This is a genomic window from Streptomyces europaeiscabiei (assembly GCF_036346855.1).
Classification (GTDB): Bacteria; Actinomycetota; Actinomycetes; order Streptomycetales; family Streptomycetaceae; genus Streptomyces; species Streptomyces europaeiscabiei.
Window position 1 is genome coordinate 9363808 of the sequence record NZ_CP107841.1, and the last position, 230686, is coordinate 9594493.

Genomic DNA, 230686 nt, shown 5'->3' on the forward strand with positions numbered 1-230686 from the left:
CAAGGGTCTGGCCGGACTGGACGAGCATCAAGTCAGACGCTGGACGTCCTGGCACCGATGGGTCACCCTCGCGATGCTGGCCCATGCCTTTCTCGCGGCAGCCACCGCCCACGAACGCGCTGACACACCGGCTCCGGACGGACTGATCCCGCTGACCTGCAACGAGATCCAGCACCTGTTCAGCACACTCGTCACCCAGCCCATCCACCCAGCCACACATAGGCTTCGCTGGTCCGCATGGCGACGACGCCACCAGGCCCGATCCCGGGCCAGCCATTACCGGCGCCGAACGGCTGTGAGGTGACGATCCCGATCTGCTGCACGGGCGGCCGGGGACGCCATGGAGTTGGCTGTCATGGTTGACGATCCTAGGCTCGGCAACCATGACAGTTCTGATCATGGTGTGGGGAGCATCTCCCGGAGTGGGCAAGTCGACGCTGTGCGCCGGGCTGTCTCGGTGGCTGGCTGATACGGGACTGCGGGTGGACCACTTCCGCGAGGAGGAGATCTTGACCCGACCGCAGTTCGCCGCGGTGGCCGAGGAGTTCAAGGCGACAGGCACGGTCGAGCCGGGGACACTGATCGCGGCGGCGGCGAGGTTCGTCGATGCGGTTGTGGCGAGCGGCGATGACGTGGTGATTGCGGACGCGCTGATGCCGTTCGTGCCGACGCTGCTGGCCATGGGGCACGGCGAAGAGACGATCGACGCCTTCATGACCGACCTCACCGAGGTTCTCGCACGGGTTCGGCCGGTCATGGTCTTTCTCGATGGGAACGCCGAGTTCGCGTTGCCCCGAGCTGCGACGCGGGAAGGCGAGCAGTGGCTGGACTGGTACGTCGGGAAACTCGCCAGCTACGACGTAAGTCCTCCAGTGGCCGACGTCGCTTCGGCGGTGACGTACCTGCGGCATGAGCGTGCAGTGACACTTGGCGCAGTCCGTCGGAAGGACTGGGATCTCGTTGTGATCGAACGAGCTGACGAGCGGCACCCGGATGAGGTACTGCGGGTCGCGCAACGGGGCCTGAGGCCATGGCTCGGATGGACTGCCACACACGGATAGGACGGGCTCGACAATGGGACTCGGCCGACCGACGCCACGACCGTAACGATCTACGGCTGGAGTACTAGTACTCCAGCAGTACTTCGTGGCTTGACCTGGGGAAACGTCGAGCGGTGGGAGTGTAGCGGGCGGGAAGTCGTCACGGACGGCTTCTGCCCGCACGCCCCTCGAAGGAGTGCCCCCGACGTCGGTAGTGGCAGCGGCGGGCCACCGCTTGGCGTCGTCGGCGCCAGTGCGACCAGCTCAGCACGTGAGTGAGGGTGTGAAGGTCTCGGGGTGTGTGAGCTGCCAGGAGTCGCCGCACTTCTGCCACGGTGAGCTCGATGACCACGGCATCCTCACCGGTGGATCCCCTTTTTCGGCTGCTCGCGCGCTCATCGCAACGAGGAAGGTGTGGGCGAGCATGGCCAGGGTGATGTGCCGGTACCAGCCGACGTAGCGGCGGACTTCGTACTCGTCCAGGCCGCACTCGTTCTTCGCTGCCTGGAAACACTCTTCGATCGCCCACCGGGCGCCGGCAACGCGCACCAGTTCGTCCACGCCGACATCCAGCGGTGCGTAGCCGAGGTAGTAGGCGATCTCGTCCGGCCGGCTCAAGCTGCGCCGTGCCAGCGCCCACCGTCGACGGATCAACACGCCGTCCTGGTGGTCGTACTCGGACACTGGGCGCAACTGGACGGCTGCCCAGTCGTATTCGCGCTGTCCCTTCGCGCCCGCGCCGCAGGAACGGCGTTCCCATGCCTGGTCGGGGGCCTGCTCGAAGGCCTTGTCGATGCGTGGGCCGGCCAGGGAGAACTGGGACTTGGGGACGGCGAGGACGTAGCCGACGCCGGATGTTTCCAGCATCCGGCGGAAGCGGTTGTCCTGTCCGTAGGCGGCGTCCGCCGTGACCCAGGCGACCGGCAGCGGCGAGGCCAGCGCCCTGCGGACGATCGTCGCCGCGAGGGTGTTCTTGGTGGCGAACTCCCGCTCGTCGGGGACCTTGGCGGCGCGGCAGCGGTCACGGTCGTCCGTCCAGGACTTGGGCAGGTAGAGCTCGCGGTCCACCAGGGCGCGGCCGGCTGTGCTGGTGTAGGCGGCGAAGACGCCGATCTGGCAGTTCTCGGTGCGGCCGGCGGTGCCGGAGTACTGCCTTTGGACTCCGGCGGATGTAGTGCCCTTCTTCAGGAACCCGGTGTCGTCGATGATCAGTACACCGTCGGGGCGGCCGAGGTGTTCGGCGACGTAGGTCTGCAGGTCGTCGCGGATGTCGTCGGGGTTCCAGCGGGCTCGGGAGAGCAGGTGCTGCAGTCCGTCCGGGGTGGCGTGGCCGGCGTGTTCGGCAAGTTGCCAGCTGTTTTTTCGGGCCACCGGGGCGAGCAGTGCGCGCACGTAGTCCCGCATGCGGCGGCGTGGTTCGACACGGCCGAAGTGGCGCCCGATGGTGGTGAAGAGGTGGTCCAGGTCGCGGTCCCAGGTCTCGGCTGCCTGTTCGGTGATCACGACCCGAGGCTTCCCAGGCCCGGGGCGACCTTGCCATCGGGGGCACTCCTTCGAGGGGCGTGCGGGCAGAAGCCGTCCGTGACGACTTCCCGCCCGCTACACTCCCACCGCTCGACGTTTCCCCAGGTCAAGCCACGAAGTACTGCTGGAGTACTAGACCCGCTCGATTCCACATAAGGCAACCGAGGCAGCTCGATTTCGGAGTGTCGGCCAAGCCGATAGAGGTCAAATAGCGGATGCAGTCTGCACGTGACCAGCCGAGGTCTATGAGTGGATGCCGGTTGCGCATGCACTTGACGTCGGAGTCCTTGGCCCGGTGGAATTCATCCGTCGAGATGTCGACCCACTGTTCGACGAATATGTCCTTGGGGATGCGCTGGGGGTAGGAGTATCCGAGAAGTTCTCGGACCTTCTTCTTGATCGGTTTTATTTTATATTCCCCGGTGCACTGGCGCCTGGTCATGCCCTGTTTTCCGTCCTGGTTGAGGATGTACAGCGGCATGGATGCGAAGCGGTGCTCGGGATCTAGGGCGTCCTCTCGAATGTTTCCCGCGGTGACGCGCAGAACGGGTATGCCTGCAGGGACGGCGATTTCCTGTTCGAGGCGGTCGAGGTGGGAATAGACGGCTTTGGGTTCCCAGCCGGTGTCGGCGAAAATGGCGTAGTCGACCTTGGGGAGGATGCCTTCGGCGGACAGGGCGAGCATGGTGCTGGATTGAATTCCGGCGCCTAGTGAAATCGAATGGAAAGCGGGGAGCTTGGAAATGACTGGTCCTGGGGGTGATGGGGCTGGCCCGGTTCGGCGGCGAGGCGGGCGATGCGGGCGCTGATGAGGGCGGCGTGGCGGATGGGCAAGGCGTGTGTGGTGCGGGGGAGGACGTCCAGTGCGGCGGCGGGAGGTGGGCGGCCAGCTGCTTGGTGTGGGCGGCGGGGATGTGCCGGTCGTCGGCTCCCGCCATGAGCAGCAGCCGGTCGCCGAGCTGGCTCAGGACGGTGAGGTCGCGCGGCTTGTAGTCGCGCAGGGACTGCCACAGGGCGGCGAGATCACCGGTCGCGGTGTGGCGGACGCCGTGGCGGCACGGCGGTGGCCTGTCGGCCGACCGGTTGGGGCGTGGGGCGAGGCGGTGGGGGTGCGTGGCGGGCAGCCGTCGGCGCAGGAGATCCACCGCGCGAGGTGTGTGGGCGCAGGTCAGGGCAGCGAGGCTGCGTCCGGCGGCCAACAGCCAGGCGCACGGGCCGCGGCCGGGCAGCACCGTCGCACCCCGTGCGGTGGGAGACAGCAGTACCATGCCCCGTACGCGGGTCAGGTGTTGGGGGTGCAGGGCGGTGAGTTCCTGCAGGACCAGGGTGCCCAGGGAGTGGCCGGCGAGCACGAGCGGTCCGGTGGGGGCGAGGCGGGTCAGGATCTGGTGCGGGTCGTCGGCGAGTTGTTCGACCGTCAGCGGTGCCTGGCCTCGGGAGGTGTGGCCGTGCGCGCGCTGGTCGTAGCGCAGGACGCCCAGGCCCAGACCGGTCAGGTGCCGGGTGTGCAGACGCCACAAGTCGGCGGTGACGGACGCGCCGTGCACGAGGACGACCGTCGCGCCGTCGCGACGCGGGCGCACAGGCGTATCGCGGTAGACGGACAGGGGTGTGCCGTCCGCGGCGGAGACGGACAACACCCCCGTGACAGAAGGCGGATGGGACATGGGCGTGGACTCCGGAGGGTGGGATCGCTGGAGGGGCAGCCGTGCGCTGGGGCGGCGGAGACAGCTGTTGGCCACCGCACTGCGCTTGTCGCTGTGAGTGGGGTGTAGGCAGGTACCGGGGCCCCGAGACTCCGAGAGGGCCGGGCGTTCAGCCCCGTACCGCTGGCCTTTGGGCGTCGAGACGATTAGGGGTGGCGTGCCCAGGGGCGGCGTAGCAGCGGGCGAGGCGGCGATGGCTGGAGCTTGGTCTTGCGCCGGTACCGATGAGGGCAAAGATCCGTCGGCACGCGGCTGGTCGCTGAAGGCGTCGTGCGTGTAGTTCCAGCCGTACATGTGGATCAACGGACCGAGCACGTCGCCGATCCGGTCCAGTCCGCCGCCGGCCAGGTGGCGCGGGGAGGCCAGGACGCGGTCCGTCGGGGTGAAGCTCACCGTCTGCGGCCCGCTCCCTGCTTCGTTGCAGGAGGCGTCACGGCCGCTGCTCGGGCGGCAACCGTGGTGGGCTTGTGCTGGGCGAGGGCACGCCGGCCTTCGGCGGTGACGTCGAGGCGCTGGCCCTGGTGCAGGGGTGTCGTGGTGTCCACCTCGACGAGTCCTCGCTTGATCAGGGCGTTGAGGGTGGCGACGTTCACGGTGGCCCGGTCCTTGTCGATGGCCTTGAGCACGCCGTGCCGGCTGATTACGTAACGGATGCCGCCTCCTGCGGACAGCCGGGCGAGGACGGCGTACTGGCTGGCCGTGATCTCCGGCACGGGTGTCGCCTGCTGCTGTTCGGCGTGCTGTTTCAGGTCCCGGGAGATACCACTGGCGAGGTAGCAGCAGCCGGTGTGAGCCAGGTCGAGCTGGTGGGCGGCGTCCGCGAGGTGCTCCGCCATGGCGGGGACGGCCTCCGCGTGCCGTGCCGTGCGCACGGCTGCTTCATCGGCCGGCGGGCCGGGGAACGCGGCGCCCTCCAGAGGGTTGGCCTCCAGCGCGCCGGCCAAGTCGGATGCGGCGATACTGGCGGCGAAGACGACGGAGGCGAGCGCTTCCAGGGACGGGCGGCTGCCGGGTACGGCGGCGTACTGGCTGCCGTCGAGGGCGGCCAGGCGTTCCATGGCCCGTTGGACCAGCTCGTTCGTGGACAGGATCTTCGACGCGAGCTGCTGCCGGGCGTCGGTGCCGGGTGAGAGGGTGAGTGAGCGGACTTCGCTGTGCAAGTCCTCGAAAGCGCTGCCGAGTTGCCGCAGTTGGGCGATCTCGGCTTGCAGGTCGATCTGGTCAATGGTGCTGCTCCGGGTGAGGGCCGGGGGCTTGGTGGTCAGCGGCTGCGTCGGTGGGCCTGGTCCGGGGAGAGTGTCACGGGCGTAGCTGGACGGCGGGCGGGCGCGGGCGGGATGTCCTGGAGGGTCGGGATCCCGAGGTCGACGCGCACGCTGGCGCCGAGCGTGTAGAGGTGGGATTCGGCATAGACCACCGCACCCAGGGCGTCGGATTCACCGAACTCGGAAGGGACACGATTCGGCGAGGTGAAGGGGTACGACGGGGATCCGCTGCCGGCCCCCGAGCTGCCGCCGACACCTCAGACACCTCTGAAACCACGGGGAAGGTCCCGTTGACCTGCGGAAATCGCTGACGCGTTGGTGATGGGTGGGTGAGCTGTCCTGTGGTGCCACCTCCCGCGCTCCGACCGATCGCGGGAGGGGCAGCGCTGGCCGCAGGCCCGCAGTGGAGGGCTGGGTGAGTCCACAGTCCGGCCGTGTGTGGGCAGCTGTGGCAGGGCGCTGTATGCCCTCGTTGGCCAGACCTGGGGTGAAATGAGGCAGGCGGGCGGGGGTCGGCGGAGGACCGGCCCACGTGCGCGGGGTGCGGCCGGGCCGTCGGCCATGCCCGGCCCGCACCTCAGCCCTGTCGTTCTCCCGCGCGCACCAAGCCGGTCTCGTACGCGATGACGACCAGCTGAGCCCGGTCGCGGGCGCCGAGCTTGGCCATGGCCCGGTTGGCGTGGGTCTTGACGGTGACCGGGGTGACGAAGAGGCGTTCGGCGATCTCGTCGTTGGCCAGGCCGGAGCCCACCAGGGTCAGCACTTCCTGTTCCCGGGGAGTCAGAGTGGCCAGCCTGCGGGGGTCGACGAGGTCACCGGGGGAGGGCTGGGTGAGAACCCGGGCGATGAGGCCCCTGGTGGCTGCCGGGGAGAGCAACGCCTCGCCGGAGGCCACGAGCCGGACGGCGTCGAGAAGCTGCGCCGGTTCGACCCCCTTGCCCAGGAAGCCGCCGGCGCCGGCCCGGAGGGCCTCTACGACGAGGTCGTCCTCCTCGAAGGTGGTCAGGACGAGGACCTTGACTCCAGCCAGGTCCTCGTCCTGAGCGATCAGCCGGGTGGCCTCGATGCCGTCCAGTTCGGGCATCCGGATGTCCATGACCACGACGTCGGCACGCTCGGACCGGGCCAGCCGCACCGCCTCCCGCCCGTTGGAGGCCTCCCCGACGACCTCCATGTCCGGCTGTGCGTCGATGAGGAGCCGGAACGTGCCCCGGAGCAGGGCCTGGTCGTCGGCGAGCAGGACGCGAATGGCCATGGGTGATCTTTTCTCACGTGAGGTCAGACAGTGGTGGGGGCGAGCGCGAGCGGCAGGTCGGCGACGACCTGGAAGCCCCCCTCGGGCCGCGGCCCAGCGATCACGGTACCGCCGATGGCGGTGGCCCGTTCGCGCATCCCGATCAGCCCGTGGCCGGTTCCCGCGCCCTTGGGCACGCCCGGCCGTCCGTCGTCGGTGACGGTGATCCGGAGCGAGTGCATCCCGTAGTCCAGCACCACCGCGGTCCGGGTCGCGGAGGCGTGCTTGTGCGTGTTGGTGAGTGCTTCCTGGATGATCCGGTAGGCGGTCAGCTCGGTCGCGGGTGCCACTGGCGACGGATCGCCGGCGCGGGCCACCGACACGGGCATGCCGCTCGCCCGGAACCCGCTGACCAGGGCGTCGAGATCGGCCAGGGTCGCGATGGGGGCACGAGAGCCGGGCGCGTCGTCGGGCTGACGCAGCAGACCGACGGTGGCGCGCAGTTCGTCGAGCGCGGCGCGGCTGTTGTCCTTGATGTGGGCCAGTGCCGCGTAGGCCTGTTCCGGGTTGGCGCGCATGAGGTGGTGGGCCACCCCCGCCTGGGCGTTGACCAGGGTGATGTGGTGGGCCACCACGTCGTGCAGGTCGCGCGCGATGCGCACGCGTTCCTCGGTGACCCGGCGCCGGGCCTCTTCCTCCCGCGTGCGTTCGGCGTGTTCCACGCGTTCCCTGGCCGCCGCGAGGTTCTGGCGGCGGTTGAGGACGGTACGGCCGAGCGCGGTGGCCGCGATCGCGAGGTCGAACCGCAGCAGGCCGGGACCCCCTGTCACGGACTGCGCGTGGGTCGCGGCGTAGACACCGGTGATCGCCACGGCCGCCACGGAGCCGACGATCCAAGCGGTGCGCCGGCTGCCGTGGAGGGCGAGGGCGTACAGGGCGACGAAAACCGCCGCCGGGGTCGGCGAGATGTGCGAGGCGACGGCCATGAGTGTGAGGTCGCCGGCCAGGGTGAAGAGGGCGACGCCCAGGGGCCAGAGACTCCGGAAGGCCAGCGGCACGCACGACAGCGCCGTCCACACCACCTCGTCCCACCGCGGCTCATGCCAGTGGGACGGGCCGACGGCGGTCGCCGCCGCGGCGATCACGATCAGCGGAACGGCGGGCAGCGCGTCTCTGATCCGGTCATGACGAGCCAGCCACTGTCGCCACACCATGGGCAGTTCCATTTCCTCACTCTATGAAGCGCGGGCCGGCGGAATCCGGGGCCATCCCGTTTTCCGTCGGCCCGTGCGGGAAATCGGTCCGTCGTGCCGACCGTCAGTCGGCCAGGTCGGCGGTCTCCCGCTCCGGCACCGCGTGCAGCGGCTGCGCCGGCTGGTCGGCAGGGCCTTCCACGGACACGTTGGGCAGCGCCCTGTCCAGACTGCGGGGCAGCCACCAGTTCGCCTTCCCGCACAGGTGCATGAGGGCGGGGACGACCATCATGCGGATCAGCAGGGCGTCCGCGGCGACCGCCACCGCGAGGCTGACCCCGAACTCGGAGATCACTCGCATGCCGCCGAACACGAAGGAGCCGAAGACGCAGACCATGATGGTGGCGGCCACGGCGATGACCTTGCCGGTCTCGGCCTGCCCGACCCGGACCGCGCGGTGACTGTCACCGGTGTGGGACCACTCCTCGCGCATCCGGCTGACGAGGAAGACCTGGTAGTCCATGGACAGGCCGAACATGATGCCGACGACCAGGATCGGCACGAACGACTCGATCGGTCCGCCGGCGCCGAGTCCGAGCAGTCCGGCGCCGAACCCGTACTGGAAGACGACCACGATCGCGCCGAACGCCACTCCGATGCTGAGGATGTTGAGCACGGCGCCGACCGCCGGGATGAGCAGGCTGCGGAAGGCAACGGTCAGCAGCAGGAAGCCGAGCGCGGCGATCACCAGCACGAAGACGGGCAGCTTGCCCATCAGGACCGACGCGAAGTCGTCGTTGCTCGCGGTGACACCGCCCACGTAGACCTTCATCGACGTGCCCTGCTCGGCCTCGGGGATCACGTCGTCACGCAGGTGGTGGATCAGGTCGGAGGTGGCTTCCGACTGCGGGGAGGTCGTCGGGACGACGGAGACCACCCCGACGGTCTGCCCGTCCTTCATGGGCACGGCGTCGGCACTGGCGACACCGTCGACCTTTCCGAGCGCGGTGACCAGCTTCGCCTCGGCCGCCTTGTCGGCGGCGGTGGGTGCCTGGACGGCCAGGACGAGCGGGCCGTTGAAGCCGGGGCCGAAGCCGTCGGCGATCATCTCGTACGCCTGACGGTTCGTCGAGGACGTGGGCAGGTTGCCGTCGTCGGACGCGCCGAGGCGCAGGGAGAGCGTCGGGAACGCGAGCGCCGTCAACACGGCCAGGGCGACGAGACCCAGAGTCCCGGGCCTGGCCTGCACCCGCTCGGCCCACCGGCCCCACACGCCGGTGCGGCCCGAAGAGCGCGGCTGTGTCCAGGCGGCCATCTCGCGGCGCTCCTTGCGGCTGAGGACGCGCGGACCGATCATCCCGAGCAGCGCAGGCAGCAGGGTGATGGCGGCCAGGACGGTCAGCACCACGGTGACGGCGGCGCCGATCGCCATGCCGTTGATGATGCCGACGTTCAGGGTGAGCATGCCGAGCAGCGCGACGACGACGGTGAGCCCGGCGAAGACCACGGCCCGCCCGGAGGTGTCGAGAGACTTGGCGACCGCCTCGGTGACGCTCATACCGGCCATCAGGTTGGCGCGGTGCCGGTTGACGATGAACAGCGCGTAGTCGATGCCCACGCCCAGGCCGATCAGCGAGCCGAGGGTCAGCGTCGTGTCGGAGAGGATGATGACGTGGCTGAGCAGCATCACCGTGACCGCTGAGGTGCCGACGCCGATGACGGCCGTGATGATGGGCAGCGCCGCCACCCAGACCGCCCGGAAGACGAACAGCAGCACGATGAAGGCGAGGACGATGCCCATGGCGTCGGCGACCGCGTTCGGCTCCGGGTTGACGGTGAACGCCTGCCCGTTGAGGGCGATGTGCAGGCTCCCCGTCTCCGGTTCGGTGGCGAGTGCCTTCACGTGGTCGATCTGGGCGTCCGAGACGTCCTGGTCGAACGCGACCGTCGCGTAGGCCGTCCTGCCGTCCTTGCTGATCTGTCCCTTGCCGACGGGTGTGTAGGGGCTGGTCACCGCGGCGACGCCCGGCGCGTCGGCAATGCCCTTGAGCCTGCCGGTCATCGCCTTCTCGGCGGCGGGCTCGGTGACCTCGCCGCCGTTCAGCTGCCAGACCACACGGCCGCTCTTGCCCGCGGCGCTGTCGGAGGCCTGCTGCAGCAAGGCCGTGGCCTTGGCCGAGTCGGTGTCCTGTGAGGTCGGGCTGTTGCCGAAGGCGCTGCCGGTGGCGCCGACCCCGGCTCCCAGGGCGAGCAACAGGCCCACCCAGACCAGGACGACGGCGAGCCGGTGCCTATGACACCAGCGGGCGAGAGGGGACATCGACGTGCCTTTCCAGAAATGCCATGCGACGGAGCCGGTGATCACGGCCCACCCTCACGCTCGCAGTTCTCCGGCCTCTCGTCATTGGCCGTTCGCAGACACTTGCGCCTACTGCGATCGCAGCAGACGCGGTGGCGAAGAACGGGGTGCCCCCTGTGGGCGGAGCGGAAACCGCTGGTCCAGACGTGATGAGCAGGCCTGAGGCGCGAGCCGAGGCGGTGAGATCGTCGACACCGGGAGCCGCCGGGCAGGCGACCGCCACGCCCCTACACCCCAAGGCCGTTGTCGGTTGCCGCGCCCGTCCCCGACCCGGTGGCACAGCGCGAGCACCGGGAGGGGCGGCGCGGGCTCCTGGCGCGTGAGCGGGCGGAACAGGGCGCGGCTCAACGCGCCGACCACTGCAGCGACCCGGGACAGTTCGGCTCATGAGCAGGGACATCGGTGACGACTGACGCATCCTGCGGACATCTCCGCGAGGTGCCCGGCGCGGGTATCCCCAGCCAGGACGGCGCCTGCCTTGCCCGCCGCCATGTCGCTGCCGCGGCAGTCCCACACCTCGCCCCCTCGAACCGGGCTACCGGCGCGTGCTCGTGGCGCCCAGTAGCCGCACGGCGGGCGATCACGGAACCGAACAACTGGGCGTCTCGTTGGAGTGGCCAATCATGCCGACCGGGTTCCGTACCGAACCGGCATGGTGTCAGTTTCACCATGCGCGCGTCCGGGGCGGGGCAACGGACCTGTGGGCGAGCCTCCGGTCCGGACGCGGCAGTACTCCCTGAGCCGATGGCTCCCGCGAGACGGCCTGCCTCACATCGAGTTCAACGGCCCTGCCCGGCTTCCGTCGGGACGGGGTCCGCGCTCTCCCGCAACTCGCCGAGCATGCGCGCCTGCTCGGCCTGGTAGCGCTCAATGGCCGCGAGTTTGACGCCTTCGTATCCACGGACCGCATCGGCCAGTTCCGCGAGCCGGAGAACCTCGGCCAGGTTCTCCTCGTTCAGGAGCGCGAGCGCGGTCCTGATCGACTCCCGGTACTCGGCGACGAGATCACGCTCGATGCGTCGCATGTGCTGGAGTCCGAACACGTCGAGGCGGGTTCCTCGAACGCGCCGCAGCCCATGCAGCAGTCTGAGGACCGGGCGGAACCAGCTTCCGAGAGCGACCTTCCTTTTCATGCCCAGGGCTCGCAGGACGGGCGGATGCAGGCGGTAGGAGCGTCGGCTCGCGCTTCCGAATGCCGCGGTGATGTGGTCGTTCACGGCTGGGTCAATGGCGAGTCGTGCGACCTCGTACTCGTCCTTGTACGCCATGAGCTTGTGGAGACAGCGGGCGACAGCCTCGGTCAACTCGGTCGAGCCGTCGGCGGCAGTGCGCTCCGTGGCCGCCACCGTCTGGACGAAGTCGACGTAGGCGCGGGCGTAGCGCCTGTCCTGGTAGTCGATGAGGTCGGCCACACGCACGGTGAGGAGGCGATGCAGCTCCGATTCCTCATCATCGGCGACCAACGCCACGAGCTCGGTGGTCCCGGCGGGCAGCCGCGGTTCCACGTCCGGGAGCGTCGGGTCGGCAAGCGCGGCACTCAGCGCCTCGGGGTCGGCGACCGCCTGGCGGCCTCGCCGGAAGGCCTGCACGTTGCAGTCGACGGCGACTGCGTTCAGGGTGATGGCCTCTTCGATCGCCGAAGCCGACATCGGCAGCAGCCCGGTCTGGTAAGCGGCACCCACCAGGAGCATGTTGGCGTACTGCTCGTCGTCGAAGAGCTGTGTGGCCAGCGGGCCGGAGTCCAGAGCGATGAGCCGGCGCGTTGCGTCGTGGACGGCATGACGTACGACATCGGGAGCCGGGAAGCCGACGGTCGTGTCGACCACCATCTGCCCGGTGGGTATCTCGGTCGTGGTCATGACGGCGACGGTGCGATCCGCGGAGGCGACGGAGAGGTACTTCGGGTCGGTCGCGACGAGCGGATCGCACGCGAGGTAGAGGTCGCACTGCCCCTCGGCGATTTTGGCGCCCTGTTCGACGACATCCTCAGTGATCTTGATGTCGGAGACGACCGCGCCGCCCTTCTGGGCCAGTCCGGTCTGGTCGAGGCTGCGGGCGTGGCGGCCGTCGATGACGGCCGCGGTCGCCAGCACCTGCGAGATGGTGATGATGCCGGTTCCCCCGATACCGGTGATCCGCATGCCGAAGGAGTCGGCGCCGGCCGTGCGGGCCGGCTCGGCGATGTCGGCGGCCCCCAGGGCGGGAAGGCCGGCGTGGTTCGGCTTGCCGACGGGCGTGATGGTCATGAACGCCGGACAGTCGCCGTCGAGACACGAATAGTCCAGGTTGCACGAGGACTGGTCGATCCTGGTCTTGCGGCCGAACTCGGTCGAGACCGGGTGTACCGACAGACAGTTCGACTTGCGGCCGCAGTCACCGCAGCCCTCGCAGATGCGCTCGTTGATCCACACTCGCGTCGTCGGCGCCTCGGCCTTGCCGCGCCGACGCGCACGCCGTTTCTCGGCGGCGCATTCCTGGTCATGGATGAGGACCGTGACACCGGCAGTGGCCTTCAGTTCCGCCAGCGCTCCCTCGATCTCGCCCCGGTCCAGAACCTTCACCGACTTCGGAAGCCGGGCCCGCGGGATGCGGGCCCTGTCCTCTGTCGTGATGACCACTTTGGCGACGCCTTCGTGCAGCAGCATGGCGGCGAGCCGGTCGACCGGCAGGGCACCGACGGCGTCCTGGCCGCCGGTCATGGCGACCGTTCCGTTGTAGAGCAGCTTGAACGTGACGTTCACTCCCGCGGCGATCGCTGCCCGGACGGCCAGACTGCCCGAATGCATGAAGGTGCCGTCACCGATGTTCTGCACGAAATGGTCGGCGTCGACGAACGGCTCCAATCCGATCCACTGAGCACCTTCCCCGCCCATCTGGGTCATGCCGACGACCGGGCCGACCTGTTCGGGATCCATGAACACGACCATGGAGTGGCAGCCGATCCCAGCGCCGACCGGTGAGTCCCCGCCGGAGGTGGTCGAGGTGTTGTGCGGACACCCCGAGCAGTAGTACGGGCTGCGAGCCAGAAGCGGCAGTGCCAACGTCGTACGCGCTCTGGGCCGCTGACGCCATGCGCGGGCGGCTTCGATGCCGAGCGGAGCGAGCACCCTGGACAGTCCGGTGGCGATGCTGTCCACGTCGAGCTCTCCAGAGCGACTGAACAGCGATCGCCCGCCCTCGTCCTGTTTGCCGTGGACGACCGGGGCGTTGGCGCGGCCGTAGAGGATTTCCTTGACGGCGGTTTCGAGGAACGGCCGTTTCTCCTCGACGACGACCAGCTGGTCGAGACCGTCCGCGAACTCGATGACGGCGTCGCGTTCGAGGGGGAAGACCATGCCGAGCTTGAGGATCCTGATGCCGTACCGTGCGAGGTCCGTGTCGGTGAGGCCGATGATGCGGAGGCCCTCGCGGACGTCGAGGTAGGTCTTGCCGGATGCCAGGATGCCGATTGTGTCCGACGGCCCGCGCTGGACCAAGCGGTTGAGGCGGTTGAGGCGGGCGTACGCCACGGCACGAGGGAGGCGGATGTCGTGCAGGCTGCGTTCGAGTGCCATGAGGTTGGCACCCAGGAGCATGGAGCTCGGCTTGTGCGGGCTGGGGCTCCCGTCGCCCTCGGTGCCCGTGATCCGATCGCGTGCCACGACGGCCGTGGACGCTGAGTCCGCCACGGCGGTGGTGATCTTCAGGCCCGACCACAGGCCGCTGAACCGGGAGAGGAACTGCGCGTGGAGCCCGAAGTCGAGAATGTCCTGGGCATCGGCCGGGTACAGCGTCGGGATCGCCAGGTCCGCGAGCGTCGCCTCGCTGGCACACGGCACGCTGGACGACTTGGCTCCCGGGTCGTCGCCGACCAGCGCGACGGCACCGCCGGAAGGGCCGGTTCCCACCAGGTTCGCGTGGCGGAGGGCGTCGGAGGCGCGATCGAGGCCGGGGGACTTGCCGTACCAGATGCCCACGACGCCGTCGCACCGCGAAGCGCCGACCTGGCCGGCCAACTGGCTGCCCATGACGGCGGTCGCGGCGAGCTCCTCGTTCAGCCCCGGTTTGTGGACGATGTCGTGCTCGTGCAACAACGCCCCGCGTCGGCCCAACTCGATGTCGTAGCCGGCGAGTGGCGATCCCTCGTATCCCGAGACGAATGTCGCGGTATGCAGTCCGTTCGTGTTGTCACGCCGGGAGCGGTCCAGCAGAACGCGGACGAGAGCCTGGATCCCGGAGAGGTGCACGACGCCTTCCTCGCGGCGGTAGCGGTCATCCAGACGGAAGCGACGGCCGCCCGGGTGCTCGGCCTCGGTGATGGATGCAGTCATCGTCCTCTTCCTCACTACAATCTGGGGCCGCTGAAGGTCCCGCCCGTCTGCGCGTGCGGAGAGACGGCTTCCTCGCGGTCAGGCTGGTTCGCCCAGCCGAGCAGTCGCCCAGCCGAGCAGTGCGCCGCGGAACGCCGATACCAGTCGGCGCGTGATCTGAGCGGGCGGCAGCGAGAGCGTGTCACGCAGGTCGAAGATCTCCCGAGGGTCGAAGAGGACGTTCCACAGGAAGGCGGCCTCGTCCTCGACGCCGACGAGCTCGCCCACCCCGAGAATCGCCACGAGTTCGCGGACGGGGCGGGCGAGGGCCTCCGCCTGGCCTTCCAAGTACGGCTCCTGGGCCTTGTATCGCGCGAGGAACCCTTCCGAGGACCGGCGGTGCACCAGCGCCGCGCCTTCGGCGAGGATGAGGTCCACCCAGAAGCCGCAGACACTCTCGAGCAGGGCCAGACCGTTGCTCGACTGCTCGAGACTGTGATCGCGGAACTTGCTCACGATGTCCCGTCGGTAGGCGCTGAGGGCGTCGTCCGCGGACTCGAAGTGCCGGTAAGCCGTCGCGACCGACACATCCGCCTGCCGAGCGATGTCGGCGAGACTGATCGGCTGCTCGCAACGCTCGAAAAGCTCTGCGGCGGCCTGGATCAGCTTGGCGTTGTTCAACCGCTGATCCCTGCGCATGCGCGCCCTCTTCATGTACGCGGCTCATTTCGTGGGCGCTTGCTTGGCCTGCGTGCGCATGCCCTGCTCGGATTCCGCGATCCGCGCCAGCTCGGCGGCGATGTCGTGCGCCTTCTTCAGGGGCACTGCGACGATGCCGTCGGCGTCGGCCACCATCACGTCACCGGGGTTGATGACGACACCGCCGATGGCGACGGGCGTCCCGACGGCTCCTGGGCCGTGTTTCCACGGCCCTGCCGGCGTGACCGAACGCGACCACACGGGGAATTGCTGCTGCCGGATCTCGTCGCGGTCCCTGACCGCTCCGTCGACGATCGCTCCCACGGCACCTCGCGAGGAGAAGTACTGGGTGAGGATGTCGCCCATAACGGCCCGGCCCGGGTAAGCGAATCCGTTGATGACGAGGAAGTCGCCGGGTTCGATGTGCGCGACGGCGTCGATCACGGCCAGATCGTCTCCGGCGACCGTCAGCACCGTCAGGGCGCTGCCCACGGCACGGCAGCCGTCCCAGAGGGGTGTGATGCCACCGTCGGGCATGCCGAGGCGCCCGAGTGCGTCTCCGATGTTCGCGACCGAGTGCCGCTGGAACTGCGCGAGCAACTCCCCGTCAGGACGCTGCCACTTCGGGCCGACCTCGATGTTGGGCGAGCCGGCCGATGTCGGCGCGTAGGTCATTTCTGTCCTTCCTCTGTCACGTGATGAGTGGGTGCCCGTACGACGTCGATCTCGACGGAGGCGTCCGGGAGTCCGTGCGCCCGGGCGGTGACGGTGATCCGTCCCGTTTCCCCGGTGGCCCGGACGATCGCCAGGGCATGTCCCTTGAACGACGTGGCGGCATCGTCGAGGAAGCTCTCCTCGGTGGCAGGGGCTCCCGTACCGAATCCTTGAAGGACCCCGGGACCGTCGACCTGGATCGTGATGTTCGTGTCCCGGTTCGGGTTGAGCACACCGTGGTCGTCGATCAGGGTGACGTCGATGTGGACCAACCGCTGCGGATCGGCGCCGAGTTCGGTGCGGTCCGTCTCCAGGCTCAGGCGCGTGGGTTCGCCGGCGGTGCGCAGCGCCGAGCGTCCCACTTCCGCTCCGTCGCGGTACGCCACGACTTCCAGGACGCCGGGCTCGTAGGGCACGTCGGCTTCGGCGACGAAGTTCCGCTCGGTGCCGACGGGCACGGTCGCGACGGTGGTGCCGTTGAGCCGGAACTCGACCTCCTCGGCCGCCGCGTAGGCCTCGACATGGAGCGGCGAGCCGACGGGAACGTCGAAGGTCCAGCTGGGGGAGACATCGGTCCAGGTCCACGCCCTGGGCTTGATGACATAGCCGTCCTCGCGGGGGCGTCGCACGGCGAGGTAGGGCGTCTGCGTGAGCCCGTAGACGATCTCGCGGTAGTACGAGATCGGGTGACGCTGCCCGATGATGTCGATGTCCCCGCACTCGGCGGTGAGCCACGGGTAGGGGGCGCGGTGTACCTGCTGGTCCTCGGGATAGACGTGGCGGCCGGTTCCGACCTCGCCGAGGAAGTCCCATGCGGTCCAGGTGAAGTCGCCGATGACGTGGGAGTTCTCGGTGACGAGCTGCCACAGCCGGTCGATCTTCGTCGGGAACGTCTCCGAGCCCACGACCACGCGGTTGGGGTATGCCTCCTTGTCCAGCACGTATCGGCTCTCGCCGTAGTTGAGCCCCACGACGTCGAGAACGGAGGCGGGTTCGGCGAGTCGTTCTCCGACGACCGGCGAGGCCATGAGGGCGTCGATCAGATGTGTCACCTGGCCCAGGTAGTCGTTCAGGCCCCGGACAGGGGCGGCGTCCTGACCCAGTTCGGCCTTCAGCGCGGGGATCTTGTCGCGGGCGATGTACATGCCCTGGAGGGCGTGGGTGACCAGGCGGGTGGAATCCTGCTCGCGTACCCGGTCGGCGATGCGGCGGCCCAGGCGCGTGCCGTGCGGGGTTCCGGCCTCGATGATCTCGTTGCCGATCGAGTACATGATCACGCTGGGGTGGTTGAAGTCCTTCGCCACGAGCGAGTCGACGTCGCGTTCCCACCACTGCGGGAATCTGCGCGAGTAGTCGTCACCGGACTTCGCGACCGTCCACACGTCGAACAGCTCGTCCATGACGAGCATGCCGAGACGGTCGCACGCGTCGAGGAGGGCAATGCTCATCGGGTTGTGCGCGGAGCGTACGGCGTTGAAGCCCGCGGCCTTCAGCATCCGCACCCGCCGCTCGGCGGCGTCGGCGAAGTCGGCGGCGCCGAGGATGCCGTTGTCGTGGTGGATCGCACCGCCGCGGAGCTTGACGATCTCGCCGTTGATCCGCAGGCCGCGGATCGGGTCGGCGGTGACGGTGCGGACACCGAAGTGCGTGGAAGCCTCGTCGAGCGGGCCGCTGTCGTCAAAGAGGCGCACGGACGCGTGGTAGAGGTGGGGCGACTCGACGCTCCACAGCGACGGCCGTTGGACGTACGTCCGCTGATGGGTGGTGATCTTTTCGCCCGCCAGGAGTGTGACCCGGGCCAGGTCGGACGCCGCGACCTCGCCCCCGGCGTCCAGGATCTCTAGAAGCACTTCGACGATACGAGTGGAGACGTCCTCGTTGACGATCTCGGTCGCCGCCACCACGGTGGCGAGATCGGCGTCGATGTCCGGTGTGGTGAGTCGCAGTCCGGTCGGGGTGACGTGGACGAGGTCGCCGACGAGGACGCTGACGGGACGGTGGAGGCCGCCCCCCGAGTACCAGCGGGAGTCCTGGTGTGCCTGTGCGTCCACCCGGACGGTGTTGGCCCTGCCGTAGTGCAGGAAGGGGTCCGCGCTGATGTGGAAGCGGGAGTATCCGCCCGCCCACTGACCGGCGAGAGCACCGTTGATGTAGACCATCGCGTCGCGGTAGACACCTTCGAACTCGAAGGTGACTCGCTTCGTCGCCCATTCCTCCGGAACGTCGAACTGCTTCTCGTAGGTCCACTTTCCGTCGCGGAAGTAGCCCGTCTGCGGTCCACCGGAGTTCTCCGCGGACCGCCCTCCCCCCAGCATGGCGTCGTGCGGCAGGGTGACTTCTTCCTCACCGGCACCGGCGACCACGATCGCCTCGTGAACGGACACGAGAGGACCGAAGCGCCACGCGTCGTTGAACGGGATGCGGATCATTGAACTTCCTTGCTCGATCGTTCTAGAGGGTCGCGGCCGTGGGGTCCCAGTTCTCGTCCAGGGGGGCCGGCGATGCCACGGTGGATTCGAGGGTCAGCGGTGTCCCGGCCCGTGCCGCCTCCTCGATGGCGAGAAGCACGTCGAGAACGTGGCAGGCGAGAGCGCCGGAGGCGCGTTCCGGTACGTCGTCGCGTATCGAGCGAGCGAGGTCCAGCACTCCCACTCCCCGGCCCCACGTGGACCCGACAGCGGGTACGTCCTCCGGTTCCGCATGGAGAGGGACGAACCTGCCCGTTCCGGCGAAGCGGTTGGGGTCGGGGACCTCGAGTGAGGCTTCCGTGCCGTGCAGTTCGAGGAGGTCGCGGCGGATCCCCGAATCGAAGCTCGTGACGAGGGTCGCCCGAGCGCCGGAGACGAACTCGAGCAGTGCCATGTGCTGACTCGGTACGCGCACGTCGAACTCGGTCCCTGCGCCCGCGCCGACGAGAACCTGCCTGACCGCTCGTGCGGTGGAGGAAACCGAGCTCACGCGCCGGACGGCACCCAAGGTCTGCACGAGCGCGGTGACGTGGTACGGCCCCATGTCCAGCAGCGGGCCGGCTCCCTGGTCGTAGTAGAAGGCGGGATTCGGGTGGGTGCCTTCCGGCCCCGGGGACTGCATGATCGCCAGCGCGCTCCTCGGTTCGCCGATGCGGCCCGCGAGGACCGCTCGTTGTGCCGTTTGCAGGGCACCACCGAGGAACGTGTCGGGTGCGCAGGCCACGCGAAGTCCTCTCCGACCGGCCTTGTCCAGCAGCGACCGTGCTTCGCGGCGGCTGATGGCGAGGGGCTTCTCGCTCCAGACGTGCTTGCCGCTCGCGAGGATCCGGGCCGACACGTCGAAGTGGGCGGAGGGGACGGTGAGGTTCAGCACGATCTCGATGTCGTCGTGGGCCAGGAGCTCGTGGACGAGCAGGGGCCGCAACCCGAACTCGCGCGCACGAGCACGGGCGCGCTCCTGGTCGAGGTCCGCTATCGCGACCACGTTCAGATCAGGGAACCGCGTCAGGTTCTCGAGGTAGTGGCTGCTGATGACGCCGGCGCCGATGACGCCGACCCCCACTCGCTTGGAGTTCACCGGTCGACCTCCACCAGATGACGCAGGCTCTGCTGCACGGCTTCGAACGGGTCGCCCGCGTAGTCGTCCAGTTCCACGATGCGGACCGCGTCCGGTGCGGCCTTCAGGATGTCCGCCACCGGCATCGCACCCTGGCCGACCGGCTGCTGCTCCAGGAGGGTTGTGGTGTAGGGGCCGTCCTTGAGGTGAAGGAACCTGACGCGCGCCCCGAGCCGGGAGATCAACTCCACGGCGGAAGCGCCACCGACCTCGGCCCAGAAGGTGTCGAGTTCCAGGACGACGTCCTCGTCCAGCGCCTCCGCGAAGACTTCGAGGCCGGTCCTGCCGCCGAAGTCCTGACGGACCTCGTGGTCGTGGTTGTGGTACCCGATGGTGACGCCCTCATCCCGGGCAAGCCTCGCGACGGCGTTCAGACTCGCGGCCGCCGCTTCGATCTCCGCCCGCGTGGTCCAGCGCCGAGCGATGATGTGCGGTTCGATGAGCGTGCCGATTCCGAACTCTGCTGCCACGCGGACAGCCGCGGAAGCGTTTCCGTCGACAAGGCGCGCGTGTGCGCTGAGCGGGCACAGAGATGTCTCGGCCAGCGCACGCCGGTACGCGTTGCGGTACTGCTCGAACCTCCACAGCTCCACGTTCTCGAATCCCATCGCGGCAACACGCGCGAGTGTCCCCGGGAGATCGGTCTCGATGGCGTTGCGCAGCGTATGGAGCTGCACCGAGTACAGGTGCTCCGTCATCCGCGTTCTCCCTGGTCCAGTGCGAGTTCTCCCGCATGAGCCGTTGCCACCGTCTCGGCTAGGACGGCGAGCGCCTGGTCCACCGGTTCGACCGAAGAGGGCAGGTTGAGGAAGCCGTGCAGTACGCCGGGCACCGTGACATGCCGCACAGGTACGCCCGACTTCACGAGTGCGGCCGCGAATGCATCGCTGCTGGCGCGCAGATCGTCGTACTCGGCGTCGAGTACCAGGGTGGGGCAGAGTCCGTCCAGGACGGCGCCCGCGGGGAAGGCGTAGCCGTGCGGATCCGGCGTGCCGCCCAGGTAGTGGGCCGTCATCTCCGCCACGTCCCCCGGCAGGATCCGGACCATGCGCGGCAACGGCGCGAACGCCTCGGCCAGCGGCGGCGCGAGGGGCGGCGAGACGGAGTGCATGGTCGCATAGGCCAGTACCAGGGTGGCGGGCAGCCAGTTGTCGTCGTCCCGCAGGCGGAGTGCGGCTCCCGCGGCGAGGTTCGCCCCCGCGCTCGCGCCGCCGACGGTGAGCCGCGCCGGTTCGATGCCGAGCACCGCGGCGTTCTCGCGCACCCATCGGACGCCCGCCACGACGTCGTCGTGCGGCACCGGATACGTCACGCCGTCGACCGCGAGCCGGTAGTCCACGCTCACGACCACGGCGTCGGCCCTGGCGCAGACCTCGCGGGCGGTCCAGTCGGCCTCGTGCATGTCGAGATCGCCGAAGACCCATCCGCCGCCGTGCACCCAGACCAGGCCAGGGCGAGGCCGCTGCGGTGCTGACGGCGGCCGGTAGACACGAACCGTTATCGGGCCGTGCGGGCCGGGAACGCTCTCGTCGCTGGTGACGACGGAGGGCAGTGCCGGTGCCGCCTTCCAGGTCCGGTATTCCTGCAGGCGCGGTTGCACAGCCGGATCGGCGAGTGCCTCGCGCCAGGACGGGAGGTCCTCGATCAGGCTGAGCCGGGCGGAGATGCTGGGATGCAGGGCCATCAGGTCAGGTCTCCAGGGGTGAGGGGAAGCGGGTTGCGCGCGCGTAGGCGGGAGGCGGCGGGGGACGTCCGCTCAGCCGCGTGGCCGGCCGGAATGCCCGGCGGGCAGGCCTACTTCACGCTCCCGGCGGCCAGTCCGGAGCGCCAGAACCGCTGCAGGACGAGAAACGCGACGATCAAGGGGATCACCGAGAGGAACGCGCCGGTGATGGTGATGTTGTAGGGGATGCCTTGGTTCACCCCTTCCCTCCAGTTGGCCAGCCCGACGGTGACCGGCTGAAGTTCGTCGCTGTTGAGCATGAGCAGGGGCAGCAGGTAGTTGTTCCAGATGCTGACGAACTGGAACAGGAAGATGGTGACCAGTGCGGGGGACATGATCGGCATGGCGACCCGCCAGAAGATCCGGGCCTCGCCGGCACCGTCCAGTCGCGCGGCTTCGATCAGTTCGTCCGGTACCGACGCTCCGGCGTAGATGCGCGACAGGTAGACCCCGAACGGGCTGACGATGCTGGGCAGGAAGACGGCCCAGTAGGTGTTGACGAGGTGGACCTGGCTGAACATCAGGTACAGGGGCAGCGCGAACATGACGTCCGGGATCAGGACGGCTCCGAGAATGACGTTGAAGGTCAGGTCGCGACCGCGGAAGGCGTACTTGGCCAGCGCGTACCCGGCCATGGCCGACAGCGTCGTGCTCACCGCGGCGCCGCCGATGCTGTAGAGGGCGCTGTTCAGCAGCCAGCGGGCGAAGATGCCGTCCTGTTCGTGGAAGACGTCACGGATGTTGGTCCACAGGTCGAAGTGGGAGAACCACAGCCCGTTCGTGGTGAACAGGTAGCCCTTGTTCTTCGTCGCGGTGACCAGCAGCCACCAGACCGGGATGAGCGTGTACAGGGCGAAGAGCGCCATGACCGCGAACACGCCCACCCGGCCGGTCAGCGATGACGTACGCGGTCGCCCGGGAGGCCCGGCGGCGGCACGTGCTGCTGAGGGAGTGACGGTCGTCATGCGAAGGTGCCCTTCCGCTGGGTGAACTTGAGGAAGCCGAACGACAGCACGAAGGTCAGCAGGGCGAGAATGACCGACTGGGTGGCCGCGTAGTGGTAGTTGTTGATGTCCGCCGACTGCTGTGTGGCCAGGATCGGCGTGTAGGTCGGGGAGACGGTCGGGGCGACCTGACTCAGCACCGCGGGCTCGTTGAACAGCTGGGCGGTGCCGATGATGGAGAACACCGTGGTGAGGATCAGCGCCGGCCGTACCGCGGGAATCTTCACGTGCCAGGCGACCCGCCACCCGGAACAGCCGTCCATCACAGCGGCTTCGGTGAGTTCGCCGGGGATCGCCTGCAGGGCCGAGTAGATGATCAGCATGTTGAAGCCGGTCCAGGCCCACGTCATCATGTTGCCGATCGAGCCGAGCACGAGGTCGTCGGACAGGAAGTTCACTTCGAGCCCGACGTGCCGCAGGGCAGCGGTGAACGGGCTGACGCTCGGTGCGTACAGGAACGACCACATGATCGCGGCGATCACGCCCGGCAGCGCGTAGGGCAGGAAGTAGATCTGCCGGAAGACCTTCTTGAACACGGCGCCACGCGAGTCCAGCAGCAGCGCCAGAAGGAGCGCCAGACCCAGCATCACCGGCACCTGCACGATGCCGAGCATGAACACCCGCAGGAACGACGACATGAACCGGCTGTCGTGCAGAGCCGTCACGTAGTTGTCGAACCCGGCGAAGACAGTCGTCGACGGTCCCAGTCCGAGGCCGCTGCGGTTCGTCCTGAAGAAGCTCTGGTACACCGCGTAGCCGATCGGTGCCAGCAACATCGCCGTGAACAACAGCCCGAACGGTGCCAGGAAGAGCACCGCGGAACGAGTCTGGCCACGGCTGGGGGACAGCTTCGCTGCCGAGCCGGCGATGGGGTGGGCGAGAGCGTCGCCAGGCGTTCTTGTCGCCATGCCTGCTCCTTGCTCGTGAAGTGGTCCCGTGAAGTGGGGGACCGGCTGGTCATTGGTGCTGGTCGGGCTGGTCGTCGCCCTGCGGGGGCGGTGGTGGCACGGGCGAGGACGGTCCCCCCGCATGTCGGGGGCGAGGGCGTGAAGCCGCGGCGCCGACGCCCGGCAGGTCAGGAATGCCGCCGGGCGCCCGCCGTCGTTCTCCGTGCGCGTCACTTCCCGACGCTCAGCCCCTGGCTCTTCATGGTCGCGACGGTGCTGTCCTGGACGGAGGTCACGGTCTGCGGGATGGTGCCCTGCCCGGCTCCGGCCTTCTTGAGCCCGTCCTTCATGTCGGACTGAACCTGGCTCATCGTCGGGCCCCACACCCAGCCCGTGCTCGTGTTCGCGGCCGCTGTCTTGAACACGTCGTAGATGTTCTGTCCGCCGAAGTACTTCGACGGCTGGTCCACGGCAGGCAGCTGCTGTCCGCTCGTAGCGGCCGGGTAGATGCCCGTGTTCTTGATCAGACTGGTGACGCTGTCGCTGTCGGTGCTCAACCAGGTCGCGAACTCCGTGGCTTCCTTCGGGTGTTCGCAGCCCTTGAGTACGACGGTCGCCGAGCCTCCGCGGTTACCGGCCGCCTTCTGCCCGGCGGACCACTGGGGCATGGGCGCCACGGCCCACTTGCCGGACAGCTCGGGCAGGTTCTTGGAGATCAGCGGAGCCGCCCACACGGCGCTGACGAGCGACAGCAGCTGCCCGTCCTGCACCTTCTTGAACCAGGCCGTGTCCAGCATCGGGTCACTGGTGACCAGCTTCTTGTCCAGCAGGCCCTGCCAGTACTGCGCGACCTTGCTCGTCTGCGGGTTGTCGATGGTCACCTGCCACCGGTCGTTCGCGGTACCGAACCACTTGCCTCCGGCCTGCCAGGTCAGCGCCCCCAGGTCATAGGCGTCCTGCGGCGTGGTCGTCAGGTAGGCCGAGGGGTTGGCTCTGTGCACCTTCTCCGCGGCCGCGGCGAAATCGTCCCAGGTCTTCGGTGGCGAGATCTTGTACTTCTTGAACAGGTCGGTGCGGTAGTACATCGCCATGGGCCCGGTGTCGACCGGGACCCCGAACACCATGTCGCCGACGCTGGACATCTGCCAGGTCCACGGCACGAACTTGTCCTTGCTGGCATCGGCGTACTCGTGGATGTCCTCCAACGCGCCGGTGGCGATGAAGTTCGACAGGGTGTCGTAGCCCACCTGTCCGAGACAGGGTGCGTTGCCGGCCTTCACCGCGTTCTGCATCTTGGCGTAGCCGCCGATGCTGCCCGCCGGGATCTGGCTGTACTTGACCTTGATGTCGGGGTGGGACTTGTTCCACAGCGCCACGGACTTGTCGAGGCCGACCGCCGCCCCCCAGAACTCCACCGTCACCGGCTTGCCGCCGGAACCCGAACCGCCCGAGTCGCCGGAACCGCTACAGGCGCTGAGCGTGACGAGCGAGGCAACGGTCAACATGACCCCAGCCCCCTTCACCCACCGTGAAGCCATGGGAACTCCTTCCGTCGGCCGTCCGCCTTGCGGAGCCTGCCGGTTGATCTGCGAGCGGCGTGTCGCGCACGGAGTCGTTGAGAGCTTCCCGTCATCGGGGACTCATCCCTACGAACACTGCCGAACGGCTTGCGATTGGGGTTTGACTTGAGGTGTGCGCCAGCCCTTGTTGGCTCGTCTGGCCTACGTGAGGCGCCGGCCCTGCGGAGCAGCGTCCGAGGCTCGGAGTGCTTGCGTTCGAACCGAGCGGCTCACTCTGAAGTGCGAAGCGAATCTCAGTTGCGTCGACTATGGGGCCGGGTGTGCTGCCTGTCAACGCTTCTCGTCGACTTTTGGTAAAGGGCTTGGCTCTTCGCTGAAAGGGTTGCTGGGCAGCACTGACTTCGGGACCTCTGTGACGCACTCGAGATCTCCGGGGTCTGTGTGTATGCGTGCTGTCGGCCGAGCCGATATGTGATCGAAATCGAGGGGCAGTGCTAAAGCGCGTTGATGACGTGCGTAAAGCGGCGCAGACCCTCTTCGAGTGCAGCCTCGTCCGTGGCGAAGGACAGGCGTACGTGTCCCTCGCCCGACGGGCCGAATTCGGACCCGGCGCGTACGAGCACGCCTCCGTCGGCGAGCCGTTGCACGAGTTCGACGGAGGACAGGGTGCTGTCGATATGGGGGAATGCGTAGAACGCTCCGAGAGGCCGGACGACGCTCACCGCATCGAGACCGTCCAGGTGCTGCATGACCAGATCTCGGCGGCGCTGGAAGCGCGCCGAGAGTACGTGCAGATCCTTGTCGGGAATACGTAGCGCCTCGACGGCTGCGTCCTGGACGAAGGTGTTCAGGGGCCCGTTGATCGTCCGGTGAACGAGGTTGATCTTTTCGGCGACAGTGGCGGCGGCGCAGATGAAACCGATGCGCCAGCCGGTCATCGAATACGACTTGGAGAACGTGCCGGAGATCACCACCCGGTCCCGCACGGAGATCAGTTCAGATGCCGAGGTGAACGCGATCTCATCGAAGACGATGTCGCTGTATGCCTCGTCCGACAGGAGGTAGAGGTCGGGGTGATCGCGGAGAATGGCGCCGACTCCTTCGATATCGGCCTCGGAGAACACCATTCCGGTGGGGTTCACGGGATTGCACACGATGAGCATGCGGGCTCCCGGTGCGGCCGCCGCGAGTCTGTGCAGGTCGATCGAGCCGTCAGGTCGAGTGGAGATCCACTCGACCTTGGCTCCTGCCATGGCCGCATGGTCCGCGTACAGGGAGTAGGTCGGTTCGGGGAGCAGTACTCGATCGCCCGGGTTCAGCAGAGCGAGGACGGTGGCTGCGAGGCCGGCGCTGCCTCCGTGCGTGACGACGACATTCGCCGGGTCGACCCCGAGGCCCCGGAAGCGCGCCAGGTGGGAGGCGATCTCCTGCCGGAGATCCGGCGACCCTGTGATCTGCGAGTAACGAGTGCGACCGGCGCGCAGCGCCCGGACGGCAGCCTCCACCACTGGCTGCGGCGTATCGCTGTCTGGTTCACCCATGGCCAGAGAGACGGCGCCCGGCACCGCACCGCCCAGTGTTTTGGGCCGCCTCGACGCTGCTCTGATGCGTTCCGGGAGGGAACTGGCCGGTCGGGAGGGGGAGGCGCTCATCCGATCTCCAGGGGATCACGATGGATATAAAGTGAGAGAACGTTCTCACATTGTGGTGAGCGCTTCAAGGATGGGGACGCGGCTGTATCGGCCGGAGGCAGGTGGTTGCACATGCCCGAGCGGGTGCGCGGTGGGCGCGCCGTGGTCCGGTGGGCATGCCTGAAGCCCACCGCAGACGCCGTGGGTGGTTGGTTCCCGGTGTGAGCTACGGCCCCCGCGGGGAGCCGCCCCTCACCGGCTGCCGATCGTGCGCCTCAGGCGCCGGCCCAGCCCTGGAGAGCCCCGTAGTAGGCCGCAGTCAAACGGCGGATCGCTTCTTCCTCCGGGAGCCCGGTGCCGATCAGGTCCAGGATCTCGCGCGGATCGAACATGGCGTTGTACAGGAACAACGCGTGATCAAAATGATCGTCCGGCACGTCCAGGTGCCGCATCACACTGCGAATGGGGCGCTCCCAGGCGTCCCGGACCGGGGTGATCACCTCGTCGTTGTCGCGCAGGCGGGTGAGGAACCCCGTGCGCGATCGGATCTGGACCATGGCGGGGCCGTAGCTGCGGACCAGACGAGACCATTCCCGCACCACGTCCTCGAACAGGGCCGGGCCGGTCTTGGGGCAGTCGTGGCTGTAGTTGCGCAGCTGGACGATCACGCCGAGCAGATAGGCCTTGAGGAGCTCCTCGATCGACGGGAAGTACCGGTAGGCCGTGGCCAGCGACAGGTTGGCCCGCTCCGCGATGACCGCCATGGTCATCGCGGAGGGCTCGGTCCTGAGCGCTTCTCCCACGGCCTCCAGGAGCTTGCGCCGGTTGCGGACCGCGTCGCGGCGCATGCCGCGCCCAGCACCCTGTTCCTCATTCTTGACCGTCAGGGGGAGCCTCCCGGGATGCCTCATCGCAGAGAGGTGTCTCACCTCTGGGCAAGACGATAGTGACGTCCGTCCGAGTCGCTCAAGCGGCGGGGCCTCGCCCGGTGCCGGGAGGTGCATGAATGGCACTGCTGATATTCCCCGGTGCCCCCCGGGGCCTCTGACCCGGAGGGCTGGGCGAGCGGATCTCAACGCGGGACGATCGTCACCTCGACCCGGTTGAAGCGGGAGCTGTCACCCCTGGTGTGGAACGGCACGTCGTCAGGGCTGGGGCCCGTACTCGACGCCCCGGCCTGCGGCGAGTACTGCTGGTGCGGGTTGCAGGGGCCCGGTGCGGCACGTTCGCGAGGACCTTCGGCCTGGTGTCGACCTTCAGGCGTCCGCGACCGCGCAACTCGGTGAAGATCCGGTCAGGGCGCACGAATGCCTCCACGCAGGTCGAGGATCTTCTGTCGCAGCTCCGCGGTCTTCGCGTAGGGCCCCCGAGAGCCGCGGGCCCCGCTGTTCCTGTCTTCGCCTGCTGTGTCACGGGTCGAGCACAGAGCAGAACCTCGCCCTGACTCAATGTGCCAACGTGGCTTCTGTTCCAGCATGGCGAGGCGGCGAGGTCGCCGTCCGGACGACCTCCTAGTAGGTGACCACCGCGCGGAAGCGGACGGCGCCCTCGGCGACCTTGTCGACCACCGTGGCCACCTCCTCCTTCGGGAACGTCTCGACCATGGGGGTGACCTTTCCCGCGGCGGCGAGGTCGAGGGCCTCCCGGAGGTACTGCGGCCCGTTGTGGGTGGAACCGATCACCTGCATTCGCGTGCCGATGAACGGAAGGCCCCGGCCGGCGGGCGGGACGGTGAAGGGGGCGGTGGGGTCGATGCCCGACAGGACCAGTCGCCCGCCGGGCCGCAGGCCCGTCAGCGCCTCCGCCGCGGCCGGATACGACTTGCCGGTCGCCAAGATGACGTCGGCGCCACCCGCTGCGCGCAATTCGGCGCCGTTCGCCACGACCTCGTCCGCGCCCAGCCGCCGTACCACGTCGTGTTTGTCCGCCGAGCTTGTCATCGCGATCGTCTCGAGGCCGCAGGCGTGCGCGAACTGCACCGCCAGATGGCCCACCGCGCCGATGCCTAGCACGGCGACCCGCTCGTGCGGCTGAGGATCCCCGGCGCGCAGGGCGGACCAGCCCGTGTAGCCCGCGCACAGCATGGGCGCGGCCAACTCGAAGGGGAGCCCGTCGGGCAGGAGTACGGTCTCGTCGGCGCCCACGACCATGTACTCGGCATGTCCGCCCTGCACGCTGAAACCGGTCGTGGTGGGTGCCGCGCACGCGAAGGCGGCCTGCCCGGTCACCGGCAGACCCGCACGGCAGTAGTCGCACCGTCCGCAGGCGGCCCGTACCCAGTGGGTTCCCACCCGGTCACCGACGCGGCGCGTGGTGACCCCCGGCCCGACCGCGACGACCTCGCCCGCCGGCTCGTGTCCGGTGATCGCCGGGTCGACCGAGGGGAACCGGATCGCCCCGGTGGTGGCCAGGACGTCGTTGACGCATACGCCGGAGGCGCGCACCCGCATCAGCACCTCGCCGGGCCCCGGCTGTGGAGTAGGCACCTCGCGCAGTTCCCACCTGCCGTTGACCTCGGGTATCACGGCTGCCTTCACGAAGTTCACCTTTCTTGTGCGACGGAGGAAGGGAGGGCGCGGATGTCGGCGACCACCGACGGCGCAGGAGGTACCCGCGCGTCACGACAGGGTCACAGCGTGCCGACGTCGGTGCGACGGCGGTCCTCCTTCATGGGCAGGGAGGTGACGGTGGCGCGGAGTTCGCGCTGGGCGGTGCCGGGGTTCCCCCACAGCACCGTCACCTCGGTGCCCGGTGCCGCCAGGTCGCGATCGATGACGCAGAGGGAGATGGTGCGGCGCAGGTGCGTGCTGTACGTGCGGGAGGTCGAGACGCCTACCGGGTGTCCGTCGACCAGCACCTGGTCGAGGCTGGCGCCGATCTTGCGCGGCATCTCCATGGGATCGGGCAACGGGCCGTCGCCGAACTGGGAGGCGAACAGGGCGATCACGTCCTCGTTGTTCCAGTGCAGGCCTGCCAGGTGGCGCGCCGGACCGCCTTCGGCCGCCTCCGCGGCCAGCGCGTCGCGTCCGATGAAGTCGTGGGAGGTGAGAGCTCCGCGACGGCCCCAGCCGAGCTCACCGGGACGGCGGAAGTACTCCGTCACGTCGGTCGGGACGAAACTGCCGTCCGGCATCCCGCGGGGAAAGAGCTTGGGTGCCCCCGGCGTGATGATCGACGAAGGCAGGTAGTCGATGCCGACGGTCGCGATGCCCGCCTCGATGTGGGCCACGAGTTGGGAGCGCATCCCCAGTTGGCGGATGCCGTGCTCGGTCCCGGCCTCGACGACCGCCGTCCAGATCGCGTTGGCGTCGTCGGCGGACCCGTGCAGTTCGTACCCCAGCTCTCCGGAGATCCCCGAGCGCAGAATCCGCACGGGGATACCGCTGATACTGGTCATGCGGCTCCGGTTGAAGCCGATGTCCCGCAGGCTCTCGCCGGTCGCGGCTTCGAGTGCGAACAGCGACGTCGGACCCTGGATCTCGAAGATGAACAGCTCAGGGCTGATCACCTCGCTCTTGGCGTCCCAGCCGCCCTGGTCGATCTGCCAGGCGGTCCAGTCGACGCCGCCGCCGCTGTAGACGAACTCCTCCTCGGCCACCCGGTACAGCAGGCCCTCGGAGGCGATGTGGCCGCGTTCGTCGAGCTGGACGTGATGCTTGATCTGGCCGGGCTCGAAGCGTGACAGGTTGTTCATGCCGATGCGGGTGAGCGCGGTCAGGGCCTCGCTCCCGCGGACGCGGAGCTTGCCGATGGCCGACCAGTCGCCGATATAGCACGACCGCACATGGGCCAGGCTCTCCTCGCCCCAGTTGGTGTACTCGTAGGGGATGAAAACGGGCGTCCACCGGAAGAGCAGACCCTTGACGTTCGCCTCGTCCTGCGCGGCGGCCGCCGGGCTGAACACCGCCGGCCGCTCCACGTCGAAGGGGCGGTCGGCCAGTTCCAGCAAAGCCTGGTAGCGGGCGCGCTGCCGATCGGTCAGATGCTCCATGGAATTCCTCCGCGGTGATGGTGGTGCGGCATCTCTGACCCGGAGGTGTTTCGCCGGGAAGCCGTCATTTCGCCGAGCCGCATACGCACGAGACAAATGGACGGGGTGGTCTGGGCCGCTGATTCGGCAGGCGACGAACATACGCCGCCCTGGTCACGCGGTCACGTCGTCACGTCGCCGACTTCCAGACCCTTCAGCTGCTCCAGGTAGAACGCCATCCATTCCATGGAGAAGCCGCCGTTCAGCCGGAGGGCGAAGTTGTAGAGCAGGAAGGGGTGGACACCGAGCTGGAACAACTCGCGGAGGTCGGTCCTGGCCAGCGCCTCCCGCTCCTGATCGGTCAGGTCGCGGCCGGCGAGGACGGCCTCCGGGGCTCCCTTGAGCTGCTTCGCCAGGTCGCCGTCGGCGGCGACCTCCCACAGCACCCGGTTGGTGGCGTACCGGCTCATGGGGCCACCACCTCCGATACGGGGACGGACCCATGGTCACCCCAGGCCAGGAAACCGGTCGGCGGGGCGAAGGTGCAGGCGACCTTCTCGGCGTAGTCCGGGGTGGCTCCCCCCACAGCGCCGAGTGCGAAGAGGAAGTCGAGGAATCCCGGGGTGCCGCTGCCGATCGCCGCGAGCGACTCGTAGGTGGTCTCCTTGATCAGCGACGCCGTGTCACCGGCGGTGATCTGCGCCCATACCCGCTTGTCCCACGCCGTCTCCGGCTCGGTCTGGAACCGTGCCATGGCCGGGTTCCCGATCGCGTTGGACAGGTGGCCGCTGGCGATGATCGCCACCCGCAGGTCGGCCGGGTGCGCCTCCACCATCTCGACGATGGCGGCGCCGAGGTCGTAGAAGCGACGTCCGGTGGCCACCGGGGGAGCCATCACGTTGGTGAAGATCGGAACGACCGGTAGGTCCTGCTCGGGCCTGAGGAAGCTCAACGGGACGGTGAACCCGTGGTCGAGCAGGAAGTCATCGCTGTAGGAGAAGTCGATCCCGCGCTGGAGGCCGCCGCGCAGCAGGTGCCGCGCGATGTCCCCTTCCAGGGCGGTGTCGTAGGGGCCGATACCGAACAGCTCCTGCTCGTGCGGGAACGGGCCACGCGCCCGGACCGCCTTGCCGATAAGGAAGGTCGGCATGTTGTCGTAGAACCACTGGTTGAAGTGGTCCCCGGAGACCACCACCAGCACGTCGGGCCGCGCTGCGGCGAGCCGCGCGCGCAGTTCCGCGAAATGGGCCACTGATCGCTGCAGCGGCTCGGGAGCCGCCGACCCGCCGGCGGCAACGCCGGGGAGCAGCGGGTCGTGGGGAGTGCACAGCACTTGGACGACGCTGGCCATCGATCACCTTTCACCATGGAACCCTCCAGGCAGACCGGCCCTACAGAGGGGATCTCCACATTCGGTGGTAACAGCGTGAGCGGTGCGAGGTCGTTGTGGAATAGCGGAACCTGTATGCGCACTATCCACGGAGCGAATGGTCCGACGACGTTCGTCGTGTGGCGTTCCGTTCCCCGGAGCAGTGCCACCAGCATGGGAGGGGGCGCCAGATCCTTGTATTCCGCCCCGCGGTGCGAGCCGTCCCGAAGCGCAGACACGGCGTGCGCTCGGGTATTCAACTGGTCCATGCCTGCGATATGAAACCGGGTATTGGACGCGGCTCGGGCTACCCACAAGATGGTTCTGCACCACGGGAGTTCGGGGTTTCCACAGCGGAGCCGCCGGGCTTCCCGGTGCTCACCGACGCTCGTTGGCATTCGGCCCGGACGTCTCTCATCGCCCTGCACCGATCTCCTCAACCTGCCCTGACGCACCCGGGAGTCCTGCCTTGTCCAGCATCCAGAACGCGCTCATCGTCGGCGGGGGCATCGCCGGCCTGACCGCCGCGACGGCCCTGTCCCGTACCGGAATCTCCTGCGACGTCGTCGACCTGGCGGACGGTCCGGCCGGGGCCGCCATCTCACTGCTCAACCGGGCCGTCGACGGTCTCGCCGAGATCGGAGTCCTGGATCAGTGCCTGGACGAGGGGCTGGCGGTGTCCCCGCAGGACATCTTCGCCTACTTCGACGCGGCGGGGAAACCGGTGTCCACGCCGCCCATGCCTCCCGCACCGACGTCCGCTCTGCCGCACGGCATCCTCATCTACCGGCCGGCCCTGGCGAACATCCTCAGGCGAGCCGCGGAGGGGGCCGGCGCGAGCGTGCGCAACGGTGTGGGTCTCGCCGGGCTGCGGCAGACGGAGGACTCCGTCACCGCCACCCTCACCGACGGGTCGGAGCGGGCGTACGACCTGGTCATCGGCGCGGACGGCATCCGGTCGACGACGCGTTCGCTCATTCTGGGGGACCAGGTGACCCCGGCCTACTCCGGCCTCACGATGTTCCGATGGGTCGCCGACGGGGTGCCGGACGTCGGCCCGATCGGGCACTACGAGTCGGAGCACCTCTGCGTGACCCGGCGGCAGCGGGACGGCGGCCTCTACCTCGCGACCGGCCGCGAATTCCCGGAGCGCCCGCGGATCGATGCGGCACAGGCCAGGCAGATCGTCCGGGAGAACCTCCGCTCGTTCACCGCGCCGCTGATGCGCGCGCTGGAGGAGCGGCTCACGGACGACACGAGGATCATCGTCAACGACTACGACTGGCTGCTCGTGTCCGAGCCCTGGTCCCGGGGCCGGGTCCTGCTGATCGGCGACGCCGCGCACGCCACCACTGCCCACCTCGGCGCGGGCGGGGGCATGGCGATCGAGGACGGAGTGGTCCTCGGTCAGGAGTGCGCGGCCGGAGGCCCGCACCAGGACGTGTTCAAGCGCTTCATGACACGGCGCTTCGAGCGGGCTCGTCTGGTCGTGCAGACCAGCGTCGAACTGGACCGCATGCAGCAGCGGGGCGAGCCGATCGCCGCCCAGAACAAGGTGCGGGGGCGGGCGATGGAGGCTCTGTCCAGCCCCTACTGAGCGCCCCGTGCCCAGGCGCGTGCGGACCGCAGGCCCACGCGGGCCGGCGAGCATGGCGACGCACGACCGCCGGACCGGGCGTCGCCCCTGACGGACGGCGCCCGGTCCGGTGCGCTCATCGAGGCGCGCCTGCGCGCTCACCGGACTTCGACCCCCGTCGAAGCACCACGCTCACGTCACCGCCCGCTCACGAGCCGGAGGCCGGGGACGATCCGGTCAGGAAGCCCTCGTCGTCCCGGTACGGCTCCAGTTCGTCGGCGGTGACCAGCCATGGGCCCGGGGTGCCGGCGAAGTCCTGCCCTCGGCCGGGCCCAGGCCGACCCTCAGCTCCCGGCGCTGCAGGTCGCGCGCGGACCAGTCGTTGAGCACCGTGCAGCCGAAGACGGCATCACGGGCCTGCTCCGGAATCGGCGACCCGCCGCGCCTGCCGACGACTGCGGCGACCTCGAGCGCGAAGTCGAGCAACTCCGAGCCGGGCGGGACGGCGACGTCGTCACGGGCGCCGACGAGCGCGTAGGGGTTGGCGAAGCAGAAGGTGGGTGCCTCGTGCCACTCCGGCATCACTCCGCCGTCGGTCATGCTCCGTACCATCCCCCGTACGAGGTCGAGACTGCCCTTCCCCCGGGAGGGCGTGCAGCCCTACCTCGGAGGGGACACCCGAAGACGTCCTGCCCTGGGACTCCCAGGTCGTGAACTTTCATCGACCCGGACCGGCGAGGTGGAGGGGCGGCGGAGCGAGCGTGTTCGACGGACGTCGGTCGACGATGACGTCGTGCACCACGGGCACGATGGGCTCCTTGCCCGTCATTTGACGGCGAGGGGGTTGACCGGTGCGCCGACGGCGCCGGTCACGGGCAGGGGGGCGGCCACGAGAAGGAACTCGTAGACGCCGTCGGCGGCGCAGTCGACGGCCAGGGTGTCGAGGTCCCACAGCTCCCCGATGAACAGGCCGATGTGCGGGATGGCGACCTGATGCAGCGGCTGGAAGGCGACATCGAACTCGTTCGGGCGCACCTCGAAGCCCCAGGTGTCGGTGGCGATCCCGGCGATCTCGGAGGAGTGCAGCCAGTCGGCCGTGGCGAACGACAGACCGGGGGCGGGACCGCCCGCGTAATCGCCCCAGCCGTCGCCCGCGGCGATGCCGCGCCGGGCCCGGGTGAGCTGGCCGGTGCGCACCAGCAGCAGGTCGCCGCGCCCGACCCGGGCGGTCTCACCTTGCGCGGCGATGGTCGCATCGAGGTGTTCGGCGGTGATGGCGAAGCCGTCCGGCAGTTCGCCCTCGGCTCCGATCGTCCTGCCGACGTCGAGCAGCACGCCCCGGCCGGCGATCCTGTCGGCCACGGTCTCGATGCCGGTGAGCCTGTCTCCCTCGCCGGTCACCACCTGTGAGGCGCGGCGTCCGTTGTAGGCCGTGCCGTGGTCGAAGATGTGGCCGAGGCCGTCCCACTGGGTGGAGGCCTGCAGCGGCATGAACACCACGTCGTCCGCGCCGCCGAGCCCGTGCGGGAACTCGGCCGGGCCGAACTCGGCGTCCAGGCCGGAAGAGAGCATGGTGTGCACCGGGTTGGTGCGCCGCCGCCACCCCTTCTGCGGACCTTCCGCGTCGAAGCGCTGGGCCAGCGAGAAGCTCACGCCGCGGCGGGCCAGCCCCGCTCCCTGTGCCCGTTTGGCCTCGTCGAGGAAGTTCAGCGTGCCGAGGACGTCATCGGCGCCCCAGCGGCCCCAGTTGGAGACGCGCGCGGCCGCGGCGGCGATGGCCCCTTCGGGATCGGAGCGGTCGAACGTGGTCACAGGTCTTCCTCCGTGGAGTTCCGATCAGGGATCGGCGGCAAAATCATCGGGACTTCGTCATGGGTGCGGTTCCCACCGCGGGATCGGACCGAGGAGGCGGGCGGCGTTGCCACCGCGGGATGGCGTCGGGAGTAGGCGTTCAGCCGCTCGCCGAGGGTGCAGCCCAGGGGTGGATGAACACGGCCGTGCCCAGTTCCTCGGCGGCGGCCCAGAAGTCGGCCGGCGACGGGTCGTCGAGTTCCCGGCCCGGGCCGGCGGAGGTCGTGATCTGTACTTCCCGCGTACCGAGATCGCGGACCGCTGTCACCCGCTGGCCGACGGCCAGGTCGGAGTACCGCAGCGTCACGGCTCCGATCGGAAGCAGCCGAGCCGGTTCCTTCGCGCACCACGCGGCGACGCCCTCGTTGCCCACCGCGACGATGCGGGTGGCCGCTTCCGGTCGGCCCACGCACGCGGCAGCGGTACTGCGCTGACCGCCTGCACCTGCACCTGCACCTGCACGCGCGCGGCGTCCATCGCGGCCAGCCGCAGGTCGAGGTCGACCAGCTTGGGCCCGGGCTCGGCCATCTGCTTCAGGTTCACCGCCAGGGACGCCCGGCCGAGGGTGGCCGCGTCGGTCTCCCGCCGGTCGTACTCGGTCGGCCGGCCGTACTCAGTCGGTCGGGAAACGGCCGAAGTGGGGCTTGCGGCCCTGCAAGTCCTCGGCGACGCAGCGGTTGCGCTGCCGTCCGAGGTAGGTGATCTCACTGTCGATGACGTCGCCGTCGTGCAGGAAGCGACCGTGGTGCTTGCCGTTCCCGGGCGGAGAGCCCATGAAGACGATGTCCCCGGGGGTCAGCCGGACGTGCTCGGAGGCGTACGCCACGAACTGCGCCGGGTCGAAGATCATGTCGCCGGTCGGCCAGTCCTGCATGACCTGGCCGTTGACCTTCAGTGTGGTCCGGATGGTGTCGTCGAGAGTGAAGAACTGTGCGGGCACGACGAACGGCCCCGCCGGCTTGAACGTCGGCTGGTGCTTGCCCATCCAGTCGAAGCCCCACGGGATGTCGGTGCGGCGGAACTGGTCGACCGTGCCGAGGTCGTTGACGATCGTGTAGCCGGCGATCAGCGCTGTCGCCTCGTCCGGGGTGAGGAACCGACCGGAGCCGCCGACGACGACCCCGAGTTCGAGCTCCCAGTCGGGCTCGTCGCCCAGGGCCGGCAGCACGACGTCGTCGGTCGCCCCCACGAGCGAGGAGTGCATCCCGACCCAGGCGAAGGGAATCCCCTCTCGCGACCGGCGCTCCATGAACGCGAGATTGCGCTGGAAGAACTCCTCGTCGGTCTCGCCCGGCCGACGGTTGTGCTGGTTGAAGGCGTTCTTCGTCAGCATCTGCGCCGAATGCGTCTTGTAGTTGGCGCCGGCGCCCAGCAGGTTGGGATGGCTGAGCGGCGGCAGCGAACGCAGCTCCGCCAAGGGCCGGGTCGGTCGGGAGGAGTCGGTCCAGACCTCCTCGAGGAACTGGAAATTCCTGGTCCAGTCGGCGAAGACCTCGTGCAGATCGTGGAACCGGTCGGACAGGTCGGTGACCAGGCCGTCGGCGGTCACGAGGGCCGGGAAGGCACGTGTCTCGCCGGCGAAGGTACCGAGCGCGAAGGTTCCCGCGCGCAGCCCGGTCGCCGGGTCGATCGGATGTTCCGGAGCGCGCGTGACAGGGGTGGTCTCATTCATGGGTCACGTTTCCGTTTCGGTGACACTGGGTCGTGCGGGAGGCACGACACCTGGACGGCGGAAAGTCATGGATCACCTTTCGCCCTGGGCCTGGCCGACCGTTCCGGCGGACGACGAGGAGCCCGGACGACGGGCCGGCGGGAGGATGATCTGATTGTGACCCGGGCCACGAGGCCTGGGATATGCTCAGCCTTGTATGCGACCCATCGACGGAACGGATGCTCAGGCATCGACCGGCCGGTGCGGGTCGTTCGGCGAAGGTTGCCGAGCCGCACCGCTGTGCTGGTGGGATCGCCGGACCGCGCCTGGAACAGAAGCCGGGGGAGGACACCGCGGTGACGTACAACTCGACTCCAAGCCCACCGGCAGGTGGCCGCACCTCAGAGCCGTCAGCCCGGATACTGCGCAACCAGGACGTGGCGACCCTGCCCGTCCTGCGTGCCCTGCTGGTCGAGCGCAACGTCACCCGGGCCGGCGAGTCCGTCGGCCTGAGCCAGCCCGCCACCAGCGCGGTGCTGGCCCGCCTTCGTCGCCGGTTCGGCGACCAGCTGCTGATCCGGGTGGGCCGGGACTACGAGCTCACGCCGCTGGCCGCCGGCCTGCTGTCACGGATCGAGTCGGCCACCGAGGCGCTGGAGCGCGTGTTCGGCGACGACTTCGACCCCGCGACGACCAACCGGCAGTTCTCCCTCGCGCTCTCCGACTACACCGTCGCCATCCTGTTCGAGGAACTCAACCGGATTCTCGCCGAGGAGGCCCCCGGGGCCGGACTCGTCCTTCGCCCCCTCACCACCAGCTCCCACCTCGACGCCGACGCCCTGATCCGGCACACCGACGGGGTGGTCCTGCCGCATGAGCTGGTGCAGGGCTATCCCGGTCGGCTCCTGCTGCGCGACCGCTGGGTGTGCGTCGTGGCCGACAGCAACACGGCGATCGGCAGCGAGCCGACCCTCGCCGAACTTGCCGTCCTGCCGTGGGTGAGCCAGTTCACCCACTCCGATCCGGCCAGCTTCCCGGCGCTGCGCCACTTGCGGTCGAACGGCATGGAGCCGCACGTGGAGGTGGTGACCGACAGCTTCCTCTCGGTCCCGTTCCTGCTCGCCGGCAGCAACCGTGTCGCCTTCCTCCAGGAGAGACTCGCGCGACGCCTGGCACCCGTGGCGCCCGTGCGGATCGTGCCCAGCCCGGTGGACATCGGGCCGCTCAACCTGTCGCTGCGATGGCACCCGACCGTGAGCGACGATCCCGGCCACCGATGGTTCCGTGACGCGCTGGGGCGTGCGGCGGAACGCGTCGCCTAGCTGTATTGCCCTGTGAGGTCGGGGACGCGGCTGGCGGGTGGCCGACCTTTCAAGCGCGGAGTTTCCGCGGTGGTGATTGTTGGTGTGCGGCCAGTCGGGGAACGCCGCGCGTCGCCGTCCACCGCTCCTCGCGGCGCACCAGCGCCGTGGCGCAGGGGCTCTCACCTCCACGCACCTCGTCACCGCCTCACGGTGCACGTGGACCGAGGCGTGGACCCGGCCCGGCGGCCGGGGGTCCGGTCGACGACCCAGCAGGAGGACGTCGGTGGCCCGCCATCCGTGCCGTGGATTGGTGGCATACCAGTTCGACCATTCCGCATCGGTGCGGCTGTTGTCACTATCGACGATGTCGGCGGGACGAGCAGGCACCGAAAGCCCGGCTCCTCGTCGCAGACGCACTCCACCCCCTGTCGCCCGGCCGAGAGTCGGACGGCAGCCGCCCCAGGAGACGACGACGATGGTGGTATCCGATGGGACCCCTGTGCCTTCCGCGCAGGCCGCCGCTGACGCAAGCCGAGCACAACGACCGCGCAGCCGCTTTTCGCCGCGCAGCCGGCCCGCCGGGGCGGCCGCTGGGACCTGGACCGCCCGGCGACCTTCAGCCCGCCCCCGGAGGGGGCCTGCACCGGACCGGGGGCGACAGCTACGACGCCGACACCGTCCGGGCCGCCCCGACGGCCGCCTCCGCCGGGCACGGGATGCGGAACCACCCCGGCGAGCCGCCGCCGCGGACCGCCGTCAGCCGCATGAGTGAGAGAGGCGTATCGGCCGAGGAAGTCGTGGCCGTGCAGGTCGACGCCACGGGACCGGCACAGTACCCCGGGGGTGCGGAACAGGTCGCTGATGCCGTCGATGGGGATGAAGCCGCCTCCCGGCCTCGTCGCCGGGAACAGCGCTCACGTCGCTGTTCGCCGCTCCGTCCGGCGATGGACCGACGCGTGGAGCGCTTGCCCGCCGTGAGCCGTTCGGACCGTTCGTCGTGCCGGCGCCCTTCACCGACCGCGACGCCGTACGCATCGTCCTGCAGGTCATCGGACAGGTGATGCAGGAGCGGCCGCAGCCGACGCGGTCCTCGACGTCCCCCGGCTGATCCCCCACTCCCGCGAGCGGGTGCGGCTGCGGCCCGGGACCTCGTCCTCGACGAGGATCCCCGGCCGGGAAACGGCGCCCACCAAGGCGGCCGTCTCCTCTCTGCCGGCGACCTCGTCGACAGCTCCTTCACCGGCCCGGCCCGCCGGCGCAACCGCCGCGTGAACGAGGACCTCGGCGGCCGGCGACCCGTCATCGTGCTCGCCCCGAGCATGTGAGGCCCCGGCGGTGCCCTCTCCGCGCGCGTCGGCGCGACGCACTGCCCGACATCTCGCAGCAGTGACCCGGCGCCCCCGCCGACCACAACCCAGGAGGCACCCCATGACCGACCAACCGCACCTCGAGACCCTGCAGCAGCGCATCGACCGCAGCGGAGGCGCGCTGGCGATGCTGCGGACCAATCCCGCCACGCACTACCCGTTCACCTACGCCCAGGAGTACACGACCTGGCACAACGAGCAGTGGGCCTGGAAGAACGCTTGCGTCCTGTTCGACCAGTCCCACCACATGACCGAGGTGCACGTCACCGGGCCCGACGTGAAGCGCTTGATCAGCGACACCGGCGTCAACAGCCCGGCGACCCTCGGCCGTGACCGTGCCAAGCAGTTCGTCGCCGTCGGGCCGGACGGGCGTTACATCGGCGACTGCATCCTGTTCGGCCTCGAGGAGGACCACCTGAGCTTGGTCGGTGTACCCCAGGCGGCCAACTGGGTGCAGTTCCAAGCTCAACAGGGCGACTACGACGTCGAGTTCAGCGTGGACCCGGCGTCGGTCCACAACCCGCTGGGCCGTCGACAGCACTACCGGTACCAGCTCAACGGCCCTCGCACCCAGGAGATCCTGGAACGCGCCGTCGGCGGCCCGATCGACCGCATCCCGTTCTTCCGCATGGGCTCCTTCGAGATCGCGGGGACCCCGGTTCGCGCCCTGAACCACACGATGGCGGGCGTGCCGGGCGAGGAGTACACCGGCCTGGAGCTCTTCGGCCCGGTGGAGCACGGCCCCCGCGTCCTGGAGACGCTGTTGTACGCCGGCGCGCAGAGCGGCCTGCGCCAGGGCGGGGCCGTGTCCTACCTGTCCTCGACGGTCGAGTCCGGGTGGATCCCCGCAGTCCCGGCCGCCGTCTACAGCTCCCCGGAGACGGCCGCCTACCGGCAGCACCTGCCCGGTTTCGGCATGGAGGGCATGATCACCATCGAGGGCAGCTACGTCTCGGACGACATCCAGGACTACTACTTCTACCCCTGGGAGCTGGGCTACGGCTCCATCGTCAAGCTCGACCACGACTTCGTCGGCCGCACCGCACTCGAGCAGGCCGCGCAGGGACCCAAGCGTCTCAAGCGCTGGCTGGAGTGGGACACCGACGACGTCATGGAGGTGGTCCGGGCCGGCTTCTTCGGAGACGGTCCCCGGCCCAAACTGCTCAGCCTGCCCAACCTCAACCCCGCCACGATCTACCTGGACAGCGTGATGCAGGGCGATCGCCTCGTGGGCCTGTCCACGTGGGGTGGCTACACCGTCAACGTCGGGCGCGTGGTGACCATCGCCATCCTCGACGAGTCCCTGACCGACGGCGACCGCGTCGAGGTCCTGTGGGGCGAGCCCGACGGCGGAACCGGCCGGCCGCTCGGCGAACCCCACCACATACAGACCACCATCCGGGCCACGGTACGGACCCGGCCGCCGGCTCAGCACTGACGTGCCGGACCACTCGACCCACCCATCCGAGAGGCCGACCGTGAACCGACTCCCCTCCCAGCACGACGTGATCGTGCGCGCTGACCTCGTCCGGGCCGTGAGGGGTCTCGGCTACGAGGTCATCCCGTTCGCCAGGACCGAGCAGGCGGTCCGCGACCATGTCCCGACCGACGTCCCGCTCACCGTGACCGCCTCACCGGCCAAGGGGCAGGACGCGACCATCGACCTGGCCGTCGCGCTCGCGGGCCACGGTTATGCCGTGTCACCGCACCTGTCCGCCCGGCAAGTGAGGGACCACCAGCACTTGGCCGGGCTCGTCGGCAGGTGCCGCGACGCCGGTATCACCGGCGTGTTCGTGGTCGGAGGCGACCGTACCGCCGCGACGACGGCGTTCCCCGACGCTCTGGCACTGCTCCGGGCGGTGCACGAGCTGGACCACGGCTTCACCGACATCGGGATCGGCGGTCATCCCGAGGGCCATCCGGACGTCTCGGAGCAGGTGCTGATGCAGGCGCTGGCGGACAAGGCGCCGTTGGCCACGCACATCACGACACAGATCGTCTTCGATCCCCGAGCCATCCTGGCGTGGATCCTCCGGGTTCGCGCCCACGGCATCGACCTGCCGGTCCACGTCGGCCTCCCCGGTGCCGTCCACCGGCAGAAGCTGTTGCGCGTCGCAGGCGGACTTGGCCTCGGGGAGTCGGCGAAGTTCCTGAAGAAGCAGCAGACCCTGCTCCGGCGCTTCTTCCTCCCCGGCGGCTACCGGCCGGACGCCTTGCTCGCGGGGCTCGCGCCCCATCTCGGGGAGGCCGACGACACCGTCGCCGGGTTCCACGTCTTCACCTTCAACGATCTCGCGCCGACCGAGGCGTGGCGCCGGCGCCTTCTGTCGAACCTGACATGACCGGCGCCACGCGCAGCACCGTGCCGGCGCGTACCCACCCCGCCCATCCCACCGGAGTCGCCATGTCCGCAGCCACCACGTCCGAACGAACCGCGTCCGCGCCCACCACGTCCACGGGGAGCACTTCGCGTGAGGGCGGGATCCCCGACGACCGAGCCGACCACGGGCGTCTGCTGATCCAGTGCCCCGACCGGCCGGGCGTGGTCTCGGCGGTGAGCACGTTCCTCGCCGAGGCCGGCGCGAACATCACAAGCCTGGACCAGTTCTCGACGACCGCGGTCGACGGCACCTTTTTCCAGCGCACCGGGTTCCACCTCCCCGGCCTGTCCGCGGCCCGGGACGAATTGGACCGTGCGTTCGAAACCGGCGTCGCTCAGCGCTGGGGCATGACTCACCGCCTCACCGAGGCCGCCCGGCCCAAACGGGTGGCCATCATGGTGTCCAAGACCGACCACTGCGTGCTCGACCTGCTCTGGCGTCACCGTCGCGGCCAACTGGACATGAATGTGGTCATGGTCGTGTCCAACCACCCCGACCTCGCCGACGAGGTCCGGCCCTTCGGGGTGCCTTACATCCATGTCCCCGCCTCGCGGGACAACCGCGCCGAAGCCGAGAGCCGCATCCTCGACCTGCTGCGCGGCAACGTCGACCTCGTCGTGCTGGCGCGGTACATGCAGATCATCACGCCCTCCTTCCTCGAAGCGGTCGGCTGTCCGCTGATCAACATCCACCACAGCTTCCTGCCCGCCTTCATCGGGGCCGGCCCGTACCAGAAGGCCAAGGACCGCGGCGTGAAGCTGGTCGGTGCGACCGCCCACTACGTCACCGCCGATCTGGACGAGGGCCCGATCATCGACCAGGACGTCGTCCGGGTCGACCACCGGCACACCACCGCCGACCTCGTACGCCTCGGCGCCGACGTCGAGCGCGCCGTTCTCTCGCGCGCCGTGCGCGCGCACCTGGAGGACCGGCTCGCCGTCCACGGCAACTCCACCATCGTCTTCTGAACCGTCTTCCAAGGGACTACCGTGACCGCGCAGCTCATCGACGGCACCACCGTCGCCCGGCAGGTTCGTTCCGACGTCGCCTCCGGCGTCGCCGCACTCATGGACGCCGGGGGGAACGCACCCGGCCTGGCCACCGTCCTCATAGGCGACGACCCGGCGAGCGGGGTGTACGTCCGGAACAAGCGCCGCGCCTGCACCGCGGCCGGCATGACCGACCTGCACCGCCATCTTCCAGCCGAGACGACCCAGGATGACGCTGCCGCGCTCATCGACGAACTGGCGGCCGACCCGGCGGTCTCCGGGATCCTCCTGCAGTTGCCGACACCGGCCCACCTGGACGCCGCCGCCCTGCTCGCGCGCATCCCGGCGCACAAGGACGTCGACGGCCTGACCTCGGTGAACGCCGGACTGCTCGCCCAAGGCAGCCCCGGCCTGCGACCCTGCACTCCCTCGGGGGTGATGGCCCTGCTCGACGCCCACAGGATTCCTCTGGAGGGTGCCGAAGCCGTCGTCGTCGGCCGCAGCACCTTGGTCGGGAAGCCGATGGGCCAACTGCTGCTGGAGAGGAACGCGACCGTCACGATCTGCCACTCCCGCACCCGCGACCTGGCCGGTGTGTGCCGCCGCGCCGACGTCCTGGTCGTGGCGGCCGGGATTCCGGGTCTCATCGGCATCGACGCGGTCAAGCCCGGTGCCACCGTGATCGACGTCGGCATCCACCGCTCCCCGGCGGGTCTGCGCGGGGACGTGGACACCGACGCCGTCGTCGGCACCGCGGCCTTCGTCACCCCCGTCCCCGGTGGCGTGGGCCCGATGACCATCGCCATGCTCCTGGCCAACACACTCATCGCCGCGCGAGCACAGCAGGCGGATCGGTGTGGCCCTCCTGGGGCCGGCTCTCTCCGCGGCCGGCGAGCGGTCGTCCTCGGCGACGGCGCCGGCACGACGCCGTGACGAGAGATGGCGCGACAGGACGGCCCCGGCCACGAGACGGGCCGTGGGGGCACCGCCGACGGTGCCACCGTTCTCGCCGCGTACGATCACCGGTACTTCGGCCGGTGGCCGCCGCCACCAGGCGCCAGGTCGACGCCGGTCACCTCGGGAGCGGGCCCTCGCGCGGTTGCCCGCAGTACCGAGGGGCGTAGCCGGCTCTGGGCGGGGCACGCGGCTGGGGACGAGTTGGAACTCCGCCCCTGGGACGTACGGGTGCTCGCCGAAGGCACGGCCGTCACCCTGGGTGAGGCGACGGCGCCCCGACACCCGATGCCTGACGGCCCGGTCCTCGCCTCTTCGGCCCAGCCGCGGGTCGACATGGACCTCGGGTCCCGATCCGAATCCGATGGGAGCGACGCGACGACATCCACGAGGCCTTCCTCGGACTCGCTGTTCGCCTGATCAGGCGTTGGCACGTTCGTGGGCATGGCCAGGGCCGTTTGGCCAGGGCCGGTTGGCCAAGTCGCGAAGACCATCGGCGCCATGTCGGGGCACCGCCCGCCCTGTTGCCCGAGCGGTGCCCCGACACGTTCCGGTCAGACGCGGCGGCGGGTGAAGCGCTGGTTGGGGTTGCCGCTGTAGGTGTACTGGGCGATGCGGGCGCCGTCGGCGGTCGAGTACTGCCAGACATCCATCGCCAGGCCGGACTCCCGGTTGACGAGGCTGATCACACCGCCACCGTGATCGACCACGCGCCACTGCTGGCTGGTGGCGCCGGTGTCGGCCTGCTGGACGATGTCCGCGCCGGTCGCGGTGCCCGTGGGCTGGAGGAACAGGCCACTGTGCAGTGCCTTGACGCGAACGTGGCCGTCGCCGGCGTCGACGAACTCGAATTGCTGGTTGGGGCGACCGCTGGTGGTCCGCTGGACGAGTGGTGCCCCGGCGGCGGTGGAGGCCCCGTTGATCTCGGTGGCCCTGCCGCTGTGCTGGGCCAGCAGGGTGTAGAGGCCGGGGCCGCCGGGGGAGTTGCCGAGCTGCGCTTCCCACCTGGTGTTGGACCCGGACGCGTCGGCCGGGAGGCGGTCCCGTGCGGCGGTGTCGCCATACATGGTCCAGCGGGCCCAGTCGACGACGGTCCTCGGGAAGCGCTGGTCGCTCCAGAAGCTGGTGTGGCTGCCGCCGACGAAGGTGAGGAACGCCTTGGGCCAGGTGATCTCCGAGTACGCCTGCCGGGCCGAGGAGTACTGCGTGGTCGAGTCCCGGTCGCCGTGGACGAACAGGACCTTGGCCGAGACCGAGCTGGACGGGTTGCCCATGTCCACGCAGGACTGGGGGTTGGCGGAGATGATCCGGCTGTCGGGCCAGGAGGTCAGCAGCCCGTGGGTGACCATGCCGCCCAGGGAATGGCCCGAGACGCCGACGCCGATGCCGGTGTTGATGTGCCCGGCCAGCGGTCCGCTCGCGTTGAGCGCGAGGGTGTTGGTGAGGATCTGCGAGACGTCCTTGGAGGTGTTGCCGTTGTTGACGTCGGTGAAGTTGTGGTTGAAGTGCGGGGCGGGGACGACGAAGCCCGCCGAGGCCAGGGCACGGATGATGAACAGGGAGTTCTGCGGGCTGCTTCCGTAGCCGTGGGTCATGTTGTAGACGGGGAAGACCCCGCTTGCGACCGGGGCGTCCGTCACCGGGCTGCCGCCGGCGGTGCCGGTGGCCGGGTAGTAGACGTAGGTGGTGCACGGGCGGCTGCCGCGGGTCCAGTTGTACCGGCGCACGCCGACCGCGAACGGCGTGGTCGGCGCGGTGTCCAGAGGCCCGGCGGCGGCCGGTGCCTGTCCTGCGCCGAGCAGGGACAGGCCCACGCCCGCCGCTCCGGCCGCGCTCATGCTGAGGAAGGTCCGTCGTCGCAGGGTCATGGTGACTCCTTGGGTACGGGGATGGGTGGGAGGGTTCGGTGTTCGGCTGGGCGGCAGGAGCGGCGTTTGGTCGGCCGGGCGCACCGGAGGCAGGGATGAAGTCGCCGGTGCCGTCGTGGTCCAGGCGGTACGACGTCGATGACGTCGGCTATGAGGTGGTCGCGTCGTGTTCGCCGTGTCCGGGCATGACGTCGATGACCGCCGTGACCGGTCCTGCGCCGGTCGTCCCGGTGACTGTCACCTCACCTGGCTTCTCGGTCGAGCCGGGTGGCAACGGCTGCCAGCGGACGGGGACATGGGTGATCTCGTTGTCGGCGGTGGTGAGCATGCGGATGGAGGAGGGCAGCTTCGGGGCGGCTCCCACCACGGTGGCGGTGTGGACGGTGTCCTGGAGGATGTGCTTGGCGCGGCTGGCGTTGAAGACGTTGACGGACGCGTGCGGCTCCCATGTGTTCGCCAGTCCGGGCACGGCCCGGAACATCGGCTGGTAGCCCGCCGGCTCCCACACCAGCGCTCCTGAACCTCGGTTGTCGACCACGTCGTTGGCGGCCTGGAACACCCTCCGGAGCGCGTCCGCCTGCCCCTGAACGGTCCGCGGGTAGGGCGAGTTGGGCAACGGCGAGCCGTCGCCGCCCGACGCGGGGTAGGCGGTTTCGGCGATGTCGATCTCGTAGCCGGGGTACGCGGTCGCCATGGTGTTCAGGTTGAGATCCAGTGCCTCGGGCGTACCGTGCCATTCCGGGTAGTACGAGATGGCCAGCACATCGGGGTTCTGACCCTTCGCCTTCACCCGGGTGAGGAACTGGTGCCAGAACTCCATGGTCTTGGCGAGCTTGTCCCTGTCGACGATCACGTGTATCTCGACCTTGGACGTCGGTGACGCGTCACGGACCGCCTTGATCCCGGCCGCGGCCAGGGTGGTGAACCGGTCCCACGACTGGTCGTAGAGCTGACGCTCCACCGGGTCGGCCGACCGCCAGTACTTCCACAGCAGGCCACCGCCGGGCTGGGACTGGTAGACATCGGCCTGGTCGACGAAGTACGGCGGATTCGTCGTGCCGATGCCTGCCGCCTCGCTGCCGTACATGAAGCCATTGATGATCTCGTTGCCGACGGCCACCTTCTCCGGTGTGGTGCCCTGCCGGATCAACCGTTTCAGATAGTCGGCGGTGAAGTCGTACACCGCATCGGACAGGTCCGCGAACTCCAGCTCGGCCCAGGCGCGTGGTTTTGGCTGCTTGCTCGGGTCCGCCCACGAGTCCGCGTAGTGGAAGTCGATCCCCAGGCCCATGCCCCGCTGCTTGATCCACTTGGCGGAGACCAGTGAGCGCTCCGGGCCCTGGCGCGGTACCGGCGTCGGTCGGCCGGTGCTCTCGCTGCGCGGCTCGTTGAATATCCGCAGCCGGCTGTACTCGATGCCACGGTCCTTGGCCACGTCGAGCAGGTGTGGCCCGGCGCCGCGGTTCCCGGCCAAGGGGTCGACCCAGTACTGCCGGTCCTGGACGTCGTCCATCCAGGACAGATCGGCGCCGAGGGTGAGGCCCTCGCGCAGGTAGTTGAAGACCTGGAGTTCGCTGACACCTGCCCGGGTCCGGCCCGGCCCACCTGTGAAGGTCAGCCGGACGAACCGTGTTGCCGGCCGGGTGAACAGGTGCACCTCCCCTCGCGACACGGCTCGGTTGTGGGACCTGTCGGCGATGGTCTTCCACCGGCGACCGTCGGACGAGGCCTCGACGACGTACCGGTGGGCCATGCCACGGTCCGGGAAGAGCACCTTGACCTTGCGCAGGTTGTCGTAGGTTCCACCGAGGTCGACGGTGAGCCACTGACGGGCGTCGGCACGGTCCGGATGCCAGGACGTCGCCGGGTCGCCGTCGGTGGCCAGACGGGCGCCGGACGAGCCGGTGGCGGCCGTCGCCGAGGCCCAGGGCTTGGCGGCGATATTGCTTTCGATCGGCTTGATGTCCGCGGTTCCGAAGGTCGCGTGGGCCGGCTCGGGCACCATGAGTAGATTCGCGGACACCATGGTGACCAACGTCGTCGTGACCGCGATGGCGCGGGGGAGACGCGTTCTGCTCATGTCCTTCTCCTGACGATGTCACGTAGGGGCGGCATGGGCTGTTCCGTACGCTCCGCCGGTCGCTAAGACCGGCAGAGCACGGAAGGTCAGTCAGCCGACATCGAGGTAGTCGACGTTGGGCAGTCCGGCTGCCGTGGTCGGATCCCACCGGATGGTGTTGCTGCCGGCGTTCAGCGAGACGGTGACGGTCTTGGTCGTCCACGTCGTCCACGCACCGGTGGACTCGAACGACACCGTCCCCACCGTGGATCCGTTGACGACCAGGTTCGCCGGCCTCGCACCGCTGGTGGCGCCGTTGGCGAACCGGATCCCCAGGGTCGCCGTACGGGCGGTCGCGGAGTTCACGGTGAACTCCGCGAAGGCCCCCGCTGCGGCATTGCCGTTGCAGAACCCGCTACCGGAATAGCCCGCTTGGTTCGAGTCGATCGTGCCCCGGCACTGCGCCGGAGCGGTCTCTGCCTCGTGACGCCCCGGAGGCGCTGGTGTGCCGGCCAAGGTCTTGACGAGTGAGAGCTGGTCGACGGTGACGCCGCCCGAACCCGACGCCCGCACGGTGACGGTGGCGGCTCCGCCGGGCAGCTCGATGCCGGTGAGCTCGCGTTTGACCCAGCCGCTCGACGACGGGATGCCGAGGGTGCGTGGGCTGCCGTCGGCGCCGGTGATCACGACCTGTCCGGCGCTACCCCGAGCGTGCAGGGACAGGGTGTAGGTGCCTGCGGGCACCGACTCGATCCGCTGCTCGACGCCGCCGCTGTTGCTCACCTGGAGGGCGAAGCGAGACCCGTTCACACCACCGTTGACGTTGGTCACCGAACCGCCGAGGTTCCGCCATCCCCGAACGCTGGAGACGATGACGCGGTCGGCCTGGATGTCGGGGTTGAGGAGGTAGTTGTTCGCCGGTCCGGCACGCCACTCCCCGGTCGTGGCGTTGAACTGCCACTGGCTCACCGAGTGGAACTGCGGCCTCGCGCCGGTCTTGGTCACCGGCATCCACTGGTTGTACCCGATGCCGTTCCAGGCGAAGTCGGCCCAGCGGTCGCCGGCGAAGATCACCGTGTTCTGCTTGGTGCCCTTGACCGTCACGAAGAACCCGGTCTGCGTCACGTGGCTGTAGTCCATCTCGGTGCCGGCGAGTGTGTACTCGCTGGTGTAGGCCCCCTGGATGTTGCTGCTGGTCGACTCCAGGACGTGCGCGACCGAACTGTTCCAGCCGTGCAGGTCCGACGCCGCGTGGTAGTACTTGCCGTCGAGTTTGAACATGGCGTTGCCCTCGCGGCCGGAGGAGTTCTGACCGATCTGCACGCCGGGCTCCGCCCGCAGCGAGTCCGACTCCCTGAGCTTGCTGACGAAGGCGCGCCCGCGGCCTTCCCGGTTGGAGAAGATCAGGTAGTCCTTGCCGTCGTCGTCGGTGAAGACGGTCTGATCTCCGGTGCCGGTCGTGGGGGAATTGGTGATCTGGGTCTGGAAGTAGCCGTGGTCGAAGGTGTCGGTGGGAGAGTCGCCCTGGAGGAACAGGACCCCGTGCCCGCCTCCGACATAAGCCTGGGTGGCGAGCACGTACTTTCCGGTGTTCTCGTTGTACGCGGCCCCGAGGCGCCCGACCCACCCTGCCTGACCGAGGGTGGCGCCGTTCTGGATCGTGGTCGAGCGCGTCGCGACCCGGTTCTCGAACTTCCAGTTCACCAGGTCCTTGGACGAGTACACGGGGATCGAGACGAAGCTGACGTTCCCGTCGTACTTCCTCGTCGGATTGGCCCGGTAGAGCTCGGCGCCGCTGTAGTGCACGCCGTACCAGTAGTAGGTGTCACCGAACTTGAAGACCCCGCCACCCTGCGAATAAATGGGGTTGCCGCTGGTGTCGTTCCAGAAGGTGTTGTTCGTGATGGTCTGGAACGTGCCTTCGTCGGCGGCCTTCAGATCGGCGGCGGCGGTCATCAGCGCCGTCTTCGCGTCGGCGACGTCCGACGTGGTGGCCGAAGTGTCGTCGGCGACCTCGGCCGCGGCGGTCAACGCCTTGGCGAAGGGCTTCCAGGAGTCAGCCGTGTACTTCGCCGGAGTGCGCGTCCGGTAGTCGGACACCAGGTACTCGAGGCCGCGATCCACCACCGGCCCAGCAGTCGCCCCCTGGTCCTGGAGCTCCGTTGCCTGTCTCTGCGGCGCGGGTGTCTCCGCCGCGGCGGTGCTCGCCGAGAGTGGTGCCGATAACGCGACGGACAACAGCGCGGCGGCAGCCAACTTCCAGTACTTCGTGACGACATGCGATCTCTGCTTCACGGGGTCACCTTCCATCGTTCTCAAAGGCGCCGAGATCCGGCGCACTTCCGCTGAAGGGCAGTCCCACGTCCGTGCCCTTGTCGATCAGGGCACTGTTCGCCGCGAGACGGAGGTGGGGCAGCACGGGCAGGGTCCCGTCGGTCCGGCGGGGCGCGTCCCAGCCGGACGTCGACACACTGCGGAACTGGGAGTCCGACAGGGGGACGCCGAGGTTCCAGGAGTTGTACGCGGCGTTCGTGCCGCTCATGTTCGACGTCGCCGTTGCGGTGTAGGCGATGTTGTTGCGCAGGTTGCCCCGGCCGACGGCGGCGCCGCGCGAGTCGATTCCCAGCATGTTGAAGTTGGGGTGGTTTCCGTAGCCGGTGTTGTTGAAGAAGTCGTTGGCCACCGGGTGGTGGTTGGCGTAGAAGCCGGCCGCCTTGTTGAGGAACGCCACCGAGGAGCGGACGGTGTGCTTGGGCGCGTTGGCCTCGTAGTCGCCCCCGTAGCCGCCGGACTTGAAGCCGGCTCCGTTGCCGGAGGGCGTCGTCGTCCCCGGCACGTACCCGTTGCGCCAGGCCCACGAGTTCTCGATGATCACGGGCGAGTAGGTGGAGATGAGGTCGAACCCGTCATCGGCGTTCCACCACGCGCGGCAACCCCGGAACACGTTCGCGGGGCGGCCGGCCGGCGTGTAGTGCGAACCGAACCCGTCGGCGTTCTCGCCGGGCCCGTCGACGCTGCGCGGGTCGTAGTTGTCGTGCGCGTCCGAGTTGAGGACGAGGTTGCCGGCTCCGCCGCTGATGAACAGGCCGGTGCCCATGTGGTGGTGGGTGTTGATCTGCTCGAAGACGTCGTTGCTGCCGGAGACCCAGATCCCCCAGGACTCGGCGTTGCGGTTGTTGTTCTGGGGAACGCCCTTGACTTCCAGTCCTTTGAGGTGGATCCAGTTGCCGGTGACGTCGAAGCCCTTGATGCGGCAGTTGTCCGTCATCCGCGAGAAGTCGAAGACCGGTTTCTCGCCCGGCTGGGCCCAGTACCGGATCGGGTTGCCCGAGCTGCCGCTCTTGTTGAGGGTGATCGCGTCGACCTTGGCGGTCTGACTCGAACAGGTACTGTTCGCGCGGGTGTAGGCGTAGGTGCCGCCCCGGAAGTAGACCGTGTCGCCCGCCGTGGCTACGGCCTGTGCACGGGCGATCGATGCCCACGGAGCGGCCTGCGTACCTGCTGCTCCGTTGTTTCCGTTCGGGGCGACGTAGTAGGTGTTTCCGGCCGCCGCGGTGCTCGCGGACGCCGAGCCGGGGGTCATGGCGACGGAACTCGCCGTGACCACCGAGAGCAGGAGGGCAGGGGTGCCGAACTTCGCGGTTCTCACAGCGTCATCTCCCGAGTCAGGTGCGTGTTTCTTCAGCTTCATGGCGCCGGCGGCCAGGCGACGATGGAGTGGCGCGAGCCGATCAGGAAGATCCCGATCAGTGGGATCACCGGCATGAGCGCGGTCGATGAGCCTCACAGTTGATGATGGAGAACACTGTGATCAGGAGGAACATCGTCCGGCCGACGGCCGCGACGTAGCCGAACCCGCCCTGATCTCCCGGGTCGTGGCCGAACGTACATCGCGAACAACCGGTCCGGTCGAACGGGGCTGCGTGCTTCAGCAGGCTCGGCACTGCCGCCGACATGCCGCCGACACGCCGCACTCGCCGCCCACGAGCGGCGGTGCGGACCTCATGGCCCACAGGACGAAGTGGCCGCGTGACTCCGTGGCGGTGGGCCTCCGGCATGCCCCGGCTGTCGATTTCGGATATCCACGCGAACGCGGCGACTGGAACACGGCACGCACGTCGTGTCCACAACACCGCGCCGATGCCAAACTCCATCTCCCCGCTGTGCAGTTGGGCGCTGACGCCCCACTCGCACGCCGGTCCGGAACCACCGCAACTGTCGAGCGGACCAGTCGTGACTCACCCATGGAGAGTCCTTCTGTCACCACCGATGCGGATCTCGCCTCGCCGGTCGTACCCTCGCCCCGGCCCCGGCCTCTGCCTTCGTCGCACGCCGCGGCCCGGTCGGAGTCGAGCCGCTGGCGCACGCCATCGTCAGACGGGGACGACTGCGACCTCGGGCTGCGGCCCGCCGTCATCGAGGCCACCCGCGAACCGACCGGCCCCGGTTCGCGCCCACTGCCGCGTGCTACCTGAGATACGCGGCGAGCGGGAGGTTCTGGCGGCGCACATCAGCGGCGACGAGCCCTGCGACCCGCTGGGCGCCGTAGGTGTCGAAGTGGGTGTGGTCGTTGCAGAAGAAGGTGCCCAGGGGACCACTGCCTCCGTAGTCGCCGTTGTTCGGGCAGAAGCGCAGACTGTTGTAGAGCGAGACGCTGAGCGTCTGCAGGTCGATGACGGGCGCCCTGGTGGCGGATCCGGCGGCGAAGGTCTCGCCCACGAAGCCGCGGTTCTTGGTCGCCGTGGCGCCGGAGCAGGTGATGGCGGCCACCGGGGTGAGCAGCACCGGGTGCGCGCCCCGGGCCAGGGCGGCCTGCGCCATCGTGGTCATCAGCTGCTGGTACCGGGCCGGGCCGACGTGCCGGGGGCAGGTCGAGGAGGAGTCGTTGATGCCGAACTGGATGAACAGGTAGTCACCTGCCTTCATTCCGGTGCTCGAGTTCAGCATCGCTTGCCAGCGGGACGAGTACGTGGTGGAGGTGAGGCGGCACTCACCGTCCGAGCCCTTGGTGCTGCTCACGTTCCCCTCGTACAGCCAGGTCTGGATGCTGCGGCCTCCGACGGCCTGGTTCTTGACGGTCACGTCGCTGTTGAACAGGGCGTCGAACTGGCTGCCCCAGCCGACCGGACAACGGCCGGAACTCGGGTTGGCCATGGTGGAGTCGCCGGCCAGCCACACGGTGACCGGCGCGGCGGCCGCCCGTGCGGCCGGGGCCTGGGAGGCACTGGTGCAGTTCGTGGCGACGCGGTCCGCCGCGGATGCGGCGCTGACACCGAGGCTCGACAAGGCGATCACGAGCGCGGTCGTGATGAGAATCCGTAAGTTCCTCAACGGGTCCCTCCTTGGGACGGGCGCCGGGCGTCGGTCAGCGCAGGTACGCGGCCAGGGGCAGGCGCTGCTCGCGGATGCTCCGGAGCACCAGCCCGCCCATCTGGCTCGCGCCGTACTGCGAGAAGTGGGTGTTGTCCGTGACACCGTCGACGGATGAGCGCAGGAAGAGCTGTGCGGAGGCGGACGGGCCGAGGGACTCGACCAGCGTCCTGCTCTTGGTGGTGAGATCGATCACCGGCACGTTCTGCGCCGTGCCGACAGAGCGCATCTCGGCGGGCAGGTTCACGCCGACGCCGTTGACGTGCAGTGCTGTGGGCGTGAGCCGGTTGCCGTCGAACAGCCGGCGGACCGGCGGCGTCACCAGGACGGGGACGCCGCCCTTCGCACGGACCTGCGTGATCATGGAGGTGAGATTGCTCCGGAAGGCTGACGCGCTGGTCTGTTTGTCGTTGTGGCCGAACTGGATGAAGACCGCGTCGTTCGCCCTGATCTTGGGCAGCAACGCCGGGAAGAGCGCCGAGTTCCTCAGGAAACTGCCCGAACTCTCCCCCGAATCGGCATAGTTGGCGACGGATGCACCGGGGCCCACCGCCGGTGTGATCATCTGGCCCCAGCCCGTGTACGGGGCCACGGGCTGGTCGCACACGGTCGAATCACCGGCCAGGTAGGCGACCAGCGGTCGGCTCGCCGGTTTCACTGAGACGGCCGACACCTGCGGGGCGGCCCCCGCGAACCGGATGTCCAGACCGGGGTTTCCGGTGCCGCCCTGGCCGGTCGGCTGCCCTTCCAACTGCCGCACGTCGACCGTGAACGAGTACGTGGTGGCGGCACCGGCCGCCGTCTTCGTCGCCGGAAGCATCAGGCGCCGGGCCTCCACCCACATGTCGGTCTCGGCGGCGGCGGCACCACCGAGGGAGACCGTCACGTCGTAGGTGCCGGGTGAGACCGCGTAGTGACACTTGATCGGCGCAGTGCCGGAACAACCGGCCGGCAGCGCCCGTGTGGTGGCACTGGTATGCCCCGCACCGGTGCCGACCAGCGTCGCAAGGGTCAGCAGACCGACCACTCCCAGCCTGGGCCCGTGCCCTTCGAAATAAGATGTCATGTTCATTACAATCACCAATCCCCATTCCTGACCGGAGAGTTGCCCGGGTGAGGTCCATGGCCCGTCGCTCAGGCCTGGGTGAAGCCGTTCATGATCGCTGTGGGCCGTTTGCTGGAGGAGTCCCAGGCCCCATGTTGTAGCCGGTGAACGGGGACATGCACTCCGGCTCCCAGTAGAAGATGCCCTGCCCGCCGTTGGTCTTGAGGGCCTTGATGTAGGCGACCAGCGAGGCCTGGGTGGCGGAGACCCGGTCCACCCGGCCACCGAACTCGCTCTGCAGGAACGGTTTGCCGTAGGCGTCGGAGATCTTCTTCATGTTCGCCACGATCCCGGGGGCGAGGTCGGCACTGCCGTAGGACGAGAACACCGACATGTCCCACTTGCCGCCGCTCGCGGCGAAGCGGCTGAAGAACGTCGTCATCACGTCGTACTTCTGCGGCTGGGCCAGGTGGATGCACACCGTCGAGTTCGGTGACACCGCCTTGACCTGGTCGTATGCGGCGTTGAGTAGCCCCGTCATCTGCGCCCCGTTGGAGACGCTGCCGACCGGGCGGCAGATTCCGCTGTTGATCTCGTTGCCGATCTGCACCCAGGTGGGGAGCACGTCGTTGTTCCTCATGACCGCCATGGTCTGGTTCACGTACGTGCCCAGCGCGGTGCGCATCTGGCTGTAGCTCATGTTCCGCCAGGCCGCGGGCGGGTTCTGCACGCCGACGGAGTTCCAGGTGTCGCCGAACATGTAGTCGAGCATGATCGACATGCCGGCGGCCTTGACCCGCTTGGCGAAGGCGGCGACCTCGTTGATGCCGCAGTGCCCGTTGGCCGGGTCGTTCGACGGGTTGACGAAGGTGCGCAGCCGTACGGCGGTGATGCCGTAGCCCTTGAGGATCGTCAGCAGATCCTGGGTCTGCCCGCTCGCGTTCTTCCAGGAGTGGCCGCGCGCCTCCATCTGAGGTGCCCAGCTGATGTCGACGCCCTTGACGAAACTCGCCGCGGCCTCGGCAGGTGTCTCGAGTTCGGCGAACGCGACCGCGGTGGCGAGCGCTCCGGCGGTGGCGGTGGTGGCCTTGAGCAGTGTTCGCCGGCTGATGCGCCCGGCAACTGGTGTGGGGGGTTGCGGGGACATGGTGGGTCCTTTGCTTCCGCCGGCCGCGAGTGAGCCGTCACGGTCGGCGGAGAGGGAGGGGTGAGAAGGAGATTTCGAGGAGCGAGGCGGACGGGTTGAGCAACTGACTCTCGGACGAGGGGAGTTGGTGTGATCGCATGCGATCCGGCCGATGCGTCTCCCGTGGTGGGGTGACAACTACGGCAGGAGTGCGTGCGCGTGGCAGCTGTCGAAGGGGGCGGCCTGGGCGTGCCAGGGACGCTCCATGAGGTCGGACCTGTGAGCGATCACAGGGAGTGTGCCGATGGAAGTGCGCAATCGCATCACAACGAACTTGACGTACATCACGCAGCTTCTCGATCGGGCACGAAGCTGTCAACCATTGCACAGCAATTCATGGAAGAAGCAGTGTGATCCTGTGGACGGGCGCTCGCGGTGTCTCGGTCGTGAGCTGTCTGGAACGGTGGAAGTCGGCCCAGTTCAAGTGCCCATTCGAAGGAATGCGGCTCCGGGGGCGAGGCTGCGCGCGGGACATCTCGTCGGCTCGCATCCGAACATGCTCGAACAGAAGGGGTCAACGGAATGCTTGACGGGCTATCACCGAATTTCTACCCTCGCAGCGACTGGGAACGTTCCCATACCGGTGGTGAGACCGCCGTCTCCGCGATCTTCATACCATCCCCCACATCGGAGGTCATCGTGACCGACCCGCACCGGCATCCGCGCACCGCAGCGCTCCCCAGGCGATTCCCACGCCGGTCGAGCAAGCGGCTGTTCCGCGGCCTGACGGCCGCCACCGCACTGGCCCTCTCCGCACTCACCGGACTGCCGCAGACCGCGCACGCCGCGACCGCGCGGCAGGTGGAACGCCTGGATCGGGGCCTGACCAGCGTCCACACCGGCAGCGGGAACCTGGTGTCGTGGCGGTGGCTGGCCACTGACCCGAACGATGTTGCCTTCAACGTCTACCGTGGCGGCACCAGGCTCAATTCCTCGCCGCTGACCACCTCGACGAACTACGTGGACGCCGGCGCCCCGGACTCGGCCGACTACACGGTGCGCGCGGTGGTGAACGGCGTCGAGCAGGCGCCGTCCGAGCACGCGCTCCAGTTCCGCACCGGGTACAAGGACGTGCCGATCTCCCCGCCGCCCGGGGGCACTTCACCGGGCAACTCGCCGTACACCTACGAGGCCAACGACGCCTCCGTGGGCGACCTCGACGGCGACGGCACCCTGGACATCGTTCTGAAGTGGCAGCCGACGAACGCCAAGGACAACTCCCAGTCCGGCTACACCGGCAACACGGTCGTCGACGGCATCAGGCTCGACGGCACCCGCCTGTGGCGGATCGACCTGGGCCGCAACATCCGCTCCGGCGCGCACTACACACAGTTCCAGGTGTACGACTACGACGGCGACGGCCGGGCCGAGATCGCCATGAAGACCGCCGACGGCACCAAGGACGGAACCGGCGCGGTCATCGGCAGTTCCTCGGCAGACCACCGCAACTCCTCGGGCTATGTGCTGTCCGGCCCCGAGTACCTGACGATGTTCAACGGGCAGACGGGCAAGGCGATGCAGTCCGTCGACTACGTCCCGGCCCGAGGCACGGTGTCGTCCTGGGGGGACTCCTACGGCAACCGCGTGGACCGGTTCCTGGCGGGCACGGCCTACCTGGACGGCTCACGCCCCTCGGTGATCATGGCTCGTGGCTACTACACCCGTGCGGTGATCGCGGCCTGGGACTGGCGGAACGGACAGTTCACCCGCCGGTGGACCTTCGACTCCAACGCCAACAGCGGCTACGCCGGCCAGGGCAACCACCAGTTGTCGGTCGCGGACGTGGACGGGGACGGCAAGGACGAGGTCGTCTACGGCGCGATGGCCGTCGACGACAACGGCAACGGCCTGTGGACGACGCGGAACGGCCACGGGGACGCGATGCACGTGGGCGACCTCGACCCGTCCCGGCCGGGTCTGGAGGAGTTCAAGGTCGACGAGGACGGCTCCAAGCCGTCCTCCTGGATGGCGGACGCGAGGACCGGCCAGATCCTCTGGTCCACCCCGGCCGGCGGTGACAACGGCCGGGGTGTGTCCGGTGACATCTGGTCCGGCAGCGCGGGCGCCGAGTCGTGGTCGTCGCTCGTGAGCGGCGTCCGCAATCCCAAGGGCGCGGTGGTCGCCGGCCGCAAGCCCGGGTCCAGCAACTTCCTCGCGTGGTGGGACGGCGACACCACGCGCGAACTCCTCGACGGCACCCACATCGACAAGTACGGCACCTCCGGTGACACCCGCCTGCTCACCGGCTCCGGGGTCCACTCCAACAACGGCACCAAGTCGACGCCGTCCTTGTCCGGCGACATCCTCGGCGACTGGCGCGAGGAGGTCATCTGGCCGACGTCCAGCAACACGGCCCTGCGGATCTACTCCACGCCGCACCAGACCACTACGCGGATCACGACCCTCCTCCACGACACCCAGTACCGCACGGCCCTGGCCTGGCAGAACACTGCCTACAACCAGCCCCCGCACCCCAGCTTCTTCATCGGCGCCAGCATGCCCACGCCACCCCGCCCCACCGTCGCGGCGCCGAACGGCCGCTGAGCCGGACAGCCGACTCCCCTGATGCTCGAGCGAGTTCAAGCATCAGGGGAGAGGTGTTCGTCGTCCGCCTCACCGGCAGGGTCAGGACGTACGGACCGTGAAGCAAGGACTGCTCACCCGCAGCAGTCGTCCGCGCATCGGCCAACGTGATCCCTCATCGTCGCGCCGCCTTTCTGTCGTCCACTCGGCAGTCACCGCACCAGCGCAGACACCGATTTGCTCGCGGGGTGGGCCGAGGCACCGCTGCCCGTCGGCATCGAGCAGCGGTGCATCTCACTTCCCGGGCATCGGCTCCCCGACTTCGGCACCTCGCGACACCGCACGCCGCTCGGCCCGTCCCCGTGGCACAGGTGACCGACGGGACACGGCACCTTCTCGGCCGCACCTGGTAGGCACCCGTCGCCGGGAGGCGGTCCCGCTACGCGCCGGACGGAAGGCCGGAGCCGGGGACGCTGCTGCCGACGCCGGTCATGATGGCGTTGATGATGCCCTGCTGGGTGACCGTGAGGGAGCGCCGGTTGAACAGCCCGAACCCGTACCGATCGGTGGCACCGTTGTCCCAGTAGACGGGGGCCGCGCCGTATTTCTTGGCGGTGGCCGTGACGGCCCGAGCGAAGTCCGCGCGGTACCTGTTGTTCGACGAATCGAAGGATGACTTGTCGATGGCACCGTATTCGCCCAGCACGACCGGATACCCCTTGGTGACGAACACGTCGCGCATCGTCTTGAGCTGCGCGTCCAGGTAGTCCTCCTGTCCCCAGGTCGACGTCCTCGATGGGTTGGTCGCCGCCCGGCCCCATTGAGTGATGGTGCCGCTTTCCTCTCCGGCGAAGTCCCACGGGCTGTAGTGGTGAACGGAGATCATGATCCGTCGCTCATTTGCGGGAATGGAGGGGGAGCGGTACTGGTCGGACGGAAGCGCGAATCCGTAGTTCCCCGCGGTGTAATCGATGTTCGTGTTCCATCCGGTCACGAGCAGCCACCTCGAACTGTTGTTTCCACCCGTTTTCCGCACGGTGTCCACGAAGATCTGGTTATAGCTGTTGATGTTCGAGTAGCACGGTTGGGTCGGGCGGCCGTACTGCCCGTCGAACTCCTCGTTCATGGACTCCAGGATCAGGCGCTGGTCGTAGTTCTTGAACCTGTTCGCGATCTGCTGCCAAGCTTTCTCGTACTTGGCTTTGATCGTCGCCTGGGAGGGTGAATCGCAGATCAGCCAGGAGCCGTTGACGGTCTTGTACCCGTCGCCGTGCATGTTGATCAGCACATGCAGGCCCCTGTTGTAGGCGTAGTTGACGACTTCCTGGACTCTGTTCAGCCAGGAGGCGTTGATCGTGTAATTCGGGCCGGCCCCTATGTATCCCAGGTAGGAGACCGGGATCCGGATCGTCCTGAACCCTGCCGCCCTCACCTTGTCGATGAGGGCCTGCGTGACCGTCGGCTGGCCCCACGCTGTTTCGCTGGGGATTCCGTTGGTGGTGGCTTCGAGTTGGTTCCCCAGATTCCACCCCGCGCCCATGTCGGCCACGATCTGCGAAGCGCTCGACTGTGCCACGGTGTCGGCCGATGCCTGATGCGCCGCGCCGTACACGGATGCGGCAACTGCCAACAGGACGGCAAGGAAAACGATTCTGATCTTCCCTGCTAGTGAAACCATGAGCTTTCCTTTCTTTGCGTCCTCGGGGGTGTCGGGCCCCCAAGTGGATCTGTCTGCACGAGTGGGAGCGGCCGGAGCCGCCCGCTGTCCGGGCGGTGTGTCCACGTCGGCCGGGAAACGAACACAGCCGATGGCGCGACGGCTGGCCTTGCGGGCGTGGTGGGCGGCCACGCACCCCGCACGGCCCGGATGCGCGGCGATCACGGCGGACGCGCGCACCCCCGGCCGTGCGTGGTTGCTCCTCAGCTCAGGGCGGATTCCCAGGTGGTCGTACGGGAGGTGGCGTCGGCGCGAAGGCGGTCGCGGCTCCAGGCGTACTGGCGCACGCCGGCCGCGAACCGCAGGGTCGGAGCTCCCGCCCGCGCGGTGGCTTCTGCCTGGCCCGAGCCGAGCAGGGACATGCCCACGCCCGCGGCTCCGGCCGTGCTCAGGGTCAGGAAACTGCGCCGTTGCATGGTCATGAAGACTCCTGGTGTGGGGGGTGTGCGGAGCGCTGCTCGGTCAGGAGCCGGGAAGAGGCGTCGGTGATGCCGCGGCGGTGAGACTGACCTGGATGGTGGGGGGGGAAGTGGTCGTGGAGGTGATCAGGCAGGCGCATCGCGCACGGTGCAGGACGTTCCGCTCGTGCCGGTGCCGGTGCCGGTGCCGGTGGCGGTCATCGGGGTGGTGTGGCCTCGCCGGCAGAGACGCGGCGAGTCGCTGAACACCGCCCGTACCGTGACGCATGGAGGGAGCAGCCCTTCGCACCCACCTGCCCGCCCGTCTGATGGGGAGGTGTTGATTCTGCGGAAGTGGCGTAGGGGTGCCTCTCCTTCCACTCGTCGTGTGCCGCACCTCTGGGAGCGTTCCCACATGTCTTGCAACAGGTACATTCCCGATCGGGTGCCGATCTGTCAATCATTGGCGCCCAACTCTGTTGTCTTCGACGCGCATTCGACAGATCGCAGGCGCAGGAGGCACGGTGTGACGTCTTCGGAGCCGTCCGATCACATCGCGGCGGCCCGCCGTCAGCCGTAGCCGATACCCGCACTCATGCCGGCGATCGTATGGGCCCTGATGTCGGGGTGCGGTCCCTGCGCGAATCGGGTCACTACGGAGCGGACATGGTCCTGGGCCGGCTGGAGCAGTCCGTCGTACACCGCGACGCACACTTCCCGCGCCCGCGACCGGGGCCAGCCGGGCGGCAGCAGCCCGACGGGGAGCAGCGGGTCCAGGATGGGGAAGTGCCGGTAGGCGTGCATGACCTCGGTCCGGGCGCGCACCGCGTCGGCACCGGTGACGCGGTCGGTGCTGATGAGCGGAAGCAGGCCGCTCCAACGGTCGATGAAAGCCCGGTAGTGCTCGGCGATGCCGGGCAGGTCCCACGCCTCGACCGGATTGCGGTCGACCTCCGTGTCCAGTTCCTCCTGCCGCGCGCGGAACACGGTAACCGCTCCCCGCGCCAGGTCGGCCACCTCGATCCGCCCCTTGGGGGTCAGGGGATGCGGCGACACCCAGAGCGCGTCGTACAGCGGCGCGAATCCGCGCCAGCGCAGCGCGGTGCGCAGTGCGCGCCGCCGCGTGCTCTCCTGCTCCGGGACGGAGAAGGCGATCAGTGTCCACCGACCGTCCCATGAGTCGGGTTGGGTGGTGAAGGTGGCGATCGAGCTGGCGCCGCTCCATAGATCGACGGCGGCCTGCGACGTCAGTCGGTAGGAGCTGTACCGCCCGCGCCGGCTGCCCTCCAGCACCCCACGGCGCATCAGCCTGCTGATCGTCGTGCGGGCGGCGCCCGCGGTCACCTGGAACTCTCCGAGCAGTGCCACGATCGCCGCCGACGGCAACCACGCCCGGACGGGGAACGTGTAGTCGGCGATCAATGTCACCGTGAGTCCCTGCGGCGATACGCCGCTCTGCCAACCGGGCGACCGCACGGGGCCGGCGGCGCCGTCACCCTCGTCGGAGAAGATCTCCTCGAGGTGGGACAGGTTCGGCAAGATCGGCTCCGGCGCGGTGGACAGGATCGGCACCACTTTAACCGTTGGGAGATCGTCGGGTGGGGCTCCGCCGGAATCGGCCCACCCGGCGGGACCGCCGCGCACCGGTGAAGTGAAGGTGCCCGGACGGTGCCCAGGTGAGCCACACCGGCGTACTCCGAGGGGTGGCAGCGAACCGTCATCCTGACCCGACGATGACCTGGCGGCGCAGGAAGAGGTTCATGGCCGCTCATGGCCGGGCACCGTCCGGCCGTGCTGGTTGATCACGCCGGGAGTCCGTCCGGAGGGCGGAGGCGACGGAGTGCTACGGCCTCAGCGAAGCCGGCCATGGATGGGAAAGGGGTGGCATCGCATGGCCGGCGGGAGCATCCGTCACCGCCGGGTGAGAGTGGACGGCGCCCCGGCGGACGGGTCACCCTCGTCGCTCAGGCTCAGGGTGTCTCGGCCGGTCTTCGTGACGACGTAGACATTGCCGCGGGGACAGCCCACTTCGGCCGAGGGGTCGGTGGGTTGGCTGGTGACAGCCGTGAGGACCATTGAAGCCTTGCGTACTTCCCGCAACTTCAGGGTCTCGGTGCATCCCAGCTCGAGTTTGGTGTTCACTTCGGTCACGTTGCTGACTTGCTTGCCCGCCCCCTCACCCTGTTGTGCCGGGTGGAGAGTCAAAGTGACGGTGAACCGGTTGGTCCGGGGCTTACTGAAACTGTCAGGGGTGGGATTGCCCGGCCCGGTACCGACCCATGTACCTGCCCAGGCCGCGGGAAGCGATGTGGCCGAAGGCGTTCCGCCGGACCCGTCATCGCCGGAGGAATGCTGCACGACGAACGTGCCTGCCGTCGCCATCAAGGCCGCGGCCGTGGTCCCGGCCACCACCCGGCCGGTACGGCTTGACAGCCACCGTCGCACGGCGTCGGAAGGCGGCAGGACGGCGGTCCCCGCGTCGGCCGGGGCCGGGCCGTCTTCGGGCTCACGTGACACAGCCGGCACAGATGGCGATCGCACTGTCGTGGAGACCAACGTGTCCGCCTCCTCCTCGCGCACGGCGAGATCCTTCTCCAGCGCCTCGGGCAGCAGCTGCGGCCAGGTACCGCACCGGCCGCCCAGACGTTCCAGCAGAACGCTCACATCGGCGGGCGTGGGCCGCTGCTCGGGGTTCTTGGCCAGACAGGACCGCAGGAACGGGATCAGGGCCGCCGGAACGCCGTCGAGGTTCGGCTCCTGATGCACGATGCGGTAGAGCAGCACCGCAGGCGAGAACTCCTCGTTGGGGCGGGAAAACGGGCCCCGGCCCGTTGCCGCGTACACCAGCACCGAAGCCAGCGAGAACACATCACCAGGCGCACCCGATTCCCCGGCGCTCGCCTGCTCCGGCGCCAGGTAGCCGGGGGTACCGATCACACCGCCGGTCCTCGTATGACGCGTGTCCTCCCTCGCGCGCGCGATCCCGAAGTCGATGAGCAACGGACTGCGGCGGCCCAGCAGCACATTGGACGGCTTGACATCCCGGTGGGCCAGCCCGGCCCCGTGTACCGCTCCCAGCGCCCCGAAAAGCTCGGCCGCCAGTGCCCGGACGTTCTGCTCGGGCAGCGGGCCGTACTGTCGCACCCACTCCGCCAGGGACGGCGCGGCCACGTACTCGGTGGCGAGCCACTGCGGGCGTTGCCCCACCGGGCTGTAGTCCACCACCGCAGGCGTCCAGGGGGAGCGCACCTGGTCGCTGTTGCGGATCTCCCGCGCGAACCGCTCCTCGAACCCCGGCTCCCGTCCGAGCTCGGCGCGCACCGTCTTCAGCGCCAGCGGACGACCCGACACCGTCCGGGACAGGTACACCCGCCCCATGCCACCTTCACCGAGCCGCGCCAGCAGGGGATAACCCCCCACAGCCCCCGGATCGGACTCGTCCAGCAATTTCACGCCCCGCGCCCTCTCCTCCGTGCACTGCCGATCAGGTTCGGCCCCCGGAACCGGCACAACCGAGCACCGCATCCGTGGCGTCCGCGCCAGGCATCACCGTTTACACCCACAACACACTATTCTCAGCGAAACTCCTGGCAGCCCGAGCCCCCCTCACCGGCCGAAAGGCCAAGTGGACGGTCTGGAGGGAAGATCCGGGCCGGGGAGGTGCCCGGGCAGGGTGGACGGTCTTCCAGCGAATGTGCCGGAAGTCACGGCGGACGCGGGCGGGGACGAGTCCACCCGGGAAATCGGCCTTGCACCAGGCTCGTGAATGTCACCCACTCGGGCCCGACCCGGCGACCTGGGCCGCGTCGCGAACCGTGTGCGCAGGCGCGGAGGCGGACGCACGACGTCTGGAAGAGCTACGGCCGGTGCGGGCCCCGGGGAACCGAGGAAGTGCACCGCACAGCTCCACGCGAACTCGTCCACGGCCACCTCGTCCGGTTCGAGGAGAGCGGGTTCGGAGCAGCGTCAGGGCGCCGGCCGCCCCACGGTTCGTCGAGCAGGAGCCGGGACGTTGCGATGTCAGCCGGGGTGGCGACGAAGGCGTGCACTCCCTGGTGAGGGGGAGTGCACGCCGGGGGTTGCACAGCGGGCGAGGTCGGATCACTCCGTCGCGAAGCGTCCTGAAGAGGATTCCGTGGATTCTGCGGCACGTGCGGACGGCGTGTCCGACCGTGTGAGCACCCGGCGTACCGCGTCGGCGAGTGCGGGAGCCGCGTTCGCGTCGGCATCGGCGATCCCGACGCCGTAGCGGAACCGCACGGTCGCGCCGTCCTCGACGGTCAGCTCCTCGCTGAAGAACGGTGCCGGGTTGAGGCAGGCGAACTCCTCGGTCCGGGCGAACCACTGCGGCGGGTGACTCGGGTTGGCCGCGTCGTCGACCATGAGCACGAGCGACTGCGCGTCCGTCTCGTCGTGGCGGCCCGCGAAGCCCATCCACTCCATGCGCTGCCCGCGGACCTCGTCGCCACCCAGGCCCTTCTCGGTCACGAACTGTCCGCCGGTGAACGACCGAGGGCCACGCCAGAACAGGCCGCCGTAGCCGGCGTTCTCCCGTCCCTTGGTGGTCGGGGAGCCCATGGCGACGTCCGTTCCGGAGACGTTGGTCATCTGCGTCTCGAAAGTCAATGCCCAGGCGTGCGGGGAGATCAGGCTCGCCCGCAGCGTCCGGCGCTCGGTGAAGAACAGCGTGCCGGACTGGGTGGTCCAGTCCAGGTCGTGGGCGAACGTCGCCGTTCCGTCGGCCCTGTCCAGGTCGACGACCCGGCGGTGGCCCTGGGTTCCGTTGTTCTGCAGTTGGACGTAGAAGCGTCCGTGGACGTACGTGGGACCGCCCCAGAAGTTCTCCTCGCCCACGTGGGGCAGGGACCACGCGATGCCCTTGTGCCACACGTGGTCGTGGGGACGGAACAGGCTGACCACCTTGCCGGCCCGGGTGCGCAGGGGGTGGATGTAGGGCTTGGGAGATTCCAGTTGGACGGTGTCCGGCCGGTACACGTAGCGGAACAGCTCGGTGCCGCCGTCGCGGACCGTGACCGAGGTACCCAGGTCGTGGCGGATCTCAAGAGCGTTCATACGAGGGCCTCCTTGACCCGTGCCCACGGCACGGCGCCGCCGTCCATGCTGAGCGCGAACGGGTCGTCGTCGGTCAGTTCGCCCGCTGCGACGCGGACACCGCGGAAGGCGGAGGCGTACGTCGCCGCCGCGAACTCCAGCGTGCGGCGCGCCTCTTGCAGGCAGACGCCGGGTTCCTGTCCGGCCTCCCAGGCGTCGAACACGGCCTCGATCTGGAGCCTGTGGCCGCTCGTGATGTCCGGCTCGGCACCGTCGGTCCAGAGGTCCGAGAGACCCTCGTGGCCGGGGGCCGGGGTGAACCGCCAGTGTTCCTCGCGGTAGCCGTAGAGGTGTTCGAGTTCGACCGTGGCGTATTCGAAGTCGAAGCGCAGGCGCGAGGTCTCCCGGGGGGACAGCAGGGAGTTGACCACCGTGGCGAGGGCTCCGCTGTCGAATCGGACGGCGGCGATCGAGACGTCCTCGGTGTCCGTGGGGCGGGCCTGGCGCTCGGCGAGTGCGGCGATCTGGGACCAGGGGCCGAGGACCGACAGCAAGAGGTCGAACTGGTGGATGCCGTGTCCCATCGTGGGGCCGCCGCCCTCGACGTCCCAGCGTCCCCGCCACGGCACCTCGAAGTACGCGTCGGGCCGGTACCAGAGGGTCTCGCAGGTGGCGACCAGTGGCCGGCCCAGTGCGCCGGATCGGGCCAGCCGGCGCAGGCGTACCGCCGCGGCGCCGTAGCGGTGCTGGAAGACGGTCAGGACCTTGGAGCCGGTCTGTTCCTGCACCGCGGCCAGTCGGTCCATCTCACGCAGGCTGAGTGCCGTCGGCTTCTCCACCAGGGCGGTGACGCCGGCCAGCATCACCATGGATGCCAGCGGTACGTGGGTCTGCGGGGGCGTACAGATGTGTACGAGATCGAGGTCCTCGCTCTCCAGCAGAGCCTGCGGGTCGTCGAAGACGTGCGGCACGGAGAACCGGTCGGCGAACTCGGCGGCACGGCCGGTGTCGAGGTCGGCGACGGCGACCAGCCGGGCGCGTTCGGAGAGTTCGGTGAGGGCTTCGGCATGAGCGTGGGCGATACCGCCGGTGCCGATGATGGCCACGCGGTACGGCGGCCGGGGGCTGGGCATGGGTGTTTTCTCTCTCTTGGTTCCTGACCCACGTCTCGTGGGGCTGCCGGGGGCCGTGGGCAGCGGCGACGGCCCCCGGAAGGAGGTCACTTGGCCGCGTCGATCTCGCCCTGCAGCTCCTTGACGAAGGCCTTCGCGGCGGCTTCCGGCGAGGTCTTCTTGAAGTAGACCTCCTGGCTGTAGCGCTGCAGCTCCGGTTCGATGCCGCTTCCGCCGTTGGGGGTCACGACCGGCGACTCGCCCGGGGTCACGGCGTTCATGTAGTCGGCCGCCGCCTTGTCGGTCCCGGCCAGAGTCGGCTGGAGGTGCTTCAGCATCGCCTTGTTGGCGGGGATGCCGCGCTCCGTCTTGAGGATGTCGGCGGCCTTGGGGTCGTTGAGCATGAAGTTGATGAACGCGGCCGCCTCGGCCGGGTGGGTGCTCTGGCTGGAGACCGCCCAGTACATGGAGGGCTTGAAGAAGTTCGCCTTGGTGTCGCCGGCCCGAGGCATCTGCAGCAGTCGCACATGGGCGCCCGCGGCCTGCTGGATGGCGGTGATCTGGGTGTTGTAGGCCCCCATCATGGCCGCCTTGCCGGTGGCGAAGCTGCCGGCGGTGACACCCGCGGTCAGGTCCTCGACCATCGTCGACGTAGTGACGCTGGCCTTGGAGGAGAGCAGATCCAGACCGTACTTCCACATGCCGGCGAGCGTCTCGGGCTTCAGGGAGACGTTGCCGTCCTTGTCGAAGAGGTTCTCACCGTGCTGACGAGCCCAGTACTTGACATCGCCGGCGGAGAAGCCCGGCGCGCCGGCCGCACCGTGGATCTTGCCGCCGCTCTTGTCCGTCAGCTCCTCGGCGATCTTGGCGTAGTCGTCCCACGTCCACGTCTTGTCGTCGGGAACCTTCACGCCGTACTTCTTGAACAGGTCGGTGTTCACGAGGACGGACATGACGCCGACGCCGACGGGAAGCGCGTACTGCGTTCCGTCGATCTGTCCGGTGGCGAGGGCCTGGTCGTCGAACTGCGAGGTGCTGAGGATCTTCTTGGCCTTGCCGAGGTCGTACAGCGCTCCGCGGTCGGCGTACGAGGCGAGATACAGCTCGTCCATCTGGACGACGTCGGGGGAGTCCTTGGCCGCGGTCGTCGTGGCGAGCGCGTCCCAGTAGCCGTTCCAGTCCTTGTACTGGCCCTTGACCGTGATGTTGGGGTACTTCTTCTCGAACGCCTTGATGACCTCGTCGGTGAGCTGGGCGCGGGCGTCCGCACCCCACCAGGTGGCACGGATGGTGACCGGCTTGTCGCCGAGCTCGGGAGCGGACCCGCTGCTGCCGCCGCTGCAAGCGGTCAGCACGAGCGAGAGTGAGGCGACCGCCCCGATCGCGACGCGTCTGAAGGGGCTGGGGTTCATGTGGTTCTCCTGTGACTGATAAGTGGGTCGGATCGGTGGCTGCGGTGCTCCCGAACGGCCATGACTCGGGCGCCTCCGCGTGTCCGGCAGTAGCCCCCGCGGTTACTTGCCGCCGGTGGTCGCGATGCCTCGCAGCAGGAAGCGCTGCCCTGCGAGGAAGACGAGGAAGACGGGAACGAGCGACACCACGCTCATGGCGAACACCGAGCCCCAGTCCGTCGCGCTCTGCTGGTCCACGAAGGTGCGCAGCGCGAGAGGTGTGGTGTACATGTCCGGGTCGGTCAGGTAAATGAGCTGGGTGTAGAAGTCGTTCCAGGTCCAGATGAAGGTGAAGATCGCGGTGGTCGCCAGGGCCGGGACCATCAGCGGCAGGATGACGTGGAAGAAGATCCGCGCGTGCCCGGCGCCGTCGATCCGGGCCGCCTCGTCGATCTCGCGCGGGATGCCACGGATGAACTGCACCATGAGGAAGATGAAGAAGGCGTCGGTCGCCAGGAACTTCGGCACGATCAGGGGCAGGAACGTGTTGACCCAGCCGAGCTCCGAGTAGAGGACGTACTGGGGCACGATGATCACGTGGATCGGCAGCATGATGGTGACGAGCATGATGGCGAACAGCATGCGTTTCGCCCGGAATTCCAGCCTGGCGAACGCGTACGCGGCCAGGGAGCAGGCGAGGAGGTTCCCGAGGATCGCGCCGGTGACGACGATCGCCGAGTTGATCATGTAATGACTGAACGGTTGGGAGAAGGCGTTCCAGCCGTTGCTGTAGTTCTCGAAGCGCGGGTGCGTCAGGGCGAGTCCCGCACTGCGGAAGATCTCACTGTTGGGACGCAGCGAGCTGACCACCATCCACAGGACGGGGTACAGCATCGTGAGGGCGCAGAGGGCCAACAGACAGTGCTTGAGAGGGGCGCGCACGGCGCGCCTGACCCGGCGTATCGCGTGCGGGCGAGGGGCGGACAGCGAGGGGGGTACGGCTTCGGTGCGGTCAGTCATCGTAGAACACCCAGTACTTTGAGGCCCAGAAGTTGACGGCGGTGAAGGCCGCGACGATGAGGAGCAGGACCCACGCGAGCGCGGACGCGTACCCCATGTCGAAGTGGCCGAACCCGCGCTGGTACAGGTACAGCGAGAAGAAGAGGGTGGAGTCGGCGGGCCCTCCGGTACCGCCGGATACCACGAAGGCCTGGGTGAAGGTCTGGAAGGCGTGGATGATCTGCAGCACCAGGTTGAAGAAGATGATGGGTGTCAGCAGCGGAATGGTGATGCTGCGGAACTGGCGCCAGCGCTTCGCGCCGTCGACGGACGCCGCCTCGTAGAGGGAGGTCGGAATCTGCCGCAGCCCGGCGAGGAAGATCACCATGGGTGAGCCGAAGGTCCAGACGTTCAGGACGACGAGGGTCGACAGCGCCGTTCCCGGCTCCGAGATCCAGCCCTGCCCCTGGACACCGACGAGGGCCAGGGCCTCGTTGACAAGGCCGTTGGTCCCGAACATCGCGCGCCACAGCACGGCGATCGCCACGCTGCCGCCGATCAGTGACGGCAGATAGAAGACGGAGCGGTAGAAGGCAAGACCCCGTACTCCCTTGTCCAGCACCAGGGCGAGCCCGAGGGCCATCGCCAGCTGCAACGGGACGGAGACGAGGACGTAGCTGAACGTCACTTCGAGCGACTTGTGCAGACGCTCGTCATCGAGCATGCGCGTCCAGTTCTCGACTCCGTTGAACTGAGGCGGCTGCAACAGGTTGTACTTGGTGAAGCTGAGGTAGAGCGAGGCCAGCATCGGGCCGAGAGTGATCCCGAAGAGCCCGACGAACCATGGCAGTAGGAAGAAGAACGCCGCCTTGTTCTGCTGTCGCGCGCCCTGTTGGGACCCGCGCAGCCGGCGTAGTTCGTTGATGGAGCTCACGGCACTGCTCCCTTGAGCGGCGGCATCGGCACACAGTGGTGCGGGCCCGTCCCGGGCCACGCTTCACGCAAAAAGTGATCGTTCACTTTGTGGGTTGCGAGGACAATAGTGAACGATCACTTTTTGCGTCAAGAGTGTGTAGTCTCTGACTTCACCAAACGTTGGCGAAAGGTGGGGGAAGCGGATGGACGGCGCTGACACGGAGCGACGACGGCCTACGATCACCGATGTGGCGCGACTCGCCGGAGTGTCACCCCAGACGGTGTCGCGGTATCTGCGGTTCAACGGCGGGCTGAAGCCCGCGACCCTGGAACGCGTGGAGAAGGCCATACGGGAACTGGACTACCGTCCCAACCTGGTGGCGCGGTCGATGCGCACGCGGAAGACCGGCCGACTGGCGATCCTCATGCCCGCCATGGCCTTCAACCCCTCACGCATGCTGGCAGGTGCCAGCGCGACTGCGCAGGCCGCGGGGTTCTTCGTGGACGTCGTGAGCGCCGGGGGCGGCGTACGCGCGAGGAGTGACCGCCTGCTGGAGCTCGCCGATTCGGGACAGTACGAGGGCATCCTCTCCCTCGCCCCCGTGCTTCCCGCCGTGGAGAGCAAACTGCACCAGAGGACGGCCGTGGTGATCTCGGCCGACTTCGACGACGAGATGCGCGGCATCGGGCAACTGGCCGACGCCACGCCCCTGGTGCGGATGATCGAGCACTTGGCGGCGCTCGGTCACTCCCGGTTCCTCCACGTGGCGGGTGACGCGCAGTTCGCCTCCGCAAGAGCGCGCAAGCAGAGCTATCTGGAGACCGTCGAACGCCTCGGGGTCGAGTCCGTCGGCGTCTTCGACGGAGACTGGTCGGGAGAGTCCGGCATCGAGGCGATACGGTCGCTTCCGAGCCATGCGCGGCCGACCGCGGTGATCGCGGCCAATGACCTCGTCGCCGCCGGCGTCGTCCGGGGCGCTCGGGAGCGCGGCTGGGACGTCCCTGGCGACCTCAGTGTGACCGGTTGGGACAATGCCGGAGTCGGGCAGTTCATGACCCCGTCCCTGACGACCGTCGACGTGGAGCTCGAACAGTTGGGCAGTACGGCCATGGCCAAGCTGATCGCGGGTCTGAGGGACAGCGCGCCCGAGACGACTGAGGGCTCCCTGTTCCGGATCGTCTGGCGGGAGTCGACGGCCGAGCCGCCTGCGGCAGGGCGTCTCAGCCGTATGCGGTGACCGGCGCCGCTGCCGAGTGGGCGCGGAGCAGGAGGACCAGGCGTCCGTCCCCTGCCTCTGCCCCTGCACCGCCTGTCCGGCCCGGCCTTTGGGCGCGGGCCGAACCGACCGCGCACGCCGCGCGTCCTCACGTGCCCATCGCCCTCAGTTCGCGTAGACGTCAAGCCGACCGCACATGCCGAACTTCCCGCGGGCAGCGGGCTGTTCGGAGCTGACGGCGGCATCTGCGAGGTGGGGGGACTCCCCCCGCTCCAGCCAGTCGAGCTGCGCCGCAGTGGCCCTGGCGGAGGCCTCGGCACCCTGTCGCCACCGCTCGCGCCACTCGGCGATGCGGGGCCGTACGAGCGCGGCGGCGGCACGGTGGAACGCGGCCAGGGCCTGTGGCCCCTCAGCCTCCCGAAGTGCCCGGTAGCCCTCCAGAGCGAGGTCCCGCCGGGCCCGGGCGACGCGTTCCTGCTCCTCCTCGGGCGCGTCGGCCGGAATGGCGGTGGCGCGGGCGTACGTCTCCGGATCGGTCAGGTACTCCGGGGGCAGCGTGAGGACCGCGTCCCCCGCCTCCGGCAGCCCGCTGTTCTGCATCAGAACGGTGATCCGCAGATCACCCTCGTTGACCAGCCGGTGAATGGTGCCCGGCGTGAACCAGGCGACCGTGCCGGCCCGGAGCGAAGTGACCTCGTACCCGGAAGTGGTCAGCGTCTGCACGGCCCCGCGTCCGCCGGTGACGACGTAGGCCTCTGAACACGCCAGGTGCATGTGGGGCGTGCCGCCGCACGCCCCGTCGGCGGCAGGCCAGTCGTACACCGACAGATGCGAGATGGCGACGCCCCCGGGCAATCCGGTGTTGGTTGTGTTCATGCGTGTGTCAACACTCCATTTTCTTTCAGTAAGCGCTTTCTATCTCTCTCAATTTACGCACCGATCGCCCAACCGGTCAATGTTCTGTCTAAGATCGGACATGAATGGTGAAGTCGCGAGGAGGACAATGTGAACGATGCGTTGGTAGGCAAGAGCATCTATGCCTTCGGCGACAGCATTGTGTACGGGCATGTGTATCCGCACGGTTTCGTGGACGTGGTCGCGGAGCGCGAGGGCATGGCCCTCACCAAGTTCGCCCGGAACGGCGCGACCATAGGCGTCGACCCGGATGCTTCCGGAGGGCAGATACTCACGCAGGTCGAGCAAGCGACCGGCACGGCGCCGGACTTCGTCGTCTTCGACGGAGGCACCAACGACGCGCAGTCCATTTTCCGGAACCGCGCGTACACGCTCGCCACCTACGCGGAAGAGCTGGAGGAGACGCTGCACGCCATGGAGCGGAAGTGGCCGACCGCCCGCATCGTGTACGTCGCCGCCCACAAGCTCGGTTCGCGGGACTGGGGCACGCAGGTGGCGTTGCGCGAGGCGACCCTGGAAGCCTGCCGCAAGCGGGACGTCGCCGTGGCCGACGTCTTCGGGGAGACGACGTTCGACACGCGCGATGACATCCAGCGTGCGAAATACACCTTCGACGACCTGGTCAACGGTTCCCCTGGCACAGAGGGATCGGGAACGCATCCCAATGACGCCGGTATCACCACTTTCTATGTGCCGGTGCTGATTGCCACGCTGCAGCAGATTTCATCACGTTGATCAGTCGGCAATCGGATCTGCCTGGCCGATTTCGGCCAGGCAGATCCGATTCCTCTTTCGTGACGTCATCCTGAGCTGAGAACCATGGCGGAGGAGGAAGCGCTTACTGGGTCAGAAAGCTTACCGAAATGCTCACGCCACCACCCTGGTCCTGGCTTTCACTGGCCGAATCCGGTGCCGCGCGAGATTCTGACGTCGTCCACGTGCACCGCCCCGCGCTCACCCCCGTTCGAGTACCACGCGACCTTGGCGATCCCTGGCATCGAGGTGCGGAACACCGAGTCGTTCAGCACACGACGGCCGTCGATGTCCAGGTCGAAGCGCTGGTTCACGGTGTCCACGGTGAGCGTGACCCGGTACCACTTGCCATTGGTGTACGTACCGATCACCGTGTCCGTGGTCCCCTTGTACGCGTGGATCTGGCCGCGGGCGAAGGCGACGCTGACGGCCGGGGCACCGGAGGCGTTGTAGAGATAGGGCAGTCCGAACCAGCCGGCCTGCGAGTCGTTGCGCATCACCTGCGCGTCGATGGTCACCACGCCCTGCAGCGGGGTGCTGAAGAGGCGGGCGAGGTTGGTTCCGTCGCTGCCGCCGCCTTCGATGGTGCGGGTCAGCCGGACGCTCTTGTCGGAGGCGGACGGCGTCTGCACCACGGAGACGTCGTTGTTGGTCGAGATGACTCGCCATCCGTTGGTTCCATTGGCGAGCGCGCCGGTTGGCAGGCCGTCGAACGTGTCCGTGAACGCGATGTCGGGCGCGCCGCGTTCGAAGGCACCGATCTCCGGATCGTTCCCGATCGGGACGGTCGCCCCGGAGTAGTCGAGACCGCCGTTGCCGGTGATCGTGGCGCCGGCGTCGGCGAAGACCGATCCTGACTGGAGTGCGAAGTTCGCCGCCGTGGCGAGTCTCGTGCCGCTCTCGTCACCGTAGGGCCCCGTGGTGGCGGCGTTCACGAACTGCGGAGCGCCGACCACGGCGTTCACGTCGGACGCGGGCCGAGTCGTCAGGTTGGACGAGTACCCGTTGTTGTTGTAGATGATGGTCGACTGTTGCCTGAACTCGGGTGCGGACTGTCCGGAGACGAACAGGTTGTTGGTGAACGTCACCTTGCCGCCCACGCCGCCGGTCACCATGGACTGTGAGTTGGTGTTGGCGAAGGTGTTGTTGTAGACGTTCGCCACCGAGCCGGTCTGCTGCGACATGTGGATGTTCCACCGCGTGCTGCCGGTGACGACGTTGTAGCGGATCACCACGCTGCCGAACTTGACCGCGGAGTTGCACGCGCACAGCAGGATGCCGTCGCCGTTGTCGTGGAGGTAGTTGTACTGGAACAGCTGGTTGGTGGTACCGATGTCGGGGTCCAGGGCATTCTGGTCGGCGCCGCCCGACGAGAGATGGGTACCCATGATCTCGTTGTGCTGGACGGTGACGCTGTCGGCCATGTTGGTCTCGACGCCGGAGACACCGACGCGGTCGATCACGTTGCCTTCGACGAGCCCGCCCCGGACGCCGGTGAGGTAGATGCCGTTGCAGCCGAAGGGGGTGTTCGCCTGCGTGATGTAGTTGCCGCGGAACGTGACGTTGGTGTACGGCTTCCAGGCGGGGTCGGTGGCCGTGGCGCGCTTGCCCCAGCCGGTGTAGACGGCACCGGGCGCGTCACCGGCGTACTGCTTTGTGACGATCCCGTTGAACGAGGTGTTCTTGATGGTGGAGTTCTCCACGGTGATGCCGTCGAGCAACGTGGGGGCGCCGGGCGCGGTGATGTCCTGGACACCGGTGAGGAAGGCGATGCCGCCGGTGTTCTTCGAGCGGTCCCAGCCCTGCATGAAGCTAATGCCCGGCTTGTTGTCGGCGGTGTTGCCGCCGACCCACTTGACCTCGCCGGTGACATCATGCACGTCGACCGAGTCGATCACGAAGTGGTGCAGGGTCTGGCCGTTGTCACCGTGCACGCCGATGCCACGGAAGTCGCCGAGCTTCGAACCGTCCGTCGTGCCCGTGGGTACCGCGTTCGACACGTCGAGGTTGCGGATCTCCCAGTACTCCTGGTTGTACAACCGCACCGCGTCGCCGACCGTTCCCTGGCCGGCGATCTTCGGCTTGGCGCCCGTTCCGTAGCTGTCGAGGGAGATCGGGGCGCCGTCGGAGCCCGACCCCTTCGGCCAGAGCTGGCCGGTCCAGCTGTCACCGGCCTCGAAGCGAATCGTGTCGCCGGGCTGGAACGTCGTTGCGTTCACCTTGCTCAGCGAGCGCCAGGGCGCGCTGCTGCTGGTTCCGCTGTTGCTGTCGCTGCCGCTCGTGCTCACGTAGTACGTGGAGCCCGCGGCGAAGGCCCGCTGCGCGGGGATGAGCACGATCGACGCGAGCATGACGGCCAGCGCGCACAGTGCGGCGGCTGTCGCTCGGGACACAAGTCTTCGGTTGACGGTCATTGTCCTCTTCTTGTCGTCTGTGGTGGTGAGGTACCGGCTCCTGTCGTGACGCCTCCAGTCGGGACGTCGAGTAACGACTCGGGGCGTGGGCAGTTCGGGACCGTGCGGTGGACGCATCGACGGGCGCGCGACGACATGGGAACCGGTCCGACCGGACATGCCCCGTCGGGTGAAGAGGTCGGCGGCGGCTCCAGGTGTCTTGCTATCGGTGTCACAGTGCCCTCCCCGATGTGAAGTCGACCGTCTGGAAGCCTCGTGCTTGCCGTGGCGGGCGTGCTGGGAAAACGTATTCCGCGCAGTGTGCCCAGCGGACATCGAGGGCGTCAAGGTTTCGAGCAGATGTACGCGCCAGTGTCGTGAGGGCTCCGCCGGAAGCCGACGGCACCACTCGACAGCGAGCCGTGCGGCAGCCCAGCTGCTTCGGACGGCACTGCGCACCGGCCGCTCGAGTACCAGTTGCCCGGCGGGGTGCAGGAGCGCACGCCGGTCTCAAAGTTCCTGGCGCACGGGCGGGGAGGTCGGCGATGGGGACCTGCCCGCCCGTGGGATCGGTCGGGTGCTGATGTACGCGCTCATCTTGGCGTCGAGGTAGTCGCGGTTGATGGCGCGGGCGACCGGGGCCGCCCCTGTCTCGGCGTCCTCCGATCCGTTCTCGCTGGCCCAGAGGCCAGAGCCGCCAACCGTCTGATGTGCCTGTCAGGCAGCCCGATGACGTTGTGCACGGGAGATCCTCCTAGGAGGGAGTGCGAGTGTGGGTGTGGCTTGCACTGAGACTCGGCGCGAGGGTGGTCGCGTGGATCGCAGAGGCTGTGCCCGCCCGGTGGAGGAGTCTTTCCTCAGCGGGAAATCGTATTCCGCGCAGTGTGCCCGTCCGTGATCGAAGGCGTCAAGCGTCGGTCAGCGGGTAAAAATGCGCATTTGGCGTGGCAGGGTTCTGGTGGTCCGAAGACGCTGTGCGCGTCGGTGGGAGTGACCGGCTGAAGGGCGGTTCAGACGACGCGGATCGCTGTGCTGTCGCGCACCACGATCTGCCCGCGCATCATCAGATGTTCTGCTTCCGTGCGGTCCGCGAGCGCGAGGCGGACGGCCTCGGCACCTGCCTGCGCCAGCGGCAACGACACGGTCGTCAGCCGCGGTGTCACGTCGATCGCGAGCTCGATGTCGTCGAAACCGGTCACCGAGACCTCGTCGGGCACCGCCACCCCGGCAGCACGGAAGGCCGACATCGCGCCGATGGCGATGGTGTCGTTGGCGGCGAGGACCGCGTGGGGCGGCTTCAGCCCCTCGGCGACAAGCCGCAGTGCCGCGTCGAACCCCCCTTGACGGTTCACCGTGCAGTGCGAGACCCGGATGTGCCGCTCCTCGACGCCGCCGTGGCGGAGACCGGCGATGAAGCCCGCGGTACGAGCCGAGACGTTCCCCTGCCTGCGCGCGCCGGCGAGGATCGTCACGTGCCGGTACCCCGCCCCGGCGATGTAGGTGGCCAATTCCTTCGCAGGGCCGTGATTGTCGAAGCTGATGGAGTCGAACGGCATGTCGGTGTCACCGACGATCACTACCCGGCCGCCTTCGCGTTCGTAGCCGAGCAACTCGTCGAGCAGGCGCCCGCCGAGGGCGTTCGTGTCGAGGCGGCTCGAGGTCAGAATGAGCGCACGCGGCCGCAGGGCACGCTGCAACCGGACGGTTTGGAGCTGCCGCTCGGCGGTGCCGTGGGTCGAGGAGACGGTCACGAACGCACCTGCGTCGCGCGCTCGCCGTTCCATCGCCGCGGCGACCATTCCCATCGACGGGGTCGTGAGATCGTCGCCGACGACCGCGATCGAGTCGTTCGCGCGCCGCATCGCCCGGGCCGCGGTGTCCGCGGTGTAGCGCAACGCGGCCGCGGCGGAGACGACCCGCTGCCGGTATTCCTCGGCGACCGTCCGCGAGCTGCCGCCCAGCACTCGCGACGCGGTCGAGACCGACACACCGGCGGCCGCCGCCACGTCCCGCAGGGTGACGGTCGGCCTGGCTGAATGGGGCATCGCGCCGTTCCTCCCGCACCACGAAAACGAGCCGCCGTCGACGCTACCCGAGGATATCCCCGGTCAGGCCGCGCAGGTGTGGACGAGAGTGCCGGTGACCGCCTCGGGACACGGCTGCCCGGACCGCCTCGGGACCACGGTCGCCCGGCTCGAAGGTGGTCGCCTCGGCCCGGTGGGATTCCGCACGGCACGTACGCCGGTAAGCGCACCGGCCTAGGGAGTGACCGTCGGTAGTGATTCCACGACTTCCAGGCGCTGGGCGGCTCGGTGCACAATGTGCGGTATGGAAGAGGGAGCGGCAGCGCCTGTAGGGCGTCGCGGGGAGGCCGTATCCGAGGGGCGCCAGGTGACCCTGCATGATGTGGCGCGGACAGCGGGCGTTTCACAGGCGACGGCATCCCGGGTGCTCAACGGCAGCGTCCGCAACGTCCGGCAGGAGAACGTCGACCGTGTGCTCACCGCGGCCGCGGAACTGGACTACGCACCGCACCTGTCCGCCCAGGCGATCGCGCGGGGTTCGACGAACATCGCCGCGCTGGTCGTCAGCGGTGTCGACGACCCGTACTTCTCCTCCATCGCGGCAGGGGTGACACAGGCGGCCGAGGCCGCCGGACTCATCGTGACCATGGCGGTTGCGGACCGCTCCCCGGAGCGTGAACTCCAGATCGTCGGGACGCTGCGCGGCATGCGTCCCCGCGTCATCGTCATGACCGGCAGCCGCGTCGACGGCGCCGATGCCCGCGACGCACTCGTCGAGGAGCTCCACGCCTACCGGGAAGCGGGCGGCAGCGTGGTCCTGATCAGCCAGCACGACCTGCCTTTCCATACCGTCAGCATCGACAACTACGGCGGAGCGCGGCAGCTTGCCCGCGCGCTGGTAGGGCTCGGCTACCGGCGGTTCGCGGTGGTCCGGGCGGGGACCGCACTCAGGACGTCCCGTGACCGGTGCAGCGGTTTCGTGGAGGGCCTGCGCGAGTTCGGCATCGACGTCGACGAGCGGATGGTGGCCGAGGCCGAGTTCAGTCGCCGTGGGGGGTGTGAGGCGGCCCGGGAGCTCGTCCGGCGGGGACTGGACGGCACGGAACTCGTCTTCGCGGTCAGCGACGTCATGGCGATCGGTGCGATGACCGCATTTCGTGACGTGGGGCTTGTCCCTGGCCGGGACATCGCCGTCGCCGGCTTCGACGACATCGGCCCGGCGGTGGACGTCGTCCCGGAGCTGACGTCCGTGACCGTTCCTCTGCAGCAGGTCGGGCTCCGTGCGATGGAGCTCGCGCTCTCCGACGATGACACCCCGCGGATCGTACCGGTCGCCACGAACGTCGTTCTGCGGACAAGCACACCCCCTCGATGACCGTGCAGGCTGATCGCGCGGTGAGCGTCGCCCGTCCGGCCCTGAGCTGCTCCGCGACCCTGCCGACGCCCCGCGGCGGGCGACGGCCTTCCAGCCTGCCGAGCGCGCCGTAGCCGATGAGCACGGGCGCCGTCCTCGAGAGAAGCCCTGCTCGGATCAGAGCACGACGTCGAGCCGAGCCGGGCGGCGGACCATGACCAGACCGGGAGGGGGCTCACGGTCGGCCTGCGATTTCCCGTCCGCCGGAATGAGGTGTGGCCATGCTCCGTAGGCAGATGACACTGACAGGCCGCAGCCGACGCCGAACGGGCGGCATCGGGTGGTGAGACATGCGGATAGCGTTGAACCCGGCGGTGGCGGTGCTGGTGTTCGTAGGCGGCGAAACGCATGGTACGGCTCCTCACAGGCTGGGCCCGGGGCGCGGCGCTTGTGCAGCCAGGGCAGTGACAGGGGCGCCGCGCCTCCGGGAGCAGGGGTGGGGTCAGACCGGCGGGGCGACGAGGACACCGCGGTCGACGTCGTTGAACGACTCCTTGGCGACCAGTTCGTTCATCGGGTTGGCGGTGCCCCGCTGGTCGGTGACCTCGGCCTGGGAGAAGTCGTAGACGTGCGGGTGCCACGTGTCCTCGTCCAGCGTTCCAGCTCCGTCGTGCCTCTTGATCCGTTTGATCCGTGCTTGATCCGTAAGTCCGGCCGCCCGCTGCCAGGTCAGCGAGGTGGGCTTGCGCGCGAGGGTGTTCACGGGCGCGGCGACGAACCGTGACCCGCAGGTCGTCCAGATGTCGACGCGCCACTTCCTGTGCGGACATGACCGACGTGCGCCAGGTCACGTTGACGCACCCCAGCACCACGCCGTGTGCACGGGCTGGGCAACTGGCTAGTCGCGCATCACGCCGACCTGCTGTGCGGTGACGAAGACGTCGGACCCGTTGTCCATGCCGTTCGCGATGCGGTCGGCGACGGGGCGGAACCGGCAGGCCTCGGTGATGGCGATGACGTAGCGCAGCATGCCGCGTGCCTGGGCGGTGCGGTCGGTGCCGCGGACGGTCAGGTCCCTGAGGCTGTTCTCGAGGCTGAGACGGCTCAGGTTGACGGCGGTCTCTGACTGGCGCGCGACGCGGGCGAGGGCGTCGTAGCCCTCCTCGCCGAGGAACAAGTCGTCGTCGGTGGTGTCCCCCATGTGGGGGACGTCGGAGGCGAGGTTCAGGACGAAGTCGTGCGGGGTGTCGCTGGAGGAGAACCGCACGACGCGGAAGTCGCCGAGTCGTACGAGCGCATGCACCGTGGGGGCGGGGTCGCCGCCGCTGATCACGAGGTCGGCGAAACCGTCGGCCGAGGTCCGGGCGAGGTTCCGCAGCTGGTCGAGCATGGCCAGATAGTCGTCCGAGCCGTGGTTGATGTTCCAGCGGACCTGTGGGAAGCGGACGTGTTTCTCGTCGGCGACGGCATCGGCGTCGATCGGCATGTGGTCCGCCGCCGTCGAGGCGGCTGTGTCGGTGTCGCCGGACCTCAGCATGATCACCAGAATGCCGAGAAGGACGGACAGGGTGACCGCGATGCGGACGCTGGTGGGCATGGTGCGCTCCGGTTGTTCGACGTGCAGCGATACGACGATCGACGCTCACAGTCGGGAGGTTGTTTGGCAGGCCCCTGGTGCCGCCGCATACAACTCCGGACGATCGATTTCCTCCTGATTGTCCTTGTACGGGGCCGTTATGGACGCACGACGACGGTCCATGCGGGGTTGTAGGTGTCCGGCACCGGAAAACGTCGCCAGCCGCGCGCCCAGTGCGGTGGCTCCCGATCGCGAAGGACCAACGCACCGGGGTGCGCCGGGGGGTCCGTCCCGGCGACGGCGCAGCCCGCGGTGTGAGCGACGGGAATCGTCGAACGGTTCCCCGCGAGGACACACGGCGGGTGCACCCCGTGCTCGCGCAACACGGAGGCGATCCGGTCCCAGTCTCCGCGGGCCCGCTGCTGGATGCCCGCATGAGTGTGGACCAGATCGGCCTGGATGCCCCCATGCCAGAGGAGTGCCAGGGTGAGCACCGCGGCCGTCGGCACCGAACGGCGGGTGCGGGCCCGGTGGACGACGGCGAGGAGCCCGACAGCGGCGGGGAGCGCCAGCAGGGCGTAGGCCGGCAGCAGGAACCGCGGCGCGGCGTAGGGGACGAGGAAGAGATACGGCGCCGCCGTGGCCACCGCCACCGCCACCGCCATCCACAGTGGTGCGGCGGACCGGCGCGCCCGGCGCTCCATCCACAGTCCCAGGCAGACCAGCAGCGGCAGCAGGAACCACCACTCCGTCACTGGCAGCCGTACGGTGTCGCCCGTGCAAGGACGGCACAGCAGCGGGCCGTCCAGCGCGGTGAGATGGGCACGCAGGGAGAAGACGGCCCGCAGCCCGCCCTGGACCTCGTCGGCCTCCGCGAGCCGGTTCCGCACCCCGCCGAACCGCGCCTCGGCCTCGACGACCCAGGGCAGCGCACCCCCCACGAGTCCGGCCGCCACGGCCGACAGACGCCCCCGGAGGCGGCCGTGGTCACGCAACGCGGGCATCAGTACGGCGGCCAGGAGCAGCGGCACGGCGACGGCCACACCGTCGTTGGGCCGCATCAGGGTCACCACCGCCAGACCTGCCGCGACACCCGCGTACCGAGGACGCGGCGCGAGGAAACAGCCCACCGCGGCGGTGGCACCCATCGCCGTGTAGTGGTTCGGCATCGCGGAGCCGCCGTAGAACAGAGTGATCCACAGGCTGCCGTACAGCCCGGCCGCCACCCACACCGCCGCCGGGCGGCGCAGGATCCGCAGCCAGGGCCGGAACCCCAGCCAGAGCGCACCGCCGGCCAGCAGGAGCAGCCACACCCTGAGCAGCACCGTCGAGCCGCTCCACGAGGCGATCGGAGCAAGCAGCAGGGGGACCCCGCGGGTACGAGGGGCGCTGAACGGGGTCGCCGGACCGTACGGTCCGAACCGGCTGGCGTACACGATCTCGTCCCAGCCGAGCGGCAGGGTGATCGGTACGAGGACGGCCGACAACAGACAGAACCCGGCGGCCACGATCCACAGCATCCGCTGTGCCGAGACCGCGGTGCGGTTCGCGTTCTTCTGATCCGCGGTGGGATCGGCCACGCGATCCACGTTCATCCGATCCGCGGTGCGATCGGCCATGCGATGCACGTTCATCCGACCCGGCCCAGCTCGCGCCGCCCGCGGCGCACCGCTCCGCGGGCGAGGATGCCTGCGGTGGCGGCGAGCACCGTGGCGCGGTCGCGCCAGTCGGCCGGGCCGGGCGGCGGAGGACCGGCCCGCCCGGCCCGCTCCTCCAGCAGTGTGCTGAACAAGCGCTCGTAGCGGTCGGCGACGCCACCCGGGGAGAATCGTTTCGCCGCGCCGGTGCGGGCGGCCCTGCCCATCTCAGCACGCCGTCCGTCGTCCCGCATCAGCGCCAGCAGCGCGTCGGCCACGCCCCGGGTGCTGTCGCGCGGGACGAGACAGCCGTCCACACCGTGGCGGATGATCTCGCGGGGCCCGTGGGGGCAGTCGGTGCTCACCACGGGCAGGCCGCACCGCAAGGCCTCCACGATCGTCATTCCGAACGACTCGTGCGCGGAGGTCACCGCGGCGATGGAGCCCTTGACCCACTCGGCGTCGAGGGGAGTGGCCGAACCCATCAGGAAGACCCGGTCACCCAGGCCGTGGTGGGCTATCCGGTCGGCTATCCGGGCGCGTTCCGCGCCGTCCCCGTAGATGCGCAGGGACCAGTCGGGCCAGGCCGCACCGGCCAGGGCGAACGCGTCGACCAGCATCTCGTACCGCTTGACACGGACCAGCCGGCCCGCCGCGACGACGACCTTGGCCGCCGCGTCGGCCGGCGGCACCGCGGGTTCGGCGACGCTGTTGGGGATGGCCAGCACCCGCGTGCGCGGCAGCCGCATGCCGCGCCGGTGGTCGCGCGCGTCGGCCTCGGTCATGGTGACCAGCGCGTCGAGACCGCCGTACCAGCGCTGGAGTTCCGTCCGCAGCCGGTGCGGGTGGTTGCCGTGGGTGAGGTGCTCCTGGCCGACGCGTACGGCATGGCGTGGCCCGAACCGGGCCAGCAGCGCGTTGAGTCCGGCCCTCGTGCCCACGACGACGTCGGCGTCCGTCTTCCCCAGCCAGTCGATGACCCGCTGCTCGGCGAGCCGGTGGTACTGGTGCGAACGGCTGTCCCCCTTCGGGTAGACCTCTCCGGCCTGCCGAGCGAGAGGGTGCGCCATGTCCGCGGATCCCTCGCGCCGGTCCACCAGGGCCCGCAGCGGCACCTCCGGCAACCGTCCCAGTCGTGGTTTCTCGCGGTGCCGGAAGACCGACACGAGCTGCACCTGGTGTCGCCCGGCGAGCGTGTCGGCGAGTGTCATGGTCGTCCGTACCGTGCCCCCCATCGCGTAGGCGTTGTGCAGCAGAAAGGTGATGCGCACGTGCGGCGTCCCCCGGTTTCCCTGTGATGTGGCTAATTGGTGTCACTGTGTTCGCCTTCGGCGAGGCGACCGCACCCGAGCCGGCCGGAGTCGGCGGAGCTACGGGTGGGCCCTGCCTGCCGCGTCCCGCGAAGACTTGGCGCAGGTCGGTTCGAGCCCGGCACGGCCGCGACCGATCGGGGCGGCCGACGGCCGGCGCGGGCCCGGTCGGGCGTTCTCTCACGTGAGGGGCCGGGGCCCCGGCCGGAGCGCAGGGCCGCGGAGGTCTGTTTGGTGTGGATACGGATGACGGTGTCGGCCGGATCGCGGTGCTTGTCCCTGACCGCCTCGGCTGGGCCGGCCGCAGAGCGTCGGCGAACGGAGCCGGTGCCGGAGGCCGGACGTCGTTGCCGCCGTGTGCTTCCTCGGCGTCCACCCCGCAGTCCTCGGGCATGTCCTCGGGGCGCGCCGCCGCAGGCGGGATCGGCTCGCTCGCGGGGCTGGCGTCGCGGCGGCTGTCGAGGTGCTTCCGCTGCGGGGAGCGTCATCGTGCCGGTGGAAGACATGTGCTCTTCTCCGGTGGTCAGGGTGCCGGGATCCGGCCTTGCCGCACCGACGCTCGCAACCGGAATGTTGTTTGGCACGTCCCTTTCGCCGGGCCGGACAATCCCGTGGGCGGTGGCGGACCGGCCGTCGTCAGAGGCTTCCGCCGCTACCGGGACGACCTCTGGGAGTGCTCGCCCGACGTACGCGTACTGTTCTGGGCCCCGGGCGACCGGGCGTGCGTCATCGCCTCACGCTCAGGGACGTCGCCGAAGCGGTCCGGTCCACCGAGGTCCACCACGGCCCGCGCGAGCACGGCCACTACCGCCACTGGAAGTGGCGACCCGGCCCGCTTTCATGATCCACGGAGACGGTCAGAGGCAGACCCGCCGGTACGGCCGGTCCGGAACGTAGGTACGCCACTGAGCCCGGGTCAGCTCCGTGTTCCCGGCACGGGAGCAGACGAGGGACACCGCTCGGTCAGGATCCACGACGTACCGCTGGAGCGGGACGTGCACGCCGCCCGCGTACAGCGTGGTGCTGTCCGGGCTGAAGGCGAGCGTGTCGACGCTCCCACCGGGGGTGGGCAGAGAAGGGCCGAGGGGTTGCCGGGTCGCGATGTCCCAGAGCTGGACGGTGCCCGCGTCGCCACCCACGGCGAGCGTGCTGCCGTCCGGGCTGAACGCGAGGGCCGTGATCGTCTCGGCCGAGTCGGAGGACGGATCGACGGGCGCCAGAAAGACGTTCCTCAGGATGCCCGCCCGGTGCCGGACGTCGGCGTCCCAGACGGCCACCCGACCTGTCGCGTCGCCGGCCGCCAGGCCGGAGCCGTCGGGAGCGAAGGCGATGGCTCCGATGTCGTCGTGCTGGACGAGGTCATGGGCGTGGGACCGGCCCGCTCGGACGACGCGGTTGTCGGTCACGAGGAGCCCGCCGTCCCGGCTGACGGCCAGATGACGGCCGGCCGGGTCGGGGAGGAGCGTCGTCCGCCGCCGCCGCGTGGTGTCCCATGTCTCGTTGACGAAGCCGTCGGCGGTCAGACGTGCGATGAGGAGCGTACGACCGCCCGGTCCCAGGGCGATCGCGTCCGGCGGCATCGCGGACGCCGTCGCCAGGTCCACCGTGGTCTTGGCCCGTCCGGCCGCCACGTCCCATACCGTCAGACGCTGAGGCACCGTGTCCCAGCCAGGGGCGGAGACTCCGTACGCGAACACGCCGCCGTCGGGGCTGAAGGACAGCAAGGGCTCGGTGGCGTCCGCGGGGACCGTCGGTATGCCGGTGCGGAAGACGGGAGGTGACGGGTCCGGCAGGGTGCGCAGCAGACGGCCGTCGCCCGTGTTCCGCAGCCGGAAGACATAGCGGTCGCCGATACGTTCGGCGGTGGCGAGCGTCCTGCCGTCGGGGCTGATCCGGACCCCGGCGAGCGGACTCGCGCGCCAGGCGCGGGTGAGTGTCGGGGCGAGGTCGAGGGTGTGGACCGTGCCCCCTTCGAGGTACCGCAGCAGTGGCCGCGTGGAGTCGAAGGCGAGACCGGAGAGCGTCTCGTTGTCCAGGGAGTGCCGGAAAACGGGGAGGCCGCCGCTGGGCAGACGCCACACCCTGATCTCCTGGCCGCCGCCGGTCGCCAGGAACGAGCCGTCCGCGCTCACGACGGCGGACTCGGCACCCTGGTGGGCGACGTCGGCGAGTTCTCGTCCCGACGCGGTGTCCCATACACGCACCCGGCCCCCGGCGAGAGCGAGGAGCCGGCCGCCGGTGAGGCCCAGGAGGGTGGTGTCGCCGCAGACGCCGCGGGCGTTGGTCCAGGCACCGCGCCGCACGGTGCGCGTGGAGGTGTCCCAGACCTGCGGGGCCCGGCCGCGCGGGCAGACGGCCAGCAGCCGGTCGTCGTCGGCCGCCGCGTGGGCGAGCTCCCCCCGGCCGGCCGACGGGGTCCGGAAGACCAGATGGCCGTCGGTGAGCGAGTAGAGCCCGGCCCGGTCGTCGTCCGGGCTCCTCACCAGGTAATTGCGGCCACTCGCCCCGAAGCTCACGGTGTCCCTGAGCGGCAGGGGGTCCCCGATCCAGCGCCTCGTTCGGGTGTCCCACAGCCGCTGGTTCCTGCCAGTGGTGTAGATGACGAGCACCCGGCCGCCCGGACCCGCGGCGAGTATCGACCCGTGAGGTACCGGCCCTGAGGCGATACGGCGGTGGGTGTCCACATCCCACCTCCGCCAGGTGGTGTTGTCGCTGGTGCTGAGCAGAGTGCGCCCGGAGCTGTCGAGGAACCGGGCCGGTTCGTCACCGGGCGCCGGGTCGGTGAAGTCGCCCAGTTCGCGCTGGGCCAGCGCGCCCAGCAGGGCTCGACGGGACTCCGGCAGGGGAGAGAGGCGCCATGCGGCGACGCCGAGCAGCATCGCGGTGCGCGGGTCGGTGGTACGCAGCGCGTCGGCGACCGCGGCCACCCGGCGGGCCGCCGTGTCGGTGGTCTGCTTCTCGCTGTCCTGACGCAGTCGTACGGCGGTCAGGCCGACGACCAGGGCCACCGCCAGCACGGCGCAGAGCGATGCCGTGAGTGTGCGGCTCCGGCGCCGGGCCCGGGCGGCGGTCCGCTCCTCCGTCGCCCGCTGCTCCGCCGCGGCGGCCAGGAAGGCCGTCTCCTCGGACGTCAGCCCGTCGTAGCCGCGGTCGTCGTCCGTGAACAGTTCCTCGGCCCGCGCCAGGCGGGTGCCCCGGTAGAGCGTGCCCGGGTCACGGTCGTGCTGCAGCCAGGTGCGGGCGGCGTCGGTGAGCTGCCGGTGGTGGCGCAGCCGCTCCCGGTCCGCTTCGATCCACTCGCGCAGCCGCGGCCAGCAGGTGATGAGCGCCTCGTGGGCGAGCTGCACGCCGTCGTCGTCGGTGGTCAGCAGCCGGGCCCGGGTCAGCCGCCCGGCGACGGCCCGCACTTCGGGGTCCTGCCACCCGGCCATCTCCTCCCGGGTGAGCGGGCGGCGGGTGTCGGCGTTGCCCTGGCCGGGCTCGACCATGCGCAGGAGCAGGTGCCGTGCGGCGTGCGCCTGCGCCGGGGAGAGTTCCCCGTACGCCTCCTCGGCGCTGGCCGCGATCGCGCCGTGTACTCCGCCGGCCGCTTCGTACGCGGCCAGGGTCAGCATCCGTCCCTTGCGCCGCCGCCAGGTCTCCAGCAGGGCGTGGGACAGCATCGGCAGTCCGCCGGGCTCGTCGAGCACCTCCTCGACGATCCGCGCCGTCAGGGTCCGCTCCACGATGAGCCCGGCCGCCTGCGCGGGACCGATCACCGCCTCGCGCAGCTCATCGGCGGTCATGGGCCTGACCAGGAGCCCGCTCCTGTGGAGCGCCTCCGCCAGGCGCGGGTGCTCGGCGCACCGTGCGTAGAAGTCGGATCGCACGGAGATGAGCACACGCAGTCGGCTTCCCGGGTCGCGCGCGGCGAGCAGAAGGTCGAGGAAGCGGTCCCGCTCGGCGCGGTCGCGGCAGAGGGTGAAGACCTCCTCGAACTGATCCACCACCACCCAGCACTCCGGATCGTCGGGCTCCGGCGCCAGCAGATGTCCGTAGGTGGTGGCGGGCCGGGCCCCGGGGGTGAGGATCCTAAGGACCGCCGTACGTCCCTCCTGCGCGATCTTCTCCCGCAGCAGGGGAATCAGCCCGGCCCGCAGCAGGGAGGACTTGCCGCTGCCGGACGCCCCGAACACCACCGCGAACGGGGACCCGCACGTCTGCTCGCTCAGCTCGTCGACCATCCGGTCCCGGCCGAAGAACAGCTCACGGTCGTCCGGCTCGAAGCGCGCCAGGCCACGGTAGGGCGGGGCGACGTCGGCATCCTCCTGCCGCTCCTCCCCGGCCAGCGCCTCGGCCTCCGCCCAACGCATCTCCCACGCAGTGGGGTCCTCCTCCCCGCACGCCCGGACGTACGCCCGGAGCACGGCCATCGACGGCAGCCGCTCGCCGCTCGCGGCCTTCGCCAGGGTCGTCACCGAGAAGCCGGCCTTCTTCGCCATGGCCCGGTAAGACACATTGCCCGCCGCGCGACGCAGCTCCCGAAGGTCATGGGCGAGCCGCTGCACGGGACCGGCCGCCGGGTCGACCGGTAGTTCGGGACGCCCCATCGTGAAGCCTCTTTCACATACAAGAAGAACAAGCTGATCAGCACCACAAGGTACTTTTCGTCCCGCTCGGGCGAAAACCCTTTCCGACTGTGATGTCCGCCGGAGTGGGGTTGTCCGCACCAGCGGTGCTGAACCTGTTTTCCCTGACGAGAGCGGGAGTGGTGACCACTCCCGGGTTGCCGGGGCAGGCCGATCCCGGCGGCCGTGACCGCTCTCGGCAGTGCGGCTGCACAGGGTGGGGCCCGTGAGAACCAGCGACACAGGTGCGGCAGTCGCGTGTCCGAGCGCGACGGAGGGGAGACCGCCGTCCGATGAACCAGACCCTGTACGCCGGGGCCATCGGCCTGTTCCTGACACTGATGCACACTGCTGCTGATCAAGCTGCTGGCCCGCAAGGGATACGGCCAGTTCATCCGTGACGACGGCCCGCGCGGCCACGCCGGCAACGGTCGGCTTCCTCGACGACTACATCAAGATCGTGAAGCGGCGGTCGCTGGGGCTGCGGGCCGACGTGAAGACGGCCGGTCAGCTGATCGTGGGCGTCGTGTTCGCCCTGCTGGCCATCCGGTTCGCGGACGCGCGGGGTCGGACGCCGGCCTCCCTGAAGCTGTCGTTCGTCACCGACTTCGGCTGGACCAAAATGGGCTGCGTGGTGGTGGTCATGACCGGGCCGGATTCGTGAGGCGCGGGTCGAGGCCGTACTGCTCGTGGGCGCCGAGGTTCTCGCGCAGGGTGGGGCCTTCGTAATCGTCGTGGAACAGGCCGCCGTTCCTGCAGGATGGGGACGACCTGGTCGACGAAGGCGTCGAAGCCGTCGTGGTAGCTGTCGATGGCGATCGAGAAGCCGTCGCAGGCCGATCTCCTCGTACCAGAACAGCCCGTAGGGCTCGATGGACCGCCCGTACTCCAGGGCCGTGTCGAGGTAGAAGCGGCCGTTGACGTCGACGGCCAGCCGGGAGCCGTCGCCGTCCAGGACGTCGATGACGGCTTCGACCGTGCCTTCGCCCTGGACGTCTCGCAGCCGCCCTGCGCCCTCACATGGCGTTTGGCGGTCTGCCTGCAGCCACGTTGACGGACACCATGTGTGGCCAAACGAGCGGGGCGGTGGTTCAGCGACCGATTCATCTCACGATTGGCCGCACCAGCCGCCTCGAGCTCTTCGGCGCGTTCGTCAAGTTCGCCCGGCTATTCGATAACTACTTTTCCGGCGTGGTGATCCGCTGCTGGAGTAGTCACTCGGGTGGTGGGCGTGGTCGGGTGCGGCTGCTCGCGCGGTCCTGCGAGCCCCTGAGCAGCAGGGGGCGCGGGGGTTCCACGACGGGTCAGTCTTTGATTTCGCAGATGGGGGCGCCGGAGGTGATGGAGGCGCCGACCTCTGCGTTGAGGCCCTTGATGGTGCCGGAGCGGTGGGCGTTGAGGGGCTGTTCCATTTTCATGGCTTCGAGGACGACGACGAGGTCGCCTTCCTTGACCTCCTGGCCTTCCTCGACGGCGATCTTGACGATGGTGCCCTGCATGGGGGAGGCGAGGGTGTCGCCGGAGGCGACGGGGCCGGACTTCTTGGCGGCGCGGCGCTTGGGTTTGGCGCCGGCGGCGAGGCCGGTGCGGGCCAGGGTCATGCCGAGGGCGGCGGGGAGGGAGACTTCCAGGCGTTTGCCGCCGACCTCGACGACGATCGTCTCGCGGTCGGTGTCGTCGTCGGTGTCGGTGTCGGTGGGGGCTGCGAAGGGTTTGATGTCGTTGACGAACTCGGTCTCGATCCAGCGGGTGTGGACGGTGAAGGGGTCCTGGCCGCCGGTGAGTTCGGGGCCGAACGCCGGGTCCCTGACCACTGCGCGGTGGAAGGGGATCGCGGTGGCCATGCCTTCGACGGTGAACTCGTCCAGGGCGCGGGCGGCGCGTTGCAGGGCCTGTTGGCGGGTGGCGCCGGTGACGACGAGTTTGGCCAGCAGGGAGTCCCAGGCGGGGCCGATGACGCTGCCGGACTCCACGCCCGCGTCCAGGCGGACGCCGGGGCCGGTGGGCGGGGCGAAGGTGGTGACGGTGCCGGGGGCGGGCAGGAAGCCCCGGCCGGGGTCCTCGCCGTTGATGCGGAACTCGAAGGAGTGGCCGCGCAGCGGCGGGTCGTCGTAGCCGAGTTCCTCGCCGTCGGCGATGCGGAACATCTCGCGGACCAGGTCGATGCCGGTGACCTCCTCGGTGACCGGGTGCTCGACCTGCAGGCGGGTGTTGACCTCCAGGAAGGAGATCGTGCCGTCGACGCCGACCAGGAACTCCACCGTGCCGGCGCCGACGTAGCCGGCCTCCTTGAGGATGGCCTTCGACGCCGCGTACAGCTGCTCGTTCTGCGCCTCGGACAGGAAGGGGGCCGGGGCCTCCTCGACCAGCTTCTGGTGGCGGCGCTGCAGGGAGCAGTCACGGGTGGAGACCACGACCACGTTGCCGTGGGAGTCGGCCAGGCACTGCGTCTCCACGTGGCGGGGCTTGTCGAGGTAGCGCTCCACGAAGCACTCGCCCCGCCCGAACGCCGCGACGGCCTCACGCACCGCGGAGTCGTACAGCTCCGGGACCTCCTCGAGGGTGCGGGCGACCTTCAGGCCGCGCCCGCCGCCGCCGAAGGCGGCCTTGATCGCGATCGGCAGACCATGCTCCCGCGCGAACGCCACGACCTCGTCGGCGCCGGAGACCGGGTCGGGGGTGCCCGCGACGAGCGGCGCGCCGGCGCGCTGGGCGATGTGACGGGCCGCCACCTTGTCACCCAGGTCGCGGATCGCCTGCGGCGGCGGGCCGATCCAGATCAGACCCGCGTCCAGCACGGCCTGCGCGAACTCCGCGTTCTCCGAGAGGAAACCGTAACCGGGGTGGACCGCGTCCGCGCCGGCGTCCTTCGCCGCCTGCAACACCTTGCCCATGTCCAGGTAGCTGCTCGCCGGAGTGTCACCGCCCAGCGCGAACGCCTCGTCCGCAGCCCGCACATGCAGCGCGTCGCGGTCCGGATCGGCGTACACGGCCACGCTCGCGATCCCGGCGTCCCGGCACGCCCGGGCGACGCGGACAGCGATTTCGCCTCGGTTGGCGATCAACACCTTGGTCAGCATGCCCACTCCAGAATGGCGGAGTCGGCGCTGAGCCGGTCCACCTCGGCGACGATGCCGACGAGGTCCGCACCCGGTGTGAAGACGGCGTCGACGCCCATCGTCCGCAGTGCGGCGATGTCACCGTCCGGGATGATGCCGCCGACGAGGACACGAGTGTTGCCGGCGTCCTGCTCCGCGAGCAGCTTGACCACGCGCTCCACGATCGTCAGGTGCGCGCCCGAGAGCACCGACAGACCCAGAACGGGGGCGTCCTCGGCGATCACGGTGGAGACGATCTGTTCCGGTGTCCGGTGCAGGCCGGTGTAGATCACCTCGTAGCCGGCGTCGCGCAGGGCGCGGGCGATGACCTTGGCGCCACGGTCGTGTCCGTCGAGTCCGGGCTTGGCGATCACCACACGGGAGCGTGGGCGGGGTGCCTTGTCCACGGAATGGGGCGAGTTCATGAGGGTCTCCGGTCGAAAGGTCAGCGGGGCCAGTGGCTTCGGGCCCATGCCGTCGCTGTTGGCTGCGGCAGGCGGTGGGTGGTGATGCGGGAGGGGGCGGACCAGGCGTCGGGGGGTGTGGGTGCGCCGGGTGGCTCGGTGGTTGCCGCTGCGGCGCGGGCGCGGACCACCGCCAGGGCGGCGGCGAGTTCCTCCGGGGTCGGGTTGCCCCGTACGACCTTGATGGTCATGTCGGCTCCCAGCAGGGTTGGGGGTGGTCAGAGGGGGATGTTTCCGTGCTTCTTGGGGGGGAGGGATTCCCGCTTGGTGCGCAGTTGGCGCAGGCCGAGGACGAGGTGGCGGCGGGTTTCGGAGGGGGTGATGACGGCGTCGACGTAGCCGCGTTCGGCTGCGGTGTAGGGGTTGAGGAGGGTGTCCTCGTACTCCTGGATGAGGCGGGCGCGTACGGTCTCGCGTTCGTCGTCGGGGGCGGCGGCGATGGTGCGGCGGTGGAGGATGTTGACGGCGCCCTGGGCGCCCATGACGGCGATCTGGGCGGTGGGCCAGGCGAGGTTGAGGTCGGCGCCGAGGTGTTTGGAGCCCATGACGTCGTAGGCGCCGCCGAAGGCCTTGCGGGTGATGACGGTGATGAGGGGGACGGTGGCTTCGGCGTAGGCGTAGATGAGTTTGGCGCCGCGGCGGATGATGCCGTCGTGTTCCTGGCCGACGCCCGGGAGGAAGCCGGGGACGTCGACGAAGGTCAGGACGGGGACGTTGAAGGCGTCGCAGGTGCGCACGAAGCGGGCGGCTTTTTCGGAGGCGTCGATGTCCAGGCAGCCGGCGAACTGCATGGGCTGGTTGGCGACGATGCCGACCGGGTGGCCCTCGACGCGGCCGAAGCCGGTGAGGATGTTCGGCGCGAACAGGGCCTGGGTCTCGAAGAACTCGGCGTCGTCCAGGACGTGTTCGATGACGGTGTGCATGTCGTAGGGCTGGTTGGCGCTGTCGGGGACGAGGGTGTCCAGCTCGCGGTCCTCGTCGGTGAGGGTGAGGTCGGCCTGTTCGGGGAACGCGGGGGGTTCGCTGAGGTTGTTGGAGGGGAGGTAGGACAGGAGCTGTTTGACGTACTCGATCGCGTCCTTCTCGTCGCCCGCCATGTGGTGGGCCACGCCGGAGGTGGCGTTGTGGGTGCGGGCGCCGCCCAGTTCCTCGAAGCCGACGTCCTCGCCGGTGACCGTCTTGATGACGTCCGGGCCGGTGATGAACATGTGCGAGGTCTGGTCGACCATGACGGTGAAGTCGGTGATCGCGGGGGAGTAGACCGCGCCGCCCGCGCAGGGGCCGACGACGAGGGAGATCTGGGGGATGACGCCGCTGGCGTGGGTGTTGCGGCGGAAGATCTCGCCGTACATGCCGAGAGCCATGACGCCTTCCTGGATGCGGGCGCCGCCGGAGTCGTTGATGCCGATGACGGGGCAGCCGGTCTTGAGGGCGAAGTCCATCGCCTTCATGATTTTCTGGCCGAAGACCTCGCCGAGGGAGCCGCCCAGGACGGTGAAGTCCTGGGAGAAGACGGCGACCGGGCGGCCGTCGACGGTTCCGTAGCCGGTGACGACACCGTCGCCGTAGGGGCGGTTGTTCTCCATGCCGAAGTCGGTGGAGCGGTGGCGGGCGAACTCGTCGAACTCCACGAAGGAGTCCTCGTCGAGGAGCAGATCGATGCGCTCACGGGCCGTCAGTTTGCCCTTGGCGTGCTGCTTCTCCACCGCGCGCTCGGAGCCGGCATGCGTCGCCTCGTCGATACGGCGCTGCAGGTCCGCGAGCTTCCCCGCGGTCGTGTGAATGTCGGCGTCGGACGGGTCTGTGGGCCGGGTGTTCATCGGGTGGGTCCCTTCTGGTTCGGCCCCGCACCGGGCAGTTCGTCAGGAGGTGTCATGCTGTGCTCCGGAAGCGGTGTGCGACGGCTCCCGGAGAGAGGCCGTTCCCATGGGTCAGAAAATGTCGTGAGGGACGTGCACACCCCATACATCGCGCAGGGCGTGGGAGACCTCGCCGACCGTGGCACGCAGCCCCAGCGCCTCACGCATCGGGGGCAGGACGTTGTCGCTGTCTCGCGCCGCGATACGCAGGGCGTCGAGGGCCCGCCGGACGGCGTCGTTGTCGCGTTCCCCGCGCAGCGCCGTGAGGCGTTCGCACTGTTCGATCTCGATCCGGGGGTCGACCCGTAGAGGTTCGTAGGGTTCTTCCTCGTCCAGGACGTACTTGTTGACGCCGACCACGGTCCGTTCCCGGTTGTCGATCTCCAGGGCGATCCGGTACGCCGACTTCTCGATCTCCGACTTCTGAAAGCCCTGCTCGATCGCCGCGACCGCGCCCCCGCGATCCTCGACGGCCTGGATCAGCTCCAGAGCCGCCGTCTCGAGGTCGTCGGTCATCGACTCCATGACGTACGACCCGGCGAAGGGGTCCACGGTCTTCGTCACGTCGGTCTCGTAGGCGATGATCTGCTGGGTGCGCAGGGCGAGCCGCGCCGCCTTCTGGGTGGGCAGGGCGATGGCCTCGTCGTAGGAGTTGGTGTGCAGGGACTGCGTACCGCCCAGTACCGCGCCCAGGCCCTGCAGGGCGACCCGGACGAGGTTGACCTCGGGCTGCTGGGCGGTCAGCTGCACACCGGCGGTCTGGGTGTGGAAGCGCAGCATCTGCGACTTGGGGTTCTTCGCGCCGAACTCGTCGCGCATGACCCGGGCCCAGACGCGGCGGGCGGCGCGGAACTTGGCGATCTCCTCCAGCAGCGTGGTCCGGGCGACGAAGAAGAACGACAGGCGCGGCGCGAAATCGTCCACGTCCAGGCCCGCGGCGATCGCGGTGCGCACGTACTCCTTCGCGTTGGCCAGGGTGAACGCGATCTCCTGCGCGGGGCTCGCCCCGGCCTCGGCCATGTGGTAGCCGGAGATGGAGATCGTGTTCCAGCGTGGCAGCTCCTTGTGGCAGTAGGCGAAGATGTCGCTGATCAACCGCAGGGACTGCTTCGGCGGGAAGATGTAGGTGCCGCGGGCGATGTACTCCTTGAGCACGTCGTTCTGGATCGTGCCCGTCAACTGGTCGCCGCTCACGCCCTGTTCGGCCGCGACCAGCTGGTACAGCAGAAGCAGCGTCGACGCGGGGGCGTTGATCGTCATCGACGTCGAGACCTTGTCAAGAGGTAGGCCCTGGAAGAGGGTCCGCATGTCCTCGACCGAGTCGATCGCCACACCGACCTTGCCGACCTCGCCGCGGGAGATGGCCTCGTCGGAGTCGTAGCCCATCTGCGTCGGCAGGTCGAAGGCCACGCTCAGGCCACCGGTGCCGGCGCCCACCAGCTCGTGATACCGCTCGTTGGACTCCCTGGCCGTGCCGAACCCGGCGTACTGCCGCATCGTCCACGGCCGGCCCGTGTACATCGACGGATACACGCCCCGGGTGAACGGGAACCGGCCCGGAGTGCCCAGCTCGGTGTCCGCGTCGAAGCCCGAGAGCGTCCGGCCGTCGTAGACCGGCTGGATCGGCAGACCGGACTCGCTGCGTGCGACGGAATCCACGCCGAAACCTCCATACTGGTACTCGATATCGATTTTACGGTACTCAGTTCCATTGCTTGAGGCAAGTGGCCTCGGAGGCCGGTGACGGGGAAGGATGTGCGGTCATGAGCAAGCCACCTGCGCGAATGCGACTCGCGGACGCCGCGTTCGCCCTCTTCGACGAGCGCGGATACGAGCAGACCACCGTCGATGACATCGCCGAGCGTGCGGGAGTGGGGCGGACCACGTTCTTCCGGCACTACGGGTCGAAGGAAGCGGTCGTCTTCCCCGACCATGACCGGTTGCTGGATCTGATCAGGGACCGGCTGGCGACCTCCAGCCACAGCACCGCCCTGGTGGCGGTCTCGGACGCCGTGCGCCTGGTGCTGCTGCACTGCATCGACGAAGGTGATCTCGCTCGCCGCCGGTACGTGCTCACCAGCACGGTGGCCGCCCTGCGGGACCGGGAGATCGCCAGTGTGGCCCGGTATCAGCGGTTGTTCCGCGAGTTCATCGCGGACTGGATGGGAGACCCGACGGAGTCGGCGTCGCTGAGAGCCGAACTCATGGCGGCATCCGTCGTCGCGGCCCACAACCACGTGCTGCGGCGGTGGCTGCGGGGGGAGTCCGCCGACCCTGCCACGGAAGTCGACGAGGCGATGCGGGAGGTGCTCGCGCTCTTTCCCTCGCCCGGTTCCCCTCCAGAGGCCGGGCTCGGGACCACCGTCGTCGCGTTCCGAACGGGACGGGACATCGAAGCGCTGCTTCCTGAGCTACGGCGCCTCGTCGAAGGGTGACACTCTGCCCGCCGGGACTGGATGGAAGGGACAGGATTCGGGGAGGTGAAAGGGTGTGACGAGGCTCCGCTGGCCGCCCCCGAGCTGCCGCCGACGCCTCTGAGGCTACGGGGAATGGCTTGCTGACCTTCGAAATGGCTGATTGGTCGGTGGCGGGTGGGTGACTGGCCGCCGCGCGTTGTCTCCCGTGGTTCCATCGTGTGCGGGCGGGTGGCTGGGCGCGTGACAAGCCCGATGAGGGGTGCTGCGCCATTCCACGGTGTTCCGTCTTTGGGTGACTGTGGCAGGACGCTTGCCAACCCTTGCCGACTCTACTGATGCGTCATCAGATGTCAGTAGGGGTTCGGAGGGCGGAAGTCTCTCCGGCGGCCGGGCAACTCGGGGCGGAGGTGGCTCGATGTGGTTCGCTTCAGCCAGCACGAACTGCGCACCGCCCATCGGTCCTGGACCCCTGGTCGCTCCGTCTGCGTCCTGTGCACTCCGACACGATCCAGGTTGCCGCGATCTTCTTCGGCGTGTTCCCGCCCGTGGTGTCACCGCCCAGCGGGATGTGAACCGTCGATTGCGTCAACAGTCGGCGCTGCATGAGCCGAGGTTTCTCGGAGCCGTCAGCGGACTCGCAGCATGTCGAGAGCCGTGAGGGCCACGTGCAGTTCGGTGCGCTGTGCGCCGGATTCGAGGTCACAGCCCAGGAGGCGTTCGATGGTGCGCAGGCGTTGGTAGAACGTCTCTCGCGACAGACCGCCGCGGCGGGCGGCGCTGGTCTTGTTGCCGGCCACGTCGAGGTAGTGGCGGAGGGTCGTCAGCAGGTCGGTGCCGTGTCGGGCGTCGTGATCGAGGAGCCGGCCGAGTCGTCGTTCGGCGTATTCCTGGATCCGGGTGTCCTCGCGGAGCGCGTACAGCAGGCGGCGCAGGTCGACATCGCGGAGTTCGTGGAAGGAGCGGCCCGCAGGGAGAGGCTGGTCGGGTGGGGTGGCCTCGGCCACGCGGCTCGCCTGGTGGAAGGAACGGGGAGTGTCGGTGAGGTGGTCGACCTCCGATCCGACGCTCACGACGGCCCGCGGGGAAAGGTCGCGCGCCACGTGGCTCAGCCGTTCGACCACGGGTTGCCAGGGGTGTGAGGGGCTCAGGGCGAGCAGTACTCCCAGGCGGCCGGGGGTCAGTTCGCCGATGAGTGCCGGGATTCCCGTGGCGCGCAGGACTTGGGAGAGGTGGGCCTCGGGATGCGCTGTGGTGTCTGTCGCGGGGAGGTCCACCACGACCGTGAGGAAGCGGCTGTTCTCGGTGGGCAGGCCCAGTGCGGCCAGCCGGGCGCAGACGTCCGCTGCGGAGCGGTGCCGCTGCTCGACGAGGTCGCGCAGGGCGTTGCGGTGAGCGGTGCTTTCCCAAGGGGTCGGGTGGGTGAGGCGCGCGACGGTCAGGGCCATCGCCGTCCTTTCCAGGACGGTGATGTGCTCCGGTCCGAAGGCCGGTTCGGTGGTGGGGACGGGCAGCATGGTCACGCGGCCCCAACGTTCACCCTGATACTCGACCGGTGCGGTGAGCCAGCCTTCCGGGCCGCGTCGGCTCGTGCGGTCGCCGGGCGGGGTCGCTCTGGAGCGCTGCTCCCAGTCGATGAGCGCTTCCTCCAGGGTGGCGCCGGAGGGTTCGCAGATCAGTGCCTGGTGGACCAGATTTTCCAGGACGACCGTGCGGCCGCTCATCTCGGCTGCCGCGCGCATGACGTCCTCCGGTCCGGCGCCGCGCAGCGTCAGCGTGGTGAACGCCTCGTGGATGCGCTGGGTGCGGCGCATCGCCTCGGCCTGGTGGCCGAGGATGAGGCCGTGGACGACCTGGGTGACCTCGAGGAAGTTGACGTCCTTGGCGAGGGTGATCAGGGGCAGCCCGCGGGTGCGGCAGGCGTGGACGAGTGCGTCGGGCGGGCGGTGGTAGCGCCGTACGAGTTCGATGACCAGGGCCGCCGCCCCGATGCGGGCGAGTTCGTCGACGTAGCGTTGGATGCCTGCGGACTCCTCGGGCAGGGGCATGCCGGTGGTCAGGACGAGTTCGCCGCCCTTGAGGAAGGACGCGGGATCCGTCAGCTCGGTGATGTGGACCCAGCGGACCGGCCGGTCGAGCAAGGTCACGCCGGTCACGACCTGGGGCCGGCCGGCGGCCAGGACGGGCAGAGCAAGGACGTCGGCGACGGTGAGGGCGCGGGCGGGCGGGGTGGGGTCCGGGCCGCCCATGTCCGGCGGTCGTGCCGTCGAACGGCTGTCGTTCACGGTGTCTCCATGGGGGTGCCCCGCCCGAGCGAAGCCGAGAGGGGGAGTGCCCGGCCACTGTGACAAGCCTTGCTGACCTGCGCAAGGGCAGTCCTGCCTCGGTGGATGAGGCAGTGAGCGCCGCATTTCCGGCCCGTGCTTGACAGAACGTCCGAACAGCGGGCCCGTACCGGACAGATCGCGCGTTGGCTCGCCGCCGGGCGGCGGAGATGCTCGGCAGAGCGCACCAGTCCGACGACCCCCGCCGGGAGACGAACATGACCGCACTGTCGCCGCACCTTCGCCAGGCCACGCCCGTGACGGCGGTCCGGGGCGAGGGCGTCCACCTCTACGGTGAGGACGGCCGCCGCTACCTCGACTTCACCGCCGGCATCGGCGTCACCAGCACCGGCCACTGCCACCCCAAGGTCGTGGCGGCGGCGCAGGAGCAGGTGGGCACGCTCGTCCACGGCCAGTACACGACCGTCATGCACCAGCCGCTGCAGCAGCTCGTCGACAAGCTGGGCGAGGTGCTGCCGGCCGGCCTGGACAGCCTGTTCTTCACCAACTCCGGCAGCGAGGCCGTCGAGTCCGCGCTGCGCCTTGCCCGCCAGGCCACCGGCCGGCCGAACGTCATCGTGTGCCACGGCGGCTTCCACGGCCGTACGGTGGCCGCCGCCTCCATGACCACCTCCGGCACCCGCTTCCGCTCCGGATTCTCGCCGCTGATGAGCGGTGTGGTCGTCACCCCGTTCCCGTCGGCCTACCGCTACGGCTGGGACGAGGAGACCGCCACCCGCTTCGCCCTGCGGGAGCTGGACTACACCCTGCAGACGATCTCCTCGCCCGCCGACACGGCCGCGATCATCGTCGAGCCGGTGCTCGGCGAGGGCGGCTACGTGCCCGCCACCCGCGCGTTCATGGAAGGCCTGCGGGAGCGCGCGGACCGCCACGGCTTCCTGCTCATCCTGGACGAGGTGCAGACCGGCGTCGGCCGCACCGGCCGCTTCTGGGGGCATGACCACTTCGGCGTCACCCCGGACATCCTCGTCACCGCCAAGGGCCTGGCCAGCGGCTTCCCGCTGTCCGGCATCGCCGCCTCCGAGGAACTGATGGCCAAGGCGTGGCCGGGCTCGCAGGGCGGCACGTACGGTGCCAACGCCGTGGCCTGCGCGGCGGCCGTCGCCACCCTCGACGTCGTACGCGACGAAAGGCTCGTCGAGAACGCCGAGGCCATGGGCAAGCGGCTGCGGCACGGCCTGGAGGCGGTGGCCGACCGGACGCCGGGCATCGGTGACGTTCGCGGCCTGGGTCTGATGCTGGCCACCGAGTTCGTCACCGAGGACGGCAGCCCCGACCCCGAGACCGCCGCCCGTGTGCAGCGCGCCGCGATCGACGAGGGCCTGCTCCTGCTGCTGTGCGGCGCCTGGAACCAGGTCGTACGGATGATCCCGGCGCTCGTCATCGACGAGGCGGCGGTGGACGAGGGCCTCCAGGCGTGGGCGACCGCGGTGGAAGCAGGTACCTCAGGAGCATCGCCGCGATGAGCGAGAGCGTGGCGCGGCTGACCGCCCGCCTCACCGAGACGGCTCCCGGCCTGCGGGTGGAGTCCGGCCCGGGCGCCCTCGGCCAGTACGCCTACGACGCCTCCAACTACCGTGTCCCCCCGCAGGCTGTGGCCTTCCCCCGCAGCGCCGACGACGTGGTCGCGGTGCTGCGGGCCTGCAAGGAGACGGGCGTCCCCGTCACCGCGCGCGGCGGCGGGACCAGCATGGCCGGCAACGCGGTCGGGCCGGGCGTCGTCCTGGACTTCTCCCGTTACATGAACCGGATCCTGGACATCGACCCGGCCGGCGGGACCGCGCGTGTCGAGGCCGGAGTCGTCCTCGACGCGCTGCAGAGCGCGACCGCCCTGCACGGGCTCTCCTTCGGCCCCGACCCGTCCTCGCACAGCCGCTGCACGCTCGGCGGCATGATCGGCAACGACGCGTGCGGCAACCGGTCCGTGCGGCACGGGCGTACCAGCTCGCACATCGAGGCACTGGAGATCGTGACGGTCGACGGCGTGCGCGCCGTCGCCGACCGCACCGGACTGCACGCGGTGGACCCGCAGGACACCGGACTCGTCGCCCGTCTCGAGGCGGACGTACGCCGTCTGATCGCGGACAACCTGGCGCCGATCCGTACCGAGCTGGGCCGCATTCCCCGTCAGGTCTCCGGCTATCAGCTGCACCACCTGCTGCCCGAGCACGGCTTCGACATGGCCCGCGCCCTGGTCGGCACCGAGGGCTCCTGTGCGGTCGTCACCGCCGCGACGGTCCGCCTGGTGGCGACCGCACAGGCATCCACGCTGCTCACTCTCGGCTACGACGATGTCGTCGACGCGGCCGAGGACGTGCCGGAGATCCTGCGCTGGAATCCCACCGCCGTGGAGGGCATGGACGAGGCCATCGTCGCCACCATGCGCGCCCGCCGCGGCCCGGACTCCGTGACCGGACTGCCCGAAGGGCGGGCCTGGCTGTACGTCGAACTCGACGGCGACGACGAGGCCACGGTCAACACCCGCGCGGCCCAGCTCCTCGACGTGCTCAAGGCACAGGGCCGGATGACCGGCGGGCGGGTCGTGGAGAGCGCGGCCGAACGGCGCTCCCTGTGGCGGGTCCGCGAGGACGGGGCCGGCCTGGCCGCCCGCCTCGTCGACGGTGGGGAGTCCTGGCCCGGCTGGGAGGACTCGGCGGTCGCGCCCGAGAACCTCGCCGGCTATCTGCGGGACTTCCGCGAGCTGCTCGCCTCCCATGTACTCACCGGCGTGATGTACGGGCACTTCGGCGCGGGGTGCGTCCATGTGCGCATCGACTTCGACCTCGCGACGGACGTGGGCCGCACCGCCGCCCGCCGCTTCCTGCACGAGGCGGCCGCCCTGGTCGTCGCGCACGGCGGGACCCTGTCCGGCGAGCACGGCGACGGGCGGGCGCGCGGTGAGCTGCTGGAGGTCATGTACAGCCACCGCATGATCCGGGCCTTCACCGCCTTCAAGGACGTGTTCGACCCCGAGGGGCTGCTCAACCCGGGCGTGATCGTGGCCCCGGCCCCGCTCGACGCCGATCTCGCGCTGCACCAGATCCAGCCCCTGGCGACGGAGTTCTCCTTCCCGCATGACGAGGACGGCTTCGCGGGCGCGGTACGCCGCTGCGTCGGCGTGGGCCGCTGCCGCAGCGACGTGGGCGGTGTGATGTGCCCGAGCTACCGGGCCACCGGGGAGGAGACCGACTCCACCCGGGGCCGGGCCCGACTCCTTCAGGAGATGGTGCGGGGCGACATCGTCCAGGACGGCTGGCGCTCGACGGAGGTACGGGACGCCCTCGATCTGTGTCTGTCCTGCAAGGCGTGCTCCAGTGACTGCCCGGTCGGCGTCGACATGGCCACGTACAAGGCGGAGTTCCTGCACCAGCACTACAAGGGCAGGATCCGGCCCCGCTCCCACTACTCGCTGGGCTGGCTGCCGCTGACCTCGGCCCTGGCCGGATTCGCCGCCCGCCCCCTCAACGCGCTCCTGCGCGGACCGGTCGGCAAGCTGCTCGCCCGGCTGGGAGGGGTGACCACGAAGCGCCGGATCCCGGCCTTCGCCTCCCGGCACGCCCTTCGCCGGGCCCTGCGCGGTGCGAGGACCGGCGAACCGGCGAAGGCGCTGCTCTTCGTCGACAGCTTCACCCGTGCCTTCCGCCCCGAGGTGGCGGGTGCCGCGAGCCGCGTGCTCGCCGACGCGGGAATCCCCTGCACGGCTCAGGACGGCCTGTGCTGCGGCCTGACCTGGGTCAGCACCGGCCAGCTGTCCGTCGCCCGCCGCATCATGGCCCGTACGGTCGCCCACCTCGACAACGGTGACGAGCGGCCCATCATCGTGGCCGAACCCAGCTGCGCCGCCGCCCTCAAGCGTGACGTGCCCGAGCTTCTCGGCACGGACGCCGCCCGTCGGGTCGCGGAGCGCGTCCACACCTTCACCGGCGCCCTGACCGACCTGGCCGCCCCCGACTGGACGCCCCCCGAGCTGCCGGCCGACGTCGTCCTGCAGACCCACTGCCACGAGTACGCCACCTTCAAGGGCAGCCGCCCCACCGACCTGCTGCGCCGCTTGGGTGTGGTCAAGGTCGACGAGGCCGAGGGCTGCTGTGGACTCGCCGGGAACTTCGGCTTCGAGGCGCAGCACTACGACACCTCGATGGCCGTCGCCGACCTGGCCCTGAAGCCACGCCTCGACGGTATCTCCGCCATCGAAGGAGACACGCCGACCGTCGTCGTCGCGGACGGCTTCAGCTGCGCCACCCAGATCGACCACCTCGCCGGTGACCGGGGCATCCGCGCCCTGCACCTCGCGGAACTCCTCGACCCTGCCGCCGATCAATCCGTTCAACCAGGAGAGACGTCATGACCGACACACCCACGCAGTTGTTCATCGGCGGGGCCTGGGCGGACGCCGCGGACGGCGCCACCATGCCCGTGGACGACCCCGCGACCGGCGAGATCATCGCGCACGTCGCCGACGCGGGCGCCAAGGACGCCCAGCGCGCCGAGGAGGCCGCCGTCCAGGCGCAGGAGGAGTGGGCTCGTACGGCGCCCCGGGTCCGCAGCGAGATCCTGCGCCGGGCGTACGAGATCATCGTCGAGCGCACCGACGAGCTGGCCCACCTGATGACGGCCGAGATGGGCAAGCCCCTGGCCGAGGCCAGGGGAGAGGTGGCGTACGCGGCCGAGTTCTTCCGCTGGTTCTCCGAGGAGGCGGTGCGTATCGACGGCGGTCACGGCGTCCTGCCCGACGGCCGCAACCGCATGCTGCTCTCCCGCCGCCCGGTCGGCCCCTGTCTGCTGATCACCCCGTGGAACTTCCCGCTGGCCATGGGCACCCGCAAGATCGGCCCGGCGATCGCCGCCGGCTGCACGATGATCCTCAAGCCGGCGCCGCAGACCCCTCTGTCCAGCCTGGCTCTCGCCGCGATCCTCAAGGAGGCCGGGCTGCCGGACGGCGTGCTCAACGTCGTCACCACCTCCCGTGCGGGGGAGGTGTGCGAACCGCTCCTGCGCGGCGGGCGGATGCGCAAGCTCTCCTTCACCGGCTCCACCGACGTGGGACGCCTGCTGCTCGCCCAGAGCGCCGAGGCGGTCGTGCGGACCTCGATGGAGCTGGGCGGCAACGCGCCGTTCGTCGTCTTCGAGGACGCCGACCTGGACAAGGCGGTGGACGGCGCGATGGTCGCCAAGATGCGCAACATGGGCGAGGCCTGCACCGCCGCCAACCGCTTCTTCGTCCACTCCTCCGTGGCGGAGGAGTTCGGGCGGCGCCTGGCCGAGCGCATGGGCGCGCTGGTCGTGGGCCCCGGCACCCGGGACGGCGTCGACGTCGGCCCGCTGATCGACCGGACCGGACGGGCCAAGGTCCAGGAACTGGTGGCCGACGCGGTGGAGCGCGGCGCCCGGGTGCTCGTCGGCGGCCGTACGCCCGAGGGACCGGGCTGCTTCTACCCGCCGACCGTGCTCGCGGACGTCGCCTCCGACAGCCGGCTGATGGACACGGAGATCTTCGGCCCGGTCGCGGCGATCCTCACCTTCGACGACGAGGACGAGGTGATCCGCCGGGCCAACGACACCCCCTGGGGCCTCGTCGGCTACGTCTTCACCGAGGGCCTGGACCGCGCCCTGCGGGTCAGCGAGCGTCTGGAGGTCGGCATGGTCGGCGTCAACACCGGCCTCGTCTCCAACCCGGCCGCCCCCTTCGGCGGTGTCAAGCAGTCCGGGCTCGGCCGCGAGGGCGGCCGGGTCGGGCTCGACGAGTTCCTGGAGTACCAGTACCTCGCGGTGCCTGTGCGATGACGGCGGTCCTGCCCTGACCTACGCCGCATCGCGCACCGCGCGGGCCACGCCGTGCCCGGCCGCTCTGTCCTCCTGGCCGGGCACGGGGAGGGCCCTGCCTCGCCGCGGGCGGGCCGGGCCGAAGGCGCCCTCAGCGCAGGTGGCGCGCGGTGATCTCCGCCGCCGTCTCGGTCACGAGTCGCCCCAGCTCCGCGAGCCGACCGGGCTCGAAGCGTGAATCAGGCAGGGACACGGCCACGGCGGCCAGCGGGACGCCGTCACCGTCCAGGACGGGTGCGGCGATGGCGCAGATCCCCTGGAGGTACTGGTTGTGGTTGACGGCGTAGCCACGCTCCCTGACCCGCTGGAGTTCCGTGCGCAGCTCCTCGGGGTCGGTGATGGTCTCGTCGCCGTACCCCTCGAACGTGCCCGTCGCGAACTCGTCGACCTCGGGACGCGGGAGATGGGCGAGGATCGCGTGCCCGGTGGCCGTGGCGTGCAGGGGTGAGGTGTCGCCGATGGTGTGGAAGGTCCGTACGGGGTGGTCGCAGTCGACGCGGTCGACGACGACCATGCTGTGCAGTGCGTCGGGTACCGAGAGATGGATGGTCTCGTTGACCGTGTCGCGGAGGCGGATCATGGGTTCGCGGGCGGCGGCGAACAGGCTGGAGCCCTGCAGGGCTGCGGGCCGTACGGCCAGTACCCGGGCGCCGATCTCCCAGCGCGTGGTGTCCCTGCGGTTGGCCCGGAGCCAGCCCGCCTCGTTGAGAGTGACCAGAGTGCGCTGCACGGTCGACTTCGGCAGGCCGAAGAGTTTCGTCAACTCGCCCAAGGTGACCGGCTGATGCCGGGCGACCGCCTCCAGGATGCGCAGTGACCTGATGACGCTCTTCATTTCCATCCGGGGCCCCCATCAGGCGCGTGGCTTCGTCGCTCACCCTTGACTCCCTCCCCGGAGCCGCGGGCACGATTCATGCCGCATTCTAGCATGGCGTTCCACGATATGGCATGGAGGGGAAATGGGGCCTCGTGGCCTTCCCGGTGATGAGCGGCGGGAGCGCCACCGCTCCCGCCGCGCCGTGCCGCGCGGCGGCAGCCCTGGGGCCCGACACCCCCCGTCGGGCCCGGGGTGACGGCTGCCCTGGCATGCGGCGAGGGCCGGCTCGCACGCTTCGACGCGTGCGAGCCGGCCCTCGCCGGGCGGGGCCTTCTTGGGCCACCGGCTTCCGTCAGCCGCCCAGTAGGCGTCCGCTGATCTCCTCTGCCGCGCCGGCCACGAGGCCACCCCACTCGGGCTCCCGTTTCACGTCGTACCGGGAGTCGGGCATCGAGATGGCCACGGCGGCCAGCGGTGTCCCGCTCTCGTCGAGTACGGGTGCGGCGAAGGCGAAGACGCCCGGCCGGTACTGGTTCCGGTTGATCGCGTAGCCGTCGGTGCGGATCCGGTCCAGCTCGGCGCGCAGTTCGTCGGGGTCGGCGGGGGTCGTGTCGCTGAAGCGCTCCAGGCCCTGAGTGATGAGTTCCTCGACGTCCCGCTTCGGAAGCTGGGCGAGGATCGCACGCCCCACGGCGGTGGCGTGCAGCGGTGAGGTGTCGCCGATGGTGTGGAAGGTCCGTACGGGATGGTCGCAGTCGACGCGGTCCACGACGACCACGCTGTGCAGTGCGTCGGGCACCGACAGGTGGATCGTCTCGTTGACCGTGTCGCGGAGGCGGATCATGGGTTCGCGGGCGGCGGCGAACAGGCTGGAGCCCTGCAGGGCTGCGGGCCGTACGGCCAGTACCCGGGCGCCGATCTCCCAGCGCGTGGTGTCCCTGCGGTTCGCGCGCAGCCAGCCCGCCTCCGCCAGGGTGACCAGGGTGCGCTGCACGGTCGACTTCGGCAGGCCGAAGAGTTTCGTCAACTCCCCGACGGTGACCGGCTGATGCTGGGCGACCGCTTCGAGAACGCGCAGCGATCTCGTGACGCTCTTCATTTCCATCCGGTTTCCCCCCGTTAATCCGCGGAATTTCTGCTGGACACCTCTTGACTCCCCTCCGAGCCACTGTCATTCTCGTGCCAGATTCTAGCACAGTGTTCCACAATGTGGCACGGCCCAACGGATGGATCCCGAAGAAGTGGGCCGGCACCGCGAGACACGGCGGCTGTGAGCCGAGGGCCCGAAGAAAGGGCCCGGCCCCCGTCCAAACCGACTCGAATCGACCAGTCTCACGTCGGGCGCTCAGCATGCGCCTCGACGTTACGAAAGGAAAGTCCTGTGTCAGCTGCCAGGAAGCGCGTCGCCGTCGTCGGCGTCGGAACGATGGGCAGCCAGGCCGCCTGGCGGCTGGCGGCCCGAGGTGCCGAGGTCGTCGGGTACGACCGGTTCGCCCCCGGCCACGACCGCGGTGCCGCAGGCGGTGAGACCCGGATCTTCCGCAGCGCGCACTTCGAGGACTCCCGCTACGTCCCGCTGCTCAAGCACGCCGACGCCCTGTGGGAGCGGCTTCAGGAGGAGACCGGCCGTGAGCTGCGCCGGCTGACCGGATGTCTGCTGATGGGGCCGACCGGGCACCACCAGATGGCCACCGTCCTGGAGTCCATCGCGGAGCACGGCCTCGACCACGAGGTGCTGGATGCCGAGCTTCTGGCGAAACGTTTCTCCCAGTACCGCATCGAGGACGGCGACGCGGCCGTGCTCGACCGCCGCGCCGGTTTCATCCGCCCCGAGCTGACCATCCAGAGCGCCGCCCGCCGCGCCGAGCAGCTGGGCGCGGTGATCCACCGCTACAGCACGGTCCGCGAGATCGTCCCCGTCGCGGGCGGCGTCGAGATCCGCACCGACTCCGGCAGCGAGCGCTTCGACACCGCCGTCGTCACCCCCGGACCGTGGGTCAACGACCTGCTGCCCGACCTGCCGTGGGAGGTGGACGTCCGCCGCCTCGTCAGCGCCTGGTACGTGCCGACCGCCCCCGAGGCCTGGTTCGGCGAGGAGCGCCCGGCGTTCATCCGCACGGCACCCACCCACTGCTACGGTCTGCCCTCCCCGGACGGCATCTCGGTCAAGCTCGGCCTCTCCCGCGCCCTGCACCAGCCGGCGGGCGACCCGAACCGGCTGGACAGGACGGTGCAGCCCGAGGAACTGGAGATCTTCTCCGAGCTGATCGGGCGGCACATGCCGGACCTGCACCCGGACCCGACCCGGCTCTCCGTCTACATGGAGGGCTACACCGAGAGCAGCCGCCCCCTGGTCGGCCCCCTGCCCGGCGCCGAGAACGTGGTCCTGCTCGCCGGCTTCTCCGGCCACGGCTTCAAGCTCGCGCCCGCCTTCGGCGACATCGCCGCAGACCTGGCTCTGGACGGCACCTCGCCCCAGCCCATCGACTTCCTCTCCACCGTCGGCCGTACGGAGGCATGACCATGAACGACACCACCCTCTCCGTCGGCGCCCTGCACGCCGAGCCCGGCACCAAGGTCCGCGGCACCGTCCGGGTCGACCTCGGCACCCTCACCGTCGACATCCCGCTGACCCTGGTCAACGGCGCCCGCCCCGGCCCCCGGGTCGTCATCACCGCGGGTGTGCACGGCGGCGAGTTCACGCCCATCGATGCCGTCGTACGACTGGCGGACGGGTTGGACCCCCGCGAGGTGCACGGGCAGGTCATCATCTGCCCCGTCGTCAACCCGCCCGCCGTGTACGAGGGCCGGCTCAACATCTCCCCGGTCGACGGCGTGAACCTCAACCGTGTCTTCCCCGGCGACCCGGTCGGCGGCCCCACCGAGCGGCTGGCCGCCTGGCTCTTCGCCCACCTCGTCGACGGCGCCGACGTCTACGTCGACCTGCACTGCGGCGGCATCGACCAGGTCCTGAGTGACTTCGTCGGCTACCGCCTCACCGGTGACCCCGACCTGGACAAGGCCACGGCCGAACTGGCAGGCTCCTTCGGCATCGAGGACGTCATCCTCGGACTGACGGCCGACGGCGGCAACAGCCACGCGGCCGCCGCCCGCCGGGGCATCTCGGCGGTCCTGGTCGAGGTCGGCTCACTCGGGCAGCGGGACGAGCCCACGGCCCTGAGCCGCGTCGACGGCCTCCTCACGGCACTGCGCCACCTGGGCGTCCTCGACCACGAAGGCTCCGCCCCGGCGCCGGTCCGCAGCTGGGTCTGGTCCGCCGGCGTCACCGCCGAGGCCACCGGCCTGTGGTACCCGGAGTTCTCCTTCGACGCCGACGTCATCGGCGAAGTGACCGAGGGCGACCTCCTCGGCCGCATCGTCGACCCGGCCGACGGCACGGAGCACATGGTCCACGCCCCGGCCGGCGGACGGATCTTCTACGGCATGCACGGTCTCACCGTCGCCCCCGGAGCCGAACTCGCCGCCCTCGCCGTGCCGTGGGACCCCGACGCGGCACCGAGCCCCGACACCCTCCGCACCCCCGGCGCGGGCCGCGGGTCCGACGAGGCGGCTCCCCGCCCGTAGTACCTCGACCTCCCTGTCCCGCAGCGCCCCATACCCCCTGCCCCCCTTTCCCTGCAGCACCACCCAGGAGGCACACGATGAGAGATGTCCGGATAGACCGCCGGCTGTTCCTGCGCGGAGTCGGCGGAGTCACGGCGGGTCTCGCCGCCGCGTCCGCCCTGAGTGCCTGTGGCACCGGCAGCAGCCGCAGCACGACCGCCGGTAGCGGCAAGAGCTCCAAGACGCTGGTCGTGCGCAACAGCGGTGGCACGTACGGCGAGGCCAACCAGAAGGCGGTCTACGACGCGTTCACCAAGGAGACGGGCATCCAGATCAAGGTGGTGAACATCGCGTACGCGCAGCTGCTCGCCCAGATCAAGCAGGGCCGCCCGCAGTTCGACGTCATCGACACCTCCATGGCCGACGTCATCCGCTTCAAGGACCAGGACGCGACCGAGGCACTCGACTACGACCGGCTGAAGAGCACCAAGAACGCGGGCATCGCCGAGTCCCTGATGATGTCCCACGGCATCGGCAAGAACTACTGGGCCAGCGTCATGGCGTATCGCACCGACGCCTTCGACGGCAAGAAGCCTGAAAGTTGGGCGGACTTCTGGGACACCAAGGCGTTCAAGGGGAGCCGCGCCCTCCAGGCCCGCGACGCCGATCTGCCCGAACTGGAGTTCGCCCTCCTGGCCGACGGCGTGCCCCTGGACAAGCTGTACCCCCTTGATGTGGAGCGCGCCTTCAAGTCCCTCGACAACATCAGGGGTTCCGTCCGCAAGTACTGGGACACCGGTGCCCTGCCCGGCGTCCTGCTGGGCCGCGAGGAGGTTGTCGCCACCAGCGTGTGGCACGGCCGTCTCGACGCCCTGATCAAGGGCGGCTCGCCGCTCGCCTACCAGTGGAACGGTGCCCGTCGGCAGAGCAACGGCTTCTGCATCCCCAAGGGGACCGCGAACCTCGACGCCGCCTACCAGCTCGTCGACTTCGCGCTGCGGCCCGACATCCAGGCCGCCTACGCCGAGGTCTACCCGATGGCCCCGGTGGTGCCCGCCGCCTACAAGAAGCTCTCCCCGGCCGCCGCGGACAACCTGGCCAGCTCGCCCGAGCACCTGAAGTCCGGGTTCGACCTGGACGTCGAGTGGTGGATCAAGAACGAGGCGGCCGTGTCCAAGCGCTGGCAGGAGTGGGTCAATGCCTGAGCTGAACCTGAAGTCCCCGCACCAGTCGTCCCCGGCGGTCTCCCCGCCGCCGGGGACCGGCACCGGCAAACCCCTCTCCGTCACGGACCTGCGCAAGACGTACAGCGGCGTGACCGCTGTCGACACGGTCTCGATGGAGATCGCGGGCGGCGAGTTCGTCACCTTCCTGGGGTCCTCCGGTTCCGGCAAGACCACCACCCTGATGATGATCGCCGGGTTCTGCGAGCCCGACTCCGGCAGCATCGTCGTCGGCGGCCGTGACGTGACCCGCCTCGCGCCGCAGAAGCGCGGCCTCGGCTTCGTCTTCCAGCAGTACCTGCTCTTCCCGCACATGACGGTCTGGGAGAACGTCGCCTTCCCGCTCCAACTGCGGGGCGTGCCCAAGGCGGAGCTGCGCCGCCGGGTCGGCGAGACCCTGGAGATCGCCGGACTCTCCGCCATGGCCCGCCGCCGGCCGCGCGAGCTGTCGGGCGGCCAGCAGCAGCGCGTCGCGCTGTGCCGGGCGCTGGTCTACCGGCCGCCGGTGATCCTCATGGACGAGCCGCTCGGCGCCCTGGACAAGAAGCTGCGCGACCAGCTGCAGACCGAGATCAAGCGCATCCAGCAGGAACTCGGCCTCACCGTCATCTATGTGACGCACGATCAGGAGGAGGCGCTGGTCCTGTCCGACCGGATCGCGGTGATGCGGGACGGGCGGATCGACCAGTTCGACACCCCGCGTGAGCTCTTCGAGCGCCCGCGCACCCCGTTCGTCGCCGACTTCCTCGGCGCGGCCAACTTCCTGTCCGGCACCGTCCAGCAGCAGACGTCCGAGCGCACCGTCGTGAAGCTCGACACCGGAGGCCTGCTCAAGGCCCGCCCGCAGACAGGAGTCGAGGGAGCCCGGGTACGGGCCGCAGTGCAGCCCGGCCGGCTCCGGCTGTGTACCCCCGGCGACGGGTTCTGTACCGGCACCGTCGAGACGGTCACCTACGTGGGAACCCTCGTCCGCGTCACCGTCCGCCCGGCGGGCGACGCCGGCACCGGCCTCGTACGCCTGGAACTCCCGGCCGGACAGGCCCCGGTCATCGGCGAACAGGTCAGCCTGACCGCCCACCCCGACGACGTCAGCGTGTTCGCGGCGGAAGGAGGCGGGTGACATGGCCGGATCCGTTCTCGCCCCCGCGCCTCCCGCCGCGGGCCCCAAGGCCCCCGCCGTTTCCCAGGGACGGCTCCGCCGCGCGCTGTCCGAGCGCCGTACCCGCTTCGGGCTGCTCAACGCCGCCCCCGTGGTCATCTATCTGCTGGTGCTGTTCGTCTACCCGATCCTCAGCACCCTGCTCCTCAGCCTCAAGGGCGAGGACGGCGGCTGGACGCTGCACTGGTACGCGGACGCCCTCCAGGGCTCCAACCTGAAGGTCCTCCTCACCACCCTGCGGATCTCCGCCGAGACCTCGCTGCTCAGCCTCGTCATCGGCTTCCTGTTGGCCGCCGCCGTCTCCCGGCTCAAGCCGCTGTGGGCGGGCCTGGTGATGATCATCGTCATCGTGCCGCACTTCATCAGTGCCCTGGTCCGCACCTACGGCTGGATCATCCTGCTCGGTGAACACGGCGTCATCAACGACGCCCTGACGGACCTGGACGTCCCGGGTGCTCCGTTCCAGATGCTCTACAACGAACTCGGCGTGGTCATCGGCACCACCTCGGTGATGCTGCCCTACACCGTGCTGCTGCTGTACGCGGTCATGAAGGGCATCGACCGCCGTCTCCCGGCCGCAGCGGCCAGCATGGGCGCGGGCAGGCTGACGATCTTCCGCCGGGTCTACCTGCCGATGGTCGCTCCCGGCCTGGTCAACGCGGGCATCCTGTGCTTCATCCTCTGCCTCGGCTACTACCTCACGCCTGCCCTCATGGGCGGCCCGAAGCAGGCCATGGTGGCCTCTCTCATCAGCGAGCAGGTGATGAAGCAGAGCCAGTGGAACGGCGCCGCCGCTCTCGGCATCATCCTGCTGCTCCTCACCTTCGGAGGTCTGCTCCTGCTGCGGCTGATCAAGGTGCTGAGCGAGGCCGCGAAGAACCGGGGTATCTCATGATCGCGCTGCGCTCGACACTGGCCGGACGGATCTTCCTGACCGTCGCCTCCACGGTGATCCTGCTGTTCCTCGCCCTGCCGATCGTCCTCATCGTCGTCACCTCCTTCGGCAAGGACGCGTTCGGCGCCTTCCCGCCGGACTCCTGGACGCTGGGCTGGTACAAGGTGCTGTTCGCCGACGGCAGCAAGTGGCCGGCCGCGCTGTCGCTGAGCGCCCTGATCGCCTCACTGACCACCGCGTTCTCGCTCCTCCTGGGCATCACGGCGGCCACGGCACTGGTCCGTAGCAACCTGCCGCTGCGCTCGGCGGTGTACGGACTGGTCCTCGCCCCGCTGGTGATCCCCCAAGTGGTCATCGCCCTCGGCCTGTTCCTTCTCTTCGAGCCGGCCGCCATGCTCGGCAGTCCGATCGCCATCGCCCTCGGCCACACCGTGCTCGCCTCACCGATCGCCGTGATGATCCTCATGGCCACACTGAAGGGCATCGACGAACGGCTGGAGGACGCGGCGGCCAGCATGGGCGCCGGCCGTCTCACCGTCGCCCGGCGCATCACGTTCCCCCTGGCGATGCCCGGCATGATCGCCGCCGCGATCTTCTCCTTCATCACCAGCTTCGACGAGTTCTTCATCTCGCAGTTCCTGTCCTCGGTGGACACCACGACCCTGCCCGTCCAGGTGTTCAACGTCCTCCAGTTCGATGTCGACCCGTCCGTGACGGCCATCAGCGCGGTGCTCATCGCGATCGCCGTCCTGGCCCTCGTCCTGGTCGCCGCCGTGCGCCGACTCGGCGGTGGCGGAAAGCAGGACGGTCTGCTGCCGACGGAGCCCGGGGTGGGCCTGTCCACCGGGAGTGAGACCTCATGACCACCAGCACCCGCACCCCGGCCGGTGAACTGTCCGCCACCGCGGCCAGACACCTGCTGCTCAACATGACCCCCAACGGCTCGCTCGGCCCGGAAGGCGAGAACCTCCTCGTCATCCGGCGGGGCGAGGGCCCGTACGTCGACGACGCCGACGGCAGGCGCTACATCGACGGTCTGTCCGGGCTGTACTGCTGCCAGCTCGGCTACTCCTACGGCCCCGAATTCGCCGAGGCGGCTCAGAAGCAACTGCGCGAGCTGTGCTACAGCCCGCTGTGGACCTCCTCCGCGCACCCGACGGCGATCGAACTCGCCGAGCGGCTGTCCCGGATCGCCCCCGTGGACATCGAGCACACCTTTTTCTCCAGCGGTGGCGCCGAAGCCGTCGAGACCGCCTGGAAGATCGCCCGCCGCTACCACGCGCTGCGTGGCGAACCGGGCCGCACCAAGGCCATCGCTCGGCGCGGCGCCTACCACGGACTGACCATCGGCACCCTCTCCCTCACCGACGACCCCGGCCTGACGGAGCCGTACGGCCCGCCGGCGATCGACACCCGGTTCGTGGCCAACACCAACCGCTTCGGTCTCGCACCGGAATACGCGGACGACGGCCTGTACACGGCCCGGCTGCTCGCCGAGCTGGAGGACGCGATCCTGGCCGAGGGTCCGGAGACCGTCGCCATGCTCATCGCCGAGCCGGTGCAGAACCGGGGCGGCTGCATCACCCCGCCCCAGGGTTACTGGCAGGGTCTGCGGGCGCTGGCCGACCGGTACGGACTCCTGCTCGTCGCCGACGAGGTGATCACGGCCTTCGGCCGGCTCGGGGAGTGGTTCGGCGGTGACCTCTACGGCGCCCGCCCGGACATGGTCACCGTCGCCAAGGGCATCACCGCCGGTTACGCCCCCATGGGGGCAACTCTGGTCAGCGGGGGTGTCGTCGAGGTCATCAACCGGCCCGGCGTGGTCCTCAACCACGGCTACACCTTCGCCGGGCACCCGCTGAGCGCGGCCATCGCCCTGCGCAACCTGGAGATCATGGAGCGGGACCGGATCCTGGAGAACGTCCGTGACCTCCAAGGCCACCTGGCGGGCCGCATGGCATCCCTCGCGGACCTGAGAATCGTCGGCGACGTCCGGGGAGCCGGGTTCTTCTACGCCTGCGAACTCGTCGGCGACCAGGAGAACGGCGGCTTCGGCGACACCGCCCGCGCCGACCTGATCGCCGACCTGATCCCGCGCCGACTGCGCGAGGCCGGCCTCCTCGCCCGCGTCTACAACCGGTCCGCGCCACTGGTCCAGATCGCGCCCCCGCTGATCAGCGACCGGGCCCTTCTCGACCGTATCGCCGACATCCTCGCGGAGACCCTCGCCGAGGCGTCCGCCCGCATCTGATCCATGTTTCGGAAAGGAACGACATGTACTCCATCGGTCCGCTGACCGTCGCCCCCGGCGAGCGCGCCCAAGGCCTCATCCCGGTCGGCACCAGCAGCTACGGTGTCGAACTCGGCATCCCACTGATCGTCGTCAACGGCGCCCACGACGGCCCGGTCCTGTGTGTGGACGCCGGCGTGCACGGCGACGAGTACGACGGCCAGGAAGCCGTCCGCCGCGTGGTCGCCGAGATCGACCCGGCCACCCTGCGCGGCACGCTCGTCGCCATCCCCTGCATGAACACCCCGGCCTTCGAGGCGGCGGCCCGCACCAGCGGCCTGGACCACCTCAACCTCAACCGCATCTTCCCCGGTGACGCGGACGGCTCGTACTCGCTGCGCCTGGCCGCCACCTTCGTCGAGCAGGTCGTCCCGGCCATCGACGCCCTGGTCGACCTGCACACCGGCGGCACGTTCGGTGAGATCGCCCCGCTGGTCATCCTTCAGGGCGGCTACGAGGAACTGGCGACGGACATGGCCCTCGCAGCCGGGCACGAGCTGGTCTGGAAGGGCGGCAAGTGGGGCGGCACGGTGCGCCATCCCACCCTCGCGGCGGGCAAGCCCGCCATCACCATCGAGGTCGGCGGTGGCACCTACCGCGAGGAGAACGTCACCCTGCACATGCACTCCATCCGCAACATCCTCCGGCAACTCGGCATGATCGACGGTGCGGCGGAGTTGCGGGACACCTACACCACGGTCTCCGGCACTTTCGCCCGCTCCGACGCCGGCGGCTTCTTCGTCGGCCACGCCGAGCCGGGGGACACCTGCAAGGAAGGCGACCTGATCGCCCACATCGTCGACCACTACGGCAACACGCTGGAGGAGGTCCTCGCCCCGCAGGACGGCATCGTGCTCTGGGTCCGCCGGATCCGCACCGTCCGCCCCGGCGACGAGGTCGTCATCTTCGGCGAGGTGCAGGGAGAGATCCGGCCATGACCGGCGAACTGCGGTTGACCGAGCTGCTGATCGACGGCAAGCAGGTGCCCGCCGCCGACGGACGCTTCTTCACGGTCCTCGACCCGTCCGACGGTGCGGCCATCGCCCAGGTGGCGCTGGCCGGCAAGGCGGACGTGGACCAGGCGGTGGCGGCGGCCCGCTCGGCCCTCACCTCTCCCGAATGGGCCGGGATGCGCGCCGCCGACCGGGGCCGCATCCTCTACCGGATCGCGGAGGCCATCCGCTACCAGGGCGAACGGCTGGCCCGCCTGGAGAGCCAGGACGTCGGCAAGCCGCTCCGCCAGGCCAAGGCCGATGTCGAGGCCGCCGCCCGGTACTTCGAGTTCTACGCGGGCGTCGCCGACAAGCTCGGCGGCACCACGATCCCCCTCGGGCCCGGCCTCATCGACTACACCGTCCGCGAGCCGATCGGTGTCTCCGGCCAGATCATCCCGTTCAACTACCCGCTGCAGAACACCGCGAGGGGCTCCGCTCCGGCGCTGGCGGCAGGGTGCACCGTGGTGCTCAAGCCGTCGCCGGAGGCACCGCTCACCCCGCTGGAGATCGGCAGGATCGCCCTGGAGTGCGGACTCCCGCCGGGCGTCCTGAACGTCGTCCCCGGCGACGGCGAGACCGGCGCGGCTCTCGCCGGGCACCCGGACATCAACCAGGTCACCTTCACCGGCTCGGTGCCCACCGGCATCAAGGTCGCCCAGGCAGCCGCCGCCAACGTGGTCCCCTCCGTCACGGAACTGGGCGGCAAGTCACCGGTCGTCGTCTTCGCCGACGCCGACTTCGACCTGGCGCTGACCGCGATTGCGGCCTCGGCCTTCGGCAACGCCGGCCAGACCTGCTCGGCCGGCACCCGGCTGCTGCTCCAGCGCGGCGCCGAGGAGTTCCTCGACAAGCTCGTCGCCCACGCCGCCTCCCTGCGCGTCGGCCCGGGGCTCACCGACCCGGACGTCGGCCCGCTGGTCGCCGCCCGGCAGCGCGACCGGGTGCTGGGCTACCTGGACCTGGCCCGCGAGGAGGGCGCCGTGGCACGGGCCGGCGGCGGTGCGCCGTCCGACCCGGCCCTGGCCGACGGCTACTACGTCGAACCGACCGTGCTCACCGGCCTGACCAACGACGCCCGGTGCGCCCGCGAGGAGATCTTCGGCCCCGTCATCACCGTCATCGAGTTCGACGACGCCGACGAGGCCCTGGACATCGCCAACGACAGCCCGTACGGCCTCGCGTCCTACGTCTGGACCCGTGACATCGACAAGGCGATGCGGCTCGCCGAGGGCATCCGGGCCGGCCAGGTCTACGTCAACGCCACCGGCGTCGGCACCGGCGTCGAGCTTCCGTTCGGCGGCTACAAGCACAGCGGCTGGGGGCGGGAGAAGGGTCTCGCGGCCCTCGACAGCTACACGCAGACCAAGAACGTCTGCATCGGATTCGGGAGGCGGTCATGAGATATCGCACGCTCGGTGACCGCGGCCCGACCGTCTCCGTGGTGGGCGTCGGCGGCAACAACTTCGGCTCCCGCCTCAACGAGGACGGCACGAAGGCCGTCGTCCACGCGGCCATCGACGCCGGGATCACCCTCTTCGACACCGCCGACATGTACGGCGGGTTCGGCGAGAGCGACAGCGGGCGCGGCGACGGCGAACGGCTCCTCGGTGCCGCCCTCAAGGGGCACCGCGACGAGGTCGTCCTGGCCACCAAGTTCGGCATGGAGATGGGCCAGGAGGCCGACCTCTACGGCCGACGGGGAGCCCGCCCCTACATCCGCTACGCCGTCGAGGCGTCGCTGCGCCGCCTGGGCACCGAACGGATCGACCTGTACCAGTACCACGAGCCGGACGGCGTCACCCCGCTGGAGGAGACCGTCGCCGCGCTCCGTGAACTGGTCGACGAGGGCAAGATCGGCCACATCGGCTGCTCCAACCTGCCGGCCGAGCAGCTCACCGATGCCTTCGTGTCCACCCAGGCCCGCTACCACCTGCTCGACCGCGCTGTGGAGCAGGACCTGGTCCCCGCCTGCGTCCGCCACGGTGTCGGCCTCCTGCCGTACTACCCGCTGGCCAACGGCCTGCTCAGCGGAAAGTACCGGCGCGGAGAGGAGCCCCCGCCCGGCAGCCGGCTGTCCTGGCGGCAGGGCTGGCTCACCGACGCGGCCCTCGACAAGGCCGAGGCGCTCACCGCGTACGGCGCCGAACGAGGACTCACCCTCCTCCAGGTCGCCGTGGGAGCACTGGCCGCGCTCCCCGCCGTCGGCTCCGTCATCTGCGGCGCCATGACCCCCGAACAGGTCACCGCCAACGCGGCGGCGGCCGACTGGACCCCCGACCCGGCCGACCTGGCCGCACTCGACGCGATCGTCACCCCAGGCGAACGTGTCGTCTGAAGCCACCGAACCCCCTTCGTCATCCGAATTGAGGCTGAACACCATGCGAGAGATCGTCACCTTCGACGCCTATGCGACCCTGATCAACTTCGAGCTCGGCCCCACGACCCTGAAGGTCCTCGAAGACCGGCTGGACCTGGACAACCTGGACGTCGACGAGTTCCTCGACGACTTCCGCGTCATGCGCTTCCAGGCCGTCCTGGAGGCCTACCGCCCGTACCACGAGATCCTGCACTCCAGCCTGCGCAACGCCATGCGGCTGCACGGCCTGGAGTACCGCGAGTCCGACGGTGACGCCCTCGTCGAGGCCGTCCCCACCTTCGGCCCCTTCCCGGAGGTCCCGGACGCACTGCGCGCCCTGAAGACCAAGTACGAGATCGCCATCATCTCCAACACCGACGACGACATGATCGCGCGTAACGTGGAGAACATCGGTGTCGAGTTCGACTACGTCATCACCGCCCAGCAGGCCGGCGCCTACAAGCCGGACCGCCAGACCTTCGAGTACGCCTTCAAGACCATGGGCGTCGAGCCGTCGCAGGTCATCCACACCGCGCAGGGCTGGGAGTACGACCACATCCCTACGCGCGACCTCGGCCTGAAGCGCCGGGTGTGGATCAACCGCTACGGCCGCCCCGGCAGCGCCGACTACCAGCCCTACGACGAGCTGCGGGACCTGTCGGGCCTGCCCAAGCTGCTCGGCTGCTGACCGACGGCGCACCGGCGAAACAGACCGAGAACACAGAGGACGCACGCCATGAAGCAGATCCCCTACTGGCTGGACACAGCCCCCGCCTTCCCCGACCGTTCCGGAAAGGACCTGCCCGACGAGGCGGACGTGGTGGTGATCGGCGGCGGTCTCACCGGCCTGTCCACCGCCTATCACGCCGCCCGTAAGGGCGCCCGGGTCGTCCTGGTCGAGAAGGACAAGGTGGGCTCGGGCGCCTCCGGGCGCAACGGCAGCATGTGCACCCAGGGCATCACCATCAGCCCCGCCGAGGCGCGCAAGCGCTACGGGCAGGAGCGGGCCCGGGAGCTGTACGACGCCTTCCGCGAGGCGGTCGACGTCGTCGAGGAGCTCACCCGCACCGAGAACATCGACTGCGACTTCAACCGCTCCGGACGCCTCGGCGCGGTCTGCAAGCCCGGGCACTTCGACGGCCTGCGGGCCAAGCAGCGCGACCTGGCCGACAACTTCGGCCACGAGACGGTCATCCTGAGCAAGAGCGAACTGCGGGCCGAGCTCGGCACGGACTACTACCACGGTGCCCTGCTCGACCCGCTCAGCGCGGGCCTGCACGTGGGCAAGTTCGTCGGCGGCCTGGCGGACGCCGCCGAGCGTGCCGGCGCCGAGATCCACGAGCGCAACGCCGCCACCGGCCTCACCCGCCTTCCCGGCGGGGGCTTCCTGGTGGAAACCATGAACGGCACCGTCCGTGCCAAGCAGGTCATGGCGGCGACGGACGCCTACACCGACAAGTCGATGCCGTGGTTCCGCAAGCGGCTGATCAACGTCGGCAGCTTCATCATCGTCACCGAGCCGCTGGGGGAGGCACGAGCCAAGGAGCTCATCCCCAACGGCCGCCTGCTGGTCGCCCACAAGAACGTCGGCCACTACGTCCGCCTCACCCCGGACAACCGCCTCGCATTCGGCGGCCGCGCCCGCTTCGCCCCCTCCAACCCCGCCTCCGACGTCAAGAGCGGCGACATCCTCAAGCGGGAGATGACGGAGATCTTCCCGCAGCTGGCCGGGGTGCGGATCGACTACGTCTGGGGCGGCATGGTCGGCTTCTCCTGGGACCGCGTTCCGCACGCGGGTGATGTCAACGGCCTGTACTACTCCATGGGTTACTGCGGCCACGGCGTCCAGATGGCCACGTACATGGGCCGGGCCGTGGCCGAGATGATGGACGGCAAGCCGGACGCCAACCCCCTGCGCGGCTTCGGGTTCCCGAAGGTGCCCGTCCCCTTCTACAACGGCACCCCCTGGTTCCTGCCGTTCGGCGGCGCCTACTACAAGGCCAAGGACAAGCTGCTCTGAGCCGATGGCGATGCCGATGCCGACGGCGTCGAAACCGCGGGGACTTCCCCAGCAAGGGTCCTGGGACGTCCCCGCGGTTTTCCGGCCTCGCGGCCTGTTGCCGCACCCACTCACGTCCACGCCCGAACCGCATCGAGGAAGGGCCCGCTCCGGAATGACCGCCGTCACCCGCAGTGAACACGATCTGCTCGGAGACCGTGACGTCCCCGCCGACGCGTACTGGGGCGTGCACACCCTGCGCGCCACGGAGAACTTCCCCATCACGGGCACTCCGATCTCCGCCTACCCTCATCTGATCGACGCGCTCGCCGCGGTCAAGGAGGCCGCCGCCCGCGCCAACGAGGAACTCGGGCTGCTGGCGCCCGCGAAGGCCGCCGCGATCATCGAGGCCTGCCGGGAGATCCGCGACGGCAAGCTGCACGACCAGTTCGTCGTCGACGTCGTCCAGGGCGGAGCCGGCACCTCCACCAACATGAACGCCAACGAGGTCGTCGCCAACAGGGCGTTGGAGCTGCTGGGACACGAAAAGGGCCAGTACCAGTACGTGCACCCCAACGAGGACGTCAACCTCGGCCAGTCCACCAACGACGTCTACCCGACCGCCGTCAAGGTCGCGACGGTCTTCGCGGTGCATGGGCTGCTCAAGGCGATGGCGGTGCTGCAGGACTCCTTCGCCGGCAAGGCCGTCGAGTTCCGCGAGGTCCTCAAGATGGGCCGTACACAGTTGCAGGACGCGGTGCCGATGACGCTCGGCCAGGAGTTCTCCGCATACGCCGTCATGATCGACGAGGACCGCCACCGTCTTGCCGAGGCCGTCGAGCTGATCCATGAGATCAACCTGGGTGCCACGGCGATCGGCACCGGGCTCAACGCCCCCGCCGGATACGCCGAGTCGGCCCGTCGCCACCTCGCCGAGATCACCGGCCTGCCGCTGGTCACCGCCGCCAACCTGGTCGAGGCCACCCAGGACTGCGGCGCGTTCGTGCAGATGTCCGGCGTCCTCAAGCGCATCGCCGTGAAGCTCTCCAAGAGCTGCAACGACCTGCGGCTGCTGTCCTCCGGGCCGCGCGCGGGCCTGAACGAGATCAACCTGCCGCCGGTGCAGGCCGGTTCGTCCATCATGCCCGGCAAGGTCAACCCGGTGATCCCCGAGGTCGTCAACCAGGTCGCCTTCGAGGTCATCGGCAACGACGTCACCATCACGATGGCCGCCGAGGCCGGACAGCTCCAGCTCAACGCCTTCGAACCGATCATCCTGCACTCCCTGTCGGAGTCCATCACGCATCTGCGCGCCGCCTGCCTCACCCTCGCCGAACGCTGCGTGGACGGCATCACCGCCAACACCGAGGCGCTGCGCGCGAGCGTGGAGAACTCCATCGGCCTGGTCACCGCCCTCAACCCGTACATCGGCTATACGGCGGCCACCGACATCGCCAAGGAGGCCCTCGCCACCGGCCGGGGCGTGGCCGAACTCGTCCAGGAGAAGGGCCTGCTGCCCGCCGAGCGGCTCCGGGAACTGCTGCGGCCCGAGGTCCTGGCCGGCCGGAGTCGGGCCCTGACCTGACATGCCCGGCGTACCGGCCCGGCGGGCAACAGGCGGTGTCGTCGGGGTGGTGAGCCATGACCGGTGCCGCGGCTACCAACCTCTCAAGCTCAAGAAAGGAAAGGGCATGTCCCTTCTGAAGACCATCGACACCAATCCCTCCTCCGCTCCGCACGAGTCCGCCCCGCTCCCGGAACGCCTGATCTCCGGCAACCCCGCCTTCAAGACCTGGGCCCAGGACGTCGCCCGTGGGGACATGATCCGTACGGGCGTCTGGGAAGCGACGCCCGGCGAGACGCGCTCGATCAAGGGTGAGACCTTCGAGTTCTGCCACATCCTCTCCGGCATCGTCGAACTCACGCCGGAAGGCGGCGAACCGGCGGTCTACAAGGCAGGCGACAGCTTTGTCATGAAGCCGGGCTTCGTCGGTGTCTGGAAGACCATTGAAACCGTGCGCAAGGTCTACGTGATCGTGACGTGATGCCGATGCCGCGCGACGCGGCCGTAGCCCGCCCGGTTCGATGCGACGGGGCCGGAAACGGAGCGAACCTGCTCCGCCACCGCGCTGGCCCCCGACCCTGCACGGCAGTCGGCGGTGAGGCCAGGGCAGTGCGATGCCGTCCAGCTTGCCGGCTCGTGCGTCGTCGACCAGGTTGGTGAAACTGGTCGAAACTCATCTGAACGCGCGCCGCCGGCTACGTCCTGACCTGCCAGTCCTACCCGGTCTCCGAGATGCGCATCGCTTGGTAGAGCTCCTCAGTGGAGGCGGTGCGCGCGACGCAGTCCTCGAAGTCATCGATGTGGGCGCGGGTCTCGGCGGAGGTCTTCACCCTGTGCCAGGACGAGGCGGAGCGGGCCCGCTTCATCGAGCTGCTGCTGACCGCCCGCAACCCCGCATTCCGGCTACGGGTGGTCATCGCCGTGCGCGCCGACTTCCACCGGCGCTGCGTCCACCACCCGGAGCTGGCGGACGCGCTGCGCCGCGCCGGGCTGGCGGTCGGCCCGATGACCGCGGACGAACTGCGGGACGCGGTGGTGAAACCCGCGCTGGCGGCCGGCGTCCTGGTGGAGCGGTCGCTGGCCACGGCGATCGTCGAAGAGGTGCTCGGCCGTCCCGGCGCGCTGCCGATGCTCTCGCACGCCCTGCTGGAGACCTGGCGGCGGCGCAAGGGCCGCATGCTGACGACCGCCGCGTACGAGGCGGCGGGCGGACTCAACGGCGCGATCGCGGCGAGCGCGGAGGAGGTGTACGGGCAGCTGTCCGCATCCCAGGCCGCCGTCGCCCGGCTGCTGTTGCTGCGGCTGGTGGAGCCGGGCCGGGGCACCGTCGACACCGGGCGCCCGTTCACCCGGGCCGAACTCCGGGAGTGCACGCACTCCGAGACACCTGTCGTGGTGGAGCGGCTGGCCCGGGCCCGCCTGCTGACCGTCGACGAGGAGGGCGTACGTCTCGCCCACGAGGTACTGATCACCTGCTGGCCCCGGCTGCACGGCTGGGTCGAGCAGGACCGCGAACGACTGCGCCATCACCGGCAGCTCACCGAAGCCGTCCGCGCCTGGCTGGAGCACGACCGTGACCCCGGCACCCTCTATCGGGGCACCCGTCTGGCCCGTGCCGAGGAGATGTTTCCCGGCCAAGACAAGGACCCCGCCCTGGGGGCGGCGGAACGATCCTTCCTCACCGCCGCGTGCGAAGCCCGCGAGGCAGAGAGGCGGGCCGCCGCCCGCTCCACCCGGCGGTCCCGCCAACTCTTCGGCGCCCTCTCGGCCGTCCTCGCGGTGGCGCTGGTCACCGGCCTGGCCGCCTGGCGGCAGCACGACCACAACCAGCGGCAGCGCATGGAGTACTCCGCTCGGCGGATCGCCGCCGTCGCCGACGGACTGCGCACCACAGACCCCCGCGCCGCTCTCCTCCTCAGCGTCGCCGCCTGGCGCATCGCCCCGCTCCCGGAGACCCGCCGCGTCCTCCTCGGCTCCCTCGTCCAGCCCGAGTCCGACTCCTTCAGCGACCCGGCCTCCGGGTTCCGGTCCCAGCGCTTTTTCGCCGACTCCGGTCGAACCCTCCTCAGTGTCGACGACCGCGCCTGGCAGACCTGGGATCTCGGCACCCGCCGCAGCACCGGCTCCGGCCACCTCCCCGAGGGCGAGGTCCTGGCCGTGGGCCCCGACGCCCGTGTCCTGGCGATCTCGGGCGCGAGCGGGGACGGGCACGTACGGCTGTGGGACACGAGGGCGGGCCGGTGGACGGGCGGTGCGCCGCTGACACCGGGGCGGGAGGGTATCGCCTTCGGGTCGAGTGGGCGCAGTGTCGTGTCGGGCGAACCCGGTGGGGGCGACGGAGGCTCCGGTGCCGGCTCCGACTCCGGTGCCGGCTCCGACTCCGGCGCGGACGTCGTACGCGTTCGGGCCGTGACCGATGGTGCCGTGATGTTCGAGACGCGCGGGGCGACCCCTGCGAACGTGGCGCCGAGCGGTGACGATCGGCTGGTGGCCGTCTGCCCGACGGGGAAGGCGCCGCAGGTCCGGGAGATCGGCGGAGGGCGGGCACCGCACGGCGAGTGGGAGCGGCACCAAGGGGTCTGCGATGCCGACTCGGCGGTGGTGTTCGGGGCCGACGGACGGTTCGCCGTCGTTGTCGGGGACCGGGTGCGGGTGTGGGACGTCCGTACCGGCGTCCGGGTCGCCGAGGTCCGTGACCCGGGGGTGCGGTACGCCTCCTTCAGCCGGGACGGACAGTTCCTGGCGACGACGGGCACCGACGAGATCCGGGTCTGGCGGCTGTCCACCCCGGCTGCCCCCGTCCTTCGGCACGCCCTCGACAACCAGCACTCGCACGGCGGCCTCGCCTGGGTCCCCGGCCTGCCGGTGCTGCGCTACCTGGAGGGCGGCACCGTCCACACCCTCGACCTGACGACCACTGTCACCGCCGCCTGGCGTGACCACCCCATGGACGCCGTTCTCATCAGCCCTGACGGCCGTCGATTCATCACCGCCCGACGCGCGACCGACGGCTACGTCTTCGAATTACGCGCCACCGACAACGGCCGGCTCGTCCGCACGCTCCCGCGCCAACCCTCGCCGGCCGCCGCCGGCGGACGGGGCGGGACACCGCTCGCGCCCCCGGACACCGCCCCCCGAATGACGTTCAGCCCCGACAGCAGCCGGTTGGTCTACGGCGTCACCGCGCCCGGCGGACGGGCCGTGTCACAGCGGTTCACCGTCTGGGACCTGACCCGCGACCGCGAACAGAGCACGCTGGACGTGGGGTCGACCCGGTCCGGCACGGCGGTGACCGCGCTCGCTCTGACCCCCGACGGCCACATTCTCTTCACCACCCGAACCCCGCCCGGCGGCGAACCCGTGAACGAGATGTGGGACACCACCACCCGCCGACGGACGGAGTTACTCACCGGCTCCGGCCTGGTCAGCGCCCGCCTCGCGCTCAGCCCCCGCACGGAACTCGTCGTCGGCGACAACCGGGTGGCCCGCAAGACCACCGACAGCATCGTCGCGCTGGACCTGGTCCAGGGCGACCGCATCAGCGCGCTGGCGTTCAGCCCCGACGGCAGCCGCTTGGCGGCGGGCGACCGTACCGGCCGCGTCGCTCTGTGGGACGGTGAACTGCGCCGCCGCGCGGGCGTCCTGCGCAATGTCTTCCCGGCCCCGCTCGGCAACACCCCCGAAGCGGTGAGCGCCCTGGCCCTCAGCCCCGACGGCCACACCCTTGCCGTCGGCGGCGACGGCGGCACCATCCAGCTATGGGACACCACCAGCCAACAGCTCCTGGGCCCCCTCCCCACCACCGGCGAGCCGATCACCTCCCTCGCCTTCAGCCCGGACAACGCCACTCTCCTCGTTGCCGGACGCCACGTCCCCCTCCGCCGCTACACGGTCGACCCGAGCCGCGCCGTGGCCCAGATATGCGCCCGCGCGGGCAACATCGGCCTGACGAGAGCGGAATGGAACACGTATGTATCCGACGCGCCCTACAGAAAGGTGTGTGGCCGGCAAGGCCGCTTCTGACATCGGGCTCCGTCCCCGCCGTGCCGGTCCTGGCTCCTTCGTAACCCGCCGACTCCGCCGCTACCTGTCAGCCCGGGACCACCGGCAGGACGATGCGGGAGGGCCGGGTGGGGTCGTGGAAGACCTGCTGGCGGGCCACTCGGGCCGTGGTCGCGCTCTCCTCGGGTTCGCCCGTGTTGAGGTTGCGGTCCCAGCGCGGGAAGCTGCTGGAGGTGATCTGCACCCGTATCCGGTGACCCGCCCGGAAGACGATGCTGGTCGACCACAGGTCCACGACGTGCTCGGCCGGCTCGCCCGGTGTCGCCGCGCGCACCCGCACGATGCCGTCGGCCACATTGCGGGAGACGCCGTTCTCGTCGACGTCACACAGCCGTGCCACCCAGTCGGTCGAGGGCCCGTCCGTGGCGGCGAAGAGCACGGCCTTGACGCGGCCGGTCACCTCGACGTCCTCGGCGAGGGGTTCGGTGGTGAAGACCAGGACGTCCTCGCGCGCCTCCACGTCCCTCTGGTCGAGGGGCCCGGGACGGAACTCGTCGGTCATCAGCAGCGCGCCGCCGGTGGTGGGCACGGGATCCGCCGGATCGTAGGTGAACTCCTCGGCCTGCTCGGCGACAGCGGGCGGCTCCTGTGTCAGGCGTCCGTCCGCTCGCAGATGGAAGTCCGTGTCCACGGCCCGCGACAGGGGCCACTCCGTCTCCTCGCGCCACTGGTTGACGCCCATGACGAACAGCAGCACGTTGCCCGTGTCCGGCTCCAGAGCCTCGCCGTCGCCGATCGTGCGCTGGAACCAGTCGAGCTGGAGGCCGTTCAGGGGTCCGCGCATGCCCATGAAGGCGGAGTTCGCGCCGAACCCGAAGTTGACGTCGCCGATGACATGCTGCTGGTTGGCGTGACTCCACGGACCCATGATCAGCGTGGCGGACCGGCCGGCCCGGCGCATGGCGGTGAAGTTGTCGAGTGTGCCCTGGGTGAAGATGTCGTACCAGCCGCCGACCTGGAAGGTGGGCAGGTCGACCTCGTCGTGCCGGCCCGCGACCCGGGCCGAGCGCGCCCAGTCGGGCTCGCGCCGGGAACGCTCGTAGCCCAGCTCGGGAAGGTCGTGCCGGGCGAACGCCGGAAACCGCCCGGCGGGCAGTTCGCCGTAACCGCCGTCGGCCAGGCCGTCGAGGTCCTGTACGAGACCGACGAGGCTGCCGCCGAGCGCGGCGGGGTCGGTGCTGTGCCGGCGCATCAGCGCGTCGGCGCCCATCATGAGGGACCAGGGCGCGGTGATGCCGAGCTCGATCGCGCCGCCGCGCGTCCACAGGCCGTCGTCCGGGTCGGACCAGGTGACCATCGGCGCGATCGCCTTCAGCTCCGGCGGCTTGGACAGCGCCGCCATCCACTGCGTGTTGCCGAAATAGCTGGCGCCGATCATGCCGACGGAGCCGTTCGCTCCGGGAAGGGCAGCAGCCCACCGTACGGTGTCGTACCCGTCGCTCTCCTCGTGCGTCCACGGGTCCCACTCACCCTCGGAGGCGAACCGGCCGCGGGTGTCCTGGAGGACCACCATGAAGCCACGCCGAGCCGCCGCCAGGGGATCGAGGAGGGCGATCGCCAGGGCCATCTGCTTGCCGTACGGCAGCCTGCTCAGCAACACCGGCCACGGCCCCGTGCCCCCGGGGCGGTAGACATCGGCGCGCAGCACGGTGCCGTCCCGCATCTCGGCCGGAACATCGAACTCGATCTGGATCCCTGCCACGCGCTGCTCCTTCGCATGCCCACGACGCTGTCAGGTACATGGTTGACCCGGGCCCCCGTCCCGCACTACACCCGAACGGGGGTGGCCACGGCGCTCCCGGGGCGGTCAGGCCACCGCGTTCAGCAGGTCGGCCAGCAGGTCGGGCCGTTCCAGGGCGATGAAGTGGCCTGCTCCCGGCACCTGCGTGAAATCGGCGGCGGGCAGCAGCTTCTTGTCGGCCTCCCGGTCCGAGGGCCGGGACCAGTCGTGCTCCCCGTAGACGAGGTGGACGGGTGCCTTGACCTCGGAGTAGCGCGAGCGGGCGGCGATGAGGCTGGGCAGGCTCTGGTACACGGCTCGGGCGACGGTCGAGTAGCCGGGGCGGCTGCCCACCTGGAGGAGTTCGTCGAGGTAGTCCTCCCGCAGCGCGGTCTTGTCGACCAGCCCGCCCTGCAGGATCCTGCGGACGACGGGCTTGGGCTCCACCCCGGCGACCACCGGGCCCACTCCCGGAGTGAGGACACCGCTGACCACCACACGGGCGAGAAGACTGGAGCGGGCGATCCCGCCGGGGAAGTCGTACGTGTTCACCGCGACGACGCGCCGTACCCGCTCGGGCAGGTCGGCCGCGGCGGTCAGGGCGAGCACCGCCCCCATGGACTCCCCGACCAACGTCACGTCATTCAGGTCGAGTTCGGTCAGCAGCCGCTCTACGCCCGCACGCATCGCGGGCTCGTCGTACGACGCGCCGGGCACGATCTCGGAGTAGCCCATCCCCGGCAGGTCGAGGGCGTACACGGTGTACCGGTCCGCGATCAGCGGGATGAGGCGGCGGAAGTGCTCGGCCTGGGTGCGCACGGTGTGCAGCAGGACCAGCGGAGCGCCGGTGCCCGCCTTGAGGTAGCGCAGCGTTCCCTCGCGGCCGACAGATCCCGCGCGCGGGGCGATGGTGTGGCTGGTGGTCCCCTGAATGTGAATCGTGGAACGTGACTCTGAGCTGGGCATCTCGCTGGCTCCCCTTTGTGTGCACTGCGGCGGACGGTGATTCGGACAGGGCCCGCCCGAAGGGGGCGTGACCACGGACCAGCCCTTGGATTCATTGAGAAACCGACCGGTTTCCATCATCGTAAACCGATCGGTTTCCGAGCGCAAGGCTGAGGTTTCTTGACCGAAAGAATGATGACAAGGCCGGACATGAGATGGGTGAAGGAAGGAGCAACCGGTGAACGACGAAGAACTGCTGGCCCGGATGAGGGCCATCGACCCGGCGCGGACCTCTGATGCTCCCCAGCCCGACATCAACCGTCTCCTGGAGGCCACCATGACCGCCGACACCACAGTCCGCGCCTCCCCCCGCACGTCGGACCGCCCCCGCCGCCCCCTGCTGCTGGCCGCAGCAGCCGCCGCTGTGCTCACGGTGGGAGCCGGCATCACCTGGGGAGTCACGGCGACCCGCGGCACTCCTCCGGCCGCGGCCGCCCCGCTGGTCCTGACCGTTCAGCAGGACACAGGTGGCGGCCCGGCCACAGCGTGCGCCGAGCTCGACGTCACCACCCTGCGCCAGTACACGACCGCCTTCGAGGGCACCGCGACCTCCATCGACGGCGACCGGATCACTCTCCGAGTGGACCACTGGTACCGCGGCGAAGACGCCTCCACCGTCCGGCTCGACAACACCCACGAGGGACAACCGGAGTCATACGGCCAGGAGTTCGTTGTCGGCCAGACCTACCTCGTCTACGCCAAGGACGGCAAGGTCCCGGTGTGCTACGGCGATGCCGAGGCCACCCCGAAGCTGCGGAGCCTCTACGACCGGGCGTTCGGGCAGTGAGCGCACAAGCTCGGCGGCTGTTCCGCCTCGCAAGGTCTGCCGTTGCCTCGTGGCGAGGTTCAGCGGGAGCCGGTCGGTAAACGCGTCACCGCTCGCATCGCCCTGCCCGACGACCCGGGCGGGGACGCCACCGGACGCCGCCCCCGGTAGCAGCCGGCGCTCGCCCTCGGCCCCCGCCTTCGCTGACGGCCTGACGAGAAGCGGCGCGCTACAGGGGGCGATGTCGGTGGGAGAGAGGTCGGGGCGGTGCGGTGCCTGCGTGCGGGGTGGCGCCACCGGCCGGAGGCGTCGCGGGCGACGTCGACGCCGACTTCCCCCGCCAGTTCGGGTTCCACCAGTGTGACGTTCAGCGTCTCCCGGCTGCCCCACCCGGCGGAGAACGGCCAGCCTGTCCACGGATGACCGCGCCGCCCAGCAGCGAGCAGGCCGGCGACCGCAGGAAAGTCGGCTTCTCGGTTCCTCGCTCGGTCCAGGGACGGCGTAGAGGCCGAGCCGGCCCGCCTCGGCGAAAGTTCGGCCTGAGGCGGCCGCGGTCGATCCGGCCGCGTCGCGCGACTGTATGGATCTCTGCGCGTGCCGGGACCGACGGGCTACGCCCTAGGCGAGCCGCTCGATCAGCATGGCCATGCCCTGCCCGCCGCCGACGCACATCGTCTCCAGGCCGATCTGCTTGTCATGGGCCTGAAGGTTGTTGATGAGCGATCCGGTGATCCGCGCTCCGGTCATCCCATAGGGGTGGCCCAACGCGATGGCCCCACCCGAAACGTTGAGTTTGTCCTCGTCGATCTGCAACACCCGTGCAGAGCCGAGCACCTGCACGGCGAATGCTTCGTTGATCTCGACGAGATCGACGTCGCTCATGGTCAGGCCTGCGTGGTCGAGTGCCTGACGGGTGGCCTCGATGGGGCCGAGGCCCATGATCTCCGGCGAGAGAGCGGTCACGCCGGTGGAGATGATGCGGGCCAGCGGCTGCAGGCCGAGTTCACGCGCCCGGACATCGGACATGATGACGAGGGCCGCCGCTCCGTCGTTGAGCGGGCACGAGTTGCCGGCGGTGACGGAGCCCTTCTCGCGGAAGACCGGCTTGAGCGCGGAGACCGCATCGAGCGTAGTCCCGGGCCGCGGGCAGTCGTCCGCGGTCACGATCGAGCCGTCGGGCAGGGTGATCGGGGTGATCTCCTTGCGGAAGTGGCCGCGCGCGACGGCCTCCTCGGCTCGGTGCTGCGAACGAACCGCCCACCGGTCCTGCTCTTCGCGACCGATGCCCGTGAGGGAGGCGACGTTCTCCGCGGTTTCACCCATGCTGATGTACACGTCGGGCACCAGTGCCGACTCACGAGGGTCGGTCCAGGCCTCGTGGCTCGCCTGCCTGGCGGCCGAGCGTGCCTGAGCGACGCCGAACGCGGGATTCTGCGTGTCCGGCCAGGAGTCCGAGTTGCCGTTGACATACCGGGACACGGCCTCCGTGCCCGCCGAGATGTAGGCCGAACCTTCGCCTGCCTTGATCGCGTGGAAGGCCATCCGCGTCGTCTGCAGCGACGATGAGCAGTAGCGGGTCACCGTGGTGCCCGGCAGGTTGTCGTAGCCCAGTTGGACCGCGACGTTGCGCGCCAGGTTGAAGCCTTGTTCGCCACCGGGAAGACCGCAGCCGAGGATCAGGTCTCCGATCTCGTCGGGGTCGAGTCCCGGGACCTTGGCGAGCGCCGCAGCGATCACCTGGGTGGCGAGATCGTCGCTGCGCATCTCCTTCAGCGACCCCTTGAACGCCCGACCGATCGGCGAGCGGGCGTAGGACACAATCACGGCTTCGGGCATCTGAGTGCTCTTCTCGGAGATCTGGCGGTGGGTGCTGTCCGGGCGAGCGGCTCTCAAGCTCCGGCAGAACAGGGACTACATCAGCAAGGTAGCCACCCGGAACAGGTACGCCATAGGACGATCGCGCCTCGCCGTGGTACGTCCGCGCCAGACGACTCCTGCCCGTTTCGTCTTGGTTCGGGTACCTCGGTGAGCGCCTCGCCCGGCCCGCCGTCCTCCCGCATGCCTTCGGCGACCGAGGCAATCGCATACAGACGTTCGGCGGCACTGCGGAGCGAGCACGCCACCGATCCGCGCCTGCCTGCGGGCATGGCACCCCATCACACCGCTCGACCAGGCCCGTCAACACGGTTGATGTGTGGGCAGTTGATGGGGAACCGCCGGCGGAACCCACTGCGTGCGATGGAGGACCCCCGTGGCGTACGTCATGTCCGCCTGCCTCGCAGACGGGGTTGACGGAATCGACTCGCCTAAGAAAACTAAGCACTCGCATAGTTACTATGCACTCGCTTACTTCCTGCTTCCTGCTTCCTGCTTCCTATTTCCGTCGAGCGACGAGGAGCTCCTGTGCGCCGTACTGTCTTCGATGCCGACCACGAGGCCTTCCGGACCTCCGTCCGGGCATTCGTGGAGCGCGAGCTGCGACCGCGCCAGGAGGAGTTCATCCAGCAGCGTGCGATCGACCGCGACGCGTGGAAGGCCGCCGGGCGGCAAGGACTGCTCGGGCTGCTGATACCGGAGCAGTACGGCGGCAGCGAGGCGGGCGACTATCGCTTCACCGCGGTTCTGCACGAGGAATTCGCCAGGCTGTCGGTGGCGTTCGCCTCCTCGTTCACCATCCACTGCGAGGTCGTCGCCCCCTACCTGGTCGAGCTGACCACCGAGGAGCAGCGTGAGCGCTGGCTGCCGCGGTTCTGCGCGGGTGAACTGGTCACCGCGATCGGTATGACCGAGCCCTCGGCAGGTTCCGATCTTGCGGCCCTGCGGACCACGGCCGTGCGCGACGGCGAGAACTGGACCCTCAACGGCTCCAAGACCTTCATCACCAACGGCTTCGGCGCCGACCTTGTGGTCGTCGCAGCTCGCACCAGCCCGGAGAAGGGCGCCAAGGGCATCACGCTGTTCGCCGTGGAGACGGACATGCCCGGTTTCGAGCGCGGGCGCAAGCTGGACAAGGTCGGCCAGCACGAGGCCGACACCGCCGAGCTGTTCTTCCACGACGTGCGCGTCCCGGGCGCCAACGTCATCGGCGAAGTCGACCGCGGCTTCATCCACATGATGGAGCGGCTCCCGCAGGAGCGGATCGGTGCCGCCGTGCTCAACCTGGCCCACGCCGCGCAGATCCTGGACGAGACGCTGGAGTATGCGAAGGAGCGGAAGGCCTTCGGCCAGTCCGTCGGCTCCTTCCAGTACAACAAGTTCCGGCTGGCCGAGATGGTCACCCAGATCGAGGTGACCCAGGCCTTCGTCGACCAGTGCGTCGCGGCCCACGTCACGGGCCGGCTCTCGGCGGTGGACGCGGCCAAGGCCAAGTGGTGGACCGCCCAGGTGCAGAACGAGGTCCTCGACGCCTGCGTCCAACTGCACGGCGGGTACGGCTACATGAACGAATACCGGGTCGCTCGAGCCTGGCAGGACGCCCGCGTCACCAAGATCTGGGCCGGCTCGAACGAAATCATGAAGGAACTCATCGGCCGCGACCTCGGCCTGTAAGGCCCATGGACACCTCGTCTTCCGGATTGGAGCGCCCGATGGGCAACCTCACCTTCGACTTCACCGGCCGCACCGTGATCATCACCGGCGCAGCCCGCGGCATCGGCCTCGAACTCGGTCGCCACCTGCGCACTTCGGGCGCGGACGTGGTCCTGGTCGACCGAGACGGGGACGAACTCCGCGCGGTGGCGAAGGAGTTGGACGCTCTGTGGGTGGCCGCGGACGTCACCTCCAGCACTGAAGCGGAGCGTGTCGTCGCCACCGCGCTGGCCGAGACCGGCCGCGTCGACGTCCTGATCAACAACGCCGGGATCCTGCGCGACGGCGTCCTGTGGAAGCTCACCGACGACGACTGGGACGCCGTCCTGGCCGTCCACGCGGGCGGCACCTTCCGGTTCACCCGGGCGTGCGTCCCCCACTTCCGTGCACAGGGCTATGGCCGGGTCGTCAACGTCACCTCCTACTCCGGCCTGCACGGCAACATCGGCCAGTCCAACTACGCCACCGCCAAAGCCGGGATCATCGGCTTCACCCGCACCGCCGCCAAAGAGCTCGCCCGCTTCGGCGTCACCGTGAACGCCATCTCCCCCAACGCGGAGACCCGCATGGTCTCTTCCGTCCCCGCCGAGAAGCGCGCCGAGCTGACTGCCGGCATCCCGATGGGCCGCTTCGGCGACCCGAGCGAGATGTGCGCGGCTGTCGCCTTCCTTGCCTCCGAGGAGGCCGGCTACATCACCGGTGCCGTGCTGCCCGTCGACGGCGGCCTGTCCATCTGACCTCTCTGGAGCCCCTGTGAACATCCTCGACCGTTTCCGTCTCGACGACCGCGTCGCCATCGTCACCGGCGCTTCCTCCGGTCTTGGCGTCGCCTTCGCCCAGGCCCTCGCCGAAGCCGGGGCCGACGTCGTCCTGGCCGCCCGACGCACCGACCGGCTCGCCGACACCGCCCGCCTCGTCGAGGCCGCGGGCCGCCGCGCCCTGTGCGTCAAGGCCGACGTCGCCTCGCCCGACGACTGTCACGCGGTCGCGGCGGCCGCCGCGGACTTCGGCCACGTCGGCGTCCTGGTCAACAACGCCGGCGTGGCCGATGCGGTCCCTGCCAGCCGGGAGACACCGGAGCACTTCCGGCGCATCATCGACACCAACCTCATGGGTGCCTACTGGATGGCCCGGGCGGCAGCCCAGGTGATGACCGGCGGCGGCTCCATCGTCAACATCGCCAGCGTCCTCGGCCTGGTCAACACCGGCCTGCCGCAGGCCGGCTACTCCTCCTCCAAGGCGGGCCTGCTCGGTCTCACCCGCGACCTGGCCGCCCAGTGGAGCCACCGCAAGAACATCCGTGTCAACGCCCTCGCCCCCGGCTACTTCGCCTCCGAAATGACCGCCCGTCAGGACGCCGACAACATCGACGACATCGTCCGCCGCATCCCGCTTCCCCGCACCGGCGAACCCGAGGAACTCGCCGCCGCCGTGGTCTTCCTCGCCTCCGACGCCTCCAGCTACGTCACCGGCACCACCCTCACCGTCGACGGCGGCCTCACCATCAGCTGAGTGGACCGACAGACGTGATCCGCAAGAATGGGCGCGTGACAACCAGCGCAACCGACGACCTGTGGGGCGAGGCCGGCCCCGGCTCCCGGCGCATCCTGGAGGCGGCACTCACGGCCTTCGCCGCCCGCGGCTACCACGGAGCCTCCACCCGAGACATCGCCGCCGCCGCCGGGATGAGCCCGTCGGCCGTCTACGCACACCACCGCACGAAAGAAGACCTCCTCTACGCGATCAGCCTCGCCGGCCACCGCAGCGCACTGGCCGCAGTGGAACGCGCCCTGGGGGAGGAGGTGACGGCGGTCGGACGGCTACGGGCGCTGGTTCACGACTACACCGCCTGGCACGCCCGCCACCACCAGCTGGCCCGCGTCGTCCAGTACGAGCTCGGCGCACTCGCGCCGGACCACCGTGCTGAGATCCTCCGGCTCCGCCGCCGCACCGAGGAAGTGGTGCTCGACGAGATCGCGGCCGGCATCGCGTCAGGGGCGTTCCGCACCGAGGATCCGGGCGGTGTCGCGCTGGCGGTACTCTCCCTCGGCGTCGACGTCAGCCGGTGGTACGCCCCCGGCGGCCACCACACTCCCGTCAGCCTCGGCCGCCGCTACGCGACGCTGGTGCTGGCCATGCTGGGCACCGACCACCGGTCCGCGACCGCAGGTTGACGAACGACGTCGGCTCTCTCCCATCACGGCCACGTCGTGCTTGGGTCAGCCACGGGCGCCCCGGTTTCCGGAGAAGTCGAGCACCCGGATGTCGAGTTGGGGATGGTCGGCCTGCCAGACCTCCCTGAGTGTGCCTGCCTCGCTCCGGCAGTTCGAACCCACGCCTCCCGGCGGCGCTTGGCGATCCGGTGCGCCATCACCATCGGCCCCGGATCGGCGCGGGTGACGATCTCGTGCACTGTGCCTACCGGGGCTCGGCCGATCCCCGGTAGGCCGCGACGCCGGACGCCTGCCGTTGGATCGCCGCTGTCGGGAGACCAGGCGTCCTCAAGGCCAGGCCCTCGATGAAACATCCAGGGCATCGAAGCGGCCCGCGTGTTGGGCAACCAGCCACCGCTGAGCGGCTCGGTAGGGCACCTGCATCGCCGGCGGGGCCGCTGTGAGCGTCACCCCGTCCGGCGGGTAAGCACCCTGCCGCTCGGCCCCCTGCAGGCACGCGCCGCGAAGAACAGGCCGGCGCCCGTCGCGGCGCCGCCAGGGCGGACGCTGCGCGAAGTCGACCAGGCCCACAAGCTAGGTCCGCTTGCGTCCGACCATGTCGGCGATCCGACCGCCCGCAGGCAGACTCCCGAACGCGAGCGTGTAAAGCGTGTATGCGGTAATCACTCACTGGCGGCTGTCATCGAACGCCCCCAATCCCCGCTGGCCGAGGGCAGAGCGATGTCAACGATCGTGGTGTCCAAGGACACCATCGGCCGCGCGAGGGCGATCACGCCCAAGGACACCATCGGTGGCGCGAGGGCGATCACGCCCAAGGCCACCACCGATCCGGATCAGAAGACAGCTCGTCCGATCGGGCGTCGGCGGTGGCCGAAGTTCTGCCGGGGGTCTCACCGGCTCGCATGCGCTCAGTCTGGGTGAGCCGGCTTCTGACCGCCTCCTGACCGCCTCCGCGCCATCCCCCGTCGTGGGGCGCCGCGATGGCCAATGTGCGCTGCCAAGATGCAGGCAGGGTCGTCGGTCGCGCAGGCCGTGGTGAGTTGCGGCGGTCGGACGCGGTGCGGGACATGGAACCGTTCGCCAGATGCTCGCCCCTTGCCCCGCGGTCGTCCATCGGCAGGAGCATGCCCCTGAAGCGTCACGACGGCCCCTCCGGCCGGCACCTTCGAAGACGAGCGGGTGGCGGGAGGGAATCTCGCCCCGTGGGCCACCCGACCTTCGAAGACGGCGAGCCCTCGATGACCGAGCATCTGCCGGTGGTCAGTGGGATGACAGGGCTGCGGCGTGAGCGGCCCGCAACCGGGGCTTGTCGATCTTGCCGACGGCGTTCCTGGGGAGGGCGTCGACCACGAAGAACGACGTCGGCCGCTTGTAGCCGCTGAGGTGTTGCGCGGTCAGCGCTTCCAGAGCCGCGGGGTGAACAGTCGTACCAGGTCGCGGCTGGACGTAGGCGACCACCACCTCTCCCCACTTGTCGTCAGGCACACCGATGACGGCGGCCTCGAGGACGGACGGGTCAGCCGTGAGGACGTCCTCGATCTCCTTGGGGTAGATGTTCTCGCCACCGCGGATGACCATGTCTTTCGATCGCCCGACCAGGGTCAGGTAGCCGTCCGCGTCCAGGTGGCCTACATCGCCCGTGTACAGCCAGCCGTCCACGATCGTCTTCGCCGTGTCTTCCGGCCGACCGAGATAACCACGCATGACGTTGGGGCCACGCACGATGACCTCACCATCGATGCCGGTCGCCAGCTCGTTGCCCTGCTCGTCGACGATCCGGAGCTCCTGCCCCGGGACGACAACCCCCACGGTGCCCGCCCGGCGCGGACCCGCGACGGGGTTGACGGTGGAGAAGCAGGTTCCTTCGGACAGTCCGTAACCCTCGATGATGGGGAAGCCGTACCGAGCCTCGAATCGGATCGGCAACCCGGCGGAGGCGGGTGCTGCGCCGCACGTGCCGTAACGCAGCGAGGACGTGTCGGGTCGAACGTCGGCCGGCAGCGCCTCGAGCACGTTGTAGATCGTGGGCACGGCACTGAAGTAGGTGGGTCGCTCCCGCTCGACGAGATCGAAGAAGGTCTTGGGGTCGAACCGGTCGGTGATGAAGACACTGCCGCCTGCGACCAGCGGCATGAGCACGCTGATCACGATGGCGTTGACGTGGAAGAGCGGCAGGATCAGCAAGCAGCGGTCGGCCGGCCCGGCCTCGATCGCCTGGCACCCCATCGCCGTCATCGCGTCGATGTTGGAGTGGTCGAGCATCACGCCCTTCGGTACGCCCGTCGTTCCGCTGGTGTAGATCAGGAGTGCCGGCGCGGTCGAGTCCAGCTGCGGCGTCGGACCCGACCCCACCGCCTCTCCGTACAGGTCGTCGACGGCCAGCGTGGCGACGCCTGCAGCGGTCGTGCCGTCCTCGACTACCAGCACGCGTGCGCCCGAGTCGTGGAGCTGCCGTGCGACCTCACCCTCGGTCAGGCTCGGATTGACCGGGGTGACGGTCGCCCCGAGCCGCCAGACCGCGAACAGCAGAAGCACGAACTCGACGCGGTTCCTCAGCTTGAGCGCCACGACATCGCCAGTACCGATCCCAAGGTCCTGAAGGTGACGAGCAGCAGCCCGGACACGGGTCAGGAACTGGGCATCGGTGAGCGACTGTCGCCCGTCGGCAACCGCGGGCCCATCCGGAGTGGATGCGGCGCGACGGTCGGGCAGAGAGGCGAATTTCATGGTGAGGTCACCTATCGTGGTGTGGCGCGTTTCAACGCGAAGGCAACAGTGCGGGCTTCGGGTGACAGGCTCGGTCACTCAGCAGCATCGCGATTCGCGATCGCCGCGCCGGCGGAGAACTGGAGCGTCCAGACGTTGCCGTGGTGCGGGTACTTCTCCACCATGGTGGCCACCAGCTCTTCGGCGTCCTTCGCGATCTCGGAGGCAGCCGCGAAGTCCTGGATGTAGGCGCGGGTCTGGGCGATCATGGTCTCGACCGCGTGGTCGTCGCCGTCGGGCCTGCGGTGTCCGGACACGATCATGCGCGGGCGGAGGCTCTCCACGGTGTCGACGGTCTCGAGCCAGTCCTGCCACTCATCGGGCGTCGACAGGCCGAGCATCGGGTGGATCTCGTTGTAGATGGAGTCACCGGCCACGACGACGTCGATCTCGGGGATGTGCACGATGCTCGTGGGATGGATGTCGGCCTGCTTCACCTCGATGATGTGCAGGGGAGATCCGTCGACGTACAGCGTGTCGCCTTCGAGCGGCTCCGGAAGCGGCTCCGCCGTGATGCAGGTGTCGCCGAACAGCATGCGCCACTGCTCCATCTGAAGCTGCATGTTCTGCTTCATGGACTCGACCACGTGGGGCAGCGCCACGGCCTTCGCCTCCGGGAACCGCTCCAGGAGCGGTCCGCAGCCCAGGTAGTGATCGGCGTGATCGTGGGTGATGTAGATCGTCGTGAGCTTTTTGCCGGTGCGCTCGATCAGGTCACCGAGGTCGCGGACGTCGTCCTTGAGGTAGAGCGCGTCGATCAGGACCACCTCGGTGGCGCCGCTCACGAGCGTGGCCGTGGTGGGCGAGAAGGTGCCGTTCGGTACGCCGGGAAACTCCTCGGCCGGGACATTCGGCCAGCGACCGACGAAGACCGTGGCGCGGACGGGTGCGGCCGGCGAGGAGTGGGTGTCAGTGGTCACTAGGTACCTCCGGTTGCGGTGTTGTCGGCCGACGCGGCATTGCGCACGTCGGCGGCGAAGTCACGTTATGAACGCACGCTCGGTGACTCATAGAACGAGTGCGCCGAGCGCTGGTACGCGAGCGCCACGTTGCTCTGAAGCACCACCGTGGCGGCTGGAGCGGTGGATACGGCTCACCGCAGGACGAGCAACCCCGCGGAGACAGCGGCAGCGCAGAGTGCCGAAGTGATCGCGACGGTCGGCGCGACGCGCCGTTCGCTCGGCAGGGAGCGGAAAAGTACAGTGCCGTCGATGCCGTCGACGGCGACCTCGAAGCCGAAGCCGAAGCCGAAGCCGAAGCCGAAGCCGAAGCCGCGGTGGCTCCTGAGAGCGCGCGCGTGACGCGTCTTCTCGTCGATCATGCGTGGCTGCGGAGTGTCGGCGCCAGGGTGTGCCTCACGAACGTTCACCACCACGAACCGGATCGCGTCACCGTACGTGCGGTGCAGGCCGAGCAGCCCCGCCCCGCGCTCTCGGTTACCTGGCAGGTCAGTGAACCGAAGACGAGCAGACGGGACAGCCGTCCGCGGCGACACTCTCCCCGCATCGGCCTGCGTCAGTTGTCGGCAGGCCGATGCGGGGAATCCTGTCCCCGGCTCCCGGATCGCCCCCGGGATCCGCAGATCACGCATGATGCCCGCGAAGGTCGGCCGGTCGACGCGGTAGCGGATGCCCTCGCCGCGGGTGGTACGCGCTGTGGTCGTCACGGGCTCCTCAGACGGATCCTCCGGAGATGGATGAGGTCCCGGGGCACGCACGGTCGACAGCACCTCACGATGCCTCGGGACCTCGGTCAGGGGTCAGCCGGTCAGCTCGTAGGGGACGGGCTGGTTCTCCCTGGCCCAGAGCTTCTCGGTGTCGGACTCCGGCGGAGGCGGAACGAGGCCCTGGACGCGCCAGAGGTCCATGGGGGTCTCGTCGATGTGGACCTCCCAGTCGTAGCCGCGCTCCTTGACCAACGGTGCCAGCTTCTCCTCGATGACCTCCATGCACAGGAACCGCATCTCGGGGTCGTCCATCTGCCGGGCGATGTGGTCCACGCGGATCCGTATGAAGTTGTTGTTTGCCTTACCACCGACGTACATGGTGTCCGCCGGCATGTCCTTGAACAGGACGACGACATAGAACTTCGGCAGGTCATAGGCGTAGTCCGTGTAGAGCGAGGTGATCCTCTGGGACAGCTGTTCCTTGTCCTGCGGGGTGAAGGCGTTCTCGGGGGTGAAGATCTCCCAGTACGGCATTGCGGCTCCTCGATGGATGGATCGGTGACGGAAGGTGCGGCTCGTCGATGCGGCTCGGGAGGGGGGCTCAGTCCCGGAGGTGCTTGACGAAGTGGTCCCGTGCGGCTGCGGAGAGCTCGTCGAAGCCGGGGCCGCTGTAGAAGTCGAAGTGGCCGCCCTGCTTGACGATGATCTGCTTCGGCTCCCGGGCCTCCGCGTACGCGTCGAGGGCCAACTCGAACGGTGCCACCCTGTCGTTGTCGGCCACGATCATCAGGAGCGGGGTCGGCGCGATGCGGCTGATGAAGGTACCCGGGGCGTACTCGGTCACCATTTCCATGCTTCGAGCCGTCAGTTCGTTCTTCCAGTTGGGCGCCCGGTCCGCCGACGTCTTGCTGAACCACTCGTAGGCGTCGGCCGCGGGCATCACGGCCTGCGCCGTGGGGTCGGCCGCGACGACCGGGAGCACAGCGGGCTCTCCGCCGGTGAACCGGTTGAGTCGGTCGCCCTCCTGGATCGCACGGAAGACCGGGATGAAGTCCGGCCGGATCGCCCGGCTCAGGGTGCGCGGACCGGTGATGAACGGCACCTGGGAGACGACGGCCTTCACCCTCTTGTCGATCGCCGCGACCATGAGGACGTGTCCACCGGAGAAGCTGGAGCCCCAGATGCCGATCTTCGACGTGTCCACGTCGGGGCGGGTGGTGGCGTAGGTGATCGCGTTCCGGAAATCCCGGTACTGCAGGACCGGGTCGACCTCCTGACGGGGAGTTCCCTCACTGTCGCCGAAGTTCCGGTGATCGTAGGCGAGCACGTTGAGGCCGGCATCGGAGAAGACCACGGCATAGTCGTCGAGGTGCATCTCCTTGACGCATGACAGCCCGTGCGCCAGGACCACGACCGGTGCCGGCGTGCTGGTGTTCCTGGCCGGATAGAACCAGCCCCGGAGGGTGACGCCGCCCTCGCCCTTGAACTCGATGTCTTCTCGATTCATGTGATCTTCCGATTCGCTCGCGATGGTCCGTCGGTCGTGTGGAGGTTCACTCGGAGTGATCCGACACTCGTGAGTGGTGGTGTCGGGCCCAGAATCCACGAATGCCTGTGAGGGCTCATAGAAGGATCGCGCCGCGGGGTGGTACGGCTGTGCCACGGCTACGAGGAGACGGTCAGGCGCATCCGTGGGCTTCCCGGTAGTCGCCGGGCGACAGCGAGAACTCCCGACGGAACTCCCGTCCGAAGTGGCTGGCATCGCAGAAGCCCCACCGGTGCGCGATCGCGGCAATGCAGAGGTTCGTGTTCACCAGGTCGCCTCTGGCCGCGGCCAGGCGGTGCATGCGGATGACCGCCCCGACGGTGTCCCCGGTCGACGCGAAGGCCCGGTGGACCGTCCTCGGAGAAACGCTGTGGGCGGCGGCGAGGTCGGCGACTCTGATCGGTCCACCGGCGAGATGGCCGATGATCCAGTCTTCCAGCCGCCGTCGGAACAACTGCAGGAACTCGTCGTCGCCGATGTGGGGTCGACCCGCACGGATCATGCCGGCGATGAGGACGAGGAGGGCGTTGCGCGCTCCCTCGACCTCGGCCGCGGACATCCGCCCGATGCGGCGGTCCATGCTCATGAGGAAGCCGTGGAGGAGGTTGGCCAAAGGGTTCTGAGCCGTGTCCTGGAGCAGGCAACCGGGTGCACCGCCCCCCGCGTCGAACGGGGAAAGGGCGCTCATGGGCACCCGGACCGTTCGTTTGGCCAGGTGATCCGGTATGACGAACCGCCCGGTGGTGCGGGTGCTCATGATGAGAACCGTTCCTGGTCGCAGGACGACGGTCTCGTCAGAAGTCTCGATGATCTGTTGGCCGGCCCTGGCGGCGAGGAGCAGCAGCGCGTCATCGTCCTGACGCACCGCGTTTCGGCCTCGGGTCCCTTCGACCCGCGGGCACACCCAGTCGGTGATGAGAAGGTCTCCGAGGTCCAGCTCCTCAGCAGATCCGAAGCGCTCGACCGGCCCGGTGAGCTGCAGGTCCATGGAGACGAGGCGGTCGCGGACGGCGAGCCTCCAGCGGACGTCCAACTCTTCGGGTGTCAGCAGGTCGGCGGGGCTTAGCATGGACGGGGCGACAGTCACTTCGGCTCCAACTCGATAGAAGCTGTCCTCTCGGTCGTAACTCGTAGTTTGCTTCGTCGAAACATTCCGGTACTTGCCCTGAGGCGACAAGGATTTGTCCTTGCGTGACACCGATCTACCTGTCCGGTGCTCTGCCCTGCAGGGGCTGTCCGCGCTCGTCACCGAGATCGGCGGCTCGGGCCCCGAACTCCTCGCGGCATATGGCTTCGACGAGGCGAGGATCGCCGAGGGCAACTCGTTCGTCCGTCTCCGACTGGTCGAGCGCGTTCTCGAGGAAACGGCCGGCCGATTCGCGCTTCCGGACCTCGGGTTGAGGATGGCGGCGCAGCAGGATCTGCATGTGCTGGGACCGCTGGCGATCGCCATGGAGAACGCACGCACGATCGGCGAGGCCGTCGAGTGCGCGTGCCGGTACCTGTTCGTCTACAGCCCGGCCCTCTCACTCGAGGAAACCGACGATCCGCTGGGAAGTCCCGGTGTGGTCGGCCTTCGCTACACGACCACGGGCATCAACCCATCCCCACAGGCGATCGACTACGGCATCGGGATCGTCCACCGAGTCCTGATGCTGATCCACGGCGACGCACCCTACGGACTTCGTTCGGTCCTGCTTCCACACGCTCGCCTGGCACAGGAAAGCTCCTACCGGAAGTACTTCGGGGCCGAGGTCAGATTCGACTGTCCGAGCGCGGTCCTGCGCGTCCCGAGCCAACTGTTCTCGACACCGGTCAGCGGCGGCGACGACCTGCTTCACGACATCGCGATGGACCATCTCGAAACGCACTTCGGCCACCAGCACGTGCCGATGTCGGACCTGGTCGCGGCGATTCTCGGCGAACAGCTCGGATCCAGCGGTCCGGACCTGTCGAAAGTCGCGCGCCTGCTGAGTCTCCACCCGCGTTCACTGCAGCGGTCCCTGTCCAAGGAGGGCACGACCTTCTCCGGCGTCGTCGATCGTGTACGCAGGAGTCAGGCCCTGGACTTGATCACGACGACCGACCTGTCCTTCTCGCAGATCGCGGCCGGCCTGGGGATGCAGGAACAGTCCAGCCTCACTCGTGCGGTACGTCGTTGGTTCGACACGTCACCTTCCAGACTGCGACGCGAAGGACACGAGCCGAAAGGTCGGTCCGCCCTCATCGACTGAGCGTGCTCCGCGAGCCCCGAGCCGGCCCCGGGTGGTGATCTCGTCTCTCCACGGTCTCAAGTCCGCAGTCACAGGTCTGAGTTCGGAGCCGGCTCTGCCCGGGAGGGCCTGTTCGGCCCAGATGACCTTGGCCTCGCCGCCGTGCCGTGCGCCCCAGCGCTCGGCCAGCCGGGCGACCAGGAGCAGGCCGCGGCCGCCTTCGTCGCAGACCCGGGCATGGCGCAGGTGCGGGCGGTGCTGACGGCGTCGCAGACCTCGCACGTCAGGGTGGATCAAAGGATCATCCGCAGCTGTATGGGGGCTCTGCCGTGGCGGATGGCGTTGGTCATCAGTTCGCTGACCATGAGCTCCGTGGTGAAGGACGGTTCTTCCGGGCCCCGGGCGGCGAGTTGGAGGGATGCGTGGGTGCGGGCGCCGCGGTCTCCGAGGGCAGCGCCCATCGTGGCTGGAGCAGATCGGGGCGGATGCCGGGCCGGTCGAGGACGCGCGCGGGGGCATCGGTGATCCACTCACCGACCGCCAGGGCGAGGTCGCTCCGGCCGGCACCGCACACGCGGTCAAGGGCACGCGGGACCAGGGACGATGCGTCGGCAGGCGCGGTCTTCCACCCGGATCACGGGGCGTGGAGAACTCCATGATCCTGGAAGCCGCGCCCGCCACGCTCCCTCGGTCGACGCCGAGCCGGCAGATCGCCACGAACCAGACATCGAGCGCGTCGTTCCGGCGCTGCCGGGCAACGCTGAAGCCTTGCCCGGCAGCGCCGGAAGGACGCGCTCGATGGTTACTGCATTCCGCCTACCGCGCGGCAACGGTCATGAAGGCACCCGGACTGCCTGGACTCGCCGAGACGGGCGACACCGCGCGCTTGGCATTTCGAAGTTCCACGGCCCCACGGTCATCGCGACGGCCGGCAGTCACCATGACACGCGCCACGGTCGGCGCGTGATTCCTCGCGCCGCTGAGAGCCGAGCTCAGATGCGCTCCAGTACCGTCGCGTTGGCCAGCCCGCCCGCCTCGCACATCGTTTGCAGGGCGTAGCGCGCGCCCCGCTCCCGCATGGCGTGAACGAGCGTCGTCATCAGGCGCGCTCCGCTCGCGCCGAGCGGGTGGCCGAGGGCGATCGCGCCACCGTGGACGTTGACGCGGGCCTGGTCCGCGCCTGTTTCGGCGAGCCAGGCGAGCGGGACGCTGGCGAATGCCTCGTTGACCTCGAAGAGATCGATGTCGTCCAGGCCGAGCCCCGCCCGCCGCAGCACCTTCTCCGTGGCCGGGATGACGCCCGTCAGCATCAGGAGCGGGTCGGAGCCGGTGACGGCGAAGCTGTGCAGTCGGGCGAGGGGCCGCAGGCCGAGCCGCGCGGCGGTCTCGCTGCTGGTGATCAGCACAGCCGCCGCGCCGTCGTTGGTCGGGCTGCTGTTGCCGGCCGTGACCGACCAGTCGATCTGCGGGAAGCGGCGGGCGAACCCCTCGTCCTCGAACGCGGGCCGCAGGCCGGCCAGGATCTCCGGCGTGGTGGTCGGGCGCACGCTTTCGTCCCTGGTGAGCCGTCCCTCAGGCGTGGTCAGCGGCGCGGTTTCGGCGTCGAAGAGGCCGGCCTCCCAGGCCCGCGCGGCCTTGGCGTGCGAGTTGGCGGAGAAGGCGTCCATCGTCTCGCGGTCCAGCTTCCAGCGCGCGGCGATCAGTTCGGCGCTGACGCCCTGCGGCGGGAGCCCCTCCGGGTAGCGGGCGGCAATGCCCGGACCGAACGGATCGGCGCCCGGCGGCACGTTCGACCACATCGGGACCCGGCTCATCGACTCGACGCCGCAGGCGATGACGAGGTCGTAGGCGCCGGCGATGACGCCCTGCGCGGCGAAGTGCACGGCCTGCTGGGAGGAGCCGCACTGGCGGTCCACGGTGGTCGCCGGGACCGTCTCAGGGAAGCCCGCCGACAGTACGGCGTAGCGGGTGGTGTTCATCGCCTGCTCGCCGACCTGGTCAACGGTGCCGCCGACCACGTCGTCCACCAGCGCTGGGTCGATCCCACTGCGTTCGACCAGCGTGCGCAAGGTGTGTGCGAGCAGTTCGACGGGGTGCACGGACGACAGCGCACCGCCCGGCTTGCCCTTGCCAATTGGGGTACGCACGGCCTCAACGATCACTGCATCCCTCATGGGAGCCTCCCTGGCCTCATCAGCCCTACCGGTCGGTATGGAATCTGGACTGTCACTATAGATCCGTGAGTAGGAAAATCAAACTCACTTCCACGCTGTGCGAGGACGGCAGTGGCCCGCATCCCTGTCACCTGGAGCGGCCACGCCCACGCCATCGCCCCGACCTGCACGGCCGGTCGAGCGGGTCGTCGACTGGTGCGCAGAGGTCCGGCTCGGTCACGCGGCCTGTCCGCCCTGCGCCCGGATCGACAGGTCGCCCCAGTCGGCCCAGGTCTTGAGCCGGTCGGCGTGGACCTGTCGGAGCATGTGATTGCCCTGGGTGCCGAAGAAGACGCGCAGCGGCGGGTTGTCGGAGTCGACGATCTCCAACAGCGCCTCGCCTGCGGCGGTGGGGTCGCCGAAGTCGAGGCTCTGGACGAACGCGTCGCGTTGTTCGCGAACGCCGTCGTGGGCGGGGTTGGCGGAGACGTGGACGGCGGAAGGACCGCCCCAGTCGGTGGCATAGGCGCCGGGCTCGACCAGTGTCACTTTGATGCCGAGGCCGGAGACCTCCTGGGCGAGCGATTCGGCCAGGCCCTCCAGGGCCCACTTGGAGGCGTGGCGGCCGCCGAGCAGCGGCCAGGCCGCCACACCGCCGGTGGAGGACATCTGCACGATGTGGCCGGAGCCCTGCTCCCGCAGGTGGGGCAGGGCCGCCCGGGTGACCCACAGAGCGCCGAAGAGGTTGGTTTCCAGTTGGTCGCGCACGGCCTGTTCGGCAGTTCCTCCACGGCGCCGAACAGTCCGTAGCCCGCGTTGTTGACGATCACGTCGAGGCGGCCGAAGTGATCGTGGGCCCGCTCGACACCGTGGCACGCTCGGCTTGTCCGACCGCTCCAGCTGATGCGCCCCAGCTGATACGACGGCGAGGGGGCGGCCGGTGCACAGCCTCCCCCTCGCCACAGGCTCGGAGTGGTAGCCGACGGGGACCGGGATCGGGACGTTGACGCCGACCATGCCGGCCTCGATCTCCAGCTGGAAGCGGCGGGCGGCGCCGCCGTCCCGGGTGAAGATCGCGGTGCCGTCGCCGAACGGCGAGCTGTTGATGAGGGCCACGCCGTCGTCGTACGTGTCGACGCGCAGCACGCACGGCACCGGGTCCTGGAGCGGCTCAGCGGGGAGCCGGTGCGACAGAAGGAGAGCTCCGCCCCGATCGACGCATTGGGCGGCGAGGCGGCGATGAGTCCGGCTCCGGCGCCTGGCGCGCCTCTGTGCACCGGCCACCCACACCAACCGCTGCTCCACCGGACCCGCACCGGGCCCAGAGCGTTCGCTTCCTCCGAGGGGGCTCGCTCCTTTCAGTGGAACCGCCGCCCCAGGTCGCTGCCGCCGTCGCGGGGCCGGGCCCTCGTGGACCCGGCCCCGGACAGTGAGGTCACGCGTGCCCCGCGGGGCGTGGGTCGTCGCGGGGCTGCGGCGGGACGGGCCGGTTGTTCAGGTCCACCGACAGGAAGATGTCGTTCGCGACGGGGTTGCGGATCTCCTCGGCGAGCTGGCCGATGAGGCCGGCCGTGCGGGCGAGGAGGGCAAAGGCGCGCAGCAGTTCCAGCGGGAGGCCGAGGTCGGCGAGTGCGGCACCGCAGACTCCGGCGCCGTTGAGCGGCAGGGTGCTGCCCAGCACCTGGGCGTGGACCCGGCCGATGGCCGCGAACAGCGACAGGTGCGGGCCGAACAGCCCTTCCTCCGTGGCGAGTTGGAACAGCCTCGGAGTGCGGGGGTCACCTTGTTTGTGGACGTGGTGTCCGAGGCCGGGGATGAGCCCCCGGGCCTCTCTTCGGGAGCGTACGGTGGCCAGGGCGAGTTCGTCCCAGCCGGCCTCGTCGGTCGGGTGGCCGTTCTCCAGAGTTGACAGGGCGTCGTGCAGGAAGCGGCCGCAGTCCTCGGTCACGCCGAGGAAGCGGGAGCCGCCGCCGAGAAGCCCTGCGGCGATGGCTCCCTGTATCGAGTCGGGGGCTGACAGGTATGTCAGCCGGGCCGTTATGGCGGTCGGGGTGAAGCCGTGGTCGGCGAGTGCGGCGAGCACCGCCTCGAACACCCGTGTCTCCCCGGCGGTGGGGCGGCGCTGGGTGGCCAGCCAGAACGCCAGCTCGCCGAATCCGACCTCGCCCATCACCTCGGTCGCGAGGTCCTGGCCGAGCAGGGTGATGCTCTCCAGGGAGGACGCACCGAGGGCGGTCGGGTACTGGGGCGCATTCGGTTTCTCAGGCATTCTCGTCCTCCGGATCGTCCCCCACTCCGTCCTCCAGCCACTTGCGGAGTTCGGTCCGATGCTCGTCCAACTCGGGCGGGGGCAGGCGGTAGGCGGCGGGCGTCTCGGAGAAGCGGATCGGGTGCCGTGTCGTGGGTACGGCCCGGTCTCCCTCGCCGACCTCGACGACCGGGTCGAGTCCGAAGCGTTCGGCCATCGCGAACCCGCCGTCGATGGTGTTGATCGGTCCGCAGGGGACCCCGGCGTCGACGAGCAGGTCGAACCACTCCAGGGCGGTCCTCGTCCTCAGCCGATCGAGCAGGAGGGGCCGGAGTTCCTCCCGTCGCTCGGTACGGTCGGCGTTGTGCCGGAAGCGGGGATCGTCGGCGGTCTCGGGGATCCCGAGTACTTCGCACAGCTTGCGGAACTGGCCGTCGTTGGCCGCGGTGACGATCAGGTCCTGGTCGGCCGTCGGCAGCGGTTCGTAGGGGAAGACGCTGGGGTGCGCGTTGCCCATCCGATAGGGCACGGTGTCGCCGGCGACGTAGGAGGAACTGTGGTTGACCAGCCCGGTCAGCGCCGACGACAGCAGGTTCACCTCGACGAGCTGGCCCCGGCCGGTCGCGTCGCGATGGCGCAGCGCGGCGAGGATACCGATGGTGGCGTGGTTGCCCGCCATCACGTCGAAGACCGAGATCCCCGCCCGGTACGGCGGCCCGTCCGGATCACCGGTCAGGCTCATCAGCCCGGAGATCGCCTGCACCATCAGGTCGTAGCCGGGTACGTTCCGGCCGGGTCCGGCTCCGAAACCGCTGATCGACGCGTACACCACGCCCGGGTTCCCGGCGCTCACCGAGGTGTGGTCGAGGCCGTACCGTGCCAGTCCGCCCGGCTTGAAGTTCTCGATCACCACGTCCGCGCGCCGAGCGAGCTCCCTCGCAAGCCGCGCGTCCGCCTCGTCACGGAAGTCGAGCGCGAGCGACCGCTTCCCGCGGTTGATCCCCAAATAGTAGGTCGACACACCGTCGCGCACCGGCGGCGTCCACGTGCGGGTGTCGTCCCCTTGAGGACCCTCGACCTTCACCACGTCGGCCCCGAGATCGGCGAGCAGCATCGTCGCGTACGGACCGGCGAGGATGCGGGAGAAGTCCGCCACCAGCAGCCCGTCGAGCGGTCCGCGTGAGCCGCCTGAACCGCCGCCCATGGGCTACGCCCCCTCGTTCTGCACGGCGACGCCCTCGCCGCGGTACTCGCTGTAGGTGTACGGGTTCGAGATCACCTCGGTCGTCGGGATCTCCGGCGATACGGCCTCCCGCCACGCGTCCTCGCCCATGGTGGTCCGCGCGTGGTCCACGGTCGCGGCGACGGCGGTGCGGGCCCGCTCCAGGTCGACGCCGACCAGTTCGTGCGCGTACTTCACCACGGTTCCGTTGACCAGCACGGTGTGCACGTCGGCGCGGGTGGCCTGGTAGACCACGTGCCCGTAGGGGTGCAGGATCGGGTACATCGCCGGGGACCGGTCGTTCTTGAGCAGGACGAGGTCGGCCTTCTTGCCCGGCGTCAACGAGCCGATGGTGTCGCTGAGGCCGAGCACTCCGGCACCGCCGATCGTGGCCCACTCCACGACGTCCCGGGCCCGCAGGCTGTGGTGCACCACCGTCTCCCCGGCCGCGTGGGCCGCCATGTGCTCCCGCGCCCGGTCGGCCGACAGCGTGGCGCGCATCGCCGAGAACAGATCGGCGCTGAACCACACGCTGGTGTCCATCGACAGTGACACGGGGATGCCGTGGCGCCTCAGCCGCCAGGTGGGAGGGTAGCCCTGGCCGGCGTTGTGCTCGCTTTCCGCCGACACCGAGACCGTGCCGCCCGAGGCCGCGATCCGGTGGTACGAGTCCTCGCTGAGCGTCGCCGAGTGGACATAGGTGACGTCGGGCGTCATGAACCCGTGGTCCCACATCAGACGTATGCCGTTGTCGTTCGTCGCGCCCCAGACGCCCGCGTGGGTGGTCACGGGCAGCCCGAGTTCACGCGCCGCCTCGAACGCCGCCTTTTCGGGGAACGTGTCGTCACCAGTCACGTCGAAGGCGAGTTGCAGGCCGAGCATGTCGTCCCGCGAGGCGAAGTTGCGGTCGATGAAGGACCGGAACTCCGGTGAGTTGGTCCACTCCCAGGGCGCACCCAGCAGGTTGCCGTAGGCCAGCACGAAGCGGCCCGGCACGGCGCGCAGGGATTCGACGGCCGCGTCCCCGTGCTCGGGCGTCTGCAAGCCGTGCGACCAGTCCACCGTGGTGGTCACACCCGCGTCGAGCGCCTCGATGCCGGACAGCAGGTTGCCGGCGTGGATGTCCTCGGGGCGGAAGATCTTGCCCCAGGTGAGGTAGTAGAAGACGAAGTACTGCGAGAGGGTCCAGTCGGCTCCGAGGCCGCGCAGTGCGGTCTGCCACATGTGCCGGTGGGTGTCGACCATGCCGGGCATGAGGATGCCGCCGGCGCAGTCCACCACCACGGCGTCGTCGGGTGCCTGAAGATCCCTTCCGACCTGTTCGATCCGTTCGCCGCGGACCAGCACGTCGCCGCGGTCGAGCAGGCCGATCGCGGGGTCCATGGACAGTACGGTCGCGTCGCGGAACAGGACGGGGCGTCCGGGGGTGAAGTCTTCTCTGCGTGGCTGTTCGATCGTCATGTGGTCACCTCGTTGTGGAGTCCGTGGTCCGGGCCCGCAGAACACGGGAGCGGGCGGTCAGGGGTACGGCCGCGGTGGCCAGGCCGAGGGCCGGTGCCGCGCATCCCCATGCGTAGCCGTCGAGTTCCGTCAGCCCGAGGGCGTGGTCGAGTGACCAGGCACCGGGGCCGGTGAAGGCGAGGACCGCGGCCACCGCGCCGTAGGAGAAGGGCACTTCGCAGCCGCCCTGCTGGGCCCAGAAGCCGTTCGGCGCGGTCGCCGCCGCCGCGACCGCCATGGTGCCGACGATCACCGCGCAGCCGCCGGGAGTCAGCAGCCCGGCCGCGACCGTGACCGCTCCGGCGAGTTCGGCCGCACCGGCGACGAGCACCATCCGTCGGCCGGGCACGAAGCCCCACCGGTCGAAGACGGCGGCGGTCCCGGCCCGCCCGGCACCGCCGAACCAGCCGAACAGTTTCTGGGTGCCGTGACCGAACAGCAGCGCGGCGAGCAGCAGCCGCAGCAGGAGCAGCAGGAGCAGCCCGAGATTCACGGCTGCGGCTCGTCCGTCGTCGTCCGGGGCTGCAGCACGAAATCGAACTCGGCGCGCAGGTACGGCTCGTCGATGGTGCCGCCGTCAGGGGAGGAGCCGGCCGGTTCCTCGGTGAAGCGCACGATCAGCTCGTCCTTCGTGCCGAACACGACATCGGTGTCGAGGAATTCGGAACCCTCCCGGAACAGATGGGTGATGAGCTTCTCGTGGCCGGGGTGGTCGATCAGGAAGTGGATGTGCGCGGGACGGAAGTGACTGATGTCCGTCCTGCTGATCAGGTCACCGACCGGACCGTCCATCGGGATCGCGTAGCCGCGTGGCGCGATGGTGCGCACGCAGTACGTGCCGTCCGCTCGCGTCCGGTACAGCGCGCGCAGCCGGGCCTCGTCGATCTCCGGCAGTTGCGCCTCGTAGGTGCCGTCGGCGTCGGCCTGCCATACGTCCAGGACGACGTCGGGCAGAGGCGTGCCGTCGAGGTCGAGGACCCGGCCGGTGACGAACAGCGGCGTGCCCGGGATGCCGTCCGACATGTCGGCTCCGAATCCGGCCGTCGGAGAGCCGTCGATGTGAAAGGGACCGAGCACCGTCGCCGGAGTGGCCTTCGCCGAGAAGTGACGGTTCAGCTGGACGACGAGCGTGCTCAGACCGAGGACGTCGGAGGCGAGGATGAACTCCTGACGCTTGTCGTCACTGATCCGGCCGGTCGCCGTGAGCCACTCGACGGCCGCCGCCCACTCCTCCTCCGTCAGCCGGACCTCGCGGGCGTACGAGTGGAGGTGCCGCACCAGCGCCGTCATCAGCTCGGCGAGCCGGGGCGAGTGAGCGGTGGCCCACCGCTTCACCGCCAGGTCGCTGAGGTTGTCCTCCGTCACGAAGGCCATGGAATCCTCCTCGGTTCGTTCCGGGCTTGACCGCTGTGCGGACGATAGTCCGCACGGCGGACACAGTGGTGCATGAGTGACTGGTAAATCAAGCCCTTGGATGGCTACATGCAAAGCCGCACTGGGGTGACTCGGTCGGACTCATGTCCGCTGCCGAGAGATGAGTGGCCCGTCACCGGCAGGTGACGGGCCATGGGGCCGCGATGACCGGAGAGGTCAGAACATCGTGTTGTCGTTGGCGGAGGTGGCCGGGACGTCCTGTACGGCGTCCCAGTGCTCGATGACCTTGAGCGTGCCGTCCTTCTGCTTCTTGACCCGGAAGATGTCCACGACGGACTGCCCACGGTCCTCGGGACTGAGGCGGTAATGGGCGTGGATGGCGACGTAGTCCTTGTCGGCGATGACGCGCTTGCGTTCCACGATCAGGTTCGGGAACTGGCGGAAGAAGTCGGTGAACTGCTCACGCAGGCCGGCCGAGCCGTTGGGGATGGCCGGGTTGTGCTGGTAGTACTCCGGCGCGAGGTACTTGACGGCGTCGGGGTTCTTGTCGACGAGGAGGGTGTCGAAGTAGCTGGTGGCGATCTTCTCGCTGAGGTCTGTCTGCCAACGGGGGCCGCTGGGCTGGTTCGTGTGCGGGTTGCTGACCGTGCCGAACATGTCGTTGCCGTTGACGGTGGTCGCCGGCACGTCCTGGACCGTGTCCCAGTGCTCGGCGATCATGCCGTTCCTGGGGTCGAAGCGGAAGATGTCGACCACGGCCGAGCCACGGGTGCCGGGCTCGAAGACGGGGTTGGAGTGCACCAGGACCAGGTTGCCCTGGGCGAGGACCCGCTTCACGTTGTACTGGTGGTCCGGGAAGCGCGCGGTCCAGTCGCGGATGAAGTTCTTGATCGCTTCCCGGCCGTTGGGCGCGGCGGGGTTGTGCTGGATGTAGTCCGCGCGGATGTACCGGTCGGCGACCTTGAGGTTGCCCTCCTCGAAGAGCTGGGTGAGGACGTGGACGGCGACGCGCTTGTTGCGCTCCTGCGTGGCGGGGCTCGTGTGCCGGGCGTCGAGGCCGAGGGTCGGTCCGCTGTGGGACGGTGCGGTGGCGGTGGCGGCGGGTGCGAAGCCGGCCACTGCTCCTACGGTCGCCACGGCCAGGAGGGTGGCTACGGCCTTACGGGACGTCCGGGTGGTGCTGTTCGACCGTGTGGTGCCGTACATGGGGGATCTCCAATGCTGTGCGGACGGCGGTGAAGCGCGTCGCTGGGTGTCAGTGAGGGATCGGGCGTGAGTGAGGGGCCGGTGTAACCCTCTGGCCCTGTATGGGCTCAGGCGCGGTCGAAGGTGAGGAGGAACTCGATGTCTCCCTCGTCCTCCACCGCGATCCCGCCGAAGTCGGGTGCGTCGATGCCGTAGTCGGCGAAGGTGACCGGAATGGAGCCGTTGACCCGGAAGCCGTCGGCGGTGCGCTGGGCGTCGAGGTCGAAGGAGACGGGATTGGTCTCGCCGTGGACGGTCAGCTCGCCCGTGGCCTCGGCGCTGACCTGCTGGCCCACCTCCGGCGTCGACCCGAAGTCGACGGGCTCGGTGAGCTCGAAGGTGGCCTCGGGGTACCCCTCGGTGTTCATGACCCGGCCGCGGAACTGGCCGTCGCGCTGGTCGGAGTCGCTCTTCACCGAGGCCAGGTCGACGGTGAAGGATCCGCTGACGGCCCGGTTGCCCTCGATCTCCAGCTCGCCGGTGACCTCCTCGGTGCGGCCCACCGCCGTGACGTTCTGGCCGAAGAGGATCTCGTCGACCCGGTAACCGGCCTGCGAGCCGCCGCCCACCCGCCAGGCGCCCTCGACACCCTCCTGCCCGGCCTGTTCCCCGGAACCTGAGGAACTGCCGGAGGAATCCGAGCCTGGCGGGCTGTCGAGCGAGAGGGCGGCCGGTGGCTCGTCCTGGACGTAGTTGATGTAGACGTAGGGGCCCGCCGTGCCCAGCACGGCGGCGGTGGCCGCACCGGCGATGAGCCAGCGCTTCCAGTGCCTGCGGAAACTGCCTGCCATGGTGTCTCCCTAAGTATTTTAGACTTTCAACTGAAGTTTCAAGTATTTGGTCGGGGGTCGGCGCCTGGGCGGAAGGGCTGCTACGGGTGTCCGCGGGCTCGGTCGTGGTCGGCGAGCGGCGTGAGGTCAGCCCAGGAGCTGCTCGGAGACCTGCCAGAGTCGCTCGGCCGCCTCCGGGTCCAGGGCGTGCGGCGCGACCCCGGTGTTGGTGCCCGGCTGGTGCGGTGGGGCCTCGTCGCAGTCCTCGAAGTACCGGCCGCTGATGCCGTCGAGCAAGGGTGAGGCGGCCAGCAGGACGGAGGTCGCGGCGCCCTGTTCGACCGATTTGAAAGACATCTCGGGCAGGGGCGTTCCTTCACCGAGGAGGGCTTGCAGGTGGGTCATGAACAGGCCCATCTGCGCTTCGTCCATGTAGCGCCCCAGGTTGGTCCGGATTCCGCCGGGCATCAGCGCGTTGGCCGTGATCCCGTCGTCGGCCCATCGCCGGCCGGCCTCGACCGCGAACAGCACGTTGGCCGTCTTGGACTGCCCGTACGCCAGCCACGGGTCGTAGGGCCGCTCGGTGAAGTGGAGGTCGTCGAAGACGACGGGCGAGAACAGGTGCCCGCTGGAACTCACGGACACCACGCGGGCGCCGCCGGCCCCGGCGAGTGCGCCGTGCAGTCCGGTGGTCAGGGCGAAGTGCCCCAGGTGGTTGGTGGCGAACTGCAGCTCCCAGCCCTGGGGTGTGCGGCTCTCCGGGGCAGCCATGACCCCCGCGTTGTTGACCAGGATGTGCAGCGGACCCTGCCACGCGGCCGTGAACCCGCGGACGGATGCCGGATCGGTCAGGTCCAGCGTGGCGACCCGTACGCCTTCGTTACCGGTGGTGGCCCGGATGGCCTCGGCGGTGCGGTGGCCGGCCTCGGTGTCCCGTACGGCGAGCGTGACCTCCGCGCCGGCGTCGGCGAGCGCCCGGGCGGTCTCCACACCGATGCCGGACGCGGCCCCGGTGACGACGGCGCGGCGGCCCGTGAGGTCGATGTCCGCGATGACGTCGGAAGCCGTGGACCGGCTGGTGAACGGAGTGGTGATGCCTGTCCTCGTGGCCATTCTCGCAATGCTCCCTGTTTGCTACGCTCGAAGCGGAGGTGCCTCCGGTTGCTTGAACCCTAAACGGAGGGCCCTCCGATTGTCCAGAGGAAGGAAAGCTGTGACCAGCACCACACGTGGACTGCGTGCCGACGCGAGACGCAACCGGGAACGCCTGCTCGAAGTCGCGGGGCGCGCGTTCTCCGAGGTCGGCACGGACGCGTCCCTCGAGGCCATCGCCAAGGACGCCGGCGTGGGCATCGGAACGCTCTACCGGCACTTCCCCACCCGCGAGGCCCTGATCGAGGCCGCCTACCGCAACGAACTCGCCCGGGTCTGCGACAGCGCCACGGAACTGCTCGCACAGCTCCCTCCCGACCAGGCCATGCGGCAGTGGATGGACCTGTTCATCGACTACCTGGCGGTCAAGCAGGGCATGGCGGACGCGCTGAAGGCCGTCATCGCCTCCGGCGACGAGGATCCGTTCGCCGAAAGTCTGGAACGGATCAGCACCGCCATCAGCACCCTGCTGCACGCCGGGGCCGAAGTGGGGGTTCTGCGCTCGGACGTGGACCCCCTGGACGTCGGCTTCAGCCTCGGCGGTGTTCTGCTGATCACCAGCGACAAAGGGCTGCGCGACCGCGCGGGCCGCATGCTCGACCTCCTGCTCGACGGGCTCCGCTACCGCTCCGGCTGACGCGCCCCGGTGCGAAGGGTGTCCAGGACAGGCCTCGTCGCGCGGCACACCCGTGCCGGGAGCACCAGGGCCCTTCTGGCCGTCGGGCTCCGTTCGGTCGCGAGACCCACACCGGAGGAGACCCGGCCCGCGGTCCACGCCGGAACGGGTCGCACGCGTCTCCCGCCACAGCGCCGAGCGACCTGCGTTCTTCCCTCGCCGGAAGGGGCTCGGCGTGCGCTCCCGCAGGGGCGGAACCGACTCCGGACGCGTCCGACAGCGCACCAACCACTCAGGAAACGGCGAACCGGAGAACACCGAGCGGCTGGGCGTACACAGCAAGCACCACGAGATCGCCTCCATGGACGCGGGGGCGGTTGCCCATCGTCGTGAACCGCGCAGGTCATCCACGAGGCCGTCGTCACGCCGCCGTTCGGGGCTCCGACCAGCAGATCGAGCGTCATGTCGATCACGCCGGCGGAAACCCCGAGCAGTCGATCCAGCACCCTGTCGCTCCCACGTCACCAGCGTCGGCCGGTCAGGACTGACGGTGCATCACCGGCTCAGGTTCTCGAACAACACCATGCCGGCCGCCGTGTTGGACGCGGGTACGTGGTAGGTCTCGTGCACACGTCGGATCCGTGGCCCCAACGCACCGCGCATGATCAGCCACATGATGAGTTCGATGCCCTCGGAGCCGGCTTCGCGGATGTACTCCTCGCGCGTCAGCGCGGCCAGCTTCGCAGGGTCGTGCTCGATGGCGTCCAGGAACATGCGGTCGAAGTCCTGGTTTATCAGTCCCGCGCGGGCGCCCGCGAGCTGGTGGGACATGCCGCCCGTACCGAAGACGGCGACCTTGAGGTCCTCGGGGTAGGACCGGATCGCCTCGCCGAGCGCGCGGCCGAGGGCCAGGCACCGTGCGGCGGTCGGCTGCGGGTACTGGATGACGTTCACCAGGAGGGGCACCACCGCGCAGGGCCAGCGTTCGCCGGGATCGGGGCAGTACACCGACAGGGGAACGGTCAGGCCGTGGTCGACGTCGAGTTCCTGATAGACGGTGAGGTCGAAGGAGGCGTCGATCAGGCTGTTGACGAGGTGGTCGGAGAACTCGGGAGCGCCTGTGACCGCGGGAACCGGGCGGCTGCCCCATCCCTCGTCCGCCACCCGGTACGACTCCGCCGTTCCGAGCGCGAAGGTCGGCGTGACGCTCATGTCCACGGCGTTGGCGTGGTCGTTGTAGACGATGACCGCGATGTCGGGAGTGTGCCGGGCCATCCACTCCCGGGCCGGCGCGTATCCGTCGAACAGCGGCTTCCAGTAGGGGTCCTCGATCTTCCCATGGTCCATGGCCGCACCGATCGACGGCACGTGCGATGTGGCCAGACCCCATATCACCTCAGCCAAAGCTCCGCCCTCCCGCTTTCAGTGCCTGCGCGAACTCCTCGGTGGTCATGCCGGTGAACACCCCGCCGAGGTACTGCATGGATCTCTGGTCGACCATGGCGAGCTTGAAGACGTAGAAGATGGAGCCGCCCAGCTCCATCATCCGGTTCCAGTCCCGTCGCAGGACGGCGTCCCGCTGCTGGACCGTGAGTCCGTACGTCTCGCAGTACGCCGCTTCGTCGGCTTTGAACTTCTCCCGGTTCTCGGCCTCCTTGAGGGAACCGCAGAGCCGGTTGAGGGCTCGGGCGCGTCGGCTTTCCGCGGCGTCGAAGACGTAGGTTCCCGGGACCTGGGGTGTCATGCCGTTCATTCGTTCCTCTCCTCTCCCGTGGTGTCGCCGGTCAGTGCAGGAGCCCGCCGCCGTCGCAGACGAGTGTCTGGCCGGTGACCATGACCGCGTCGGGGGACGCGAGATAGGAGACGAGGCCGGCGAAGTGCTCCGGGGTGACGAACTCCTCGATCGCCTGTCGGCGCATGGTCGCGGCGAACACCTCGTCGTCGGAGTGCGCCCGGGTGCCCGGAGTGGCCACCTGCGCGGGTGCCACCGCGTTGACGGTGATCCGGTGCTCGCCCAGCTCGCGGGCCATGACCCGCGTCATGCCGACGAGTGCGCCCTTGCTGGCCACGTAGGCGATCTGGCCTGGCGCTCCCGTGAAGAAGGTGCGGGACGCGACATTGATCACCCGCCCTCGGTACGGGCTTGCGCTCAGCCAGGGCACACAGGCCTGCACCATGAGCAGCGGGCCGACGGCGTTGACGGCGAAGAACCGGTGCAGTTCCTCCGGGGTCGTCTCCAGCAGTGGTGCCCGGCCGGAGAGCAGTCCCGCGTTGTTGACGAGTACATCGATCCGGCCACCGCCGTACGTCTCGGCGATCTCCGTCACGGCCTGGCGGGTCGCGGCCGGATCTGTGACGTCGCAACGCCAGGCCCGGACACCCGGAGTCGGGTCCGTGTCGTCCATCTCGGCGATGTCCAGGGCGGCGACCGTGAATCCGTCCTCGGCCAGTCTGCGGGCGACGGCGAGCCCCAGGCCACCGGCGGCACCTGTGACCACCGCGACCCGTGGGCTCCGACCGTCAGGGCCGACGGTCACGGCGCCTTCTCCTGCGGATGGGTGGCGAGCGCCTCGACGGTGATGTCCATCCATTTCCACATGGGCAGGGAGACCAGAGCGTCGTGCAGTTCCGCCGGATCGGCTGCTTCGTACAGGCCGATGGTCGCGTTGCGGCCCGGAACCCGCCACAGCCGCTTGAGGATTCCCGACTCCCTGAGCTGCATGGCCCGTTCGCGCTCGCCCTTGCGCAGGGTCTCGCGTACGTCGTCGGGCGTGTTGGGGGGCAGCGTGTTCTCGGTACGGACGAGGAATTCCATGGGGCGTTCCTTCAGGGGTCAGGCTGCCGCGATCTCCAGCAGCAGTTCGGCCAGTCGGCCCGGGGCGGTGACCATGGCCTCGTGGCCGGTGGCGATCTCGTGGACCGGCCAGCCACGGGCGGCGGCACGCTCGGCGTGCGGGGTGAACACCCGCATCCAGTCGGTGCACTCGATGAAGGCGCCGGGTACGTGGTCGGCCTTCCCGGTGAGACGGAGGGGTTCGGTGTAGGTCAGCCAGGGGTGTGGGGTCAGCCGGGGGCCGAGCCAGTCCAGGTCCGACTGTTCCTCGACACCCAGCACACTCAGCGAGCGCACCGGGATGAGCCAGCCGAAGCCGGGGCCGGCCACGGACTCCCGGTAGTGCCCGGCGATGCGTTCGGGAAGGAGGTCGATCGCCGCGTCCTTGTCGTCGCCGACGAAGGCGTCGAGGTGCACGCGCCGGGCCAGCCGCTCGGGGATCCGGTCCGCGACGCCGGTGACGACCTGGCCGGCGTAGCTGTGCCCGACGAGGACCACGTCCCGGGCGTCGTGGGCCTCGATCAGCGCCACGACGTCCTGGATGTGGGTGCTGAGCCCGACCTGCGGGCTGAGCAGATGGGCGCGGTCGCTCACCCCGGTCAGCGTGGGGGAGTGCACTTCGTGCCCGGCCGCACGCAGCAGCGGTGTGACGTGTTGCCATACCCATCCGCCGTGCCAGGCTCCGTGGAGCAGTACGAAGACGTGGCGGCCGCTCATACGGACGCCCTGCTGTGAGGGATGCGGGCGCCTTGCTGTGCGCGCTGTTCGCGGGCGAGCATCTTCGCCACCGCACGGCGTCCGCGGAGGGCGGCGAGGTCGGACTTGATGCTGGACTCGGCGGTGCCGCCCGGATCGGTGGCGTACATGATCTCCTGCGCCTCCAGGGCGTCGACGTCCTCCTGCATCACGGCGAGTTGCTGCTCGTGCTGGAACTTCGTGAGCTCCTGGTCGTCGATGAGGTAGTCGCGGCCCAGTGCGTAGAAGTCGTGCGTCTCGTTGCCGCGCCCCGGTGTCATCCCGTAGAGCACCTTCATGTGGAAGCCGTCAGGCTCCTCGGTGCCGGTGGCCGCGACGCGGATGTTGAGGACGAAGATGCCCGGCGGGTAGAAGTCGCCGTCCTGCCAACGGTCCACAGGAGAGGTCAGCCCGCAGGACTTCTCGTAGAACGGAGGGGCCTCGATGCCGATCATGCGTCGGCTGAAGCCGACCCGGTCGCCGTCCACGGTCACGTCGATCGGGGTCGCGGCAACGGCGGCGTTGCCGATGCTCGTCGGATGCAGGAACGTCTCATGGGTGAGGTCGAGCAGGTTCTCCAGGAGCAGCATGTGCCGTGCCTTCAGCGGGACGACGCCGTGCACATGGGTCCAGCTCGGGTCGGTCAGCCACGAGGTGTCGGGCAGCAGGCTCTCGTCGGCCAGTTCGGGGTCCCCGGGCCAGATCCATAGGGCACCGTCCCGCTCGACCAGGGGAAACCGGCGCAGTGCCGCCTTGGGTCGGTCGGCCTGCTCGGCGACCCCGACGCACACGCCCTGGCCGTCGAAGCGGTAGCCGTGGTAGTCGCACTGGAGGGTTCCGTCGTCGTCGAGGTGGCCCAGCGACAGCGGGTACTTGCGGTGGGGGCAGCGGTCCTCGACGGCCGTGACGGTCCGGTCGGGCAGCCGGTAGAAGCAGACCGGGATGTCGGTGATCCAGCGCTGTTTGAGGGTTCGGCCGATCTCGTCGGACCAGGCTCCCAGGTACCAGCCGTTGCGCACATGCTGTGTCAATGTCATCGCGGGTCCTTTCTTCGGCGTCGGCCGTCCGGCTCGGGCGTGTGCCGGGTCGGTGATGGGTACTGAGGTGCACCGGTCCGCTTGCGACCGACAGGGCGCCGCCCGGACCGAGTCGGGGTGTCAGAGATCCAGGACGAGGCGTCCGCCGAGCGCCCGGGAGACGCAGATCAGCATCGTGTCGTTCGCGGCGCGCTCGTCCTCGGTGAGCAGTGAGTCGCGGTGGTCGACCTCGCCCTCCAGGACGGAGGTCTCGCACGAGCCGCAGATGCCTTCCTCGCACGAGGACAGGACAGGAACGCCCGCCTGCTCCACGGCCTTGAGGACCGACAGGCCGGGCGGCACGGTCACTGTGGTCCCGGACGCCCGCAGTTCCACCTCGATCGACTGCTCGGCCGTGTCGTCGGCGGGCTGTCGGACGGCCGCCGCGGCGAACCGCTCGATGTTCAGCGCACCGGTCGGCCAGTCGGCGCAGTGCGCTTCGACCGCGTCGATGAGCCCTGCGGGGCCGCAGCAGTACACCAGGGTGGACGGGTCGGGATCGCCGAGGAAGCCGGCGAGGTCGAGCAGTCCGTGCTCGTCCTGCGGCCGCACTGCCACGCGCGCGCCGTGGCCCTCCAGTTCGGGCAGGAACGCCATGGAGGAGCGTGTGCGGCCACCGTAGAGCAGGGACCACTCGGCCCCGGCGGCGTCGGCCTCGGCGATCATCGGGAGCAAGGGGGTGATGCCGATACCGCCGCCGACGAACAGGTATCGGGCGGCGGGCCGCAGCGGGAAGTTGTTGCGCGGGCCGCGCACCCGAAGTTCGCCGCCCTCCTCGACGTGGTCGTGGATCCACTGCGATCCGCCGCGCCCGCCGGGCTCCCGGAGCACCGCGACACGCCAATGAGCCGTGTCTCCCACCGGGCCGCACAGCGAGTACTGCCGGGTGGCGCCCGTGGGCAGGACGACGTCGATGTGCGCGCCCGGCTGCCAGACCGGCAGCGGTTCGCCCGAACTCGCCGCGAGCTCCAGCGACACGACGTCGTCCGCCACCGCCTGCCGGGCCAGCACCGTGACGGTGCCTTCGAACTCGGTGCCGCGCCGGGTCCCGGACGGCGTTCCGGCCGCGGCGGAACCGAGAGGGTGCGTGTCCGGGGCGGTGGCTGATGGGCTCGTCACGTTCGTCATCTCCTCGGTACGGTCGGCAGGGCGGGCCGCGCGGTGTCGGTGGCGGCACGATCGACGCTAGCCACCGCAGGATGCCCAGGTCATCGCTCGAATGACCGGACCGGGGCGGCGTATGGTCGTGGCCCGGACTACGTCATCCGTCGCGCGGGCCGGGCAGGTCGTCGTCCCCGCCTGCCTGCGGGGCCTGGTCGAGGTGGATCCGCACCTGGCGGTCGTCCTCGCTCCAGAGGGCTTCCACGACGGCGTGCAGCCGTGCGACGTCGGTGCGCCACATCACCACGCCGTAACGGTCGTCGCGTGTGAGTGCGTCCTCGGGGACGGCCTCGGCCAACAGACTCCGGGGGTCGTACGTTCCGGCGGTTCCGTGCGCCCTGTCGGTTTCGTCCGTGAACTGCACGTACAGGGACGTGTCGAGGAAGGGAACCCAGACGTGAGTGGCCTCACGGGCACCCGTCGCGTTGTGCGCCGTCATGCCAGGACATCCGTCGTCTGCGGGTAGAGCCGCACGTACGCCTCTCCCATGGTTACGTGTGCGAGGCCGAGGTTGGGTCCGGCGTTGCGCTTCAGCTGAACGCCGCGCCGCTTGGCGAGGTCGGTGTAGTAGTCCCACATGTGCTGCTGTGCGGCCAGGCACTCCATGGCCTTGCGCTTCTTGTCGAAGACGGGGGTGATGTCCAGCAGGACGTCCGGCTTGAAGCCGCACTGCTCCGGCTGGTGCGGCTCGAAGAAGAACACCGAGGGAGCACCGAGCGGTTCACCGGGCGCGTCGTAACCGACCGCCTGGGCGAGCACGCGTGCCTGGAGCGCCATGCGGGCGGCGGCCGGATGGTCGCCGTTGTAGGGGTCCGTGAGGGTGTGGGTGAGGACGACCGCGGGATCCACCTCCCGGTACACGTGCACGACGCGGTTCACCAATTCCTGGGTCTCCAGCAGCGGGTAGTCCCCGGCGTCCAGGAACTCGATCTCCGCACCCAGCGCGGCCGCGGCGTTCGTGGCCTCGGTGCGGCGGAGCGCCTTGATCTCGTCCAGGCGCAGGCCGTCCCGCCAGGCACGGGCGGACTCGCCGCGCTCGCCGAAGCTCAGGCACAGCACCTTCACGCGCTGACCGCGTTCGGCGGCCAAGGCGATGGCGCCGCCGGCCCGCCAGACGAAGTCGCCCGCGTGCGCGCTGATCACCAGCAACGCGCCTTCGGACGTGGTGGAGGTGTCGTGGCTCATCAGGACTCCTTGGGTCGAGTGGGATGGGTGGGTGAGCAGAGGGAAAGGCACGTGGGCCCCGGATCTGGGCCGGAGACGGCTGGGATCGCTGTCGGCGTGCCGGGGCGGAGAACTCGGAGGTCGGCCGAACTCCCATGCCTTCGCATCGCCGAGGCGGGGGTGTCCACGGTCCACGAAGCCGGACCACGGCGGACCCGCGGCACCCCCAGTGCCTTCCGCCTACCGGGAACGAGGCCCTTCCGTCCATCGGATCGAGGCCGGGGGTTACGCCTCGTGCGGACCGACGCTGCCGCTGGAACGCTGCCTGGAACACCGCGCGGACCGCCGTACGGGCCGCGCGGCGGCGTGATGGTCGGCCATGGCTGCTCGCACCCGACCGTCACACCCTGTCGCCCGCGTCGGACTCCTGGACGGTCTTCTTGGCCCAGGCGACTTCGAGCTTGCCGGTGGGGGTTCGGGGCAGGACGTCCGTCAGGACCACGGAGCGCGGCACCTTGTAGCCGGCGAGGCTCTGCCGGGCCCAGTCGCGCAGCTCCTCCCCGGTGACGGTCGTGTCCGCCCGGACCGCCACGACGGCTGCGACCCGCTCGCCCCAGGTCTCGTCAGGGACGCCGACGACGACACAGTCGGTCACACCGGGGTGGGAGAGCAGGGCGTTCTCCACTTCCTGCGGGTGCACCTTCTCGCCACCCGTGTTGATCACGCCCGAGCCGCGTCCGAGGAACCGGATCGCGCCGTCGGCCTCAAGACGGGCGAGGTCACCGGGGATGGCGTACCGGACTCCGTCGATGGTGCGGAACGTCGTCGCGCTCTTCTCGGTGTCCTTGTAGTAACCGAGCGGCATGGGCCCGCAATAGGCGAGCCTCCCGATGTCGTCACTGCCGGGTTCGACGAACCGGTCGTTGTCGCCGATCACCCTCGTCGCGGGCACGGGGAAGAATCGGGCGGGCAGGTCTCTGAGGGAGGAGGTGATCGCGAAGGCGAAAGGCCCCCCTTCGCTCGACGCGATGGCATCGATGACCGTGATCTCGGCTCGCTCGTGCAGTCGCCGCTTGAGTACGTCGCTGAGAGCCGTGCCGGAGCTGAGGACCCTGCGCACAGAGCGCAGAGCGTGCGGCGTCCCCGCCTGCTCCGCCCGCACGAGCTCGTCGACGAGCGGTCGGCACACGGCATTGCCCGCGACGATGACCGTCGCGACCCGCTGCTCGGCGACCGTGCGCCAGACGTGCTCCGGGTCGAGCCCGCCCTGCCGCGCGGTGACCGCCCTGCCACCCACCATCAAAGCGCCCATGGTGTTGAACAGTCCGGTGGCGTGCATCAGCGGCACAACGGGCATCGTGGTCGGCGCGCTGCCTTCGCGGTGCGCCTCGACCGCGATGGCCACGGCCTCGTCGAGCGTCGTCGGCAGCTCGGTGACACCGAGCGGCTGGAAGATCGGGACCACCAGGGAGTGCAGCAGATCGCTCTGTCGCCACACCACACCCTTCGGCTTGCCGGTGGTCCCGCCGGTGTACATGAAGAGCCGGTCGGATCCGGGGCGTGGCCGCGGCTCACGCGGTTCATGCGCCGCCAGCAGTTCTTCCAGCTCGGGTGCGACAGGCCCGGCCGGGCCGTCGGCAGGCTCGGCGCCGTCCCTCACGAGCAGCTTCAGCGTGCTCACATGGTCGGCGGCATGCGTGACCCGGGCGGCCAGGGCGCCGCTGAAGACGACCACTGCCGCGTCGGCGTCGGTCAGGAGTTCGGAGAGCTCCTCGTCGGTGTAGCGGTAGTTGGCGTTCACCGGTACAGCACCGAGCTTGAAGGCGGCGAAGACCGTCTCCAGGTAGGTGGCGCCGTTGTACAGGTAGCAGGCCACGGTGTCGCCCTCGCCGACCCCGGCCTCTTCCATCGCGGTGGCCAGCCGTGACGCCCGCTCGTCGAACTCACGGTAGGTGATCTCGCGCCCGGGCTCCGTGATGGCGACGGCATGGGGCAGCGCATGGCACACCGCCTCCCAGATCGTGCCGATGGACACGTCCACGTCTCGGACCTCCTCGTCCTCGATGGCTCGCGCGGACCACATGATCGAGCAGGCCGCTCGTGCGGCCCCGCGGACCCTTTCGGGGGAGTGAAACGGTCCGCGGGGCGCCCTTCCAACTTAGGCAGCCGCCCTCAGCAGGGGGAACGCGAGCATTGACTGAACCTGATCGGCGCTTCGTCCCGCCGATGAACAGGTCGAATGACGTAGGACCGCCCGGAATCCGCCGGGCTACGATGCTGTGACCGGCCCTGAGTCGGCAGCGTCCCCAGGCCGACCGACGCCTGCCGTGGAGGCATCCGGTTCCACGCCGCGTCCGCCTGGCACAGCGGCCTTTCCGGGCAGTTCACCGTTGGTCGACCATGAGGAGATCGGTCATGTCCGCGTCGCCGCTCGTGGGGTGGGACGACATCGCCGCCGCCGCGCCGGACGGCCTCGCCGTTCTGGACTGCGTGGGCCGCTTCGTACGGCTGAACCCGGCGGCCGCCGCGCTGCTCGAGGCGGACTCGGAGGGTGAACTGATCGGTGGGCCGTCCCCGTTCACGCCGGCGGAGGGGGGCGGCGCCTGCCGGGCCGGGCTGCTGGAAGCTCGATCGGACGAGCAGGTGGCCCACTGGGAGCCCGCATCCGGACCCCGTCGCGAGTTCGCCTACCGGACCCGCGGTCTGCCGACCGACCCGAAGTTCACGGTGGTGTCGTTCCGCGACGTCACCGACGAATGGCATCGGCAGCGCAGGATCGCGGCGATCGCCCGGACGTCGATAGCGCTGGCTTCGGAAGGCTCGCTCGGCTCGACACTGGACGCCGTGGCCCAGCAGATCGTCCAGGCGGACGGCCTGGCCGGCGTGCAGATCCTCACCCTCGACAGCACCGGCCGAGAACTGAGGCTGATGGGTTCCGCGGGGCTGCGGCACTGGGACGGGTTCCTCGACCGTCTCCTGGAGTGTCGTGACCGGGGTGCCCGGCTGCGCATGCTGGACACCCTGAGGGAGCGCAAGCCGATCGTCGTGCCGCACCGATGGGCACAGATCCTCGCGGACCCCGCCTGGGAACCGCTGCACGCGTACCTCGGGGAGCTGAACTGGGACTCCTTCGTCAGTGTGCCGCTGATGGCGCGCGGCCGTCCCGAAGGGGTGCTGAACGCCTACTTCGCCCCCGGCCAGGAGATCGGCAGCCGGACACTGGAGTTCCTCGCCGCCATGGCGGAACAGGCCGCCCTCGCCGTCGACCACGCCACGCTGCTCCAGACGGAGCGTGAGGGTGCCCGCCGCAACGAGCGTCAGCGCCTCGCCCGCGACCTGCACGACTCGATCGTTCAGCAGGTGTTCTCCATCGGCATGCAGGCCAACGCCGTGGGCGTGCTGGGTGCGCGGGGCGAAGCGGTTTCCGCGGTGGCGGTCCGGAACTTCGCGGACGAAGTCGGGTCCCTGTCGCGGACCGTCCTCGCCGATCTCCGGGCCATGGTGCACGAACTCCGTCCGTCCGCCTCCCTCCGGCTCGGGCTGGAGGAAGCGGTGACCACGCTCGTCAAGAGCACCGAGAACCGGACGGGTCTCAGTATCCGGCTGGAGTGCGGGCAGGAGGCGGACGCGGTCGAACCCGAACTGGCCGAGGACATGTACCGGATCGTCGCCGAGGCCATCCACAACGTGGTCAAGCATGCGGAGGCCACCGCCGTCACCATCCGCCTCGGCATACGCGACCACACACTGACCGCCGTGATCCGCGATGACGGCTGCGGATTCGCGGACTCCGGCGGACGACGGGACGCGCCGGACAGCGAAGGGGGCCGAAGCACCGGTCCCCACCGGCACCACGGCTATGGACTGACGACCATGCGCGAAAGGGCGGAGCGATGGGGCGGCACCATGAGGATCAGATCCGGCGGGAGGAGCGGCACGACCGTACGGGTCGTCGTACCCCTTCCGGTACGAGTGCCCCAGGCGCCGCCCGCGGACTCGGAGCGGAACGCTCCGTCGGCAGTCCCGCTCACGGAGGCGGAGCACTCCGCCCGGTCCGGGTCCTGATCGTCGACGACCACGCCGTGGTACGCCGCGGAATCCGCGCCTACCTCGAGGTCCTGGACGACATGGAGGTGGCTGCGGAGGCCGCGGACGGCCAGGAGGCGCTCACCAGGCTGGACGCGATGGCCGCGCACCGGGAACTGCCGGACGTGGTGCTGATCGACCTGCTCATGCCCAGGATGGACGGGGCCACGGCGATCGGAGCGATCAAGCAGCGTCACCCCGGTGTCCGGGTCGTGGTGCTCACCAGCTTCGGCGAGATGGAACGCGTCCACGCGGCGCTCGCCCAGGGAGCCGCCGGCTACCTGCTCAAGGACGCCGAAGCGGGTGAGGTGGTGGCCGCGATCCGCGCGGCCGCCCGGGGCGAGGTCTTCCTCGACCCCGCGGTGGCCAGGGGACTCACCCAGGAGATCGTTTCGCCTCCGACCGGGCTCGCCTCGCTCACCGGCCGGGAACGCGACGTGCTCGTCCTGGTCGCCGAGGGGCGGTCGAACCAGCAGATCGCCGACGAGCTGGTGATCAGCGAGCGCACCGCCCGCACCCACGTGAGCAACGTCCTGCGCAAACTCCGGCTCACCTCCCGGACCCAGGCCGCGCTGCTCGCGGTACGGCAAGGGCTGGTGCCCCCGAGGGGCTGACCGCTCCGCCGACCGCGACGGATGTCCCGGACCGGACGGGACAGAGGTCGGCCACAGGTGCCGTCATCAGCGGGATCCTCGCGGGCCCCGGCGTTCCTACGCTCGGAAGGACGCCGTATCGACCAGCGCAGGAGGACATCATGCTCGACGGCAAAGCCGCCATTGTCACAGGTGCGGGCCGAGGCCTGGGACGTGCCTACGCCCGTGCCTTGGCGGCGGCGGGTGCCTCCGTCGTCGTGAACGACCTGGACGCCGACGTGGCCGAGGAGACGGTCGACCTGATCACGGACGCGGGCGGAGCAGCTGTCGCGCATGTCGGGGCGGTCGGCGGTTCCGAGTTTGCCGACGGGCTGGTGCGGCGCGCGGTCGACGAGTTCGGCCGGCTCGATGTGATGGTCACCAACGCCGGTGCGCTGCGTGACAGGACCCTGCGCAACACCACCGACGACGACTTCGACGTCGTCGTCAACAGCCATCTGCGCGGTACGTTCACCTGCGGCCGCGCGGCGGCGGCCCACTTCCGGGAACAGGGCGAGGGTGGTCGGCTCATCCTGGTGGGATCGCCGGCGGGGCAGCGCGCCAGCTTCGGCCAGACCGCGTACTCGGCCTCCAAGGGCGCGATCGTCGCGATGACACGCACCTGGGCGCTCGAACTCGCGAAGATCGATGTCACCGTCAACGCCATCGTGCCCACCGCGCTGACCCGCATGGTGGCGACCATGCCCCGGGTCGGTGACCTCGTGGCGAAGGTCGACGCGGGGGAGCCCGTTCCCGACGCCGTCCGGCGGCAGGGGCTGGGATCGCCGGACGACGTGGCACCGGTCATCGTGTATCTGGCGTCGAAGGAGTCGGCCCACATCACCGGACAGGCCATCGCGGCGGGGGGCGACCGGATCGCTCTGTGGACGCACCCCGGTGAGGTCGAGGAGCGGTTCCGGCAGGACGGCTGGACCGCCGGATCGGTCGCGGAACTCTTTTCCGGCACCTATGCGAACCGGCTTCAGGACTTCAGGCCCACGCCCCTCGATCTGGCGGCCTTCGAGGAGGCGTGACGCGCACGCGGCCCCTCGACGGCCCTCAGGTCCGTGCAGGGGGCAGTGGCTCCTCAGGCCTGCGGCACCGCGGCGACGCGGGCGAAATCCGCGCTGATGTCTCCCGCCGTCTGCAACAGCGGTGGCAGATGCTCCTCGACAAGTCGCTCGACCGATGTCTCGGCCGCGTGACAGTTGACATTGAGGGCCGCGATGACCTGGCCGGAGCCGTCACGCAGCGGGGCCGCGACCGACCGGATACCGGGCGCCAACTGCTGGTCCGTCAGCGCCCATCCCCGTGCTCGCACCTCGCGCAGGGCCGCGTCACGTTCGCCGAGGTCGGGCTGCCAGCACGGCGTCAGCCCCGAGCGGGAAGGCTCGGCGAGCACCTGCTTCAGCTCATCGGCCCGCAAGGCTGCCAGCAGTACCTTTCCCAGAGAGGTCTGCAGAGCCGGAAACCGTGTTCCGATCTGCACCGACAGGGTCACGAGCTTGGGGACAGCCACCCGGGCCACATAGATGATGTCCGATCCGTCCAGCTGAGCCACGGAGCACGACTCGCCGGTTCGCTCCACCAGGCGCTCCATATGGGGCCGCGCGATGTCCCACAGACCCATGGAGCGTACGTAGGCGACCCCGAGTTCGAGCACCCTGGGGGTCAGCGCGAACCCCGCCTCACACGAGCGGACATAGCCCAGTTCCTCCAGGGTCAGCAGAATCCTGCGGGCGGTCGGCCTGGCGAGCCCGGTGGCGCCGGCGACCTGAGCCAGTGACATCTGCGGCTGCCCGGGCGGAAACGCGGCAATGACCTCGAGCCCTCTGGCCAATGCCTCGATGAAATCCGGTCCTGTTCCCTGGCGTGGCACGCGACTCCTCGGCTGCGGTCGAGCTATGGCTTCCCACAGTCAGCCTAACGCGTGTCCGTGCTGCGGACATGAGTTCAGACGGGCTGAGATCATGACTTCCCAGCGCAGGGGTTGACACCGGAAGTGTCCGAAGTGACGCTGACCCAAACTGTCCGCCAGGCGGATGATTGTCCGACAGGCGTCATGGCCCCTTCCCTTCTCGCGCTTCCCGGTCATCGACGTCCTGCACGCCGAGAGGCGGGGAACGGCGCAGGCACGGAACGGCGGGGCACACCCGATCCTCTGGAGAGTCACATGTCCGAAAGAGTCCACACCACACCGGCGGAGACCTGGGCGGCACCTGTCCGTACCGGACTGCTCATCGACGGCAGAACCGTCGAGACCGAAGACTGGACGGACGTTCACAACCCTGCGGCCCCTGATCAGATCGTCGGTCATGCCGCAGCGGCCACCGTTGAACAGGCCCGGGCGGCGGTAGCCGCCGCGGACGCGGCGTTCCCGAGCTGGGCAGCGATGCCCGCCCGCCGGCGAGCGGAGATCATCGGCCAGGCGCTCACCCTCCTCGACGGCAGTGAGGCCGAGCGGGCGGCCCTGATGACCAGGGAGAACGGCAAGGTCTCCTTCGAGAGCCAGGTGGAGATGGGGGTTTTCGTCGCACGCACCCGGGCGGCGATCGACCTGGCCGACTCCCTCGACCAGGTACGACGCCTCGACGGCCCGCCGCTGACCTCGCACATCCATCGGCTCCCCATGGGCGTGGTCACCGTCATCGTGCCGTTCAACTGGCCGATCGCCATCCTCGGGGCGAGCCTGCCGTACGCGCTGCTCGCCGGGAACACGGCCGTGGTCAAGCCCCCGCCCACCGTGCCGCTGGCCATGGTGCGCACGCTGGAGCTGTTCGCCGCGGGGCTCCCGGCGGGGGTGCTGAACGTCGTGACGGGCAGCAACGACGCGGTCGCCCCCCTGCTCACCGACCCTCGTGTCCGAAAGATCGTCTTCACCGGCAGCACGGCCGCCGGCAAACACATCATGGCGGCCGCCGCACAGAACCTCGCCTCGGTGACGCTCGAACTCGGCGGCAACGACCCCGCGATCGTCCTCGACGACGCCGTACTCGACCAGGAGCACATCGGACGGCTCGTCCAGGGCGCTTTCCTGACCAGCGGCCAGGTCTGCATGGCGGTCAAACGGGTGTACGTCCATCGCTCCCGCTACGAAGAGCTCGTCGACGCGCTGACCTCCGCCCTCGACACCCATCGCGTGGGCGCGGGAACCGATCCCGCCTCGACCATGGGCCCGCTCAACAGCGCCGCCCAGCGCGACAAGGTCACCGCCATGCTGGCCGAGGCCGCCGACGCCGGAGCCGAGGTGCGCGAACGGGGCACCCTGGCCCCCGGCGCCGCCACCTCCGCGGGCCACTTCCTGCGCCCCGCACTCGTCCTCGACCCCCGCTTGCGGATCGTCACCGAGGAGCAGTTCGGCCCCGCCCTGCCGATCCTGCCTTTCGACGACGTCGATTCCGTGGTGGACCGGGTCAACAACGACTGGTCGGGACTGTGCTCCTCGGTCTGGAGCGGCGATCCCGCCCACGCGGGCAGGATCGCGGAAAGGCTGCGTACCGGCACCACCTGGATCAACCACGCCAACGCCGTCGCGTGCGACGACCGGGCTCCCTTCGGCGGCTTCCGCCAGAGTGGCATCGGACGGGAGATGGGCTCGGAGGGCCTGCTCTCCTTCACCGAAGCGCACACCATCACGACGCACGGATAGAAACGGCGAGTGCTGCTGTACTCCGCCGGCCTTGAGCGGGCGGGGTACAACCGCACTCCGGCCGTACGTCAGAGCAACGGACCCCGCCCGCTTCGAGCGGACGGGGTCCAGCCGTACTCCGGCCGTACGTCACACCAACGACACGGACACCGCGTTGTAAGGGGTGTTCTCGTCCCGGTCCGGGGTGGTGAAGCGGGAGTTGGGCAGGTAGAGACGACCCTTGTACGCGGCGGCCGTGGTGGGCAGGTCGAAGCGGTCGTCCCTGATCACCCCGATCGCGGTGCCCCGCGATCCCGACCGGTTGAGCCGGATCACGTCCACCTGGTTGGAGTTCGGCTGGACGACGTAGAGCGTGCGGCCGACGAGCACCAGCCCGTCGCCGCTGGGCAGCACCGTGTCGCCCAGGTCCACCTTGCGGGCCACGCCGGTGCGGGGGTTGACGCGCATCAGTGATCCGCCGTCCGCGGCCGCGTTGGTGACGAGCAGGGCGCTGCCGTCGGGCGTGAGCGAGATGCCGTTGGACGTGAAACCGGACTGCACCCAGTCACCGCTCAGCGTGAGGCTCTCCGGGGCGCTGATGCGGCCCTGCCTGCCCAGGGGCAGCTTGAACAGCCGCGCGCTGAACGACTCGGTGAACCAGGCGGCGTCGCGGGTGAGCAGGACGTCGTTGACGAAACTGTTCTCTCCGGCGACCACGTGGTTGGCGAGCAGCGCACCACTGCGGGCGTCGACGACCCGCAGTTCACCACTGCTGCCACCCGCCAGGAACAGCCGCCCCCAGGAGTCGACCTTCAGGCCGACCGTCATGCGCCCCAGGCCGCGGTGGACGACCTTGCCCTTGCCGTTCGCGAGGTTCACCCGGTACACGCCGCCGGTGGCGATCGACCCGAAGTAGGCGTACGGCCCGGAGCCGATCGCGACTCCCTCCGGCCCCCAGCCGTTGGGCAGCGAGAACTCCCCGGGCCAGGATCCGGCGGTGCCCGGGGCGGCCTGTGCCGTACCACCGATCAGGGCCGTCGCTCCCAGGGCGATGCCCGCGCCGAGAAGCTGCCTGCGTGCGAGAGAACTTGTCATCGATCGTCCTTCCACGGAAAACAAGACGGGCCGTGCCGGTCCGGCTGGGCTCCTGGATCAATTCTTGAGAGTTCAAATACCCGTGCACAGCGACGAATGTCCTGACTCTCCTCGGTCCATCGGACGGAAAGCCGCCGGGCCGGTGGGAGCACGACAGCGAAGGCGCGCCACTCGACACCAGGCCGACCTCGCAAGGCCGAACGTCGCGCACGGGATACGTCATTCGTCCCTACTTCCAGCGCTCGCCTCCCGGCTCTCTGTCCAGGCCGTCACCGCTGGGCCATCATCCGAAAACCTGCCGGTCGCAGTGGCGCGACCGGCGTGAGTACGGTGACGGCTCCGCGCCGCACCGGGAAGGCGAGCGGGCATGAGCGTGCAGCGACCGCACATCGAACCGGGCAGGCTGTTCATCGGCGGAGAGTGGCGGGACGCGGAGTCCAAGGAACGGCGCGACGTCATCGACCCGTCCACCGGCAAAGTCGTCACCACGGTCGCGGAGGCCGACGGGGCGGATGTCGCCGCCGCGGTGGCCGCCGCCCGCGAGGCCTTCGACGCGGGGCCCTGGCCCCGGACACCCGCCCGTGAGCGCGCCCGGGTGCTGCACCGGGTGGCCGATCTGGTGCGCGAACGTGCGGACGAGATCGCCGCCGTCGAGAGCCTCGACGTCGGCAAGCCCGTCTCGCTCTGCCGAGCGGTCGACGTGGAGACCGTGGCCGAGACGTACGAGTACTACTCGGCGCTGGCGCAGTCGGTCGACGGGGCCACGCGGGAGATCCCCATCCCCTCCCACGCCTACACCCGCAGGGAGCCCGTCGGTGTGGTGGGAGCGATCACCCCGTTCAACTTCCCGTTGATCCTGAGCACGTCGAAGTTCGCCCCCGCCCTGGCGGCCGGCAACACCATCGTCCACAAACCGGCCGACGAGACCCCCCTCAGCGCGCTGCTGATGGCGGAGATCCTCGCCGACGCCGGCGTTCCCGCGGGTGTGGTGAACGTCGTCACCGGCAGCGGCCCCGTCCTGGGTGAGGCACTGCTGCGTCATCCGGGCGTCGACAAGATCGCCTTTACCGGGTCGACGAGGGTCGGCCGCCTGGTGGCGAGCACGGCCGGCGAACAACTCAAGCCGGTCACCATGGAGTTGGGTGGCAACGCGCCGCACATCGTCTTCGAGGACGCCGACGTCGGGAAGGCGATCGGCGCGATCATCAAGGCCTTCGTCTTCAACACCGGACAGTTCTGCATGGGCGGACCCCGGCTGCTGGTCCACCGGTCCCTGCACGACACGGTGCTCGGGATCCTCGCCGACGCGGTTCCGGGGGTCCCCGTCGGCGACCCCTTCGACCCGGCCACCGTCGTCGGCCCGATGGCCGGCGAGCGGCACGTGGAGAACGTCGAGCGCTTCGTGAAAGCGGCTGTCGAGGACGGCGGCCGCATCGTCGTCGGCGGTGAGCGCTTGGAACTCAACGGCGGTCACTACTTCAAGCCCACCGTCATCGCCGGCCTGGACAACGACGCCCGCACCGTCCAGGAGGAGATCTTCGGCCCGGTGCTGACGGTTCAGCCCTTCGACACCGAGGAAGAGGCGATCGCGCTGGCGAACAGCACGCCGTACGGACTCGCCGCCGGTCTGCAGACCTCCGACCTGGCGCGCGCCCATCGGGTCGCCGCGCGACTGGACGCCGGCATCGTCTGGGTCAACGACTGGGCCATGCTCGATCCCGCCGTGCCCTTCGGCGGCGTCAAGCAGTCCGGCTACGGGCGCGAATCCGGGCCGGAGGCGCTGCAGGCGTACACGAGGACCAAGTCCGTCGTCATCTCCCTCGCCTGACCTCTCGACAGGGCCGCTCCGAGCGCCCGGCCGCCGTCGGCGGGCCCTTGCGGCCGGATCGGCCGGGTGAATTCCGTCCCCGGCTCTTCTGAGCCGGAGGCGAGCCGGGGGCATGGCGGCCTGGCAGTAGGCGTTGTCGCCCGGGCCGTGGACGCCACCGTTGAAGGTGACCCGGTACGGGCGGTCCGGCGCGAAACGGCGGGCGGTGGGGAAGCCGACCGTGTCCTCGTCGTGCGTGCCGTTGACGACCCGGGCGCTCGGGTCCCTGCGCAGACCGTGGTCGGTGCTCAGGTCTGAAGAGGGGATGGGCGGTGAGGTCGGCGCGGGATCAAGGCGGTGGACTGCGGCGGTGTACCGCCCTCGACGGTCTCAGCTCCTGCCTGAGCGGCGTCACTTTGCAGGAAGGTGAGCTCGCAGCTATCCTCATATTCAACAATGCGACTAGGTGCCTAGTTGTTTAACGATGGCCGTGTGCCAGGTCTATCAGCAGCGTTGACGAGAGGCGGTCGGCCCCGTGTCGAGCAGTGGGTATCTGCGCTATGTCGCCCTGGGCGACAGTCACACCGAGGGGCTCGGGGACGGCGACGACGTCCGCGGTCTTCGGGGCTGGGCGGACCGGCTCGCCGAGCAGGTCGCCCGCCACAGCCCCGGCCTGCTCTACGCCAACCTCGCGGTGCGCGGCCGTAAGGCCGGTCAGGTGCGCGCCGAGCAGCTGGCTCCGGCTCTCGCGATGCGGCCCGACCTCGCCACCGTGGTGGCTGGTGTCAACGATGCGTTGCGCCCGGGCTGCGACCTCGACGAGGTGGCCGGCCATGTTGAGGCGATGTTCGCCGCCCTGACGGCGCAGGGCGCCACCGTCGCGACCCTCATGTTTCCCGATATCGGGCGTATCACGCCGTTGGCCCGCCCGATCGGTCACCGTGTTCTCGCACTCAACGCGCGCATCCGGGAGGCCGCCGACCGCCACGGCGTGGTGGTGGCGGAGACGGCCGCGCACGCGGCGGCGACCGATCCACGGTTGTGGAGTGCTGACCGGCTGCACGCCGGCCCGCTGGGACACACGCGCATCGCGGCTGCCGTGGCCCAGGCACTCGGTCTGCCGGGCAGCGACGGCAAGTGGACCCTTCCCCTTCCGGCCGAGGGGACAGACATCTCCGTCTGGAGGACATTGGGTGCCGAGGTGCGGTGGGCCGGCACCTTCCTCGGCCCTTGGGTCGGCCGCCGCCTGCGTGGCCGCTCCTCCGGCGACGGCCGCCAGGCCAAGCGGCCGGCGCTGCTTCCGGTGGCCGCGTCCGCTGGGGACACCTCCCCATCGGTGTGATGCATCATCACGATCTTCCACATCGCCATGGCGGTACCGACGTCCGGCGCCACGGTCCCCTCCAGGCACTCCCCGGCTTCCATCGCACCCTCGGCGAGTTCCAGCCCCTGCGTCAGATCACCGGCGTCGCCCGCTCCATCCTCTACGACGACGCCCAGGGCGACGCCGGACTACCCCGAGGCTGGGTGATCCTGGGCTTGGGACCCGCGGTCGCATGCCTCTTCGGCTTCGGCGTGACCCGGTTCTACGACCGCAAGAAACTGCATCGCAATCCCGCCGACAAGGAACCGCAGTCGGTGCTCGCTCGGACACAGACCGACGACCCCTGAGAGGCCGGGCTGCTCACGACCTTCCAGCTCCTCACTTTGGTGACTAGGGCGGTTCTGATGGACCTCCCCGGCGTCGCGACGCCCACCACGCACGCCGAGCGCACGCACCGAACGCCGCTCCTTCTCCCAGGGAGATCCATCAGAAGGGCCCTAACCGTGTGGGTGGGGCCGCCACAGTCAGCCGTCGGCCCGGAGCGCGGCCGTGCGCTGTCCGAGCCTGCGCAGCGCCATGTCCCCCCACTGGAGGTTCTCCCGCTCGAACGACATCCCGCGCAGCAGGGTGAGATACGGGCCGATGCGCTCGGCCTCGGCGAAGTACGCCTCCTCGGAGCGCCCGTCGAGCAGGCGCTGCCGGAGCCGCTCGTAGCGGGCCAGCTTGGCGGCGGCCCACTCCATGCGCTCGGTGATGGCGGTCCCGACCGCTTCCATGTCGCCCGCGTCCAGGCACTGCACCTTGACAAGCAACTCGTCCCGGATCACCGCCGGTTTGCCCAAGGGCTCGGCGGTGTAGGCGTGGACGGCCTTCCGCCCGGCCTCCGTCAAGGAGAACAGTCGCTTGTTGGGGCGCCGCTTCTGCTCGACGACGCGGGCCGTGACGAGTCCTTCGGCCTCCATGCGATCCAGCTCCCGGTAGAGCTGCTGGGGCGTGGACATCCAGAAGTTGGCGACCGTCGCGTCGAACGCCTTCGCGAGGTCGTACCCGGACGCCTCGCCCTCCAACAGTGCGGCCATCACCGCGTTCCGCAAAGCCATGGATGCACGCTAGCAGATTAATCAACAAGGTGAATAAAGTTCATCCCTTCCCTGTAGACAAGCCCTAGCGGGCCCATCTAATCTCCACCACACTTATTCATATTTCTGAGTATCAGAGGTGGGCTCATGCATCCCTTCCGTAAGGCCGTCGAGAGCGGCGACCTGGACGCTGTGGCCGCTCTGCTGGCCGACGACGTCGTCTTCACCAGCCCCGTCGCCTTCAAGCCGTACCCGGGCAAGGCGATCACCGCGGCGATCCTGCGCGGCGTGCTCCGGGTCTTCGAGGACTTCACCTACATCCGTGAGATCGCCAATTCCGACGGCCGCGATCACGCCTTCGTCTTCACCGCCACTGTCGCCGGCAAGCAGCTCCAGGGATGCGACTTCCTGCACTTCGACGACGACGGGAAAATCGACGAGTTCACGGTGATGGTGCGCCCGCTCTCCGCCGCCCAGGCGCTCGGCGAGGCCATGGGCGCCCAGTTCGAGCAGATCGCCCGAGAGGCAGCCCAACAGTAACCACGACGACGGACTTCGACGCGGTGGTCATCGGCGCGGGGCAACGCCGGACTGACCGCCGCCACCCTCCAACGCTGGGACTGTGCACCCTCCTGGCGGAGCACCACAACGTCCCCGGCGGCTGCGCCACCTCCTTTCGACGAGGCCGCTTCGAGTTCGAGACGGCGCTGCACCGGCTGTCCGGAGTCGGCCTGGAAGTCCAGCCGTACACGCTGCGCGGGCTGTTCGAGAAGCTGGGCGTCGCTTACTCACCGTTCGTCCAGGAGCACGACCTGTGTCACGCCGTGGTACCCGGTCGGCACGATGCGACCCTTCCCGCCGACTGGCCGGCGCCGTGGACGCCCTGGAGGACGCCTTCCCCAGCAACCGCTCCCGCGTCGAGCGTTTCTTCGCGCTCGCCAGGGACGTGACGGAGCCGTCACGGCACACGACCTCGACGCCCGGATGCTCGCGCAGAAATGCTTGTCGATACCGACCGGACGGTGGAGCTTTCCGCCCCCGACTTCGATCTGCTGTTCGCGATGGCCCGGGCCCCTGGGCGGGTCTTCACCCGGCGCGGACCGCTGACCCAGGTATGGGGCGAGGACTTCTTCGGCGACGAGCGCGTCGTGGACGTACACATCCGCACCCTGCGGCGCGCGATCGGCGACGACGCGAGAGCTTCACCGAGTTCGTGCCGGATGTTCTCGGGCTGGATCGGTTCGTGCAGCCACTGAGAGAGTGCGGCGCGGCCGGGGCCTACGACGGAGTACTCCTTCTTGTCCGGCCGGCTCCGCTGCGACAGCTCGCGGACGGCGAGCAGTCCCGCGCTCTCCATGCGCTTGAGAACGCGGTAGATCTGTTGGTGCGTGGCGGTCCAGAAGTATCCGATGGACCGCTCGAACCGCCGGGCGAGCTCATAGCCGGAGCCCGGCTTCTCCAGCAGGGAGACGAGGATCGCGTGCTCGAGCGCCATACGTCGATCCTCATATGCAACTCGTTGCATGGCCAAGTGGCGCTGCCCGGGTGAGACAGGGCTCACGCGGGACGGCGCTGAACGGCCCGTTCGTCGCGCCCGCGTGTCACCACTCGTGACCTGGGCTGTTCCGAAGTACCGAGCCTGTGTCCAGGCGCGTTCTGTATACCGGGACGGCGTCTTGCATTGACGAAGGGCTGCGCGACCTCCATAGTGCTGTGCCAGACCCTTCGGGATCTGGTTCGGCTGCCCGGTCAAAAGCACCCGGAAGTCCAAGCCGACGCGCCGCGAATGGGAGAACAGGATGAAGGCCGGTTCCACTACGAGCCTCGCGGGCGACTTCATGCTGGCCGTGTACTTGGACGGACAGGGTCGTGTTCCCAGCTATCGCACCGGTCTCGACTTCGGCCTCAGCGGTGCGATGCTGATGGAACTGGCTATGGGCGGCCTCATCCACACTGTTGACGGACACATTGTCGCCGTCCACGCCGCACAGCCGCCCGACCGCGTACTCGGCGAGGTTCTCGCGCGGATCGAGTCGTCGCGCCGGCTGCGCACGCCGGCGCAGTGGGTCCGGACCCTGAGTGGCGGCGCGCACAAGCGTCTCGCGGCCGGTTTGATCACTGACGGCGTCCTTGTTCGCCTGCCGCGGCGGTTGCCTCTGCCGACCGATTCGGGCCGTCGCTACGACGTCCTGTCCGGGGAGCGACAGGGGGCCGCGGTCCGGTCTCCGCGCAGTGGGGCCGATGACCGCTCCGTCGCGCTGACCGCACTGGCGACTGCCTGCGGAGCGACTTCTGCGGATCAGGACGGGAGCGAATACGGGGCGATGGTGCGGTCCCTGAGCCCGGCCTGTGCCCAGATACTGGCCGCGGTCGCCGCGTGCGTATGGCACGCGGGGCTCTGCTCCTGGGCCTGAACCTGCCGCCCCGCCGTGTCCCCGTGCGGGGCGGAAATCGGCGCGATCCACCGGTCAACGCGGTCGGCGAACTTCGCGGAAGTCCGACTTGCGGATCTTCCCGTGAACGCCCTTCACGCCGTCGACGACTTGGGAGACCGCGAAGTCGCCTGCCGCGCTGAGGTAGGCCATCGCCACATGGCGGTCGATACCGTAATCGGTCGCGAGCAGGTCCAGCGCGCAACGCACACAGTCGCGCATCGCCTCGTTCAGATCCTCGTCCAGGCCGATCGGTACGAGGTGGTCGTCCGTCTCGGCGAACGGGGCGATGCGGCCGTGGCCAGGGCGCACGGCCGCACCGCCCGGCACCACCTCGAGCTTCACGGTGGCGCGCAGCGACGCCTCGAACGCTGTCAGGGCGACCTCGCCATCGCCCTGCGCGAAGTGGGGATCCCCGAAGTAGACCAGCGCGTCGTCGACCTGCACCGGGAGGAACAGCGTGGCGCCCTCGCCGAGCAGGGAGACGTCGATGTTGCCCCCGTGGCGCCCCGGCGGGACCGAGTGCGGTCGCTCGTCCCCGGGCACCGCCACGCCCATGACGCCGAGGAACGGCCGCAGTGGGAAGCGCAGTGAACCGCGGGAGGAGTCCGTCGGGTCGACCGCCATCCGGCCCCACGCGCCGTGGCGATCCGCGTGTGCCGTGGCGAAGGTGAACAGAGGGCCGGGCAGCGACGGCATCTCGCCAGGGAGCGCGCCGAAGCCGTGGCGTGCGGAGACCATGCCGTAGGGAACCCGCGGGCTGAGGTCGAGGACGGTCACGGCGAGCAGATCGCCCGGCCGGGCGCCGGCCACGGCGATCGGTCCGGTGACGAGGTGCGGCCCGTCATCGTCGAAGTCGTGCGGTATGCCGGAGTCCGCCACCTGCTGGGCGTCGTCGAGCACATGGCCGCCGCTGACGCCGTAACGGCCGAAGAACTCGCGCGGGTTGCGGCCCTGGTCCTCCAGAACTCCCTCGTGACTGATCGTGTCGACCGTGATGACGGAGCCCGGTTGCACGACCGCACACGGCGAGTCCGCCTCGCACGGAAGGCGACCCCACAGGGTGTTCCCGGGCGTGGCCGGGAGGTAGGTCGTCGACGCGATCACTCCGTGACCGGGCTGGAGGATCGGGAAGCCGGTCGCGGCAACGTCGAGCAGGGGAGAGTCGGTCGCGGTCATGGCCCACCTTTTCTGTAAGCGATGACTCGACGCTAGGAATGCCCTGTTGCCGTGGTGTTTCGCGCGAGGGGCGACGCGGTAAAAGCGTCTCGCATCGCAACATGTCATCTCGTAAAAAGGGATGGTGGTGCGATCCTGGGAAGCGGCGGCGAGGCCGCGGGAGGGGCGTAGTACGCACTGCCGGAGTCGTCCGGGGCCGCTGCTGCGAAAGGTGGGCCGGTCATACCCGCACAGCCCTGCCGAGTCCGGTGTGTTCGCTCGTCCGGCAGAGGGGCAGGCGCGTCGACGACGGGTCCCGACCGGTCTTCGGACGGAGCCCATCGTCGTGCCCGGAGGTGTCGCGCGCGGTGGTGGCGGCCTACGACGTGATCGTCGGCCCGGCCGGGCGGGCGGTGGACGCGTCCGCCCGGCCGTCCCTCAGAGGTCGAGGACGAGCCGGTCGCCCTGACAGCGGCCGACGCAGATCATCATCGTGCGTCCGGCAAGGCGTTCCTCGTCGCTGAGGACGGAGTCCCGGTGTTCGGGTGTCCCGGCGAGGACACGGGTTTCGCAGGCGCCGCAGTATCCCTTCTCGCAGTCGTAGGAAAGGCCGCTGACGGCATCGCGCAGGACCTCGATGAGCCGGCGGTCGGCCGGCACGGGGAGCGTGACTCCCGTGCGCGCGAGCCGGACCTCGAAGGTCCGGTTCTCAGCGGCGTCGAACGCCGTCTCGAGATCGTCGCCGGCGGCGAAGCGCTCCAGGTGCAGCCGGTCGGTGAGATCCAGGCGGGCGCACTCGCGCTCGACGGCCGCCAGCATCGGTGACGGCCCGCACGCGTAGACGGCGGTGTCCGCGTCCAGCCCTCCCAGCAGCCGGGGAAGGTCCGGCAGTCCGGCCTCGTCCTGCGGGAGCAAGGTGAGCGCGTCGCCGGCGACGGCGGCGAGTTCGTCGGCGAACCCCATCGTCGAGCGGGTGCGTCCGCCGTAGACGACGGTGAAGGGCGTGCCGCGTCCGGCGGCCTCGCGGACCATGGCGAGGATCGGTGTGATGCCGATGCCGCCGGCGAGGAACAGGTACGACGGCGCCGGCGTGAGCGGGAAGTGGTTGCGCGGTCCGCGTACCGCGAAGGTGGCTCCGGGGCGGGCGAGTCCGTGGAGCTCGACCGAACCGCCCCGGCCCTCCGGCTCGTGCAGGACGCCGATGCGCCACGTCGCGGCGTCGGCGGGGTCGCCGCACAGCGAGTACTGGCGCAGCCTGCCCGAGGGCAGACGCAACTCGACGTGCGCGCCGGGCTGCCAGGCGGGCAGTTCGCCTCCGTCCGGCAGGGCGAGGCCGACGGCGACGACGCCGTCGGCCGCCGCGCGCACCTCGGTCACCCGCAGCGGGGTGGGCGTGGTCAGCGCGCGGCTCGATCCCGCTGCCGCGGTCGCCCGAGGACCGGACGTGAAGACCGCCGGGACGGCGTCCCAGCCGGACTGGTTGCCGCGTGTCGGGTAGGGGATGAGCCCCTCCTCGATCACCCGGTAGTCGGGCAGCCGGGTGAGGACCTGCGTCATCATCGCGCGGAACATGGCTCGGGCGAGGTGCGCGCCGGCGCACCGGTGCGATCCGATTCCGAAGCTGAGGTGCCGGCCGGCGTCGCGGTCCAGTCGTACCTGATCAGGGTCGGGGAACACGGCGGGGTCATGGTTCGCGGCGACCCACGGGATCAGCACCCGGTCGCCCGCGCGCATCGGGCAGCCGCCGACCTCGACGTCCTGGGTGACCGTGCGCGCCATCGACTGCGACGGGGCGAACGCGCGGAGGAACTCCTCGGTCGCGGTGTCCAGCAGATCGGGGGAGTCGATCAGCTTCTGGCGCTGGTCGGGGTGGCGAGCGAGGTGGACGAGGGTCGACCCGGTCAGGGAGGTGGTGGTGTCGACGCCGCCGGCGATGAGCAGGCCGATCACCGACACCAGCTCGTCGTCGCCGAACTCGCTTCCGTCGGCGCGCCGGCCGGCCACCAGCGTGCTGACTCCGTCGGGTTTCGGCTCGGACCGGCGCTCGGCGATCAGCTCGCGGATGCGCTGGTCCATGTAGGCCAGTCCGGCGGCCCCGCGCACGGCGCGTTCGCTGCCGGCCGGCGCGGCGAAGATGTCGTGGATCGGCCCTGCCAGCTTCGCCCAGTCCTCCTCGGGGAAACCGAGCCAGTCCAAGGTCACCGCGGCCGGCAGCGGGTTGGTGAGGTCGCGGACGAAGTCGCAGGAGCCGAGCTCGATGAAGTCGTCCACGACGCGGGCGGCGTGGCGCTCGATCATGGGTACCAGGTGCTCGACCGCCTCCGGGGTCAGCAGCGGGTTGATCAGTTTCCGGTACTCCGTCGCACGCGGCGGGTCGAGCTCGATCGGATACTGCTCCAGCCCCGGTCCTTTGGGGATGACGATGCCGACCCCCCGGCCGCCGTGGTCGCTGCGAGCGGAGGAGAACGTCTCGTCGTCGCGGGCGATGCGGGCCACGTCGGCATAGCGCGTCGTGTAGTGGAAACCGTCGTAGGCGGCGGAGTGGCCTACCGGGCAGGTCTCACGGAATCGCGCGTAGTAGGCGACCGGATCGGCGTTGGCCTCGTCGGAATGGTGGTCGAAGTCGATGTCGGCGGACATGTTGGGCACGCTCCACGTGCTCGGTCTTCTGCGCGGTGTTGGCCGGCCGCGCCACCGGATGACTGCTGCCTCATCTGCGTCGGCCACCCTAAGGTGTGCCGCTGCCTGCGACAACGTCTCGTTGATGACGTTCAGAAGGTCAGCACGGCCTTGCCGACGGAGCCGGAGCGGACCGCCGCGACGGCCTCGTTGATCTGCTCGAACGGGAAGTACGTGATCATCTTCTCCACCGGAAATCGGCCCTCGGCATTGAGCTTCAACAGCTGTGGCAGGAACACCTGAGGCAGGCTGGACCCGCCGATGATGCCCGTGACGCTGCGCCCGTTGAGGATGCTGCGCCATTCGAAGGTCATCGACTCGCTCGGGCCGATGCCGATGACACCGGCGCGACCGAGCGGGCCGAGAGCCTCCACGGCGGTGCGCAGGACGTCCTCGCGACCGGTGGTGTCGATCACGAAGTCGAACCCGTCGGGGACGAGGGCGGCCAGCTGCGCGGCGCTCCCCCCGGCCGAGGAGTCGACGGTGTGCGTGGCTCCGTAGCCGCGGGCCGCCTCCAGCTTGGCCGGGTTCACGTCGACGGCGGTGACGACCGCGCAGCCGCTCAGCGAGGCGGCGATGATGGCGGCCACGCCGACGGCACCCGCCCCGAACACCGCGATCGACGAGCCCGGGCGCGGCTGCAATACGTTGAGCACGCCGCCGGCTCCGGTCTGGAAGCCGCAGCCGAAGGGCCCGGCCCGCAGCAGGTCCAGCGACGGGTCGATTCTCACGACAGCCCGCTCCGGTGCGACGACGTGGCCGGCGAACGACGACTGGCCGAGGAAGTGGGCGTTGACCTCCCGCCCTTCGTGCCTCACCGCGGTGGAGCCGTCGGGTCGGCGGCCGGAGAAGTTCACCGCGTCGAAGCCGCGGCAGTAGGCGGGCGAGCCGGTGCGGCACAGCGTGCACGTACCGCAGGACGCGAAGGACATGGCGACGTGGTCGCCCGGGCGTACGGAGGTGACGTGGGCGCCGACCTTCTCGACGATGCCCGACCCTTCGTGTCCGAGCAGCGCGGGCGTGGGAAAGAAGGTGGCGAACTCGAGGTCGGTACCGCAGATGCCGACTGCGGCGACGCGGACGAGCACCTCGTCCGGGCGGGGCTCTTCCAGGTCCACCTCGGTCAGCACGAATGGCTGTCCGGGTTGCTCCAGCAGAGCGGCGGTGGCGCGCACAGGGCCTCCTCAGTGACTCACATTGCGAGACCGCATATTGACATGCGCGACAAGGTCGGTCAAGGTTCGCTGTATGGCGGCTGTTGACTTCCCTTCTTCCCAGCACTTCATCGACGGCGAGTGGGTCCCGGCCCGCGACGGCGGCACGCTGGACGTCCTCGATCCGGCGACCCAGCAGGTGATCACCATGGTGGCCCGGGCCGGAGGGTCCGACGTCGACGACGCGGTGGCCGCGGCGCGCCGCGCCTTCCCCTCCTGGGCGGCGACCAACCCCAGCGAGCGCGGGGCACTGATCCGGCGCTGGGCCGACCTGATCATGGCCGAGGTCGAGGCGCTCGCGGCCGTCGAGGCTCAGGACGTGGGCAAGCCACTGTCCGGTGGCCGGACGAACATCTACATCGCGCACGGCATCATCGACTACTTCGCCGGCGCGGCCGACAAGCTCACTGGTGTCACGTTGCCCACCCGCGGCCCCGACTACCTGGGCTACACGGTGCCCGAGCCGTACGGCGTGTGCGCCGTCGTCATTCCGTGGAACGTCCCCGCCGTGCTCACCGCCGCCAACATCGCGCCGGCGCTCGCCGCGGGCAACACGGTCGTGCTCAAGCCGTCCGAGATCGCCCCGCTGGCCCCGTTCGCCCTCGTCGAACTGGCCCGCCGCGCCGGCTTCCCGCCGGGGGTGATCAACGTCGTCGCGGGCCTCGGCCCCGAGGCGGGTGTCGCACTCACCACACACCCGGGCGTCAACCACATCAGCTTCGTCGGCTCCACCGCCATCGGGCGGGCGATCATGGCCGCCGCAGCACAGAACCTCGTCCCGGTGAAGCTGGAACTCGGCGGCAAGTCGCCGAACGTGCTCTTCGCCGATGCCGACCTCGACACGGCGATCCCCGCGATCGTCGCCTCGATCACCGAGAACGCGGGGCAGAACTGCTACGCCGGTTCCCGACTGCTCGTGGAGGACTCGGTGCACGACGAGGTCGTGGAGCGGGTCGCCGCCGGCATGGCCGACGTCAGGACCGGGCCCTGGGAGGCCGACCTGGACATGGGCCCGCTGGTCAGTGCCGCGCAGTTCGCCCGAGTCAGCGGCTTCCTCGAGGACGCGCCTCGCCAGGGGGCGCGGCTGGTCACCGGTGGCGGGCCCACCGGCGACGGGTGGTTCGTCCGGCCGACCGTGTACGACCGTGTGGACGCGGGCATGCGCGTCGCCCGGGAGGAGGTGTTCGGCCCGGTGCTCGCCGTGCAGTCGTTCCGCGGCACCGCCGAGGCGACCGGGCTGATGAACGCGACGGACTTCGGCCTGCTTGCCTGTATCTGGACCAACGACGTCTCCCGGGCCCTCCGGCTGGCGAAGGACGTCCGCTCCGGGCAGGTGGCGGTCAACCAGTTCCATGACGCGGGAGTGATCGGCTTCCCGTTCAACATGCAGAAGGACAGCGGCTTCAGTCGGGGCGGCGGATACGCGGCGCTGCGCGAGTACACCCAGGAGAAGGGCGTGGCCATCCGGCTGCTGGCCCGCTGAGAGCGACACCATGGGAACCATTGCCGGGGCACGGGCGGAACCGGCCCGGGAAGGACCGGGGCCGGAGGCCTCACCTGCAGTGCTGGAGCGGGAACTGACCGAGGCTGTACTCGCCGGCGCCGCGCGCTCGGACGTACTCCACGCGCTTCGCCGGGCGACCGGTCGGCACGTGCGCCTGTTGTCCGCCGAGGGCGCGCCACTGGCGACCACCGACGGCGGCGCGGGAGTGCCGCCCGCGGCGGCGGACGGCGTGCTCGTGGGAGCGACCGGACCGGTGGTCCACACGCTGGACGGGCTACGGGCCACGGCCCTGCCGGTGCGTGCGGGGACGACCGTGGCCGGTGTGCTGCTGACCGTCGGCCCCGGGGATCCGCGAGTGCGGGCGCTGGCCGGTGCCGCAGTCACCGCGCTGCTCATCGACGCCGTACGCGCGGGGGACGGCTCTGCCGAGGTCTCTTCGCAGCACACACCGGCCGACGTCATCGCCGCGCTGCGGTCAGGGACGGTGAGCCCCGCGGTGTGCACGGCGGCCGCGGGACTGGGGATCGATCTGCGGCGACCGCCGATCGGTGCCGTGCTGCACTACGGCGGCTCCCGCCTGCGTGCCTGGTCCACCGCCCTCACCTGGCTGGAGCACCCGGTGCGGCAGGAGGGGCGCACCGCGTGGACGGTGGTGCCCGACGAGGCCGTGCTCGACCGCCTGCGGAACCGGCTGCGTCTCATGACCGACGACGACTCCGCCGACCACGTCATGGCGGCGAGCGGTTCCCGTCCCGACTCGACCGTAGGCCTGGCCCGGTCCTTCACGGAGGCCGAGAGGCTGCTCGGACTTGGCAGGGCCCGGATGGTCCCGCTGCTCACCTACGACCGCTGCGGGGTCGTCCAGGTACTCCTGCCCCTCCCGCGCCCGCGACTCGAGGCCTACGTCGAGGCGCACCTCGGCCCGATCCGGCAGCGTCCGGAGCTGATGGCGACTCTGCGTGCCTGGCTGGCCGAGAGAGGCAGCCGGCAGAGCGTCTCCGCACAACTCCATCTGCACCGCAACTCGGTGGGCTACCGGGTGCGCCAGATCAAGAGCCTCCTGGGTACCGACCCTCTGCTTCCCGCCGCCTCGGCGCAACTGCACCTGGCGCTCGCGGCCCTGGACCTGCTCGCCGCCGACGACCAGTGGCTGCACGACGACGAGCCGGTGTCGACCGGGCGCTGAGTCGTCACGCGCCGCGGTGTCACGCGCCGCGGTGTCACGCGTCGTGCTGTCACGCGTCGTGCTGTCACGCGTCGCGGTGACGCCTTCCGGTGCGGTCGCCTTCACCTGCCTCCGTACCCTCACCCACCTGCCGCAGCCTGGGCTGTCAGCCCTGTGAATGGGCGATACACCAATGAAACCAAGATGTTCCCCGGGAGCGTTGACACCACCGGTCGGCGGGGGCAAAGTACCTCGCAATACGTTCCACCACCTCGCAATGCGAGACGGACGAGGGAAGGAGGCAGTGCGGTGCGAGCCATGGTGCAGACAGATTTCGGCGGACCCGAGGCAGTGTCCCTACGGGATGTCCCCGAGCCGGTCTGCGGACCGCGCGACGTTCTCGTCGAGGTCGTGTACTGCGGGCTGAACCGCCTGGACCTGCTGCAGCGCAAGGGGCCGGGCCTGGTCCCCGGCTTCCGGCTTCCGCACGTGCCGGGCATGGACTTCGCCGGGACGGTGGTGGCGACCGGTTCCGCGGTCGGCTCGGTCGTCCCCGGTGACCGGGTCGTCGCGGACCCCACCCAGGGGTGCGGCAGTTGCTCCCGGTGCGCGGTGGGCGATCGTGCGTACTGCTCGAGCCCCCGGATCCTCGGCGGCAACGCCCCAGGCGCCCTGGCCGACTACGTACTGGCCTCCGCGGAATCGATAGTGCAGGTCCCCGACTCCTTGCCGCTCGCGGCGGCCGTCACCCTGCCGACCGCCGCCCCGACGGCGTGGCACGCGGTGCACTCGGTCGGGGCACTCGCCGCGGGCGAGACCCTCGTCGTGCACGCCGGCGCCGGCGCCGTGAGCCTGGCGGCCATCGCGCTGGCCAAGCGGGCCGGTGCCTCGGTCGTCGCGTTCGCCGGCAGCGAGGCGAAGCGGGACGCGGCCCGCACCGCCGGTGCCGACCTGGTGCTGCCCAACGGGGACCCCGACGCGGCGAAAGCGGTGTCGGTCTTCACCGGTGGCGCCGGAGCGGATCTGGTCCTGGACCACGTCGGCACCCACACCTGGCGCACCTCACTGGACTGCCTGGGCATCCGCGGGCGTCTGCTCCTGATGGGCAACACCAGTGGCGACCAGGTCTCGTTCTCGCTCCAGGAGGTCTTCCACCGCGGCCTGAAACTGCTGGGCACCGGCGGCTACACCTCGGCGGACTTCGTCGCGGCCACCGCGGCCTGCTTCGCCGACGGCCTGCACCTGCCCACCGCCGCCCGGTTCCCGCTCGAGGACCTGGCCGACGCCTGGGACGTGCTCGCCGACCGCGAGACGATCGGCAAGGTCGTGATCGAGCCATGACCGACCTTCTGATCGTGGGTGGCGACGTCGTCACGATGGACCCCGCTCGACGCGTCCTCACCGGCGCGACGGTCGCCGTGTCCGGGGACAGCATCGCCGCACTCGGCACGGCGGAGGATCTGCGCGCCCGCTTCCCGGGCGCGCGAGAGATCGACGCGTCGGGCTGTGTCGTGATTCCGGGCCTGGTCAACGCACACCAGCACACCACCGTCGACCCCCTCGTGCGCAGCACGATCCCGGACCACATCGGTTCGCAGGAGTCGATCTTCGACTGGATCGTCCCGCTGCACGCCCACGCCGACGGTGACGACGACGAACTGGCCGCGACCATCACCGCGATCGACTGCCTGTCCCGGGGCGTCACCACGGTGCTGGAACCCGGCACGGTGGCCTACCCGGAACGAGTTGCCGCCGGACTCGGCACGGCGGGCGTCCGCGCGCGGGTCGGCGGCTGGGGCTGGGACGCCGAGGGCGTGCCGTTCGGCGCGCCCGCCGACGAGGTGCTCGCCCGGCAGGAGGACATCGTCCGGTCCCTGCCGGTCACGGGGCCGGTCACCGGCTGGGTGACGCTCGTCGGCCACGACCTGGCGAGCGACGAGCTGTTCGCCGGTGCGGCGAGCCTGGCCGAGCGGCTCGATGTCGGGGTCACCTGGCACATCTCGCCGGGACCCGCCGACATCGAGGCGTACGCCCTGCGCTGCGCGCGCCGGCCGGTGGTCCACTTCCGCGAGCTGGGAGTACTCGGCCCACGCCTGCTGCTGGGGCACGCCGTGTGGCTCGACGACGCGGAGGTCGACGCCATCGTCGAGACCGGAACCGCGGTCGCCGCCTGCCCGGGGGCCTACCTGCGTCTCGCCCAGGGGTACACACGCGCATCCCGCCACGCCGAACTGGTGCGGCGGGGCGGCAGGGTCGCCCTGGGCTGCGACGCGCACAACGCCGGAGACGGTCCGGACATCCTCCTCGCCGCCTATCTGTTCGCCGCTCTCGAACGCGACCGTGATCTGCCCGACCCGGTCCGTGCCGAGCAGGCGTTCGCCCTCGCGACGATCGACGGCGCCCGGGCGATCGGTCTCGGCGAACGCATCGGCTCCCTCGAAGTGGGCAAGGCGGCCGACATCGTCGTGCTCGACGCCCGCGACCCCGCCTGGGTGCCCCGGGGCGACCTCGCCCGCCAGCTCGTATGGGGCCATGTGTCGCGCACCGTCCGAGACGTGCTGGTCGACGGCCGCGTGGTCGTCCGCGACCGGCGACCGACCGGCGTCGACCTCGCGGCCGTCGCCGCGGCCGCCGCCGAACGATCCGCCGCCCTCCTCAGGCGCGCCGGCATCACGCCCCGCCCCACCTGGCCCACGGAGCCGGCGGCCGACCGGTAAGGAGACCCGCCGTTGAACGTCATCGACAAGTCCGGGCTTCCACCGGCGAAGAATCAGGGCCAGCCGTCGCGACCGAAGGCCGCCGGCCCGGCCGACACGACCCATCCGACGCGACCGCGACACCGGGGTCGACGCCACGCCGTACGGCTGCCGCGCACAGGTCAGCGAGGGCCGCCGTCGAGCACGGTCATTTCATCGGCGCCCGGCGGCCGGACACCCCGGAGCCGAAGGACGCCCGGCTCGACACCGAGCACACCGCCGCGTTCGTAGCGAACGTCACGACCGGCGAGATTCCCCGGCACATCGAGGCGCAGGCACTCGCAGACCCACCGTGCGTCAGCACATGGCCGTCGCCGACCGGCGAACCCGCCCGCGCAGATCCCCGACACACCTGTCGTCGGCCTACATCCCAGCTCTGTGGAGTGCCGCGCGCACGAGGCGAAGAACGCGGCGACCACAGACCCTGCTTCCCGGACGCGGACATCGCGCTCGCGGAGGCGTCAGCATCACCACCGACCTTCGATCACGTCCGCTCGTGGCCGCATCGACCCCACCCGGGTCCGAGCGGTCGGGCGGATGGTCTCCCGCGGTTCGTCGCCGCGGGTGAGGGGCCCTCTCCCACCAGGACCGTGTCTCCTGCGCCGAACTCGACCGGCCCGTCAGCCCCGGCGACTGACCATCAGCCCCGGCGACTGACCGCCACCTCCGAAGTGACCACCGCCTCCGAGAGGCGGTGCCACCCAGCGAACGGAAGCACACAGATGACCACAAGAAGCATGCTCTGGCGTCGTCGGGCCGCGGCCGGCCTCGGCCTCGCAGGAGCGCTCGCGCTCACCGGCTGCGCAGGCAACGCGGCGACGGCGTCCAAAGCGACCCCGGCGGCGAGCGGCGGCAGCGACGCCCGCCTCAAGGAGCCCGACGTCAACGGCGACGGCAAGGTCGTCGTCGGTGTCCTCAGCCCCGGCGACATCAATGACCACGGTTACTACCAGAGCTTCGTCGACTCGGCGGAGGCCTTCGCCGAGAAAAAGGGCTGGACGATCATCAAGCGCGGCAGTGTGGCCCCGAGCGACGCGCTCACCGCGGCCCGCGCGATGTGCCAGCAGAACGTCGACATGGTCGCGCTCGGAGCGAGCGAGCTCAAGACCGCGACCCCCGCCTCCGAGGAACCGGTCTGCGGCAAGACGGTCTGGTACCTGCCGTCGTCGTCGGACACCGACGTCCACCCCCGGGTCCTGCTGTCCGCCGACGACCCCAACCAGTCCCTGCTCGCCGCCGGCTACGCCGCGGGCCTGAAGATGAAGGCGGCCGGCTACACCAAGGCCGGGTTCATCACCGGCAACAAGGCCGGCTTCAGCGTCAACGCCGCCACGGCGTTCCTGGCCGGGATCCGGGAGGTCGTCCCGAAGGCCACCATGACGAGCACCTACACCGGCGACTTCAACGACTCGGCCAAGGCCAAGGAAGCCACCCAGGCACAGATCAGCCAGGGCATCAAGGTGATCTACCCCTACCTCGGCGGAGCGACCGACGCCGCGGCGCAGATGGCGAACGAAGGCGGCGCGTTGACCCTCACACCGGGTACCGACCGGTGCGACTCGACCAGCCCGAAGTACGACATATCGGTGATCTTCAGCCCTGGTGACTACTTCCGCGCAGCGCTGGAGGAGTTCGCCAAGGACAACCTCAAGATGGGCACGACGCGTGTGTGGAAGCTGGGCGTCGACCCCTACCCGAGCGTCAAGATCTGCCGGCCCGAGGGTGACGAGGCACAGCGGCTCGACCAGTTCATGAAGAAGATCGGCACCGACAAGATCGATCCGGCGGCCGAGGTCAAGCGCCTCGGCTGACGCGCCGACAGCGACGAGGAAGATCAGCAATGACACCGACGACCTCAGCGGTTCCGATTCTCGAGCTGCGCGGCATCACGAAGTCATACGGATCCGTCAAGGCCTGCGCCGGCGTGGACCTCAAGGTCGACGCCGGCGAGATCCACGGACTCCTTGGTGAGAACGGGGCAGGCAAGTCCAGCCTCATGAAGGTCCTGCTCGGGCTGGTCCGGCGCGATGCCGGCACCGTCCTGGTGCGCGGGGAGGAGGTCGCGCTGGACAGCCCGCAGGAAGCGGCCGAGCTGGGCATCGGCATGGTGCACCAGCATTTCAGCCTCATCAACGGGCTCACCGTGTGGGAGAACGTGGCGCTCGGCGACAACGGCAAGGTGAACAAGCAGGCCATCTGCGCCGACATCGCCGAGGTCTCCGCCCGGTACGGGCTGCCCATCGACCCCGACGCACGCGTCGGCACTCTCTCGGCCGGTGAGCGGCAGCGGGTCGAGGTGGTCAAGTGCCTGCGGCGCAACCCTCAGATCCTGATCCTGGACGAGCCCACCTCGGTGCTGACCCAGGCCGAGTCGGAGGAACTGTTCGCCGTGCTCGGCCGGGTGGTGCAGGAGGAGGGGCGTGCGGTCATCCTCATCAGCCACAAGCTCGCCGAGATCACCCGGGCCACCGACCGGGTGACGGTGCTGCGCAAGGGCTGTATCGCCTTCCGGGCGGTCACCGCCGACACCACTCCCCAACTGCTCGCCCGGCAGATGGTGGGCCGGGAGGTGTCCCTGGGAGAGGAGGCCGCCGCCCTCGGCCTGGTGCCGACCGGCGAGAGGCGCAAGGGCGGGGGCGTCGGCTCCGAGGGGCAACCGCCCGTCCTTCGCCTCGCCGGACTCACCGTCGAGCAAGGCGGGGTCAGGCTCCTCGCGGACGTCGACCTGACCGTGGGCCCGGGCGAGATCGTCGCCCTCTACGGCGTCGAGGGCAACGGCCAGGCGACCCTCGGTGACGTCCTCGCCGGGCTGATCCCACCGACCGCGGGCACCGTCGAGGTCACCGGGATCAGGGTCGACGTGACCCGGCCCGGCGCGCTCTCGAAGGCCGGTCTGGGCATCGTGCCGGAGGACAGGCACCACAGCGGCGTCGTCCTCGACATGAGCGTCGCCGAGAACCTGACGATGAAGTCGCTCGACAAGGTCAGCGGCCGGTTCCTGCTGCGGCGGCGCGCCATGCTCGCCGAGGCCCGTCGCCTCGCGGACGAGTTCAACATCGTCACACCGTCGCTGGACGCACCCGTGCGCAGCCTGTCCGGCGGCAACCAGCAGCGGGTCGTCCTCGCCCGGGAACTGTCCGGTGACACCCGGGTCCTGGTGGCCGCGCAGCCCACTCACGGCCTCGACGTCGGTGCCATCGAGGACATGTACGCCCGACTGCGCGCAGCGGCCGCCGAGGGAGTCGGAGTGCTGCTCATCTCCACCGAATTCGAGGAAGTCATGGCCCTTGCAACCCGGATCACGGTGATCTCGTCGGGGCGGATCACCGGAGCACTCCCCGTCTCCGAGGCGACCTCCGAACGGATCGGCATGCTGGTCGGCGGTGAGGCCGCATGAGCGCCGCCTCACTGACGGATCCGGACGACCTCGGCCGGCGCCTCCTCACCCGGCTCCGACCAGCGCGCCGTGACTGGATGACGGCGGGCCTCACACTCGCGCTCATCGGTGTCGCGGGCGGCGTGTCCGCGCTGCTGCTCACGCTGACCGGTGCCTCACCGAGCGCTTCGTTGACCGCGATATGGACCGGGTCCCTCTCCAACGCCACCGGCTGGACGACGACGCTGCTCAACACGGCGCCTCTGCTGCTGGTCGCGGTCGGTGCGTGTGTCTGCGCGTCCGCCGGCACGTTCAACATCGGCCAGGAGGGGCAGGTGCTCATCGGCGGCCTGGCCGGAGCCTGGGTGGGGCTGCGCCTGGCCATGCCCGGCCCGATGCTGGTCGCCGTGGTACTGGTGGCCGCCGCGGTCGGCGGTGCCGCCTGGGCCGCGCTCAGCGCCCTGATGCTGCGCTTCCGTGGTGTCAACGTCCCGGTGAGCACGCTGCTGATGACGTTCCTCGCGATCCAACTCGTCACCTTCGCGGTCAGCACGCCGTCGGTCCTGCAGGAGAGCGTGCAGGGCGCCGGGGACATCGCCGACGCGCAGTCCAACGCCCTGCCGGCCAACGCCCAGCTCGCCGGTTTCGGGCACTACCCCTCGCTCCAGCTGAACACGGGCCTGTTCCTCGCGCTCGTCGCCACGCTCGCGGTCGCCCTTCTCCTGAGCCGCAGCCGGTGGGGCTTCAAGGTGCGCATGGTCGGACTGAACCCGCACACCGCCCAGCACGCCGGTGTCCGGGTGGCCGCGCTCGGCGGTCTCACCCTGGCACTGTCGGGCGCCTTCGCGGGACTGGCCGGAGGGCTGCTGCTGGCCAGTCCGGTCAGCACCAACCGGCTGCAGGCCGGGCTCTCGGACAACGTCGGCTGGGACGGCCTGCTCGTGGCGCTCGTCGCGCGCAACCGGCCCATGGCCGCGATCCCGGTGTCGTTCGTGTTCGCCGTGCTGCGTGCGGGCGGCGATTTCCTCTCGGCCACAGGCGTGCCGTCGTATCTCGTCGACATCGTCAAGGCGTTGCTCGTCCTCGCCTTCGTCGCACCGCCCGTCCTCGTCGACCTCTTCCACGGGCGTCGCGGTGCCATACCGCGGGCGGCGCCCGCCGTTTCCGTTGTCCCGGCCAAGACGGAGGCAGCCGCGTGAGCGTTCTGGACAGCACCACGACCATTCTCGCGAGCGGCGTCCGGCTGACCGTGCCGTTGGCCTTCGCCGCCTGCGGTGAGTACCTGGCCGAGCGCGCCGGCGCGATGAACATCTCCGTCGAGGCAATGATGCTCAGCGCCGCGTTCACCTCGGTCGCCACCGCCAGCGCGACCGGCAGCGCCACCGTCGGCCTCATGGCCGGCGTCATGACCGGCGTCGTCGTCGGTTTCGTGCACGGCAACCTCTCCCACCGGGCCCAGATCAACACCTTCGTCGTCGGCCTCGTGCTGAACGCGCTGGTGCTCGGGCTGACGAGCTACCTGATCACGACCGAGCAGTTCGCCTCGCACCAGGTCGGGGTGGTGTCGATCCCGCTGCTCGAGGACATCCCGCTCATCGGCAAGCCGCTGTTCTCCGAACGCTGGCCCGCCTATCTCCTGATTCTGGTGGTGCCGCTGACCTGGTTGTTGGTGGAGCGCAGCCGTTGGGGCCTGGAACTCCGGGCGGTGGGGGAGAACCCGCAGGCCGCCGACGTCACGGGCATCAAGGTGAACGTACGCCGGAGGCAGGCCCTGCTGTGGTGCGGCGCGCTGGCCGGCCTCGGTGGCGCGTACCTCGCGGTCGGCGAGGTCGGATCGTTCAACCAGAACATGACCGCCGGACGCGGCTACCTCGTCATCGCCGCGGTGATCTTCGGGGCCTGGCGGCTCGGCCGGACCATGCTCGGCTGCCTGGTGTTCGGCCTCTCCGACGCGATGCGCCTGGCGCTCCCCGCGCTCGGTGTCACCCTCAACGCCCAACTGCTCGTCGCGGCCCCGTATCTGCTCGCGCTCCTCGCCATGCTGCTGTTCACCACCCAGCACCGAGAACCCGCGGCGCTCGGCCGACCCTTCGTGCGCGGGTCGACCTGACCGGCTCGGTCCGAAGAAGGCCCCGTCGGCCACACCGGGTGCAGGCCCCCGTACGTCCAGTACGAGGGCCTGCACGGGCATGCCGAGAGCACCTGTCGCATGCCCTCCACGACCGGCCTGCGCGGCTGTCCAGGCGCACGGCCGCGCCATGACGAGCACCACCGTCCGAACCCACTCCGTCCGGACGGGTGCACCACTCGGCGGACGCCGGTCCCGCGACGGGCCGGCGTCCGCCGTGGCACAGCGGTGTCAGCGGCGGCGGAGCGCCGCGGTCTCCAGCGCCGGAGGCGTATGGCCGATGTCGCGTGGGTTGAGCACACTGCCCGGCGCGACGAGTTCGTCGATCCGGTCCAGTGCCTCGGCCGACAGGGGCCGGTCCACTGCGGTGAGCTGCGTCAGGAGCTGGTCATGGGTGCGCGGGCCCATGAGGGCCGAGGTGACGCCGGGATGGGCGAGTACGAACCGCAGCGCCAGCTCGACGAGTGTGCAGTTCTCGTCGGCGGCGAGGCGCACGAGTTCCTCGACGACCGCAAGCTTGCGCTCGCGTATCCGCTCGTCGGCGTAGTCGAAGTGGTCACCGTGGGTCCGCGCGCGCGAGTCTCCCGCCGGTTCGGAGCCGGCCCGGTACTTGCCCGTCAGCCAGCCGCCGCTCAGCGGGCTCCACACCATGACCCCCATACGGTGCCGTTGCGCGGTGGGCAGGGCTGCGGCCTCCGCGTGCCGGGCCAGGACCGAGTACGACAGCTGTTCCACGGTGAACCGCTCGCGGCCGGCTCGCCGTGCCGCCCACTGCGCCTCCACGATCTCCTCTGCCGGGAAGCTCGAGGTCCCGATCGCCCGCACCTTGCCCGCCCGCACCAGGTCGCTCAGCGCACCGAGCGTCTCCTCGATGCCGGTCCGGGGGTCGGGACGGTGGACGAGATACACATCGAGGTGGTCCGTCCGCAGCCGTCGCAGGCTGTCCTCCACGGCACGCGTGATCCAGAGCCTGGAGTTGCCGCGCCGGTTGCGGTCGAGAGGCCTTCCGGGCATCTGGTTGTGGAACTTCGACACGAGTACGACGTCGTCGCGGCGTCCCTTCAGCGCGCGGCCGAGGATCTCCTCGGACTCGCCGAAGGCGTACACGTCAGCCGTATCGACGAAGTTGACCCCCGCGTCCAGCGCCGTCGACACGATGCGGTGGCACTCCGCCTCGTCGGTGTTGCCCCAGGCCCCGAACATCATCGACCCGAGGCAGAGCTCGCTCACCTCGATGCCCGTCCCACCCAGAATCCGGTAGCGCACGTCTGCTCCTCAGCTCCCCGGCGACATCCGTCGCCGTCATGCCGCAGGCTTCCACCGCGGCGGGCGCGGAACCGATGTCGCGCGGGGTCAGTGTTCTCGATGTACGTGTTGTGTCCGCAGCACATCGACCTTCGGGTGGCCGCAGACCTAGGCTCGAGGAAAACCGCACCACTCCCTGGAGGTACCGTGACTACCGGTCTCACCTCGGCCCGCTGGACTCACGTCGCGCTGCCGACCGGCGATCTTGACAAGGCGATCGAGTTCTACACCTCGCTGACTCCCCTGGTCGTCGTCGAGCGCTTCAAGGACGCCGACGGCGAAAGCGTCTGGCTCTCCAACGACAAGCAGGCCGAGACGCCCTTCGTGCTCGTCCTGGTGTCGTTCAACAAGGACAGGGGCACCCAGCAGGGCCTGCTGCACCCGTTCGCGCACATCGGCATCGAGGTGCCGGAGCGCGGGGACGTCGACGCGCTCGCGGACAGGGCCCGCGAACTGGGCTGTCTGCACTGGGAGCCCCGGCAGATGCCCGACCCCATCGGCTACATCTGCGCCCTGAAGGACCCCGACGGCAACGTCGTCGAGATCTCCCACGACCAGCGTGTCTTCGACACGGTCCGGCAGAAGTGGGGTTCGTCCTGAAAGAAACCCGCGCCGCGATCGAGGCATACCTGGCGGCGTTGAACGCCCATGACGCCGACGCCGTGGCCGCCTGCGTGGCCGAGCACTTCGTCAACGAACACACGTCGTCGATGGGGCAGAGCCGCAGCGGCCGGGCCGCGTACCGCGCCGCGCTGACCGGGTTCCTCGAGAACTTCGTGGACCTGCACTACGCGCCCGAGCGCTTTCTCGTCGACGGCGAGTCGGCCGCGGTGCCGTACGTCATGACGTTCCGTATGCGCTCGGCGGCCGACCGCCCCGTGCGCATCCGAGGGGTCTTCGTGTTCACCGTCGCCGGCGGTCTCATCACGCGGCGCACGGATTACTGGGACAGCGGCGAGGTGCGGCGACAGCTCGCGTGACCCCCCGGCCGACAGGCCCGGAATCGGCCCCCGCACCCGGCAGCCTCCCCCTGTGACACCCCGCCCGCTTCTCTGCGGACGGGGTGTCTGTGTTTTTCCGGACCGCCTGCGTGCACCCGCGACCGTAGGCAGCCCTGTCGCGGCAGTCGCGTCAAAGGTGCGGTGTGGACTCGGCCCACACCGCACCCATGGTCGCGGAGCCGACCCACTGACTGGTTGATGTCGGCGGGCAGGGCGCGACGTCCCCGAGTAGCGTCACCCATGGCTGAAGGGCGGGGGTCTGGGGACCAGACCCCCGCCCTTCAGCGCGCCGCGACCGCTCGGGCCGATCAGGCTGATGAACGTCCCGCGAGGTCTTCGTCGGGGCCGTGGAGGGCCGAGGGGGGCGAGGCCGTCCAGGCGGTCATGACGGGTCCTTTCCGGCCGGCTGCAGTGCGGTCGGCTCCAGCGGGTTCAGCGTGTGGAACCGGCGTCCTTGATAGGTGAGTGGCTCTCCTCCGCCGACCACCACACCGGCCACCTCGATCAGGATGATCGTGTGGTCGCCGGCGGTGAGGCGCTGGTGCACGACGCCCTCGAGCGACACCGTGGCGCCGTCGAGCAGGGGCGGACCGAGCTCGCCCGGACTGAAGCGCGCCACAGCGAACCTGTCGACGCCGGCTGTCGCGAACGCCTGCGCCACCGGGTGCTGGTCGACCGCCAGGACGTTGACGGCGACCGACTCGGCCTGACTGAAGACCGGGTGGACGTCTGCGGTGTCGGCCAGACAGACCGAAATCAGCGGCGGGTCCATCGACACGCTGGTCACCGAGTTGGCGGTGAAGCCGTACCGCTGCCCGTCCACTTCGGTGGTGACTACACAGACAGACGTGACCATCGAGGACAGACCGTCGCGGTACGCCTGCGGGTCGTGGTGGGTGCCCGGCCGGCGCGTGACGGCCTGACCCGTGGAGGTGGCGGGCATGTCAGACCACCGCCGTCTCGGCGGCACACTCCGGCGCGCCGTCGGTCGGTGGCTCGGTGGCTCGGTGGATGGCGCCGGGCGTTCCGAACGCATCGCAGCCGACGGCGTTCCGGGACGGTCGTCGTGTCGCGGGATTCGGCAGGGAGGTCGGCCCGGGGGCCAACGGGGAGAAAGCGGATCTCATCATGTCTTGCCTTTGTTGAGGGATGCCCCGACGCTAGGATGGGGTGTCTCGTATGTCAACACGCCATCTCGCATTGGTTGCTGCGGGTGAGGTCCGAGGCGTCGGCAAGGTTGTTCTCGTCGGCGACGCAGGCCCTCACCGGTGGTGCGGAGGGAAGGGCGCGAGCTCGCGCCAGAAGGGCAACGGCTACCGCGTGCCGGTGTGTTGTGTGGCGGCCGGAGGATGCCGGGCTGCCGGTCTTTTCGACGAGCGCTTCGAAGGCCTCTTCGATCAGTCGCTGGGCCAATGCGTGGGGCCCAGGGGGCTCCTGAGGGCGAGGCGTCCATGGCATCGGTCTTCGCTCGCCCGGGGCGGAGAGCGGTGATCTCCCCATCGCGAGTCTCGACCGCTCGGCCGCCCGCTACCGACATCATTCGCAGTGCTTCGGCCTTCAGGCCGGGGATGTAGTGCATCTTGTGGCTGCGGCGCGGAGCGTCGCGGTGTCGTTCCGGCGGAGCCGGACCGGGACCGGGACACCAATGCCGCGATCAACGTGAAGACGGCCGCCGGACTGGCGGTATCGGCCTGCGGAGCGCCGGTAAGACCAGAATCCCATCTGGCGCAGCGCGAAGAAACAGGAAGCCACGGATTCCCGACCGGAAGCCGTGCCGCGTCGCGGCACAGCGACCAGTCGAGGAAGGCCAGAATCCTCGCCCTTCAGGGCGAGGAGCATGTCAGTGCGACACTCCCTCGGACGCGTGCGCACCGGGCAGTTCCCGGGAGGGCTGCGGTCCACCGCGGGAGCGCTGCCACCAGTCGCGCATGCCCCACAGGACGAGCGCGCCGTAGATGACGTAGACGAAGCCGGAGAAGGCGTAGCCGTTGACGAAGGTCAGCGGGACGCCGACCAGGTCGACCAGCAGCCAGGCGAACCAGAACTCGACCATGCCGCGCGCCTGGGCGTACATCGCGACGACCGTGCCGACGAAGATGTAGGCGTCCGGCCATGGGTCCCAGGACAGGGTCGGGTAGGCCTTGAACAGCAGGGCCACCGCGACCGTGCCGACGGTGACGGCGCCGACCATCGCCGCACGCTCGCGCCAGGTGGCGAACCGCGGGGTGATCTGGCCGTTTCCGGAGCGGCCCTGGTCGCGGTTCCACCGCCACCAGCCGTACAGGGCCACGGTCATGACGACGGCCTGCTTGCCGGCGCTGCCGGTCAGGTGGCCGAAGAAGGCACCGAAGAGGATGAGGCCGGACAGGAACTGCACGGGCCAGGTCCACAGGGAGCGGCGCCAGCCGAGGGCGAGGGCGGCCAGGCCGAGGATGTTGCCAATCATGTCCGACCACAGAATGTGCTGGCCGAACACGACGAACGCCTCGGAGTTCAGCCCGTTCATCGGGCGGCCGGGCCGGTTTCAGGCGAGTGAAGCGCGAACCTGCCGTCCGGCAGGTCGTCGGATATCGGGTTTCGGGAGCGATCCATACGCCACAGCTTCAGGCCCCTTTGCCCGTATTGTCTAGAGCCGAACCCCATAAGACCTGCCTCGCGGGAAGGGGTGATCACGCCAAGAGTGTGAGCGCGCATGGATCAGGCCGGGTGCGCGGCTGGGGCCGACTGAGTGACCCGAGGCGTGCGACTGGGCCACGGTGGGCGAGGTGGGCGCGCTTGGCGGAAGGGTGACACCTGCGCCAGGGTGGGCAGGTTCTCCAGCGTGCCCAGCAGTAGGACCCCGAGCGGCGCCCCGGCCAGGGATCCCTTGCCGCCGTTCAGGCTGCGTCGGCAGGTCCGGCGACCCAGTACACCGTCCGGTGCTGCCCGGAGAGCGTACCGAGGGCCTCGAGGTCCATCGGCTCCGCAGTCTCGGGGACGCTGCCCCGCAGGCGCAGCGCGCCCTGCTGGACCGGCAGGAAGTCCGTGTTGATCTCCCGGACCAGGGCCGCCGACATCATGTCCGCACGGACGCAGAACGTGTAGTCCTTACGGTCCCGGCTGATCTTGATGCCGAATGTACGGAGCGGCAACCGCTCGGGGTCGACACGCTCGTAGTGGACACGGAACTCCGGCGGGGTGGCCGTCAGTTCGGGCTGCAGCACGTACAGGTTCGAGTGCGCCAGGTGCCGACAGAACTCGTCCAACTCCCGAAGCAGTGTGGGGTGTACGTGCCTGGCGAGGAGGAGGTGATCGCTGCGGATGCCATTCGGCGCAGGAGTCCAGCGGGCTTGCACGAGATGCGAGTCCGGAAGTGCGTCAGCTATCTGCCAGAAAGTTCTGAATCGAGGCATGTGCTTCAGACTGCTCCGATTGCAGCAGTATGTCCAGTATTGGGCCGTCACCGCAGACGGCTCGCACATGAAATGCCGCCATGACCCACCTGACGTCCCGGATGGTGCAGCGGATGATTGTTTCGCCGGTCCGATCCCGCCTTCGGTGGCTCGCTCCCGGGGGACTACTTGTTCAGGCCTGTCGCCGTGCAGTCGGCTGCGAGTTGGGGCGTGCAGATGTCGGACGCTCTGTACATGCCGTCCCTGATCACCGTGTCCTTGATGTTGTCCTTCGTCAGGGCCTCGACCGACACGAGATGCGCGGGGATGCCCTTGCGGGTGGGGCTGTCGACCCTGTCGCCTGTGAGAGCGTCGAACTCTATGTCTCTGCCCTGGGCCTTCGCCACGGCCATCGCCGCAGCGTTCTCGGCCTCCTGCGGGTACGGCTTGTACACGCTCATGTACTGCTCACCGGTGACGATCCGCCGCACCGCCGAGAGCTCGGCGTCCTGCCCGGTGATCGGTGGCAGGTCGGTTATGCCTGCGGCCTTCAGTGCCCTGATGATGCCGCCCGCCAGGCCGTCGTTGGCGGCGTAGACGGCCTTGATGTCGCTCTTGCCGATTTCGTTGATCGCCTCGGTCATGTTCTTCTCGGCGTTCTGCGGCTTCCAGTCCTTGACGTCGAACGACTTGGCGATCGTCACCTTGCCGTCGAGTGCGAGGAGCGCGCCCGCCTTGAACTGCTGGGCGTTGGGGTCGGTGGGGGAACCGTTCATCATGACGATCTTGTCGTGGACGCCGACGCCCTCGCCGAGGGCCTTCAGCAGGGAGCGGCCCTGCACCTCGCCGACGAGCCCGTTGTCGAAGGTGATGTACGCGTCGATCGGGCCCTCGGCCAGCCGGTCGTAGGCGATGACCGCGATACCGGCCTTCTTGGCCTTGCTCACCCCGCCGGCGGTGGCGTGGGTGTCGACGGGGTCCAACAGGATCACGTCGACCCGTTCGTCGATCATCTGCTGCAGTTGTCGTGTCTGCTCGGCCGCGTCCGCCTCGGCGTTGGCGTACCGGACCCGGCCCTGGCCGTGGGTGAGGGACGCGACCTTCGCCTTGATGACGGGGTAGTGGAACTGCTCGTACTGGGGATTCGACTTTTCGGGCAGCAGTAGCCCCACGGTGATGTCGTCGCCTTTGGTCGGGCTCGCGTCGCCGCTGCTTCCCGCCGCGTTGAGCCCGCCGCAGCCGACGAGCGAAACGGAGAGCGTTGTGGTGGCTGCGGACATGGCGATACGACGCATCGGTAGCTCACTTCAGGCGCGATTCGGACGTGGGCGCCGCGTTGCAGCCCACCTGACTGAAAAGCCGACACGGAGGTGTCCTCGGCGTCGAGCGGGCCTACTGTACGAGATGAGAGATGGTATCTCGCAATATGTCTGCTGTCGGGGCGACGGAAAGGCGTGGCGGCAGCCCGCGTGATGCCGCGACCGACACCCTCGAGTGGCTCCCGCGCCCGCACCTGAGTGCCTGTCGGGTCGCGTCCGGGTGGGGTGTCGGCCTACCCGCATCGCGCGCATCCGTATCGCTTGACACGATGCCATCTCGCATTGAAAGATGCCTGCCATGCGAGTAGTGACGACGGATACCGGCCTGGGCCGGATCGAGGACGGGGCTGTCGCCCTGCTGAACACTGCTTTTCCGCACGTCGGCGCGGTCCTAGAGCAGGAGGGTTCGCTGCGGTGCCTGGCGTCGTGCGCGGTGCGCCGACGTATCCCGCTCGAAGAGGCCACGCTCGTGGCGCCACTGGGCCGCCCCCGCGCGGTGTGGGGCGTCGGGCTCAATTACGTGTCGAAGGCGGCCCGCACCGGACGCGGACTGCCCGAGCAGCCGATCCTCTACCTGGCGGCGTCGTCCGGCGTGTCGGCACCCGGCGCGCGAGTGGTGATCCCGCGGTCCGCGACCGAACCCGACTACGAGGGCGAGATCGCGGTGGTCGTCGGACGCAGGCTGTACCGGGCGACGGAGTCCGAGGTCTGGCCCGCGATCGCCGGGGTCACCGCGGCCAACGACATGACGGCACGCGACATCATGCGCGCCACAGGCACCCCCGCCCTCGCCAAGAGCCACCCGGGCTTCACGCCGCTCGGCCCGTCGGTCCGCACTCCCGAGGACTTCACCGACCGTGACGCGATCCGCGTACGGACCCGGGTCAACGGCGAACTCGTGCAGGACGACACGAGCGACGGGATGATCTTCCCGGTTCCCGATCTGCTCAGCAGGCTGTCGTGGTTCACCGCGCTCGAACCCGGCGACGTCGTCCTCACCGGAACCCCGGCCGGCACCGGCCAGGACCGCGCGTGCTTCCTCGCCGACGGCGACGAGGTACGCGTCGAGGTGGACGGCGTGCTGCCCCTCGTCACCCGCATCGTGCGTCCCACGGACGCCCCCCAGCACGACCACCGGCTGACCGAACCGGTCAGCTGACCGTTCCCCACCCTGGAGCACACTGCGATGTCCATCTCCCCCCTGTCGTCGTACGACCTCGTCCTGGCCGGCGGCACCGTCATCGACCCGGCGTCGGACACCCACGCCCGGCTCGACGTGGCGGTCACCGGTGACCGCATCGCCGCTATCGGGGAGGGCCTGTCGGAGAACGCGGCCCGCACGATCGACGTCACCGGCTCCACCGTGCTGCCGGGCCTCGTCGAGGGCCACACCCACATCTTCCAGTACGTCTCCGCCGTCGGAGCCCCCGCCGAGGAGGCCCATCTGAGGCGCGGCGTGGTCGCCGCGGCGGATGCCGGCACGGCCGGCGCCTCGACGTTCGCGGCCTTCCGCAAGCTGGTGGTCGAGGCCAACCCGCTGCGCATCGTCAACTTCCTCAACGTCTCGGTGCTCGGCCTGATCGACTTCAGGTTCGGCGAGCTGCTGAACCCCGACACCCTGGTCCCCGAGGACGCGCTCGCGACGGCCGAGGCCCACCCCGACATCGTGCGCGGCTTCAAGATCCGTCTCTCCGAGGACGTCGTCGGCGAGAACTGGGAGTCGTTGCTGAAGAAGTCCGTGGCGCTGGCCGAACAGGCCCGTCTCCCGCTGATGGTGCACATCGGCGAGACCGAGGAGCCGGTGCCCGTCGTCCTCGACTACCTGCGCCCCGGCGACATCGTGGCGCACTGCTACACCGGCAAGCCGAACGGCATCCTCGACGGCGACCAGGTGCACCCCGCGGTCATGGCGGCCCGCGAGCGCGGCGTGCTGTTCGACTCCGCCCACGGCAAGAGCAACCTCAGCTTCGAGGTGGCACGCCGGGCGATCGCCGACGGATTCCTGCCCGACGTCCTCAGCTCCGACACCAGCGCCCGCAACTGGCGCGGCCCCGTGTTCGACCTGCTCACCAGCATCTCCAAGCTGGTCGCGCTGGGCGCGCCGCTTCAGGAGTGCGTCCGGCGGGCCACCGTGGCGCCGGCCCGGCTGCTCGGGCTCGACGCCGAGGGCTACGGGCGCCTGGAGGTCGGTGGGCGGGCCGACGTCACGGTCGTCGACTGGACCGACGAGGTCACCCTGCCCGACGCCGCCGGCAACACGATCGTCGCGCCGCGTCTGGAGCCGACCGTGGTGCTGCATGGCGGCAAGGAGATCGACATCGTGCCGTGGCGGGGTCTGAAGTCGGCCTGAGCAACCGCACATGTTGAAGCCGACTCGACGCGCCCGCACCTCCGGGAGGAATCCATGAGCGTCGGTGACGTCCATCTGCTGCGCCGCCGCCTGCGCGCGGCCCTGACGGCGGGGCGACCCGTCGTCGGCACGTTCGTCAAGCTGGCCTCGCCCGACGTGGTGGAACTGGCCGAGGCGGCCGGGTTCGCGTTCGTGGTCGTCGACCTCGAACACTCCACCCTCACCGAGCGAGACGCCGTCGACCTGGTGCGCCACGCCGACGTGTGCGGGCTGCCGGCCCTGGTCCGCGTGCCCGGGGTGGACGCCGCTGCGGTCAACCGGCTCCTGGAGGCCGGGGCGGCGGGAATCCAGCTCTCCATGCTCACCCACGTCGCCCAGGCAGAGGCGCTCCTGGCGGCGACCCGGTTCGCGCCGGCCGGCCGCCGGTCGGTGAGCCTGGCCAACAGGGCCGCCCGGTTCGGTGCGGCCCCGCTTGCCGGGTTCCTGCGTGCCGAGCAGGACGACCCGCCGGTGCTGGTGGGCCAGATCGAGACGGCGCGGACGGATCCGCTGCCGGAACTCGTCGCCGCCCTCGACGTGTGTTTCGTGGGCAGCACCGACCTCGCGGTCGACCTCGGCCTGCCGACGGACCCGGCGGTGTTGGGCACCGCGGTGGACCGGGTGAGGGATACCGCCCGCTCCGCCGGGGTGGGGTTCGGCGGCTGGGCGCCGAGCCGGCACGCCGCGTCGGACCTGGGACTCGGTGACGCCGACTACCTGGTCGTCGGATCGGACCTGCAGATGTTGGCGGCCGGCCTGCGGGCGGCCGCAGGAGAGGAGAACCAGTGAGCACACGCAACGCGGCCCTGTTCCACACCGTCGTCAATTGGGACGAGATGCCGGTGACCCAGGTGCGGCCGGGCGTCCGCCGCCGCGTCTACGCGACGGACGAGGTGATGATCTGCCATCACGAGCTCGAGATCGGCATGACCCTGAACCCGCACCGGCACGAGGACTTCGACCAGCTGGTCCATATCGCCGAGGGGCGCGCGAACTACTACGTGGACGGCGTCGCACACGACATGCGTGCCGGATCCTTCCTGCTGGTTCCCCGTGGCAGCGAGCACTACGTGGAGCCGACAGAGGCTCCCTGCGTGAACGTCGACTTCTTCGTTCCGCCGCGGGCCGACCTGCTTCCCTGAACGGCGGACGGGCGCTCTGGGGCATGCGCGTCGGCCACTCACCGGCGAGAACGACCCGCTCATGTGTGGGAACGGAAGAGGGCCCACGCCTCCTTTCCTTCTGGTGGTCGTCGCAACACCCCAGTTCAGGGGATGCGATGGACTTCGAGGTTCGGAAGGTGCGGACCCCTCAGGGGCCCCGCAGGTTGATGGCCGAGCGGGCCGCATACTTCCAGCTCATGGAGCAGGGCTACAGCACCCGGGAAGCGGTTCGCCTCGGCATCAACGCGCGGACCGGCAGGAAGTGGCGCAACGGCCACCACTCGCCGGGCAAGGGACTGAAGGCGGTTGCGCCGATCTGTCCGGTTCCGGGGCTGCCCCGGGAGCCGGTGGACCAGGCGGAGCCGCCTTCGTGGCCGTCGCGGTACCTGTGTGAGGAGGAGCGCATCCACATCGCGGACCGCCTGCGGGAGAGGGCATCGGTCCGGCGGATAGCTGCCGAGCTGGGCCGCAGTCCCTCCACGATCAGCCGGGAGATACGCCACAACCGCCGGCCGATGCCCCGGGGCGGCTTCGCCTACCAGCCCTTCCACGCCGACCGCCGGGCCCGCCGCAGACGCGCCCGCCCCGAGATCGGCGAGATCGGCCATTGCCCCGAGCTGCGGGACTTCGTCCAGGACCACCTGACGATGCGGTGGAGCCCGGAACAGATCTGGCAGGCTCTGCGGACACGCTTCCCCGACCGCCCGGAGATGCACGTGGTCCACGAGACGATCTACCAGGCCCTCTACGTCCAGGGCCGCGGCGAACTCCGCCGGGAACTGACCTGCTCACTGCGGACCGGCAGGGCCGTGCGACGCCCCCACCGCCACGCCGACAGGCGCATCAACCGGCCGATCAAGAACATGATCATGATCAGCGAGCAGCCGGCCGAGCAGCCGGCCGGGCCGCCGGGGGCCACCGGGAAGGCGACCTGATCATCGGCAAGAACGGCCAGTCCGCCACCGGCACGCTCGTCGAACGTTCCCCGGCTACTTGATGCTCGTCCACCTGCCGACCGGCCACAGCGCCCTGGCCACCCGCTACGCGCTCGCCACGACCGTCCAGACCCTCCCACCACATCTCTGGCGGTCCCTGAACTGGGACCGGGGCCCGGAGGTGTCCGGCCACCTCTCGTTCACCGTCGCCACCGACATCCCGGTCTACTTCTGCGACCCGGCCAGCCCTTGGCGGCGCGGCTCCAACGAAAACACCAACGGCCCGCTGCGGCAGTACTTTCCCAAGGGCACCGACCTGGCCGCCCACCCTCCCCAGGACCTGGCGGCCGTCGCCGCCGAACTCAACAGCCGCCCAAGCAAAACGCTCGACCGGGAAACCCCAGCCGAGCGCCTCGCCAAGCTCCTGGCCGCAGCCAGTTGATCACCTGTGTTGCAACGACCCATGGAATTCGCCCTCAGGGGTGGGCCCTCCGGTGTCGCCGCAGACGGGTCAGCCGCCGTTGGGCGCGTCCTCGGAGGTGCCCAGCCGCTGCGACAGCGCGCGAGCGGTCTCCAGCAGTGCCTGGGCCATCGGCGACTTGACGTCGTCGGGAACGGTCGCCGTGGTGCCGACGATGGCGAGCGTTCCGCTGATCTTGTCACCCTCGAAGATGGGCGCGGCGACGGTGCGGACCCCGTTGACCGTGGGGGAGTTGACCGACAGTCCGTGCTGCCGGATGGCCTCGAGTTCCTCGGTGAGCTCGGCCGACCTGCGGACCGCGCGCGGCAGCGTCGGCACCTGCTCCGGGGGCAGGAACGCGAGGAAGACGCGTCCCTGTGCCGAGGCCGTGAGGTTCAGGCGTGAGCCGACCCGGACGCTGATGCGCACCATGTGGTCGGTGTTGTCCACCGAGCGCACCACGGTCGCCGACTCACCGTCCCAGACCGACAACACGATCGTCTCGTCGATACGCCGGACCAGCTCCTCCATGTACGGCTCGGCGGCGGCGACGATCGGCAGGCCGGCCCGCGCCGCCGTGGCGAGCGTGAGCACCTGGGGCCCGAGGGAGTACAGCGACGTGCGCTCGTCGTACCGCAGCAGGTTCGCCGCCCGCAGCGCCTTCGTGTAGCGGTGCGCGGTCGCCTTGCTCGCACCGAGACGCGCGGTGATCTCGTTGAGGCTCATGTGCGGCTTGCCGACCGTGAACGAGCCGAGGATCAGCGCCGCACGCTGCACCGTCTGGATCGTCGGCGCAATCCTGTCCGGACCGTCCTGCTCCCCGGTGCCGCTCTGCGCCTTCGTGGCCATGGAATTCTCGCTCCTGTCCGTGCTCACTCAATGGTTGGGGGCGTCAAGTGAAACGCCATCTTGAATAAAGCAATGCTAAGGGTCGTGCCAAGGTGGGGGAAAGGGCGCTGGGACGTGCATCCACGTGGGCCGTGACGGTGAAACGGGAGCCTGACGGTTCGTCGTCGTCGGGCTCCCGTTCACCGAGCCGCTGGACGCTGCACCTCACGCGTCCGAAGAGTGCCCCGGTGTGATCGAGCATGTCGGGTCGAGCAGGGCGGCGATGTGGTTGACGGCCAGGGCCGCTTCACCGAAGCCGATGGAGATGAGGCTGACCTTGCCGTCGTGGTCGGCGATGTCACCGGCCGCGTAGACACGCTCCCGGTTCGTGCGCATCGTGCGGTCGACGAGGATGCGCCGACGCCGCAGCTCGAGTCCCCACCGCTCGATCGGGCCGAGATCGGCGATGAAACCCAGCGCGGCCACGACGGACTGGGCGGGCAGGGTGATCCGGTCGCCGTCGGAGCACGCGACCACGACCTCCGACACGGCTCCCTCGCCGGAGACCTTCTCGACCTCGTACGGCGCCAGCACCCGCACCGAGGACGCGTTCACCTGCTCGACACTGCGCTCGTGGGCCCGGAACCGCGTACGCCGGTGCACCAGCGTCACCGACGAGGCGATCGGCTCCAGCGACAGCGCCCAGTCCAGTGCGGAGTCCCCGCCGCCGACCACCACGACGTCCTGCCCGGCCAACTCGTTCAACCGCGGCACGAAGTAGCGCAGTCCTCGGCCCAGGTACTCGGAGCCCACCGGCAGCTCGCGGGGGATGAAGTTGCCGATACCGCCGCAGACGAGCACCGCGCCCGCGGTGATCCGCGCGCCGGCGTCCGTGGTGGCGACGATGCCCTCGCCGGTGTCGTCCAGCCGGGTGACGCCATGCCCGAGCAGATAGGTGGGGTTCCACCGCCAGGCCTGCTCGGCGAGCCGGTCCACCAGGTCCTGACCGCGGACGGCGGGAAAGCCGGCCACGTCGTAGATGAACTTCTCGGGATACAGCGCGGCGATCTGGCCGCCCACCTCGGGCAGAGCGTCGGCGACCGCCACGCTCAAACCGCGGAAGCCGGCGTAGTACGCGCCGTACAACCCGGTCGGGCCGGCGCCGATGATGAGCAGGTCGACGGAGAGCTCGGGGCCGGCGCCCGTGGTCGCGTGGCCGGTCACGCACCCACCTCCGGGTGGTCGTGGCCGACCTGGCCGACCTTGCGAGCGCCGCCGGGCGATCCGAGCGGTGGGGTGCCGAGGGTGAAGAACTCGGCGTTGATGCGCTCGAAGTGCTTGCTCTCCTCCGGCAGGTCCTCGTGGTGGAAGATCGAGATCTGCGGGCAGACGGGTTCACAGCGCCCGCACTCGACACATTCGTCGGGCTGGATGTAGAGCATCCGGTCGCCCTCGTAGATGCAGTCGGCCGGGCACTCCTCCATGCATGACTTGTCCATGATGTCGACGCAGGCCTGAGTGATGACGTACGGCACGAGCTTGTTGCCCTTCACACGGTCGCACAGAATGCGAGACGGTGTATTTCAATGTGGAACAGGATGATGGTGCCGCCGGGGCGAGGTGTCAACCGTGAGGTGAATGCTTGACACCGCCGGGTTGACGGGGGACGCTAATGCGACATACGAGATGGCGTCTCACAGCACGCCACTCGGGTCGGGACTTGTGAGAGGCAAACTCCCCATGGGAAGCAACCCCCGGACCGTCCCAGCGCCGATGATTGTCGAGGACTGGGACCAGCTCACCTTCCGGGTCAACCGCGAGGCCTACCGAAGCGCGGAAATCTTCGCCCGGGAACGCGGCTGGGTGTGGATGCACACCTGGCTCTACCTCGGGCACGAGACCGAGATCCCCAACCCCAACGACTTCAAGGTCCGCACCCTCGGCGGCCGGCCGCTGATCTTCTGCCGGGACAGCGCCGGCGAAGTGCACGCGTTCCTGAACTCCTGTCCGCACCGCGGCACCGTGCTGTGCCGCGAGAACGAGGGTTCCACGAGGCTCTTCCAGTGCTTCTACCACGCCTGGACGTTCCGCAACAACGGCGAGGTCGCCGCGATCCCCGATGCAGGGGCCTATGAATCGAGCGACGAGTTCCGGGAGTCGATGGGGCTGCGCGGCGTGCCGCGACTGGAGATCCACGAGGGATTCGTCTTCGTCTCCTTCGACCCCGATGTGCCGCCGCTGCTGGACTACCTCGGTGATGCGGCCGACTACATGACCATGATCCAGCAGCAGCACGCCGGCGGCATGACCACGCTGCCCGGCACGCAGCTCTACAGCGTGCGGGGCAACTGGAAACTCGCCGTCGAGAACGCCATGGACGGGTACCACTTCGCGCCGACGCACAACACGTTCGTGGGCTACCTGCGCGAGAGCGGCTACGCCGTCACCGACGACAACCAGTACGCGTACAACCTCGGCAACGGCCACGGGCTGCTGGTCCTGACCGGGCACGGCGGACGCATCAGCATGATCTGGGAACCGCGCTTCGGCGAGGACGAACGGGTCCGCACCGAGGCCCACCGGGCCGAGATGACGCAGCGGCTGGGGGAGGAGCGGGCGCACTACGTGGCCGACGAGAGCCACATCCTGTTCGTGTTCCCCAACCTGCTGCTGTTCGACATCGAGGGCTTGTCCATCCGGCAGCTGGAGCCGGTGGCGCCCGACCAGACCGACGTGCGTGCCTGGCAGCTGGTCCCGCGCGACGAGGACCCGGACACGCGCGCCCTGCGCATGAAGACGGTCGTCAGCTTCGTCGGCCCGGGCGGACTCGCGACGCCGGACGACATCGAGGCCTACGAGGCGGTGCAGCGCGGTATCCAGGCCACGGCGGGCGCCGGTGCGCCCGAGCTGGACTACAGCGACATGTCGCGCGGCATGGCCGACGAGGCCAAGGGTGTGCAGGGCAGATCGATCGACGAGGGCGCGATGCGGGGCTTCTGGCGGCAATGGGTCGAAGCAACGGGGCTCGACGACGGCCTCGAGATCCACGGCGAGCGACCGGCGTCCTTCCTGGCGGGGAGGGACCTGCGATGACGACGATCAGCAACCGCGGGCTGGTCCGGTGCGCGGGGCGCACCGTCACCCGGCCGGAGGTGGAGGACTTCCTCTACGCCGAGGCGGACATCCTCGACCACTGGGACTACGACGGCTGGCTGGCCCTCTTCGAGCCTGGTGCCCGCTACGAGATCCCGACCACCGACTACCGCCCCGGCTGGTCCCCGCACGAGACCGGATCGTTCGTCGACGACGACTGGGACCTGCTGAACGCGCGGGTCAAGCGACTGAAGTCCCGCAAGGCGCACGCCGAGAACCCGCACTCGCGCACGCACCGGCTGGTGTCCAACGTGCGGCTGTCCGAGGAGTCGGAGGACTCCTTCCGGGTTTCGGCGGCGTTCGTCGTGCACCGCGCTCGCGACGGGCGATTCGACGCCTACGTCGGGTGGTACGACCATCTGCTGGTGCCGACCGAGGACGGATTCCGCTTCCGGTTGCGGCGCTCGGTCCTCGGCCACGAGTCGCTCTCGGCGGGCGCCCGGCTCAGCTTCATCCTCTAGTCGGCGGCGGAAGGTGACCCCGATGATCCGACACACCCTGTCCTTCCGTTTCGCCGACGGAGTCGATCAGGCCACACGGGAGTCCGTGCTGGCCGAGCTGCGTACCTTCCCGGACCGGTACCCGGCCATGCGCGGCTTCGTCCTCGGCGAGAACATCAGCACCCGCGACCAGACCTTCACCCACACCATGGCCGTCGACTTCGACAGCCAGGACGATCTGCTGGCCTATCTGGGCAGCGAGTCCCACGAGAGCTTCGTGCGTACGCGCTGGCGCCCGGTCATCGCCGGGCAGGCCATCACCTCGTTCGAGTTCACCGAGCGTCCCTCGCTCGCTGAAGGAAGGACATCCCCAGTGAGCACACGCCCGCACGGGCCGTACGGCATGGAGTACGCCCGGATCGAGGTTCCGGACATGCAGGCCGCGATCGACTTCCTCCAGTACCACGTAGGGCTGCAACTGGAGCAGCGCACGGACGAATACGCCTACCTGCGCGCCGACATCGAGCACCACGCGATCGAACTGATCAACGCGCCCGAGCGCACCGACGGGTGGACGACCGCGGTCGGCTACAGCGTGGAGAGTGAGGAGGTCCTCGAACAGCTGCGCAAGAGCGTCGCCGACGCCGGCCTGGAGATCCTCGACCTCCAGGAGCGGCAGCGGGCGCTGTGCGACAACGGCTTCGCGGTGAAGGATCCCGACGGCCTCATCGTCGAGCTGTTCACCGAGTTCCAGGAGTACGCCGAGCCGCCGCACCTCGAGATCCGGCCGCTCGACCTGGTGCACCCCTTCATCGCCACCTCGCAGTTCGAGGAGATGGTGGACTTCTACCAGAACGTCCTGCGGTTCCGGCCCTCGGACCACGTCGTCGGCTCGACCACGTTCTTCCGCTGCGAGGACCGCTACCACCACAGCCTGGCCATCCAGAAGAACAACGAGCACTACGTCGCGCACCTGTGCTTCGCGATGAAGAGCCTCGACCACGTCATGCGGATGCGCGCCCGCGCGCTGTACAAGGGCGCGCCGATCGCCTCCGACATCGTCAACCACTCGGCGTCGACGTCGATCGCGTTCTACATGCACGACACCCGCTTCGGCCCGCGTTACGAGCTGTGCGACCGGCACCGGGTGTTCACGCCGGAGGAGCACGAGACGCACCGGCCCCGCAGGATGCCCGCCGACCCGCGCAACATCGACGTGTGGCGTCCGGCCTCCGACGACTGGGGACGTTTTTGAGACAGCAGTTGCTCGACGTCCTGCACCTGCTCGACACGCTCCCCGCCCCACGCGGCGGGGAGCGCACGGCGGCCCACCGGTTGCGCGCCTGGTGCGCCGAGCGCTGGCCGCACGTCGAGTGGCAGGTGCTGGAGTACGGCTCCGCGGGCGGCAGCCTGGTCGCCGCCCACGGAGCCGGGCCGCTGCTCTACTCCCACCTCGACACCTCCCTGGACGAGGGAGGTGCGGCGAACCGGCTCGTCACCGGCGACGACGCGCCCGTCGGCCCGCTCACTGTCGACGGTGACATGGTGATCGGCTTCGGCCTCGGGGTCGCCCGCGGGCCCGCGGCCGCCGCGCTGGTCGCCTTCGCCGAGGCGGGTGCCGGGCGGCTCCTGCTTGCCGGTTCCGGGACGCACCGCCGCACGAGCGGGATCACCGGTCTGGAGGCATACACCGACGCCTACCCGCTGCCGCCCTCGGCGATCGTGGCCAAGTGCGGCCCGCCGACACTGCTGTGGCACGAGCCGGGCGCGTTCTACCTGACCGTCCGGGTGACCGGACGCTCCGGGGCCGCGATGGTGGCGGAATCCGCCACGCCACCCGGGGGAGTCATCGCTCAGGCCGGCATCGTCCTGGACGAACTGGCACGCTGGCGTACGGCCTACCTGGCCGCCGATCCCAGGGTGGGGCAGACCGGCCGGGCGTGCGGAATCGGAGCGATCAGTGGGGGATGGCCGGACAAGCCGGACCTGCTGCCGGCCCAACTGCGGGTCGATCTGTACGTCGTCGTCGGTGACCAGGTGGAGCCGAAGGCGCTGGCGGCCGAGCTGACCGACCGGCTGCGGGCGCGGTGTGCGGCGTCGGTACTGCGTGATTGCGACATCGAGGTGGAGGCCGAGCCGGTCGCGTCCGCCGCGGCCACGCCGGCCGACGCACCGGTGGTGACGGCCGCCCGAGCGGCCTGGCTCGACGAGTTCGGTACGCAGCCGCCGCCGATCACCGGATGGACGGGCTCGACCGACGGCGTCGCCCTGCGGGCTCGCGGCGTCGACACCGTTCGCCTCGGCCCTAGGGCGAGGCCGGCCACCGATGAACCGCGTAGCGACGCCCTGTCGTTGACGGAGCTGACCGCCTTCGCGCGCATGTACCGAAAGCTCTTGACCGAACCGGGCTAGCCCGGGCGCTCACCGACGGTGGACCGGTCGGGCAGCACGACGGCGGCGCGGACCCCCGCCCGAGCCAGAAGTACCGGAGTGCTCCGCCGAAGGCCGTCAGCCGATGCGGGCGCCGCCGGGGCGAGTGCCTGCTCGACCGCCGACCGGACGTCGACGCGTCCCGGTCGAGGTGCCCCTCCGTCCCCGCGGGCCCGGCCCCGTCAGGGAGGTGAGCGACGCCGAGACGGCCGAGCGGCCCCAAGACAGCCACTGGTGAACTCGAGTTTGCCGGGGCGCGACCTCATACGTAGGGCAGGGATGCCCTGAAAGGAAGTGGACGGGACGATGGACAAAGTCATCGCCTCAGCCCCCGAAGCCGTAGCGGACGTTCTCGACGGGGCCTCCCTGACAGTCGGCGGCTTCGGTTTGAGCGGGGTCCCGGACGTCTTGATCCAGGCCCTGTACGACGCCGGTGTGACAGGACTGGACGTGTTCTCGAACAACTGCGGCGCTCTGGATTCCGGCCTCGCCGTGCTCCTCGCCGCGGGCCGGATCGCGCGGGTGACCGGCAGCTATATCGGCGGCAACCAGGAGTTCGCCCGTCAGTACCTGGGCGGCGAGATCGAACTGGAGCTGATTCCTCAGGGCACGCTCGCGGAGCGACTACGGGCCGGGGGCTGCGGCATACCCGCCTTCTACACCCCGGCCGGCGTCGGCACGCTGGTCGCCGACGGCGGCCTGCCGTGGCGGTACGACCGTGACGGCGGCATCGCCGTCGCCTCACCACCCAAGGAGGTCCGCGAGTTCGCAGGCGGGGACTACGTCCTGGAGCACGGGATCACCACAGACTTCGCCCTGGTGAGAGCGGCGAAGGGGGACCGCCACGGCAACCTGGTGTTCAGCAAGTCCGCCCGCAACTTCAACCCGTTGGCGGCCATGGCCGGCCGCATCACGATCGCCGAGGTCGAGGAGCTGGTCGAGCCGGGCGGCATCGACCCGGACCAGGTCCATCTGCCGGGCATCTTCGTGCAGCGGGTGGTGGCCCTCAGCCCCGAGCAGGCCGCCGACAAGAAGATCGAGAAGCTGACAGCCGTCCCCAGGGACCGGGAGGTGCGGGCCTGATGGCTTGGACACGTGACGAAATGGCCGCCCGCGCGGCCCATGAGCTGCGCGACGGCGAGTACGTCAACCTGGGTATCGGCCTGCCGACCCTGATCCCGGACCATGTGCCCGAGGGCGTCCATGTAGTGCTGGAGTCGGAGAACGGCGTGCTCGGCACCGGCCCCTTCCCCTACGAGGACGAGGTCGATCCCGACCTGATCAACGCGGGCAAGGAGACCGTCACGGTGCTGCCCGGCGCGGCGTTCTTCGACTCGGCGCTGTCCTTCGGCATGATCCGCGGCGGCCACATCGACACCGCCGTACTCGGCGCCATGCAGGTATCCGAGCTGGGCGACCTCGCCAACTGGGCGATCCCGGGCCGGATGGTGACCGGCATCGGCGGAGCCATGGACCTCGTCCACGGTGCCCGTCGGGTGATCGTCACCATGACGCACACTGCGAAGGACGGCAGCCCGAAGATCGTCCAGGAGTGCGATCTGCCGCTCACCGGGAAGGGCTGCGTGGACCGGATCATCACCGACCTGGCCGTCCTCGACGTGACCGACGGCGGTCTGGTCCTCGTCGAGACCGCCCCCGGCGTCACGCATGAGGAGGTCGCCGCGAAGACGGCGGCGAAGGTGATCATCCCCCACGAGATCGCCTGCTGACCCAGCTGAACGTGAACGTCGCCGATGCTGTCGGCACCCCGACCGCCCGGTACGGCGGCACGCTGCTCGTGGGCGTGCCGCCGTACCGGGCGGTCGTTTCATGGAGAGGTTGCGCCGGTCGCCGGCGGGGTTCGGGCCCGGCGGAGGTGATTCGTGGGTCGCCGGTCCCCGCGATGTCCGGTCGTCGGCGCTGTTGCCTGACGGTTTCGACGGCACTGGTTCCTGACGGACTTCTTCGTCCGGGCACAAAACCGCCGCAGCCGTGCGTCGGCATGGCTGCGGCGGTGGGGAAACTGTCGGTGGTGCTGTCACACTCCCCAGTCGTCGTTGACGGTGACCGCGTCGGCGATACGGAACCGGCCGCCAGGCACCAGCGGCGTCGTGGGCTCACCCAACTCGACTACGTGCTTGCCGAACTTGGGAGCCAGCGGGCGGCCGACGTCCCGCCTGAGCCACAGACGCAGCAGGTGCCGACGGCGCTCCGGCTCCGGGTGGTCGACGTAGCTGGTGCGTGAGTGCAGCGCGGCGTAGTTGAGCAGCCACTGCACGTCCCCCGGCTGGAAATCCATGTCGATCGGCAGGCCCGGCTCCTGCGAGATCTCGTCGAAGAGATTGATGGCCGCGACCTGGTCGGGCGTCAGTCGCGGGACACCGGGGTACTCCTGGGCACTGAAGATCATCGAGTTGCCCGCGTAGGTGCTGAAGACTCCGTCGACGTAGCCGATGATCGGCGAGGTGTACGTCAGTTCCGGAGAGTCGGGGTCCTGACGCCGCCAGTCCCAGTGGTACGTGTCGAAGAGCCGAGGAGCGAGGTCCGGCCGACGACGCAGCATCTCGTTGTAAATGGTGGTGCCGCTGACCAGGCTGGAGGCTCCACCATCCTTGGCGCCGCGCAGGCACATGAGAGCCACGACGTCGGAGCTGTCCGAGTGGAACGGCAGCCGGTCCCGTACACGGGAGGGCAGAGCCCCCTCGTCGGACAACGTCTTGTTGGAGGTGGCGATCACGTGGTCGAGCAGGTCCCCACGCTGGTTCTGTCCGATCGGCTGGCCCAGGTGCAGTCCCATGACGAAGAAGATGGCGGCGGCCATGGCGTCGCCGTACTCCTCGGTGCGCAGGCCGCGCACCAGGACGAAGCCGCGTCCGGTGTCCATCTGGGCTGCGCACTCCTCGTTGAGTGCGCTGCAGGCGTCGAACGGGTAGTCGGCGGCGGTGACGGTGCGCAGGTCGGGGTTCTCGGCGACGAAGCGCCGTCCCAGTGCCTCCAGCTCGGCGCGCTCGGCGTCGCTGAGCACGTAGATCCATTCGGTGGACCTCGACAGCTCGTCGCCGCGCCAGGCGGACGGTCCCGAGATCGGCTGAAGGCCGACAGTGGTGGTCATGATGATGCGCTCCTCGAAATACGGTGAAAGCCCGTGGGCGAAGACCCGACGGACGACGACGGTCTCGGTGCGGCGGGTGTTCGTCGCTCGGCGACGAACGGCACTCGGAACACTCAGAACGGGGTCTGAGGCTCGCCGGCGGCCGTACCGGGGCGCAGTCCTTCCCGGGGCGGGAAGTAGCTGAGCGGCTCGTCATAGGTCCGGCGGCCAGCGCACGACACGAGCAGAGCGCCGATCAGGGCGACTGTGTCCATGCTGGTTCCGTCCTTTCGAGAAGTACCTCAACCGTAGGCGAGGGCAGAATATGAGTCAATAGGCGGGACATCGTCTCGTATTACAGTACGCGCACGGCGGTGGTGGCAGCGTCCGGGTGGCGCCGTTGACGGCGGCGGCCTCGACGACCTTGCGCGTCGCGGGCGGCAGGGAAGCCAGGTCGAGGGCGATGGCTCTCGGTGACCTGTTCGTCCTCGTCGAGGAGGAAGCCACGATCCGCCGCGCATACGCCGTGCACCCCGTGGCCGCGCTGCAGACCGAATACTCCCTGTGGACCCGCGACGTCGAAGCCGAGATCCTCCCCCTGCTTCAGCGTCCGTTCGACCGCGGCCGCCATCTGCTCCGCGGCGTCGGGATCGTGCGTGCGGGCGTACATCAGCTCCAGCAGCTCGGCGTTGTCGATGGCGAAGCCGAGGTAGCCCCGGGCGAGAGCGGTGAGCCGGAGTTCAAGGGGAAGCGCGGGGTCGTCGGCGGCGGTACGCCGAGGGTGACCGGGTCGGCGTCGCCCCTGCGCCGCTGGAGTGTCGGTCCCGGCAAGAAGGTGGCCGTCGTCGGCCTCGGCGGGCTGAGCCACATGGCCGTCAGGCTCGCGCACTCCATGGGCTGCGAAGTCACCGTGCTCTCCCAGTCACTCAAGAAGCAGGACGATGGTCTGCTTCTGGGCGCCGACCACGACCACGCCAGCACTCCGGCCGCCTTCGAGCGACTCGCCGGTACTTTCGACGCCATCGTGAACACGGTCAGCGCCCGGATCGACCTCGATGCCTACCTGCCGCCGTTTGCCACGGACGGCATCATGGCCAACGTCGGCGCCCCCGAGCCGGTCCCACTCGATGTCTTCGCCCTTCTCGGCGGACAGCGGGCCCTCGCCGGCTCCCTGATCGGAGGCATCCGCGAAACGCAGGAGATGTTCGACTTCTGCGCGGAGCGCCGCATCGGTTCCGAGATCGAGGTCATACCGGCCGGGAAGATCAACGAGGCGTACGAGCGCGTCCTCGCCTCCGACGTGCGCTACCGGTTCGTCATCGTCATCGTCATCGACATCGCGGCGCTGAGCTGAGCCCTTCCGGGGATGCCGAATGTCGCCGCAGGGCCGTCCCGAACGCCCCGAGGGTTCACCGGGGAAGAGCTGAGCAGGGCAGCAGTGCCTCATCCTGAGGCACTGCTGCCCACTCGCGGGTCTATCGGTGGCGCGGGTGAGGCGGCTGCACGGGCGTCACCCCGGGCGCGTTTCTCACGTCTGTCCCGCGAGGGGACGCGCTGTCCCGCCAACACCCCCGTGGCCTGTGGCCGTTGCCGCTTCCGGTGCGCGGGGAACCAGCCCGACCAGCAGGGCGCCGATGACGCCGGGTACGGCGAGTGCGTAGAAATTCCACTGGAACGCCAGCCCGGCTCCGATGATGAGCCCGAGCAGCGGCGGGGCGAGCATCGAGCCGAGGCGGCCGAACCCCAGCGTCCAGCCCATCGCCGTGGCGCCCATGCGCACCGGATAGTGCTTGGAGACATAGGCGAGGACGAACGACTGCGTGCCCATCGCCCCGACACCCCCCAGCGCGACGGCCGCGTACAGCACCGTCGTGGGCAGCCGCAGGCTGAGCAGTATGACGGCCACGCTGGACACGAGGTAGGTCGTGGTGATGATCGGTTTGGAGCCGAATCGGTCGGCGGCCAGCGAGATGACGAGCGTGCCGACGACGGCTCCGATGTTGAACACCAGGAGGAATCCGAGCGAGGAGCCCGTGGAGTAGCCGGCGCGACGCATGATCTCCGGGAGCCAGGTGTTGAAGCCGTAGATCATGAAGAGGCACAGGCACGTCATCGCCAGGAAGCAGACGGTCGCTCCGACGTAGCTGCGCGAGAAGAGGGCCCGTACCGGCGACATGCTGCCCGAGTCGGTACCGGACGGGCTCTGCTCAGGCGCGGGTACGCCCTGCTGCGCATCGTCCGCGGTGATGTTCCAGCGGTCCGCGATCCTGTCCGCCTCGGCGTGCAGTCCCTTCGTCCGGAGGAATGTGATCGACTCCGGCAGAAACCTGATGGCCAGTGGCAGGACGAGGACAAGCGGGAGGAGGCCGAGGAGGAACATCGTCTGCCAGCCGAACCGTGGCAGCACGAAGATTCCGGTGAGGGCGGCGATGATGCCGCCTACGGGGAAGCCGCTGAAGAGGATCGCGAAGACCAGGTTGCGCGTCTTGGGGTGCGAGTACTCACCCACCAGCGCGCTCGCGGTCGGCAGCACACCGCCGAGACCGAGGCCGGCGAGGAAGCGGAAGAGGCCGAACACCTCCGGAGAGGTGGCCGTCGCACACAGGCCCGTCATCACCGAGAACCAGATCAGGCAGCCGATCAGCATCTTGCGTCGGCCCAGAGTGTCGGTGAGCGTGCCGACCGTCGTGGCTCCGATGAGCATCCCGACAAGAGCGAATGAACCGATCAGACCGGCACCGGCGGGAGTGAGGCCCCATCCGGGTTCGTGGAGCAGGGTCGGAATCACCGCGCCGTAGACGACGACGTCGTACCCGTCGGCTACGACGGTGATCCCGCAGATCGCGAGTACCAGCAGTGTCACCGGGGGCCAGGTGGCGTTGCCACGACTTCCTCTGCGGCTGTCTTCGTGCATGACGGTTCCTCTCACATGGCTCTGCTGTTGCGGTGAGGGTTCTCTCGCTTGGATGTGGCGTACGTTCTTGTGGAGGCCGTCGGAGGATCCACCCCAGGACGCACATGCGGAGGCGAGGACGGCGGCTCTTCCCGATGTTCCGGCGGCATCGTGTGTTGCTCGCCCCGCATCGCTAAGTGTGCACACTGCTACGGGCCTGTAAAGAGTTACGTCCAGAAAATCGCTCCACATTCTCACATTGGTGCGATGTGAGAGCGTGAGTGTATGCACATCTGTTGTTCATGTCAGGCTGCTCAGCGCGAACACGTCACGCCTCGGCACCGGCCCTTCGGGCTCGCGACACCGCGGCCGGCCAGCACCACCGCCGGTACCAGCAGGTGGGTCCGGGCATCGGCGCCCACCACGGACAGGGCTGCCACCACAGGCGCAGGCCGATGACGTAGGCGCCACCGGGGATACGTTCCGCTGCTCCCCACGTGGTCGGTTCGTCGGCCAACCGGTGTGCGGTGGCGTGGCTGAGGCCGGCGATCCGGCATATCCGGGCGAGCGTCAGCTCCGGGCGTTCCGGCGGGTACGCCCCAGGATCGCCAGGGCCCGAGAGGTGACTTTGCGCCCGCGGTCGTTGCTGTCGGCCGTCTCGGCTCCCTACTCGATGTCCATTCAGCGGACATCGTGCTGCCCCTGGTGAGACCGATCGCGGAATCTCACCCTCGGGCTCCTGAGGCCCCTCACGGGATGACGCGGGGGAGACGCCGCCGCCGTCGGCTGCGGAGGCCGCCGTCTGTCCCATCACCGATGAAAGGAGTCAGGGCATGCGCATGACCGTGACGCCGCGGGACCGCGGCGGTCATGACACCGACTCGGCAGACAGGTCGTTGATGCGTTTCGAGCACGAGACGCTGCCTCAGCGGGTGTGTTTCGCCTCGGGCGAGGCGGTGTCGGCGCTACGGGCCGAGGTGGAGCGGCTCGGCGCCACGCGGGTGATGGTGATCGCCGCGGAGGCGGAGGCGGAGCTTGCGCAGCGGGTCACCGCCGGCCTTCCGGTCGCGCTGCGGTGGAGCGAGGTGGTGATGCACGTTCCCGTGGAGGTCGCCGAGCGGGCACGTGCCGCCGCGACCGTACACGAGGTGGACTGCCTGGTCAGTGTCGGTGGGGGCTCCACCACCGGACTGGCGAAGACGATCGCGTTGACTGCGGACGTGCCCATGGTGGACGTCCCCACCACCTACGCGGGCTCGGAGGCCACGAGTGTGGGGTCTGACCGAGCGGGCACGCAAGACCACGAGGGTGGACGCGCGAGTCCTGCCCCGTTCGGTGGTGTACGACGCGACGCTGAGCGTGTCCTTGCCGGTGCCGATGAGTGTCGCCTCGGGGCTGAACGCGCTGGCGCACTGCGTCAACGCGATGTGGGGCCCTCGTGTCGATCCGGTCGACCGGGCGCTGCGGGTGAGGGGATCCACGCGCCGGCGACCGGGCTGCCCGCGGTGATGGCCGACCCGGCCGGCCTTCCGGGCCGTGAGCGGGCGTTGTACGGGACGTACCCGTCTGCCGTGGCGTTCTCGTCGGCGGGGTCGGGCTGCACCACAAGATCTGCCACGCCCTCGGCGGCAGGTACGACCTGCCGCACGCCCAGACCCACGCGGTGGTGCTGCCGTACGTGCTGGCCTTCAACGCGCCCCGCGCCCGGCGCCCCGCAGGCCGAGCGGCGGATCGCGGCCGCGTTCGGAGCGCGGTCGGCGATCGAGGGGCTACAGCGCCTTCGGCACGACGTGGACGCGCCGAAGGCGCTGCGCGACTACGGGCTGAAGGAGTCCGACGTCGACGACGGGGTCCGGGCGGTCCTGGAGGTGGTGCCGGCCGGCAATGCGCGTCCGGTGACGGCCGGCTCTCTCCAGCGCCTGCTGCGTTCGGCCTGGCGGGGGGCGGACCCGAGCACGATGACCGATGGCATGGAGGACGGATGATGACGATGACGAGTGAGCAGAACCGGACCGCTGAGCAGCAGGAGAGGGAACAGGCTCTGGTCGAGCAGGTCGTGGCCTCGTTCGAGACCGCGAAGGACCCACGGCTGAAGCAGTTGACGCAGGCGCTGACCCGGCACCTGCACGCGTTCCTGCGCGAGGTGCGGCTGACCGAGGCGGAATGGGCGTCCGCGATCGAGTTCCTCACCGCGGCCGGACACATCACCGACGACAAGCGGCAGGAGTTCATTCTGCTGTCGGACGTGCTCGGGGCGTCCATGCAGACGATCGCGATGAACAACGAGGCCTGTGCGAACGCGACGGAGGCGACCGTGCTCGGGCCGTTCTTCGTCGAGGGATCACCCGAGATCCCGCTGGGCGGGGACATCTCCTTCGGTGCCGCCGGGCAGCCGTGCTGGGTCGAGGGCACGGTCACCGGAACCGACGGCGAACCCGTGCCAGGTGCGCGCATCGAGGTGTGGGAAGCCGACGAGGACGGTTTCTACGACGTGCAGTACGACGACGACCGCATGGCGGCGCGGGGTCACCTCGTCGCCGACGAGACAGGCCACTACCGGTTCTGGGCGATCACCCCGACCCCGTACCCGATCCCGCACGACGGCCCCGTCGGCGCGCTGCTGGCCGCGGTCGGCCGTTCCCCCATGCGCGCCTCGCACCTGCACTTCGACGTCCGGGCCGACGGCAAGCGGACCCTGATCACCCACATCTTCGTCCGGGGCGACGAACTCCTCACCTCCGACGCCGTGTTCGGCGTCAAGGACTCGCTCATCCACGACTTCGTGGAGCATCCCGCGGCGACCCCCACCCCCGACGGACGCGACGTGGCCGGCCGTGCCTGGTCCAGCGTCCGCTTCGACATCGTCCTCGCTCCCGCACAGACAGGACTCTGCGAATGAACAGACACGACAGCCAGCACACGCCGGACTGCGCGTGGCCGTGATCGGCGGAGGAATCGGCGGTCTCGCGACCGCTGCCTTCCTGCACCGGGCGGGGATCTAGGCGACCGTGCACGAGCGGGCTCCCGCCCTGACCGAGGTCGGTGCCGGCCTCGTCGTCCCTCCCAACGCCGTGCGACTGCTGGGGCCTCGGCCGACTTGATCGCTTCCGGGAACGCGCGGTGGCACTGCGGGCCGGACGGGAGGTCCGGCGCTGGGAGGACGGGCGCGTGCTCTTCTCCCAGGAGCGCGGCGAGGCATGCGAACGGCGCTTGTGAGCAGAGCTACGTCGCGCACCGCGCCGACCTCCCCGCCGCGGTGCGGTCGGCCGTCCCCGAGGCGTCGCTGCGTCTGGGGCTGCGGCTCGCCGGCCTCCACCGGCTGGACGAAGGCGTCGAGCTGACCATCACCGACGGATCACGGGAGGTCGCCGATGTCGTCATCGGTGCAGACGGCGTGCACACCACCGTCGGCCGGTTCGTGGCCGAAGCGGAAGCACAGGCTGCCTCGGGTCGCCTGGAGGGCGGGCCCGGGCCGGTAGACCTTGTGACGGTCCTGCTCCGCGAAGCCATGGAAATGGAAGACGAGCATCGCCAGGATCCGGTGTGCGGTCGAGCGAGCGACGCCGAGTTCGCCGGCGACGTCCATCACGCGGAGCTCGTCGCGTTCGTGCAGCAGTTGTACGGCACGCAGGGCGTTACCGGCGGCGCTCACCGGATGGGAGGGATTCCTCGTAGAGGAATCCTAGGCTCACCAGATTCCGTAAAGGGCAACCACAACGTAGGATCGCCTCATTAAACTGTGCACACATTGGCGAGGATTCCTCTCGTCGGGTCCGGAGGCTGACGTGAAAGGCGCAGTCGGTGGCGCGAGTCGGTGGAAGCTGCTCGACAAACTGTATGCAGATGTTGAGGGGTGTTGGTCTGGCACCGCTGTGGACACAAGTCAGTGACCTCATGCCGATGTCCCCGCAGCCGACCGCCGTCCCGCATCTGTGGCGGTGGGCGGAACTGCTCCCCATGGCTGAGCGGTCCGGACGGCTGGTGCCGGTGGGGCGCGGCGGTGAACGGCGAGCGATGGCGCTGTCGAACCCGGGCCTGAAAGGGCTGCCGTACGCGACACCGACCCTGTGGACCGCTATCCGGTACCTGAGGCCGAGGGAGGTCGCTCCCTCGCGCCGGCGCAGCCAGGGCGCCTTTGGTTCGTCGTCGAAGGAGAGGGTGTGTGGACGAACGTCGACGGGGATGCGGTGGCCATGCGTCGCGGCGACCTGCTGCCGACTCCCAGCTGGGCCTTTCACGAGTACCAGAACGTCACGGATGAGCCGATGACCTGCATCGACGGCCCCGACGTCCCGCTCGTATCCCAACTGGACGCCGGATTCTTCGAGTTCGGGCCCGATGAGCCGTCCACCCGTGCCACGCCGAAGCACTCCCGCGGCGAGCGGCTCTGGGGGCACCCGGGCCTGCGCCCGATCAGCCGGCCCGACCGACCTCCCCCTGGCCGCGTACCGATGGGAGCACACGGCCGCGGCGCGCACCGCCCAGCTGGAGCCGGAGTCCGAAGGCGCCCTCGGGGTGATCGAGCCGGGGCGCGCCGGCGTGCGCTTCTCCAACTCCACCACCGGCAAGGACGCCCTGGTCACTGTCCGCACCGAGATGCGCCGACTGCGCCAAGGAACGCGCACCGTCCCCGTGCGGTCGGTCGGCTCGGCCGTGTGGCAGGTCTTCGACGGCGAGACGGTCGCGACAGGCGACAAGGTCTTCGACATCACCAGGGGCGACCTGTTCGTGGTCCCGTCGCTGGTGCGAGGTCACGCTCACCGCACGCACACAGATCGACCTGTTCCGTTTCAGCGACGAGCCCGTGTACGAGGCGCTGGGTCTCGCGCGTACCCACCGAGGAGAGAACAAATGAAGCTCGCCACCATCCGGGTCAACGGCATCACCCGTGCCGTGCGCATCGACGAGGACAAGGCGGTGGACCTGGGCGAGAGCGACATGGTCGCCTTCCTGCGCCACCCCGACTGGTCCGCGCGGGCCGAGGCCGCCGACGGCGAACGGTACGAAGGCGCCCTGGACTACGCCCCTGTGGTCGTCGCTCCGGAAAAGGTCGTGTGCGTCGGCCTCAACTACCGCAATCACATTTTGGAGATGGGCCGGGAGCTGCCCCGACACCCCACCCTCTTCTCGAAGTACGCGCGGGCGCTGGTCGGCGCGTACGACGACGTCGTCCTGCCAGCCTCGTCCACGCAGATGGACTGGGAAGCCGAACTGGCCGTCGTCATCGGCGCGGAGGTCCGGCACGCGGGCCCCGAGCAGGCGCGCGCGGCGATCGCGGGATACACAGTGCTCAACGACGTCACCGCCCGGGACTGGCAGTTCCGCACCGCTCAATGGCACCAGGGCAAGACCTTCGAGGCCACGACGCCCATCGGTCCGTGGCTGGTCACCGCCGACGACCCCGCAGTGCCCGCCGGGAACCTGGAGCTGGCGTGCGAGGTCGACGGCGACACGGTCCAGAAGGCCGACACCGCTGATCTCGTCTTCGACCCGGTCACGCTGGTGTCGTACCTGTCCGAGATCGTGACGCTCGTTCCGGGTGACGTGATCGCCACCGGCACACCGGGCGGTGTCGGCCATGCGCGTAAGCCCGCCCGCTACCTGGAGCACGGTTCGCTGCTCGTCACCCGGATCGAAGGGCTCGGCGAGTGCCGCAACATGTGTCGCAGGGAGGCACGGTGAGCGGGGCGCGCAATGCCGGACTGGGCGGGCGAGGGGGACGACCGCCTTCGAGGCCGCCGCGCACCGGGCGACCGACGCGAGCCTCACCGGCCCCTCGCACTGCCGGGTTGGAGCCGGGCCCACGTCATCGCGCACGTGGCCCGCAACGCCCACGCGCTCGTCAAACCTGCTCACATGGGCTCGTACGGGCGTATCGAGACCCCGATGTACGCCGACGACGAACAGCGTACGAACGAGATCGAGGCATACGCCCGCCGCCCGGCCGACGAACTGCGCGCCGCGCTCCTCGCGGCCGACGGACGACTGTGCGAGACACTCGACACTCTGCCCTACGAGTGCTGGAGTGTGACCGCCCGGACAGCGAGTGGGAGGGCGGTGCCGGCCTCGGAGGTGCCCTGGATGCGGGTGCGGGAGGTGTGGGTTTACGACGTCGGGCAGGGCGCACAGCAGCTCCGTCGCCGCTGGGAGCGACATGTCAACGGTCAACGCCCCCGCTGTCGGGCAGGGGCGTTGCTCGAGATGGTCTGTTTCAGGATGCCTTCTGGTCGGCGGGCTTCTCGATCTCGGTGGTCACCCGTGGCCCTCGGAAGAGCACCGGGAGCCACAGGAGGCATGCCAGTAGGGGGACCGCGGCGTAGGTGGCCATGCCCACACTGGAGCCCAACCCGTCCATGAGCGCGCCGAGGACGAGATAGCCGATGCCGATGAGCGCCGACTCCACGAACGCGATCATCGACAGCAGGCTCGCCCGGTGGCGCGACGGCACTGCCTCGTTGAACGCGTTGTCCACGATCACGGCGGTGATCTCGGGAATTCCGACCAGGAGCAGGAACGCGGCGATGGTGACCCAGACAAGGCCGAGGCCGCTCAGGCCGAGCGCCACGGCGAGTGTCAGGAGAGACACCGGGACGATGACCCGATACCCGATGCGTCGGTCCGCGCGGTCCGACAGCAGGGGAGTGAGCCCGCCGACGAAGAATCCCGCCGCTATGACCACGCTGACCAATGCGGTGCCCGCTCCCTGATCGGAGAGCGTCTTCTGCGTAAAAATGATGTACGGCGTCAAAGTCGCATGCATCGATCCGGACACCACGACAAGCGTCACGAGCGCCGGCGTGGCGACCCGAAGCATCGCCCGCCATGCTGTGGCGTCGCCGTGCTTCTTCTCGGCTCCGTCCTGCTCGTCCACCGCGTCCGCGCCGCGGATCTCGGGCACCCGTGACATCAGCACCACCACGGCCAGGACGAGGCACGACGCCGAACCGACGTAGACGATTCCCCAGGAAAACTGCTGCAGTTGGCCGCCGACGACGATGGCGACTCCCGAGGTGACCGTCCCGAGCATGGTGAACCGGGACTTGATCTTGACGTAGTCGGCCGTTGCACCACGACGCACGAGCAGGTCGTACAGCAGGGCGGTGTCCGAACCGGATACCCATGCCATGCCCACGCCCTGGCCGATGAACAGCGCGAGGAACACCCAGTAGTTGGAGGACGTCACCTGCCCGAGCAGGCATCCGGCTATCAGCACCTGGCCGATCACGATGCCGGCACGCCTGCCGATTCGGTCGGCGATGACTCCCGTAGGCAACTCCGCAAGTCCGCTGACCAGGTAGAGCAGTGTCTGAAGGACGGCCACTTGCCCGGCGGAGAAGCCGCGCTGCAGAAGGAAGAGGACGAATACGCCACGCTGGAACAGCGAGTTGGCGAGCACGGCGTATACGTAGAACGGGCGCGTGACGCTTCGTGCTGCATCGCCGACTGCAGCCGACCCGCCAAGGGCCTCCGTGGTGCCGGTCATGCTGCGGGCTCCCCCTGATGGCTCCGGTGATCATTGGTGTTGGGCCTCCGCCGTCGACCGGAACCGGGCCGGCGACATCATCAAGGCGAGCTTCCAGCAACGCCACTGCCCGCCGGATCGCCTCGGTCGCCTCACCGCAGGCACGGCATTCCGCAGCCAACGGAACGATCCCCATCGGAGCACTGCTCGGCGGCACGCTCGGAACCGCACTCGGCCTCCACACCGCCATGGCCATCACGACAGCGGGGATCCCGCTCGCCGCACTGACCCTGCTCTTCTCCCGGATCCGGTGATCCCGAGACCTGCCGACGTCCCGCCGGCCGACGAGTGATTCCAGACTTCCGCCGGATTCTGATGGTGAGTCGGCCCTACCTCGTCATTGACCACGACCGCTCCGGGCAATCGGCCCTCGGCCCCGAGCGCCACACCCACGTCGGACCTCATGGACGGACTCCACACCCGTGGACACGATGAACTGAGACACAGTCACCCCCTCACAGTCGGCGAACACGAAGAACTGAGACGCCGGCCTCGGACCGTCCCACTACACGATGCATCATGCCTGCCAAAAGCCCTGGCCGAGAGCTAGATCCAATGAGACGGGACACGGAGGGGCCCTGCCGCCACCCACTGGAAGAAGATCGTGCGCCTCGCCTTTCCCGGCAGGCTCTGACAGGCGAATACCGGCACGCGCCAAGGTGGCGTCAGGCGGGCTGCGGGGCGGGTGTCGTCGGAGCGGCCGCGACCTTGCGGGTCTCGCGCGTGATCAGCAGGCCGTTGACCACCATCAGTGTCGCGGTCAGGCAGTGGACGCCGAGCGCGGTGGCCACGGAGCCGTGGTGGGCCAGCACGGTGGTCATGTCGCCGTACGCGGCGAGGGACTCCACCAGCAGCGCCCAGCCCAGAGCCCGGCGGTGGCCCGTCACCAGCAGGATGCCCAGGACCGAGGCCAGGACGACGTCGCGGATTCCCTTGATGATCAGGAAGCCGCCGCCGTCGCCGGGCGGCCAGCTCGGCAGGCCGAAGCCCGGCGCCGTCGTCTCCGGGCTCAGGATGAACTCCGCCCCGAACCAGAGGATGAAGAGGATGGAGGTGGCGGCCAGGACGGTGTTGATCTTCTTCAGCGACATTGTCCTTCTCCTTGCGGGTCTTGGTCGGCTTGGTGACCTTCGTGGAGCTTGCTGAGTCGTGTGGAGCCTGATCAGGCCGCGCGGACGCGGCCGATCGAGGGGCGTGGTTTGTCGGGATCGCCGTTGCGGGATCCGAGCGGCAGCCGCATTCCCGGATGTCGGGATTTCGGTGGTCGGCTGCCGCCCGGGGAGTGGGGATCGTGTGCCACCGGCGCGGCGTCGGCCCGCGGGCTCAGGTGAGGGCGGCGACGAGCAGGGTGAAGGCGGCGATGATGACGGCGAGGCGGACGTAGTGGAAGCGGGTCCAGCGGTTCATCTGCTCCTTCCAGTCGGCGGGCCGGTTGTCGGGGGTCCACGTCTTGTTCCGGTTGTTGATCGGGACGAGCAGCAGGAGCGACATGATCACGCTGAGGGCCAGCAGCGCGCCGGCGGTGACGACGAGGCCGGTGCCGTGGTGGTGCCATCCGGCGATGGCCCAGACCGCGACGAGGACGAGCGAGCCGATGTACCAGACCGGCATCACGGCGCCGAGCATCCGGCCCCCGTGGGCGTGGCCGAGTTGGCCACTGTCCTCGGGGAGTGCGTTGAGGATCGGGTTCATGACGAAGGCGACGGAGAACTCCACCCCCACCATCACGCCGACGATCACGGTGGTGACGACCTCGAGTGCGTTGAACACGTTGCCCCCTGAAATCTAGTGTTGCTAGATGATGAGGCAACGCTAGTACTGCTGCCGCTTGATTGTCTAGCGGTGCTAGAATCGAATCATGTCGGTACAGGAACGCAAGCAGCGCGAGCGGGCGGAGCGCGAGCGCCTCATCGTGGCGACGGCCCGCGAACTCGCCGAGCAGCAGGGCTGGGACGCGGTCACCACGCGTCGGCTCGCCGAGCGCATCGAGTACAGCCAGCCCGTCCTCTACAGCCACTTCCGTGGCAAGCGGGAGATCATCGGCGCCGTCGCCCTGGAGGGCGCCGCCGAACTGGCCGCGGCGGTACGGGCCGCGGCAGCCGCAGCGGACGGCCCGCGCGAGCGGGTCGCCGCGCTCGCCCGCGCCTACCTCGACTTCGCCGCAGGCAACCCGGCGGTCTACGACGCCCTGTTCCAGCTCGACGGCGGCCTGGCCTTCGCGCAGGAGGACACCCCGGAACCTCTCAAGGACGCCTTCGCCGCGCTGCTGGAGAGCCTGGGCGAGGTCGCCGGGGACGGCGTCCACCCGGGGCTGTTCACCGAGGTGTTCTGGGCGTCCCTGCACGGCCTCGCGACCCTGGCCCGGGCAGGACGGCTGCTGCCCGAGGACGCCGCGCAGAGGGTGGAGCTGCTGGTGGACCGGCTCGCCGTGGTCTGACACACCTGCTCGGCCCTCACCGTCCCGGGCGGAGGGCCGCGATCTCGTCGACCCGCTCCAGCGCGCCCTTCAACGCGTTGCCGGTGCTCCGATTCGGCGGCCGTCCCTGGAGATGGTGGTGGTGACGTTCATGCGCTTGCTGAATCGGTAGGTCGTGAGCGGGCTGCCGCTGACCATCTCCTTGTACGCGACGGCGCTCCGGCCGTTGAGGTGCATGCGGCGGGGGGTTTCGTCGGCCTTGGAACTGGATGACGGCGTCACGGCGGCCGAGGCTGACCGGCTGGTGGAAGTAGCCGAAGCGGAACGGCCTGACGGCCTTGCCGCGCACGAGCCGCGCGATGGTGTCGGCGGTGTACTGGGCGGTGGGCAGGCCGCTCCGGCAGGTGCCGTGGATCTGGCCCCAGGTCAGACGAACGGCGGCGGCGTCGCCGATGGCGTGGATCTCCGGGTGGGAAACCGAACGCAGGGTGGCGTCGACCAGGATGAGGCCGCGGTCGTCGGTGGCGATCCCGGCGTCGGCGGCGAGCGGTGACACCTTGACGCCGGTGGTCCACAGGCAGGCGTCGGAGCGGACGAGCCGGCCGTCGGCCGGTTCGACGGCGTCGGGCAGCACCTTGGTGACACGGGCGCCGGTCTCGAGAGTGACGCCGAGGCGGTCCAGCGCGCCGTAGGGGTAGGCGCGGGCCTCGGGGCCCATCATGCCGCCGGGCTCGTCCAGGCTGATCAGCGTGACGCTCAGGCCGGGGTGGCTCTCGGCGATCTCGGTGGCCGCCTCGATGCCGGTCAGGCCGCCGCCGCAGACGGTGACCACCACCTGATCCACGCCGTCACCCTGACGCCCTGGCCGCTGCCTCGGCGGGCAACACCCTGGGCCTCGGCAAGGTCTGGGCCAGGCTCCCGCTCGTCCGCGACAGCCGCTGGCTGCGCTGACCACGGGAGGCGCGGCGGGCTCGCCGTCGGGTCCGCCGCACCCGACGCCGGCCAGGGCCGGTCGGCCCAGGGCAGGGACCTGCGGCCCCTGCCCTGGGCCTCGTCCAGGAACGACGCTGAACGGGGACGCCGATTCGGCGCATTCGGAAGGTGGAGATCATGACCCGCACCATCACCGTCGGTCTCGACGGCTCGCGCGAGAGCCGCGCCGCTGCCGAGTGGGGGGCCCGCGAAGCACGGTTGCTCGGTCTGCCGCTGAAGCTGGTCCATGTCTGGGAGCCCGTTCCGGATCCCATCGCGCAGGCGCCGCTGCTGGGCGCGGAGACCCATCAGCACTGGACCGAGAGGATTCCCCGCGAAGCGGCGGAAAGAATCCGCCTGCGCCACCCCGGCGTCGACGTCACCACCGAGCAGCTGTCCGGCCACCCCTCCGAGGTGTTGGCGGGTGCGGCGAAAGACGCCGAGCTGCTGGTGCTGGGCTCACGCGGTCTGAGCGGGATCGCCGGATTCATGGTCGGCTCGGTCGGTCTCTCCGTGCTGGCGCACGCCGAACGGCCGGTCGTCCTCGTCCGGGCCGGCGAACAGGCCGCCGACGAGCACGAGACGGACCCGGCCGGCATCCCGTCCGCCGCGACTCCGTTCCGGCCCGTCGTCCTCGGCTTCGACATCGAGAGCCCCGACGAGGAAGTGATCGAGTTCGCGTTCGCGGCGGCCGCCCGCCGCGGCACGTCCCTGCGGGTCGTCCACGGCTGGAATCCGCCCCCGTACTACGCCTACGGGCTCTCCGCGGACCTCGAACTCCACCGGGCCCTCGCCCGCCGCGAGACCACCGCCCTGACCGAAATGCTGCGCCCGTGGCGGGAGAAGCACCCGGACGTCGAGGTCACCGAGGAGTCCCACTACGGCACCCCCGGCAATCATCTCGTCGACGCCTCCCGCGAGGCCTCGCTGGTCGTCGTGGGACGCAGGATCCGCCGCAACCCGTTCGGCGCCCACATCGGGCCCGTCACGCACGCCGTCCTGCACCACGCCACCGCCCCCGTCGCCGTCGTCCCGCACGGCTGACCCCCCGACCCCCACCACTCAAGGAGCAGACACCATGAAGGCAGCGGTCGTACGAGCCTTCGGCGAGCCCCTCGTCATCGAGGAGAGAACCGACCCCGAGCCCGGCGCGGGCCAGGTCCGGGTCCGCGTCGAGGCCTCCGGGCTGTGCCACACCGACATCCACGCCGCCCACGGCGACTGGCCCGTCAAGCCCGACCCGCCGTTCGTCCCCGGTCACGAGGGCGTCGGCCTCGTCGAGAAGCTCGGCGACGGCGTGACCCACCTGAGCGTCGGACAGCGGGTCGCCGTGCCCTGGCTCGGCAGGGCCTGCGGGCGGTGCGAGCACTGTCTGTCCGGCTGGGAGACGCTGTGCGAGCAGCAGATCAACACCGGCTACGGCTGCGACGGCGGTTACGCCGAGAAGATGCTGGCCTGGGCCGACTTCGCGCAGGTGGTGCCCGACGGCGTCAGTGCCGTCGACGCCGCCCCGCTGACCTGCGCCGGCGTGACCACGTACAAGGCCCTCAAGGTCGCCGAGGTGCGGCCCGCGCAGCTGGTCGCGATCTCCGGCATCGGCGGACTCGGCCACCTCGCCGTGCAGTACGCCAAGATCGCCGGCGCCACGGTGGCCGCGATCGACGTCACCGACGAGAAGCTCGAACTCGCCGGCGAACTCGGCGCGGACATCGTCATCGACGCCCGGAAGGAGAACGTCGGCGAGGTCCTCAAGCGGCACGGCGGCGCCCACGCGGCCATCGCGCTCGCGGTGAACGACGCGGCCTTCGCGGCCGTCAACGCGGGTCTGCGGCGTGGCGGCAAGCTCGTCATGGTCGCCCTGCCCGCCCACGGCACCGTCCAGGTCCCGATCTTCGACACGGTTCTGAACGGTACGAGCGTGATCGGCTCGATCGTGGGCACCCGGCAGGACCTGGCCGAGGTCTTCCGGCTGCACGCGGCCGGCCGGACCAGGGTCATCTGCGAGACCCGCCCGCTGGCCTCCGTCAACGAATCCATCGACGAGGTGCTGCGCGGCCAGGTCAAGGCCCGGATCGTGTTCGACCTCGGTGCGGGAAGGTGAGCGGGATG

General features: G+C 69.6%; 180 protein-coding genes and 18 pseudogenes (2 of these 198 running past the window's edge). 81 read left to right on the plus strand and 117 right to left on the minus strand.

Features of this window, described 5'->3' with window-relative positions; all coding sequences use genetic code 11:
• Positions 1 to 304 carry the 3' portion of an IS701 family transposase gene (locus OG858_RS40685; RefSeq protein WP_328545267.1) on the plus strand. Its footprint begins 932 nt before the window's first position, so only the last 304 of its 1236 coding nucleotides appear in the window; the start codon falls outside the window, past its left edge; the stop codon is at positions 302 to 304.
• A gap of 79 nt (positions 305 to 383) precedes the next feature.
• Entirely contained in the window at positions 384 to 1061 is a 678-nt protein-coding gene (locus OG858_RS40690; RefSeq protein WP_328543929.1) for a hypothetical protein, read from the plus strand.
• Positions 1062 to 1304: 243 nt separating this feature from the next.
• On the opposite strand, the gene OG858_RS40695 is transcribed toward OG858_RS40690, so the two are convergent.
• The 24 genes and pseudogenes from OG858_RS40695 to OG858_RS40815 form a co-directional block, all read right to left on the minus strand.
• Positions 1305 to 2543: an IS701 family transposase gene (locus tag OG858_RS40695; protein ID WP_456243134.1), complete on the minus strand. Its 1239-nt coding sequence runs from the start codon at positions 2541 to 2543 to the stop codon at positions 1305 to 1307.
• A 178-nt stretch (positions 2544 to 2721) separates the two neighbouring features.
• Positions 2722 to 3249: pseudogene (locus OG858_RS40700) on the minus strand (hypothetical protein); the annotation flags it as partial.
• Between the two features lie 244 nt (positions 3250 to 3493).
• Positions 3494 to 4564 (minus strand): annotated as a pseudogene (locus OG858_RS40705) (alpha/beta hydrolase); the annotation flags it as partial.
• 95 nt (positions 4565 to 4659) lie between these two features.
• Positions 4660 to 5430 (minus strand): hypothetical protein, encoded by a 771-nt coding sequence (locus OG858_RS40710; protein WP_327747916.1) that lies wholly within the window; start codon positions 5428 to 5430, stop codon positions 4660 to 4662.
• A gap of 101 nt (positions 5431 to 5531) precedes the next feature.
• A complete protein-coding gene (locus OG858_RS40715; RefSeq protein ID WP_179201495.1) occupies positions 5532 to 5687 on the minus strand; it encodes a hypothetical protein in 156 nt (51 codons plus the stop codon).
• Between the two features lie 425 nt (positions 5688 to 6112).
• Positions 6113 to 6790: a response regulator gene (locus OG858_RS40725; protein WP_086748677.1), complete on the minus strand. Its 678-nt coding sequence runs from the start codon at positions 6788 to 6790 to the stop codon at positions 6113 to 6115.
• A gap of 23 nt (positions 6791 to 6813) precedes the next feature.
• Positions 6814 to 7995 (minus strand): sensor histidine kinase, encoded by a 1182-nt coding sequence (locus OG858_RS40730; protein ID WP_086748676.1) that lies wholly within the window; start codon positions 7993 to 7995, stop codon positions 6814 to 6816.
• A gap of 91 nt (positions 7996 to 8086) precedes the next feature.
• Complete coding sequence (locus OG858_RS40735) at positions 8087 to 10282, minus strand: MMPL family transporter (RefSeq protein ID WP_327725638.1); 2196 nt, start codon at positions 10280 to 10282, stop codon at positions 8087 to 8089.
• Positions 10283 to 11100: 818 nt separating this feature from the next.
• Positions 11101 to 14631: an indolepyruvate ferredoxin oxidoreductase family protein gene (locus tag OG858_RS40740; protein ID WP_327747914.1), complete on the minus strand. Its 3531-nt coding sequence runs from the start codon at positions 14629 to 14631 to the stop codon at positions 11101 to 11103.
• A gap of 78 nt (positions 14632 to 14709) precedes the next feature.
• Entirely contained in the window at positions 14710 to 15324 is a 615-nt protein-coding gene (locus OG858_RS40745; protein ID WP_319065654.1) for a TetR/AcrR family transcriptional regulator, read from the minus strand.
• A 9-nt stretch (positions 15325 to 15333) separates the two neighbouring features.
• Positions 15334 to 15984: an RraA family protein gene (locus OG858_RS40750; protein WP_327747913.1), complete on the minus strand. Its 651-nt coding sequence runs from the start codon at positions 15982 to 15984 to the stop codon at positions 15334 to 15336.
• On the minus strand, positions 15981 to 18452 hold the full coding sequence (locus OG858_RS40755) for a glycoside hydrolase family 2 TIM barrel-domain containing protein (protein WP_319065652.1): 2472 nt from the start codon (positions 18450 to 18452) through the stop codon (positions 15981 to 15983). Before OG858_RS40755 ends, OG858_RS40750 begins: the two co-directional genes overlap by 4 nt.
• Before the next feature lie 22 nt (positions 18453 to 18474).
• Positions 18475 to 19569 (minus strand): Gfo/Idh/MocA family protein, encoded by a 1095-nt coding sequence (locus tag OG858_RS40760; protein WP_319065651.1) that lies wholly within the window; start codon positions 19567 to 19569, stop codon positions 18475 to 18477.
• On the minus strand, positions 19566 to 20306 hold the full coding sequence (locus OG858_RS40765) for a sugar phosphate isomerase/epimerase family protein (RefSeq protein ID WP_319065650.1): 741 nt from the start codon (positions 20304 to 20306) through the stop codon (positions 19566 to 19568). Before OG858_RS40765 ends, OG858_RS40760 begins: the two co-directional genes overlap by 4 nt.
• On the minus strand, positions 20303 to 21292 hold the full coding sequence (locus OG858_RS40770; protein WP_086748690.1) for an alpha/beta hydrolase: 990 nt from the start codon (positions 21290 to 21292) through the stop codon (positions 20303 to 20305). The genes OG858_RS40765 and OG858_RS40770 overlap by 4 nt, the downstream gene beginning before the upstream one ends.
• Positions 21293 to 21402: 110 nt before the next feature.
• Positions 21403 to 22296: a carbohydrate ABC transporter permease gene (locus tag OG858_RS40775; protein WP_086748691.1), complete on the minus strand. Its 894-nt coding sequence runs from the start codon at positions 22294 to 22296 to the stop codon at positions 21403 to 21405.
• A complete protein-coding gene (locus tag OG858_RS40780; protein ID WP_086748692.1) occupies positions 22293 to 23243 on the minus strand; it encodes a carbohydrate ABC transporter permease in 951 nt (316 codons plus the stop codon). Before OG858_RS40780 ends, OG858_RS40775 begins: the two co-directional genes overlap by 4 nt.
• Positions 23244 to 23452: 209 nt before the next feature.
• Positions 23453 to 24727: an ABC transporter substrate-binding protein gene (locus tag OG858_RS40785; RefSeq protein ID WP_086748693.1), complete on the minus strand. Its 1275-nt coding sequence runs from the start codon at positions 24725 to 24727 to the stop codon at positions 23453 to 23455.
• A gap of 509 nt (positions 24728 to 25236) precedes the next feature.
• Complete coding sequence (locus OG858_RS40790; protein ID WP_330346577.1) at positions 25237 to 26394, minus strand: pyridoxal phosphate-dependent aminotransferase; 1158 nt, start codon at positions 26392 to 26394, stop codon at positions 25237 to 25239.
• Between the two features lie 254 nt (positions 26395 to 26648).
• A complete protein-coding gene (locus tag OG858_RS40795) occupies positions 26649 to 27221 on the minus strand; it encodes a TetR/AcrR family transcriptional regulator (protein ID WP_327747910.1) in 573 nt (190 codons plus the stop codon).
• Between the two features lie 663 nt (positions 27222 to 27884).
• Positions 27885 to 28910, minus strand: coding sequence for an alcohol dehydrogenase catalytic domain-containing protein (locus OG858_RS40800; protein WP_086748704.1), 1026 nt, complete (start codon positions 28908 to 28910; stop codon positions 27885 to 27887).
• 92 nt (positions 28911 to 29002) lie between these two features.
• Positions 29003 to 30364 (minus strand): glycine cleavage T C-terminal barrel domain-containing protein, encoded by a 1362-nt coding sequence (locus OG858_RS40805; RefSeq protein ID WP_086748696.1) that lies wholly within the window; start codon positions 30362 to 30364, stop codon positions 29003 to 29005.
• Between the two features lie 161 nt (positions 30365 to 30525).
• Positions 30526 to 30813: a hypothetical protein gene (locus OG858_RS40810; RefSeq protein ID WP_086748697.1), complete on the minus strand. Its 288-nt coding sequence runs from the start codon at positions 30811 to 30813 to the stop codon at positions 30526 to 30528.
• The gene (locus OG858_RS40815) at positions 30810 to 31694 is read right to left on the minus strand and encodes a DODA-type extradiol aromatic ring-opening family dioxygenase (RefSeq protein ID WP_319065647.1); all 885 of its coding nucleotides are present in this window, start codon (positions 31692 to 31694) and stop codon (positions 30810 to 30812) included. The genes OG858_RS40810 and OG858_RS40815 overlap by 4 nt, the downstream gene beginning before the upstream one ends.
• Positions 31695 to 32181: 487 nt before the next feature.
• Between OG858_RS40815 and OG858_RS40820 the strand changes: the two genes are divergently transcribed.
• Entirely contained in the window at positions 32182 to 33309 is a 1128-nt protein-coding gene (locus tag OG858_RS40820) for an FAD-dependent monooxygenase (protein WP_179201007.1), read from the plus strand.
• A gap of 217 nt (positions 33310 to 33526) precedes the next feature.
• Here OG858_RS40820 and OG858_RS40825 read toward each other — a convergent pair.
• The 4 genes and pseudogenes from OG858_RS40825 to OG858_RS40840 all read right to left on the minus strand — a co-directional run.
• Positions 33527 to 33909: pseudogene (locus OG858_RS40825) on the minus strand (fumarylacetoacetate hydrolase family protein); the annotation flags it as partial.
• 204 nt (positions 33910 to 34113) lie between these two features.
• Positions 34114 to 35100 carry a cyclase family protein gene (locus OG858_RS40830; RefSeq protein WP_086748700.1) on the minus strand — a complete coding sequence of 329 codons (987 nt, stop codon included), beginning with the start codon at positions 35098 to 35100 and terminating at the stop codon, positions 34114 to 34116.
• Between the two features lie 139 nt (positions 35101 to 35239).
• Positions 35240 to 35551, minus strand: a pseudogene (locus tag OG858_RS40835) (amidohydrolase family protein); the annotation flags it as partial.
• A gap of 201 nt (positions 35552 to 35752) precedes the next feature.
• Entirely contained in the window at positions 35753 to 36811 is a 1059-nt protein-coding gene (locus OG858_RS40840; protein ID WP_086748702.1) for a fumarylacetoacetate hydrolase family protein, read from the minus strand.
• A gap of 416 nt (positions 36812 to 37227) precedes the next feature.
• On the opposite strand from OG858_RS40840, the gene OG858_RS40845 reads away from it, so the two are divergent.
• The 5 genes from OG858_RS40845 to folD all read left to right on the plus strand — a co-directional run bounded on the left by OG858_RS40845 (position 37228) and on the right by folD (position 43764).
• Positions 37228 to 38112 (plus strand): LysR family transcriptional regulator, encoded by an 885-nt coding sequence (locus OG858_RS40845; protein WP_319272683.1) that lies wholly within the window; start codon positions 37228 to 37230, stop codon positions 38110 to 38112.
• A gap of 1410 nt (positions 38113 to 39522) precedes the next feature.
• Positions 39523 to 40899 carry an aminomethyltransferase family protein gene (locus tag OG858_RS40850; RefSeq protein ID WP_086748001.1) on the plus strand — a complete coding sequence of 459 codons (1377 nt, stop codon included), beginning with the start codon at positions 39523 to 39525 and terminating at the stop codon, positions 40897 to 40899.
• Between the two features lie 40 nt (positions 40900 to 40939).
• Positions 40940 to 41803 (plus strand): methylenetetrahydrofolate reductase, encoded by an 864-nt coding sequence (locus tag OG858_RS40855; protein WP_319065644.1) that lies wholly within the window; start codon positions 40940 to 40942, stop codon positions 41801 to 41803.
• Positions 41804 to 41865: 62 nt separating this feature from the next.
• Positions 41866 to 42810 carry a formyltetrahydrofolate deformylase gene (gene purU, locus OG858_RS40860; protein ID WP_319065643.1) on the plus strand — a complete coding sequence of 315 codons (945 nt, stop codon included), beginning with the start codon at positions 41866 to 41868 and terminating at the stop codon, positions 42808 to 42810.
• Positions 42811 to 42831: 21 nt separating this feature from the next.
• On the plus strand, positions 42832 to 43764 hold the full coding sequence (folD, locus tag OG858_RS40865; RefSeq protein WP_086753910.1) for a bifunctional methylenetetrahydrofolate dehydrogenase/methenyltetrahydrofolate cyclohydrolase FolD: 933 nt from the start codon (positions 42832 to 42834) through the stop codon (positions 43762 to 43764).
• Between the two features lie 575 nt (positions 43765 to 44339).
• Here the strand turns inward: folD and OG858_RS40870 are convergent.
• The 7 genes from OG858_RS40870 to OG858_RS40905 all read right to left on the minus strand — a co-directional run bounded on the left by OG858_RS40870 (position 44340) and on the right by OG858_RS40905 (position 55274).
• Positions 44340 to 45653, minus strand: a complete 1314-nt coding sequence (locus OG858_RS40870; protein ID WP_319065642.1) for an RICIN domain-containing protein — start codon at positions 45651 to 45653, stop codon at positions 44340 to 44342.
• A gap of 148 nt (positions 45654 to 45801) precedes the next feature.
• The gene (locus OG858_RS40875; RefSeq protein ID WP_086751043.1) at positions 45802 to 47733 is read right to left on the minus strand and encodes a glycosyl hydrolase 53 family protein; all 1932 of its coding nucleotides are present in this window, start codon (positions 47731 to 47733) and stop codon (positions 45802 to 45804) included.
• Between the two features lie 90 nt (positions 47734 to 47823).
• Complete coding sequence (locus OG858_RS48355; protein ID WP_373420878.1) at positions 47824 to 50007, minus strand: family 43 glycosylhydrolase; 2184 nt, start codon at positions 50005 to 50007, stop codon at positions 47824 to 47826.
• 4 nt (positions 50008 to 50011) lie between these two features.
• Positions 50012 to 51361, minus strand: a complete 1350-nt coding sequence (locus OG858_RS40890; RefSeq protein ID WP_086751045.1) for a right-handed parallel beta-helix repeat-containing protein — start codon at positions 51359 to 51361, stop codon at positions 50012 to 50014.
• Positions 51362 to 52179: 818 nt separating this feature from the next.
• Positions 52180 to 53043 (minus strand): SGNH/GDSL hydrolase family protein, encoded by an 864-nt coding sequence (locus tag OG858_RS40895; RefSeq protein WP_086751047.1) that lies wholly within the window; start codon positions 53041 to 53043, stop codon positions 52180 to 52182.
• Positions 53044 to 53077: 34 nt separating this feature from the next.
• Positions 53078 to 54148 (minus strand): rhamnogalacturonan acetylesterase, encoded by a 1071-nt coding sequence (locus OG858_RS40900; RefSeq protein ID WP_086751052.1) that lies wholly within the window; start codon positions 54146 to 54148, stop codon positions 53078 to 53080.
• A gap of 88 nt (positions 54149 to 54236) precedes the next feature.
• Positions 54237 to 55274: an arabinogalactan endo-1,4-beta-galactosidase gene (locus OG858_RS40905; protein ID WP_256960797.1), complete on the minus strand. Its 1038-nt coding sequence runs from the start codon at positions 55272 to 55274 to the stop codon at positions 54237 to 54239.
• Between the two features lie 678 nt (positions 55275 to 55952).
• On the opposite strand from OG858_RS40905, the gene OG858_RS40910 reads away from it, so the two are divergent.
• Entirely contained in the window at positions 55953 to 57857 is a 1905-nt protein-coding gene (locus tag OG858_RS40910) for a rhamnogalacturonan lyase (protein ID WP_107482424.1), read from the plus strand.
• A gap of 418 nt (positions 57858 to 58275) precedes the next feature.
• Here the strand turns inward: OG858_RS40910 and OG858_RS40915 are convergent, their stop codons facing one another.
• From OG858_RS40915 to OG858_RS40955, 9 genes are all read right to left on the minus strand, one after another.
• Entirely contained in the window at positions 58276 to 59718 is a 1443-nt protein-coding gene (locus OG858_RS40915) for a glycoside hydrolase family 5 protein (protein ID WP_256960798.1), read from the minus strand.
• Between the two features lie 38 nt (positions 59719 to 59756).
• Positions 59757 to 59975 (minus strand): twin-arginine translocation signal domain-containing protein, encoded by a 219-nt coding sequence (locus OG858_RS40920; protein WP_179201288.1) that lies wholly within the window; start codon positions 59973 to 59975, stop codon positions 59757 to 59759.
• Positions 59976 to 60521: 546 nt separating this feature from the next.
• On the minus strand, positions 60522 to 61523 hold the full coding sequence (locus OG858_RS40925; RefSeq protein ID WP_319065640.1) for a PaaX family transcriptional regulator: 1002 nt from the start codon (positions 61521 to 61523) through the stop codon (positions 60522 to 60524).
• Between the two features lie 339 nt (positions 61524 to 61862).
• Positions 61863 to 63398 (minus strand): serine/threonine-protein kinase, encoded by a 1536-nt coding sequence (locus OG858_RS40930; protein ID WP_319315674.1) that lies wholly within the window; start codon positions 63396 to 63398, stop codon positions 61863 to 61865.
• Between the two features lie 654 nt (positions 63399 to 64052).
• Positions 64053 to 65024, minus strand: a complete 972-nt coding sequence (locus tag OG858_RS40935) for a DUF6807 domain-containing protein (RefSeq protein ID WP_086746967.1) — start codon at positions 65022 to 65024, stop codon at positions 64053 to 64055.
• Positions 65021 to 66136, minus strand: a complete 1116-nt coding sequence (locus OG858_RS40940; protein ID WP_086746968.1) for a Gfo/Idh/MocA family protein — start codon at positions 66134 to 66136, stop codon at positions 65021 to 65023. The genes OG858_RS40935 and OG858_RS40940 overlap by 4 nt, the downstream gene beginning before the upstream one ends.
• A gap of 86 nt (positions 66137 to 66222) precedes the next feature.
• Positions 66223 to 67527 carry an ABC transporter substrate-binding protein gene (locus OG858_RS40945; protein WP_086746969.1) on the minus strand — a complete coding sequence of 435 codons (1305 nt, stop codon included), beginning with the start codon at positions 67525 to 67527 and terminating at the stop codon, positions 66223 to 66225.
• Positions 67528 to 67629: 102 nt separating this feature from the next.
• Complete coding sequence (locus OG858_RS40950) at positions 67630 to 68526, minus strand: carbohydrate ABC transporter permease (protein ID WP_086746970.1); 897 nt, start codon at positions 68524 to 68526, stop codon at positions 67630 to 67632.
• Complete coding sequence (locus OG858_RS40955; RefSeq protein WP_373420781.1) at positions 68519 to 69430, minus strand: carbohydrate ABC transporter permease; 912 nt, start codon at positions 69428 to 69430, stop codon at positions 68519 to 68521. The genes OG858_RS40950 and OG858_RS40955 overlap by 8 nt, the downstream gene beginning before the upstream one ends.
• Before the next feature lie 238 nt (positions 69431 to 69668).
• Between OG858_RS40955 and OG858_RS40960 the strand changes: the two genes are divergently transcribed.
• Positions 69669 to 70658 (plus strand): LacI family DNA-binding transcriptional regulator, encoded by a 990-nt coding sequence (locus OG858_RS40960; protein WP_319065638.1) that lies wholly within the window; start codon positions 69669 to 69671, stop codon positions 70656 to 70658.
• Positions 70659 to 70802: 144 nt separating this feature from the next.
• Here OG858_RS40960 and OG858_RS40965 read toward each other — a convergent pair whose 3' ends face one another.
• Positions 70803 to 71513: a cupin domain-containing protein gene (locus OG858_RS40965; protein ID WP_086747530.1), complete on the minus strand. Its 711-nt coding sequence runs from the start codon at positions 71511 to 71513 to the stop codon at positions 70803 to 70805.
• Positions 71514 to 71642: 129 nt separating this feature from the next.
• Between OG858_RS40965 and OG858_RS40970 the strand changes: the two genes are divergently transcribed.
• Positions 71643 to 72287, plus strand: a complete 645-nt coding sequence (locus OG858_RS40970) for an SGNH/GDSL hydrolase family protein (protein ID WP_086747531.1) — start codon at positions 71643 to 71645, stop codon at positions 72285 to 72287.
• A gap of 158 nt (positions 72288 to 72445) precedes the next feature.
• On the opposite strand, the gene OG858_RS40975 is transcribed toward OG858_RS40970, so the two are convergent.
• Complete coding sequence (locus OG858_RS40975; protein ID WP_256960297.1) at positions 72446 to 74719, minus strand: right-handed parallel beta-helix repeat-containing protein; 2274 nt, start codon at positions 74717 to 74719, stop codon at positions 72446 to 72448.
• Between the two features lie 989 nt (positions 74720 to 75708).
• A complete protein-coding gene (locus OG858_RS40980) occupies positions 75709 to 76704 on the minus strand; it encodes a LacI family DNA-binding transcriptional regulator (protein WP_179200891.1) in 996 nt (331 codons plus the stop codon).
• 385 nt (positions 76705 to 77089) lie between these two features.
• Between OG858_RS40980 and OG858_RS40985 the strand changes: the two genes are divergently transcribed.
• Complete coding sequence (locus OG858_RS40985) at positions 77090 to 78097, plus strand: LacI family DNA-binding transcriptional regulator (RefSeq protein WP_218779594.1); 1008 nt, start codon at positions 77090 to 77092, stop codon at positions 78095 to 78097.
• Between the two features lie 481 nt (positions 78098 to 78578).
• Here the strand turns inward: OG858_RS40985 and OG858_RS40990 are convergent.
• The 5 genes and pseudogenes from OG858_RS40990 to OG858_RS41010 form a co-directional block, all read right to left on the minus strand.
• Positions 78579 to 78754, minus strand: a pseudogene (locus OG858_RS40990) (VOC family protein); the annotation flags it as partial.
• Positions 78755 to 78974: 220 nt separating this feature from the next.
• Complete coding sequence (locus tag OG858_RS40995) at positions 78975 to 79673, minus strand: ribosome-inactivating family protein (protein ID WP_086747535.1); 699 nt, start codon at positions 79671 to 79673, stop codon at positions 78975 to 78977.
• A 137-nt stretch (positions 79674 to 79810) separates the two neighbouring features.
• On the minus strand, positions 79811 to 81271 hold the full coding sequence (locus OG858_RS41000) for a hypothetical protein (RefSeq protein ID WP_319065637.1): 1461 nt from the start codon (positions 81269 to 81271) through the stop codon (positions 79811 to 79813).
• A gap of 11 nt (positions 81272 to 81282) precedes the next feature.
• Complete coding sequence (locus OG858_RS41005) at positions 81283 to 82560, minus strand: glycosyltransferase (RefSeq protein ID WP_086747536.1); 1278 nt, start codon at positions 82558 to 82560, stop codon at positions 81283 to 81285.
• 896 nt (positions 82561 to 83456) lie between these two features.
• Entirely contained in the window at positions 83457 to 87188 is a 3732-nt protein-coding gene (locus tag OG858_RS41010) for an nSTAND1 domain-containing NTPase (protein ID WP_328543928.1), read from the minus strand.
• Positions 87189 to 87499: 311 nt separating this feature from the next.
• Between OG858_RS41010 and OG858_RS41015 the strand changes: the two are divergent.
• A pseudogene (locus OG858_RS41015) lies at positions 87500 to 87852 on the plus strand (phospho-N-acetylmuramoyl-pentapeptide-transferase); the annotation flags it as partial.
• 213 nt (positions 87853 to 88065) lie between these two features.
• Here OG858_RS41015 and OG858_RS48360 read toward each other — a convergent pair.
• From OG858_RS48360 to OG858_RS41045, 6 genes and pseudogenes are all read right to left on the minus strand, one after another.
• A pseudogene (locus tag OG858_RS48360) lies at positions 88066 to 88251 on the minus strand (hypothetical protein); the annotation flags it as partial.
• Between the two features lie 259 nt (positions 88252 to 88510).
• Positions 88511 to 90283, minus strand: a complete 1773-nt coding sequence (locus OG858_RS41025) for an acetyl/propionyl/methylcrotonyl-CoA carboxylase subunit alpha (RefSeq protein ID WP_328545266.1) — start codon at positions 90281 to 90283, stop codon at positions 88511 to 88513.
• Entirely contained in the window at positions 90280 to 90729 is a 450-nt protein-coding gene (locus tag OG858_RS41030) for a cobalamin B12-binding domain-containing protein (protein ID WP_319270090.1), read from the minus strand. Before OG858_RS41030 ends, OG858_RS41025 begins: the two co-directional genes overlap by 4 nt.
• A gap of 20 nt (positions 90730 to 90749) precedes the next feature.
• A complete protein-coding gene (locus OG858_RS41035) occupies positions 90750 to 90959 on the minus strand; it encodes an acyl-CoA carboxylase epsilon subunit (RefSeq protein ID WP_327725646.1) in 210 nt (69 codons plus the stop codon).
• Between the two features lie 27 nt (positions 90960 to 90986).
• Positions 90987 to 92588 (minus strand): acyl-CoA carboxylase subunit beta, encoded by a 1602-nt coding sequence (locus OG858_RS41040; protein ID WP_328543927.1) that lies wholly within the window; start codon positions 92586 to 92588, stop codon positions 90987 to 90989.
• A 111-nt stretch (positions 92589 to 92699) separates the two neighbouring features.
• Complete coding sequence (locus OG858_RS41045; protein WP_327725648.1) at positions 92700 to 94286, minus strand: acyl-CoA mutase large subunit family protein; 1587 nt, start codon at positions 94284 to 94286, stop codon at positions 92700 to 92702.
• 104 nt (positions 94287 to 94390) lie between these two features.
• On the opposite strand from OG858_RS41045, the gene OG858_RS41050 reads away from it, so the two are divergent.
• Positions 94391 to 95062: a TetR/AcrR family transcriptional regulator gene (locus OG858_RS41050; protein ID WP_327725649.1), complete on the plus strand. Its 672-nt coding sequence runs from the start codon at positions 94391 to 94393 to the stop codon at positions 95060 to 95062.
• Between the two features lie 6 nt (positions 95063 to 95068).
• Positions 95069 to 95188 (plus strand): annotated as a pseudogene (locus OG858_RS41055) (pirin family protein); the annotation flags it as partial.
• A gap of 482 nt (positions 95189 to 95670) precedes the next feature.
• Here OG858_RS41055 and OG858_RS41060 read toward each other — a convergent pair.
• Complete coding sequence (locus OG858_RS41060; RefSeq protein WP_327749471.1) at positions 95671 to 97290, minus strand: PucR family transcriptional regulator; 1620 nt, start codon at positions 97288 to 97290, stop codon at positions 95671 to 95673.
• Positions 97291 to 97583: 293 nt separating this feature from the next.
• Here OG858_RS41060 and OG858_RS41065 point away from each other — a divergent pair, with 293 nt between their 5' ends.
• The 3 genes from OG858_RS41065 to OG858_RS41075 are packed head-to-tail and all read left to right on the plus strand — an operon-like array spanning position 97584 to position 103170.
• The gene (locus OG858_RS41065) at positions 97584 to 98852 is read left to right on the plus strand and encodes an aspartate aminotransferase family protein (RefSeq protein WP_319069574.1); all 1269 of its coding nucleotides are present in this window, start codon (positions 97584 to 97586) and stop codon (positions 98850 to 98852) included.
• Entirely contained in the window at positions 98849 to 101734 is a 2886-nt protein-coding gene (locus OG858_RS41070) for an FAD-binding and (Fe-S)-binding domain-containing protein (RefSeq protein ID WP_319269613.1), read from the plus strand. Before OG858_RS41065 ends, OG858_RS41070 begins: the two co-directional genes overlap by 4 nt.
• Positions 101731 to 103170: an NAD-dependent succinate-semialdehyde dehydrogenase gene (locus OG858_RS41075; protein WP_328543926.1), complete on the plus strand. Its 1440-nt coding sequence runs from the start codon at positions 101731 to 101733 to the stop codon at positions 103168 to 103170. Before OG858_RS41070 ends, OG858_RS41075 begins: the two co-directional genes overlap by 4 nt.
• Before the next feature lie 130 nt (positions 103171 to 103300).
• On the opposite strand, the gene OG858_RS41080 is transcribed toward OG858_RS41075, so the two are convergent.
• Both OG858_RS41080 and OG858_RS41085 read right to left on the minus strand, forming a co-directional pair.
• Positions 103301 to 104044 carry an IclR family transcriptional regulator gene (locus OG858_RS41080; RefSeq protein WP_086750040.1) on the minus strand — a complete coding sequence of 248 codons (744 nt, stop codon included), beginning with the start codon at positions 104042 to 104044 and terminating at the stop codon, positions 103301 to 103303.
• A 334-nt stretch (positions 104045 to 104378) separates the two neighbouring features.
• Positions 104379 to 105125, minus strand: a complete 747-nt coding sequence (locus OG858_RS41085) for an IclR family transcriptional regulator (RefSeq protein ID WP_086750041.1) — start codon at positions 105123 to 105125, stop codon at positions 104379 to 104381.
• Between the two features lie 282 nt (positions 105126 to 105407).
• Between OG858_RS41085 and solA the strand changes: the two genes are divergently transcribed.
• The 15 genes from solA (at position 105408) to OG858_RS41160 (ending at position 124094) form a co-directional block, all read left to right on the plus strand.
• Positions 105408 to 106547, plus strand: coding sequence for an N-methyl-L-tryptophan oxidase (gene solA / locus OG858_RS41090; RefSeq protein ID WP_319269608.1), 1140 nt, complete (start codon positions 105408 to 105410; stop codon positions 106545 to 106547).
• 2 nt (positions 106548 to 106549) lie between these two features.
• Positions 106550 to 107611: a M14 family metallopeptidase gene (locus tag OG858_RS41095; protein ID WP_319069571.1), complete on the plus strand. Its 1062-nt coding sequence runs from the start codon at positions 106550 to 106552 to the stop codon at positions 107609 to 107611.
• A 77-nt stretch (positions 107612 to 107688) separates the two neighbouring features.
• Positions 107689 to 108795 carry an ABC transporter substrate-binding protein gene (locus tag OG858_RS41100; protein WP_086746574.1) on the plus strand — a complete coding sequence of 369 codons (1107 nt, stop codon included), beginning with the start codon at positions 107689 to 107691 and terminating at the stop codon, positions 108793 to 108795.
• A complete protein-coding gene (locus OG858_RS41105; RefSeq protein ID WP_328543925.1) occupies positions 108788 to 109933 on the plus strand; it encodes an ABC transporter ATP-binding protein in 1146 nt (381 codons plus the stop codon). The genes OG858_RS41100 and OG858_RS41105 overlap by 8 nt, the downstream gene beginning before the upstream one ends.
• A 1-nt stretch (position 109934) precedes the next feature.
• Positions 109935 to 110867, plus strand: a complete 933-nt coding sequence (locus OG858_RS41110) for an ABC transporter permease (protein ID WP_328543924.1) — start codon at positions 109935 to 109937, stop codon at positions 110865 to 110867.
• The gene (locus tag OG858_RS41115) at positions 110864 to 111730 is read left to right on the plus strand and encodes an ABC transporter permease (protein WP_086746571.1); all 867 of its coding nucleotides are present in this window, start codon (positions 110864 to 110866) and stop codon (positions 111728 to 111730) included. The genes OG858_RS41110 and OG858_RS41115 overlap by 4 nt, the downstream gene beginning before the upstream one ends.
• On the plus strand, positions 111727 to 113118 hold the full coding sequence (locus OG858_RS41120) for an aminotransferase class III-fold pyridoxal phosphate-dependent enzyme (protein WP_086746570.1): 1392 nt from the start codon (positions 111727 to 111729) through the stop codon (positions 113116 to 113118). Before OG858_RS41115 ends, OG858_RS41120 begins: the two co-directional genes overlap by 4 nt.
• Positions 113119 to 113141: 23 nt before the next feature.
• Positions 113142 to 114095, plus strand: coding sequence for a succinylglutamate desuccinylase/aspartoacylase family protein (locus tag OG858_RS41125; protein WP_086746569.1), 954 nt, complete (start codon positions 113142 to 113144; stop codon positions 114093 to 114095).
• Positions 114092 to 115552: an aldehyde dehydrogenase family protein gene (locus OG858_RS41130; protein ID WP_086746568.1), complete on the plus strand. Its 1461-nt coding sequence runs from the start codon at positions 114092 to 114094 to the stop codon at positions 115550 to 115552. Before OG858_RS41125 ends, OG858_RS41130 begins: the two co-directional genes overlap by 4 nt.
• Positions 115549 to 116487 carry an aldo/keto reductase gene (locus tag OG858_RS41135; RefSeq protein WP_328543923.1) on the plus strand — a complete coding sequence of 313 codons (939 nt, stop codon included), beginning with the start codon at positions 115549 to 115551 and terminating at the stop codon, positions 116485 to 116487. The genes OG858_RS41130 and OG858_RS41135 overlap by 4 nt, the downstream gene beginning before the upstream one ends.
• 43 nt (positions 116488 to 116530) lie before the next feature.
• The gene (locus OG858_RS41140; RefSeq protein ID WP_086746566.1) at positions 116531 to 117196 is read left to right on the plus strand and encodes a haloacid dehalogenase type II; all 666 of its coding nucleotides are present in this window, start codon (positions 116531 to 116533) and stop codon (positions 117194 to 117196) included.
• A 48-nt stretch (positions 117197 to 117244) separates the two neighbouring features.
• Positions 117245 to 118528, plus strand: coding sequence for an NAD(P)/FAD-dependent oxidoreductase (locus OG858_RS41145; RefSeq protein WP_086746565.1), 1284 nt, complete (start codon positions 117245 to 117247; stop codon positions 118526 to 118528).
• A 154-nt stretch (positions 118529 to 118682) separates the two neighbouring features.
• Positions 118683 to 120092 carry an aspartate ammonia-lyase gene (gene aspA / locus OG858_RS41150; protein WP_327725651.1) on the plus strand — a complete coding sequence of 470 codons (1410 nt, stop codon included), beginning with the start codon at positions 118683 to 118685 and terminating at the stop codon, positions 120090 to 120092.
• A gap of 106 nt (positions 120093 to 120198) precedes the next feature.
• Entirely contained in the window at positions 120199 to 120552 is a 354-nt protein-coding gene (locus OG858_RS41155) for a cupin domain-containing protein (protein ID WP_086746563.1), read from the plus strand.
• Between the two features lie 287 nt (positions 120553 to 120839).
• Positions 120840 to 124094, plus strand: coding sequence for a WD40 repeat domain-containing protein (locus OG858_RS41160; RefSeq protein ID WP_328543922.1), 3255 nt, complete (start codon positions 120840 to 120842; stop codon positions 124092 to 124094).
• 67 nt (positions 124095 to 124161) lie between these two features.
• Here the strand turns inward: OG858_RS41160 and OG858_RS41165 are convergent, their stop codons facing one another.
• Together OG858_RS41165 and OG858_RS41170 are read right to left on the minus strand one after the other, a co-directional pair.
• On the minus strand, positions 124162 to 125835 hold the full coding sequence (locus OG858_RS41165) for a CocE/NonD family hydrolase (protein WP_328543921.1): 1674 nt from the start codon (positions 125833 to 125835) through the stop codon (positions 124162 to 124164).
• Positions 125836 to 125940: 105 nt separating this feature from the next.
• The gene (locus OG858_RS41170; RefSeq protein WP_327725654.1) at positions 125941 to 126819 is read right to left on the minus strand and encodes an alpha/beta fold hydrolase; all 879 of its coding nucleotides are present in this window, start codon (positions 126817 to 126819) and stop codon (positions 125941 to 125943) included.
• Positions 126820 to 127036: 217 nt separating this feature from the next.
• Between OG858_RS41170 and OG858_RS41175 the strand changes: the two genes are divergently transcribed.
• A complete protein-coding gene (locus tag OG858_RS41175; RefSeq protein ID WP_319065465.1) occupies positions 127037 to 127645 on the plus strand; it encodes a hypothetical protein in 609 nt (202 codons plus the stop codon).
• Between the two features lie 54 nt (positions 127646 to 127699).
• Positions 127700 to 127795 (plus strand): annotated as a pseudogene (locus OG858_RS41180) (ATP-binding protein); the annotation flags it as partial.
• 447 nt (positions 127796 to 128242) lie between these two features.
• Here the strand turns inward: OG858_RS41180 and OG858_RS41185 are convergent.
• A complete protein-coding gene (locus OG858_RS41185) occupies positions 128243 to 129460 on the minus strand; it encodes an acetyl-CoA C-acetyltransferase (RefSeq protein ID WP_086752462.1) in 1218 nt (405 codons plus the stop codon).
• Between the two features lie 567 nt (positions 129461 to 130027).
• Between OG858_RS41185 and OG858_RS41190 the strand changes: the two genes are divergently transcribed.
• Genes OG858_RS41190 through OG858_RS41205 form a run of 4 tightly spaced genes read left to right on the plus strand, consistent with a single transcriptional unit; the run spans position 130028 to position 133386 of the window.
• Positions 130028 to 131173, plus strand: coding sequence for an acyl-CoA dehydrogenase family protein (locus OG858_RS41190; protein WP_086752464.1), 1146 nt, complete (start codon positions 130028 to 130030; stop codon positions 131171 to 131173).
• Positions 131174 to 131211: 38 nt separating this feature from the next.
• Positions 131212 to 131949, plus strand: a complete 738-nt coding sequence (locus tag OG858_RS41195) for an SDR family oxidoreductase (RefSeq protein WP_327725655.1) — start codon at positions 131212 to 131214, stop codon at positions 131947 to 131949.
• 16 nt (positions 131950 to 131965) lie between these two features.
• The gene (locus OG858_RS41200) at positions 131966 to 132724 is read left to right on the plus strand and encodes an SDR family NAD(P)-dependent oxidoreductase (RefSeq protein ID WP_319065463.1); all 759 of its coding nucleotides are present in this window, start codon (positions 131966 to 131968) and stop codon (positions 132722 to 132724) included.
• Positions 132725 to 132759: 35 nt separating this feature from the next.
• Positions 132760 to 133386, plus strand: coding sequence for a TetR family transcriptional regulator (locus OG858_RS41205; protein WP_086750433.1), 627 nt, complete (start codon positions 132760 to 132762; stop codon positions 133384 to 133386).
• Between the two features lie 464 nt (positions 133387 to 133850).
• Here OG858_RS41205 and OG858_RS41210 read toward each other — a convergent pair.
• The 7 genes and pseudogenes from OG858_RS41210 to OG858_RS41240 all read right to left on the minus strand — a co-directional run.
• Positions 133851 to 134165, minus strand: a pseudogene (locus OG858_RS41210) (MFS transporter); the annotation flags it as partial.
• 481 nt (positions 134166 to 134646) lie between these two features.
• Positions 134647 to 136113 (minus strand): class I adenylate-forming enzyme family protein, encoded by a 1467-nt coding sequence (locus OG858_RS41215; protein WP_319065462.1) that lies wholly within the window; start codon positions 136111 to 136113, stop codon positions 134647 to 134649.
• A gap of 74 nt (positions 136114 to 136187) precedes the next feature.
• On the minus strand, positions 136188 to 137072 hold the full coding sequence (locus OG858_RS41220; RefSeq protein ID WP_319269733.1) for an MBL fold metallo-hydrolase: 885 nt from the start codon (positions 137070 to 137072) through the stop codon (positions 136188 to 136190).
• A gap of 173 nt (positions 137073 to 137245) precedes the next feature.
• Positions 137246 to 137818 (minus strand): hypothetical protein, encoded by a 573-nt coding sequence (locus tag OG858_RS41225; protein WP_327725656.1) that lies wholly within the window; start codon positions 137816 to 137818, stop codon positions 137246 to 137248.
• 93 nt (positions 137819 to 137911) lie between these two features.
• Positions 137912 to 138352 (minus strand): tautomerase family protein, encoded by a 441-nt coding sequence (locus OG858_RS41230; RefSeq protein ID WP_086750430.1) that lies wholly within the window; start codon positions 138350 to 138352, stop codon positions 137912 to 137914.
• 67 nt (positions 138353 to 138419) lie between these two features.
• The gene (locus OG858_RS41235) at positions 138420 to 139325 is read right to left on the minus strand and encodes an alpha/beta hydrolase (RefSeq protein ID WP_327725657.1); all 906 of its coding nucleotides are present in this window, start codon (positions 139323 to 139325) and stop codon (positions 138420 to 138422) included.
• 172 nt (positions 139326 to 139497) lie between these two features.
• The gene (locus tag OG858_RS41240) at positions 139498 to 140562 is read right to left on the minus strand and encodes an AraC family transcriptional regulator (RefSeq protein WP_327747885.1); all 1065 of its coding nucleotides are present in this window, start codon (positions 140560 to 140562) and stop codon (positions 139498 to 139500) included.
• On the opposite strand from OG858_RS41240, the gene OG858_RS41245 reads away from it, so the two are divergent.
• A complete protein-coding gene (locus tag OG858_RS41245) occupies positions 140552 to 141598 on the plus strand; it encodes an AraC family transcriptional regulator (protein WP_319269724.1) in 1047 nt (348 codons plus the stop codon). The two genes, OG858_RS41240 and OG858_RS41245, sit on opposite strands and share 11 nt — an antisense overlap.
• A 99-nt stretch (positions 141599 to 141697) precedes the next feature.
• On the opposite strand, the pseudogene OG858_RS41250 reads toward OG858_RS41245, so the two are convergent.
• From OG858_RS41250 to OG858_RS41305, 12 genes and pseudogenes are all read right to left on the minus strand, one after another.
• Positions 141698 to 142011 (minus strand): annotated as a pseudogene (locus OG858_RS41250) (ATP-binding protein); the annotation flags it as partial.
• A gap of 558 nt (positions 142012 to 142569) precedes the next feature.
• The gene (locus OG858_RS41255) at positions 142570 to 143751 is read right to left on the minus strand and encodes a thiolase family protein (protein ID WP_086747647.1); all 1182 of its coding nucleotides are present in this window, start codon (positions 143749 to 143751) and stop codon (positions 142570 to 142572) included.
• 216 nt (positions 143752 to 143967) lie between these two features.
• Entirely contained in the window at positions 143968 to 144693 is a 726-nt protein-coding gene (locus OG858_RS41260; protein WP_319272434.1) for an SDR family NAD(P)-dependent oxidoreductase, read from the minus strand.
• A gap of 6 nt (positions 144694 to 144699) precedes the next feature.
• Positions 144700 to 145035: pseudogene (locus tag OG858_RS41265) on the minus strand (aldehyde dehydrogenase family protein); the annotation flags it as partial.
• Positions 145036 to 145165: 130 nt separating this feature from the next.
• Positions 145166 to 145999: a citryl-CoA lyase gene (locus tag OG858_RS41270; protein WP_086747648.1), complete on the minus strand. Its 834-nt coding sequence runs from the start codon at positions 145997 to 145999 to the stop codon at positions 145166 to 145168.
• Entirely contained in the window at positions 145992 to 147182 is a 1191-nt protein-coding gene (locus OG858_RS41275) for a CaiB/BaiF CoA transferase family protein (protein ID WP_086747649.1), read from the minus strand. Before OG858_RS41275 ends, OG858_RS41270 begins: the two co-directional genes overlap by 8 nt.
• A gap of 3 nt (positions 147183 to 147185) precedes the next feature.
• Positions 147186 to 148661 carry an amidohydrolase family protein gene (locus OG858_RS41280; RefSeq protein WP_086747650.1) on the minus strand — a complete coding sequence of 492 codons (1476 nt, stop codon included), beginning with the start codon at positions 148659 to 148661 and terminating at the stop codon, positions 147186 to 147188.
• A 4-nt stretch (positions 148662 to 148665) separates the two neighbouring features.
• The gene (locus OG858_RS41285) at positions 148666 to 149193 is read right to left on the minus strand and encodes a DoxX family protein (protein WP_328543919.1); all 528 of its coding nucleotides are present in this window, start codon (positions 149191 to 149193) and stop codon (positions 148666 to 148668) included.
• Positions 149190 to 150074, minus strand: a complete 885-nt coding sequence (locus OG858_RS41290; RefSeq protein ID WP_086747652.1) for a dioxygenase family protein — start codon at positions 150072 to 150074, stop codon at positions 149190 to 149192. Before OG858_RS41290 ends, OG858_RS41285 begins: the two co-directional genes overlap by 4 nt.
• 216 nt (positions 150075 to 150290) lie before the next feature.
• On the minus strand, positions 150291 to 151280 hold the full coding sequence (locus OG858_RS41295; protein ID WP_086747653.1) for a nuclear transport factor 2 family protein: 990 nt from the start codon (positions 151278 to 151280) through the stop codon (positions 150291 to 150293).
• A 107-nt stretch (positions 151281 to 151387) separates the two neighbouring features.
• Positions 151388 to 152110 (minus strand): YceI family protein, encoded by a 723-nt coding sequence (locus tag OG858_RS41300; protein WP_086747654.1) that lies wholly within the window; start codon positions 152108 to 152110, stop codon positions 151388 to 151390.
• A 126-nt stretch (positions 152111 to 152236) separates the two neighbouring features.
• Positions 152237 to 153202 (minus strand): SDR family NAD(P)-dependent oxidoreductase, encoded by a 966-nt coding sequence (locus OG858_RS41305; RefSeq protein ID WP_328543918.1) that lies wholly within the window; start codon positions 153200 to 153202, stop codon positions 152237 to 152239.
• Positions 153203 to 153302: 100 nt separating this feature from the next.
• On the opposite strand from OG858_RS41305, the gene OG858_RS41310 reads away from it, so the two are divergent.
• On the plus strand, positions 153303 to 153878 hold the full coding sequence (locus tag OG858_RS41310; protein ID WP_256960314.1) for a TetR/AcrR family transcriptional regulator: 576 nt from the start codon (positions 153303 to 153305) through the stop codon (positions 153876 to 153878).
• 534 nt (positions 153879 to 154412) lie between these two features.
• Here the strand turns inward: OG858_RS41310 and OG858_RS41315 are convergent.
• The 10 genes from OG858_RS41315 to OG858_RS41360 form a co-directional block, all read right to left on the minus strand.
• Positions 154413 to 155204: a class III extradiol dioxygenase subunit beta gene (locus OG858_RS41315; protein ID WP_256960315.1), complete on the minus strand. Its 792-nt coding sequence runs from the start codon at positions 155202 to 155204 to the stop codon at positions 154413 to 154415.
• Between the two features lie 49 nt (positions 155205 to 155253).
• A complete protein-coding gene (gene ligA / locus OG858_RS41320) occupies positions 155254 to 155610 on the minus strand; it encodes a protocatechuate 4,5-dioxygenase subunit alpha (RefSeq protein ID WP_319314947.1) in 357 nt (118 codons plus the stop codon).
• A gap of 31 nt (positions 155611 to 155641) precedes the next feature.
• The gene (locus tag OG858_RS41325; RefSeq protein ID WP_327725663.1) at positions 155642 to 156394 is read right to left on the minus strand and encodes an SDR family NAD(P)-dependent oxidoreductase; all 753 of its coding nucleotides are present in this window, start codon (positions 156392 to 156394) and stop codon (positions 155642 to 155644) included.
• Complete coding sequence (locus OG858_RS41330) at positions 156391 to 156672, minus strand: muconolactone Delta-isomerase family protein (protein ID WP_327725664.1); 282 nt, start codon at positions 156670 to 156672, stop codon at positions 156391 to 156393. Before OG858_RS41330 ends, OG858_RS41325 begins: the two co-directional genes overlap by 4 nt.
• An 18-nt stretch (positions 156673 to 156690) precedes the next feature.
• On the minus strand, positions 156691 to 157407 hold the full coding sequence (locus OG858_RS41335) for an alpha/beta fold hydrolase (RefSeq protein WP_086747661.1): 717 nt from the start codon (positions 157405 to 157407) through the stop codon (positions 156691 to 156693).
• Positions 157404 to 158462: an aromatic ring-hydroxylating dioxygenase subunit alpha gene (locus OG858_RS41340; protein WP_086747662.1), complete on the minus strand. Its 1059-nt coding sequence runs from the start codon at positions 158460 to 158462 to the stop codon at positions 157404 to 157406. The genes OG858_RS41335 and OG858_RS41340 overlap by 4 nt, the downstream gene beginning before the upstream one ends.
• 120 nt (positions 158463 to 158582) lie before the next feature.
• On the minus strand, positions 158583 to 159620 hold the full coding sequence (locus tag OG858_RS41345; protein ID WP_328543917.1) for a PDR/VanB family oxidoreductase: 1038 nt from the start codon (positions 159618 to 159620) through the stop codon (positions 158583 to 158585).
• Between the two features lie 142 nt (positions 159621 to 159762).
• The gene (locus tag OG858_RS41350; protein WP_086747664.1) at positions 159763 to 160101 is read right to left on the minus strand and encodes a hypothetical protein; all 339 of its coding nucleotides are present in this window, start codon (positions 160099 to 160101) and stop codon (positions 159763 to 159765) included.
• Positions 160098 to 160847 (minus strand): PIG-L deacetylase family protein, encoded by a 750-nt coding sequence (locus OG858_RS41355; protein WP_328543916.1) that lies wholly within the window; start codon positions 160845 to 160847, stop codon positions 160098 to 160100. Before OG858_RS41355 ends, OG858_RS41350 begins: the two co-directional genes overlap by 4 nt.
• Before the next feature lie 379 nt (positions 160848 to 161226).
• Entirely contained in the window at positions 161227 to 162867 is a 1641-nt protein-coding gene (locus OG858_RS41360) for an AMP-binding protein (RefSeq protein ID WP_327747875.1), read from the minus strand.
• Positions 162868 to 163241: 374 nt separating this feature from the next.
• Here OG858_RS41360 and OG858_RS41365 point away from each other — a divergent pair, with 374 nt between their 5' ends.
• The 3 genes from OG858_RS41365 (at position 163242) to OG858_RS41375 (ending at position 166578) form a co-directional block, all read left to right on the plus strand.
• Positions 163242 to 164891 (plus strand): sensor histidine kinase, encoded by a 1650-nt coding sequence (locus tag OG858_RS41365; RefSeq protein ID WP_328543915.1) that lies wholly within the window; start codon positions 163242 to 163244, stop codon positions 164889 to 164891.
• A gap of 17 nt (positions 164892 to 164908) precedes the next feature.
• Positions 164909 to 165526, plus strand: a complete 618-nt coding sequence (locus tag OG858_RS41370) for a response regulator transcription factor (RefSeq protein WP_328543914.1) — start codon at positions 164909 to 164911, stop codon at positions 165524 to 165526.
• A 140-nt stretch (positions 165527 to 165666) separates the two neighbouring features.
• Complete coding sequence (locus OG858_RS41375) at positions 165667 to 166578, plus strand: SDR family NAD(P)-dependent oxidoreductase (protein ID WP_328543913.1); 912 nt, start codon at positions 165667 to 165669, stop codon at positions 166576 to 166578.
• A 53-nt stretch (positions 166579 to 166631) separates the two neighbouring features.
• Here OG858_RS41375 and OG858_RS41380 read toward each other — a convergent pair whose 3' ends face one another.
• Entirely contained in the window at positions 166632 to 167384 is a 753-nt protein-coding gene (locus OG858_RS41380) for an IclR family transcriptional regulator domain-containing protein (RefSeq protein WP_327745505.1), read from the minus strand.
• Between the two features lie 333 nt (positions 167385 to 167717).
• Between OG858_RS41380 and OG858_RS41385 the strand changes: the two genes are divergently transcribed.
• Positions 167718 to 169193 (plus strand): aldehyde dehydrogenase family protein, encoded by a 1476-nt coding sequence (locus tag OG858_RS41385; RefSeq protein ID WP_327725670.1) that lies wholly within the window; start codon positions 167718 to 167720, stop codon positions 169191 to 169193.
• A 129-nt stretch (positions 169194 to 169322) separates the two neighbouring features.
• Here OG858_RS41385 and OG858_RS41390 read toward each other — a convergent pair whose 3' ends face one another.
• The gene (locus tag OG858_RS41390; protein WP_327725671.1) at positions 169323 to 170267 is read right to left on the minus strand and encodes an NHL repeat-containing protein; all 945 of its coding nucleotides are present in this window, start codon (positions 170265 to 170267) and stop codon (positions 169323 to 169325) included.
• 367 nt (positions 170268 to 170634) lie between these two features.
• Between OG858_RS41390 and OG858_RS41395 the strand changes: the two genes are divergently transcribed.
• The 3 genes from OG858_RS41395 (at position 170635) to OG858_RS41405 (ending at position 173745) form a co-directional block, all read left to right on the plus strand.
• On the plus strand, positions 170635 to 172095 hold the full coding sequence (locus OG858_RS41395) for an aldehyde dehydrogenase family protein (RefSeq protein WP_086747671.1): 1461 nt from the start codon (positions 170635 to 170637) through the stop codon (positions 172093 to 172095).
• Between the two features lie 514 nt (positions 172096 to 172609).
• On the plus strand, positions 172610 to 173416 hold the full coding sequence (locus OG858_RS41400) for an SGNH/GDSL hydrolase family protein (protein WP_086747672.1): 807 nt from the start codon (positions 172610 to 172612) through the stop codon (positions 173414 to 173416).
• A complete protein-coding gene (locus tag OG858_RS41405) occupies positions 173416 to 173745 on the plus strand; it encodes a hypothetical protein (RefSeq protein WP_086747673.1) in 330 nt (109 codons plus the stop codon). Before OG858_RS41400 ends, OG858_RS41405 begins: the two co-directional genes overlap by 1 nt.
• Positions 173746 to 173922: 177 nt before the next feature.
• On the opposite strand, the gene OG858_RS41410 is transcribed toward OG858_RS41405, so the two are convergent.
• Entirely contained in the window at positions 173923 to 174498 is a 576-nt protein-coding gene (locus OG858_RS41410; protein WP_086747674.1) for a PadR family transcriptional regulator, read from the minus strand.
• Between the two features lie 126 nt (positions 174499 to 174624).
• On the opposite strand from OG858_RS41410, the gene OG858_RS41415 reads away from it, so the two are divergent.
• Positions 174625 to 175017 carry a nuclear transport factor 2 family protein gene (locus OG858_RS41415; RefSeq protein WP_086747675.1) on the plus strand — a complete coding sequence of 131 codons (393 nt, stop codon included), beginning with the start codon at positions 174625 to 174627 and terminating at the stop codon, positions 175015 to 175017.
• Between the two features lie 521 nt (positions 175018 to 175538).
• Positions 175539 to 175733 (plus strand): winged helix-turn-helix domain-containing protein, encoded by a 195-nt coding sequence (locus OG858_RS41420; protein WP_256960320.1) that lies wholly within the window; start codon positions 175539 to 175541, stop codon positions 175731 to 175733.
• On the opposite strand, the pseudogene OG858_RS41425 reads toward OG858_RS41420, so the two are convergent.
• A pseudogene (locus tag OG858_RS41425) lies at positions 175685 to 175972 on the minus strand (PadR family transcriptional regulator); the annotation flags it as partial. The gene OG858_RS41420 and the pseudogene OG858_RS41425 sit on opposite strands and share 49 nt — an antisense overlap.
• A gap of 304 nt (positions 175973 to 176276) precedes the next feature.
• On the opposite strand from OG858_RS41425, the gene OG858_RS41430 reads away from it, so the two are divergent.
• The gene (locus OG858_RS41430) at positions 176277 to 176891 is read left to right on the plus strand and encodes a GOLPH3/VPS74 family protein (protein ID WP_086747676.1); all 615 of its coding nucleotides are present in this window, start codon (positions 176277 to 176279) and stop codon (positions 176889 to 176891) included.
• Between the two features lie 54 nt (positions 176892 to 176945).
• Here OG858_RS41430 and OG858_RS41435 read toward each other — a convergent pair whose 3' ends face one another.
• The 3 genes from OG858_RS41435 to OG858_RS41445 all read right to left on the minus strand — a co-directional run bounded on the left by OG858_RS41435 (position 176946) and on the right by OG858_RS41445 (position 181921).
• Entirely contained in the window at positions 176946 to 178088 is a 1143-nt protein-coding gene (locus OG858_RS41435) for an acetamidase/formamidase family protein (RefSeq protein WP_086747677.1), read from the minus strand.
• A 417-nt stretch (positions 178089 to 178505) separates the two neighbouring features.
• Positions 178506 to 180707, minus strand: a complete 2202-nt coding sequence (locus OG858_RS41440; protein ID WP_319065447.1) for a cytochrome P450/oxidoreductase — start codon at positions 180705 to 180707, stop codon at positions 178506 to 178508.
• Positions 180708 to 180838: 131 nt separating this feature from the next.
• Entirely contained in the window at positions 180839 to 181921 is a 1083-nt protein-coding gene (locus tag OG858_RS41445) for an NAD(P)-dependent alcohol dehydrogenase (protein ID WP_086750563.1), read from the minus strand.
• A gap of 73 nt (positions 181922 to 181994) precedes the next feature.
• On the opposite strand from OG858_RS41445, the gene OG858_RS41450 reads away from it, so the two are divergent.
• The 8 genes from OG858_RS41450 (at position 181995) to OG858_RS41485 (ending at position 192871) form a co-directional block, all read left to right on the plus strand.
• Complete coding sequence (locus OG858_RS41450) at positions 181995 to 183443, plus strand: aldehyde dehydrogenase family protein (protein ID WP_086750562.1); 1449 nt, start codon at positions 181995 to 181997, stop codon at positions 183441 to 183443.
• A 10-nt stretch (positions 183444 to 183453) separates the two neighbouring features.
• Positions 183454 to 184650 (plus strand): PucR family transcriptional regulator, encoded by a 1197-nt coding sequence (locus tag OG858_RS41455; protein WP_086750561.1) that lies wholly within the window; start codon positions 183454 to 183456, stop codon positions 184648 to 184650.
• A gap of 297 nt (positions 184651 to 184947) precedes the next feature.
• Positions 184948 to 185970 carry a quinone oxidoreductase family protein gene (locus OG858_RS41460; protein WP_179201238.1) on the plus strand — a complete coding sequence of 341 codons (1023 nt, stop codon included), beginning with the start codon at positions 184948 to 184950 and terminating at the stop codon, positions 185968 to 185970.
• Positions 185967 to 187346 (plus strand): amidohydrolase family protein, encoded by a 1380-nt coding sequence (locus OG858_RS41465; RefSeq protein WP_319065444.1) that lies wholly within the window; start codon positions 185967 to 185969, stop codon positions 187344 to 187346. Before OG858_RS41460 ends, OG858_RS41465 begins: the two co-directional genes overlap by 4 nt.
• Before the next feature lie 761 nt (positions 187347 to 188107).
• Entirely contained in the window at positions 188108 to 189196 is a 1089-nt protein-coding gene (locus OG858_RS41470; RefSeq protein WP_086751204.1) for a BMP family ABC transporter substrate-binding protein, read from the plus strand.
• A 29-nt stretch (positions 189197 to 189225) separates the two neighbouring features.
• Positions 189226 to 190782, plus strand: a complete 1557-nt coding sequence (locus OG858_RS41475) for an ABC transporter ATP-binding protein (RefSeq protein ID WP_086751202.1) — start codon at positions 189226 to 189228, stop codon at positions 190780 to 190782.
• Positions 190779 to 191960: an ABC transporter permease gene (locus OG858_RS41480; RefSeq protein ID WP_218779664.1), complete on the plus strand. Its 1182-nt coding sequence runs from the start codon at positions 190779 to 190781 to the stop codon at positions 191958 to 191960. The genes OG858_RS41475 and OG858_RS41480 overlap by 4 nt, the downstream gene beginning before the upstream one ends.
• On the plus strand, positions 191957 to 192871 hold the full coding sequence (locus OG858_RS41485) for an ABC transporter permease (RefSeq protein WP_086751200.1): 915 nt from the start codon (positions 191957 to 191959) through the stop codon (positions 192869 to 192871). The genes OG858_RS41480 and OG858_RS41485 overlap by 4 nt, the downstream gene beginning before the upstream one ends.
• A 249-nt stretch (positions 192872 to 193120) precedes the next feature.
• Here the strand turns inward: OG858_RS41485 and OG858_RS41490 are convergent, their stop codons facing one another.
• On the minus strand, positions 193121 to 194155 hold the full coding sequence (locus tag OG858_RS41490) for an aldo/keto reductase (RefSeq protein ID WP_086751198.1): 1035 nt from the start codon (positions 194153 to 194155) through the stop codon (positions 193121 to 193123).
• A 186-nt stretch (positions 194156 to 194341) separates the two neighbouring features.
• On the opposite strand from OG858_RS41490, the gene OG858_RS41495 reads away from it, so the two are divergent.
• Together OG858_RS41495 and OG858_RS41500 are read left to right on the plus strand one after the other, a co-directional pair.
• Positions 194342 to 194794 (plus strand): VOC family protein, encoded by a 453-nt coding sequence (locus OG858_RS41495; protein ID WP_328543912.1) that lies wholly within the window; start codon positions 194342 to 194344, stop codon positions 194792 to 194794.
• Positions 194779 to 195174 carry a nuclear transport factor 2 family protein gene (locus tag OG858_RS41500; protein ID WP_218779662.1) on the plus strand — a complete coding sequence of 132 codons (396 nt, stop codon included), beginning with the start codon at positions 194779 to 194781 and terminating at the stop codon, positions 195172 to 195174. The genes OG858_RS41495 and OG858_RS41500 overlap by 16 nt, the downstream gene beginning before the upstream one ends.
• A gap of 403 nt (positions 195175 to 195577) precedes the next feature.
• Here the strand turns inward: OG858_RS41500 and OG858_RS41505 are convergent, their stop codons facing one another.
• The 5 genes and pseudogenes from OG858_RS41505 to OG858_RS41520 form a co-directional block, all read right to left on the minus strand.
• Positions 195578 to 196138, minus strand: coding sequence for a flavin reductase family protein (locus OG858_RS41505; RefSeq protein WP_179201300.1), 561 nt, complete (start codon positions 196136 to 196138; stop codon positions 195578 to 195580).
• Between the two features lie 897 nt (positions 196139 to 197035).
• A complete protein-coding gene (locus tag OG858_RS41510) occupies positions 197036 to 197701 on the minus strand; it encodes a nicotinamide mononucleotide transporter family protein (protein ID WP_086751195.1) in 666 nt (221 codons plus the stop codon).
• 275 nt (positions 197702 to 197976) lie between these two features.
• Positions 197977 to 198078: pseudogene (locus OG858_RS48365) on the minus strand (ABC transporter permease); the annotation flags it as partial.
• The gene (locus tag OG858_RS41515) at positions 198072 to 198440 is read right to left on the minus strand and encodes a hypothetical protein (RefSeq protein WP_086751193.1); all 369 of its coding nucleotides are present in this window, start codon (positions 198438 to 198440) and stop codon (positions 198072 to 198074) included. The pseudogene OG858_RS48365 and the gene OG858_RS41515, both read right to left, overlap by 7 nt.
• Before the next feature lie 311 nt (positions 198441 to 198751).
• Entirely contained in the window at positions 198752 to 199861 is a 1110-nt protein-coding gene (locus OG858_RS41520; RefSeq protein ID WP_086751192.1) for a sugar ABC transporter substrate-binding protein, read from the minus strand.
• 322 nt (positions 199862 to 200183) lie between these two features.
• Between OG858_RS41520 and OG858_RS41525 the strand changes: the two genes are divergently transcribed.
• The 5 genes and pseudogenes from OG858_RS41525 to OG858_RS41545 all read left to right on the plus strand — a co-directional run bounded on the left by OG858_RS41525 (position 200184) and on the right by OG858_RS41545 (position 204814).
• A complete protein-coding gene (locus OG858_RS41525; RefSeq protein ID WP_179201299.1) occupies positions 200184 to 201044 on the plus strand; it encodes a fumarylacetoacetate hydrolase family protein in 861 nt (286 codons plus the stop codon).
• 27 nt (positions 201045 to 201071) lie between these two features.
• Positions 201072 to 202235, plus strand: coding sequence for an amidohydrolase family protein (locus tag OG858_RS41530; RefSeq protein ID WP_086751188.1), 1164 nt, complete (start codon positions 201072 to 201074; stop codon positions 202233 to 202235).
• 54 nt (positions 202236 to 202289) lie between these two features.
• Positions 202290 to 203063, plus strand: a complete 774-nt coding sequence (locus OG858_RS41535; protein ID WP_086751186.1) for an HpcH/HpaI aldolase family protein — start codon at positions 202290 to 202292, stop codon at positions 203061 to 203063.
• Positions 203060 to 203416, plus strand: a complete 357-nt coding sequence (locus OG858_RS41540) for a cupin domain-containing protein (RefSeq protein WP_086751185.1) — start codon at positions 203060 to 203062, stop codon at positions 203414 to 203416. Before OG858_RS41535 ends, OG858_RS41540 begins: the two co-directional genes overlap by 4 nt.
• A gap of 137 nt (positions 203417 to 203553) precedes the next feature.
• Positions 203554 to 204814, plus strand: a pseudogene (locus OG858_RS41545) (IS30 family transposase).
• Between the two features lie 69 nt (positions 204815 to 204883).
• Here OG858_RS41545 and OG858_RS41550 read toward each other — a convergent pair.
• The 3 genes from OG858_RS41550 to fdxA all read right to left on the minus strand — a co-directional run bounded on the left by OG858_RS41550 (position 204884) and on the right by fdxA (position 207213).
• On the minus strand, positions 204884 to 205681 hold the full coding sequence (locus OG858_RS41550; RefSeq protein ID WP_086751183.1) for an IclR family transcriptional regulator: 798 nt from the start codon (positions 205679 to 205681) through the stop codon (positions 204884 to 204886).
• A 204-nt stretch (positions 205682 to 205885) separates the two neighbouring features.
• Positions 205886 to 206884: an NAD(P)/FAD-dependent oxidoreductase gene (locus tag OG858_RS41555; RefSeq protein WP_086751181.1), complete on the minus strand. Its 999-nt coding sequence runs from the start codon at positions 206882 to 206884 to the stop codon at positions 205886 to 205888.
• Entirely contained in the window at positions 206881 to 207213 is a 333-nt protein-coding gene (fdxA, locus tag OG858_RS41560) for a ferredoxin (RefSeq protein WP_373420882.1), read from the minus strand. Before fdxA ends, OG858_RS41555 begins: the two co-directional genes overlap by 4 nt.
• A 187-nt stretch (positions 207214 to 207400) precedes the next feature.
• Between fdxA and OG858_RS41565 the strand changes: the two genes are divergently transcribed.
• From OG858_RS41565 to OG858_RS41590, 6 genes are all read left to right on the plus strand, one after another.
• On the plus strand, positions 207401 to 208753 hold the full coding sequence (locus OG858_RS41565) for an aromatic ring-hydroxylating oxygenase subunit alpha (RefSeq protein ID WP_327725673.1): 1353 nt from the start codon (positions 207401 to 207403) through the stop codon (positions 208751 to 208753).
• Positions 208750 to 209274, plus strand: a complete 525-nt coding sequence (locus tag OG858_RS41570) for an aromatic-ring-hydroxylating dioxygenase subunit beta (RefSeq protein WP_086751178.1) — start codon at positions 208750 to 208752, stop codon at positions 209272 to 209274. Before OG858_RS41565 ends, OG858_RS41570 begins: the two co-directional genes overlap by 4 nt.
• Positions 209275 to 209296: 22 nt before the next feature.
• Positions 209297 to 210508 carry a Dabb family protein gene (locus OG858_RS41575; RefSeq protein WP_086751177.1) on the plus strand — a complete coding sequence of 404 codons (1212 nt, stop codon included), beginning with the start codon at positions 209297 to 209299 and terminating at the stop codon, positions 210506 to 210508.
• Positions 210505 to 211665 (plus strand): hypothetical protein, encoded by a 1161-nt coding sequence (locus tag OG858_RS41580; protein WP_319065438.1) that lies wholly within the window; start codon positions 210505 to 210507, stop codon positions 211663 to 211665. Before OG858_RS41575 ends, OG858_RS41580 begins: the two co-directional genes overlap by 4 nt.
• A gap of 324 nt (positions 211666 to 211989) precedes the next feature.
• Positions 211990 to 212766, plus strand: coding sequence for a CoA transferase subunit A (locus OG858_RS41585; protein WP_086754337.1), 777 nt, complete (start codon positions 211990 to 211992; stop codon positions 212764 to 212766).
• On the plus strand, positions 212766 to 213413 hold the full coding sequence (locus tag OG858_RS41590; RefSeq protein ID WP_086754339.1) for a CoA transferase subunit B: 648 nt from the start codon (positions 212766 to 212768) through the stop codon (positions 213411 to 213413). The genes OG858_RS41585 and OG858_RS41590 overlap by 1 nt, the downstream gene beginning before the upstream one ends.
• Before the next feature lie 308 nt (positions 213414 to 213721).
• Here OG858_RS41590 and OG858_RS41595 read toward each other — a convergent pair whose 3' ends face one another.
• Both OG858_RS41595 and OG858_RS41600 read right to left on the minus strand, forming a co-directional pair.
• On the minus strand, positions 213722 to 214795 hold the full coding sequence (locus tag OG858_RS41595; protein WP_086750674.1) for a TauD/TfdA family dioxygenase: 1074 nt from the start codon (positions 214793 to 214795) through the stop codon (positions 213722 to 213724).
• Between the two features lie 113 nt (positions 214796 to 214908).
• Positions 214909 to 215049 (minus strand): hypothetical protein, encoded by a 141-nt coding sequence (locus tag OG858_RS41600; protein WP_179201248.1) that lies wholly within the window; start codon positions 215047 to 215049, stop codon positions 214909 to 214911.
• Between the two features lie 521 nt (positions 215050 to 215570).
• Between OG858_RS41600 and OG858_RS41610 the strand changes: the two are divergent.
• Positions 215571 to 216128: pseudogene (locus OG858_RS41610) on the plus strand (zinc-binding dehydrogenase); the annotation flags it as partial.
• A 174-nt stretch (positions 216129 to 216302) separates the two neighbouring features.
• On the opposite strand, the gene OG858_RS41615 reads toward OG858_RS41610, so the two are convergent.
• The gene (locus tag OG858_RS41615; protein WP_319065437.1) at positions 216303 to 217688 is read right to left on the minus strand and encodes an MFS transporter; all 1386 of its coding nucleotides are present in this window, start codon (positions 217686 to 217688) and stop codon (positions 216303 to 216305) included.
• 878 nt (positions 217689 to 218566) lie between these two features.
• On the opposite strand from OG858_RS41615, the pseudogene OG858_RS41620 reads away from it, so the two are divergent.
• Both OG858_RS41620 and OG858_RS41625 read left to right on the plus strand, forming a co-directional pair.
• A pseudogene (locus OG858_RS41620) lies at positions 218567 to 218929 on the plus strand (iron-containing alcohol dehydrogenase); the annotation flags it as partial.
• Between the two features lie 728 nt (positions 218930 to 219657).
• Positions 219658 to 220566, plus strand: a complete 909-nt coding sequence (locus tag OG858_RS41625; protein ID WP_319315005.1) for an intradiol ring-cleavage dioxygenase — start codon at positions 219658 to 219660, stop codon at positions 220564 to 220566.
• Between the two features lie 456 nt (positions 220567 to 221022).
• Here the strand turns inward: OG858_RS41625 and OG858_RS41630 are convergent, their stop codons facing one another.
• Entirely contained in the window at positions 221023 to 221319 is a 297-nt protein-coding gene (locus OG858_RS41630) for a helix-turn-helix domain-containing protein (RefSeq protein WP_256961200.1), read from the minus strand.
• A 701-nt stretch (positions 221320 to 222020) separates the two neighbouring features.
• On the opposite strand from OG858_RS41630, the gene OG858_RS41635 reads away from it, so the two are divergent.
• Entirely contained in the window at positions 222021 to 223349 is a 1329-nt protein-coding gene (locus OG858_RS41635) for a fumarylacetoacetate hydrolase family protein (RefSeq protein WP_306300396.1), read from the plus strand.
• Between the two features lie 12 nt (positions 223350 to 223361).
• Positions 223362 to 223712: pseudogene (locus OG858_RS48375) on the plus strand (maleylpyruvate isomerase N-terminal domain-containing protein); the annotation flags it as partial.
• A gap of 166 nt (positions 223713 to 223878) precedes the next feature.
• On the opposite strand, the gene OG858_RS41640 reads toward OG858_RS48375, so the two are convergent.
• From OG858_RS41640 to OG858_RS41655, 3 genes are all read right to left on the minus strand, one after another.
• Positions 223879 to 225150: an MFS transporter gene (locus OG858_RS41640; RefSeq protein WP_319314993.1), complete on the minus strand. Its 1272-nt coding sequence runs from the start codon at positions 225148 to 225150 to the stop codon at positions 223879 to 223881.
• 704 nt (positions 225151 to 225854) lie between these two features.
• Positions 225855 to 226280 carry a DUF4267 domain-containing protein gene (locus OG858_RS41650; protein ID WP_319314996.1) on the minus strand — a complete coding sequence of 142 codons (426 nt, stop codon included), beginning with the start codon at positions 226278 to 226280 and terminating at the stop codon, positions 225855 to 225857.
• 232 nt (positions 226281 to 226512) lie between these two features.
• The gene (locus OG858_RS41655; protein ID WP_086749915.1) at positions 226513 to 226959 is read right to left on the minus strand and encodes a DUF1772 domain-containing protein; all 447 of its coding nucleotides are present in this window, start codon (positions 226957 to 226959) and stop codon (positions 226513 to 226515) included.
• An 88-nt stretch (positions 226960 to 227047) separates the two neighbouring features.
• Between OG858_RS41655 and OG858_RS41660 the strand changes: the two genes are divergently transcribed.
• Complete coding sequence (locus OG858_RS41660) at positions 227048 to 227626, plus strand: TetR/AcrR family transcriptional regulator (protein ID WP_086749916.1); 579 nt, start codon at positions 227048 to 227050, stop codon at positions 227624 to 227626.
• A 16-nt stretch (positions 227627 to 227642) separates the two neighbouring features.
• Here OG858_RS41660 and OG858_RS41665 read toward each other — a convergent pair whose 3' ends face one another.
• Positions 227643 to 228449, minus strand: coding sequence for an NAD(P)/FAD-dependent oxidoreductase (locus tag OG858_RS41665; protein ID WP_319314999.1), 807 nt, complete (start codon positions 228447 to 228449; stop codon positions 227643 to 227645).
• 266 nt (positions 228450 to 228715) lie between these two features.
• Here OG858_RS41665 and OG858_RS41670 point away from each other — a divergent pair, with 266 nt between their 5' ends.
• The 3 genes in view from OG858_RS41670 to OG858_RS41680 are tightly spaced (at most 34 nt apart) and all read left to right on the plus strand, a layout consistent with a single transcriptional unit that may run on beyond the window.
• A complete protein-coding gene (locus OG858_RS41670; protein ID WP_319259825.1) occupies positions 228716 to 229621 on the plus strand; it encodes a universal stress protein in 906 nt (301 codons plus the stop codon).
• A 34-nt stretch (positions 229622 to 229655) separates the two neighbouring features.
• Complete coding sequence (locus OG858_RS41675; protein WP_319065434.1) at positions 229656 to 230678, plus strand: zinc-dependent alcohol dehydrogenase; 1023 nt, start codon at positions 229656 to 229658, stop codon at positions 230676 to 230678.
• Positions 230679 to 230683: 5 nt separating this feature from the next.
• A protein-coding gene (locus OG858_RS41680) for a universal stress protein (protein WP_319065433.1) crosses the window boundary here: on the plus strand, positions 230684 to 230686 show its beginning. Its footprint extends 876 nt past the window's final position; 3 of the gene's 879 nt are visible here — the first part of the coding sequence; its start codon is at positions 230684 to 230686; its stop codon lies off the right edge, out of view.

What these genes read in the sequence shown, in the direction of transcription:
- OG858_RS40690 (WP_328543929.1), top strand. Translation starts at nt 384, where the DNA reads ATGACAGTTCTGATCATGGTGTGGGGAGCATCTCCCGGAGTGGGCAAG.
- OG858_RS40725 (WP_086748677.1), bottom strand. Translation starts at nt 6,790, where the DNA reads ATGGCCATTCGCGTCCTGCTCGCCGACGACCAGGCCCTGCTCCGGGGC.
- OG858_RS40730 (WP_086748676.1), bottom strand. Translation starts at nt 7,995, where the DNA reads ATGGAACTGCCCATGGTGTGGCGACAGTGGCTGGCTCGTCATGACCGG.
- OG858_RS40735 (WP_327725638.1), bottom strand. Translation starts at nt 10,282, where the DNA reads ATGTCCCCTCTCGCCCGCTGGTGTCATAGGCACCGGCTCGCCGTCGTC.
- OG858_RS40740 (WP_327747914.1), bottom strand. Translation starts at nt 14,631, where the DNA reads ATGACTGCATCCATCACCGAGGCCGAGCACCCGGGCGGCCGTCGCTTC.
- OG858_RS40745 (WP_319065654.1), bottom strand. Translation starts at nt 15,324, where the DNA reads ATGAAGAGGGCGCGCATGCGCAGGGATCAGCGGTTGAACAACGCCAAG.
- OG858_RS40750 (WP_327747913.1), bottom strand. Translation starts at nt 15,984, where the DNA reads ATGACCTACGCGCCGACATCGGCCGGCTCGCCCAACATCGAGGTCGGC.
- OG858_RS40755 (WP_319065652.1), bottom strand. Translation starts at nt 18,452, where the DNA reads ATGATCCGCATCCCGTTCAACGACGCGTGGCGCTTCGGTCCTCTCGTG.
- OG858_RS40765 (WP_319065650.1), bottom strand. Translation starts at nt 20,306, where the DNA reads ATGACGGAGCACCTGTACTCGGTGCAGCTCCATACGCTGCGCAACGCC.
- OG858_RS40770 (WP_086748690.1), bottom strand. Translation starts at nt 21,292, where the DNA reads ATGGCCCTGCATCCCAGCATCTCCGCCCGGCTCAGCCTGATCGAGGAC.
- OG858_RS40775 (WP_086748691.1), bottom strand. Translation starts at nt 22,296, where the DNA reads ATGACGACCGTCACTCCCTCAGCAGCACGTGCCGCCGCCGGGCCTCCC.
- OG858_RS40780 (WP_086748692.1), bottom strand. Translation starts at nt 23,243, where the DNA reads ATGGCGACAAGAACGCCTGGCGACGCTCTCGCCCACCCCATCGCCGGC.
- OG858_RS40785 (WP_086748693.1), bottom strand. Translation starts at nt 24,727, where the DNA reads ATGTTGACCGTTGCCTCGCTCGTCACGCTCAGCGCCTGTAGCGGTTCC.
- OG858_RS40790 (WP_330346577.1), bottom strand. Translation starts at nt 26,394, where the DNA reads ATGAGCGCCTCCCCCTCCCGACCGGCCAGTTCCCTCCCGGAACGCATC.
- OG858_RS40795 (WP_327747910.1), bottom strand. Translation starts at nt 27,221, where the DNA reads ATGCGCCGCGACGCGGTCCGCAACCGGCGCAAGCTCCTGGAGGCCGTG.
- OG858_RS40805 (WP_086748696.1), bottom strand. Translation starts at nt 30,364, where the DNA reads ATGGAGCATCTGACCGATCGGCAGCGCGCCCGCTACCAGGCTTTGCTG.
- OG858_RS40810 (WP_086748697.1), bottom strand. Translation starts at nt 30,813, where the DNA reads ATGAGCCGGTACGCCACCAACCGGGTGCTGTGGGAGGTCGCCGCCGAC.
- OG858_RS40815 (WP_319065647.1), bottom strand. Translation starts at nt 31,694, where the DNA reads ATGGCCAGCGTCGTCCAAGTGCTGTGCACTCCCCACGACCCGCTGCTC.
- OG858_RS40840 (WP_086748702.1), bottom strand. Translation starts at nt 36,811, where the DNA reads ATGAATGAGACCACCCCTGTCACGCGCGCTCCGGAACATCCGATCGAC.
- OG858_RS40850 (WP_086748001.1), top strand. Translation starts at nt 39,523, where the DNA reads ATGACCGACCAACCGCACCTCGAGACCCTGCAGCAGCGCATCGACCGC.
- purU (WP_319065643.1), top strand. Translation starts at nt 41,866, where the DNA reads ATGTCCGCAGCCACCACGTCCGAACGAACCGCGTCCGCGCCCACCACG.
- OG858_RS40870 (WP_319065642.1), bottom strand. Translation starts at nt 45,653, where the DNA reads ATGACCCTGCGACGACGGACCTTCCTCAGCATGAGCGCGGCCGGAGCG.
- OG858_RS40875 (WP_086751043.1), bottom strand. Translation starts at nt 47,733, where the DNA reads ATGAGCAGAACGCGTCTCCCCCGCGCCATCGCGGTCACGACGACGTTG.
- OG858_RS40900 (WP_086751052.1), bottom strand. Translation starts at nt 54,148, where the DNA reads ATGACATCTTATTTCGAAGGGCACGGGCCCAGGCTGGGAGTGGTCGGT.
- OG858_RS40905 (WP_256960797.1), bottom strand. Translation starts at nt 55,274, where the DNA reads ATGTCCCCGCAACCCCCCACACCAGTTGCCGGGCGCATCAGCCGGCGA.
- OG858_RS40920 (WP_179201288.1), bottom strand. Translation starts at nt 59,975, where the DNA reads ATGACCATGCAACGGCGCAGTTTCCTGACCCTGAGCACGGCCGGAGCC.
- OG858_RS40935 (WP_086746967.1), bottom strand. Translation starts at nt 65,024, where the DNA reads ATGAACGCTCTTGAGATCCGCCACGACCTGGGTACCTCGGTCACGGTC.
- OG858_RS40940 (WP_086746968.1), bottom strand. Translation starts at nt 66,136, where the DNA reads ATGCCCAGCCCCCGGCCGCCGTACCGCGTGGCCATCATCGGCACCGGC.
- OG858_RS40945 (WP_086746969.1), bottom strand. Translation starts at nt 67,527, where the DNA reads ATGAACCCCAGCCCCTTCAGACGCGTCGCGATCGGGGCGGTCGCCTCA.
- OG858_RS40950 (WP_086746970.1), bottom strand. Translation starts at nt 68,526, where the DNA reads ATGACTGACCGCACCGAAGCCGTACCCCCCTCGCTGTCCGCCCCTCGC.
- OG858_RS40965 (WP_086747530.1), bottom strand. Translation starts at nt 71,513, where the DNA reads ATGAACACAACCAACACCGGATTGCCCGGGGGCGTCGCCATCTCGCAT.
- OG858_RS40975 (WP_256960297.1), bottom strand. Translation starts at nt 74,719, where the DNA reads ATGACCGTCAACCGAAGACTTGTGTCCCGAGCGACAGCCGCCGCACTG.
- OG858_RS40995 (WP_086747535.1), bottom strand. Translation starts at nt 79,673, where the DNA reads ATGCCCACCAGCGTCCGCATCGCGGTCACCCTGTCCGTCCTTCTCGGC.
- OG858_RS41000 (WP_319065637.1), bottom strand. Translation starts at nt 81,271, where the DNA reads ATGGCCGATCGCACCGCGGATCGGATGAACGTGGATCGCGTGGCCGAT.
- OG858_RS41010 (WP_328543928.1), bottom strand. Translation starts at nt 87,188, where the DNA reads ATGGGGCGTCCCGAACTACCGGTCGACCCGGCGGCCGGTCCCGTGCAG.
- OG858_RS41030 (WP_319270090.1), bottom strand. Translation starts at nt 90,729, where the DNA reads ATGAACTCGCCCCATTCCGTGGACAAGGCACCCCGCCCACGCTCCCGT.
- OG858_RS41035 (WP_327725646.1), bottom strand. Translation starts at nt 90,959, where the DNA reads ATGACCATCAAGGTCGTACGGGGCAACCCGACCCCGGAGGAACTCGCC.
- OG858_RS41040 (WP_328543927.1), bottom strand. Translation starts at nt 92,588, where the DNA reads ATGAACACCCGGCCCACAGACCCGTCCGACGCCGACATTCACACGACC.
- OG858_RS41050 (WP_327725649.1), top strand. Translation starts at nt 94,391, where the DNA reads ATGAGCAAGCCACCTGCGCGAATGCGACTCGCGGACGCCGCGTTCGCC.
- OG858_RS41060 (WP_327749471.1), bottom strand. Translation starts at nt 97,290, where the DNA reads ATGGGCGGCCCGGACCCCACCCCGCCCGCCCGCGCCCTCACCGTCGCC.
- OG858_RS41065 (WP_319069574.1), top strand. Translation starts at nt 97,584, where the DNA reads ATGACCGCACTGTCGCCGCACCTTCGCCAGGCCACGCCCGTGACGGCG.
- OG858_RS41070 (WP_319269613.1), top strand. Translation starts at nt 98,849, where the DNA reads ATGAGCGAGAGCGTGGCGCGGCTGACCGCCCGCCTCACCGAGACGGCT.
- OG858_RS41075 (WP_328543926.1), top strand. Translation starts at nt 101,731, where the DNA reads ATGACCGACACACCCACGCAGTTGTTCATCGGCGGGGCCTGGGCGGAC.
- OG858_RS41080 (WP_086750040.1), bottom strand. Translation starts at nt 104,044, where the DNA reads ATGAAGAGCGTCATCAGGTCACTGCGCATCCTGGAGGCGGTCGCCCGG.
- OG858_RS41085 (WP_086750041.1), bottom strand. Translation starts at nt 105,125, where the DNA reads ATGAAGAGCGTCACGAGATCGCTGCGCGTTCTCGAAGCGGTCGCCCAG.
- OG858_RS41095 (WP_319069571.1), top strand. Translation starts at nt 106,550, where the DNA reads ATGAACGACACCACCCTCTCCGTCGGCGCCCTGCACGCCGAGCCCGGC.
- OG858_RS41100 (WP_086746574.1), top strand. Translation starts at nt 107,689, where the DNA reads ATGAGAGATGTCCGGATAGACCGCCGGCTGTTCCTGCGCGGAGTCGGC.
- OG858_RS41105 (WP_328543925.1), top strand. Translation starts at nt 108,788, where the DNA reads ATGCCTGAGCTGAACCTGAAGTCCCCGCACCAGTCGTCCCCGGCGGTC.
- OG858_RS41110 (WP_328543924.1), top strand. Translation starts at nt 109,935, where the DNA reads ATGGCCGGATCCGTTCTCGCCCCCGCGCCTCCCGCCGCGGGCCCCAAG.
- OG858_RS41115 (WP_086746571.1), top strand. Translation starts at nt 110,864, where the DNA reads ATGATCGCGCTGCGCTCGACACTGGCCGGACGGATCTTCCTGACCGTC.
- OG858_RS41120 (WP_086746570.1), top strand. Translation starts at nt 111,727, where the DNA reads ATGACCACCAGCACCCGCACCCCGGCCGGTGAACTGTCCGCCACCGCG.
- OG858_RS41125 (WP_086746569.1), top strand. Translation starts at nt 113,142, where the DNA reads ATGTACTCCATCGGTCCGCTGACCGTCGCCCCCGGCGAGCGCGCCCAA.
- OG858_RS41130 (WP_086746568.1), top strand. Translation starts at nt 114,092, where the DNA reads ATGACCGGCGAACTGCGGTTGACCGAGCTGCTGATCGACGGCAAGCAG.
- OG858_RS41135 (WP_328543923.1), top strand. Translation starts at nt 115,549, where the DNA reads ATGAGATATCGCACGCTCGGTGACCGCGGCCCGACCGTCTCCGTGGTG.
- OG858_RS41140 (WP_086746566.1), top strand. Translation starts at nt 116,531, where the DNA reads ATGCGAGAGATCGTCACCTTCGACGCCTATGCGACCCTGATCAACTTC.
- OG858_RS41145 (WP_086746565.1), top strand. Translation starts at nt 117,245, where the DNA reads ATGAAGCAGATCCCCTACTGGCTGGACACAGCCCCCGCCTTCCCCGAC.
- aspA (WP_327725651.1), top strand. Translation starts at nt 118,683, where the DNA reads ATGACCGCCGTCACCCGCAGTGAACACGATCTGCTCGGAGACCGTGAC.
- OG858_RS41155 (WP_086746563.1), top strand. Translation starts at nt 120,199, where the DNA reads ATGTCCCTTCTGAAGACCATCGACACCAATCCCTCCTCCGCTCCGCAC.
- OG858_RS41170 (WP_327725654.1), bottom strand. Translation starts at nt 126,819, where the DNA reads ATGCCCAGCTCAGAGTCACGTTCCACGATTCACATTCAGGGGACCACC.
- OG858_RS41185 (WP_086752462.1), bottom strand. Translation starts at nt 129,460, where the DNA reads ATGCCCGAAGCCGTGATTGTGTCCTACGCCCGCTCGCCGATCGGTCGG.
- OG858_RS41195 (WP_327725655.1), top strand. Translation starts at nt 131,212, where the DNA reads ATGGGCAACCTCACCTTCGACTTCACCGGCCGCACCGTGATCATCACC.
- OG858_RS41215 (WP_319065462.1), bottom strand. Translation starts at nt 136,113, where the DNA reads ATGAAATTCGCCTCTCTGCCCGACCGTCGCGCCGCATCCACTCCGGAT.
- OG858_RS41230 (WP_086750430.1), bottom strand. Translation starts at nt 138,352, where the DNA reads ATGCCGTACTGGGAGATCTTCACCCCCGAGAACGCCTTCACCCCGCAG.
- OG858_RS41235 (WP_327725657.1), bottom strand. Translation starts at nt 139,325, where the DNA reads ATGAATCGAGAAGACATCGAGTTCAAGGGCGAGGGCGGCGTCACCCTC.
- OG858_RS41255 (WP_086747647.1), bottom strand. Translation starts at nt 143,751, where the DNA reads ATGAGGGATGCAGTGATCGTTGAGGCCGTGCGTACCCCAATTGGCAAG.
- OG858_RS41270 (WP_086747648.1), bottom strand. Translation starts at nt 145,999, where the DNA reads ATGCCTGAGAAACCGAATGCGCCCCAGTACCCGACCGCCCTCGGTGCG.
- OG858_RS41275 (WP_086747649.1), bottom strand. Translation starts at nt 147,182, where the DNA reads ATGGGCGGCGGTTCAGGCGGCTCACGCGGACCGCTCGACGGGCTGCTG.
- OG858_RS41280 (WP_086747650.1), bottom strand. Translation starts at nt 148,661, where the DNA reads ATGACGATCGAACAGCCACGCAGAGAAGACTTCACCCCCGGACGCCCC.
- OG858_RS41290 (WP_086747652.1), bottom strand. Translation starts at nt 150,074, where the DNA reads ATGGCCTTCGTGACGGAGGACAACCTCAGCGACCTGGCGGTGAAGCGG.
- OG858_RS41295 (WP_086747653.1), bottom strand. Translation starts at nt 151,280, where the DNA reads ATGTACGGCACCACACGGTCGAACAGCACCACCCGGACGTCCCGTAAG.
- OG858_RS41300 (WP_086747654.1), bottom strand. Translation starts at nt 152,110, where the DNA reads ATGGCAGGCAGTTTCCGCAGGCACTGGAAGCGCTGGCTCATCGCCGGT.
- OG858_RS41305 (WP_328543918.1), bottom strand. Translation starts at nt 153,202, where the DNA reads ATGGCCACGAGGACAGGCATCACCACTCCGTTCACCAGCCGGTCCACG.
- OG858_RS41315 (WP_256960315.1), bottom strand. Translation starts at nt 155,204, where the DNA reads ATGGACCATGGGAAGATCGAGGACCCCTACTGGAAGCCGCTGTTCGAC.
- ligA (WP_319314947.1), bottom strand. Translation starts at nt 155,610, where the DNA reads ATGAACGGCATGACACCCCAGGTCCCGGGAACCTACGTCTTCGACGCC.
- OG858_RS41330 (WP_327725664.1), bottom strand. Translation starts at nt 156,672, where the DNA reads ATGGAATTCCTCGTCCGTACCGAGAACACGCTGCCCCCCAACACGCCC.
- OG858_RS41335 (WP_086747661.1), bottom strand. Translation starts at nt 157,407, where the DNA reads ATGAGCGGCCGCCACGTCTTCGTACTGCTCCACGGAGCCTGGCACGGC.
- OG858_RS41340 (WP_086747662.1), bottom strand. Translation starts at nt 158,462, where the DNA reads ATGACATTGACACAGCATGTGCGCAACGGCTGGTACCTGGGAGCCTGG.
- OG858_RS41350 (WP_086747664.1), bottom strand. Translation starts at nt 160,101, where the DNA reads ATGACGGCGCACAACGCGACGGGTGCCCGTGAGGCCACTCACGTCTGG.
- OG858_RS41355 (WP_328543916.1), bottom strand. Translation starts at nt 160,847, where the DNA reads ATGAGCCACGACACCTCCACCACGTCCGAAGGCGCGTTGCTGGTGATC.
- OG858_RS41365 (WP_328543915.1), top strand. Translation starts at nt 163,242, where the DNA reads ATGTCCGCGTCGCCGCTCGTGGGGTGGGACGACATCGCCGCCGCCGCG.
- OG858_RS41375 (WP_328543913.1), top strand. Translation starts at nt 165,667, where the DNA reads ATGCTCGACGGCAAAGCCGCCATTGTCACAGGTGCGGGCCGAGGCCTG.
- OG858_RS41385 (WP_327725670.1), top strand. Translation starts at nt 167,718, where the DNA reads ATGTCCGAAAGAGTCCACACCACACCGGCGGAGACCTGGGCGGCACCT.
- OG858_RS41390 (WP_327725671.1), bottom strand. Translation starts at nt 170,267, where the DNA reads ATGACAAGTTCTCTCGCACGCAGGCAGCTTCTCGGCGCGGGCATCGCC.
- OG858_RS41395 (WP_086747671.1), top strand. Translation starts at nt 170,635, where the DNA reads ATGAGCGTGCAGCGACCGCACATCGAACCGGGCAGGCTGTTCATCGGC.
- OG858_RS41405 (WP_086747673.1), top strand. Translation starts at nt 173,416, where the DNA reads ATGCATCATCACGATCTTCCACATCGCCATGGCGGTACCGACGTCCGG.
- OG858_RS41410 (WP_086747674.1), bottom strand. Translation starts at nt 174,498, where the DNA reads ATGGCTTTGCGGAACGCGGTGATGGCCGCACTGTTGGAGGGCGAGGCG.
- OG858_RS41415 (WP_086747675.1), top strand. Translation starts at nt 174,625, where the DNA reads ATGCATCCCTTCCGTAAGGCCGTCGAGAGCGGCGACCTGGACGCTGTG.
- OG858_RS41420 (WP_256960320.1), top strand. Translation starts at nt 175,539, where the DNA reads ATGGCCCGGGCCCCTGGGCGGGTCTTCACCCGGCGCGGACCGCTGACC.
- OG858_RS41430 (WP_086747676.1), top strand. Translation starts at nt 176,277, where the DNA reads ATGAAGGCCGGTTCCACTACGAGCCTCGCGGGCGACTTCATGCTGGCC.
- OG858_RS41435 (WP_086747677.1), bottom strand. Translation starts at nt 178,088, where the DNA reads ATGACCGCGACCGACTCTCCCCTGCTCGACGTTGCCGCGACCGGCTTC.
- OG858_RS41440 (WP_319065447.1), bottom strand. Translation starts at nt 180,707, where the DNA reads ATGTCCGCCGACATCGACTTCGACCACCATTCCGACGAGGCCAACGCC.
- OG858_RS41450 (WP_086750562.1), top strand. Translation starts at nt 181,995, where the DNA reads ATGGCGGCTGTTGACTTCCCTTCTTCCCAGCACTTCATCGACGGCGAG.
- OG858_RS41455 (WP_086750561.1), top strand. Translation starts at nt 183,454, where the DNA reads ATGGGAACCATTGCCGGGGCACGGGCGGAACCGGCCCGGGAAGGACCG.
- OG858_RS41460 (WP_179201238.1), top strand. Translation starts at nt 184,948, where the DNA reads ATGGTGCAGACAGATTTCGGCGGACCCGAGGCAGTGTCCCTACGGGAT.
- OG858_RS41465 (WP_319065444.1), top strand. Translation starts at nt 185,967, where the DNA reads ATGACCGACCTTCTGATCGTGGGTGGCGACGTCGTCACGATGGACCCC.
- OG858_RS41470 (WP_086751204.1), top strand. Translation starts at nt 188,108, where the DNA reads ATGACCACAAGAAGCATGCTCTGGCGTCGTCGGGCCGCGGCCGGCCTC.
- OG858_RS41475 (WP_086751202.1), top strand. Translation starts at nt 189,226, where the DNA reads ATGACACCGACGACCTCAGCGGTTCCGATTCTCGAGCTGCGCGGCATC.
- OG858_RS41480 (WP_218779664.1), top strand. Translation starts at nt 190,779, where the DNA reads ATGAGCGCCGCCTCACTGACGGATCCGGACGACCTCGGCCGGCGCCTC.
- OG858_RS41505 (WP_179201300.1), bottom strand. Translation starts at nt 196,138, where the DNA reads ATGCCCGCCACCTCCACGGGTCAGGCCGTCACGCGCCGGCCGGGCACC.
- OG858_RS41510 (WP_086751195.1), bottom strand. Translation starts at nt 197,701, where the DNA reads ATGAACGGGCTGAACTCCGAGGCGTTCGTCGTGTTCGGCCAGCACATT.
- OG858_RS41520 (WP_086751192.1), bottom strand. Translation starts at nt 199,861, where the DNA reads ATGCGTCGTATCGCCATGTCCGCAGCCACCACAACGCTCTCCGTTTCG.
- OG858_RS41525 (WP_179201299.1), top strand. Translation starts at nt 200,184, where the DNA reads ATGCGAGTAGTGACGACGGATACCGGCCTGGGCCGGATCGAGGACGGG.
- OG858_RS41530 (WP_086751188.1), top strand. Translation starts at nt 201,072, where the DNA reads ATGTCCATCTCCCCCCTGTCGTCGTACGACCTCGTCCTGGCCGGCGGC.
- OG858_RS41535 (WP_086751186.1), top strand. Translation starts at nt 202,290, where the DNA reads ATGAGCGTCGGTGACGTCCATCTGCTGCGCCGCCGCCTGCGCGCGGCC.
- OG858_RS41550 (WP_086751183.1), bottom strand. Translation starts at nt 205,681, where the DNA reads ATGGCCACGAAGGCGCAGAGCGGCACCGGGGAGCAGGACGGTCCGGAC.
- OG858_RS41565 (WP_327725673.1), top strand. Translation starts at nt 207,401, where the DNA reads ATGGGAAGCAACCCCCGGACCGTCCCAGCGCCGATGATTGTCGAGGAC.
- OG858_RS41570 (WP_086751178.1), top strand. Translation starts at nt 208,750, where the DNA reads ATGACGACGATCAGCAACCGCGGGCTGGTCCGGTGCGCGGGGCGCACC.
- OG858_RS41575 (WP_086751177.1), top strand. Translation starts at nt 209,297, where the DNA reads ATGATCCGACACACCCTGTCCTTCCGTTTCGCCGACGGAGTCGATCAG.
- OG858_RS41585 (WP_086754337.1), top strand. Translation starts at nt 211,990, where the DNA reads ATGGACAAAGTCATCGCCTCAGCCCCCGAAGCCGTAGCGGACGTTCTC.
- OG858_RS41590 (WP_086754339.1), top strand. Translation starts at nt 212,766, where the DNA reads ATGGCTTGGACACGTGACGAAATGGCCGCCCGCGCGGCCCATGAGCTG.
- OG858_RS41595 (WP_086750674.1), bottom strand. Translation starts at nt 214,795, where the DNA reads ATGACCACCACTGTCGGCCTTCAGCCGATCTCGGGACCGTCCGCCTGG.
- OG858_RS41600 (WP_179201248.1), bottom strand. Translation starts at nt 215,049, where the DNA reads ATGGACACAGTCGCCCTGATCGGCGCTCTGCTCGTGTCGTGCGCTGGC.
- OG858_RS41615 (WP_319065437.1), bottom strand. Translation starts at nt 217,688, where the DNA reads ATGCACGAAGACAGCCGCAGAGGAAGTCGTGGCAACGCCACCTGGCCC.
- OG858_RS41625 (WP_319315005.1), top strand. Translation starts at nt 219,658, where the DNA reads ATGACGAGTGAGCAGAACCGGACCGCTGAGCAGCAGGAGAGGGAACAG.
- OG858_RS41640 (WP_319314993.1), bottom strand. Translation starts at nt 225,150, where the DNA reads ATGACCGGCACCACGGAGGCCCTTGGCGGGTCGGCTGCAGTCGGCGAT.
- OG858_RS41650 (WP_319314996.1), bottom strand. Translation starts at nt 226,280, where the DNA reads ATGTCGCTGAAGAAGATCAACACCGTCCTGGCCGCCACCTCCATCCTC.
- OG858_RS41660 (WP_086749916.1), top strand. Translation starts at nt 227,048, where the DNA reads ATGTCGGTACAGGAACGCAAGCAGCGCGAGCGGGCGGAGCGCGAGCGC.
- OG858_RS41670 (WP_319259825.1), top strand. Translation starts at nt 228,716, where the DNA reads ATGACCCGCACCATCACCGTCGGTCTCGACGGCTCGCGCGAGAGCCGC.
- OG858_RS41675 (WP_319065434.1), top strand. Translation starts at nt 229,656, where the DNA reads ATGAAGGCAGCGGTCGTACGAGCCTTCGGCGAGCCCCTCGTCATCGAG.